207 protein-coding genes, 4 tRNA genes and 1 pseudogene (1 of these 212 running past the window's edge) are annotated in these 224,885 nt (G+C 73.1%); 50 read left to right on the plus strand and 162 right to left on the minus strand.

All coding sequences use genetic code 11. The features are described from left to right. Positions 1 to 91: 91 nt before the first annotated feature. A complete protein-coding gene (locus tag ACZ3J7_RS22865; RefSeq protein ID WP_465624116.1) occupies positions 92 to 1,048 on the minus strand; it encodes a LysR family transcriptional regulator in 957 nt (318 codons plus the stop codon). A 64-nt stretch (positions 1,049 to 1,112) separates the two neighbouring features. On the opposite strand from ACZ3J7_RS22865, the gene ACZ3J7_RS22870 reads away from it, so the two are divergent. After that, on the plus strand, positions 1,113 to 2,402 hold the full coding sequence (locus ACZ3J7_RS22870; RefSeq protein ID WP_465624118.1) for an MFS transporter: 1,290 nt from the start codon (positions 1,113 to 1,115) through the stop codon (positions 2,400 to 2,402). 451 nt (positions 2,403 to 2,853) lie between these two features. Here the strand turns inward: ACZ3J7_RS22870 and ACZ3J7_RS22875 are convergent, their stop codons facing one another. The 8 genes from ACZ3J7_RS22875 to ACZ3J7_RS22910 form a co-directional block, all read right to left on the minus strand. Further along, on the minus strand, positions 2,854 to 4,131 hold the full coding sequence (locus tag ACZ3J7_RS22875) for a thymidine phosphorylase (protein ID WP_465624120.1): 1,278 nt from the start codon (positions 4,129 to 4,131) through the stop codon (positions 2,854 to 2,856). A gap of 85 nt (positions 4,132 to 4,216) precedes the next feature. After that, on the minus strand, positions 4,217 to 4,615 hold the full coding sequence (locus tag ACZ3J7_RS22880; protein WP_465624122.1) for a cytidine deaminase: 399 nt from the start codon (positions 4,613 to 4,615) through the stop codon (positions 4,217 to 4,219). Continuing rightward, a complete protein-coding gene (locus ACZ3J7_RS22885) occupies positions 4,612 to 5,877 on the minus strand; it encodes an ABC transporter permease (protein WP_465624124.1) in 1,266 nt (421 codons plus the stop codon). Before ACZ3J7_RS22885 ends, ACZ3J7_RS22880 begins: the two co-directional genes overlap by 4 nt. Continuing rightward, on the minus strand, positions 5,874 to 7,040 hold the full coding sequence (locus tag ACZ3J7_RS22890; RefSeq protein ID WP_465624127.1) for an ABC transporter permease: 1,167 nt from the start codon (positions 7,038 to 7,040) through the stop codon (positions 5,874 to 5,876). The genes ACZ3J7_RS22885 and ACZ3J7_RS22890 overlap by 4 nt, the downstream gene beginning before the upstream one ends. A gap of 4 nt (positions 7,041 to 7,044) precedes the next feature. Continuing rightward, a complete protein-coding gene (locus ACZ3J7_RS22895) occupies positions 7,045 to 8,652 on the minus strand; it encodes an ABC transporter ATP-binding protein (protein ID WP_465624129.1) in 1,608 nt (535 codons plus the stop codon). 331 nt (positions 8,653 to 8,983) lie between these two features. After that, positions 8,984 to 10,048 carry a BMP family lipoprotein gene (locus tag ACZ3J7_RS22900; RefSeq protein WP_465624131.1) on the minus strand — a complete coding sequence of 355 codons (1,065 nt, stop codon included), beginning with the start codon at positions 10,046 to 10,048 and terminating at the stop codon, positions 8,984 to 8,986. Between the two features lie 261 nt (positions 10,049 to 10,309). After that, positions 10,310 to 11,416 (minus strand): hypothetical protein, encoded by a 1,107-nt coding sequence (locus ACZ3J7_RS22905; RefSeq protein WP_465624133.1) that lies wholly within the window; start codon positions 11,414 to 11,416, stop codon positions 10,310 to 10,312. Positions 11,417 to 11,528: 112 nt separating this feature from the next. After that, positions 11,529 to 12,779: an amidohydrolase gene (locus tag ACZ3J7_RS22910; RefSeq protein ID WP_465624135.1), complete on the minus strand. Its 1,251-nt coding sequence runs from the start codon at positions 12,777 to 12,779 to the stop codon at positions 11,529 to 11,531. Between the two features lie 401 nt (positions 12,780 to 13,180). On the opposite strand from ACZ3J7_RS22910, the gene ACZ3J7_RS22915 reads away from it, so the two are divergent. Then, positions 13,181 to 15,235, plus strand: coding sequence for a S53 family peptidase (locus tag ACZ3J7_RS22915; RefSeq protein ID WP_465624137.1), 2,055 nt, complete (start codon positions 13,181 to 13,183; stop codon positions 15,233 to 15,235). 87 nt (positions 15,236 to 15,322) lie between these two features. Here ACZ3J7_RS22915 and ACZ3J7_RS22920 read toward each other — a convergent pair whose 3' ends face one another. Further along, positions 15,323 to 16,912 (minus strand): acyl-CoA mutase large subunit family protein, encoded by a 1,590-nt coding sequence (locus ACZ3J7_RS22920; protein WP_465624140.1) that lies wholly within the window; start codon positions 16,910 to 16,912, stop codon positions 15,323 to 15,325. Between the two features lie 173 nt (positions 16,913 to 17,085). Between ACZ3J7_RS22920 and ACZ3J7_RS22925 the strand changes: the two genes are divergently transcribed. Together ACZ3J7_RS22925 and ACZ3J7_RS22930 are read left to right on the plus strand one after the other, a co-directional pair. Next, on the plus strand, positions 17,086 to 17,829 hold the full coding sequence (locus ACZ3J7_RS22925; protein WP_465624142.1) for an SDR family oxidoreductase: 744 nt from the start codon (positions 17,086 to 17,088) through the stop codon (positions 17,827 to 17,829). A gap of 256 nt (positions 17,830 to 18,085) precedes the next feature. Then, complete coding sequence (locus ACZ3J7_RS22930; RefSeq protein WP_465624144.1) at positions 18,086 to 18,583, plus strand: 2-oxo-4-hydroxy-4-carboxy-5-ureidoimidazoline decarboxylase; 498 nt, start codon at positions 18,086 to 18,088, stop codon at positions 18,581 to 18,583. 42 nt (positions 18,584 to 18,625) lie between these two features. Here ACZ3J7_RS22930 and ACZ3J7_RS22935 read toward each other — a convergent pair whose 3' ends face one another. Continuing rightward, positions 18,626 to 19,354, minus strand: a complete 729-nt coding sequence (locus ACZ3J7_RS22935) for a hypothetical protein (protein ID WP_465624147.1) — start codon at positions 19,352 to 19,354, stop codon at positions 18,626 to 18,628. 248 nt (positions 19,355 to 19,602) lie between these two features. Here ACZ3J7_RS22935 and sdhC point away from each other — a divergent pair, with 248 nt between their 5' ends. From sdhC to ACZ3J7_RS22955, 4 genes are all read left to right on the plus strand, one after another. Then, the gene (sdhC, locus tag ACZ3J7_RS22940) at positions 19,603 to 19,983 is read left to right on the plus strand and encodes a succinate dehydrogenase, cytochrome b556 subunit (protein ID WP_033253218.1); all 381 of its coding nucleotides are present in this window, start codon (positions 19,603 to 19,605) and stop codon (positions 19,981 to 19,983) included. 65 nt (positions 19,984 to 20,048) lie between these two features. Next, positions 20,049 to 20,477: a succinate dehydrogenase, hydrophobic membrane anchor protein gene (gene sdhD, locus ACZ3J7_RS22945; protein ID WP_465624563.1), complete on the plus strand. Its 429-nt coding sequence runs from the start codon at positions 20,049 to 20,051 to the stop codon at positions 20,475 to 20,477. A 26-nt stretch (positions 20,478 to 20,503) separates the two neighbouring features. After that, complete coding sequence (sdhA, locus tag ACZ3J7_RS22950; RefSeq protein ID WP_465624152.1) at positions 20,504 to 22,246, plus strand: succinate dehydrogenase flavoprotein subunit; 1,743 nt, start codon at positions 20,504 to 20,506, stop codon at positions 22,244 to 22,246. Continuing rightward, positions 22,246 to 23,019, plus strand: coding sequence for a succinate dehydrogenase iron-sulfur subunit (locus tag ACZ3J7_RS22955; RefSeq protein WP_465624154.1), 774 nt, complete (start codon positions 22,246 to 22,248; stop codon positions 23,017 to 23,019). The genes sdhA and ACZ3J7_RS22955 overlap by 1 nt, the downstream gene beginning before the upstream one ends. 56 nt (positions 23,020 to 23,075) lie before the next feature. Here ACZ3J7_RS22955 and ACZ3J7_RS22960 read toward each other — a convergent pair whose 3' ends face one another. The 3 genes from ACZ3J7_RS22960 to ACZ3J7_RS22970 form a co-directional block, all read right to left on the minus strand. Continuing rightward, positions 23,076 to 24,419 carry a hypothetical protein gene (locus ACZ3J7_RS22960; protein ID WP_465624156.1) on the minus strand — a complete coding sequence of 448 codons (1,344 nt, stop codon included), beginning with the start codon at positions 24,417 to 24,419 and terminating at the stop codon, positions 23,076 to 23,078. Between the two features lie 136 nt (positions 24,420 to 24,555). Then, entirely contained in the window at positions 24,556 to 26,163 is a 1,608-nt protein-coding gene (locus tag ACZ3J7_RS22965) for a hypothetical protein (protein ID WP_465624158.1), read from the minus strand. 119 nt (positions 26,164 to 26,282) lie between these two features. After that, positions 26,283 to 26,546, minus strand: a complete 264-nt coding sequence (locus ACZ3J7_RS22970) for an SCO4848 family membrane protein (protein ID WP_465624160.1) — start codon at positions 26,544 to 26,546, stop codon at positions 26,283 to 26,285. Between the two features lie 138 nt (positions 26,547 to 26,684). Between ACZ3J7_RS22970 and ACZ3J7_RS22975 the strand changes: the two genes are divergently transcribed. Continuing rightward, the gene (locus ACZ3J7_RS22975) at positions 26,685 to 27,878 is read left to right on the plus strand and encodes a D-alanyl-D-alanine carboxypeptidase family protein (RefSeq protein ID WP_465624162.1); all 1,194 of its coding nucleotides are present in this window, start codon (positions 26,685 to 26,687) and stop codon (positions 27,876 to 27,878) included. A gap of 37 nt (positions 27,879 to 27,915) precedes the next feature. Here ACZ3J7_RS22975 and ACZ3J7_RS22980 read toward each other — a convergent pair whose 3' ends face one another. From ACZ3J7_RS22980 to ACZ3J7_RS22990, 3 genes are all read right to left on the minus strand, one after another. Then, the gene (locus ACZ3J7_RS22980; RefSeq protein ID WP_465624165.1) at positions 27,916 to 28,782 is read right to left on the minus strand and encodes a class I SAM-dependent methyltransferase; all 867 of its coding nucleotides are present in this window, start codon (positions 28,780 to 28,782) and stop codon (positions 27,916 to 27,918) included. Between the two features lie 86 nt (positions 28,783 to 28,868). After that, positions 28,869 to 29,813 carry a YihY/virulence factor BrkB family protein gene (locus tag ACZ3J7_RS22985; RefSeq protein WP_465624166.1) on the minus strand — a complete coding sequence of 315 codons (945 nt, stop codon included), beginning with the start codon at positions 29,811 to 29,813 and terminating at the stop codon, positions 28,869 to 28,871. Between the two features lie 78 nt (positions 29,814 to 29,891). Beyond that, a complete protein-coding gene (locus ACZ3J7_RS22990; protein WP_465624169.1) occupies positions 29,892 to 30,890 on the minus strand; it encodes a glycosyltransferase family 2 protein in 999 nt (332 codons plus the stop codon). 145 nt (positions 30,891 to 31,035) lie between these two features. On the opposite strand from ACZ3J7_RS22990, the gene ACZ3J7_RS22995 reads away from it, so the two are divergent. Next, the gene (locus tag ACZ3J7_RS22995; RefSeq protein WP_465624171.1) at positions 31,036 to 34,632 is read left to right on the plus strand and encodes a bifunctional glycosyltransferase/CDP-glycerol:glycerophosphate glycerophosphotransferase; all 3,597 of its coding nucleotides are present in this window, start codon (positions 31,036 to 31,038) and stop codon (positions 34,630 to 34,632) included. 108 nt (positions 34,633 to 34,740) lie between these two features. After that, the gene (locus ACZ3J7_RS23000) at positions 34,741 to 37,158 is read left to right on the plus strand and encodes a CDP-glycerol glycerophosphotransferase family protein (RefSeq protein WP_465624173.1); all 2,418 of its coding nucleotides are present in this window, start codon (positions 34,741 to 34,743) and stop codon (positions 37,156 to 37,158) included. A gap of 12 nt (positions 37,159 to 37,170) precedes the next feature. On the opposite strand, the pseudogene ACZ3J7_RS23005 reads toward ACZ3J7_RS23000, so the two are convergent. The 6 genes and pseudogenes from ACZ3J7_RS23005 to ACZ3J7_RS23030 form a co-directional block, all read right to left on the minus strand. After that, positions 37,171 to 38,889, minus strand: a pseudogene (locus tag ACZ3J7_RS23005) (Stealth CR1 domain-containing protein); the annotation flags it as partial. Between the two features lie 109 nt (positions 38,890 to 38,998). After that, on the minus strand, positions 38,999 to 39,553 hold the full coding sequence (locus ACZ3J7_RS23010) for a 2'-5' RNA ligase family protein (protein ID WP_465624175.1): 555 nt from the start codon (positions 39,551 to 39,553) through the stop codon (positions 38,999 to 39,001). Further along, positions 39,553 to 40,590 (minus strand): tryptophan--tRNA ligase, encoded by a 1,038-nt coding sequence (gene trpS, locus ACZ3J7_RS23015; protein WP_465624177.1) that lies wholly within the window; start codon positions 40,588 to 40,590, stop codon positions 39,553 to 39,555. Before trpS ends, ACZ3J7_RS23010 begins: the two co-directional genes overlap by 1 nt. A gap of 29 nt (positions 40,591 to 40,619) precedes the next feature. Next, the gene (locus ACZ3J7_RS23020; protein ID WP_465624179.1) at positions 40,620 to 41,933 is read right to left on the minus strand and encodes a hemolysin family protein; all 1,314 of its coding nucleotides are present in this window, start codon (positions 41,931 to 41,933) and stop codon (positions 40,620 to 40,622) included. Positions 41,934 to 41,969: 36 nt separating this feature from the next. Further along, on the minus strand, positions 41,970 to 42,374 hold the full coding sequence (locus ACZ3J7_RS23025) for an SMI1/KNR4 family protein (RefSeq protein ID WP_465624181.1): 405 nt from the start codon (positions 42,372 to 42,374) through the stop codon (positions 41,970 to 41,972). 188 nt (positions 42,375 to 42,562) lie between these two features. Continuing rightward, complete coding sequence (locus tag ACZ3J7_RS23030) at positions 42,563 to 48,865, minus strand: RHS repeat domain-containing protein (protein ID WP_465624183.1); 6,303 nt, start codon at positions 48,863 to 48,865, stop codon at positions 42,563 to 42,565. Here ACZ3J7_RS23030 and ACZ3J7_RS23035 point away from each other — a divergent pair. Continuing rightward, positions 48,813 to 49,382, plus strand: a complete 570-nt coding sequence (locus ACZ3J7_RS23035) for a hypothetical protein (RefSeq protein ID WP_465624185.1) — start codon at positions 48,813 to 48,815, stop codon at positions 49,380 to 49,382. The two genes, ACZ3J7_RS23030 and ACZ3J7_RS23035, sit on opposite strands and share 53 nt — an antisense overlap. A gap of 39 nt (positions 49,383 to 49,421) precedes the next feature. Here the strand turns inward: ACZ3J7_RS23035 and ACZ3J7_RS23040 are convergent, their stop codons facing one another. Next, positions 49,422 to 49,550, minus strand: a complete 129-nt coding sequence (locus ACZ3J7_RS23040; protein WP_465624187.1) for a hypothetical protein — start codon at positions 49,548 to 49,550, stop codon at positions 49,422 to 49,424. 445 nt (positions 49,551 to 49,995) lie between these two features. Here ACZ3J7_RS23040 and ACZ3J7_RS23045 point away from each other — a divergent pair, with 445 nt between their 5' ends. Next, on the plus strand, positions 49,996 to 50,307 hold the full coding sequence (locus ACZ3J7_RS23045; RefSeq protein ID WP_465624189.1) for a hypothetical protein: 312 nt from the start codon (positions 49,996 to 49,998) through the stop codon (positions 50,305 to 50,307). Positions 50,308 to 50,364: 57 nt separating this feature from the next. Here ACZ3J7_RS23045 and ACZ3J7_RS23050 read toward each other — a convergent pair whose 3' ends face one another. The 3 genes from ACZ3J7_RS23050 to ACZ3J7_RS23060 form a co-directional block, all read right to left on the minus strand. Further along, a complete protein-coding gene (locus tag ACZ3J7_RS23050) occupies positions 50,365 to 51,357 on the minus strand; it encodes a malate dehydrogenase (RefSeq protein WP_465624191.1) in 993 nt (330 codons plus the stop codon). A gap of 188 nt (positions 51,358 to 51,545) precedes the next feature. After that, positions 51,546 to 51,959, minus strand: a complete 414-nt coding sequence (locus tag ACZ3J7_RS23055) for a DUF3017 domain-containing protein (RefSeq protein WP_465624193.1) — start codon at positions 51,957 to 51,959, stop codon at positions 51,546 to 51,548. Between the two features lie 5 nt (positions 51,960 to 51,964). Then, entirely contained in the window at positions 51,965 to 52,819 is an 855-nt protein-coding gene (locus ACZ3J7_RS23060; protein WP_465624195.1) for a bifunctional methylenetetrahydrofolate dehydrogenase/methenyltetrahydrofolate cyclohydrolase, read from the minus strand. Between the two features lie 241 nt (positions 52,820 to 53,060). On the opposite strand from ACZ3J7_RS23060, the gene ACZ3J7_RS23065 reads away from it, so the two are divergent. Then, positions 53,061 to 53,465 (plus strand): DUF2752 domain-containing protein, encoded by a 405-nt coding sequence (locus ACZ3J7_RS23065; protein ID WP_465624197.1) that lies wholly within the window; start codon positions 53,061 to 53,063, stop codon positions 53,463 to 53,465. Between the two features lie 132 nt (positions 53,466 to 53,597). Further along, positions 53,598 to 54,338, plus strand: coding sequence for an RDD family protein (locus tag ACZ3J7_RS23070; RefSeq protein ID WP_465624199.1), 741 nt, complete (start codon positions 53,598 to 53,600; stop codon positions 54,336 to 54,338). Between the two features lie 81 nt (positions 54,339 to 54,419). Here the strand turns inward: ACZ3J7_RS23070 and purH are convergent, their stop codons facing one another. Then, positions 54,420 to 56,003 (minus strand): bifunctional phosphoribosylaminoimidazolecarboxamide formyltransferase/IMP cyclohydrolase, encoded by a 1,584-nt coding sequence (gene purH / locus ACZ3J7_RS23075; RefSeq protein WP_465624201.1) that lies wholly within the window; start codon positions 56,001 to 56,003, stop codon positions 54,420 to 54,422. Further along, entirely contained in the window at positions 56,000 to 56,659 is a 660-nt protein-coding gene (purN, locus tag ACZ3J7_RS23080; RefSeq protein WP_465624203.1) for a phosphoribosylglycinamide formyltransferase, read from the minus strand. Before purN ends, purH begins: the two co-directional genes overlap by 4 nt. A 353-nt stretch (positions 56,660 to 57,012) precedes the next feature. Here purN and ACZ3J7_RS23085 point away from each other — a divergent pair, with 353 nt between their 5' ends. Continuing rightward, on the plus strand, positions 57,013 to 57,618 hold the full coding sequence (locus ACZ3J7_RS23085; protein WP_465624205.1) for a hypothetical protein: 606 nt from the start codon (positions 57,013 to 57,015) through the stop codon (positions 57,616 to 57,618). 68 nt (positions 57,619 to 57,686) lie between these two features. Here ACZ3J7_RS23085 and ACZ3J7_RS23090 read toward each other — a convergent pair whose 3' ends face one another. Continuing rightward, entirely contained in the window at positions 57,687 to 58,352 is a 666-nt protein-coding gene (locus ACZ3J7_RS23090) for a response regulator transcription factor (protein ID WP_465624207.1), read from the minus strand. Next, a complete protein-coding gene (locus tag ACZ3J7_RS23095; protein ID WP_465624209.1) occupies positions 58,349 to 59,479 on the minus strand; it encodes a sensor histidine kinase in 1,131 nt (376 codons plus the stop codon). The genes ACZ3J7_RS23090 and ACZ3J7_RS23095 overlap by 4 nt, the downstream gene beginning before the upstream one ends. Before the next feature lie 91 nt (positions 59,480 to 59,570). On the opposite strand from ACZ3J7_RS23095, the gene ACZ3J7_RS23100 reads away from it, so the two are divergent. The 5 genes from ACZ3J7_RS23100 (at position 59,571) to ACZ3J7_RS23120 (ending at position 63,328) form a co-directional block, all read left to right on the plus strand. Next, on the plus strand, positions 59,571 to 60,092 hold the full coding sequence (locus tag ACZ3J7_RS23100) for a MarR family winged helix-turn-helix transcriptional regulator (protein WP_465624211.1): 522 nt from the start codon (positions 59,571 to 59,573) through the stop codon (positions 60,090 to 60,092). 93 nt (positions 60,093 to 60,185) lie between these two features. Then, on the plus strand, positions 60,186 to 60,686 hold the full coding sequence (locus ACZ3J7_RS23105; RefSeq protein WP_465624213.1) for a hypothetical protein: 501 nt from the start codon (positions 60,186 to 60,188) through the stop codon (positions 60,684 to 60,686). Continuing rightward, on the plus strand, positions 60,683 to 61,549 hold the full coding sequence (locus ACZ3J7_RS23110; protein ID WP_465624215.1) for an NmrA family NAD(P)-binding protein: 867 nt from the start codon (positions 60,683 to 60,685) through the stop codon (positions 61,547 to 61,549). Before ACZ3J7_RS23105 ends, ACZ3J7_RS23110 begins: the two co-directional genes overlap by 4 nt. Positions 61,550 to 61,682: 133 nt before the next feature. Continuing rightward, the gene (locus tag ACZ3J7_RS23115; RefSeq protein ID WP_465624217.1) at positions 61,683 to 62,591 is read left to right on the plus strand and encodes an ABC transporter ATP-binding protein; all 909 of its coding nucleotides are present in this window, start codon (positions 61,683 to 61,685) and stop codon (positions 62,589 to 62,591) included. Continuing rightward, positions 62,588 to 63,328, plus strand: coding sequence for an ABC transporter permease (locus tag ACZ3J7_RS23120; protein ID WP_465624219.1), 741 nt, complete (start codon positions 62,588 to 62,590; stop codon positions 63,326 to 63,328). The genes ACZ3J7_RS23115 and ACZ3J7_RS23120 overlap by 4 nt, the downstream gene beginning before the upstream one ends. A gap of 49 nt (positions 63,329 to 63,377) precedes the next feature. Here the strand turns inward: ACZ3J7_RS23120 and ACZ3J7_RS23125 are convergent, their stop codons facing one another. Then, entirely contained in the window at positions 63,378 to 64,649 is a 1,272-nt protein-coding gene (locus ACZ3J7_RS23125; RefSeq protein ID WP_465624221.1) for a cell division protein PerM, read from the minus strand. Positions 64,650 to 64,766: 117 nt separating this feature from the next. Between ACZ3J7_RS23125 and ACZ3J7_RS23130 the strand changes: the two genes are divergently transcribed. After that, positions 64,767 to 66,323, plus strand: a complete 1,557-nt coding sequence (locus ACZ3J7_RS23130) for a LuxR C-terminal-related transcriptional regulator (RefSeq protein WP_465624224.1) — start codon at positions 64,767 to 64,769, stop codon at positions 66,321 to 66,323. An 89-nt stretch (positions 66,324 to 66,412) separates the two neighbouring features. Here ACZ3J7_RS23130 and sucD read toward each other — a convergent pair whose 3' ends face one another. The 5 genes from sucD to ACZ3J7_RS23155 form a co-directional block, all read right to left on the minus strand. Next, positions 66,413 to 67,303, minus strand: coding sequence for a succinate--CoA ligase subunit alpha (gene sucD, locus ACZ3J7_RS23135; protein WP_465624225.1), 891 nt, complete (start codon positions 67,301 to 67,303; stop codon positions 66,413 to 66,415). An 18-nt stretch (positions 67,304 to 67,321) separates the two neighbouring features. Next, a complete protein-coding gene (gene sucC, locus ACZ3J7_RS23140; RefSeq protein ID WP_465624227.1) occupies positions 67,322 to 68,494 on the minus strand; it encodes an ADP-forming succinate--CoA ligase subunit beta in 1,173 nt (390 codons plus the stop codon). A 344-nt stretch (positions 68,495 to 68,838) separates the two neighbouring features. Next, positions 68,839 to 69,972 (minus strand): VWA domain-containing protein, encoded by a 1,134-nt coding sequence (locus ACZ3J7_RS23145; protein ID WP_465624229.1) that lies wholly within the window; start codon positions 69,970 to 69,972, stop codon positions 68,839 to 68,841. An 84-nt stretch (positions 69,973 to 70,056) separates the two neighbouring features. Continuing rightward, positions 70,057 to 72,438 carry a DUF5682 family protein gene (locus ACZ3J7_RS23150; protein WP_465624231.1) on the minus strand — a complete coding sequence of 794 codons (2,382 nt, stop codon included), beginning with the start codon at positions 72,436 to 72,438 and terminating at the stop codon, positions 70,057 to 70,059. Next, positions 72,435 to 73,532 (minus strand): ATP-binding protein, encoded by a 1,098-nt coding sequence (locus ACZ3J7_RS23155; protein ID WP_465624234.1) that lies wholly within the window; start codon positions 73,530 to 73,532, stop codon positions 72,435 to 72,437. The genes ACZ3J7_RS23150 and ACZ3J7_RS23155 overlap by 4 nt, the downstream gene beginning before the upstream one ends. Positions 73,533 to 73,726: 194 nt before the next feature. Here ACZ3J7_RS23155 and ACZ3J7_RS23160 point away from each other — a divergent pair, with 194 nt between their 5' ends. From ACZ3J7_RS23160 to ACZ3J7_RS23170, 3 genes are all read left to right on the plus strand, one after another. Further along, positions 73,727 to 75,040, plus strand: coding sequence for an SWIM zinc finger family protein (locus ACZ3J7_RS23160; protein ID WP_465624236.1), 1,314 nt, complete (start codon positions 73,727 to 73,729; stop codon positions 75,038 to 75,040). Between the two features lie 182 nt (positions 75,041 to 75,222). Continuing rightward, the gene (locus tag ACZ3J7_RS23165; RefSeq protein ID WP_255518954.1) at positions 75,223 to 75,357 is read left to right on the plus strand and encodes a hypothetical protein; all 135 of its coding nucleotides are present in this window, start codon (positions 75,223 to 75,225) and stop codon (positions 75,355 to 75,357) included. Continuing rightward, on the plus strand, positions 75,354 to 76,916 hold the full coding sequence (locus ACZ3J7_RS23170) for a DUF5691 domain-containing protein (protein ID WP_465624239.1): 1,563 nt from the start codon (positions 75,354 to 75,356) through the stop codon (positions 76,914 to 76,916). The genes ACZ3J7_RS23165 and ACZ3J7_RS23170 overlap by 4 nt, the downstream gene beginning before the upstream one ends. A 63-nt stretch (positions 76,917 to 76,979) precedes the next feature. Here the strand turns inward: ACZ3J7_RS23170 and ACZ3J7_RS23175 are convergent, their stop codons facing one another. From ACZ3J7_RS23175 to ACZ3J7_RS23200, 6 genes are all read right to left on the minus strand, one after another. Further along, positions 76,980 to 77,387, minus strand: coding sequence for a cobalamin B12-binding domain-containing protein (locus ACZ3J7_RS23175; RefSeq protein ID WP_465624242.1), 408 nt, complete (start codon positions 77,385 to 77,387; stop codon positions 76,980 to 76,982). A gap of 217 nt (positions 77,388 to 77,604) precedes the next feature. After that, on the minus strand, positions 77,605 to 80,214 hold the full coding sequence (pcrA, locus tag ACZ3J7_RS23180; protein ID WP_465624244.1) for a DNA helicase PcrA: 2,610 nt from the start codon (positions 80,212 to 80,214) through the stop codon (positions 77,605 to 77,607). Between the two features lie 63 nt (positions 80,215 to 80,277). Then, complete coding sequence (locus tag ACZ3J7_RS23185) at positions 80,278 to 81,462, minus strand: hypothetical protein (RefSeq protein ID WP_465624247.1); 1,185 nt, start codon at positions 81,460 to 81,462, stop codon at positions 80,278 to 80,280. 2 nt (positions 81,463 to 81,464) lie between these two features. After that, a complete protein-coding gene (locus ACZ3J7_RS23190) occupies positions 81,465 to 82,991 on the minus strand; it encodes a glycosyltransferase family 39 protein (protein WP_465624249.1) in 1,527 nt (508 codons plus the stop codon). A 182-nt stretch (positions 82,992 to 83,173) separates the two neighbouring features. Then, positions 83,174 to 83,854 carry a LuxR C-terminal-related transcriptional regulator gene (locus tag ACZ3J7_RS23195; RefSeq protein ID WP_465624251.1) on the minus strand — a complete coding sequence of 227 codons (681 nt, stop codon included), beginning with the start codon at positions 83,852 to 83,854 and terminating at the stop codon, positions 83,174 to 83,176. Beyond that, complete coding sequence (locus ACZ3J7_RS23200; RefSeq protein WP_465624254.1) at positions 83,847 to 85,226, minus strand: PspC domain-containing protein; 1,380 nt, start codon at positions 85,224 to 85,226, stop codon at positions 83,847 to 83,849. Before ACZ3J7_RS23200 ends, ACZ3J7_RS23195 begins: the two co-directional genes overlap by 8 nt. Positions 85,227 to 85,360: 134 nt before the next feature. On the opposite strand from ACZ3J7_RS23200, the gene ACZ3J7_RS23205 reads away from it, so the two are divergent. Together ACZ3J7_RS23205 and ACZ3J7_RS23210 are read left to right on the plus strand one after the other, a co-directional pair. Then, on the plus strand, positions 85,361 to 86,935 hold the full coding sequence (locus ACZ3J7_RS23205; RefSeq protein ID WP_465624256.1) for a PspC domain-containing protein: 1,575 nt from the start codon (positions 85,361 to 85,363) through the stop codon (positions 86,933 to 86,935). After that, the gene (locus ACZ3J7_RS23210; protein ID WP_465624259.1) at positions 86,935 to 87,165 is read left to right on the plus strand and encodes a hypothetical protein; all 231 of its coding nucleotides are present in this window, start codon (positions 86,935 to 86,937) and stop codon (positions 87,163 to 87,165) included. Before ACZ3J7_RS23205 ends, ACZ3J7_RS23210 begins: the two co-directional genes overlap by 1 nt. A 9-nt stretch (positions 87,166 to 87,174) precedes the next feature. Here ACZ3J7_RS23210 and ACZ3J7_RS23215 read toward each other — a convergent pair whose 3' ends face one another. The 12 genes from ACZ3J7_RS23215 to ACZ3J7_RS23270 all read right to left on the minus strand — a co-directional run bounded on the left by ACZ3J7_RS23215 (position 87,175) and on the right by ACZ3J7_RS23270 (position 105,587). Next, on the minus strand, positions 87,175 to 88,182 hold the full coding sequence (locus tag ACZ3J7_RS23215) for a Rieske 2Fe-2S domain-containing protein (RefSeq protein ID WP_465624262.1): 1,008 nt from the start codon (positions 88,180 to 88,182) through the stop codon (positions 87,175 to 87,177). Positions 88,183 to 88,321: 139 nt separating this feature from the next. Continuing rightward, the gene (gene guaA, locus ACZ3J7_RS23220) at positions 88,322 to 89,908 is read right to left on the minus strand and encodes a glutamine-hydrolyzing GMP synthase (protein ID WP_465624265.1); all 1,587 of its coding nucleotides are present in this window, start codon (positions 89,906 to 89,908) and stop codon (positions 88,322 to 88,324) included. A gap of 801 nt (positions 89,909 to 90,709) precedes the next feature. Further along, positions 90,710 to 92,287, minus strand: coding sequence for a hypothetical protein (locus ACZ3J7_RS23225; RefSeq protein ID WP_465624267.1), 1,578 nt, complete (start codon positions 92,285 to 92,287; stop codon positions 90,710 to 90,712). A gap of 65 nt (positions 92,288 to 92,352) precedes the next feature. After that, a complete protein-coding gene (locus ACZ3J7_RS23230; protein WP_465624269.1) occupies positions 92,353 to 94,113 on the minus strand; it encodes a GMC oxidoreductase in 1,761 nt (586 codons plus the stop codon). A gap of 21 nt (positions 94,114 to 94,134) precedes the next feature. Next, positions 94,135 to 95,742, minus strand: a complete 1,608-nt coding sequence (locus ACZ3J7_RS23235) for a succinic semialdehyde dehydrogenase (RefSeq protein WP_465624271.1) — start codon at positions 95,740 to 95,742, stop codon at positions 94,135 to 94,137. A gap of 75 nt (positions 95,743 to 95,817) precedes the next feature. Continuing rightward, positions 95,818 to 97,440: a serine/threonine-protein kinase gene (locus tag ACZ3J7_RS23240; protein ID WP_465624274.1), complete on the minus strand. Its 1,623-nt coding sequence runs from the start codon at positions 97,438 to 97,440 to the stop codon at positions 95,818 to 95,820. A gap of 200 nt (positions 97,441 to 97,640) precedes the next feature. Then, the gene (locus ACZ3J7_RS23245) at positions 97,641 to 98,663 is read right to left on the minus strand and encodes a protein kinase (RefSeq protein ID WP_465624278.1); all 1,023 of its coding nucleotides are present in this window, start codon (positions 98,661 to 98,663) and stop codon (positions 97,641 to 97,643) included. Between the two features lie 386 nt (positions 98,664 to 99,049). Continuing rightward, complete coding sequence (locus ACZ3J7_RS23250; RefSeq protein ID WP_465624281.1) at positions 99,050 to 100,708, minus strand: serine/threonine-protein kinase; 1,659 nt, start codon at positions 100,706 to 100,708, stop codon at positions 99,050 to 99,052. A 260-nt stretch (positions 100,709 to 100,968) separates the two neighbouring features. Further along, entirely contained in the window at positions 100,969 to 102,087 is a 1,119-nt protein-coding gene (locus ACZ3J7_RS23255; RefSeq protein ID WP_344552002.1) for a GuaB3 family IMP dehydrogenase-related protein, read from the minus strand. A 174-nt stretch (positions 102,088 to 102,261) separates the two neighbouring features. Beyond that, on the minus strand, positions 102,262 to 103,764 hold the full coding sequence (gene guaB / locus ACZ3J7_RS23260; RefSeq protein WP_465624284.1) for an IMP dehydrogenase: 1,503 nt from the start codon (positions 103,762 to 103,764) through the stop codon (positions 102,262 to 102,264). A 284-nt stretch (positions 103,765 to 104,048) separates the two neighbouring features. Beyond that, complete coding sequence (shbA, locus tag ACZ3J7_RS23265; RefSeq protein WP_465624286.1) at positions 104,049 to 104,780, minus strand: RNA polymerase sigma factor ShbA; 732 nt, start codon at positions 104,778 to 104,780, stop codon at positions 104,049 to 104,051. A 195-nt stretch (positions 104,781 to 104,975) separates the two neighbouring features. Next, positions 104,976 to 105,587 carry a response regulator transcription factor gene (locus ACZ3J7_RS23270; RefSeq protein WP_014136228.1) on the minus strand — a complete coding sequence of 204 codons (612 nt, stop codon included), beginning with the start codon at positions 105,585 to 105,587 and terminating at the stop codon, positions 104,976 to 104,978. Between the two features lie 532 nt (positions 105,588 to 106,119). Between ACZ3J7_RS23270 and ACZ3J7_RS23275 the strand changes: the two genes are divergently transcribed. Beyond that, positions 106,120 to 106,446, plus strand: coding sequence for a WhiB family transcriptional regulator (locus ACZ3J7_RS23275; protein ID WP_030457376.1), 327 nt, complete (start codon positions 106,120 to 106,122; stop codon positions 106,444 to 106,446). Positions 106,447 to 106,576: 130 nt separating this feature from the next. Here ACZ3J7_RS23275 and ACZ3J7_RS23280 read toward each other — a convergent pair whose 3' ends face one another. The 3 genes from ACZ3J7_RS23280 to groES all read right to left on the minus strand — a co-directional run bounded on the left by ACZ3J7_RS23280 (position 106,577) and on the right by groES (position 109,812). Then, positions 106,577 to 107,578, minus strand: coding sequence for a LysR family transcriptional regulator (locus ACZ3J7_RS23280; RefSeq protein WP_465624291.1), 1,002 nt, complete (start codon positions 107,576 to 107,578; stop codon positions 106,577 to 106,579). Between the two features lie 179 nt (positions 107,579 to 107,757). Next, a complete protein-coding gene (gene groL / locus ACZ3J7_RS23285; RefSeq protein WP_465624294.1) occupies positions 107,758 to 109,392 on the minus strand; it encodes a chaperonin GroEL in 1,635 nt (544 codons plus the stop codon). Positions 109,393 to 109,506: 114 nt separating this feature from the next. After that, the gene (groES, locus tag ACZ3J7_RS23290) at positions 109,507 to 109,812 is read right to left on the minus strand and encodes a co-chaperone GroES (RefSeq protein ID WP_014136232.1); all 306 of its coding nucleotides are present in this window, start codon (positions 109,810 to 109,812) and stop codon (positions 109,507 to 109,509) included. Positions 109,813 to 110,105: 293 nt separating this feature from the next. On the opposite strand from groES, the gene ACZ3J7_RS23295 reads away from it, so the two are divergent. Together ACZ3J7_RS23295 and ACZ3J7_RS23300 are read left to right on the plus strand one after the other, a co-directional pair. Then, positions 110,106 to 110,420, plus strand: a complete 315-nt coding sequence (locus ACZ3J7_RS23295; RefSeq protein ID WP_465624299.1) for a hypothetical protein — start codon at positions 110,106 to 110,108, stop codon at positions 110,418 to 110,420. 23 nt (positions 110,421 to 110,443) lie between these two features. Then, positions 110,444 to 111,625, plus strand: a complete 1,182-nt coding sequence (locus tag ACZ3J7_RS23300; RefSeq protein WP_465624301.1) for a class I SAM-dependent methyltransferase — start codon at positions 110,444 to 110,446, stop codon at positions 111,623 to 111,625. Here the strand turns inward: ACZ3J7_RS23300 and ACZ3J7_RS23305 are convergent. From ACZ3J7_RS23305 to tsaB, 5 genes are all read right to left on the minus strand, one after another. After that, positions 111,601 to 112,482, minus strand: coding sequence for a polysaccharide deacetylase family protein (locus ACZ3J7_RS23305; RefSeq protein WP_465624303.1), 882 nt, complete (start codon positions 112,480 to 112,482; stop codon positions 111,601 to 111,603). The two genes, ACZ3J7_RS23300 and ACZ3J7_RS23305, sit on opposite strands and share 25 nt — an antisense overlap. Positions 112,483 to 112,569: 87 nt before the next feature. Beyond that, a complete protein-coding gene (locus tag ACZ3J7_RS23310) occupies positions 112,570 to 112,830 on the minus strand; it encodes a hypothetical protein (protein WP_465624305.1) in 261 nt (86 codons plus the stop codon). Continuing rightward, positions 112,827 to 113,915: a tRNA (adenosine(37)-N6)-threonylcarbamoyltransferase complex transferase subunit TsaD gene (gene tsaD / locus ACZ3J7_RS23315; protein ID WP_465624307.1), complete on the minus strand. Its 1,089-nt coding sequence runs from the start codon at positions 113,913 to 113,915 to the stop codon at positions 112,827 to 112,829. Before tsaD ends, ACZ3J7_RS23310 begins: the two co-directional genes overlap by 4 nt. Further along, a complete protein-coding gene (gene rimI, locus ACZ3J7_RS23320) occupies positions 113,908 to 114,387 on the minus strand; it encodes a ribosomal protein S18-alanine N-acetyltransferase (protein WP_465624565.1) in 480 nt (159 codons plus the stop codon). Before rimI ends, tsaD begins: the two co-directional genes overlap by 8 nt. A 54-nt stretch (positions 114,388 to 114,441) precedes the next feature. Further along, positions 114,442 to 115,089 (minus strand): tRNA (adenosine(37)-N6)-threonylcarbamoyltransferase complex dimerization subunit type 1 TsaB, encoded by a 648-nt coding sequence (tsaB, locus tag ACZ3J7_RS23325; protein WP_465624309.1) that lies wholly within the window; start codon positions 115,087 to 115,089, stop codon positions 114,442 to 114,444. Between the two features lie 204 nt (positions 115,090 to 115,293). Between tsaB and ACZ3J7_RS23330 the strand changes: the two genes are divergently transcribed. Then, a complete protein-coding gene (locus tag ACZ3J7_RS23330; protein ID WP_465624311.1) occupies positions 115,294 to 115,863 on the plus strand; it encodes a L,D-transpeptidase in 570 nt (189 codons plus the stop codon). Between the two features lie 28 nt (positions 115,864 to 115,891). On the opposite strand, the gene ACZ3J7_RS23335 is transcribed toward ACZ3J7_RS23330, so the two are convergent. The 7 genes from ACZ3J7_RS23335 to glmS all read right to left on the minus strand — a co-directional run bounded on the left by ACZ3J7_RS23335 (position 115,892) and on the right by glmS (position 123,191). Further along, positions 115,892 to 116,059, minus strand: coding sequence for a hypothetical protein (locus ACZ3J7_RS23335; RefSeq protein WP_465624313.1), 168 nt, complete (start codon positions 116,057 to 116,059; stop codon positions 115,892 to 115,894). 102 nt (positions 116,060 to 116,161) lie between these two features. Beyond that, on the minus strand, positions 116,162 to 116,674 hold the full coding sequence (gene tsaE / locus ACZ3J7_RS23340) for a tRNA (adenosine(37)-N6)-threonylcarbamoyltransferase complex ATPase subunit type 1 TsaE (RefSeq protein WP_465624316.1): 513 nt from the start codon (positions 116,672 to 116,674) through the stop codon (positions 116,162 to 116,164). Positions 116,675 to 116,724: 50 nt separating this feature from the next. Next, positions 116,725 to 117,870: an alpha/beta fold hydrolase gene (locus tag ACZ3J7_RS23345; protein WP_465624318.1), complete on the minus strand. Its 1,146-nt coding sequence runs from the start codon at positions 117,868 to 117,870 to the stop codon at positions 116,725 to 116,727. Between the two features lie 3 nt (positions 117,871 to 117,873). Further along, positions 117,874 to 119,058 carry an alanine racemase gene (gene alr / locus ACZ3J7_RS23350; protein ID WP_465624322.1) on the minus strand — a complete coding sequence of 395 codons (1,185 nt, stop codon included), beginning with the start codon at positions 119,056 to 119,058 and terminating at the stop codon, positions 117,874 to 117,876. Between the two features lie 224 nt (positions 119,059 to 119,282). After that, positions 119,283 to 120,737: an NAD(P)H-hydrate dehydratase gene (locus tag ACZ3J7_RS23355; protein ID WP_465624325.1), complete on the minus strand. Its 1,455-nt coding sequence runs from the start codon at positions 120,735 to 120,737 to the stop codon at positions 119,283 to 119,285. Positions 120,738 to 120,901: 164 nt separating this feature from the next. Further along, on the minus strand, positions 120,902 to 121,270 hold the full coding sequence (locus tag ACZ3J7_RS23360) for a holo-ACP synthase (RefSeq protein ID WP_465624329.1): 369 nt from the start codon (positions 121,268 to 121,270) through the stop codon (positions 120,902 to 120,904). Positions 121,271 to 121,334: 64 nt separating this feature from the next. Next, positions 121,335 to 123,191 carry a glutamine--fructose-6-phosphate transaminase (isomerizing) gene (glmS, locus tag ACZ3J7_RS23365; RefSeq protein ID WP_465624332.1) on the minus strand — a complete coding sequence of 619 codons (1,857 nt, stop codon included), beginning with the start codon at positions 123,189 to 123,191 and terminating at the stop codon, positions 121,335 to 121,337. 99 nt (positions 123,192 to 123,290) lie between these two features. Between glmS and coaA the strand changes: the two genes are divergently transcribed. Next, on the plus strand, positions 123,291 to 124,283 hold the full coding sequence (coaA, locus tag ACZ3J7_RS23370; protein ID WP_465624335.1) for a type I pantothenate kinase: 993 nt from the start codon (positions 123,291 to 123,293) through the stop codon (positions 124,281 to 124,283). A 63-nt stretch (positions 124,284 to 124,346) separates the two neighbouring features. Here the strand turns inward: coaA and glmM are convergent, their stop codons facing one another. The 4 genes from glmM to ACZ3J7_RS23390 all read right to left on the minus strand — a co-directional run bounded on the left by glmM (position 124,347) and on the right by ACZ3J7_RS23390 (position 128,733). After that, positions 124,347 to 125,711 (minus strand): phosphoglucosamine mutase, encoded by a 1,365-nt coding sequence (gene glmM, locus ACZ3J7_RS23375; RefSeq protein ID WP_465624338.1) that lies wholly within the window; start codon positions 125,709 to 125,711, stop codon positions 124,347 to 124,349. Between the two features lie 139 nt (positions 125,712 to 125,850). Continuing rightward, positions 125,851 to 126,357 (minus strand): 30S ribosomal protein S9, encoded by a 507-nt coding sequence (gene rpsI, locus ACZ3J7_RS23380; RefSeq protein ID WP_030457400.1) that lies wholly within the window; start codon positions 126,355 to 126,357, stop codon positions 125,851 to 125,853. A 47-nt stretch (positions 126,358 to 126,404) separates the two neighbouring features. Continuing rightward, positions 126,405 to 126,848, minus strand: coding sequence for a 50S ribosomal protein L13 (rplM, locus tag ACZ3J7_RS23385; RefSeq protein WP_014136251.1), 444 nt, complete (start codon positions 126,846 to 126,848; stop codon positions 126,405 to 126,407). A gap of 226 nt (positions 126,849 to 127,074) precedes the next feature. Beyond that, the gene (locus ACZ3J7_RS23390; protein WP_465624341.1) at positions 127,075 to 128,733 is read right to left on the minus strand and encodes an ABC-F family ATP-binding cassette domain-containing protein; all 1,659 of its coding nucleotides are present in this window, start codon (positions 128,731 to 128,733) and stop codon (positions 127,075 to 127,077) included. 107 nt (positions 128,734 to 128,840) lie between these two features. On the opposite strand from ACZ3J7_RS23390, the gene ACZ3J7_RS23395 reads away from it, so the two are divergent. The 3 genes from ACZ3J7_RS23395 (at position 128,841) to ACZ3J7_RS23405 (ending at position 133,232) form a co-directional block, all read left to right on the plus strand. Continuing rightward, positions 128,841 to 130,019 (plus strand): LamG domain-containing protein, encoded by a 1,179-nt coding sequence (locus tag ACZ3J7_RS23395; RefSeq protein ID WP_465624345.1) that lies wholly within the window; start codon positions 128,841 to 128,843, stop codon positions 130,017 to 130,019. A 215-nt stretch (positions 130,020 to 130,234) separates the two neighbouring features. Next, a complete protein-coding gene (locus ACZ3J7_RS23400; protein WP_465624350.1) occupies positions 130,235 to 131,650 on the plus strand; it encodes a cellulose binding domain-containing protein in 1,416 nt (471 codons plus the stop codon). A gap of 100 nt (positions 131,651 to 131,750) precedes the next feature. Beyond that, complete coding sequence (locus ACZ3J7_RS23405; RefSeq protein WP_465624352.1) at positions 131,751 to 133,232, plus strand: polysaccharide deacetylase family protein; 1,482 nt, start codon at positions 131,751 to 131,753, stop codon at positions 133,230 to 133,232. An 80-nt stretch (positions 133,233 to 133,312) separates the two neighbouring features. On the opposite strand, the gene ACZ3J7_RS23410 is transcribed toward ACZ3J7_RS23405, so the two are convergent. From ACZ3J7_RS23410 to rfbB, 39 genes are all read right to left on the minus strand, one after another. Continuing rightward, positions 133,313 to 134,902, minus strand: coding sequence for a glycosyltransferase (locus ACZ3J7_RS23410; protein WP_465624354.1), 1,590 nt, complete (start codon positions 134,900 to 134,902; stop codon positions 133,313 to 133,315). Further along, positions 134,899 to 136,170: a nucleotide sugar dehydrogenase gene (locus ACZ3J7_RS23415; protein ID WP_465624356.1), complete on the minus strand. Its 1,272-nt coding sequence runs from the start codon at positions 136,168 to 136,170 to the stop codon at positions 134,899 to 134,901. Before ACZ3J7_RS23415 ends, ACZ3J7_RS23410 begins: the two co-directional genes overlap by 4 nt. Before the next feature lie 237 nt (positions 136,171 to 136,407). Then, entirely contained in the window at positions 136,408 to 137,283 is an 876-nt protein-coding gene (gene truA / locus ACZ3J7_RS23420) for a tRNA pseudouridine(38-40) synthase TruA (RefSeq protein WP_465624566.1), read from the minus strand. A 138-nt stretch (positions 137,284 to 137,421) separates the two neighbouring features. Beyond that, positions 137,422 to 137,910 (minus strand): 50S ribosomal protein L17, encoded by a 489-nt coding sequence (gene rplQ, locus ACZ3J7_RS23425; protein ID WP_465624358.1) that lies wholly within the window; start codon positions 137,908 to 137,910, stop codon positions 137,422 to 137,424. Positions 137,911 to 138,036: 126 nt separating this feature from the next. Continuing rightward, positions 138,037 to 139,059, minus strand: coding sequence for a DNA-directed RNA polymerase subunit alpha (locus ACZ3J7_RS23430; RefSeq protein ID WP_030457404.1), 1,023 nt, complete (start codon positions 139,057 to 139,059; stop codon positions 138,037 to 138,039). A gap of 133 nt (positions 139,060 to 139,192) precedes the next feature. After that, the gene (gene rpsK, locus ACZ3J7_RS23435; protein WP_014136257.1) at positions 139,193 to 139,600 is read right to left on the minus strand and encodes a 30S ribosomal protein S11; all 408 of its coding nucleotides are present in this window, start codon (positions 139,598 to 139,600) and stop codon (positions 139,193 to 139,195) included. Between the two features lie 74 nt (positions 139,601 to 139,674). Then, positions 139,675 to 140,055 carry a 30S ribosomal protein S13 gene (rpsM, locus tag ACZ3J7_RS23440; protein ID WP_014136258.1) on the minus strand — a complete coding sequence of 127 codons (381 nt, stop codon included), beginning with the start codon at positions 140,053 to 140,055 and terminating at the stop codon, positions 139,675 to 139,677. A 174-nt stretch (positions 140,056 to 140,229) separates the two neighbouring features. Further along, positions 140,230 to 140,343, minus strand: coding sequence for a 50S ribosomal protein L36 (rpmJ, locus tag ACZ3J7_RS23445; RefSeq protein ID WP_003956441.1), 114 nt, complete (start codon positions 140,341 to 140,343; stop codon positions 140,230 to 140,232). A 35-nt stretch (positions 140,344 to 140,378) separates the two neighbouring features. After that, positions 140,379 to 140,600 (minus strand): translation initiation factor IF-1, encoded by a 222-nt coding sequence (infA, locus tag ACZ3J7_RS23450; RefSeq protein WP_003956442.1) that lies wholly within the window; start codon positions 140,598 to 140,600, stop codon positions 140,379 to 140,381. Positions 140,601 to 140,765: 165 nt separating this feature from the next. Continuing rightward, entirely contained in the window at positions 140,766 to 141,200 is a 435-nt protein-coding gene (mscL, locus tag ACZ3J7_RS23455; protein ID WP_465624362.1) for a large conductance mechanosensitive channel protein MscL, read from the minus strand. A 129-nt stretch (positions 141,201 to 141,329) separates the two neighbouring features. Further along, positions 141,330 to 142,166 carry a type I methionyl aminopeptidase gene (gene map, locus ACZ3J7_RS23460; protein WP_465624364.1) on the minus strand — a complete coding sequence of 279 codons (837 nt, stop codon included), beginning with the start codon at positions 142,164 to 142,166 and terminating at the stop codon, positions 141,330 to 141,332. A 114-nt stretch (positions 142,167 to 142,280) separates the two neighbouring features. Next, positions 142,281 to 142,940: an adenylate kinase gene (locus ACZ3J7_RS23465; protein ID WP_452159690.1), complete on the minus strand. Its 660-nt coding sequence runs from the start codon at positions 142,938 to 142,940 to the stop codon at positions 142,281 to 142,283. After that, positions 142,940 to 144,247, minus strand: coding sequence for a preprotein translocase subunit SecY (secY, locus tag ACZ3J7_RS23470; protein ID WP_465624366.1), 1,308 nt, complete (start codon positions 144,245 to 144,247; stop codon positions 142,940 to 142,942). The genes ACZ3J7_RS23465 and secY overlap by 1 nt, the downstream gene beginning before the upstream one ends. 263 nt (positions 144,248 to 144,510) lie before the next feature. Further along, positions 144,511 to 144,966, minus strand: coding sequence for a 50S ribosomal protein L15 (gene rplO, locus ACZ3J7_RS23475; protein WP_176188493.1), 456 nt, complete (start codon positions 144,964 to 144,966; stop codon positions 144,511 to 144,513). Between the two features lies 1 nt (position 144,967). Next, positions 144,968 to 145,150 carry a 50S ribosomal protein L30 gene (gene rpmD / locus ACZ3J7_RS23480; protein WP_014136270.1) on the minus strand — a complete coding sequence of 61 codons (183 nt, stop codon included), beginning with the start codon at positions 145,148 to 145,150 and terminating at the stop codon, positions 144,968 to 144,970. After that, positions 145,150 to 145,770, minus strand: a complete 621-nt coding sequence (gene rpsE / locus ACZ3J7_RS23485) for a 30S ribosomal protein S5 (protein ID WP_030457410.1) — start codon at positions 145,768 to 145,770, stop codon at positions 145,150 to 145,152. Before rpsE ends, rpmD begins: the two co-directional genes overlap by 1 nt. Before the next feature lie 48 nt (positions 145,771 to 145,818). After that, the gene (gene rplR / locus ACZ3J7_RS23490) at positions 145,819 to 146,202 is read right to left on the minus strand and encodes a 50S ribosomal protein L18 (protein ID WP_014136272.1); all 384 of its coding nucleotides are present in this window, start codon (positions 146,200 to 146,202) and stop codon (positions 145,819 to 145,821) included. 3 nt (positions 146,203 to 146,205) lie between these two features. After that, a complete protein-coding gene (gene rplF, locus ACZ3J7_RS23495) occupies positions 146,206 to 146,745 on the minus strand; it encodes a 50S ribosomal protein L6 (RefSeq protein WP_033250911.1) in 540 nt (179 codons plus the stop codon). Between the two features lie 22 nt (positions 146,746 to 146,767). Further along, a complete protein-coding gene (gene rpsH, locus ACZ3J7_RS23500; protein WP_030055831.1) occupies positions 146,768 to 147,175 on the minus strand; it encodes a 30S ribosomal protein S8 in 408 nt (135 codons plus the stop codon). 266 nt (positions 147,176 to 147,441) lie between these two features. Continuing rightward, on the minus strand, positions 147,442 to 147,627 hold the full coding sequence (locus ACZ3J7_RS23505; RefSeq protein ID WP_008747480.1) for a type Z 30S ribosomal protein S14: 186 nt from the start codon (positions 147,625 to 147,627) through the stop codon (positions 147,442 to 147,444). A gap of 3 nt (positions 147,628 to 147,630) precedes the next feature. Beyond that, the gene (gene rplE / locus ACZ3J7_RS23510; RefSeq protein WP_030457412.1) at positions 147,631 to 148,200 is read right to left on the minus strand and encodes a 50S ribosomal protein L5; all 570 of its coding nucleotides are present in this window, start codon (positions 148,198 to 148,200) and stop codon (positions 147,631 to 147,633) included. Beyond that, positions 148,200 to 148,511, minus strand: coding sequence for a 50S ribosomal protein L24 (rplX, locus tag ACZ3J7_RS23515; protein WP_270151185.1), 312 nt, complete (start codon positions 148,509 to 148,511; stop codon positions 148,200 to 148,202). The genes rplE and rplX overlap by 1 nt, the downstream gene beginning before the upstream one ends. 15 nt (positions 148,512 to 148,526) lie before the next feature. After that, entirely contained in the window at positions 148,527 to 148,898 is a 372-nt protein-coding gene (rplN, locus tag ACZ3J7_RS23520; protein WP_030300391.1) for a 50S ribosomal protein L14, read from the minus strand. 102 nt (positions 148,899 to 149,000) lie between these two features. Further along, on the minus strand, positions 149,001 to 149,273 hold the full coding sequence (gene rpsQ, locus ACZ3J7_RS23525) for a 30S ribosomal protein S17 (protein WP_014136278.1): 273 nt from the start codon (positions 149,271 to 149,273) through the stop codon (positions 149,001 to 149,003). After that, on the minus strand, positions 149,273 to 149,497 hold the full coding sequence (rpmC, locus tag ACZ3J7_RS23530) for a 50S ribosomal protein L29 (RefSeq protein ID WP_014136279.1): 225 nt from the start codon (positions 149,495 to 149,497) through the stop codon (positions 149,273 to 149,275). Before rpmC ends, rpsQ begins: the two co-directional genes overlap by 1 nt. Next, positions 149,497 to 149,916, minus strand: a complete 420-nt coding sequence (rplP, locus tag ACZ3J7_RS23535) for a 50S ribosomal protein L16 (protein WP_030457415.1) — start codon at positions 149,914 to 149,916, stop codon at positions 149,497 to 149,499. Before rplP ends, rpmC begins: the two co-directional genes overlap by 1 nt. A gap of 5 nt (positions 149,917 to 149,921) precedes the next feature. Further along, a complete protein-coding gene (rpsC, locus tag ACZ3J7_RS23540; RefSeq protein WP_400714206.1) occupies positions 149,922 to 150,755 on the minus strand; it encodes a 30S ribosomal protein S3 in 834 nt (277 codons plus the stop codon). Continuing rightward, complete coding sequence (gene rplV, locus ACZ3J7_RS23545) at positions 150,755 to 151,102, minus strand: 50S ribosomal protein L22 (protein ID WP_014136282.1); 348 nt, start codon at positions 151,100 to 151,102, stop codon at positions 150,755 to 150,757. Before rplV ends, rpsC begins: the two co-directional genes overlap by 1 nt. A gap of 67 nt (positions 151,103 to 151,169) precedes the next feature. After that, on the minus strand, positions 151,170 to 151,451 hold the full coding sequence (gene rpsS, locus ACZ3J7_RS23550) for a 30S ribosomal protein S19 (RefSeq protein ID WP_014136283.1): 282 nt from the start codon (positions 151,449 to 151,451) through the stop codon (positions 151,170 to 151,172). 11 nt (positions 151,452 to 151,462) lie between these two features. Then, positions 151,463 to 152,299, minus strand: coding sequence for a 50S ribosomal protein L2 (gene rplB, locus ACZ3J7_RS23555; RefSeq protein WP_344552032.1), 837 nt, complete (start codon positions 152,297 to 152,299; stop codon positions 151,463 to 151,465). Between the two features lie 46 nt (positions 152,300 to 152,345). Further along, the gene (rplW, locus tag ACZ3J7_RS23560; RefSeq protein WP_030457419.1) at positions 152,346 to 152,663 is read right to left on the minus strand and encodes a 50S ribosomal protein L23; all 318 of its coding nucleotides are present in this window, start codon (positions 152,661 to 152,663) and stop codon (positions 152,346 to 152,348) included. After that, positions 152,663 to 153,340 carry a 50S ribosomal protein L4 gene (gene rplD, locus ACZ3J7_RS23565; RefSeq protein ID WP_014136286.1) on the minus strand — a complete coding sequence of 226 codons (678 nt, stop codon included), beginning with the start codon at positions 153,338 to 153,340 and terminating at the stop codon, positions 152,663 to 152,665. Before rplD ends, rplW begins: the two co-directional genes overlap by 1 nt. A 5-nt stretch (positions 153,341 to 153,345) precedes the next feature. Next, on the minus strand, positions 153,346 to 153,993 hold the full coding sequence (rplC, locus tag ACZ3J7_RS23570; RefSeq protein ID WP_014136287.1) for a 50S ribosomal protein L3: 648 nt from the start codon (positions 153,991 to 153,993) through the stop codon (positions 153,346 to 153,348). Positions 153,994 to 154,007: 14 nt separating this feature from the next. Further along, positions 154,008 to 154,316 (minus strand): 30S ribosomal protein S10, encoded by a 309-nt coding sequence (gene rpsJ, locus ACZ3J7_RS23575; RefSeq protein ID WP_012785157.1) that lies wholly within the window; start codon positions 154,314 to 154,316, stop codon positions 154,008 to 154,010. A 434-nt stretch (positions 154,317 to 154,750) separates the two neighbouring features. Further along, on the minus strand, positions 154,751 to 156,553 hold the full coding sequence (locus tag ACZ3J7_RS23580) for a hypothetical protein (protein WP_465624379.1): 1,803 nt from the start codon (positions 156,551 to 156,553) through the stop codon (positions 154,751 to 154,753). 76 nt (positions 156,554 to 156,629) lie between these two features. Further along, a complete protein-coding gene (locus tag ACZ3J7_RS23585) occupies positions 156,630 to 157,406 on the minus strand; it encodes a glycosyltransferase family 2 protein (RefSeq protein ID WP_465624381.1) in 777 nt (258 codons plus the stop codon). Then, positions 157,403 to 157,804 (minus strand): DUF2304 family protein, encoded by a 402-nt coding sequence (locus ACZ3J7_RS23590; protein ID WP_465624383.1) that lies wholly within the window; start codon positions 157,802 to 157,804, stop codon positions 157,403 to 157,405. The genes ACZ3J7_RS23585 and ACZ3J7_RS23590 overlap by 4 nt, the downstream gene beginning before the upstream one ends. Before the next feature lie 79 nt (positions 157,805 to 157,883). Then, positions 157,884 to 159,224 carry an MATE family efflux transporter gene (locus tag ACZ3J7_RS23595; RefSeq protein WP_465624385.1) on the minus strand — a complete coding sequence of 447 codons (1,341 nt, stop codon included), beginning with the start codon at positions 159,222 to 159,224 and terminating at the stop codon, positions 157,884 to 157,886. A gap of 22 nt (positions 159,225 to 159,246) precedes the next feature. Continuing rightward, positions 159,247 to 160,224 (minus strand): dTDP-glucose 4,6-dehydratase, encoded by a 978-nt coding sequence (gene rfbB / locus ACZ3J7_RS23600; RefSeq protein ID WP_465624387.1) that lies wholly within the window; start codon positions 160,222 to 160,224, stop codon positions 159,247 to 159,249. An 83-nt stretch (positions 160,225 to 160,307) separates the two neighbouring features. Between rfbB and rfbA the strand changes: the two genes are divergently transcribed. The 4 genes from rfbA to ACZ3J7_RS23620 all read left to right on the plus strand — a co-directional run bounded on the left by rfbA (position 160,308) and on the right by ACZ3J7_RS23620 (position 163,855). Beyond that, complete coding sequence (gene rfbA / locus ACZ3J7_RS23605; protein WP_465624389.1) at positions 160,308 to 161,183, plus strand: glucose-1-phosphate thymidylyltransferase RfbA; 876 nt, start codon at positions 160,308 to 160,310, stop codon at positions 161,181 to 161,183. Continuing rightward, a complete protein-coding gene (rfbC, locus tag ACZ3J7_RS23610) occupies positions 161,180 to 161,779 on the plus strand; it encodes a dTDP-4-dehydrorhamnose 3,5-epimerase (protein ID WP_465624391.1) in 600 nt (199 codons plus the stop codon). Before rfbA ends, rfbC begins: the two co-directional genes overlap by 4 nt. 163 nt (positions 161,780 to 161,942) lie before the next feature. Further along, a complete protein-coding gene (locus tag ACZ3J7_RS23615; RefSeq protein WP_465624393.1) occupies positions 161,943 to 162,848 on the plus strand; it encodes a glycosyltransferase family 2 protein in 906 nt (301 codons plus the stop codon). Positions 162,849 to 162,889: 41 nt separating this feature from the next. Then, positions 162,890 to 163,855, plus strand: a complete 966-nt coding sequence (locus ACZ3J7_RS23620) for an NAD-dependent epimerase/dehydratase family protein (protein ID WP_465624395.1) — start codon at positions 162,890 to 162,892, stop codon at positions 163,853 to 163,855. A gap of 161 nt (positions 163,856 to 164,016) precedes the next feature. Here the strand turns inward: ACZ3J7_RS23620 and tuf are convergent, their stop codons facing one another. From tuf to ACZ3J7_RS23645, 5 genes are all read right to left on the minus strand, one after another. After that, positions 164,017 to 165,210, minus strand: coding sequence for an elongation factor Tu (gene tuf, locus ACZ3J7_RS23625; protein WP_030457430.1), 1,194 nt, complete (start codon positions 165,208 to 165,210; stop codon positions 164,017 to 164,019). 205 nt (positions 165,211 to 165,415) lie between these two features. Further along, entirely contained in the window at positions 165,416 to 167,521 is a 2,106-nt protein-coding gene (gene fusA, locus ACZ3J7_RS23630; protein WP_465624398.1) for an elongation factor G, read from the minus strand. Between the two features lie 39 nt (positions 167,522 to 167,560). Next, positions 167,561 to 168,031: a 30S ribosomal protein S7 gene (rpsG, locus tag ACZ3J7_RS23635; RefSeq protein ID WP_030457432.1), complete on the minus strand. Its 471-nt coding sequence runs from the start codon at positions 168,029 to 168,031 to the stop codon at positions 167,561 to 167,563. Between the two features lie 2 nt (positions 168,032 to 168,033). Then, on the minus strand, positions 168,034 to 168,405 hold the full coding sequence (gene rpsL, locus ACZ3J7_RS23640; protein ID WP_014144289.1) for a 30S ribosomal protein S12: 372 nt from the start codon (positions 168,403 to 168,405) through the stop codon (positions 168,034 to 168,036). A gap of 329 nt (positions 168,406 to 168,734) precedes the next feature. After that, the gene (locus ACZ3J7_RS23645; RefSeq protein ID WP_465624400.1) at positions 168,735 to 169,319 is read right to left on the minus strand and encodes a DUF1707 and DUF4190 domain-containing protein; all 585 of its coding nucleotides are present in this window, start codon (positions 169,317 to 169,319) and stop codon (positions 168,735 to 168,737) included. A 253-nt stretch (positions 169,320 to 169,572) separates the two neighbouring features. On the opposite strand from ACZ3J7_RS23645, the gene ACZ3J7_RS23650 reads away from it, so the two are divergent. The 4 genes from ACZ3J7_RS23650 (at position 169,573) to ACZ3J7_RS23665 (ending at position 174,650) form a co-directional block, all read left to right on the plus strand. Continuing rightward, the gene (locus ACZ3J7_RS23650) at positions 169,573 to 170,355 is read left to right on the plus strand and encodes an ABC transporter ATP-binding protein (RefSeq protein ID WP_465624402.1); all 783 of its coding nucleotides are present in this window, start codon (positions 169,573 to 169,575) and stop codon (positions 170,353 to 170,355) included. Continuing rightward, positions 170,352 to 172,040: a transporter gene (locus ACZ3J7_RS23655; RefSeq protein WP_465624404.1), complete on the plus strand. Its 1,689-nt coding sequence runs from the start codon at positions 170,352 to 170,354 to the stop codon at positions 172,038 to 172,040. The genes ACZ3J7_RS23650 and ACZ3J7_RS23655 overlap by 4 nt, the downstream gene beginning before the upstream one ends. 159 nt (positions 172,041 to 172,199) lie before the next feature. Then, the gene (locus tag ACZ3J7_RS23660; RefSeq protein ID WP_465624406.1) at positions 172,200 to 173,498 is read left to right on the plus strand and encodes a DUF2786 domain-containing protein; all 1,299 of its coding nucleotides are present in this window, start codon (positions 172,200 to 172,202) and stop codon (positions 173,496 to 173,498) included. Positions 173,499 to 173,534: 36 nt separating this feature from the next. Continuing rightward, the gene (locus tag ACZ3J7_RS23665; RefSeq protein ID WP_465624408.1) at positions 173,535 to 174,650 is read left to right on the plus strand and encodes an ADP-ribosylglycohydrolase family protein; all 1,116 of its coding nucleotides are present in this window, start codon (positions 173,535 to 173,537) and stop codon (positions 174,648 to 174,650) included. A gap of 40 nt (positions 174,651 to 174,690) precedes the next feature. Here ACZ3J7_RS23665 and ACZ3J7_RS23670 read toward each other — a convergent pair whose 3' ends face one another. The 15 genes from ACZ3J7_RS23670 to ACZ3J7_RS23740 all read right to left on the minus strand — a co-directional run bounded on the left by ACZ3J7_RS23670 (position 174,691) and on the right by ACZ3J7_RS23740 (position 193,721). Beyond that, complete coding sequence (locus ACZ3J7_RS23670; protein ID WP_465624568.1) at positions 174,691 to 175,665, minus strand: ADP-ribosylglycohydrolase family protein; 975 nt, start codon at positions 175,663 to 175,665, stop codon at positions 174,691 to 174,693. A gap of 43 nt (positions 175,666 to 175,708) precedes the next feature. After that, positions 175,709 to 176,920 carry a cytochrome P450 gene (locus ACZ3J7_RS23675; RefSeq protein ID WP_465624410.1) on the minus strand — a complete coding sequence of 404 codons (1,212 nt, stop codon included), beginning with the start codon at positions 176,918 to 176,920 and terminating at the stop codon, positions 175,709 to 175,711. 104 nt (positions 176,921 to 177,024) lie between these two features. Continuing rightward, on the minus strand, positions 177,025 to 177,774 hold the full coding sequence (locus ACZ3J7_RS23680) for an SIR2 family NAD-dependent protein deacylase (protein ID WP_465624413.1): 750 nt from the start codon (positions 177,772 to 177,774) through the stop codon (positions 177,025 to 177,027). A 64-nt stretch (positions 177,775 to 177,838) separates the two neighbouring features. After that, positions 177,839 to 179,302, minus strand: a complete 1,464-nt coding sequence (locus ACZ3J7_RS23685) for a WGR domain-containing protein (RefSeq protein ID WP_465624416.1) — start codon at positions 179,300 to 179,302, stop codon at positions 177,839 to 177,841. 100 nt (positions 179,303 to 179,402) lie between these two features. Then, on the minus strand, positions 179,403 to 180,074 hold the full coding sequence (locus ACZ3J7_RS23690) for a DUF4097 family beta strand repeat-containing protein (RefSeq protein ID WP_465624418.1): 672 nt from the start codon (positions 180,072 to 180,074) through the stop codon (positions 179,403 to 179,405). Positions 180,075 to 180,240: 166 nt separating this feature from the next. Then, positions 180,241 to 184,134: a DNA-directed RNA polymerase subunit beta' gene (locus ACZ3J7_RS23695; RefSeq protein WP_465624420.1), complete on the minus strand. Its 3,894-nt coding sequence runs from the start codon at positions 184,132 to 184,134 to the stop codon at positions 180,241 to 180,243. Between the two features lie 104 nt (positions 184,135 to 184,238). Beyond that, positions 184,239 to 187,712, minus strand: a complete 3,474-nt coding sequence (rpoB, locus tag ACZ3J7_RS23700) for a DNA-directed RNA polymerase subunit beta (RefSeq protein WP_465624422.1) — start codon at positions 187,710 to 187,712, stop codon at positions 184,239 to 184,241. 608 nt (positions 187,713 to 188,320) lie between these two features. Beyond that, the gene (gene rplL / locus ACZ3J7_RS23705) at positions 188,321 to 188,707 is read right to left on the minus strand and encodes a 50S ribosomal protein L7/L12 (protein WP_344552066.1); all 387 of its coding nucleotides are present in this window, start codon (positions 188,705 to 188,707) and stop codon (positions 188,321 to 188,323) included. Between the two features lie 80 nt (positions 188,708 to 188,787). Continuing rightward, positions 188,788 to 189,342, minus strand: coding sequence for a 50S ribosomal protein L10 (gene rplJ, locus ACZ3J7_RS23710; RefSeq protein WP_014136320.1), 555 nt, complete (start codon positions 189,340 to 189,342; stop codon positions 188,788 to 188,790). 295 nt (positions 189,343 to 189,637) lie between these two features. Next, a complete protein-coding gene (locus ACZ3J7_RS23715; RefSeq protein WP_465624425.1) occupies positions 189,638 to 190,435 on the minus strand; it encodes an SCO4651 family lipoprotein in 798 nt (265 codons plus the stop codon). A 226-nt stretch (positions 190,436 to 190,661) separates the two neighbouring features. Then, complete coding sequence (gene rplA, locus ACZ3J7_RS23720) at positions 190,662 to 191,384, minus strand: 50S ribosomal protein L1 (RefSeq protein WP_465624427.1); 723 nt, start codon at positions 191,382 to 191,384, stop codon at positions 190,662 to 190,664. A 78-nt stretch (positions 191,385 to 191,462) separates the two neighbouring features. Further along, positions 191,463 to 191,897, minus strand: coding sequence for a 50S ribosomal protein L11 (rplK, locus tag ACZ3J7_RS23725; protein ID WP_014136323.1), 435 nt, complete (start codon positions 191,895 to 191,897; stop codon positions 191,463 to 191,465). A gap of 166 nt (positions 191,898 to 192,063) precedes the next feature. Further along, positions 192,064 to 192,960, minus strand: coding sequence for a transcription termination/antitermination protein NusG (nusG, locus tag ACZ3J7_RS23730; RefSeq protein ID WP_465624429.1), 897 nt, complete (start codon positions 192,958 to 192,960; stop codon positions 192,064 to 192,066). Between the two features lie 179 nt (positions 192,961 to 193,139). Further along, a complete protein-coding gene (gene secE / locus ACZ3J7_RS23735; RefSeq protein WP_465624431.1) occupies positions 193,140 to 193,508 on the minus strand; it encodes a preprotein translocase subunit SecE in 369 nt (122 codons plus the stop codon). Between the two features lie 140 nt (positions 193,509 to 193,648). Next, positions 193,649 to 193,721: transfer RNA gene (locus tag ACZ3J7_RS23740), tRNA-Trp, on the minus strand. A gap of 310 nt (positions 193,722 to 194,031) precedes the next feature. Here ACZ3J7_RS23740 and ACZ3J7_RS23745 point away from each other — a divergent pair. After that, a complete protein-coding gene (locus ACZ3J7_RS23745; RefSeq protein ID WP_465624433.1) occupies positions 194,032 to 195,270 on the plus strand; it encodes a pyridoxal phosphate-dependent aminotransferase in 1,239 nt (412 codons plus the stop codon). Positions 195,271 to 195,363: 93 nt separating this feature from the next. Then, positions 195,364 to 196,392 (plus strand): adenosine deaminase, encoded by a 1,029-nt coding sequence (locus ACZ3J7_RS23750; protein ID WP_465624435.1) that lies wholly within the window; start codon positions 195,364 to 195,366, stop codon positions 196,390 to 196,392. 18 nt (positions 196,393 to 196,410) lie between these two features. Here the strand turns inward: ACZ3J7_RS23750 and ACZ3J7_RS23755 are convergent, their stop codons facing one another. The 9 genes from ACZ3J7_RS23755 to ACZ3J7_RS23795 form a co-directional block, all read right to left on the minus strand. Then, positions 196,411 to 197,439: a UDP-N-acetylmuramate dehydrogenase gene (locus ACZ3J7_RS23755; RefSeq protein ID WP_465624570.1), complete on the minus strand. Its 1,029-nt coding sequence runs from the start codon at positions 197,437 to 197,439 to the stop codon at positions 196,411 to 196,413. 56 nt (positions 197,440 to 197,495) lie between these two features. Next, positions 197,496 to 197,903 carry an antibiotic biosynthesis monooxygenase family protein gene (locus ACZ3J7_RS23760; protein ID WP_465624437.1) on the minus strand — a complete coding sequence of 136 codons (408 nt, stop codon included), beginning with the start codon at positions 197,901 to 197,903 and terminating at the stop codon, positions 197,496 to 197,498. A gap of 41 nt (positions 197,904 to 197,944) precedes the next feature. Continuing rightward, positions 197,945 to 199,351, minus strand: coding sequence for a DHA2 family efflux MFS transporter permease subunit (locus tag ACZ3J7_RS23765; protein WP_465624439.1), 1,407 nt, complete (start codon positions 199,349 to 199,351; stop codon positions 197,945 to 197,947). Positions 199,352 to 199,433: 82 nt separating this feature from the next. Beyond that, positions 199,434 to 200,000, minus strand: a complete 567-nt coding sequence (locus tag ACZ3J7_RS23770) for a TetR/AcrR family transcriptional regulator (RefSeq protein ID WP_465624572.1) — start codon at positions 199,998 to 200,000, stop codon at positions 199,434 to 199,436. A gap of 182 nt (positions 200,001 to 200,182) precedes the next feature. Continuing rightward, positions 200,183 to 200,611, minus strand: a complete 429-nt coding sequence (locus ACZ3J7_RS23775) for a MaoC family dehydratase (protein WP_465624441.1) — start codon at positions 200,609 to 200,611, stop codon at positions 200,183 to 200,185. Then, entirely contained in the window at positions 200,608 to 201,069 is a 462-nt protein-coding gene (locus tag ACZ3J7_RS23780) for an FAS1-like dehydratase domain-containing protein (protein WP_465624443.1), read from the minus strand. Before ACZ3J7_RS23780 ends, ACZ3J7_RS23775 begins: the two co-directional genes overlap by 4 nt. A gap of 101 nt (positions 201,070 to 201,170) precedes the next feature. After that, complete coding sequence (gene rpmG, locus ACZ3J7_RS23785; protein WP_006604855.1) at positions 201,171 to 201,335, minus strand: 50S ribosomal protein L33; 165 nt, start codon at positions 201,333 to 201,335, stop codon at positions 201,171 to 201,173. Positions 201,336 to 201,418: 83 nt separating this feature from the next. After that, positions 201,419 to 201,491 (minus strand) — tRNA-Met (locus ACZ3J7_RS23790). A gap of 42 nt (positions 201,492 to 201,533) precedes the next feature. After that, a tRNA-Thr gene (locus ACZ3J7_RS23795) sits at positions 201,534 to 201,606 on the minus strand. A gap of 260 nt (positions 201,607 to 201,866) precedes the next feature. Here ACZ3J7_RS23795 and ACZ3J7_RS23800 point away from each other — a divergent pair. Next, positions 201,867 to 203,135, plus strand: a complete 1,269-nt coding sequence (locus tag ACZ3J7_RS23800; protein WP_465624445.1) for an amidohydrolase family protein — start codon at positions 201,867 to 201,869, stop codon at positions 203,133 to 203,135. A gap of 97 nt (positions 203,136 to 203,232) precedes the next feature. Here ACZ3J7_RS23800 and ACZ3J7_RS23805 read toward each other — a convergent pair. Next, positions 203,233 to 203,313: transfer RNA gene (locus tag ACZ3J7_RS23805), tRNA-Tyr, on the minus strand. 214 nt (positions 203,314 to 203,527) lie between these two features. On the opposite strand from ACZ3J7_RS23805, the gene ACZ3J7_RS23810 reads away from it, so the two are divergent. After that, a complete protein-coding gene (locus ACZ3J7_RS23810) occupies positions 203,528 to 204,016 on the plus strand; it encodes a YajQ family cyclic di-GMP-binding protein (RefSeq protein ID WP_465624447.1) in 489 nt (162 codons plus the stop codon). Between the two features lie 74 nt (positions 204,017 to 204,090). Here ACZ3J7_RS23810 and ACZ3J7_RS23815 read toward each other — a convergent pair whose 3' ends face one another. Together ACZ3J7_RS23815 and ACZ3J7_RS23820 are read right to left on the minus strand one after the other, a co-directional pair. Next, positions 204,091 to 204,537 (minus strand): hypothetical protein, encoded by a 447-nt coding sequence (locus ACZ3J7_RS23815; RefSeq protein ID WP_465624449.1) that lies wholly within the window; start codon positions 204,535 to 204,537, stop codon positions 204,091 to 204,093. A gap of 107 nt (positions 204,538 to 204,644) precedes the next feature. Further along, positions 204,645 to 205,079, minus strand: coding sequence for a hypothetical protein (locus ACZ3J7_RS23820; RefSeq protein WP_465624451.1), 435 nt, complete (start codon positions 205,077 to 205,079; stop codon positions 204,645 to 204,647). Positions 205,080 to 205,268: 189 nt separating this feature from the next. Here ACZ3J7_RS23820 and mug point away from each other — a divergent pair, with 189 nt between their 5' ends. Next, positions 205,269 to 205,856, plus strand: a complete 588-nt coding sequence (mug, locus tag ACZ3J7_RS23825; protein ID WP_465624453.1) for a G/U mismatch-specific DNA glycosylase — start codon at positions 205,269 to 205,271, stop codon at positions 205,854 to 205,856. A gap of 64 nt (positions 205,857 to 205,920) precedes the next feature. On the opposite strand, the gene ACZ3J7_RS23830 is transcribed toward mug, so the two are convergent. From ACZ3J7_RS23830 to ACZ3J7_RS23900, 15 genes are all read right to left on the minus strand, one after another. Beyond that, positions 205,921 to 206,691, minus strand: coding sequence for a phosphotransferase (locus ACZ3J7_RS23830; protein ID WP_465624455.1), 771 nt, complete (start codon positions 206,689 to 206,691; stop codon positions 205,921 to 205,923). Between the two features lie 109 nt (positions 206,692 to 206,800). Then, the gene (locus tag ACZ3J7_RS23835; protein WP_465624457.1) at positions 206,801 to 207,202 is read right to left on the minus strand and encodes a YccF domain-containing protein; all 402 of its coding nucleotides are present in this window, start codon (positions 207,200 to 207,202) and stop codon (positions 206,801 to 206,803) included. Between the two features lie 130 nt (positions 207,203 to 207,332). Further along, the gene (locus ACZ3J7_RS23840; RefSeq protein WP_465624459.1) at positions 207,333 to 207,749 is read right to left on the minus strand and encodes an SHOCT domain-containing protein; all 417 of its coding nucleotides are present in this window, start codon (positions 207,747 to 207,749) and stop codon (positions 207,333 to 207,335) included. A 154-nt stretch (positions 207,750 to 207,903) separates the two neighbouring features. Beyond that, on the minus strand, positions 207,904 to 209,628 hold the full coding sequence (gene ctaD / locus ACZ3J7_RS23845) for an aa3-type cytochrome oxidase subunit I (RefSeq protein ID WP_465624574.1): 1,725 nt from the start codon (positions 209,626 to 209,628) through the stop codon (positions 207,904 to 207,906). 125 nt (positions 209,629 to 209,753) lie between these two features. Beyond that, positions 209,754 to 210,611 carry a zinc metalloprotease HtpX gene (gene htpX / locus ACZ3J7_RS23850; protein ID WP_465624461.1) on the minus strand — a complete coding sequence of 286 codons (858 nt, stop codon included), beginning with the start codon at positions 210,609 to 210,611 and terminating at the stop codon, positions 209,754 to 209,756. 105 nt (positions 210,612 to 210,716) lie between these two features. Then, entirely contained in the window at positions 210,717 to 212,234 is a 1,518-nt protein-coding gene (locus ACZ3J7_RS23855) for an NADH-quinone oxidoreductase subunit N (RefSeq protein WP_465624575.1), read from the minus strand. A 32-nt stretch (positions 212,235 to 212,266) separates the two neighbouring features. Continuing rightward, positions 212,267 to 213,793, minus strand: coding sequence for a complex I subunit 4 family protein (locus tag ACZ3J7_RS23860; protein ID WP_465624463.1), 1,527 nt, complete (start codon positions 213,791 to 213,793; stop codon positions 212,267 to 212,269). A gap of 121 nt (positions 213,794 to 213,914) precedes the next feature. Next, positions 213,915 to 215,891 carry an NADH-quinone oxidoreductase subunit 5 family protein gene (locus tag ACZ3J7_RS23865; RefSeq protein ID WP_465624465.1) on the minus strand — a complete coding sequence of 659 codons (1,977 nt, stop codon included), beginning with the start codon at positions 215,889 to 215,891 and terminating at the stop codon, positions 213,915 to 213,917. After that, complete coding sequence (gene nuoK / locus ACZ3J7_RS23870; protein ID WP_465624467.1) at positions 215,888 to 216,238, minus strand: NADH-quinone oxidoreductase subunit NuoK; 351 nt, start codon at positions 216,236 to 216,238, stop codon at positions 215,888 to 215,890. Before nuoK ends, ACZ3J7_RS23865 begins: the two co-directional genes overlap by 4 nt. A gap of 1 nt (position 216,239) precedes the next feature. Next, positions 216,240 to 216,857, minus strand: coding sequence for an NADH-quinone oxidoreductase subunit J family protein (locus ACZ3J7_RS23875; protein ID WP_465624469.1), 618 nt, complete (start codon positions 216,855 to 216,857; stop codon positions 216,240 to 216,242). Continuing rightward, positions 216,854 to 217,414 carry a NuoI/complex I 23 kDa subunit family protein gene (locus ACZ3J7_RS23880; protein WP_465624471.1) on the minus strand — a complete coding sequence of 187 codons (561 nt, stop codon included), beginning with the start codon at positions 217,412 to 217,414 and terminating at the stop codon, positions 216,854 to 216,856. The genes ACZ3J7_RS23875 and ACZ3J7_RS23880 overlap by 4 nt, the downstream gene beginning before the upstream one ends. Then, positions 217,414 to 218,373: an NADH-quinone oxidoreductase subunit NuoH gene (gene nuoH, locus ACZ3J7_RS23885; protein WP_465624473.1), complete on the minus strand. Its 960-nt coding sequence runs from the start codon at positions 218,371 to 218,373 to the stop codon at positions 217,414 to 217,416. Before nuoH ends, ACZ3J7_RS23880 begins: the two co-directional genes overlap by 1 nt. After that, positions 218,370 to 219,419: an NADH-quinone oxidoreductase subunit C gene (locus ACZ3J7_RS23890; protein WP_465624475.1), complete on the minus strand. Its 1,050-nt coding sequence runs from the start codon at positions 219,417 to 219,419 to the stop codon at positions 218,370 to 218,372. Before ACZ3J7_RS23890 ends, nuoH begins: the two co-directional genes overlap by 4 nt. Further along, a complete protein-coding gene (locus ACZ3J7_RS23895; protein ID WP_465624477.1) occupies positions 219,416 to 220,045 on the minus strand; it encodes an NADH-quinone oxidoreductase subunit B in 630 nt (209 codons plus the stop codon). Before ACZ3J7_RS23895 ends, ACZ3J7_RS23890 begins: the two co-directional genes overlap by 4 nt. Further along, entirely contained in the window at positions 220,036 to 220,443 is a 408-nt protein-coding gene (locus ACZ3J7_RS23900) for an NADH-quinone oxidoreductase subunit A (RefSeq protein WP_465624479.1), read from the minus strand. The genes ACZ3J7_RS23895 and ACZ3J7_RS23900 overlap by 10 nt, the downstream gene beginning before the upstream one ends. A gap of 298 nt (positions 220,444 to 220,741) precedes the next feature. On the opposite strand from ACZ3J7_RS23900, the gene ACZ3J7_RS23905 reads away from it, so the two are divergent. Further along, positions 220,742 to 221,896, plus strand: a complete 1,155-nt coding sequence (locus ACZ3J7_RS23905) for a sensor histidine kinase (RefSeq protein WP_465624481.1) — start codon at positions 220,742 to 220,744, stop codon at positions 221,894 to 221,896. Between the two features lie 96 nt (positions 221,897 to 221,992). Here ACZ3J7_RS23905 and ACZ3J7_RS23910 read toward each other — a convergent pair whose 3' ends face one another. Continuing rightward, a complete protein-coding gene (locus ACZ3J7_RS23910) occupies positions 221,993 to 223,084 on the minus strand; it encodes a S1C family serine protease (protein WP_465624576.1) in 1,092 nt (363 codons plus the stop codon). Between the two features lie 144 nt (positions 223,085 to 223,228). On the opposite strand from ACZ3J7_RS23910, the gene galE reads away from it, so the two are divergent. Continuing rightward, positions 223,229 to 224,203 carry a UDP-glucose 4-epimerase GalE gene (gene galE, locus ACZ3J7_RS23915; RefSeq protein ID WP_465624483.1) on the plus strand — a complete coding sequence of 325 codons (975 nt, stop codon included), beginning with the start codon at positions 223,229 to 223,231 and terminating at the stop codon, positions 224,201 to 224,203. Between the two features lie 81 nt (positions 224,204 to 224,284). Here galE and ACZ3J7_RS23920 read toward each other — a convergent pair whose 3' ends face one another. Beyond that, on the minus strand, positions 224,285 to 224,885 hold the 3' end of the coding sequence (locus tag ACZ3J7_RS23920) for an outer membrane protein assembly factor BamB family protein (protein ID WP_465624486.1). 1,763 nt of this gene lie beyond the right edge of the window; only the last 601 of its 2,364 coding nucleotides appear in the window; its start codon lies beyond the right edge, outside the window — the gene reads right to left on this strand; it ends in the stop codon at positions 224,285 to 224,287.

Here is a 224,885-nt window from a genome sequence, read left to right on the forward strand (position 1 = left end):
CCTGCGCGATCTGGCACAACCGAACCATCGGCCGACCCGTCACCCGCTCACTCATCGCCTACGACCACTGACCGACTTCGGAACTACTCGTCTAGTCGTGCGCCAGGATGCTCCCCCGCCGGGAGAGCACGAAGTCGCGGAAGGCCGCCGCCGGCGGTGTCAGCGGCCGGTGCGCGTGCCAGGCCAGGCCGATCGCGCGGCGGGTGCGGGGGGCGGTGACCTCCAGTTCGACGACACCGGGGCGGGGGACGAGCGCGGGCGGGAGGAGGGAGACGCCGAGGCCGGCGGCGACCAGGCCGCGGAGGGTCTCGACCTCCTCGCCCTCGAAGGCGATCCGCGGCGTGAAGCCGGCCTCGGCGCAGAAGCCCGCCATGATGTGGCGCAGCCCGTACCCCTCCTCGACCGTCACCCAGCTGTCCCGGGCGACCTCGGCGAGGCGGATCCGGCGGCGCGCCGCGAGGCGGTGCTCGGCGGGGACGTTCAGGTACAGCCGCTGCTCGTCGATCGGGCGGGCGACGAGGTCGGGGGCGTCGGGGAGCGGGGAGACCAGGCAGAGGTCGAGTTCGCCGGCCCGCAGGCGCTGCAGCATCGCGGAGCCGTAGTCCTGGACGAGTTGGAAGCGCACCCGGGGGTGGCCGGCGCGGAAGCCGCGCAGCAGGGCGGGCACCGCGTCGGTGCCCATGGTGTGCAGGAAGCCGAAGGCGACCCGGCCGGCCGCCGGGTCGGCCTCGGCGCGGGCGGCCTCGACGCCGCGCTCGACCTCGACGAGGGCGCGCTCGACGGCGTCCAGCAGGATCCGGCCGGCCCGGGTGAGCCGGACGGTGCGGCCCTGGCGGGCGAGCAGGTCGACGCCGAGCTCGGCCTCCAGCCGGGCGACGGCGCGCGAGAGGGTGGGCTGCGGCATGCCGAGCAGCTGGGCGGCCTGGGTGACGTGCTCCAGCCGGGCGACGGCCGCGAACTCCGCCAACTGCGGTGCGAGCACCGTCACATCGGTGTCCGGCCCGAGTTCGGCGAGCCGGGCGGGGGCGGAGCTGCTCTCATGCGTCACGGCATGAATGATCCCGCATTGATGCATTGGACGCATCAGGCCGACCGGTCCTAGCGTCGTGGTCATGCAGCCCGCCAGTACCGAGGCGTCCGCGCCCGCCCCCGCCGCCACCCCCGCCGCCACCCCCGCCGCCACCGACCTGCGCCTGCGCCCGGGCAGCCGGGACTTCCGCCGCGCCAACCTCGCCCTGTTCGCGGCGGGGGTGGCCACCTTCGTCCTGCTGTACTCGACCCAGGGCCTGCTGCCGCTGCTCTCCGCCGACCTCGGCCTGACTCCGGGCCAGGCCAGTTGGACGGCGTCCGCCGCCACCCTCGGGCTGGCGCTCGCGCTGCTCCCGGCCAGCGCCCTGTCCGACCGCTACGGGCGCACCGCGGTGATGACGGCGTCCACGCTCGCCGCCGCGCTGCTCGCGCTGGCCCTGCCGTTCGCCCCGGACCTCACCACGCTGGTGGTGCTGCGCGCCGTGCAGGGCGCGGCGCTGGCGGGGCTGCCCGCGACCGCGATGGCCTACCTCGCCGAGGAGGTCCACCCGGCGGCGCTGGCCTCCGCGATGGGGCTGTACGTGGCCGGGAACTCGATCGGCGGAATGGGCGGCCGACTGGTCTCGGGCTGGGCCGGGGCCGCGTGGGGCTGGCGCTGGGGCCTGGCGGTCTCGGCGGGCCTGGCGCTGCTCGCGGCGCTGGCCTTCCGCGCCCTGGTCCCGCGCGCCCGGCACTTCCGCCGCGCGCCGGTCGCCGCCCGGGCGCTGGCCGCGACCGTCTCGGGCCACCTGCGCGACCCGCTGCTGCTGCGGCTGTACGCGCTGGGCATGCTGTTCATGGCGGTCTTCGGCGCGGTCTACAACACGGTCGGCTACCGGCTCACGGCCGCGCCCTTCCACCTCCCGCAGTCGGTGGCCGCGTCGGTCTTCGTGGTCTACCTGGTCGGCACCGCGTCCTCCGCCTCGGCGGGCCGGCTGACCGCCCGCTGGGGCCGTCGGGGCACCCTCTACCTGGCGGTCTCCACCACCACGGCGGGCCTGCTGCTCTCCCTCGCGGACTCCCTGGCCTGCGCGGTCCTCGGCCTGGTCCTGATCACCGCCGGCTTCTTCGCCGGCCACGCCACCGCCTCCTCCTCGGTCGGCCGCACCGCCACCACCGGCCGCGCCCAGGCGTCCGCCCTCTACCTGATCGCCTACTACCTGGGCAACAGCCTCGGCGGCACCCTCGGCGCCGACGCCTACCACTCCACCGGCTGGTCGGGCACCGCCGCCGTCGCCCTCGCCGCCATGGCCGGCGCGGCCGGCGTCACCCTCCACGCCACCCGCCGCGCCCACGCGGCCCGCCGCGAGCAGGGCGCCACCCTCCGGGCCTGACCGACGAACACCCGGCGCCGCGGGCACTGGCCGACCGGGTGCCCGCGGTGCCGGAGCCGCGGGCCCCGGAGATCGGCGACGGCCTGGTGCACCGCGCACTCGTCCCGGGCCGGCGGCCCGGGACCGTCGTCGAGCCGGTCCGCCGTCAACCGGACGCCCGGTGCGAATCCTTCGAACAGGTGACCCGGGGCCGGCCCCTGGAGCCCCCGTCCCCGTCCCAACCACGCCCGCCGTCCGCCCGGCCGCCCGCCCCCTCCTCGTCGTCGAGGTCGCACCGAGGGAGGGCGCGGCGACCGACCACCCCGCCCGGGCACCGGCACCGTCCGCTCCGAACCGGCCTCCGCCGACCGCCGGAACTTCGCCTCCGGCAGACACGGTCACCGTCGGCGCCCGGAAGCTCGACACCGGCGTCCTGCGCACCTGCGGCGGCCGGCAGGACGCCGGCGCGCGGCTAGCCGATCCGGTCCAGCACGATCGGCGCCGGGGTGAAGGCGGTGCCGGCCGGGGCGACGGCGACGGCGCCGTCCAGGGCCTCCAGGGCGTAGGGGAAGCGCTCGGGGGTGTCGGTGTGCAGGGTGAGCAGCGGCTGGCCGGCGGTGACGCGGTCGCCGGGCTTGGCGTGGAGTTCGACGCCGGCGCCGGCCTGGACCGGGTCCTCCTTGCGGGCCCGGCCGGCGCCGAGGCGCCAGGCGGCGACGCCGACGGCGTAGGCGTCGAGGGCGGTGAGGACGCCGGTGGCGGGGGCCGGGACGACGTGGGTCTCGCGGGCCGTGGGGAGCGGGGCGTCGGGGTCGCCGCCCTGGGCGGTGATCATGCGGCGCCAGTGGTCCATGGCGGTGCCGTCGCGGAGGGCGTCGGCGGGGTCCTTGCCCTGGACGCCGGCGGCGGCCAGCATCTCGCGGGCGAGGGCGAGGGTGAGTTCGACGACGTCGGCGGGGCCGCCGCCGGCCAGCACCTCGACGGATTCGCGGACTTCGAGCGCGTTGCCGGCGGTGAGGCCGAGCGGGGTGGACATGTCGGTGAGCAGGGCGACCGTGGCGACGCCCGCCGTGCGGCCCAACCCGACCATGGTGCGCGCGAGTTCGCGGGCGTCGTCGAGGTTCTTCATGAACGCGCCGGAGCCGACCTTGACGTCCAGGACGAGGGCGCCGGTGCCTTCGGCGATCTTCTTGGACATGATCGAGGAGGCGATCAGCGGGATCGCCTCGACGGTGCCGGTGACGTCCCGGAGCGCGTAGAGCTTCTTGTCGGCGGGGGCGAGCCCGTCGCCGGCCGCGCAGATGACGGCGCCGGCGGTGCGCAGCACGTCGAGCATCTCCTCGTTGGAGAGCAGGGCGCGCCAGCCGGGGATGGACTCCAGCTTGTCGAGGGTGCCGCCGGTGTGGCCGAGGCCGCGGCCGGAGAGCTGCGGGACGGCGGCGCCGCAGGCGGCGACCAGCGGGGCGAGCGGGAGGGTGATCTTGTCGCCGACGCCGCCGGTGGAGTGCTTGTCGGCGGTGGGGACGCCGAGCGCGGCGAAGTCCATCCGTTCGCCGGAGCGGATCATCGCGTCGGTCCAGCGGCTGATCTCCCGGGGGGTCATGCCGTTGAGCAGGATCGCCATCGCGAGGGCGGACATCTGCTCGTCGGCGACCTCGCCGCGGGTGTAGGCGTCGATGACCCAGTCGATCTGGGGGTCGGTCAGTTCGCCCCGGTCGCGCTTGGCCCGGATGACGGAGATGGCGTCCATTACACGTGCTCCATGGGGGGTGAAATGCGTAGAGTGCCGCGGGATGTCCTCCCGCGACACTCTACGCGCGTAACCAGCTGATCAGCTACAACTTCTCCGGCCCGAACGCGTCCGGCAGGACCTCGCTCATCGGCCGCACCCCGGAGGGCAGTTCGACCAGCAGGTCGGGTCCGCCGTGTTCGTACAGCAGCTGGCGGCAGCGCCCGCACGGCATCAGCAGCTCGCCGCCGCCGTCCACGCAGGTGAAGGCGACCAGCCGGCCGCCGCCGGAGGCGTGCAGCGCGGAGACCAGCCCGCACTCGGCGCACAGGCCGAGGCCGTACGAGGCGTTCTCCACGTTGCAGCCGACCACCGTGCGGCCGTCCTCGACCAGCGCGGCGGCCCCGACCGGGTACTTGCTGTAGGGGGCGTACGCGTGCCGCATCGCGGCCCGGGCGGCCTCCCGCAGCGCCTCCCAGTCGACGTCCGTCGCGGCCGCCGTCACTTGGCCTGCCCCTTGCGGTAGATCTGGCCGTCCGCCTTGGGCATCCGCAGCCGCTGCGAGGCCAGCGCGAGCACCACCAGGGTGATCACGTACGGGGTGGCGACGATCAGCGGGCGCTGCACCTCGTCGGTGCAGGCGTACCAGGTGGCGACGCCGCCCGCGACGACGGTGCTGATCAGGCCGGCGGTGAGCTTGCGGCGGTAGAACTGCCAGACGGCGAGCAGCGCCATCGCGATGGCGACCACCAGCAGCAGCACGTGCACCGAGTCGGCGTCGCGCAGCTGGAGGCTGTCGGTGAAGCCGAACAGGCCCGCGCCGGCGGCCAGGCCGCCCGGCATCCAGTTGCCGAAGATCATCGCGGCCAGGCCGATGAAGCCGCGGCCCTGGGTCTGGCCGTCCCGGTAGAAGTGCGCGGCGACCAGCGAGAGGTACGCGCCGCCGAGGCCCGCGAAGGCGCCGGAGGAGATCACCGCGAGGTACTTGTACTTGTAGACGTTGACGCCCAGCGACTCGGCGGCGGTCGGGTTCTCGCCGCAGGAGCGCAGCCGCAGGCCGAACACGGTGCGCCAGAGCAGGAAGTAGCTGGCGACCAGGAACGCGGCGGCGATCAGGGTGACCACCGACAGGTCGGTGACCAGGCCGCGGACGATGCCGGCCACGTCGGAGACCAGGAACCAGTGGTGCTTCTCGACGTCGCCCAGCCAGCCGGACAGGCCGGGGACGGTGAGGGTCGGCAGCGAGTCGGCGGGCGGCGACTGGTTGGCGCCGGCGCCGTCGTTCACGTAGTCCTTGTAGTAGATCCGGTTGACGTACGCGCAGATGCCGGGGATCAGCAGGTTGATGCCGACGCCGGAGACGATGTGGTCGACGCCGAAGGTGACGGTGACCAGCGCGTGCAGCAGGCCGCCGAGCGCGCCGCCGACCATGCCGGCCAGCAGGCCGACCCACGGGTTGACCAGGAAGCCGCCCCAGGCGCCGCAGAAGGTGCCGGCCACCATCATGCCTTCGAGGCCGATGTTGACCACGCCCGCGCGCTCCGACCAGAGGCCGCCGAGGCCGGCCATCGCGATCGGGACGGCGGAGGCCAGCGCGGCGCCGATCTGGCCGGAGGAGGTCAGGCCGTGGTTGCCGGTGGCCGCGCCGACCGCGGCGAACAGCACCAGGGCGAGCGCGATCAGCAGCAGCACCACCGGCCAGGTGAGCTTGGCCCGCTTCGCGGGCGCGGCCGGCGTCTTGGGCTTGTCGGCGACTGCGGTGCTCATGCCGCGACCTCCTTCTGGGCGGCCGCGGCAGCCTGCGCGGCGAGCTCGGCGCCGACCTTCTGCTGCTGGCGCTTGAGGCCGTAGCGGCGCACCAGTTCGTAGGCCACGACGACACAGATGACGATGGTGCCCTGGATCACCGGGATGATCTCGGACGGGTAGTCGCCCCGGGTGGGCAGCTGGGCGCCGGAGGCGTCCAGGAAGGCGAACAGCAGCGCGGAGAACGCGATGCCGATCGGGGTGTTGCGGCCGAGCAGCGCCACCGAGATGCCGATGAAGCCGAGGCCGGTCTGCACGTTCTGCCCGAAGTACGGGGTGTTCTGCATGAGTTCGGGCAGGCCGACCAGGCCGGCCAGCGCGCCGGAGACCACGATCGAGGTGATCACCATGCGCTTGACGTTGACGCCGGAGGCACCGGCGGCGCTCTCCGAGCGGCCGGTGGCGCGCAGGTCGAAGCCGAACCGGGTGCGGTTCAGGGTGAACTGGAAGACCACGCCGACCAGCACCGCGATCACGATGAAGCCCCACAGGGTGCCGCCCTGGGTCTCGATCGAGAAGAAGTGGCTGGACTCGGAGATCTTGCCGGTCTGGATCGAGTTGGTGGTGCCGCTGGTCTTCGGCGCGAAGACGCCGGGCACCAGCAGCACGCCGATCACGGCGGTGGCGATGGCGTTCAGCATGATGGTCGAGATGACCTCGCTGACGCCCCGGTAGACCTTCAGCAGGCCGGCGATCGAGGCCCACAGGCCGCCGACGCACATCGCGACCAGCAGCAGCAGCGGGATCTGCAGGAAGGCCGGCAGGTCGACCTGGGTGCCGACGAACGCGGCGAACATCATGGCCAGCTTGTACTGGCCCTCGATGCCGATGTTGAACAGGTTCATCCGGAACCCGAACGCGGCGGCGGCCGCGGCCAGGTAGTACACGGTGGCCTTGTTCAGCACGGCGACCTGTCCGTCGGACGCGGTGCCGTAGTTCCACATGATGGTGAACGCGTCGAACGGGTCGCGGCCGGAGGCCGCCAGCAGGCCACCGGCGATGATCAGCGACAGCAGCACCGCCAGCACGGGGGCGGCCAGGGCGAGCCCGATCCGCTCCAGGTCGACGCGCTCGCGCAGCGACCGCTTGGCCGCGGGCGCGGCCGGGGGGTTGGGACTGGTCATGTGGTTACTCCCCCGCCTGCTCGTCGTCGGCGGTGTCGGTGGACGGGGTGTCGGCCGGTGCGTCGGCCGGCCGGCCGGCCGCGGACTCGGTGCCCTCGGCGGCGGTGGCCTGCGCCTGGGCGACGGCCTCCGGGTCGGACTCGATGTGGCCGGTGGCGGCGCCGGTCATGGCGCTGCCCAGGTCCTCGGCGGTGACGGTGGCCGGGTCGGCGTCGGCGACCAGGCGGCCGCGGTAGATCACCCGGATGGTGTCGGACAGGCCGATCAGCTCGTCCAGGTCGGCGGAGATCAGCAGCACCGCCAGGCCCTCGCGCTGGGCGGAGCGGATCTGCTCCCAGATCTGGGCCTGCGCGCCGACGTCCACGCCGCGGGTGGGGTGGGCGGCGATCAGCAGCTTCGGGGAGTGGCTCATCTCCCGGCCGATGATCAGCTTCTGCTGGTTGCCGCCGGACAGCGAGGCCGCGGTGACCTCGATGCCGGGGGTGCGGACGTCGTACTCCTCGACGATCCGCTGGGTGTCGGCGCGGGCGCCGGCCGGGTCGAGCAGGACGCCCTTGGAGTTGGGCCGCTCGGTGACGTGGCCGAGGATCCGGTTCTCCCAGAGCGGGGCCTCCAGCAGCAGGCCGTGCCGGTGCCGGTCCTCGGGGATGTAGCCGATGCCGGCCTCGCGGCGGGCCCGGGTCAGGGTGCCGGTCAGGTCGGTGCCGTCCAGCGCGACGGTGCCGGCGTCCAGCGGCAGCATGCCCATGATGGCCTCGACCAGTTCGGCCTGGCCGTTGCCCTCGACGCCGGCGATGCCGAGGATCTCGCCCTTGCGGATCCGCAGCGACACGTCGTCCAGGACGACGCGCTCGACGCCCTCGGCGTCCGGCTTGGCGATCCGCAGGCCCTCGACCCGGAGCATCTCGGTGTCGGTGACGGTGGACTCGCGGCTCTCCGGGGAGGGCAGCTCGGCGCCGACCATCAGTTCGGCCAGCTGCCGGGCGGTGACCCGGCGCGGGTCGGCGTCGCCGACCGTGGTGCCGCGGCGGATCACGCTGATCGCGTCGGCCACCGAGAGCACCTCGTGCAGCTTGTGCGAGATGAAGATGACGGTGACGCCCTCGGCCTTGAGCTCGCGCAGGTTGTCGAACAGCGCGTCGACCTCCTGCGGGACGAGGACGGCGGTCGGCTCGTCGAGGATCAGGATCCGGGCGCCGCGGTACAGCACCTTGAGGATCTCGACCCGCTGCCGGTCGGCCACGCCCAGGTCCTCGACCAGCGCGTCCGGCTTCACGCCGAGGCCGTACTGGTCGGAGAGCTCGCGGATCCGCGCCTTGGCCCTGGCGCCGATGCCGTACAGGCCTTCGCCGCCCAGGACGATGTTCTCCCAGACGGTGAAGTTGTCGGCCAGCATGAAGTGCTGGTGGACCATGCCGATGCCGCGCGCGATGGCGTCCGCAGGGGTGGAGAACTCCACCTGCTCGCCGTCGACGGCGATGGTGCCCTCGTCCGGCTTCTGCATCCCGTAGAGGATCTTCATCAGGGTGGACTTGCCCGCGCCGTTCTCGCCCATCAGCGCGTGCACGGTGCCCCGCCGCACGGTGATGTCGATGTCGTGGTTGGCCACCACACCGGGGAAGCGCTTGGTGATGCCGCGCAGTTCGACGGCAGGTGTCGCCGTCCCCGCGCTGGGGGTGCCGCCGGTGGGGGCGGTGTCGGAGGGGGTGATGGCGATCTCCTGCTGGTCGTCGGGCGCTTCGTCGCGCTGAGGGCTCAGGGGGAAACCCGGGGGCCGGGCCGCGCGGGCCGGGCGCGGTGCGGCGGTCGGACGGCGGGGCGCGGAACCGGCAGGGGCCCGGACGGGCGCGCGTTCGGGCGCGTCCGTCCGGGCCCCTGCCGTGCGAGATCCGCTCCGGCCCCCGCGGGCCGCCCGGCGGGCGGGCGGCGGAGGCGGAACCGTCTTACGGGGCGGTCGGGACGGTGGTCTGGCCGCTGGTGATCTGCTGGGTGGCGGCGTCGATCTTCGCCTTGATGTCGTCGATGTTGCCGCCGGTGGTGGCCAGCGAGACGCCGGCCGCCTTCAGGTCGAAGTTCTGCACGCCGCCCTGGACGCTGCCGTCCTTCGCCGACTTGACGTAGGTGAAGACGGCCTTGTCGACGTTCTTCACCATCGAGGTGAGGATGCGGGCCTTGTACTTCTCCAGGGCCGGCTGCTTGGCCTGGTCGGAGTCGACGCCGATGGCCCACTTGTCGCCGCCGGAGGCGGAGGCCACGGCCTCGATCGCGCCGGTGCCGGAGGAGCCGGCGGCCGAGTAGATGACGTCCGCGCCCTTGTCGAGCTGGCCCTGCGCGGCCTGCTTGCCCTTGCCCGGGTCGGCGAAGCCGGTGAAGTCCGGCGGGGTGGTCAGGTAGGTGACCTCGACCTGGATGTTCGGGTCGACGGACTTGGCGCCCGCGGTGTAGCCGGCCTCGAACTTCTTGATCAGCTCGGACTGGACGCCGCCGATGAAGCCGACGTGCTTGGCCTTCGACTTGTTGGCCGCGGCCACGCCGGCCAGGAAGGAGCCCTGCTCCTCGGAGAAGGTCAGCGAGGTGACGTTCTTCGGCTGGTCGGCCGAGGAGGAGTCGATGATCGCGAACTTGACGTTCGGGTTCTCGGCGGCGACCTTGTTGACCGCGTCCTGGTACACGAAGCCGACCGCGATGATCGGGTTGAAGCCGCTGGTGACCAGGGACTTCAGGCGCTGCTCCTTGTCGCCCTCGGACTCGCCGGACTTGGCCTCGGCCTCGTTGATGGTGGCGCCCAGCTCGCTCTTGGCCTGGTCCAGGCCGCGCGCGGCGGAGTCGTTGAAGGACTGGTCGCCGCGGCCGCCGATGTCGTAGGCCATGCCGACCTTGAACGACGAGCTGCCGGCACCGGCCGAGGTGGAGTTGTTGTCGGTGCTCTTTGCGCCGCAGGCGGCGAGCGAAGCCATGCCCAGGGAACCCGAGAGCACGACCGCGGCGAGCTTGAGTGAACGGCGCAAGGGAGTTTCTCCTTCTCACACACCCGGTTGGCGTGGTCGAGCGCCACCGTAACGCGCGTAGAACACGGTTGTGTTACGGCCTGCGGAGGCATCCGGGTTGTTATCAAAATGTGGTCACACATCCAGGCAAATACGGACATAGCACCACACGCGGACAACCCGATGTTCATTACCGGCTGGTATCGGGCCACCACGGTACGCCTCCGCCGGGGCCCCGAGAAGGTGCCGCGCCGGGCGGGCCGGCGCGGCGCCCCGGGCCGGTCAGCCCAGGCCCACCCAGAACATCTGCGTCGTGGTGTTCCGGTTCTGCGCCGGGTCGAACGAGGCGGGCAGCGCGCCGGCGGTGCCGTTCAGGTGCGCGACCCGGTAGGTGGCCGGGATGAGCCCGGCGTTCAGGAAGGCGCCCGGGTTCGGGAAGGTCGAACCCCGGGCGAAGGACGGCGGGGTGGCCGCGTTGGCCAGCAGCGCCACCCAGTGGAAGCCGGGGCCCAGCGTGACCGGCGCGGACAGCGGCATCCGGCACAGCTGGTTCGCCCCGGACGACCAGGCCGCCGACTGCTCCGCGGTGCTCGCCAGCAGGCGGCCGGTGCGGTCGTACACGCCGGCCAGGTTGCCCGCGGTGAAGCCGGAGCCCACCGCGGCCAGCAGCACCGAGACCGCCGAGACGGTGACCGGCTGGTGCGTCTCCACCCGCACCAGGTAGACGTTGCCCGGGACCGGCCGGGTGCTCAGGTCGCTCGCGACGGCCGGGTCGAAGGACCAGGTGCCGTAGCCCGAGTCGGCGGGCTGCGGGGCGTTGCCGACCGGGGTGAGCGCGGGCGGGGGGACGTTGTAGGACACGCCCGTCGCGGTGGTCCGGTCGTGCAGGGTGGTGCCGGTGTCGACCACCGCGCCCGCGTCGTCCCGCACGCCGGCCACCGTGCCGGTCGGCACGCAGCCGGTGAGCAGCACCCGCAGCGCGCGGTCGGCGTACACCCCGTAGTCGGGGGCGAGCAGGCCGCCGGGCGCGTCGTCGCCGGAGACGTGGGTGGCGCAGCCGGTCAGCGCGACCGGGAGGGCGTTGCCGCCGGCCGGGGCGGTGATCCGGAAGCCCGCGTAGCCGCCGGGGACGGCGTTGTCGTTGCGGCCGTTGCGGCGGTTGCGGTCGGTCTGGCACCCGGTGAAACCGACCGTCCCGCACGTGCAGGTCAGGTGGAAGCCGTTGCCGTCGTTCCAGGTGGCCCGGACGCCGGTGAAACCGGTGGCGCCGATGCCGTCGAAGGCCCAGCCGGCGTCGCCCTTGGCGCCGTGCGCCTTGACGTCGATCCGGTCGACCGGCGGTGCGGCCGGGTCGGCGGCGAACAGGAGCCTGCGGCGGGTGCTGTGCATGGGTACGGGCCCTCCCCCGGGTGATCGTCGCGCGGTGATTCGACCACGCAGCGACCCTCCGCCGGAAGGGCCCGCCCCACTCGTCCCGCTCGGTGCTGCGGGCCGGGCCGGTTCAGGCCCCGGCGTGCTCCAGGGCCAGCGCGGCGAACAGCTCGACGCCGACCGCGATCGCCCGCTCGTCCGCGTCGAAGTCGCCCTGGTGCAGGTCGCGCGCGCCCTTCTCGTGCGGGCCGCGGACGCCCAGCCGGGCCAGCGCGCCGGGGGCGTGCTCCAGGTACCAGGAGAAGTCCTCGCCGCCGAGGCTCTGCTCGGTGGGTTCGACCACCGGGCCGCGCCCCTCGGCGAAGCGGGCGTTCATCGCGCTCTCCAGCCGCTCGATCGAGACGGCCTCGTTGACCACCGGCGGGACGCCCCGGTGGTAGTCGAGCGTCCACTTGGCGCGGTAGGTCTCGGCGAAGTGGGCGATCAGTTCCTCCAGCACCTCGGGCGCCTCCCGCCAGCCGGCCAGCTCCAGGCAGCGGACGGTGCCCTCCAGCTCGGCGTGCTGCGGGATCACGTTCGGCGCGGAGCCGGCCGCGATCCGGCCCCAGACCAGCGAGACGCCCCAGCGCGGGTCCATCCGGCGGGAGAGCGCGGCGGGCAGCTCGGCGGCCAGCTTGGCGACCGCGCCCACCAGGTCGGTGGTCAGGTGCGGGCGGGCGGTGTGGCCGCCGGGGCCGTCGACCGCGATCCGGACCTTGTCGCAGGCCGAGGTGATCGCCCCGGCCTTCAGCGCGATCCGGCCGACCGGCACCTTCGGGTCGCAGTGCACCGCGAAGATCCGGCCGACGCCCTCCATGCCGCCGGCCGCGATCACGTCCAGCGCGCCGCCGGGCATCATCTCCTCGGCGGGCTGGAAGATCAGCCGCACCGGCCGGGTCAGCTCCCCCGCCTCCAACGCCTGGGCCAGCACCAGCCCGGTGCCGAGCACCACCGCGGTGTGCACGTCATGGCCGCAGGCGTGCGCCCGGCCGGGCAGCGTGGAGCGGTACGGGACGTCCTTCTTGGCGTCGTCGATCGGCAGCGCGTCGATGTCGGCGCGGAAGGCCAGCAGCGGGGTGCCGGGCGCGGTGCCCGGCGGCACCAGGTCCACCAGCAGTCCGGTGCCGCCCGGCAGCACCCGCGGCTCCAGGCCGGCCGCGACCAGCCGCTCGCGCAGCAGGCGGGTGGTGCGGAACTCCTGGCGGCCGAGCTCGGGGTGCCGGTGGAGGTCACGCCGCAACTCGATCAACTCGTCCTGGTACGACGCCACTCGGGCGCGCAGGTCGGCGGTCGGGCGGGCGGCGGTGACGGTGGCGGCGGCTGCCGGCTGGGGAGCGTTCACCTTGACAAGGGTATGACGGCGAGCGGTTTTTGGCCCGACTTCCGAAGAACTCGGCACCGGATGGGTGCTTAGCGGCCGCTGAGATGGGTAGGACACTTCGTTTCAGCCCGCCCTTCGTTCCGGGGTCCCCGGCCTGTGCAACGACCTGCACCGGGGATCGGACACGGCGGCTGCTCCGGCCGGGGCCGCAGGCCGCCGGGGCCAAACGTTTCCCCCCGATCCGGTCATGCCGAGGCAAAGCTTTCGGACCTGCTCTTGAGCGGTGCACACCAGTCCGAATAGACAGCTTGCGCACAGTCAACTCCGGTGCCGCGGTGGGGGGTCTTCCGCTCGCGGCGCGCCTCGTCACGCCCTCACGAGGGGCAGCTGACGCTCCATCGAACCGAGAAGGGGGGACCGACGTGCCCATCGCGCGCAACAAGCTCGCCCGGAGCATCGCTCCGGCCACCGTCGCCGCCGCACTGATCCTCACCACCCTGGGCGCGGCCGTGCCGGCCTCCGCCGCCACCCCGGCCGCCGACGGCGCGCTGGCGCTGCCCGGCACCCACCCCGCGTGGGCCACCCCGCAGGCCGACGCCGGCGCCGCCGACGCGTCCGCCCCGGCCTCCGCCCGGATCTACCTGGCCGGCCGCGACGCCAGCGGCCTGGCCGCGCTCGCCAAGTCGGTCTCCGACCCGGACTCGGCCTCCTACGGCCGGTACCTGAGCGCCGACCAGGCGCGGGCGGAGTTCGGCGCCACCCCGGAGCAGGTCAAGGCCGTCACCGACTGGGTGACCGGCGCGGGCCTGTCGGTCTCCGCCAGCACCAACCACTACGTGCAGGTCTCCGGCTCCACCGGCGCGCTGGCCAAGGCCTTCGGCACCGGCTTCCACGACTACCGCACCGCGGACGGCGTCCACCGGGCGCCGACCGCCGACGCCAAGGTCCCGGCGGCCGTGGCCGGCGCGGTGCTGGCCGTCTCCGGCCTGGCCGACGCGATCCACAAGAACGCCTCGGACGCCACCTCGGTCCGCGAGGCCGAGCGGCGCGGCGCCGCCGCCTCCCGGCTCGCCACCCCCGACAAGAAGGCCCCGGCCACCCTGCCCGAGGTGCCGACCTGCTCCGAGGACGGCTACGGCTCCAAGACCGCCAAGGGCGCCCCGGTCGGCTACGAGAAGAACGAGCCCTTCGCCCCCTGCTCGTACGTCCCGGCCCAGCTGCGCAAGGCGTACGGCGTCAGCGACGCCAAGGTCACCGGCAAGGGCGCCCGGGTCGCGGTCATCGACGCGTACGGCCTGTCCACCATGGAGCAGGACGCGAACCACTTCTCGGCGCTGCACGGCGACCAGCCGTTCAAGCCGGGCCAGTACACCGAGTACGTCACCCCGGACAAGTGGACCCACCAGGACGAGTGCGGCGGTCCCGAGGGCTGGGCCGGCGAGGAGGCGCTCGACGTCGAGATGGTGCACGGCCTCGCGCCCGACGCCCAGGTCGTCTACGTCGGCGGCAACTCCTGCTACGACGACGACCTGTACGACGCGATGGCCAAGGTCGTCGACGAGCACCTGGCCGACGTGGTCTCCAACTCCTGGGGCGAGATCATGCACGGCACCAGCGGGGACATCGACCCCGCCGTGGTCGCGGCCGACAACCAGGTCTTCCAGCTCGGCGCGGTGACCGGCATCGGCTTCACCTTCTCCTCCGGCGACTGCGGCGACAGCTCCCCGGGCGCGGCCGCCACCGGCGTCAACTGCCAGGCCGACACCAACCAGGCGCAGGCCGACTGGCCGTCCGCCTCCCCGTGGGTCACCTCGGTCGGCGGCACCGCCCTGCAGCTCGGCGACAAGTCCGGCAAGTACGGCGGCGAGGTCTCGATGGGCGACCTGCGCTCGGTGCTCTCCGCCGACCAGAAGTCCTGGAGCCCGTTCCCCGGCGCCTTCTACTTCGGCGGCGGCGGCGGTGTCTCCAAGGACTTCGCGCAGCCCTGGTACCAGCAGGGCGTCGTGCCGGACCGGATCGCCAGGACCGCGGCCGACGGCACCGCCTCCGCGACCCCGCTGCGCGCCACCCCCGACATCGCGATGAGCGGTGACCTGGTCGCCGCCACCCTGGTCGGCTTCACCAGCGGCGGCACCTACAGCGAGGGCGGCTACGGCGGCACCTCGGTCTCCGCCCCGGAGACCGCCGCGATGTTCGCCAACGCCGTCCAGGCCCGCGGCGGCCGCGCCCTCGGCTTCGCGAACCCGGCGCTCTACGACCGGGCCGGCAGCAAGGCCTTCAACGACGTCAACGACGACGCCAACCACTCCAAGCGCGGCAACGTCGTCGACCTCGGCCTGGTGAACGGCTCGCTCCGGGTCCGCCTCTACAAGATCGGCGCCGACTTCGGCCTCTCCGCCTCGCGCGGCTACGACACGGCCACCGGCCTGGGCTCCCCGGGCAAGGGCTTCTTCAAGTCCTTCGAGCTGAAGAAGTAGCAGCGGTCGGCACGACGCCCGAAGGGCTGCCGGGGAACCTCCCCCGGCAGCCCTTCGCGCTTCCCGCTCCCCGCGCCCGCGGAGGCGTCAGAAGCGGTCCACCGGCACGTACGTCCCCCACACCCCGCGGAGCGCGTCGCTGACCTCGCCGACGGTGGCCCGGGCGGCGAGCGCCTCCTTCATCGGGTAGAGCACGTTGTCGGTGCCCTCCGCGGCCTTGCGCAGCGCGCCGAGCGCCCGGTCGACCGCCGAGGAGTCCCGGTCGGCGCGCAGCCGCTTGAGGCGTTCGGCCTGCTGGGCCTCGATCGCCGGGTCGACCCGGAGCGGCTCGTAGGGCTCCTCCGCGTCGAGCTGGAAGCGGTTGACGCCGACCACGGTCCGCTCGCCGGAGTCCTGCTCCTGCTGGATGCGGTACGCGGTGCGCTCGATCTCGCCCTTCTGGTAGCCCTGTTCGATCGCGGCGACGGCGCCGCCCATGTCCTCGACCTTGGCCATCAGCTCCAGTACGGCGGCCTCCATCTCGTCCGTCATCGCCTCGACCACGTACGAGCCGGCGAACGGGTCGACGGTGGTGGTGACGTCGGTCTCGTAGGCCAGCACCTGCTGGGTGCGCAGCGCGAGCCGGGCGGACTTCTCGGTCGGCAGGGCGATCGCCTCGTCGAAGGAGTTGGTGTGCAGCGACTGGGTGCCGCCGAGGACGGCGGCGAGCGCCTGCACGGAGACCCGGACCAGGTTGACCTCGGGCTGCTGGGCGGTGAGCTGGACGCCGGCGGTCTGGGTGTGGAAGCGCAGCATCTGCGACTTGGGGTTCCCGGCGCCGAACTGCTCCTTCATCACCCGGGCCCAGATCCGGCGCGCGGCGCGGAACTTGGCGACCTCCTCCAGCAGGGTGGTGCGGGAGACGAAGAAGAAGGAGAGCCGGGGCGCGAAGTCGTCGACGTCCATGCCGGCGGCGACCGCGGTGCGGACGTACTCGATGCCGTTGGCGAGCGTGAAGGCGATCTCCTGCGCGGGGTTCGCCCCGGCCTCGGCCATGTGGTAGCCGGAGATGGAGATGGTGTTCCAGCGCGGGATCTCGGCTCGGCAGTACTGGAACACGTCGGCGATCAGCCGCAGGCTGGGCTTGGGCGGGAAGATGTACGTGCCGCGGGCGATGTACTCCTTGAGCACGTCGTTCTGGATGGTGCCGGTGAGCCGGTTCGACGGCACGCCCTGGGCCTCGCCGACCAGCTGGTAGAGCAGCAGCAGCAGCGAGCCGGGCGCGTTGATGGTCATCGAGGTGGAGACCTCGCCGAGCGGGATGCCGCCGAACAGCACGCTCATGTCCTCGACGCTGTCGATCGCGACGCCGACCTTGCCGACCTCGCCGTGCGAGATCGCCGCGTCCGAGTCGTACCCCATCTGGGTCGGCAGGTCGAAGGCGACTGACAGGCCCGTGGTGCCGTTGGCGATCAGCTGCTTGTAGCGGGCGTTGGACTCGGCGGCGGTGCCGAAGCCCGCGTACTGGCGCATCGTCCAGGGCTTGCCGGTGTACATCGTGGGATAGACGCCGCGGGTGAACGGGTACTGCCCCGGCGTGCCGAGACGGGTCGCGGCGTCGAAGCCGGCCAGGGTCTCGGGGCCGTACACCGGCTCGATCGGCAGGCCCGACTCGGTGCGGCGGGGCTCGGCTGCCATGGGGGTCCTCCGCGGGGTGTGTGAACGTTCACTAATGACTGGCTCGGATACGCAATGTAGTCGCGCCCGCGGAAGCGCAGACAGATGCCACGGCTGGGAGCTTGCTCACAACACCCGCCGGCCGCTCCTTGGGATGATCGGTCCACCGACCGGACACACGAGGAGTGCACGACATGACCGAGCAGAAGGTGGCCGTGGTCACCGGGGCCAGCAGCGGCATCGGGGCGGCGACCGCCCGCCGACTGGCCGCGGACGGCTTCGAGGTGGTGCTGACCGCCCGCCGCGCCGAGCGGATCGAGGCGCTGGCGAAGGAGATCGGCGGCCGGGCCCACGTCCTGGACGTCACCGACCGGGCCGCGGTGGACGCGTTCGCGGCCGGGGTCGGCCGGGTCGACGTGCTGGTGAACAACGCGGGCGGCGCGCTCGGCGCGGAGAGCGTCGAGCACGGCGACCCGGCGGACTGGCGCGCCATGTACGAGGTGAACGTGCTGGGCGTGCTGCACCTGACCCAGGCGCTGCTGCCGGCCCTGCGCGCCGACGGCGGGGGCACCGTGCTGATCATGTCCTCCACCGCGGCGCTGGCCGCGTACGAGGGCGGCGGCGGCTACGTCGCGGCCAAGCACGCCGTCCACTCGCTGGCCCAGACCCTGCGCCTCGAACTGGTGGCCGAGCCGATCCGGGTGATCGAGATCGCCCCCGGCATGGTGAAGTCGGAGGGCTTCGCGCTGACCCGCTTCCGCGGCGACCGGGCGAAGGCGGACGCGGTCTACGCGGGCGTCGCCGAGCCGCTGACCTCGGAGGACATCGCCGACACCGTCTCCTGGGCGGTGACCCGGCCCGCGCACGTCAACATCGACCTGCTGGTGGTCCGGCCGCGCGCCCAGGCCGCCAACCACAAGGTGCACCGGGTCAGTTGATCCGTTCCGGGTGAACGGAAAGGGCGGCGGGTCACAACTTGATAGCTCGTACGAGTGAAATCGGCCCGCCGCCTCCCCAACTGATGAGCCCTCAACTACCGTGGAGGCGCTGCCCCGCCGAGCTGCGTCAGCCCCGTGCGGCGGCATCGCCGCACCCTCTCCTCCCTCGGTCCGCCACCCGTCTCTGGAGCACTCCGCCTTCCGCCCTCACAAGGAGGATCCGCTGGCCAGCGACATCCCGCCGCAGCGTCTCGACGTGCGGACGGAGCCGTCCCTGCTCGGGCTCCACCGTTTCAACGAAGCCGACTCCGGCGCGGTGGAGGAGGCGCTGCTCGCCTGCTGCGGCAGCCACCGATGGGCCCTCCGCCTCACCGCCCACCGCCCGTACCCCGACATAGAGTCCCTGCTCGCCGCCGCCAGCGAGGCCAGCTACGACCTGCGCCCGGCGGACCTCGCCGAGGCGCTCGCCGACGAGAGCTGGATGCCCCAGCCGCTGCTCGGCATGCGCGCCCCGGGCAGCCAGGCCGCGCACACCGCGCTGCGCGCCGCCCACGCCGCGTACGAGGCCCGCTTCGGGCACGTCTTCGTGGTCTGCCTCGACGGCGTCGACCCCGAGGAGATGCTGGACGCCGTCCTCACCTCGCTGCGCACCCGGCTGGCCAACGACCCGGACGAGGAACGCCTCGTCTCCGCCGAGGAGTTGCGCCGCATCGCGCTCAGCCGCCTGGAGCACCTGGTGGCCGTCAAGGGCTGAGCCGGCCGGTTCGGAGGGCCCCCGCCCGCGGGGGCCCTCCCGTCATTTCCGCCCGATCTTCGCCAGCTGCGCCGCCACCACCGCCGGGTCGGGCTCCGGGGCCGCGCGGCCGGTCGCGTCGAGGGTGGTGAAGACCGCGAGGACGTCCCCGGCGCGGGCGACCAGGGCGCGCTGGACGATCGTGACGCCGTCGGTTTCATTCGTGAGGGTGAAGGCGGTGGCGGCGTCCGCTCCTCCGGGGGTGGGCGTGTCGAGCCGGTCGAGCAGGTGGTGCCCGGCGGTGGAGGTGAAGGCCCGGCAGTGGTCGAGGACCTGGTCGAGGCCGCGCTGGACGGCGGCGGCCCGGCCGGGCCGGAAGGCCAGCACCGCGGTGTAGAGGGAGGCGCCGCCGTCGCCGTCCCGGGCGATGTCGAGGTCGGCCTCGGCGAGCGGCCCGGCCGAGCCCTTGGACGGGGTGAGCGCGTCCAGCACCGGCTGGCAGGCCGGGATGTCGGCGGTGTGCGGCGGGCTGGAGATGTCGTTCTGGCCGGGCTGCATCAGGGTGACCCGCCAGCCGGGCGCGAGGTCGGCCTCGGTGACGGCGAGCGCGCGCACCGCGGCGGCGTCGTACTCGGGCGCGGCGGGCGCGCCGGACGCGGGCGCGGCACCGGGCGCGGGGACCGCGCCGTCGGCGGACGGCCCGGCCGGGGCGGCGCAGCCGGCCGCCAGGGCCAGGGCGGCCAGGGCGAGCGCGGCGGGGGCGGGGCGGGCGGGGGCGGGCGGCGGACGCACGGCGGGCCTCTCTGCTGGGCGGCGGGGAGGCGTACCGTAGCGCGGTCGGGTGATGACTTTGCGTCACGCAGCCCGTCCGGTTCCCGTCCCGATTAGGCCGTGCGTGCCTGATTGATCACACCAGGGGCCCCCGCGGGCGGTTGCCGACGGCGCGTCGATAGGATGCTCGCGGCCGGTGGACCGTATCCGGCCGGGCTGACCGACACCGAAGCCGGCCGAGCCCCCGAACCGCTTCCGGAGGGTTTTCCGTGCCGGCTGGAACGCTGTACCGCGGCCGGGAAGGCATGTGGAGCTGGGTGGCTCACCGAGTCACCGGCGTCCTGATCTTCTTCTTCCTGTTCGCACATGTCCTTGACACCGCCCTGGTGCGGGTGTCGCCCGAGGCGTACGACTCGGTGATCGCCACGTACAAGATCCCGCTGGTGAACCTGATGGAGTACGGCCTGGTGGCCGCCATCCTGTTCCACGCGCTGAACGGCCTGCGGGTCGTGGCGGTGGACTTCTGGGCCAAGGGCCCGAAGTACCAGAAGCAGATGCTCTGGACCGTCGTGGGCGTCTGGGTCGTCCTGATGGCCGGCTCCTTCTACCCCGTCCTCGAGCACACCCTTCGCACCTGGTTCGGGGGCTGATCCGCGTGACCACTGACACCAACGACCTGGTGGTTCCCTCCGTCCACGCCCACACCGGCAAGGGCCTGGGCACCGGCAACCCCGCCGACGCCTTCGTGGTGGAGCCCGCCCGGGCCCGCACCAGGAAGACCCCGCGCCGCACCCGCACCAACTTCGAGATGCTCGCCTGGCTGTTCATGCGCCTGTCGGGTGTCGTCCTCGTGGTGCTGGTCCTCGGCCACCTGCTGATCAACCTGATGCTGGACGGCGGCGTCTCCAAGGTGAGCTTCGCCTTCGTGGCGGGCCGCTGGGCGTCCCCGTTCTGGCAGTTCTGGGACCTGCTGATGCTGTGGCTGGCGATGCTGCACGGCTCCAACGGCATGCGCACCGTCATCAACGACTACGCGGAGAAGGACGCCACTCGTCTGTGGCTCAAGGGTCTCCTGGGCGTCGCGACCGTCTTCACGGTCGTCCTCGGCACCCTGGTGATCTTCACCTTCGACCCGAACATCTGACGAGCCACCAGAGGCGACTGACCCCCATGCAGATTCACCAGTACGACACCGTCATCGTCGGCGCCGGCGGCGCCGGCATGCGCGCGGCCATCGAGTCGACGCAGCGCAGCCGCACCGCGGTGCTGACCAAGCTCTACCCGACCCGGTCCCACACCGGCGCGGCGCAGGGCGGCATGTGCGCCGCGCTCGCCAACGTCGAGGAGGACAACTGGGAGTGGCACACCTTCGACACGGTCAAGGGCGGTGACTACCTGGTCGACCAGGACGCCGCCGAGATCATGTGCAAGGAGGCCATCGACGCGGTCCTCGACCTGGAGAAGATGGGTCTCCCCTTCTCCCGCACCGACCAGGGCCGGATCGACCAGCGCCGCTTCGGCGGCCACTCCCGCAACCACGGCGAGGCCCCGGTCCGCCGGTCCTGCTACGCCGCGGACCGCACCGGCCACATGATCCTGCAGACGCTGTTCCAGAACTGCGTCAAGCACGGCGTCGAGTTCTTCAACGAGTTCTACGTCCTCGACCTGCTGATCAACGAGGGCAAGACCGCCGGCGTGGTGGCGTACGAGCTGGCCACCGGCGAGATCCACGTCTTCCAGGCCAAGGCCGTGGTGTTCGCCTCGGGCGGCACCGGCAAGATGTTCAAGGTCACCTCGAACGCGCACACCCTGACCGGTGACGGCCAGGCCGTGGCGCTGCGCCGGGGCCTGCCGCTGGAGGACATGGAGTTCTTCCAGTTCCACCCGACGGGCATCTGGCGGATGGGCATCCTGCTCACCGAGGGCGCCCGCGGCGAGGGCGGCATCCTGCGCAACAAGGACGGCGAGCGCTTCATGGAGCGCTACGCCCCCGTCATGAAGGACCTCGCGTCCCGTGACGTGTGCTCCCGCGCGATCTACTCGGAGATCCGGGCCGGCCGCGGCTGCGGCCCCGACGGCGACCACGTCTACCTGGACCTGACCCACCTGCCGCCGGAGCAGCTGGACGCCAAGCTGCCGGACATCACCGAGTTCGCGCGCACCTACCTCGGCATCGAGCCCTACACGGACCCGATCCCGATCCAGCCCACCGCGCACTACGCGATGGGCGGCATCCCGACCAACGTCGAGGGCGAGGTCCTGCGCAACAACACCGACGTCGTCCCGGGCCTGTACGCCGCGGGCGAGGTCGCGTGCGTGTCGGTGCACGGCGCCAACCGCCTGGGCACCAACTCGCTGCTGGACATCAACGTGTTCGGCCGCCGGGCGGGCATCGCCGCCGCCGAGTACGCCGACAAGCACGACTTCGTGCCGCTGCCGGAGAACCCGGGCGCGCTGGTCGAGGCGCTGGTGGAGGGCCTGCGGGAGTCCACCGGCACCGAGTCGGTCGCCAAGATCCGCCAGGAGCTGCAGGAGTCGATGGACACCAACGTGTCCGTCTACCGCACCGGCAAGACCCTGCAGCAGGCGGTCGAGGACGTGGCGGCGCTCAAGGAGCGCTTCAAGAACGTCTCGATCGCGGACAAGGGCTCGCGCTACAACACCGACCTGCTGGAGGCCGTCGAGCTGGGCAACCTGCTCGACCTGGCCGAGGTGCTGGTCGTCTCGGCGCTGGCCCGCGAGGAGTCCCGCGGCGGTCACTACCGCGAGGACTTCCCGACCCGCGACGACGTGAAGTTCATGCAGCACACCATGGCGTACCGCGAGGTGGCCGAGGACGGCTCCACCTCCATCCGCCTCGACTACAAGCCGGTCGTGCAGACCCGCTACCAGCCGATGGAGCGTAAGTACTGATGTCCACTCCGACCGTCGAGACGCACTCGGCCGCGCTGGACGCGGTCGAGGCGGGCAGCACCCAGCTGATCAGCGTCACCTTCCGGATCCGCCGGTTCAACCCGGAGGAGCACCCGGACCCGGTGTGGGTGGACTACCAGCTCCTGATGGACCCGAAGGAGCGCGTCCTGGACGCGCTCAACAAGATCAAGTGGGAGCAGGACGGCACGCTCACGTACCGCCGCTCCTGCGCGCACGGCATCTGCGGTTCGGACGCCATGCGGATCAACGGGCGCAACCGGCTGGCGTGCAAGACCCTGATCAAGGACGTCAACCCGGAGAAGCCGATCACGGTCGAGGCCATCAAGGGCCTCGCGGTCCTCAAGGACCTGATCGTGGACATGGACCCGTTCTTCCAGGCGTACAAGGACGTCATGCCGTTCCTGATCACCAACGGGAACGAGCCGACCCGCGAGCGCCTGCAGTCGCAGGCCGACCGCGAGCGCTTCGACGACACCACCAAGTGCATCCTGTGCGCCGCGTGCACCTCCTCGTGCCCGGTGTTCTGGAACGACGGCCAGTACTTCGGCCCGGCGGCGATCGTCAACGCGCACCGCTTCATCTTCGACTCGCGCGACGAGGGCGGCGAGCAGCGCCTGGAGATCCTCAACGACCGTGAGGGCGTGTGGCGCTGCCGCACCACCTTCAACTGCTCGGAGGCCTGCCCGCGCGGCATCGAGGTCACCAAGGCCATCCAGGAGGTGAAGCGCGCGCTCGTCACGCGTCGCTTCTAGTCCCGGCCCGTCCGAGGGGCCCGTCCGGAGTTCGCTCCGGACGGGCCCCTCGGCGTTCAGGGGGTGCGGCGGGTGCGGACGGTGGCGAGGGTGAGCAGCAGCGGGCCGGTGAGCAGGGCGGCGGCCATGCCGCGGTAGTCCTGGTCGGCGGCGGAGGCGGTGAGGGCCAGCTGGGTGCCGAGGACGGCCGCGCCGGCCACCGGGACGAGGGCGGCCAGCCGGTGCCGCCAGGCGTACAGGACGGTGGCGGCCAGGCCCAGGTAGGCCCAGAGCGCGCCGCGCCACAGCAGCCAGTCGAGCTGCGGGGCGCGCAGCAGGGTGCGGCTCCAGGTCGCGGCGGCGTGCAGCGGGTGCCACAGGCCGCGGGAGCCGGCCGCCGGTGCGGGCACCTCGGTGGCGGCGTGCGGGCCGCCGTCGCCGGCCCGCACGCCCCAGGCGATGCGGGCCCGGCAGAGCCGGGCGTCCAGCACGACGTCCGGGTGGTCGCGGAGCAACTGCCGCCAGGCGGTGGCGAGTTCGTCCTCGGCGCGGGCGGCGGCGGGGGCGTTCCAGCGGTCGGTGAGGGCGGCGGCGGCCGAGCAGTCGGCGCCCGCCCGCGCCCAGGCCGACGGCGCGGCGACGGCGTTCAGCGCGGGGCTCGCCGGGGTGGCCCCCTGCTGGCGGGCCAGGGCCAGGTCGGCGGCCCGCAGCGGGTGCAGCTCGCCGGCCGGGGCGGCCGGGTGGCCGAGCAGGCCGAGCGCGGTCGGCACGGCCAGCGCGAGGACGGTCAGCAGGGCGAGGCGCAGCCGGGCCCGGGGCAGGAACAGCAGCAGCACGGCGACGGCCGCCAGCGCGGTGCCGGCGCCCCGGGTGCCGGTCAGCGCGAGGGCGCAGACGGCCGAGAACAGGACGGCGAGATCCAGCCGTTGGGCCGGTCCGCCCGGCCGCGGGGTGTCCCCGGCGTGCCGGGCCAGCAGCCGCAGGCCGGCCCCGGTGAGCAGCGGCGCGGCGAGGGCGGCGACCGCGTCGGGGGTGGCCGAGACCACCAGGGTCGCGGTCGGCGGCAGCGCGGCCAGCGCGAGCGCGACCGGTCCGGCGTGCCGTCCGCGCACCCCGTAGCGGGCCAGCGCGGCGACCAGGTAGCCCAGCGCGAGGGCCGCGGCGGCGGTCTGCAGCAGCGTGGCGGGGCCCGGGTGGACGGCCCGCACGGCGGCGGCGTACAGCGGCGCGCCCCCGTCCGGGACGTCCCCGGTGAACGCCGGGTACACCGCCGCCCACCAGAGCAGCAGCGCCGCCCAGCAGGCCGCCGCCACCGCGAGCGGCAGCCGCAGCCGCGACTTCGCCCGCCGGTGCCGCCGCTCGCGTTCCTGCCGCCGCGCCCACTCGGGGCGGGCCTCCTCAAGGGTGGTACTGGTGCTCACGGCGAAGCCCTCCCCCACAGTCGGTGCGGGGCAGGCTAGCAGCGGGATTCGGCCACTTGAAGGGGGCGGGCACGACCGGGCCCGGAACGGCGCGGCCCCCGCGGGACCGGGGTCCCGCGGGGGCCGCGCCGGCGGCTCAGGCCAGCGGGCCGCGGTCCTTCGGGGCGGTGGTGCCGTGGTAGGCGAGCAGGTGCCGGTCGGCGGTGACGGCGTACAGGTCGGGCTGTCCGTCGCCGTCGAGGTCGCCGGAGCTGCCCAGGGTCGGGTAGTCGGCGGTCGGGAAGGTGCCCAGGACGGTGCCGGCGGCCGGGTCGGCGAGGCCGGAGTAGTCGTAGCCGCCGTCGGCGAGCTTCGGGACGGCGTGGGCGCGCAGCACGCCGGTGGACTGCTCGCGGGACCACAGGGCGAGGTTCCCGGCGGCGTCGCGGCCGGGGGCGACCAGGTCGTAGCCGTCCCAGGCGCCGCTGGTGGTGAGGCGGGTGGTGTCGCCGAACCAGGAGGGGTCGTTCTGCAGCCAGAGGTCGCCGTGCTCGACGTCCATCAGCGTGACGCCGTCCGGCTGGGTCGGGTCGGTCGGGCCGAAGGCGACCAGCTGCCGCACGTCGGCGAAGTCGCGGAGCAGGTCGGGCGGGCAGTCCACCGGGTTGTAGGCGGTGTCGACGCAGCTGCTCGCGTGGCTGATCAGCCTCGGCGACTGGACGCCCAGGGGCAGCCGGCCCTGGTTGAGGTACTGGTAGAGGTAGCCGCCGCCGAGGTCGTGGACGTAGACGGTGTCGGCGGGGTCGCCGGCGGGGCTCCAGCCCTTGTGGAGGACCTGGAGGCCCGTCCAGCTGCCGCCGATCGGGGCCCGGGAGGCCGGGACGACGGTGGTGGGGGCGGTGGTGGCGGAGCGGCCGCCGATCACCAGCAGGTTGCCCTGGGAGTCGGGCAGCAGGATGTCGGGGACGCCGTCGTTGTCGACGTCGCCGAGGGCCTTGGGCGGGTCGGGGTTCCACCGCGCGTAGAAGGAGTAGTGGACGGTCTGGGTGACCCGGCCCGCGTGGTCGACGGCCTCGACCCGCAGGTCGTGGCTGCCCCAGGAGCCGGGCCGGAGGGCGACGCTGGCGGTGCCGTCTGGGCCGGCCGTGACGACGCCCTCGCGGGGCGCGCAGTCGGCGCCGACGCCGGACGTCCCGTCGAGGACGTAGTGGAAGCAGGCCACGCCGGAGCCGGTGTCGGTGGCGGCGAAGGTGAACACGCCCGTGTCGGTCGCGTACTTGGTGCCGTCCTGGGTCGGGAAGTCGTCGGAGCGGACGGCGAGTCCGGCGGGTGCGGCGGTGTCGACGCCGAAGCGGCAGGTCCCGGTAGGCGCTCCGGAGCCGGGCAGGCCCTGCGGCCAGACCTGCCAGGTGTAGCCGGCGCCCTCGGGCAGGCCGGTCAGCGCGGCGCGCACGACGCCGGTCGGGTCGGTGGCGGCGGTGGTGTCGAGGATCTTCGCGCCGCCGGCGTCCCAGGCCTTGAAGCGGGCGGCGGGCGCGGTGGTGCGGGCGCTGAGCACGGGGTCGGCGGTGGTGGCCCAGCCGGGGGTGCCGGTGGCGTCGCAGCCGTCGGTGGCGGCGCCGTCCAGGCGGGTGCCGGGCAGCACGGCCGGGGCGGTGACGGCGGGGCCGGGGTCCGCGTGGGCGGCGGGGGCGGTGAACAGGCCGGCGGCGAGGGCCGCCGTGGCACCCGCGACGAGCAGGCGGGGCGAGCGGGGTCGGGACAACGGGATCCTTCACGGGGGTGTCGTACGGGCGGGCGGAACCGCTCGCCCGGCCGCGCATCCTGCTCCCGGAGGACCTTGGTGCGCAAGCGAATTGACGCTGCGCGCGGGACCGGCGGCGCTCACTCGGCGGCGGGGGCGGCCTCCTGCCGCCGGGCGCGCAGGCCGCGGACGCCGATCCAGCCGATGGCGAGGCCGAGCAGCAGGGAGGTGACGGTGAGCAGCAGGTGGATCCAGAAGAAGGCGGTGGGCCGGGAGTGGTCGCCGTCCACGAAGGCCTGGCCGCCGGAGTCCTTCCAGAGGTTCTTGGCGAAGGTCGTCCAGACGAACAGGGACCAGACGCCGAAGGCGGTGAGGAACCAGGAGACCGGGCGGCTGAGCTTCATGGCGGGGGTCCTTCGCGGCAGACGGGGTGCCCGACCAGTATGCGGGGGCCGCCGATCGGAGCAGCAGGCGGTACTCGTTCGTGGTCCGGACGGCACCGCCGCCGGGGGCGGGGGCGCCGGTCGGGTTAGTTTCCCGGAATGCTGATAATCCGCCGGATCCTCCACGGTTCGTCCGCTGCCGCGCTGCTCCTGCTGTCCGCGTCGCCCGCCGCACGGGCGGACGCGGTGGTGGGCGGGGAGCGGCTGGGCGCGGCGGGCGTGCAGGTGGCGGCGGGGGCGCCGGCGCTGCCGAAGGAGCTGACCGGGCAGGCCTGGGTGGTCGCGGACGCGGGCAGCGGGCAGGTGCTGGCGGCGTTCAACGCGCACGCCAAGCTGCCGCCCGCGTCGACGCTGAAGATGCTGTTCGCGGAGACCGTGCTGCCCCGCTTCGCGGCTTCCGACGTGCACCGGGTGACCTGGTCGGAGCTGCAGGGGATGGGCGCGGGCAGCAGCCTGGTCGGCATCAAGGAGGACCTCGACTACAAGGTCGAGGACCTGTGGCGCGGGGTGTTCCTGTCCTCCGGCAACGACGCGGTGCACGTGCTGGCGAACATGAACGGCGGGGTGGCGAAGACCGTCGCCGACATGCAGGCCCGGGCGGAGCAGTTGCAGGCCCGGGACACCCACGTGGTCAGCCCGGACGGCTACGACATGGACGGGCAGGTCACCTCGGCGTACGACCTGACGCTGTTCGCCCGGGCGGGGCTGCGCAACCCGGAGTTCCGGGGGTACTGCGCGACCCGCTGGGCGCAGTTCCCGGGGGCGGTGGACAAGAAGACCGGGCAGCGCGGCAGTTTCGGGATCGCCAACACCGACCGGCTGCTGGGCAGGTACCCGGGGCTGATCGGGGTGAAGAACGGCTACACCACCAACGCGGGCGCCACCTACACGGGCGCGGCCGAGCGCGACGGGCGGACGCTGCTGGTGACGGTGATGCACCCGGCGGACGGGGCGAAGGTGTACGACGAGGCGGCGGCGCTGCTGGACTGGGGCTTCGCGGCGGCCGGGAAGGCCGCCCCGGTCGGGGAGCTGGCCGCGGACACCGGCGCGGGGCCGGGCGGCGGCCCGGCGGCGGCGGCCGAGCCGGTGGCGGCCCGGCCGGACGCGCCGGGTGCGTCGGCGGAACCGGCGGGACCGGCACCGGCCGTCGGGCGGGCGGCGCACGCGGCGGCGTCCGGGCCCGGCCCGGCGACCTGGTCGGCGGTGGGGCTGTGCGCGGCGGTCGCGGGGGCGGGGCTGCTGCGGCTGCGGGCGCTGCGCCGCCGGGCGGCCCGGGTCCGGGCCCGGGGTTGACCGGGCGGGGCCGACCGGGCCGGGCCGGCGGCGGGGGTCAGGCCCGGCGGGTGGCGTGCAGGGCCCGGCGCACCGCGCGGGTGGCGAACGGCGGGAGCACGTCGAGGGCGATCCGGCGCGGGAGCGAGCGCGGCGGGGCGGGGCGGCGGGCCCGGGCGGGTTCGTCCCAGGCGAGGCGGTGGCAGAGCTGTCCGGCGAGGTGCTCCTCGTCCAGCCGGAAGCCGTCGGCGCGCCAGTCCCGGGCGAGCAGGCCGGCGCGGACGGCCCCGGGGTCGCCCCAGGTGCCGTAGAACTTCTCGGGGGTGAGCAGCACCGGCCGCAGGCCGAGGGTGAAGACGGCCTCCCAGACGGCGGCGGCCACGCCGGGGGTGTGCGGGGCCCGGTAGTCGTCGAGGGCGACCACGCCGTCGCCGGCCAGGGCGGCGCGGGCGACCAGGATGTCGTCGGCCACGTGCGCGTACAGGTGGGAGGCGTCGATGTGGACGAAGCGGCAGCTGCCGTCCGGGATCCGGCCGTCGGCGAGCACCGAGGTGGGGGCCTGGACGATGACCGGCAGGGCGGGGTGGAAGGCCCGGTAGTTGGCCTCGAAGGCGCGCTGGGTGAGGGTCGACCGGTAGGACATGGTCATCTCGGCGGAGTTGTCGTCGTCCGGCGCGTCGAGGTCGAACAGGTCGCAGACGGTGAAGGTCTCGCCGGGTTGCAGGTGGCTGCCGAGCAGGATCGCCGAGCGGCCCAGGTAGGCGCCCAGTTCCAGCAGGTCGCCGGTGGTGCCGGCGGCGGTCTGCCCGCGCAGCAGGTGGGCGAAGGCCTCCTGGTCGGCGCGGAAGAACCAGCCGGGCACGTCGTCGGGGGTGGCGGGGACCGGTGGGGCGGGGGGAGCGGCGATGGTGTCCGGTGCTGACACACGGTCTCCTGGGGAGCTGGCCGGGGCGGGGGGAGCGCGGCGGCGTGTGGTCGGCGGATGCCGAGCGGATGTGACCGGGATCATAGTCACCGGTCCGGATGCCGGACAGTGCGCGGCGCGGGTGTCCTCCCGGCCTCTTCGAGCAGCGCCTCGGCCTGCCGGACGGCGCGCAGCCGGGCCTGTTCCGGGTCGGCGAGCGCGGTCCAGGCGGCGCAGTACGTCAGCAGCCGGGCGACGAAGTCGATCCACAGCAGCAGCGCCACCGGGACGCCGAACGCCCCGTAGAGGCTGCGGCCCGCCACCGAGCCGAGGTACGAGGAGAGCAGCAGCTTCAGCAGTTCGAAGCCGACCGCGCCGATCAGCGCGCCCTCCAGCAGGGCGCGGCGGGGCTGGCCGGTGATCCGCGGGAACGGGCCGAGCAGGTAGGCGAACAGCAGCAGGTCGGCGCAGACCGCGATCAGGAAGCCGAGCGCGGAGAGCAGCCAGCGGGCGGCGCCGCCGTGCAGGCCGAGGCCGTCGGCGAGCCGGTGGGCGAGGGTGGTGGCGAGCGCGGAGGCGGCCAGCGAGGCCAGGCAGACCAGGCCGAGGCCGAGCAGCACCAGGCAGTCGCGGAGCTTGACCAGCACGGGGTTGCCGCCGTCGTCCGGCAGCCGCCACACGGTGCGCACCGCGCCGCGCATGGTGTCCACCCAGCCGAGGCCGGAGACCAGCAGCAGCACGCCGGAGACCAGGCCGACGGTGCCGGCGTTGGCGACCATGGCGTTCAGGTCGAGCGAGTCGGCGAGGCCGGGCAGCTGCTCGGCGACCTTGTCCTGGAGCTGGCGCACCCGGGAGTCGGAGAGGGTGGCGAGCGCGATCGCCAGGGCGACGGTGAGCAGCGGGAACAGCGCCAGGAAGCCGAAGAAGGTGACCGCCCCGGCCAGCCGGTTGCCCTGGACGCCGTCGAAGAGCAGGTACACCCGGTAGGGGCGGCTGCGCAGCAGGCGGGCGGCGAGCGGGCCGATCACGGGCAGCTTGGTGAGGAAGTCCACCCTTGGCTGTATACCGCCGTCCGGCCCGGGTCGCGGGGAGCGACGCGGGCCGGCGGCGCGGCGCCGGGGGCGGGCGGGTCAGCGGCGGACGGCGCGGCGGGCCCGGGCGAGGGCGCGCAGGCCCTGGAAGCCGAGGTAGCTGCCGCGGCCGAGCAGTTCGCCGCGCAGGCCCTCGCGGCCGGGCGCGGGCCGGTAGTCGGCCGGGCGGTGCCGGGCGCAGTGCTCGGCGGCGCGGCGGAAGAACTCGCGGCGGTCGCCGGCCGGGACCCGGCCGGGCTTGGAGACCACGGTGGCGAGGTGGCCGAGCATCATCCGGTAGATCACCGGCCGCCAGCGGTCCAGGTCGGGCCGGGCGTCGAGGAAGGCGAAGACCCGGTCGTACTGGGCGAAGACGTCGAAGTGCTTGCGGGAGGCGGTGGCGAGGATGTTGCCGCCCTCGCGGCGCTGCCGGTAGTGGACGCCGACGGTGTCGAGCAGGGTGATCCGCTCGGCGGCGAGCAGCGCCGGGTAGGTGTACGGGGTGTCCTCGTAGTAGCCGGGCGGGAAGGACAGGCCGGCGCCCTCGACGAACGCCCGGCGGTAGGCCTTGTTCCAGGCGACCTGCAGCAGGTCGAGCAGGTCGCGGCGCTCGTCCAGGGTGAACGCCTCGGCGCCGGGCCGGGCGAAGACGGGGGCGGAGGCGGAGCGGGTGACCCGGCCGTCCCAGTAGCTGCGGGCGTAGTCGAAGACCAGCAGGTCGGGGTCGTCGGTGGCGCGCAGCCGGGCGTCGACGGCGGCGAGCAGGCCGGGGGTGAGGGTGTCGTCGCTGTCCAGGAAGAGCAGGTAGTCGCCGGTGGCGAGTTCGGCGCCGGCGTTGCGGGCCGGGCCGAGGCCGACGTTCTCCGGCAGGTGCCGGACGGTCACCCGGGGGTCGCGGGCGGCGGCGGCGTCCAGGAGGGCGCCGCAGCCGTCGGGCGAGCGGTCGTCCACGGCGATCAGCTCGAAGTCCCCGAAGGACTGCGACAGGACCGATTCCAGGCACTCCGGCAGGTACTCCTCGACGGCGTGCACGGGCACGACCACACTGAACCGCGGCATCTCTTCACTCTCCCGACCTGGTCTGGCCTGGCGCAGACTAGCAAGCGGGGAGAGGTAGGATCGCCGCCGGTGGAGGTCCGCTCTCGTACGCACGTATCCACGGGCCCGCCGGTCGCACTCCCCGAGGAAAGGCTCTGCGCTACCGATGGCCCCCCGTCTGTCCGTCGTCGTCCCGATCTACAACGTCGAGCGCTACCTCGAAGAGTGCCTGGACTCCATCGCCGCCCAGACCTTCGACGACTTCGAGTGCGTCATGGTCGACGACGGCTCGAAGGACTCCAGCGCCGAGATCGCCAAGGCCTACGCCGCCAAGGACTCCCGGTTCCGGCTGGTCCAGCAGGTGAACAAGGGCCTGGGCGCCGCCCGCAACACGGGCTACCGGCACATCTCCGAGGGCACCGAGTTCCTGGCCTTCGTGGACAGTGACGACACCATGCCGCCGTCCGCCTACGAGCTGATGATCGGCACGCTGGACGAGACCGGCTCGGACTTCTGCACCGGCAACGTGCTGCGCTTCCGCGCGGTCGGCCACTACCAGTCCGGTGGCCACCGCAAGCCGTTCGCGGCGACCCGGCTGCGCACCCACATCACCGAGATCCCGGCGCTGATCACCGACCGGACCGCCTGGAACAAGGTCTACCGCCGCTCGTTCTTCGACGAGGCCGGCGTGCTGTACCCCGAGGGCATCCTCTACGAGGACGCGCCGGTCAGCGTGCCGCACCACTTCCTGGCCCGCCGGGTCGACGTGCTCGCCGAGCCGATCTACCACTGGCGCGAGCGGGAGGTCGGCGAGATGTCGATCACCCAGATGAAGACCAACCCGAAGGGCGTCATCGACCGGGTCAAGTCGATGGAGCTGGTCCGGGAGTGGCTGTCGGCGCAGAGCGACCCGAAGTACCGCAAGTACCTGCGCACCTACGACGAGAACAACCTCGTCGAGGAGATCCCGATGTTCTTCGGGTCGGTGCTGGCGGGCGACCCGGAGTACAACGCGGCCTACCTGGAGTCGGCCGGCCGGCTGCTGCGCGCCATCGGGCCCGAGCCGGTCCGCAAGCTGCGCGCGCCGCTGCGGCTCAAGTACCACCTGACCCTGCAGGGCCGGCTGGAGGAGCTGATCGAGCAGCTCCGCTTCGAGCAGGACAGCAACGGCGCGGCCCCGGCCCGCGGCCTGCTCCGCCCGTACGCGGACTACCCGTTCCTGCGCGGCGGCCGCAAGAGCGTCCCGGCGGACGTGCTGCGGCTGAAGAACGCGCTGGTGATGCGCTCGCGGCTGTACGACGCGCTCTGGGAGGACGGCAGGCTGCAGCTGACCGGCCACGCGTTCCCCGAGCACCTGGGTGCCGAGAACAAGCACGACATGGTCAAGGCGCTGGTGCTGCGCGAGGCCAAGGGCCGCCGGGTGGTGGCCGTGCAGACCAAGGCGCAGTACAGCCCGGAGGCCACCTCCAGCTCCCCGCACGACCTGTACAGCTGCGACTGGGCCGGCTTCGCCGCGTCCATCGACCCGCAGCGGCTCAAGCACCGCGGCGCCTGGAAGGAGGGCTCCTGGCGGGTGCTGGTGGCCGGGGTCGGCAAGGGCGGCGTCTACAAGGGCCGGGTGTCGGTCGGCTGGCACGACCGCAACCAGTACCCGCCGTCGCACTGGGTCGAGGACGACGTCCGGATCGTGCCCTGGTCGCGCGACGGCCACCTGCTGCTGCGGGTGGAGCGGGTGCGGGCCCGCGCGGTCTCGGCGACCGCGCTCGGGGACGGCGGCGTGGAGCTGCGCGGCCTGGTCCGCTCCGGCGCGGACCTGGCCGGTGCCGAGCTGCGGCTGCAGCACGTCGAGTCGGACCGCGACCTGTTCGCCGAGCTGGAGCTGGGCACCCCGGTCGGCCGCGACCTGCCGTTCACGGCGCGCTTCCGGATCGCCGACCTGACCGCCGTCCGGGAGTCCTGGGCGGTCCTGGACCCGACCGCCGAGGAGCGCACCCGGGACCGCTGGGACCTCGCGCTGAAGCTGGCCGGCGGCGACGTGCTGCCGCTGGTGCTGGACGACCGGGCCGCCCCGGTGGAGCTGCACCTGCCGCTGGAGGGCGGGGCCCGCTCGCTGTACGCCAAGCCGTCCCCGTCCGGCTACCTGCAGCTGTGCGACCAGGTGCTGCAGCCGGTGATCGAGGAGGTCGGCACGGCCGCCGACGGCGAGGGCTTCGTGCTCAGCGGCTCCTTCCCGCTGCCCGGCACCCACCGCTACGAGCTGGTGGCCCGGCACCACAAGCGCCAGGAGGAGCACGCCTACCCGATGGAGATCGTGGACGGCCGCTTCCGGGTCGCGCTGCCCGCCGTGCCGACCGCGTCCTTCGCCGGCCGGGTGCCGCTGCACAAGGGCAGCTGGACGGTGCTGTTCCGCCCGGCGGGCGCCGAGGTCGACAGCACCTGGCCGGGCGCCGAGCTGTCCGCCGCGACCTTCGACGCGCTGCCGCTGGAGCTCCGGGCCCGCGGCAAGCGGGTCGTCCTGGAGCGCCGGGGCTTCGACCTGCTGTCGATGGAGTCGCACGACCCGCTGGAGCCGGAGGAGCGCAGCGGCTACCGGCAGCGCCAGCTGCGCCTGGCCTACACCCGGGAGCGGACCGCGCCGCTGACCGACACGGTGCTCTACCACACCGTCCGGGAGGACTGGTGGGCCGCCGACGGCGGCGTGTACAGCGACTCGCCCCGGGCGGTGCACGAGGAGCTGGTCCGCCGCGGCCTGCCGCTGCGCCACCTGTGGACCTCCGTCGACCTGCAGGCCGAGCTGCCGCAGACCGCCGAGTGCGTCCGCCACCGCTCCCCGGAGTGGTTCGAGGCGCTGGCCACCGCGAAGTACGTCGTCACCTCCACCCACCTGCCCACGTACTTCCGCCGCCGGCCGGGCCAGGTCGTCGTGCAGACCTGGCAGGGCGTGCCGCTGAAGCGGATCGGGACCGACTTCGAGAAGGTCTGGTTCACCGACTCCGGGTACCTGGAGCACCTCAAGGAGGAGGTGCCGCAGTGGAGCCTGCTGGTGGCCGGCAACCGCTGGTCGGCGCCGGTGCTGCGGCGCGCCTTCGGCTTCGAGGGCGAGGTACTGGAGAGCGGCTCCCCGCGCAACGACCTGCTGTTCGCCGCCGACCGGCAGAAGACCGCCGAGCGGGTGCGCGAGCAGCTGGGCCTGCCGGAGGGCAAGAAGGTGGTGCTGTACGCGCCGACCTTCCGGGAGGACCGCCGGCTGCCCGACGGCGGCTACCAGCTGAACCTGCAGCTCGACCTGGAGGCGGCCCGGGCCGCGCTGGGCGACGACCAGGTGCTGCTGGTGCGCGCCCACGAGGTGGTGCGCGGGCAGATCGCCGAGGCCGGCAACGGCTACGTGTGGGACGTCACCACCTACCCCGACATGGCGGAGCTGCTGCTGGTCGCGGACGTGCTGGTGACCGACTACTCGGCCGCGCTGTTCGACTTCATGAACACCGGCCGGCCGGTGCTGTTCTTCACCTACGACCTGGAGCACTACCGGGACAACCTGCGCGGCTTCAGCTTCGACTTCGAGGCGCAGGCCCCCGGCCCGCTGCTGCGCACCTCCGCCGAGGTGGTCCGGGCGCTGGGCGACCTGCCCGCGGTCACCGCCGAGTACGCCGACAAGTACGCGGCGTTCCGCGAGGCCTACGGCGACCTGGACGACGGCCAGGCCTCGGCGCGGGTCGCGGACGCGATGCTGGCCGAGGGCGGGAAGGGCTCCGCCGGGTAGGCCGGGCAAACCGCCCAAATAATTCCGATTAAAGTATGTCAATTCCCTCCGCTTTTCCGAAGCGGAGGGAATTGACATTTCCCGAGCCTTTGCGCTGGGATGTCGAAAATGCCCTCCCTGCTGCGGCACCGCCCCCCCTCCGGAGATGCCCGGCGGCCCGACGCCCCCACCGCCGCCGCCACGCTGCGCCACGCCGTCTGGGACGGCGGCGTCCTGCTGCTGCACGGCGAGGGCCACCTCACCGGCCACCCCGGGGAGCACCCCGGCCAGACCCGGACCGTCCTGGAGCTGCGCCCCCTGGACGGCTCCCGGCGCACCGTCCGGCTGCGCACCGTCCCCCGCTACCTGCCCGAGGCCACCGACGACAGCGCGCAGACCCGGCACCGCCTCGACTGGACCGGCTTCACCGCCAGGCTCGACCCCGCCGCGCTGCGCCCGCGCCCCGGCCGGGCGGGCACCACCTGGCGGGTCGAGGCCGCCGTCACCTGCGGGCGGCTCGTGGCCCGCACCCCGCTCGCGCCGCACTGGTGCGGCGGGGGCGAGTACCCCCCGGCCGGCTGGAGCGGCGACGACCTCCACCTGGCGGCCTCCGCCGACGGCGGCGTCCTGCACCTGACCGCGAGCCGCCCGGCCGTCCGGGTCTCCTCCTGCCTGGCCCGCCCCGACGGGTTCGAACTGCGCGGCAGCGCGGCCGGTCCGGGCGGCGGGCCGCTGGTCCTGCGGCACCGCGACACCGGGGAGCTGATCCAGACCGGGGCCCGCTGGCGGGGCGGGCGGTTCACCGCGCTGGTCGGCACCGTCCCGCGCCCCGCCCCCGGACACTGGGACGCCGTCCTGGAACTGCCCGACGGGCCCGCCCCGTTGACGCTGCGCCACCCGCCGGAGGGGCCCTGCCAACTCCCGCTGCCCGGCGGTGAACTGGTTCTCCAGGCCAGGCAACTCGCCGACGACCGGCTGCAGTTCCACGTCCGGCCGTCCGAACCGCGGGTCGACCGGATCCTCCCCGCCGACGGCGCCTTCGAGCTGTCCGGCGAGTTCCTCGGGCCCGCGGACCGCCCGCTGGAACTGGTCCTGCGGCACACCGGCGACGGCCGCGAGCGCCGCTCCCCCGTCCCCCCGGCCGCGGGCGGCCGGTTCACCGCCCGGCTCCCGCTCACCCCGCCCGGGCCGGACGGCGCGCCCCGCCCGCTGGCCAAGGGCGTCTGGGAGGCCCTGCTGCGGCTGCCCGGCCCCGACGGGGACGAACGGCCGCTGCGGCTGCACCCCTCGGTGCTGCCGCTGCTGCCCGCCCGGACCGCGGCCGGCGGCAAGTCCTTCCTGCTCCAGCGCCGCTGGCACGACACCCTGGTCGTGGACAGCCTCCCGGTCCTGTCCGCCGTCGAGCGCAGCGCCCACCGCCAGCACCGGCTGCGCACCGACGCCTATCCGGCCGCCCGCCGGCGCCCGCCGCGCGAGGCGGTGCTGTACGACGTGTTCGGCGGCCGCGGGTACGCCTGCAATCCGCGCGCCGTGCACGCCGAACTCGTCCGCCGGGGCACCGCCCTGGAACACCTGTGGGTGGTCGAGGACGGGCAGGAGCGGCTCCCCCCGGGCGTCCGGGCGGTGCGCCAGTGGGGACCCGAGTGGTACGAGGCGCTGGCCACCTGCCGCTACCTGGTCGGCAACACGCACTTCCCGGAGTTCCTGCACCGCCGCGAGGACCAGGTGGTGGTCCAGCTGTGGCACGGCACGCCGCTGAAGCGGATCGCGCACCGGCTGCCGCCCGGCTGGGCCGCCGACGACGGCTACCTGCGGCGGCTGGAGCACGAGGTGCGGCAGTGGAGCTTACTGGTGTCGCCCGGCCCCTTCGCCACCGCGGAGCTGCGCGACTCCTTCCGCTACCGGGGCGAGGTGCTGGAGGCCGGCCACCCGCGCGACGACCGGCTGGCCCGCCCGGACCCGGCCGAGGTCGCCGCGATCCGCCGCCGGCTCCGGCTGCCCCCCGGCCGCCGGGTGGTGCTGTACGCCCCGACCTGGCGCGACGACCGGCCGGGCCCCGGCGGCCGGCACGCCTTCGACCTGCGGCTCGACCTGGCCGCCGCCCGGGCCGCGCTGGGCCGCGACCACGTGCTGCTGCTGCGCCCGCACGTGCACGTCGGCGGGGCGCTGCCCGACGACGGCTTCGTCCGCGACGTCGCCGACTACCCGGACGTGCAGGACCTGCTGCTGGTCGCGGACGTGCTGGTCACCGACTACTCCTCGGTGATGTTCGACTTCGCGCTGACCGGCCGTCCGATGCTGTTCTTCACCTACGACCTGGCGCACTACCGGGACGACCTGCGCGGCTTCGCCTTCGACTTCGAGCGCTGGGCGCCCGGCCCGCTGCTGTCCCGCTCCGAGCAGCTGGTGGCGGCGCTACGGGACCTCGACCCGGCGCTGCACCGGGATGCCCGCCGACGGTTCCGGGAGCGGTTCTGCCCCCTGGACGACGGCGGGGCCGCCGCCCGCGTGGTCGACCGGATGCTCGCCCTCGGTGCCGGCGGCTGAGGTCGGCCGGGGCAGTTCGAACGGACCCGGCACCGGGAAGTAGGCGTCGAGGAACGCCGCCACCGCCCGGTCCTGCTCCTCGACGGGGCTGCCGTCGCCCGCCCCGTCGGCCAGGCAGAACACGTCGAGGTCGCGGTCGGCGAGCAGCCGCTCCAGCCCGTCGCGGTCCTCGGCCCGGTCGACCGCCAGGTAGCGGTGCCGCAGCGTGCCGTCGACGGCGCCGCCGGACAGCTGGGCGTGGTAGAGCGCCAGGGTGACGGGGGCGACGTCGACGGCGGCCCGGAAGGCCGAGCGGCCGGTGTCGGCCAGCTCCGCGCCCCAGCGCCGCTCGGACGCCAGCAGCAGGCCGCGCCGCAGCGGGTGCGGCGCGTGGGCGAGCACGCGGGCGAAGGAGCGGCCGTGGGCGGCCTCCAGCAGCCGCCGGGTGTGCTGCTGCGAGGCGGTGTACACGTCGGGCCGGCCGAGCGTCTCGGACGGGGGGAGGACCCTGCTGTCCCGGCACACCTTCGGCTGGCCGTTGCCGAGGAAGAAGTCCTCGCGACGGACCGGGCGGCCCAGGAACACGTCGTCGTTGAAGTAGAGGAAGTGCTCGGCCAGGCCGGGGATGCGGTGCAGCCCGGTCTCTATGGCGTGCGAGTTGAACACCGGGCCCCCGGGCAGCACGTCCCGGTGCGGGACGACGGTCAGCCCGGGCACCCCGGTGTCCAGCCAGTGCGGCACCTGGTCGTCGGTGACCAGGAAGATCCGCCGGATCCACGGGGCGTACATGGCGATCGAGCGCAGGGCGTAGCGCAGTTCGTCGCGGTTGCGGTAGCGGTGGTCGTCGTCGTCGCGTTCGACGGCGGGCCCGTCGTCGCCGAGCAGCCGGGCCCGGGCCTCGGCGCGGCGGCGCCGCCAGGCCGGGTCGCCGTCGTCGACCCAGGTGAACACGGCGTCCACCGGGAAGCGGACGTCCTCCGGGAGGTCGTGCAGGAAGGCCTCGGCGACGGGGTAGTCGCGCTCGCCGACCCGGACGGTGCCGGCCGCCTCCATCGAGGGCAGCCACCACCCGTACGGGGTCTCGCCGATCGAGGCGACGCCTCCGGCGGAGGTCCCGGCGGCGTCCCAGAACTCCAGGTCGCAGCCGTGCTCCTCGCCGTAGTACAGGGTGCGGCCGCTCGTCACCACCGGGCGGTACAGGCGCACGCCCTTGACCGGCTCCGGGGGCTCCGGCGGCGGGGGCGGCTCCTCGCCTTCGGGGACCTCGGGCGGCGGCGGGAGCTCCTCGTGCCCGGCGACGGCGGCCGGGAGGGACTCGGCGAGGACGGTGCCGTGCACCCGGCCGTGGCCGAGCATCGCGGCGTACCGGGGGGTGCCGCGGAACGCCTCGGCGACGGCGGTCAGCGCGGCCTCGCGCAGGCCCGGCGGCACGCCCAGGCGGTAGCGGGTGCCGCGGTCGGGGATCAGCAGGTAGCGGACGCCCGCGGCGTCCAGCGCCTCGGCGACGGCGGCCAGGTTGGCCTGCCGGGCCTGGGCGTCGAGCAGGTCGTCGCGGACCTCGGCCAGCCGGTCGCGGTGGCGCACCAGCGCGGGGTGGGCGGCGGCCAGCTCGTCCTCGCGCAGGCGCTGCGGGTCGACCGGGGCGGGCGGCGGCGGGGGCGGGGGCGGCGGGGGCGGGAGGAGGCCGCACCGGCGCATGACGCGGCCGACGACCCTCCGGACGGACCGGGGAACTGCCTGCCTCGTTGCCATGTCACTCCTGAGCCCGCCGGAACCACGGCGACGCTAACAACAGCGGAACAGAAGGCAAAGACGAGGAAAACAATTCCCAGGAAACTGGCAGGACCCGCAGGTGAAACGGTCAGGCGCCGAAACGGAACACCGTCCGGGGCCGCCAGACCTCGTCCGCGTCGAACCGTGAGAGTACGAACTCGGTGACGTCGAATACCGCCCGGAAATCCCGGGCCGCCTCGTGGGCCGCGTCCAGGGCGGCTTCGGGCACGTCGTGCGCGACGGTGACGTGCGGGTGGTAGGGGAAGGCCAGTTCGCGGGCGAGCGGGCCGGAGCGGACCTCGGCCTCCAGCACCCGGCACTCCTGGGCACCCTCCTCGACCCGGATGAACACCACCGGGGAGACCGGTCGGAAGGTGCCGCTGCCCTGCAGCAGCATCCGGAACGGGCGCTGGGCGGCGGCCACCGCCCGCAGGTGGCGCTCCACCCCGGGCAGCTCGCCGGTGCGGACCGCGGTCGGCGGGAGCAGCGTGACGTGGGTCGGTATCGACCTGGCCCGCGGGTCGCCGTGTCCGGCCCGGGCGTCCTGCACCAGGCTGCCGTACGGTTCCGGGACGTGTATGGACACGCCGATGGTGACGGCCTCGTCGAGGCCGTCACCACCGGTGGCGGGAGCCGTCGGCATCAGCGCTTGGGCGCCAGGAAGCCGACCCGGTCGTAGACCTCGGCGAGGGTCTCGGCGGCCACCGCGCGGGCCTTCTCGGCGCCCAGCGCGAGGACCCGGTCGAGTTCGGCCGGGTCGTCCAGGTACTGCTGGGTGCGGGCCTGGAACGGGGTGACCCACTCGGTGAACAGGTCGGCCAGCTCGGTCTTCAGGGCGCCGTACATCTTGCCCTCGAAGTGCGCGACCAGCTCGTCGACCGACAGGCCGCTGAGCGCGGAGTGGATCCGCAGCAGGTTGGAGACGCCGGGCTTGTTCGCCTCGTCGTAGGTCACCACGGTGTCGGTGTCGGTGACCGCGCTCTTGAACTTCTTGGCGCTGGTCTTCGCCGGGTCGAGCAGGTTGACCAGGCCCTTGTCGGTGGCCGCGGACTTGCTCATCTTCGCGGCCGGGTCCTGGAGGTCCTGGATCTTGGCGGTGGCCTTGAGGATGTACGGCTCGGGGACGGTGAAGGTCTTGCCGTAGCGGGTGTTGAAGCGGTCCGCGAGGTCGCGGGTGAGCTCCAGGTGCTGGCGCTGGTCCTCGCCGACCGGCACCGCGTCGGCCTGGTAGAGCAGCACGTCGGCGACCATCAGGACCGGGTAGGTGAACAGGCCGACCGTGGTGCGGTCGCTGCCCTGCTTGGCGGACTTGTCCTTGAACTGGGTCATCCGGGAGGCCTCGCCGAAGCCGGTGAGGCAGTTCATCACCCAGGCGAGCTGGGCGTGCTCGGGCACCTGGGACTGGACGAACAGGGTGCAGCGCTCCGGGTCGAGGCCGGCGCCGAGCAGCTGGGCGGCCGAGACCCGGGTGTTCTGCCGCAGCACCGCCGGGTCCTGCTCGACGGTGATCGCGTGCAGGTCGACGACCATGTAGAAGGCGTCGTTGGCCTCCTGCAGGTCGACCCACTGGCGCACCGCGCCGAGGTAGTTGCCCAGGTGGAAGGAGCCCGAGGTGGGCTGGATCCCGGAGAGCACCCGGGGGCGGTCCTTCACGGGACCGGTGACCGCTGCGTTGACCATGGGGCCATTGTTCCAGTTCCCCCGGCCGGTCAGGAAACCTCTCGGCCGACCGGGTCCGCCGGTGTGACGGTGCTCACCCGCAGCCGCTCGATCCGCCGGCCGTCGAGGCGGGCCACGGTCAGCCGGGTGCCGTCGGCGGTGACCACCTGGTCGCCCTTGCCGGGCAGCCGGCCCAGTTCGCGGACCACGAACCCGGCGACCGTCTCGTACGGGCCCTCGGGCAGGGTCAGGCCGGTCTCCTCGGTGAAGTCGGCGAGGTTGAGCAGGCCGTCGAGCTCGACGCCGCCGCCGGCCAGCCGGCGGGTGGCGGTGGTGTCCTGGGCGTCGTACTCGTCGCGGATCTCGCCGATCACCTCCTCGACCAGGTCCTCCAGGGTGACGATGCCAGCGGTGCCGCCGTACTCGTCGACCACGATCGCCAGGTGGTGGCCCTCCCGGCGCATCTCGCCCATCGCCTCCAGGACCCGCTTGGTGGCGGGCAGCAGCTTCACCGGGCGGGCCAGCTCCCGCACCCGGACGGCCCGTTCGCCGCTCGCCCCGTAGAGGTCGCGGACGTGCACGAAGCCGGTCACCGCGTCGTACGAGCCCTCCACCACCGGGTAGCGGGAGTGCGGCGCGGAGTCGGTCTCGTGCCGGACCTCGGCGACCGGGCGGTCGCCGTCGAGGAAGGTCACCTCGGTCCGCGGGACCATCACCTCGCGCAGCTGGCGCTCGCCGGCCGCGAACACCTCGTTGATCAACGCGCGTTCGTCCGAGCCGAGTTCGGTGTTGGAGGCGACCAGGCCGCGCAGTTCCTCGGGGCTCATCACGCCGCGTCCTGCGGTCGGGTCGCCGCCCAGCAGCCGGACCATCAGGTTGGTCGAGTGGCCGAGCAGCCAGATCGCCGGCCGCAGCACCACCGACATCACGTCGACCACCGGCGCGGCCAGCAGCGCGATCGACTCGGCCCGCTGCAGGCCGATCCGCTTGGGCGTCAACTCGCCCAGCACCAGCGAGGCGTACGAGATCACCAGGGTCAGGCCGACCAGCGCGACCGCGTCCGCGACGCCCTCGGACAGGCCCGCCCGGACGAACACCGGCGCCAGCTTGCCCGCCAGCGTGTCGGCGCCGAACGCCGCCGAGAGGAAGCCCATGCAGGTCACGCCGACCTGCACCGCGGCCAGGAACCGGTTCGGGTCCGCCGCCAGGTGCGCGGCCCGCGCGGCCCGCCGCGACCCCACCGCCTCCAGGGTGCGGATCTGCCCCTCGCGCAGGGAGATCAGCGCGATCTCCGCGACGTTGAACAGCCCGCCCAGCATGATGAACACCAGGACGAGCGCGGCGTCCTGCAGGGTTTCGCTCACGGGCCGCATCCTAGGGGTCCCGGGCCCGTTGGGGTGTCAGCCGGGCCCGACGGTCAGCTGCCGGTGCCGGTACCAGACCACGAACCGCGGTCCGGGTGTCAAGACGCCTTCCTGTTCGAGCCGGTCCTGCCACACCTGGCCGGCCCGGGCGCCGGTGACCACCAGGCGATGCCAACACCTCACCGGTTCGACTCCGTCGTACCCGACCACGATCGTCCCCGTCACGAATTCCTCGGTCACAGCCGCGGGGCCGGGTAGCCGGAACTCCCTGACGTGCGGAAACGGGGTCGCCAGGAACCCGGGAAAGGGCTCGTGCTCGTCCGGCGGGTACCAGGGCCAGAGCAGCGGGCACACACCTGCCCCACCGTCTCCGACGGTGAGGAGGAAGCGCCGGTAGTCGTCCGGGAGCTCGATCCCGAAACGGTTCTCGAAGGCGCGCACTTCAGGCTCCGTCAGTACGGGGTAGGAGTCGCCGCGCCGCTGCGGTCCACTCCTGGCGGCTGCGCCGAACAACGAAGCCAGCCAACCCCGGCTCATCGGATCACCTCGCTCTGTGGGAGTGCGGAACAGCCCTGCCGAAGGGTATCCGGCAGGGCTGCAGTCCGAGGACGGTGGCTATCCGAGGGGTGTCACCATCCTCCGCCCTTCAACTTGGTCTCGGGCACGGACGCTCCGGTGAGCACCTGGAGGTCGTACTTCTTCACCAGTGAGAAGCAGCTGCGGCAAGGGCCCAGGGGAGCCTCGGCCATCTTGGCAGGTGGCAGGATGGTGAACGCCGCGACCTTGCCCCCGGTCGGGTCCCTCCCGTCCTGGACGGCCTGGTTGATGCACTGGACCAGGCCGCACTGGCCGTGGCCGTTGCCTCGCGAGAAGTCCGGCAGGTCGTTCAGGACTTTGTTGACCTCCTCGACGTTGTTCGCCTTGGCTCCCTTGAGGCTGTAGTTCAGGTACATCGTGCCGTCGGGCAGGAGCAGTCCTTCCGACATGCCTGGTCGCAGCCTATTGCTCGCGAACGTGTCGTACGAGTCGTACATCTGCTGGCGGACGGCGTTCACCAGCGCGGCCTGGGCCGGGTCCTCGGCGAGCGCTTTGGTGAACCCGGTCGCACCGATCGGGTCGTCGAGGGACATCGGCAGGAATCCGCCCGCCGCGTAGTTGGCGCTCTCGGGTTCCACTCCGTGAGCGAGGATCCACTGCTCGTAGTTCTCCCGCAGTCGGTCACCGGCGGAGGGCCCCGGAGCCAGACCGGTGAAGAAGTCGCCGGCCAGTGACAGCGGCTCGATCACGAGCGTGCGGGCCAGGCCCGCGAAGAAGTCCCGGTCCCGGTTGGGAACCTTCACGCCCCAGCCCCAGCTAGTGGGCTGCAGCTTCTTCTTCGGAGCATCGGTCGTCCAGGAGTCGGAACCGCCGTACTTCCCGAAGTCGATGACGGTGATGCTGATCTTGTTGCCGCACACGTTACCGACGTTCTCGTACACCCAGTGGTCGGGACCGCCACCCCATAGATCGGTCGTCCCGTCGTTGCAGGTGCCCGAGCACTTACCATCGGGCCGCAGGCCGGTGGGGTCGCTCTTGGCGACGGGGTTGCTGCCGGCGTAGTTGTATCCGCCGAGTTGCTGCGCGTCCGTCGGATCGAAGACCGGGTCGGGGCTGATGAAACTGCCGGTGGCGGGGTCGTACTGGCGCACTCCCAGGGTGGTGAGGCCGGTGGTGGTGTCGGTGGGCTTGTTGAGGAAGCCGCGGTTGTCGAACCAGGTCACCGTGGTGCCGCGGGTGCCGCCATAGGGGGTGAACTGGCGCCAGGTCGGCGACTGCGCGGTGTTGTCGAGCGCGAGGCCGGACGTGCCGTGCGGATCGGCGATCTCGAACTTGTAGGTGCTGCCGAGGCCGGTGCGCACGACGGTGCCGCCGCCCGGGAGCGGGATGTAGCGGGCGCCGGTGACCGTGCTTCCGGTCAGGGTGAGTTGCTGTCCGGGCAGGTAGAGCGTGGTCGAGGTCGGGTTCTTCTGGAGCAGGACCTGGCCGTCGGCGTCGTAGACGTACTTCGTGTCCCCCGTGGGACCGCTGACCTTGCTGAGCCGGTGGGCGTCGTCCCAGGTGAGGGTCTGCGCGCCGGTGGCGGGGGTGGTGCGCTGGATCGTGTTGCCCGCGCTGTCGTAGCTGAGGCTGGTGCCGCCGGTGGCGGAGGTCAGGGTGTGGGCCTGGCCCGCACCGTTGCCGTTGTAGGTGTAGGTGGTGGTGGTGTCGGTGCCGGGGATGTTGGTGGCGTGCTGGGTCTGGCTGGTGCGGTTGCCCAGCGCGTCGAACTGCCAGTCGGTCCAGTAGGCGCCCCCGCCGACGGCGTCGCCGACCTGGGAGTGGCTGAGCGTCGTGGGCTTGGCGGCGCAGGAGTCGGTGGCGGTCCAGGCCTGGGTGAGGCGGTCGAGCTGGTCGTAGGTGAAGCACTGGGTCTCGCTGGTGGTGCCGAGACGGGTGGAGACCTGGCGGGTGGTGTTGCCGGCGAGGTCGTAGTCGTAGTGCTGCTTGTCGACGTCGCTCGCGCCACTGGTGGTGGAGCGGGAGACCAGTTGGTCGGTCAGCTTGCCGGTGTGGGGGTCGTAGGTGTTGGTGATGTACCCCAGGCCGCCGGTGTCGCCGAGGGTCGCCTGTTCGACCCGGCTGTAGGCGTCGTAGCTGGTGTCCTGCGCGTAGCCGAGGCCGCCGCTGACGCCCGCGCCGTTGGGCAGGTCGAAGGCGGTGGCGTAGGTGCGGTTGACCTTCTCCAGCGGCAGGCCGCCGCCGGCGGGCGAGGTGTCGCTGATCGGCAGGCCCTTGATGGTCGAGTAGGTGTGCGAGAAGGCGTACGACTTGCCGAGCAGGGTGCCCTCAGTGGCGGACGGGATGGTGATCGTCTCGCCCTTGGAGTGGCCCATCACGTCGAACCCGGCCGCCTGGGTCACGTACGGCTGGCCGCCGTCGTAGGAGGTGATCGTCGTGGCCTGGCCGTTGGCGTTGGTGACGCCGGCAACATTGTTGTCGTTGTCGTAGACCCACGACGCGGTCTGGTTGACCGCGCTCTTGGCCGCCACTGGGGCCGCGTAGGTGGCGGTCCTGCGGTTCAGCGCGTCGTAGGTGGTGCTGGTGGACTTGCCGCGCGAGTCGGTGGACTGGATCAGGTTGCCCGCCGCGTCGTACAGCATGGTGCTGGTACCGGCGTCGGGGTCGTTCTTCGCCACCGCCTGGCCGAGCAGGTTGTAGGTGGTGGTCCAGGTGGAGCCGGCGGCGGTGACGGTGTTCTGCTTGCCGTGCCCGTCGAAGCCGTAGGTGATGGCCTGGCTGGTGCCGCCGCTGACGGTGAAGTCGCCGGTGAAGGTGTTCGCCGGGACGGTCACGGTCGGGCGGACGGTGTAGTCGTCCAGCTCGACGATGCGGCCCAGCGGGTCGGTCACGGTGCTCTTGACCGTGCCGCCGACCGGCGGGATCACGGTGGTGCGGTTACCGGCGTAGACCGTGGTGGTGACCTCCTTCGGCTGCGAGTACTGGTAGGAGGTGTCCACCACGACCCGGCCCAGGCCGTCGTAGGTCGACACGTTCTGACTGGGGATCTTGGAGTCCTGCACCGAGGCCACCGACAGCGACGGCGCGTTGTCCGGGTCCCAGTACGTGCTGTTCGTCTTCCACACCCAGCCGCGCGAGTCGTAGAACGACTCCGTGATCAGCCGTCCGCCCTTCGGGGTCGGGGCCTGGGCCTGGCGTGCACGACCCAGGGAGTCGTAGACGGTGTACGAGGTCACGTAGCCGAGCGAATCGTTCAGCGACTGCGAGGTCGTCCCCGACACCCCGGACTGCGAAATGGCGTAGGCGTAGAGTTGGTTGGCGGGCGAGCTTGTCGGGCGAGAGTCCGACCACACCGAAGTCACTCGGCCGAGGGCGTCGTACGCGGTGGTCGTTGTGACGCCGTTGATGTCGGTCGCCGTCGTGGTCAGGTTGCGTGCCGGGGAGAAGCCAGTGGTGACCTTCTGGTTCTTGGCGTTGGTTACGGTCTGACTGGTAGTCAGTCCCGCCGTGTCCACCGTGTAGGCGGCTGTGGAGGCGTTGCCGTTTGCGTCGTAGCTGACCAACGGTCGCCCGTAGGCGTCGAAGGTCTGGCGTTTCACTGTCTGCCAGCTGAACGCCCCGCCCGTGAAGTCGGCGGCCTGCTGCACCATCGTGGGGTTACCGACTGCGGGCGCCGCGGCCTGCGGGAAAGCGGTCGAGTAGGTGTTGTCGTCGTAGAAGGTCCGACTGGCGGAGATCACCTGCGCGGGACGGTTCACCGAGGACGGCGCGCCCAGCGTGTTGACCGAACCGGGCACCGACGGCTTCGAGCCCGCCGTGTAGCCGGAGCAGGCGACGGAGTCGGTCTCCTCCGCAGCCACCAGGCCCACGAGGTTCTTCGCCGTGTTGGCCGGCGCGTACGCCGTGGTGGCACAGGAGTCGTACGCCGGATCCGCCGGGACGGTGTGCGTGTACGTGACCTTCGGGAGCCCGAACTCGACATCGTTCACGATCGCGTTGTAGCTCGTGTCGATCTCGGTGAGACGCCAGGTGGTGCTGCCACCGGAGGTGACGGCCTGCCGGGTGAGGCTCTCGATCGGACGCACCACGATGGAGGCGAGATCGGGAAGTCCGGTACGGCTACGGGTCGCCAGGGCCGGTGAGATCCAGTACGAGGTGATGGTCGAATTCTCGACCGGTCCCCCATCACCCTTGTACGCCGTGCTTTCCAGGGTGTAGCCACCGAGTTGGCCGCTGTCGGCGTGGACGCCGCCCTGCGAGTCGGTGACGCTGACGCTGCGGGTGGTGGTGGCGGTCAGGTAGTCGCCGTCCATGCCCCGGTAGTAGGCGGTGGTGTTCTTGGTCTTCGGGTTGTTGGTGCCATCACCGACCCGCACGGTGGTGGTCGCGTAGCCGCGGAACTGGCCCCAGGTGCGGTCCTTGGCCTTGACGATCTCGTTGTCGTCGTAGTGCCAGGCGGCGCCGCCGCCGTACTCGTAGCTCGTGTTCTTCTGCAGGGCGCCGCCGGTGGCGTCGGCCTCCAACACCTGGGTGACGGCGTACTTGTGGAACCAGTCGGTGATCGGCGCTGTGTAGAACTTCGGCGTCCAGCGCACCGGGTAGCAGGAGTTGGTGTTGGCCGAGGCGTTCGCGGAGGCGACGTAGGAGGCGGTGCAGGGGTTGGGCAGGCCGTAGCTGATACCGGTGACCGCGCCCATCTCGGTGGTGATCGAGGTCAGGCGGTAGCGGAACATGCCGGGGTAGTTGGCGGTGTCGACGCGGTTCTGCATCGTGGTGCCCGCGAACTTCACCGGCGGCAGCGCGATCGAACCGGAACCGCCGGCCGAGGTGTCGTTGCCGGTGCGGGTGACCGAAGCCAGCCACAGGGTCGGCGAGGTGCCGTCACCGGTCGGCGGTTCGGTCTGCGCCAGGTCGTAGGTGTCGACCGGCTTGTACTGCGAACTCGGCGTCTCCCACTGCCTGGTGGTGATCTGCTTGAGCCGCACGGTGGAGAACATCGACGGCGACTTCTGCGAACAGGTGGCGCCCTGGTTGCAGATCAGGTCGAACGGCACGTCCGGGTACTGGGCCGCGTTGTTGGCCGCCGAGATGGGGTCGCAGGTGGTGGCCACGCAGCGCGAACCGGTGGTGAACACCACCTGGTCCGGGACGGTGCCGTAGGCGCCGCCGTCCTTGAAGCCGTAGTCGATCCGGGCCAGGTACGAGTCGCGCACGTACTTCGTGTTCGACGCCCCGTTGTTCTGCCCGTAGTAGTTCGTGTCCTGCGTGTAGTAGTAGGACATCGCGGAGCCCTGGACGCTGGTCACGTAGTCCAGGTGCCACCGGTAGGCCATGGTGCACACCGAGGCGTCGAAGCCCGAGGCGTTGTAGCACGGGTCGCCCGCGTGGGAGGAGTACACCGGCATCGAGTCCACCGAGTTGGTGGCCGCCTTGCCCGCACTCCACCCCGGCAGCTGGTTGCGCCCGAAGGAGTACACCGTCCCCGACCGGTCGGTGACCGTCCAGTAGTCGGTGTTGTAGGTCCCCGTCCCGTTGTTCGAACCGGTGACGTGCGCGATCTTCGCGCCGTCCTCGTTCGACGACGTGAAGGTCCCCTTGGCCTTGTCCCACACGATGGCCGTTGAGGAGCCGTTCAGTGACAGGGTCAGGATCTGGCCCGCGTAGCACTGGTCGTCGGTCGACTTCGGTGAGGCCGAACCCTCCGGGTCGTCCGAACAGGAGGCGAAGGTCTGCTCGATGAAGGATTCCGGCATCGTCCAGCCGTCACCGATCCACGACGCCTGCGCCTGGGTGCTCGCCGTCTTCCCGTCCACTACGGAGGAGTCGTAGGAAAGTTCAACCTTCGGGGTGAGCTCCGTCGACGCACCGGGAGTGGCGACCGGGTAGGAGTAGGTGAACGCTCCCGTGGAACCTCCCCCCACCCACGATCCGCTCGGACCGAGGGAACTGGACCCGTAGGAGCCCGCGGAGGAACCGTCAGCGCCGCTGGAGGCGGCTGCGGCCAGCACCATTGGGGCAGAGGTCTCCGCTGCTTCCGCGACCGAGGCGTCGCCCGACCACACCGCCGAGACGATCTTCGAGCCCGACGCATCCTCGGCATTCGCCTTCACCGCACCGGCGGAACCGAGGTCGACCTCGGCCGAGACGGACCTGCCCGTCGCGTCACGGTCCGTGGCCAGCGGCGTCTGCACCCGGCAGGACGCCAGCTCCGGCGTGGTCAGCGCACACGCCGGCAACGACACCAACCGCAGCCGGGAGGCGTAGTTGCCGCCCAGCGCCTCCGCGAACGACGAGTAGTCGACGCCGATCCGCGCCTTGCCGCGCGCGTCACCGCCGTCCACCGTGAACACCACACCGGAGAGGCCCAGTTGGGCGCTCTTCGTCTGGTCCAGCACCTTCACGTCCACCGCCGGCGCGGCGGACGACCCACCCTGCACCCACACCGGCGTCCCCGCCGCCTGGGACTTCGCGCCCGCCGCGACCGAAGCCGACCGACCCCAGGCCGCCTTCGGCCACGCCGTCGCCTTCGGCACGAAGGAACGCTGCGCGTCCCCCGACACCTCGATCCTCTTCACCCCGAGGGACTTCACCTCCTTCACCGCCGCCGCACCCGCCACCGCGGGCTTACTGGAAGCGGTAGGGGCGGCAAATGCCGGGGACGCCGCCAACGAAACGACGAGAGTCCCGACGCATATCATCCCAAGACTCTTTGAACCGGATGATCTGGACAAAATATCTGACCGCTTCCCGATGGAGCGGATCAGATTCGAACTGAACATGTACGCGAAAACTCCTTGGCAGACCATGCATACGGCACGTTTTCCTGGCATATTCACCAGGTCGACGGAGACTATGGCAGCCCATGCGCCGTCAAGTCATCAGCAGGCGAAGCGATGGAGAATTAATTTTTAAATATCTTTAACAAGTAACGAACCGTCAGATGAAGGCCCTTCACGGTTCCTTCGTCCAATTGGTACTCATGTTCGAGTCCCGGGTCGCGTCGCACTCCTCGGCGGCGACCGGGAAGCAGGAGATCAGGCCCTCGGACGCGCCGCATGAGCCGTCGGAGATGATGTCCATCGAGGTCCGGGCCCGGCGGATCGACGTACGGCGATAAAATCGGCGGAAACCGCTCGATCGCACTGGTTCGGGCGCCTACCGGTCGAAAGCGGAGGACCGCGCTCATGGCTCGGGCCGCCCCGTCCCCGCTCGCGTCCTCCAGCGGGCGGGGCCTCACCGGTGCCGCGCCTGCCGACGGTGCTGGCTATGACCGGCGCCGCAGCCTGCACCGCGTCGGCCGACCGATGTTCGGCCTGAGCGGACCTGCTGCTCGCCTTCGCGCGAATCGTCGCCCGGTAGGGTCAGCAGGCCCACTCGTACGCCTTCGTGGTGCTGGCGGGCGGCGTCCTGCCGCCGGTCCTGCTGCTGTGGGTGGTCTACCGGTACGGCCCCACTCGTACTTCACCCCGAAGTACCTGTCCTTCGTGCTGCCGCCGCCTGCGTTCTGGTCCGGCTGCGCGGCTCGGTGGCTGCGCCGGCCGTCCTCGGCCTGCTCGTGCTCTCCGACCAGATCGCGGTACGCACCCTGCTCGCGCACGCCCGTTACGAGCTCCCGAAGCCGCTGACCTGGTTCGCCCCGCTCGACCACCGTCCCGCGGCCCCGATCGTCGGCGACGGCGCCGTGTACGGCCAGCAGCGCGACGACCTGTGGCCCCGCCTGTGCGCCGAGCCGGAGTCCGGCCTGCACGGTGAGCAGCGGATCCTGGAACGGCACTTCCCGTCCAGCAGGCAGGGCGGAGTCTCCGGCCTGAGCGTGGCGCTGCTGGCGCGCAGGTGACCGGGCCCGCCTGCGCGGCGGACCCGGTCACGGTGCTCGGTCCCGGAAGGGCGGCGCTCAGATGAGGCCGAGCTCCTGCACCGCGTCGCGCTCCTCGGCGAGCTCGCCGACCGAGGCGTCGATCCGCTTGCGGTCGAACTCGGAGAGGTCCAGGCCCTGGACGATCTCGAACTTGCCGTCCTTGGTGGTGACCGGGAAGGAGGAGATCAGGCCCTCGGGCACGCCGTACGAGCCGTCGGAGACGATGCCCATCGAGGTCCAGTCGCCCGCCGGGGTGCCGTTGACCCAGGTGTGCACGTGGTCGATGGCGGCGTTCGCGGCCGAGGCGGCCGAGGACGCGCCGCGGACCTCGATGATCTCGGCGCCGCGCTTGGCGACCTTCGGGATGAAGAAGTTCTCGACCCACTCCTGGTCGGCGCCGACGGCGTCGAAGGCGGCCTTGCCGGAGATCTCGGCGTGGAACAGGTCCGGGTACTGGGTGGCCGAGTGGTTGCCCCAGATGGTGACCTTCTTGACGTCCTCGACGGTGACGCCGGCCTTCTTCGCGAGCTGGGCGACGGCGCGGTTGTGGTCCAGGCGGGTCATCGCGGTGAAGCGCTCGGCCGGCACGTCCGGGGCGTTGCGCTGGGCGATCAGGGCGTTGGTGTTGGCCGGGTTGCCGACCACCAGGACCTTGATGTCGTCGGCGGCGTTGTCGTTGATCGCCTTGCCCTGCGGGCCGAAGATGCCGCCGTTGGCGGAGAGCAGGTCGCCGCGCTCCATGCCCGCGGTGCGCGGACGGGCGCCGACCAGCAGCGCGACGTTGGCGCCGTCGAACGCGACGTTCGCCTGGTCGGTGATGGTGATGTCGCGCAGCAGCGGGAACGCGCAGTCGTCCAGCTCCATGGCGACGCCCTCGGCCGCCTTCACGCCCTGCGGGATCTCCAGCAGGCGCAGGTTCACCGGGACGTCGGCACCCAGCAGGTGACCGGAGGCGATGCGGAAGAGCAGCGCGTAGCCGATCTGGCCGGCGGCTCCGGTGACGGTGACATTGACGGGGGTGCGAGTCATTTCAGCCTTCTCCTGCGATCGCCAGGTGCCCCAGGCACACCGGCGCGCTGGAGCCGAGGATGATCTCTCGATATCGAGAGACCTGGGCAAGGCTATCGCAAGGCGCTCGGCCCCACCGACCGGGGCTCGCGGCGGCCGGGGCGGGACGGGCGGGCCGGGGTGCCGGCCCGCCCGTCCCCCGGCCCGCGTCAGCGCATCGGGTGCCCGATCAGCCGTCCGACGTTCTCCAGCGCCGGGACCCGCAGCCACGGGTCGGGCTGGGCGACCAGCGTGAGCAGCACGATCGCGCCGCCGAGCAGGAACATCAGGGTGACGTCGGTGAACCGGCTGCGGACCGCCAGCAGGCCGACGTCGGGCAGGCCGAGCCGGAGCAGCGCGCCGAGCAGCAGCGCCGCGCCGACCGTGATCAGGCCGAGGCGGAAGTGACCGGCCCAGGTGGCGAGCAGGCCGGCCCCGGCGACGGCCAGGACCAGCGTGATCGGCCACTGGCGCAGCGCGAGGGCGTGCCGGCGGTCGAGCGCGGCGGCGGAACCCTCGGGCGGCAGGGTGCCCTGGGTGGTGACGGGGGGACGGCGGCGGCCGCGCCGCATGACGGCGGGCACCGGTGTCAGAGGCCGGCGCGGCGCTCGGCCGCTTCGACGATGTTGTTGAGGAGCATCGCGCGGGTCATCGGGCCGACGCCGCCGGGGTTGGGGGAGATCCAGCCGGCCACCTCGGCGGCGCCGGGGTGCACGTCGCCGACGATCTTGCCCTCGCTGCGGGAGACGCCGACGTCGAGGATCGCGGCGCCGGGCTTGACGTCCTCGGGCTTGACCAGGTGCGGGACGCCGGCGGCGGCGACGATGACGTCGGCGTTCCTCAGGTGCGCGGCGAGGTCGCGGGTGCCGGTGTGGCAGAGGGTGACGGTGGCGTTCTCGCTGCGGCGGGTGAGCAGCAGGCCGATGGAGCGGCCGACGGTGATGCCGCGGCCGACCACGACGACCTCGGCGCCGTCGAGCGGGACGTCGTGGCGGCGGAGCAGTTCGACGATGCCGAGCGGGGTGCAGGGCAGCGGGCCGTCGATGCCGAGGACGAGGCGGCCGAGCGAGGTCGGGTGCAGGCCGTCGGCGTCCTTGTCGGGGTCCATGAGTTCGAGCACGCGGTTCTGGTCCAGGCCCTTAGGGAGCGGCAGTTGGACGATGTAGCCGGTGCAGGTCGGGTCGGCGTTGAGCTCGCGGACGACGTTCTCGACGTCCTCCTGGGTGGCGGTCGCGGGCAGTTCGCGCTGGATCGAGGCGATGCCGATCTCCGCGCAGTCCCGGTGCTTGCCGTTGACGTACCACCGGCTGCCCGGGTCGTCGCCGACCAGGACGGTGCCGAGGCCGGGGACGATGCCCCGTTCCTTGAGGGCCGCCACGCGGACGGCGAGTTCGGACTTGATCGCGGCCGCGGTGGCCTTGCCATCGAGAATCTGGGCAGTCATGGGTCCATTCTCCCGGATCCCGGCGGGGGCCGTGCCGCCGGACCGCCTGCCGGACGGCGCGCCGTCGCGGCGGGGGCGGGAGCGGCGGGAAGCGGCGGGGCGGCGGGGCGGCGCCCGGGCGGCTGGACAGCGCGGGGCCGGTCGGACCACGATGGCGGGGCGGTCGCCGCCGCGCCGGTGACGGGCCGTCGCCGACGGGCGGGGCGGACCGGCCGGGGACGAGCGGGGGAAGGGCACGACAGTGGGCGATCCGCACCGTCCGCGCACGGCCCTGCCGGCGGCCCGCCGCTGGCCGGGGGTGCTGGTGCGGGCCGGCCTGGCCGCCGGGGTGGCGGTCGCGGTGGCGGCGGCGCACGACCTGCGCGATCCGGGGGTGCTGTGCCCGCTGCGGCTGCTGACGGGGGTGCCGTGTCCGCTGTGCGGCAGCACGACGGTGTTCGTCGAGGCGGGCCACGGCCGGGTGCTGTCGGCGCTGGCGGCGAACCCGGTGACCGCGTCGGCCGTCCTGCTGCTGGTGGCCCGGCCGTCGGGGCTCGGCCGCCGGTGGCGGGGGCTGCCGGCCGCAGGCCGCGACCTGCTGCCGGTCGCCGTGCTGGCGGTGGCCTGGGTCTGGGAGTTGGTCCGGCTCGGCCCGCTGCGGTTCTGAACCGGCGGTGCCCCGGTGGCTGTTGACCGGTGGCCGCTCGGGATGGTCCGCTACTCTGCCCCGCGATCGGCGTCCCCGCTCGCCCGTCCCCCCGTTCGTCCCGTTCCACGCTCCTTCCTGCCGGAGGCACCGATGAGCTACCCGCCCGACCCGAACAACCCGTACGGCCAGCAGGCCCCGCCGCCCGGCTACGGCTACCCGCAGCAGGCCCCGCCGCCCGGGTACGGCTACCCCCAGCAGGCCCCGCCGCCGGCCGACTACGGCTACGGCTACCCGCAGCAGCAGGTGCCGCCGCAGGTCGGGTACGGCTACCCGCAGATGCCGGGCGTGCCGCAGGTCGCCAACGGCTACCTGAACCTGGCGAAGCTCGGCCCGGTGCGGGTCGCGAACATGGGGCAGCGCTTCCTGGCCCGGCTGCTGGACAGCGTGGTCGTCTCGGTGTTCCTGAGCCTCGCGATGTTCGCGGGCCTGGCCGGCGCGATGGGCCTGCTGGACGAGCCCGAGAGCTGCAGGTCGAACAGCTTCGCCGACTACTCGGCGTGCACGGACGACACGAACACCAACGTGCTGATCGCGGTCGGCGTCATGACGCTGGTGGCCCTCGTGTTCATGCTGGTCTACGAGTGGCTGATGGTCTCGCTGGCGGGCGGCACCGTCGGCAAGCTGGCGCTGGGCCTGCGGGTGGTCCGGGAGCGCGACGGCGAGTACCCGGGCCTGGGCAGCGCCTTCCTCCGCTTCATCCTCCCGATCGCGGGCGTCCTGGTCTGCTACATCGGCGCGGCACTGGTCTACCTGTCCCCGCTGTTCGACAACTCCGGCAAGCAGCAGGGCTGGCACGACCGGGCGGCCGGCACCGTGGTGATCAAGCGCTAGCCGGCGGGACGCGCCCGAGGGCCCCGCACTCCGGGTTCGGAGTGCGGGGCCCTCGGCGTCGCGGCGCGGGAGCGGCGGCGGTCAGTGGAAGAAGTGCCGGGTCCCGGTGAGGTACATGGTCACGCCGGCCTTCTCGGCGGCCGCGACGACCTCCTCGTCGCGGATCGAACCGCCGGGCTGCACCACGGCCTTGACGCCCGCGGCGAGCAGGATCTCCAGGCCGTCGGCGAACGGGAAGAACGCGTCGGAGGCGGCGTACGCGCCCTCGGCGCGGTCGCCGGCCCGCTCGACGGCGAGCTTGCAGGAGTCGACCCGGTTGACCTGGCCCATGCCGACGCCGACCGAGGCGCCGTCCTTGGCGAGCAGGATCGCGTTGGACTTGACGGCCCGGCAGGCCCGCCAGGCGAAGGCCAGCTCGGCCAGCTCGTCGGCGGACAGCGCCGCGCCGGTGGCCAGCGTCCAGGTGGACGGGTCGTCGCCGGCCGCGTCGACCCGGTCGACCTGCTGGAGCAGCAGGCCGCCGGAGATCCGGCGGGACTCCAGCGCGTCGGCGGGGGCCTCGGGGGCGAGCAGCACGCGCAGGTTCTTCTTCTTGGCCAGCACCTCCAGGGCGCCGTCCTCGTAGCCGGGGGCGACCAGCACCTCGGTGAAGATCGGGGCGATCTGCTCGGCCAGCGCGGCGGTCACCGGGCGGTTGACGGCGATCACGCCGCCGTACGCGGAGACCGGGTCGCAGGCGTGGGCCTTGCGGTGCGCCTCGGCGACGTCCGCGCCGGTGCCGATGCCGCACGGGTTGGCGTGCTTGATGATGGCGACGGCCGGGGCCTCGTGGTCGTACGCGGCGCGGCGGGCCGCGTCGGTGTCCACGTAGTTGTTGTACGACATCTCCTTGCCCTGCAGCTGCCGGGCGCCCGCCAGGCCACCGGTGCCGTCGGTGTAGAGGGCGGCCTGCTGGTGCGGGTTCTCGCCGTAGCGCAGGACGTCGCCGAGCTCCCAGGTGCTGCCGAGGAAGGACGGGAACGCGGCCTCGGACCCGGTGTAGCCGGACTCCTCGAACCAGCTCGCCACCGCGACGTCGTACGCGGCGGTGTGCGCGAACGCGGCGGCCGCGAGGCGCTTGCGGGTCAGCAGGTCGAAGCCGCCGTCCCGGACGGCGGTCAGCACGTCCGCGTAGCGGGCCGGGTCGACCACGACGGCCACCGAGGGGTGGTTCTTCGCGGCGGCGCGGACCATGGACGGGCCGCCGATGTCGATCTGCTCGACGCACTCGTCCGGGGTGGCGCCGGAGGCCACCGTGGCGGTGAACGGGTACAGGTTCACCACGACCAGGTCGAACGGCTCGACGCCCAGCTCGGCGAGCTGCGCGCGGTGCGACTCCAGGCGCAGGTCGGCCAGCACGCCGGCGTGCACGCGCGGGTGCAGGGTCTTGACCCGGCCGTCCAGGCACTCGGGGAAGCCGGTCAGCTCGGAGACCTCGGTGACCGGGACGCCCGCGGCGGCGATCCTCCCGGCGGTGGAGCCGGTGGAGACGATGGCGACCCCGGCGGCGTGCAGCCCCCGGGCCAGCTCCTCCAGCCCGGTCTTGTCGTAGACGCTGATCAGCGCGCGCCGGATCGGGCGCACGTTCTCGGAGACGGGCTTGGGGGCGGAGGAGGCGGCGCTCATGCCGGAATCCATACCTTTCGGTCCTCGATGCGGTGTCCTTCGCGGGCCAGCCGGCCCACGACCTCGACGAGCAGCTTGCGCTCGACAGTCTTGATGCGCTCGTGCAGCGCGTCGCCGCCGTCGGCGTGGTCGGCGTCCTCGACCTCCACCACGCCCTGGGCGATGATCGGCCCGGTGTCGACCCCGGCGTCCACCAGGTGCACGGTGCAGCCGGTGACCTTCACCCCGTACGCCAGCGCGTCGGGGACGCCGTGCGCCCCCGGGAAGGCGGGCAGCAGCGCGGGGTGGGTGTTGACGGTGCGGCCGGCGAAGGCGCCGACGAACGCGGGGCCGAGGATCTTCATGAAGCCGGCGGTGACCACCAGGTCGGGCTCGTACGAGGCGACGGCGGCGGTCAGCGCGGTGTCCCAGGCGGCCCGGTCGGGGTGGTCGGCGATCCGCTCGACGAACACCGGGACGCCCGCCCGGCCGGCCCGCTCGATGCCCGCGATGCCCGCGCGGTCGGCGCCCACCGCGACGATCTCCGCGCCGTAGGCGGGGTCGGCGGCGGCGTCGATCAGCGCCTGCAGGTTGGTGCCGGAGCCGGAGACCAGGACCACCAGCCGGGCCGGTCCGGGGGTACGGGGCGGGAACACTTGGGCGTCAGCGGCAGCCACGGCGCGATTCTCCGTACGTCGGGTGTCGCCCGCTGGTACGTCCACCCCACGGTGGGGCCACTACGGGCGGTGGCGGGTCGGGAGCCGGCGGCGGTGACGCCGGGGGCCGCGGCGCTGCGGGTGCCCGGGGAACCGTGGGAAGCTGCCGACCGTCACCACGATAACGGCTGGTGGGAGGCCACCCGTAACCGGACGGCAACGCTACGCGCGTAGTTGAGACGGGGATCTCCCGCCCGTCCCGACCCGACCTTGGCAGGGTGCCGCACGCCCGGGAACCGCCTGGGGGATCATTGACCGACCGCCCACTCCCCCACCGCCGGGCGGCCACCCGACGAGCAGAAACGGCCGACACCATGAGCAGCGGCGAGGACAGCGGCGAGCGCAACCCCTTCGCGCCCCCTCCGCCCGGCGCCCCCGACCAGCCCTGGCGTCCCCGCACCCCGCGCCCGGACGATCGGCGACCGGACGGGCAGCCCGACGAGGACCGCCCCCAGCCACCGGCCTGGGGCCGGCGCCCCGACCCCGGCCGCCCCCAGCAGCCCGGCTCGCCCAAGCTCGACCCCGCCGACCCGGCCCACCGCGCGGCCCGCAACGCCCTGCTCTCCGGCTTCGCCGCCCTGCTCACGGTGCTCTTCAGCCTCTACTGGCTGGCCTTCCCGCTCGCCCTGCTCGCCATCTGGTACGCCGTCACCGTCCTGCGCACCCCCGCCGAGCCCGTCGCCGACCCCTTCGCCCCGCGCCCGGTCCGCCCCCAGGTCCCCGCCGCCCTCAGCGCCCTGCTCACTGGCGGCCTCGCCCTGATCGTCTCCCTCAGCGCCTTCACCGTCCAGATCGCCTACCGCGACTACCTCGGCTGCCGCGACAACGCGGTCACCCAGGAAGCCGCCCACAGCTGCGCCCAGGAGTACGACGTCCCGGCCTGGCTGAGCAACCTGGTGTCCGCCGAGGGCGACGAGTAGGCCCCCCGGCACACCGGCACCCCGTCGCGCCCGGCACCCCCGCCGCCTCCGCCGCGACCGGCCCGCGGTCAGTCCGGTTCGGCCGGGGTGACGAAGCCCGACTCGTAGGCGGCGATCACCGCCTGGGTGCGGTCCCGGGCGCCGAGTTTGCCGAGGACGGCGCTGACGTGGGTCTTCACGGTCTGGACGCCCAGGTGCAGCCGGTCGCCGATCTCGGCGTTGGACAGGCCGCGGGCCATCAGCCGCAGCACCTCGCCCTCCCGGCCGGTCAGGCCGGCCCGGGCGACCGCGCCGCCGTCCGCGGCGTCCCGGGCCCGGGCGGCGGCGAGGCGGCGGATCGCGGCCGGGAACAGCAGCGTCCCGCCCCCCGCGACCAGCCGGACGGCCTGGACGACCTCGGCGGGACGGGAGCGCTTGAGCAGGAAGCCGTCCGCGCCCGCGCGCAGCGCCTCGTACACGTAGTCGTCGGCCTCGAAGGTGGTCACCACCAGGATCTTCGGCGGCCGGTCGGTGCCGCGCAGGATCGCCCGGGTCGCGGCCAGCCCGTCCAGGCCGGGCATCCGGACGTCCATCAGCACCACGTCCGGGCGCAGCGAGCGGACCAGGGCGAGCGCCTCGGCGCCGTCGGCGGCCTCGCCGACCACGTCGACGTCGGGTCGGGCGTCCAGGACGGCGCGCAGGCCGAAGCGGATCAGTTCCTCGTCGTCGACCAGCAGCACCTTGATCACCGTCACCGGCCCAACCGTAGCGGCAGCCGCACCCGCAGCAGCCAGTCCGGCCCGTCCGGCCCGGCCTCGCACTCGCCGCCGAGCAGCACCGCCCGCTCCCGCACCCCGCGCAGGCCCTTGCCGCCGCCCTTGCGTGAACTCCCGCCGCCGGTGAGGGCGTTGCGGCAGTCGAGCTCCAACACCCCGGCGCTCAGGCCGACTCGGACCCGGATCGGCGCGCCGGGCGCGTGGCGCAGCGCGTTGGTGACGCCCTCCTGGAGGATCCGGTAGGCCTCCCGGGACAGCACGCCGGGCAACTCGGCGCCCCGGACGCCGAGTCGGGCGTCGACGGCGCTGCCCGCGGCGGTCGCGGCGGCGAAGACCTCGGCGGCGCGGTCCAGTCCGGGCCGTTCGGTGGCGACGGCGTCCGGGGTCTCGCGCAGCAGCACCAGCATCCGTTCCAGGTCGTCCAGCGCCCGTCGTCCGGTGGTCTCGATCGCCTCCAACGCCCGTTCCCGGAAGGCCGGGTCGGCGACCTCGCGGGCGGCGCCCGCCTGCACGACGGTGACCGTCAGCGCGTGCCCGATCGAGTCGTGCAGTTCGCGGGCCAGCCGGTTGCGCTCCAGCAGCCGCTCGGCCCGGGCCTCGGCGACGGCCAGCCGCTCCGCCCCGGACGGTCCCAACAGCCTTACGGCCAGTGCGAGTTGGAGTCGCCCGGCGTACACCACCAGCCAGAGCAGGGCGAAGGCGGCCGGCGGTGCGAGCAGCGGCAGGTCCGCCGCCGTCCGGACGGCGAGCACCGTCGCCGCGCCGAGCAGCACGCCCAGTCCGACCCGGGCGACCAGCCAGCACGCCGTCCGTCCCCGGTCCGCCCAGCCCGCCGACGGCGCGACGCCGATCTCCTCCTCCCGCGCGGGCCCGAGCAGCAGCCGCGCCTGCACCCCCTCCCCGCGCCGCACCCCGGGCACCAGCGCGGCCAGGCACAGCAGCGGCACGTCCAGCGCCACCGCCCCCAGCACCGCCCGCCCGGTCGACACGCCCTCCGTCCCCGGGTAGACCAGCAGCACCACTCCGGCGAACACCAGCCCGACCGTCAGGTGCAGCCAGCGGGTGTACGTCACGGGGCGCAGCAGCGGGGCGAGGAGGGCGGGCATCCGGCCATCCTGCCCCACCCGGCCCGGCGGGCCCCCGGGGCGGCCGGCGCCGGGCTTGACGGTGGCGGTGATTAGCCGCCATATTACTTCCGTGCACGAGGAACCCGACCGCGAATCCGCCCAGCCGACCCTGGACCAGGCCGCCCGCCAGATCCGGCACTACGGGCTGACGGCCGACCCGCAGGCCGTCCTGGTCGCGGTCCGGCTGATGGCCACCGGGGCCCGGTTCGGCCAGGCGGCCGAGGCGCACTTCGGCCGGTTCGGCCTCTCCACCGGCCGCTACCGGCTGCTCGCCGACCTGGAGGACTGCGGCGGCGAGAAGTCGCCCTCGCGGCTGGCCGCCGGCCTCGGCGTCTCGCGGGCCACGGTGACCGGCCTGGTGGACGGGCTGGAGCGGGAGGGCCTGGTGGCCCGCCGCCCCTCCCGGGAGGACGGCCGGGCCACCGTCGTGGTGCTGACGGCGCGCGGCGCGCAGCGCCTGCGGGAGATGGCGCCCGAGCACTTCCGGCGCCTGGAGGCGGTGGTCGGCGGGCTCACCGAGGCCGAGCGCGGGACGTTCCTGGAGCTGCTGGAGCGGATCGCCCGGGGCATCGGAGCACTGACCGAGGAGTAGGGAGCCGGGGAGTCCCGCACGGTCCCGCCGGACGGCGGGACTTTTTCCCGCCCACATAGTTAGGTAGCTAATTACCATCTCCTGGAGGACCGCATGAGCAGAGACCACCGACCCCCGGACGAACCGGCCGAACCGACCGAACCGGCCGAACGGGCCGGCGGCCCGCCGCCGTTCGCGCTCTGGCGGGAGGTCGCGATGGCCTACGCCGCCCCGGCGCTGACGGCGGGCGCGGGCGCGCTCGTCGGCGGGAACGCCCAGCTGCTGCGGGCCGCCGGCACGTCGATCGCCGGCGCCTCGGCCGTGGTCGCGCTGCTGGCCGGCGGCTGGCTGCAGCTCTTCGGCCGACGCCGCCCGACCGGTCCGGCGCGCCGGGCCGCGCTGTCCCTGACGGGCGCCGCGCTCGCGGCCGCCCTCGCCTTCGCCCTCGCCCGCACCGCCCAGCACTGGCTGCCCGGATGGACCGGGCACCCCGGCGGACCGTGGCTCGACCGCCTCTCGCTCGACCTGCCGCTGTCGGCGGCGCTCGCCGCCGCGATCGTCGGCTGGCGCTGGCGCCGCCGGTTCACCACCCGACCCCTGGAGGGGAACCGATGATCATCGTGATGGGAGCCACCGGCGCGACCGGCGGCGCGCTGGTGCACGGCCTGGTCGGCGGCGCGGTGCCCTGCCGGGCCCTCAGCCGCGAACCGGACCGGCTGCGCGCCCGCCTCGGCGCGGCGGCCGGCCCCCTGGTCGAGGTCCGCGGCGCCGACGCGGCCGACCCCGGGTCGCTCCGCGCCGCGTTCCGCGGCGGACGCCAGCTCTTCCTCACCATGGAGAACGGCCCGCGGCAGGTCGAGTTCGAGCTGCGGGCGGTCGCGGCCGCCCTGGACAGCGGCATCGACCACGTCGTCAAGGTCTCCTCCCCGGCGGCCGAGCCGGACTCCCCGGTCGCGGTGGCCCGGGGCCACCACGCCGTCGAGGCCCGGCTGCGCGCGACCGGCGTCACCGCCACGGTGCTGCGCCCCTACGCGTTCATGCAGAACCTCCTGCGGCTCGGACCGGCGGTGGCCCGCGGCGGGCCGGTGACGGGGGTGACGGGCCGGACGCCGTACAACTACGTCGACTGCCGGGACGTCGGCGAGGTGGCCGCCGCCGTCCTCACCCGGCCCGAACTGGCCGGCGGGACGTACACCCTGACCGGCGCCGAGACCTGCTCCTTCGACCGGCTCGCCGAACTGCTGGGCCGGCTGCGCGGGGTACCGGTCCGCCACCTGGAGCTGACGCCGGAACAGCTGCGGGCCCGGCTGACCGCGGAGGGCGGACTGCCGGACTGGCTGGCGGACCACGTGGTGGAGATCCAGCAGCTCGCGGTCGCCCGCCCCGAGCGGCCGACCGACACCGTCGCCCGGCTGCTCGGGCGCGCCCCGCGCGGACTGGAGTCCTTCCTGACCGAGCACGCCGACGCGTTCCGCTGAGACCGGCGGGTCCGGCGGGACCGGGGTGGTCCGTCTCCCTCCCGGGAGGGAGACGGACCACCCGCGCGCGGGATCCGGCCGGCCCGGGCCGGACGGTTGACTCGGAACCGGCAACCGAAAGAGGGGAGTTCCCGTGATCGAGGTCCGCGACCTGACCAAGGCGTACGACGGGCGGACGGCCGTGGACGGCCTGACGTTCCGGATCGAGCCGGGGCGGGTGACCGGCTTCCTGGGGCCGAACGGGTCGGGCAAGTCGACGACGCTGCGGATGGTGCTGGGACTGGACCGGCCGACCTCCGGCACGGCCCTGGTGGACGGGCGGCCGTACGCCGCGCTGGACCGTCCGCTGTGCCGGGTCGGCGCGCTGCTGGACGCGCAGGCGCCGCACCCGGGCCGGACCGCCGCCGGGCACCTGCGGTGGATCGCAGCCTCGCACGCGCTGCCGGCCCGCCGGGTCGGCGAGGTGCTGGCCCGGGTCGGCCTCGCCGAGGTCGCCGACCGCCGGATCCGGACCTTCTCGCTGGGCATGCGCCAGCGCCTGGGCATCGCGGCGGCCCTGCTCGGCGACCCGGCCGCGCTGCTGCTGGACGAGCCGGTGAACGGCCTGGACGCGGAGGGCGTCCAGTGGATCCGGGAGCTGCTGCGCCGGCTCGCGGGCGAGGGCCGGGCGGTGCTGGTCTCCTCGCACCTGATGGCGGAGATGGCCGTCACCGCCGACCGCCTGGTGGTGATCGGCCGGGGCCGGCTGCTCGCCGACTCCTCCACCGGCGAGTTCCTGGCCCGGCACGGCCGCCGCCGGGTCCGGGTCCGCGCCGTCGACCCGGCCGCGCTGGCCGCCCTGCTCGCCACCGCCCACCCCGACGCGGTGCCCGTCGGCGACGGCGCGTTCGACGTCCCGGACGCCGACGCCGGACGGCTGGGCGCGCTGGCCGCCGAGCACCGTGTGGTGCTGGTCGAACTGTCCGTGACCCACGACACCCTCGCGGAGGCGTTCATCCGGATGACCACCGACACCGTCGACTACCGGGCGGTGGCGGCATGAGCGCCACGACGCACCCGCTGCGCGCCGAGTGGGCGAAGTTCGCGACCCTGCGCCCGCTGTGGGCGGCCCCGCTGCTCGCGGTGCTGCTCAGCACCGGGATCACCGCCGGCGTCCAGGGCGCGTACGGCCGCACCGACACCTCGCTGGGCGAGGACCCGATGGCGGGCCTCTCCTACGGGCTGAACTTCGGACAGGTCGCGGTCGCCTGCCTGGGCGTCCTGCTGATCGGCCAGGAGTACGCCACCGGGACGCTCGCCACCTCGCTCGCCGCCGTCCCGGACCGGCTGCGCTTCTACCGCGCCAAGCTGCTCCTCGGCACGGGCCTGGGGCTGGCGGTCGGCCTGGTCACCGTCGGCGGGCAGCTCGCCGCGACCGCCGCGACGGTGGGCTTCGACCTGTCCGCACCGGGCAGCGCGCGGGCCCTGGCCTCGGGGGTGCTCTACCACCCGCTGCTGCTCGTCCTGTGCCTGGCGCTCACCACCGTCCTGCGCAACCAGACGGCCGCCCTCGGCCTGCTCCCTCCCGCTGTCTTCCTCGGCACCACCGCCCTCGCCGCCGTCCCCGGCCTGCGCGAAGCCGCCCAGTTCCTCCCGGACCGGGCCGGCCAGTACGCCCTGCGCCTCGCCGACGCCCCGGGCACCCACTACGGCCACACCACCGGCCTCCTCCTGATGGCCGGCTGGACGGCCCTGGCGGTCCTGGCGGGGCTGCGCACCCTGCGCCGCGAGGACGCGTGAACGCGTGAACGCGGGTCCCGCCGGTGCTCTCCGGCCGCCGCGCCGCCGCCTACGCGGCCAGTCGGCAGACCAGCCGGTACGCCCCGACCCGGGCGCGGACCACCGGGCCCGCGCCGTCGCCGCCCCGGCGCAGCCACCAGCGGTGGAGCAGCGCGCCGGGGAGGGCGAGGGCCAGCAGCCAGCCGGTCTGCGCGAGGGCGAACTGCCAGCCGACCGGTCCGAGTTCGGACATCCGGCCGGGGCCGAGCGCGCCGCCGGCGAGGTGGGCGGCGAGCAGGGCGGGCGGGGCGGCGGCGAGGGCGGTCGCGGTGGCGGCGGCGGCGGTCTGGACGGGTGTCCAGCGGGTCGCGGCGCGGCCGAGCAGCAGGGCGGCGGCGACCGCCGCCGCCGCGGGGGCGGCGCAGGCGAGCAGGTGCCAGTCGGGGCCGCGGTCGGCGGGCAGCAGGGCGAGCAGCGGGAAGTCGGGGAGCGCGCCGAGCCGGGTGCCGAGTGGTCCGGCGTGGCTGTCGGCGCCGACCGCGAAGCCGACTCCGAGTGCGTAACTCGCCGACCAGACAAGTGCGTTGGGGGTGGCTGCCAGGCAGACGAGCAGCATCCCGAGCCAGTCGGCGGCGCCGCCTCCGGTCCGCTGCGCGTCCTGACCGGCGGAGCCGAGCAGGACGGCGACGGCGAGCACCGTGCCGCCGCCGGCCGTCAGGGCGAGCAGCCAGCCGGCCAGGGCCCGTCCGGCGGCCGGACCGGCGCCGTCCGGCCAGAGCGCGGGGGGCAGCGGGAGCCGGGGCAGGGCGAGCGGGCGGCCGAGTCCGGACCACAGGCCATGGCCGAGCGCGGCACCGGCCAGCAGGGCGACGGCGGCCAGATCGGGGACCGCGCGGGAGCGCAGCAGGGCCTGCGGGTCGGTGCTCCGGGCGACGGCGACGGCCGCGACCAGCAGGTACCCGGCGTACACGGTGAGCGGGGAGCGCCAGCGCACCCATCCGCGCCCCCGGGCGCGCCGGGCCTGGCGGCGGCCGGCCCGGGAGAGCAGTACGGCGGTGACGGCGGTGAGCAGCAGCGGCGCGAGGGTCACCGGCGCGGCCCCTGGGCCCCGGACGAGGGGCCCGCCGTGGCCGAGCAGCCAGATCCCGAACACGGCCCGGGCCGCGTCCCCGGCCGTGTCGTCGCCGTACGGGGCCAGCACCCACAGGCCGAACACCGGGGCGGCGACCACGGACAGGGTGAGCAGCGCGGTGCGGACGCCGGTGAGCAGGTCGGTGAGGGTGGAGCGGCTTTCCAAGTCGCTCGGCAGGCCCAGGATCGGACGGCCCATCAGCTGCGTCATGGCCCTCATGCTGCCAAGACCACCCGTTGAGGGGTGTCAACGCGCGAACCTTCGCCGTGTCCCGGATTATCAGTACATGTGCCTTTTTCCGGGACGGACCCGCCACGGAGGAGATCGGTGACCACCCCTTCGACCGCCGAGCCCGAGCCGACCACCGGAACCTCCCCCCGGGCACGCGAGGACGCCGAACTCCTGCTGCGCCGCCTCGCCCCGCGCGAGGCCGAGGCGCTGGCCCGGCTGGCCGCCGGCGACGACCTGCGCGCCGTGGCCCGGCACCTGGGCGTCGCCCCCGGCACCGCCCGCAACCACCTCAACCGGGCGATCCGCAAGCTCGGCGTCCGCAACCGCGAGGAGGCCGTCGCCCTGGTCACCGCCCTCGCCCCGGCGGCCGGGGCGACCGGCCCCGCGCCCGGGACCGCACCGGAAACCGCACCCGCACCCGCACCCGGGGCCGCACCGACGCCCGAGGCCGAGGCCGGGAGCGCGCCCGCCGAGTTCGTCGGCCCGCCGCTCCCCCCGGCGGCGACGCTCCCTCCGGCGGCGGCACTCCCCCCGGCGGCGACGCTCCCCCCGACGGCGGCGCTCCCCCCGACGGCGGCGCTCCCCCGGGAGGAGCCCGTCCCCGTGCCGGCCTCCTTCGAGGAGTTCGCCGCCCTCGTCCACGCCCGCCTGGTCCAGCAGGTGTTCCTGCTGACCGGTCACCGCCACCGCGCCGCGCACTGCGTGCACCTGGCGCTGGGCGCGGCCGGCCGCCGGTGGGCGGAGGTGGCGGCGGAGCCGGACCCGGAGGGGTGGGTGCGCCGGGAGGCGTTCGACCTGGCGCTGTCGCCGTGGCACCGGGGCGGTCCGCGGCGGGCGCACCTGCTGCGCCGGCCCCGGCGGCGGATCGCGGTCGACGCGGCGGGGGCGCCCGAGCCGCCGGAGCCGCCGCAGAAGCTGACGTCCCGTGACCGGGCGCTGGTGAAGGCGCTGCTGCGGCTGTCTCGGCCCAGGCGGCGGGCGCTGGTGCTGCACGACACGCTGGGTCTGCCGGTGGAGCTGGTCGCGGTGGAGGTGGAGTCGAGCACGGCGGCGGCGGAGCGCCGGGTGCGGGCGGCGCGGGCCGCGCTGGCCCGGGAGGTGCCGGCGCTGGTCGGCGCGGACCCGGAGGACCCGGAGTTCGCGGAGCGGCTGGCGGGTCTGCTGCACCGGGCGGCGGTGCACGGCTGCCCGGGTCCGCGGTTGCCGTCCGCCGCGCGGCTGGTCGCGGACAGCCGGCTGCACACCGGGCTGGTGACGGGCGGGGCGGCGGCGCTGACCGTGGCGGTGGGCGCGGCGGTGGTGGCCACCCTGCTGGGGGTGGGCCCGGCGGAGCTGGTGCGTCCGGAGCCGGTGCGGGCGGCGGCGTGCACCTCGGCGGGTTCGGGCAGCGCGGGCCCGGCGGCCCCGGGCGGCGCCCCGGGGCTGCGGACGCCGTGGTGCGGCCCGACGCCCGGCGTCCCGGCCCGGCTGGCCGGCCCGCCCGGACAGCTGCCGCCCCCGCCGGCCGGGGCCTCGGCGGGTCTGCCGCACCCCGACCCGTTCGCGGCCCGCCGCTCGCCGCTCGCCCCGCCCGCCGAGCGGCGTCCGCTGCCGCCGCCGCTGGCCGCCCCGTGCGGCCCGGTGGAGCCCTGCGCCCCGCCGCGCGCGCTCTGAGGCCGTCGGCGAAGCGCCGAGGCGCCGCGCCCCGTCCCGGTGGGGGACGGTGCGCGGCGCCTCGGTGTCGTACCGTTCGCTTCCGCTGACTACTGCGCGGCGGCGATCAGCTCGCGGGCCAGGCGGGCGGTCTCGGACGGCGTCTTGCCGACCTTGACGCCGGCGGCCTCCAGGGCCTCCTTCTTCGCCTGGGCGGTGCCGGAGGAGCCGGAGACGATGGCGCCGGCGTGGCCCATGGTCTTGCCCTCGGGCGCGGTGAAGCCCGCGACGTAGCCGACGACCGGCTTGGTGACGTGCTCGGCGATGTAGGCCGCGGCCCGCTCCTCGGCGTCGCCGCCGATCTCGCCGATCATGACGATCAGCTCGGTCTCCGGGTCCTCCTGGAACGCCTTGAGGGCGTCGATGTGGGTGGTGCCGATGACGGGGTCGCCACCGATGCCCACCGCGGAGGAGAAGCCGAGGTCACGGAGCTCGTACATGAGCTGGTAGGTCAGGGTGCCGGACTTCGACACCAGACCGATCTTGCCCGGGCCGGTGATGTTGGCCGGGATGATGCCCGCGTTGGACTGTCCGGGGCTGATCAGGCCGGGGCAGTTCGGGCCGATGATGCGGGTCTTGTTGCCCTTGGCGCCGGCGTGGGCCCAGAACGCGGCGGTGTCGTGCACCGGCACGCCCTCGGTGATGACCACGGCGAGCGGGATCTCGGCGTCGATCGCCTCGACCACGGCCGACTTGGTGAACGCCGGCGGGACGAAGATGACGGTGACGTCGGCGCCGGTCTTCTCGATCGCCTCGGCGACGGTGCCGAACACCGGAACCTCGGTGCCGTCCACGTCCACGGTGGTGCCGGCCTTGCGCGGGTTCACGCCGCCGACGATCTGGGTGCCGGAGGCGAGCATGCGGCGGGTGTGCTTCATGCCCTCGGAGCCGGTCATGCCCTGGACGATGACCTTGCTGTCCTTGGTAAGGAAGATAGCCATGGTGTTAAGTCCCCTTCCTTACTTGTTGGCCAGCTCGGCGGCGCGGTCAGCGGCGCCGTCCATGGTGTCCACCTGCTCGACCAGCGGGTGGTTGGCGTCGGTCAGGATCTGGCGACCGAGCTCCGCGTTGTTGCCGTCCAGGCGGACGACCAGCGGCTTGGTGACGGCCTCGCCCTTGCTCTCCAGGAGCGCGAGGGCCTGCACGATGCCGTTGGCGACCGCGTCACAGGCGGTGATGCCGCCGAAGACGTTGACGAAGACCGACTTGACGTCGGTGTCGCCCAGGATGATCTCCAGGCCGTTCGCCATCACCTCGGCGGACGCGCCGCCGCCGATGTCGAGGAAGTTGGCCGGCTTCACGCCGCCGTGGTTCTCGCCGGCGTACGCGACGACGTCCAGGGTGCTCATGACGAGGCCCGCGCCGTTGCCGATGATGCCGACCTGGCCGTCGAGCTTGACGTAGTTCAGGCCCTTCGCCTTGGCCGCGGCCTCCAGCGGGTTGGCGGCGGCCTTGTCCTCGAGCGCCTCATGCTCGGGCTGGCGGAACTCGGCGTTCTCGTCCAGGGAGACCTTGCCGTCGAGCGCGATGATCTTGCCGTCGCCGGACTTGATCAGCGGGTTGACCTCGACCAGGAGGGCGTCCTCCTTGACGAAGACGACCCAGAGCTTCTGCAGGACGTCGGCGACCTGGTCGGCGATCTCGGCCGGGAACTTCGCGGCGGCCACGATCTCGGCGGCCTTCTCCGCGGTCACGCCCTCGTTGGCGTCGACCGGGATCTTGGCGAGCGCGTCCGGGTTCTGCTCGGCCACGACCTCGATCTCCACGCCGCCCTCGACGCTGGCCATCGCCAGGAAGGTGCGGTTGGTGCGGTCGAGCAGGAAGGAGACGTAGTACTCCTCCTGGATGTCCGCGGTCTGGGCCAGCATGACCTTGTGGACGGTGTGGCCCTTGATGTCCATGCCGAGGATCGCCTCGGCCTTGGCCACGGCGTCCTGCGGGTCGGACGCGAGCTTCACGCCACCGGCCTTGCCCCGGCCACCCACCTTCACCTGAGCCTTGACGACGGCTCGGCCGCCGAAGCGCTCCGCGATGGCGGCAGCGTCTGCGGCGGTCTCGATGACATCGCCGTCAAGCACGGGTACGCCGTGCTTGGCGAAGAGGTCCCTCGCCTGGTACTCGAACAGGTCCACGTGTTTGTCCTTGTTCGTGGTCGCGGAATGTGTCTCTACGAGCGTGCCACGGCAGGATCTTCGCTGCGGGTCGTCGACACTGAGCGGGTACGCAGATGTACGGCCTTGCGGCCCACGCAGTTGCCGGGCGCATCGTCAATCAACACGCGCGTCACGTCCGCATGGCAGGTTATCCCCGGACGACCGGCGTGTTTCGCCCGGGGCCCGGTCCGCCTTGGTGAGAACCGTCACAACTGTCCCGGTCCGGGCCCCTCACCAGTGGGGGCGTGGGGCGGTGAGACCCACCACCGCTTCACCCGGACGGGTGGCCGCCGTCCCCCTCGACGGCCACCGGGCCCGGCCGCTCACCCCCGGTCCGGCACCGGCAGCGGACGCTTCTCGATCGCCGCCGCCATGATCTCCGGGAACGCGTCCGGCGTGCAGGCGAACGCCGGGGCCCCCAGCGCGGCCAGCGCCCGCGCGTGCTCGTGGTCGTACGCCGGGGCGCCCTCGTCGGACAGCGCCAGCAGGGCGATGAACTGCACCCCCGAGGCCTTCATCGCGGCGACCCGCTTCAGCATCTCGTCGCGGATCCCGCCCTCGTACAGGTCGCTGATCAGCACCACGATCGTCTCGGACGGCCGGCTGATCCTCGACTGGCAGTACGCCAGCGCCCGGTTGATGTCGGTGCCGCCGCCCAGCTGGGTCGCGAACAGCACGTCCACCGGGTCGGTCAGCTGCTCGGTCAGGTCGACCACCGAGGTGTCGAACACCACCAGCCGGGTGTCCAGGCTCGGCATCGACGCCAGCACCGCGCCGAACACCGCCGAGTGCACCACCGACGGCGCCATCGACCCGGACTGGTCGATGCACAGGATCACGTCCTTCTTCACCGCCCGCTGCGCCCGCGCGTAGCCGACCAGCCGCTCGGGGACGACCGTGCGGTACTCCGGCAGGTACCTCGACAGGTTGGCCCGGATGGTGCGGTCCCAGTCGATGTCCCGGTGCCGGGGGCGGTTCACCCGGGCGCTGCGGTCCAGCGCGCCGCCGACCGTCGAACGGGTCCGGTCGGCGAGCCGGCGCTCCAGTTCGGCGACCACCTTGCCGACCACCGTCCGGGCGGTCTCCCGGGTGGTCTCCGGCAGCGCGTGCTTCAGCGACAGCAGCGTCCCGACCAGGTGGACGTCCGGTTCGACGGCGGCCAGCATCTCCGGCTCCAGCAGCAGCCGGTCCAGGCCGAGGCGGGAGATCGCGTCCTGCTGCATCAGCCGCACCACGCTGGTCGGGAAGTACTCCCGGATGTCCCCCAGCCAGCGGGCCACCTTCGGCGCCGAACCGCCGAGACCCGCCGAGCGCTTCCCGTCCTCCCGGTACAGCGCGCCGAGCGCGCCGTCCATCGCCGCGTCCCGCCCGCTCAGCCGCACCCCGGTGCCGTCCCCGTCGGCCCCGAGCACCAGCCGCCAGCGCCGCATCCGCTCGTCGTCCTGTCGAACCGTCATCTGTGACTCCTCAACCCCCGCCCCCGTCAGGGGCGCGGGGAACTGCGCGAAGGGGAAGGGGAAGGGGAAGGGGAAGGGGGCGGCTCAGGCCGTGGCCCTGCGGTCCGTCTGGCGGGGGATCCGCGGCTGCGGGATCCGCACCCCCAGCAGCAGGGCCAGCACCTCGGTGGTCGCGTCGGCGCGCTCCTCGTCCAGCGGGGCGGCGGGGGCGGCGCTCGCCGCGGGGGCGCCGAGCGGGCCGGTGGCGACCCGGGAGCCGATGGTGTGGCGGACGCCCGTCTCCAGCGAGGAGAAGGTGCGGCGCAGCACCGGCAGCAGGTCGGTGAAGGCCTCCGGGGGGACCCCGCACAGCCAGTCGTCGAGCAGGCCGAGCAGTGTCGGGTCGTGCAGCAGCAGCGCGCCGCCGCCGGAGACGAAGCCCTCGACCCAGCCGCCCGCGTCGGCCGGTTCGGAGGCGGTGGAGAGCACCAGCCCGAGCCGGCGCCCGGCCTCCTCGGCGTCGAGCCGGCCGTCGTCCAGCAGCAGCCGCACCGCGCGGCCGCGCAGCAGCCCGGGGACGCCGGTGGCGGGGCCGCCGTGCGGTTCGCGGGCGGCCAGCGCGGCCAGCGTGCCGGCCCAGCGTTCGGCGGTGTCGCCGTCGAGCAGGGCGATCGACTGGTGGACGGCGTCGAGTTCGGCCCGGCGGGCGTGCGCGCCGTCCGCGTCGAGGCCGGTGCAGGCGGCGGGCAGGGCCACGCAGAGGCGTTCGGCGAGGCCGTGCGCGACGGCGGTGAGCGCGCTGGTGTCGGTGGCCCGGACGTCGCCGTAGCGCAGGGTGCGGACCAGCGCGGGGAGCGCGGCGGCCAGGTGCCCGGCGTCGGTGTCGAGCGCGGCGCGGTCGGCGAGCAGCCGCATCACCTCGGGCAGCGCGTCGGGCAGGTCGGCCAGCAGGCAGTGCTCGGCGAGCCCGGTCAGGGCGGTGAGCTCGGCCTCCCGGGCGTCGGCGACCGCCTTGCCGGTGGCGGCGGAACGGACGGTGGTGCCCCACTGGCCGGCCTCGACCAGGCGGACGGCGAACTCGGGCTCCCAGTGCAGCTGCCAGGTCTCCCGGAAGGTGCCGGTGGAGTTGACGCCGTCCCGGGACGGGCGGCCCCAGTGCAGGCCGAGCAGCCGCAGCCGGTGCAGCAGCCGGGAGCGCTCGACGTCGAGTTCCCTGCGCAGGTCGAGGACGAGGTCGCGGGGCGCGGCCTCCGGCTTGAGCCGCAGGGTGCGCTGCAGCCGGGCCAGGTCGCGCTGGAGCGGGACGGCGGGCACCGTGTCGGGGACCTCGCCGAGCGCGTCGCCGACCACCAGCCGTTCGCGGACCAGGGCGAGCGCGACGTCCGAGCCGTCGCACATGACGGCGCGCACCGCGTCCAGGGTCTCGGTGAGGCCGGGCAGCGGGCGGCCGCGCACCGCGGCGAGGGTCTCGGCGAGCCGGACCGCCTCGATGACGTGCGCGGAGGAGACCGGGTGGTCCTCGGCGCGGAGCAGTGCGGCGACCCTGGTCATCCAGTGGGCGACGGGCTGCTCGGGGGCGGTGAACAGGTGGTGGTACCAGCCGGGCGAGTCGATGCCCGCGCCGTAGCCGGTGTGCTGGGAGAGCCGGCGGTGCGTCCACGGCACCCAGGTCAGCTCGGTCCTGACCTTCCTGGGCAGTTCGGCGAGCAGCGCCCGGTCGTGCGCGACGGTCGGCGTGGCGGCCAGCGCGGGGACGTGCCAGGCGCCGCAGACCACGGCGATCCGCCGGTGGCCGGCCCGGCGGGCGGCCCGCAGCTGCTGGCGCATCGCGGCCTCGCGGACCAGGTCGCGCCGCTCGGCCGGGTGGTGCTCGCGCAGCGCGGTCATCGCCTCGGCGAGGGCGGCGAACGGGGCCAGCGGGTCGCCGCCGGGGGCGCGGTGCTCGACCGCGTCCTCCCACCAGGCCTCCGGGTCGGCGTGCCCGGCGGCGGCGGCGAGTTCGGCGATCGGGTCGACGGGTGCGGGCCCGGAAGCGCCCCCCGGCACTCCCGGCCCCTCCCCCTCCGCTGTCGCGCCGTCGGCGCCGGGCGCGTCGCCGTCCGCCGGGACGTCGCCGCCGGCCGGGGCGTCGCCGCCGCGCGGGCCGAGCGCGAGGCTCTGCGCGGCAGGCAGGTCGATGAACCGGACGGGCACCCCGGCGTCCAGCGCGTGGCGCAGCGCGACCCACTCGGGCGAGAACTCGGCGAACGGCCAGAACGCGGCCCGGGCCGGGTCGTCGGTGACGTGGGCGAGCAGCGCGACCGGCGGCACCATGTCCGTCCCGGCGGCGGCCGCGGCCAGCTCGTCGGCCTCCGGCGGGCCCTCGATCAGCACCGCGTCGGGGCGCAGCGCGGCCAGCGCGGCGGCGACCGCGCGGGCCGAGCCGGGGCCGTGGTGGCGCACCCCGAGCAGCGTCACGCCGGCGGCGCCCGGTGCGGCGGCGCTCACGCGGAGACCTCCCGGGCGGCCCGGTAGAAGTCCTTCCAGCCCTCGCGGTCGCGGACCACGCCCTCCACGTACTCGCGCCACACCTGCCGGTCGGCGACCGGGTCGCGGACCACGGCGCCGACGATGCCGTCCGCGACGTCGCCCGCGCGCAGCACGCCGTCGCCGAAGTGGGCGGCGAGGGCGAGGCCGTTGGTGACCACGGAGATCGCCTCGGCGGTGGAGAGCGTGCCGCTGGGGGTCTTCACCTTCGTCCGCCCGTCGGCCGTCAGGCCGCCGCGCAGCTCGCGGAAGACCGTCACCACGCGGCGGATCTCCTCGGCGCCGCCGGGCAGTTCGGGCAGGTCGAGGGAGCGGCCGAGCTGGCCGACCCGGCGGGTGACGATCTCGACCTCCTCCTCCAGGGTGGCGGGCAGCGGCAGCACGACGGTGTTGAAGCGGCGGCGCAGCGCGGAGGACAGCTCGTTGACGCCGCGGTCGCGGTCGTTGGCGGTGGCGATCACGTTGAAGCCGCGCACCGCCTGCGTCTCGGAGCCCAGCTCCGGTACGGGCAGGGTCTTCTCGGACAGGATGGTGATCAGGCTGTCCTGCACGTCCGCCGGGATGCGGGTGAGCTCCTCGACCCGGGCGATCCGGCCGTCGCGCATCGCGCGCATCAGCGGGGAGGGCACCAGCGCGTCCTCGCTGGGGCCGTGGGCGAGCAGCTGGGCGTAGTTCCAGCCGTAGCGGACGGCTTCCTCCGGGGTGCCGGCGGTGCCCTGGACGAGGAGCGTGGAGTCGCCGGAGATCGCCGCCGCGAGGTGCTCGGAGACCCAGGTCTTGGCGGTGCCGGGCACGCCGAGCAGCAGCAGCGCCCGGTCGGTGGCCAGTGTCGTGACGGCGACCTCGACCACCCGGCGCGGCCCGACGTACTTCGGCGTGATCACCGTGCCGTCGGCGAGCTCGCCGCCCAGCAGGTAGGTGGCGACCGCCCACGGCGACAGCCGCCAGCGCTCCGGCCTGGTCCGGTCGTCGTGCCGGGCGAGGGCGGCCAGCTCCTCGGCGAACGCGTCCTCGGCGTGCTGCCGCAGGACCTCGCTGGTCGTCTCGGTGGTCATCGACTGCTCCGATCTCACGGGACGTCAGGACGCCGCGCACCAGGGCGCGAAGAGGCATGCGTACGGGCACTGACCTGGGAGGACGCCCTCCCGTCCGCCCCGTACGACCTCCACTCTGCCGTCCGCCACTGACAACCGGGGGGCGTCCGGGCGGCCCTGAGGAGTTGTCAGTGCCGGCGCCTAGCGTCGTGGCCATGGAGGAACGCTGGAGCACCGAACACGTCCTTTCGCTGGCGCCCGACCCGGCCTCCCTGAAGGCCGCGGGCAAGCTCGCCGGACCGGCCCCCTGGTCGGCGACCGGCACCGGGCGGGGCGCGCTGTGGGGCCTGTGCAAGGGCAGCGGCTCCACGCCGTACCGGACGGCGGTGGAGCTCGGGACGCCCGCGTACAAGTGCAGCTGCCCGAGCCGGAAGTTCCCGTGCAAGCACGCCCTCGGGCTGCTCCTGCTGTGGGCCTCCGGCCCGGAGGCGGTCGCCGCCGGCGCCACCCCGCCGGACTGGGTGGAGGAGTGGCTGGACGGGCGGGGCCGGGCGGCCGCCGACAAGGCGGCCAAGCAGCGGGCGAAGGCCGCCGAGGCGGATCCGGAGGCGGCCCGGAAGCGGGCCGGGAGGCGTTCCGCCCGGGTCGCGGACGGCGCCCGCGAGCTGCGGCTGCGGCTGGCCGACGGCGTGCGCCGGGGCCTGGCCGACCCGGCGCCGGCCGGCGCCTGGGAGGAGGTCGCCGCCCGCATGGTCGACGCCCAGGCCCCCGGCCTGGCCGCCCGGGTCCGGGCGCTGGCCGAGGCGCCGCAGGACGAACTGCTGGAGGAGTACGCGATGCTGCACCTGCTGGCCGGTGCCTACGGCCGGATCGACACCCTGCCCGAGGACCTGGCGGCGACCGTCCGCACCCGGGTCGGCTTCACCACCGACACCGCCGAGCTGCTGGCCGGCCCGACCGTCCGGGACCGCTGGCACGTCCTGGGCAGCCGGGACACCGCGGACGACCGGCTGACCACCCGCCGGGTCTGGCTGCGCGGCGCGAAGACCGGGCGGCACGCCCTGCTGCTCGCCTTCGGCCGCCCCGGCCAGGCCCCCGACCTCGCCCTGCCCACCGGCCGCCTGCTGGAGGCCGACCTGGCCTACCACCCGGGCGTCCGCCCGCTGCGGGCCGTCCTGGGCACCCGCTACGGCGACCCGGAGCCCGCCCCGCCCGGCGCGCCGGCCGGCCTGACGCCCGCCGGGGCGCTGGCCGAGTACGGCGCCGCCGTCGCCGAGGACCCGTGGCTGGACGGCTGGCCGGCCGTGCTGGCCGACGTCGTCCCGGTCCGCACGCCGGACGGCTGGCAGCTCACCGACGGCACCCACACCCTGCCGGTACGCCGGGGTTCCTTGCCGGAGCCCGCCCTGTGGCGGCTGGCCGCGGTCTCCGCCGGCCACCCCGTCACCCTGTTCGGCGAGTGCGGCCACCGCGGCTTCGCTCCCGTCACCGCCTGGGACGCCGACCACCGGGCCGTCGCCCTGGGCTGACCCGGCCCGCCCGGCCCGCCGGTCCGGCGCCCGACCCGGCCCGCGTCCGGCCGCGCACCGCCCGGCGGCCCGTCCTCGTCGACGCCCCGGCCGCCGCCGCTCCCTGCCCGCACGCCCGCACCACCCGACGGTCCAGGACGCTCCCCGGCGCCCCTGACCCGCCGTCAACCGGAGGAAACACCATGACCCGCATCCGGCCGCGCGCCGCCGTCCGCCGCATCACCCTGCACCACGCCGCCCGCCGGGCCGCCCTGGCCAGCGGCTGGGGCCGCCGCCACCGCACCGCCGCCCACCGGCCGAACGGAGACCGGGCATGACCGCGCCCGCGCTCGCCCCCGCCGACGGCTGGGCCGAGCTGCAGGGCGCCGCCCTGCTCGGCACCGACCGCCGCCCGCTGCCCGCCCCGGACGGCCCGCTGGCGGCCGGCCTGGACCGCTCCGACCCGGCGGCCGCGCTGCTCGACCTGGCCGCCGTCGCCGCCGTCCGCCGCCGGGCGGGCGGGCTGCCCGCCCCGGCCGTCGCGGTGCCCGCGCCCGCCCCGGCCGACCCGCGGCCCGCGCTGCCGGAGAACGCCGCCCGCCGGCTGGCCGTCCTGCTCGGCACCCGCGGCGGCCACGGCAGCACCGCGAACCTCGCCGAGCTGCTCCCGCAGTGGCTGGCCACCGCCCGCGGCCGCGGCTACCGGCTGCCGCCGGCCCTCGTCCCGGCCCTGCTGGACACCGCCCGGGCCCGCTCCGAACTGCGCGCCGACGCGGTCGCGCTGGCCGGCCCGCTGGGCCGCTGGCTGGCCCCGCACAACCCGGACTGGAAGTACGTCACCCGGACCGCCGACGACCGCGAGCTCCTCGACCAGCCCGGTGAACTCCTCTGGCAGGAGGGCCTGTTCGCGGAACGCGTGACCCACCTCGGCCGGCTCCGCCGCACCGACCCGGCGGCCGGCCTGGCCCTGCTCGCCTCCACCTGGAGCACCGAACGGGCCGAGGACCGGGTGCTGTTCCTCGACTCCCTGCAGGACGGGCTCTCCACCGCGGACGAGGACTTCCTGGAGGCGGCGCTCTCCGACCGCTCCAAGAACGTCCGGGCCACCGCGGCGGAACTCCTCTCCACCCTGCCCGGCTCCGCCCTGGCCGCCCGGATGGCCGCCCGCGCCCGGGCCGCCGTCCGCCACGACGGCGACCGGCTGCACGTCACCCCGCCCACCGCCTGCGACGCCGGCATGCAGCGCGACGGCATACCGCCCAAGTCGCCCACCGGGCGCGGCGAACGGGCCTGGTGGTTCGGCGAGGTGGTCGCCGCGGCCCCGCTCGCCCTGTGGACCGCCGACACCGGCCTGACCCCCGAGCGGCTGCTCGCCCTGCCCACCGTCGACTCGCCCGACGGCGACGGCGCCGAGTGGGCCGAGGACCTCCGCGAGGCCTGGGCCCGGGCCGCCGTCCGCCAACAGGACGCCGCCTGGGCCCGGGCGCTGCTCGGCGCCCCGCCGCGGCCCGGCCGCGACACCCGCGCCCCGGGCGCCCCGGCCAAGCTGCTCGCCGTCCTCCCGCCCGCCGAACGGGCCGCCTGGACGGCCGCGTTCGTCCAGACCCACGGCCTCGGCGACGCCTTCCAGCTCCTGGGCGCCTGCGCCACCCCGTGGACGCCCCCGCTCTCCACCGCCGTCGTCGCCGCCCTCAAGCGCGCCGCGGAGCTCGGCTCCTACCCGTGGAGCCACAGCGGCGTCCTCGGCATGACCGAGCGCGCCCTCGCCCCGGAGACCGCACCCGCCGTCGAGGCGCTGGCCTCCGACACCTCCCCGGACACCGCCTGGTCCGACACCTTCACCCGCCTCGCCGGGACCCTCCGCTTCCGGCAGGCGATGCTCGCCGAACTGGCCTGAGCGGACGCGGAAGGGCCCGGAGGGACGCGGCCGCGCCGTCCCTCCGGGCCCTCGGCGGAGGCCTCAGCTCGCGGAGCGCAGGTTGCTCTCCACCCAGTCGACCACGTCCTGGGTGGAGGTCCCGGGCGTGAAGATGTCGGCGACGCCGAGGGCCTTCAGCTCGGTGATGTCCGCGTCGGGGATGATCCCGCCGCAGAAGACCTTGATGTCGGCGGCGTCGCGCTCCTTGAGGAGTTCGATGACCTTCGCGCAGAGGGTCATGTGCGCGCCCGAGAGGATGGACAGGCCGATGCCGTCCGCGTCCTCCTGGATCGCCGTGTCGACGATCTGCTCGGGGGTCTGGTGGAGGCCGGTGTAGATGACCTCCATGCCGGCGTCGCGCAGCGCCCGCGCGATGACCTTGGCACCCCGGTCGTGCCCGTCGAGTCCGGGCTTGGCGACCACGACTCGGATCGGCCCCGACACCACCATGACTGCCTCCTGCGAGCACGTTGTCCACCACCCGGCCGACCTGGTCGCGGGCCCGGTGTTAACCACTTTTAACAGATCTGAGGGGAGGGTAGCCGCCCGGCGGGGCCGCCACCCTCCCCGACTGCCGAGAGAGGGCAAAATCACAGCGCGCGGGCCCGTCCGCGCGCGGCCGTCGGAGTTCCGCGGCCGTCGGAGCGCCGGGGTCAGGGCGCCGGGGTCAGAGCTTCTCGACGGGGGCGTAGCGCAGCAGCAGCTCCTTGCGCCCGGCGGAGCCGAAGTCGACGGTCGCCCGGGCCTTGTCGCCGACGCCCTGGGTGGCGACGACGGTGCCGAGGCCGAAGCTGTCGTGGCTGACCCGGTCGCCGACGGCGAGCGCGACGACCTCCCGGTCGGTGACCGTCCGCGCGGACTTGCCCCAGCCGGCCTTCGGCGAGGCCGCCGCGTGGCCGGAGCCCCGCGAGGAACCGGACGAGCCGTAGCCGGAGCCCGACGGGGACGAGTAGCCGCGCGAGACCGGCACCGCCGCGGCGCCGGTCCGCTTCCACGCGATCAGCTTCTCGGGGATCTCCTCCAGGAAGCGCGAGGCCGGGTTGTAGGAGGGCTGCCCCCAGGCGCTGCGCAGCACCGAGCGGGTCAGGTAGAGCCGCTGCCGGGCCCGGGTGAGGCCGACGTAGGCGAGGCGGCGCTCCTCCTCCAGTTCCTTGGCCTTGTCGAGGGCCCGCATGTGCGGGAAGATCCCGTCCTCCATGCCGGTGAGGAAGACGACGGGGAACTCCAGGCCCTTGGCGGTGTGCAGGGTCATCATGGTGATGACGCCGGCGCCGTCCTCCTCGTCGGGGATCTGGTCCGAGTCGGCGACCAGCGCGACCCGCTCCAGGAAGTCGGCGAGCGAGCCGACCGGCGGGCCCTCGTCGCCCTCGGGGCGCTCGCCGGGGTCCTTCTCGTACTCGAGGGCGACCGAGGCGAGCTCCTGGAGGTTCTCCACCCGGGTCTCGTCCTGCGGGTCGGTGGAGGACTGGAGCTCGGCGAGGTAGCCGGTCTCCTCCAGGACGGCCTCCAGCACGGCGGCCGGTCCGGCGCCGGACTCGACGACCTGGCGCAGCCCGGCCAGCAGTTCGTTGAACTTCTTCACGGCGTTGGCGGAGCGGGCGGCCATCCCGTACGCCTCGTCGACCCGGCGCAGCGCGGCGGCGAAGGAGATCCGCTCGCGGGAGGCGAGGGCGTCGATCATCGCCTCGGCGCGTTCGCCGATGCCGCGCTTGGGGACGTTCAGGATCCGGCGCAGCGGGACGGTGTCCTCCGGGTTGGAGAGCACCCGCAGGTAGGCCAGGACGTCCTTGACCTCCTTGCGCTCGTAGAAGCGGACGCCGCCGACGACCTTGTAGGGCAGGCCGACCCGGATGAACACCTCCTCGAAGACCCGGGACTGGGCGTTGGTGCGGTAGAAGATCGCGACGTCGCCGGGCCGGGCGTGGCCGGCGTCGGTGAGCCGGTCGATCTCCTCGGCGATGAACTGGGCCTCGCCGTGCTCGTCGTCGGCGACGTAGCCGACGACCTGTTCGCCCTGGTCGCCGGCGGTCCAGAGGTTCTTCTTGCGGCGGTTGGTGTTGCGTTCGATGACCGAGTTCGCGGCGGTGAGGATGGTCTGGGTGGAGCGGTAGTTCTGCTCCAGCAGGATCGTCGTCGCGTTCGGGTAGTCCTCCTCGAACTGGAGGATGTTGCGGATGGTCGCGCCGCGGAAGGCGTAGATCGACTGGTCGGCGTCGCCGACCACGCACAGCTCGGCGGGCGGCACCTGGGCGAGCCGGGCCTCGACGGGGTCCAGGTAGTCGCCGTCGACGGTCATCCGGGGGGCCTGCCCGGCGGAGCCGCCGGAGAGCTCGCGGACCAGCGTGTACTGGGCGTGGTTGGTGTCCTGGTACTCGTCGACCAGGATGTGCCGGAACCGGCGCCGGTAGTGCTCCGCGACGGCCGGGAACGCCTGCAGCAGGTTGACGGTCGCCATGATGATGTCGTCGAAGTCGAGCGCGTTGGCCTCGCGCAGCCGCCGCTGGTAGAGGAAGTACGCCTCCGCGAGCTTCTTCTCGGTCTCGTTGCTCGCCTGGTCGGCGTAGGTCTCCTCGTCGATCAGCTCGTTCTTCAGGTTGCTGATCTTCGAGGTGAAGGACTTCGGCGGGAACTGCTTGGGGTCGAGGTCGAGGTCCCGGCAGACCAGGGCCATCAGGCGCTGCGAGTCGGCCGAGTCGTAGATCGAGAAGCTGGAGTTCATGCCCAGCTGCTTGGCCTCGCGGCGCAGGATCCGCACGCACGCGCTGTGGAAGGTGGAGACCCACATCGCCTTGGCGCGCGGGCCGACCAGGGCCTCGACGCGTTCGCGCATCTCGCCGGCGGCCTTGTTGGTGAAGGTGATCGCCAGGATCTCGCCGGGCTGCACGCCGCGCGCGGCCAGCAGGTGGGCGATCCGGTGGGTGAGCACCCGGGTCTTGCCGGAGCCCGCGCCGGCCACGATCAGCAGCGGCGAGCCGGCGTGCAGCACGGCCTCGCGCTGCGGGTCGTTCATGCCCTCCAGCAGCTGCGCCGGGTCGACGACGGTGCGGGCGGCGCCGTTGCGGTGCCAGGCGTCGCGCTCGGCCTCGGCGGCGTGGTCGGTGGCGAACAGCCCGTCGGGGATGTCCTCCTCGTCGTGGCCGGGGTCGTACGGGGCTTCGTCGTACGGTTCGTCCGGCGGCGGCGCCTCCTCGGCGGACCACTCTGCGGGGCGGGGGCTCGACCCGACGGCGGGGCGCTCGAAGCCGGGGAGCGGGAGGTCATCGAAGAGGCTACTCATGGCCCTTCGAGTCTATGGCCCGCCGCCGACATCCCGGGCCGGTCCGCTCGGCGCGGACAGGCTTCAGGGGGCATCGGGGTGGACGAGGGCGACGTGGCCGCCGTACGCCGCCGAGACCAGCGCGGCCGCGCCGAGCAGCACGGCGGGCACCGCGTTGCCGCGGGCCCGGGCCAGGCCGGTGGCGACCGGCAGCAGCAGGCCGAAGGCGGGCAGCAGGAAGCGGGCCCGGGAGTTGAAGTAGGCGGCGTCGCCGAGGGCCAGGGCCAGCATCGCGGCGCTGTAGAGCAGCAGCACCGGCGGCTGCCGCTGGACCGCCGACAGCACCAGCAGCACGACGGCGGCCAGCAGGGTCGCGGCGGCGACCACGTCGACCAGCCAGACGGGTTCGGCGGCGGTCAGCAGCCGGCGGAAGGAGCGCAGCGTGGAGCGGCCGAAGTCGACGTGCGACTGCCAGGCGTCCTGCACCCGGAAGTAGCCGTCCCAGCGGCCCTTGCGCCGGCCGACCCAGGCGATGAAGCCGACCGAGCCGAGCGGGGCGAGCAGCGCCCCGGCGAGCGCCCGGGGGTTCCGGTGCCCCGGCAGGTCGAGCAGGGCGGCGACGCAGACCGCCAGCGCGAGGGTGAGCCCGGTGGGGCGGGTCAGGCCGGCGCAGCAGGTGAGCAGGCCGGCCGCGACCCAGCGGCGGCGCAGCGCGGCGTGCACGGCCCAGGCGGCGAAGGCGGTGAACAGCGCCTCCGAGTAGGCGGCGCTCTCCACCACGGCGTACGGCAGGACGCCCCACAGCACGGCCGCGAGCACCCCGACCCGGTCGCCGTGCAGCCGGGCGGCGACCGCGAAGACCCCCCACGCCGCGGCCAGCGACGCCGCCCAGGCCGCCGCGAGGGCCGCGGCGCCGACCGGCAGCAGCAGCGCGAGCAGGCGCACCGTCAGCGGGTAGCCGGGGAAGAACGCGTACGGCTCGTAGACGCCGTGCGGGCCGGGGACGGGCGCGGTGCCCGCGTAGCCGTGCAGGGCGATCTGCCGGTACCAGTAGGCGTCCCACATGCCGGCGAGCCGCCGCAGCCCGCCGGTGTCGCGGTGGGCGCCCCAGACGACCACGGCCAGCACGCCGAGCGCCCGGACGCCGAGGTAGCCGAGCAGCGCGGCGCGGACGGCGCGGCGCGGCGGGCGGAGGGCGCGGCGGCGGCCGGGGCCGGCGGTGCCGGCGGGCCCGGGCCCGGGCTCGGGTCCGGTCAGGACGCGGGTCACGGTCAGCGCTCCAGCAGGGTGACGGTGACGCCCTTGAGCGGGGTGCTGGTGGCCTTCGGGAAGGCCGCCCGGAGCGCGGCGGCCTCGGCGGGGTCGAAGCCCGCGTACGGCTCGCCGGTGCCGGGGGTGACCACCCAGACCCGCGGGACGCCGTCGAGGGCGGCGGCCGGGTCGTCGGTCAGCAGCGGGTACAGGTCGCCGCGTTCGACGGCGGTCTCGGTGACGAAGACGTCGTCGAGCCGGACCCGCGCGGGCAGGTAGACGTCGAGCGCGGTGGGGACGTCCGCGAAGACCGCGCGCCCGTACCGCAGCGGCGCGACGCCGTCGCCCGGCCGGTAGCCGTCGGCGATCAGCGCGGCGGCGGCGGCGCCGTCCCACCGGGTGTGCGAGTAGCGCTGGCGGATGTCGCGCTGGTCCTGCAGGCCGAACAGCAGCACGGCGGCCAGGCCGGCCACCGCGAGCGCCCGGGGCCGCAGCGCGGCCAGCCCGGCCCCGGCCAGCACCGTCCAGGCGGGCAGCGTGAAGAGCAGGTAGCGGTCGAGGAAGTACGAGGTGCCGCCCTGCGAGGCGAACCACAGCAGCGGGACCGGCAGGACGGCGATCAGCCCGGCCTCGGCGGCGGGCCGGCGCCCGGCCGGCCAGGCGAGCGGCAGCGCGGCGAGGGCGAGCACCAGCAGGCTGACCCAGGCCGAGCCGTACAGGCTGCGCCACATCGTCTCGGCGACGTACGGCAGGTCGGGCCGGGCCAGCCAGCCGAGCTGCCGGGTCACCTGCCGCCGCCCGAGCACGATCAGCGGCACCAGCGGCAGCAGCGCGCCGAGCGCGGCCGCCGGGTAGCCGACCAGCACGCCGCGCGCCCGACCGGTCCACCAGCGCCACCCGGCCACCGCCGCGTGCGGGACGATCAGCGCCAGCGCGAGCACGTGGAACAGCCCGGTGGCGAACAGCGCGGCCCCGTACGCCGTCCAGCGCCACCCGGTGGGCCGGTCCAGCGCGCGCAGCAGCAGCAGGGTCGCGAGCGCGGAGCACAGCACCGCGAACGCGTAGCCGCGGGCCTCCTGCCCGTACCGGGAGACCGCGGGGACGAGCGCGAACAGCAGCCCGGCCGCCAGGCCGGCGGCGGGGGTGAACAGCCGGCGGCCGATCAGCGCGACCAGGGCGGCGGCGCCGGTCATGGCCAGCGCGGAGGGCGTCCGCAGGGCGGCCGGCGAGTGCCCGAAGACCTCCGACCAGGCGTGGACCAGCAGGTAGTAGGCGCCGGTGACGGCGTCCAGGTGGGCCAGCAGGTGGAGGATCTGCCGCGGCGTGCGGTCGGCCGCGTTCCAGGTCGCCAGCTCGTCGTCCCACAGCAGCGGCCGCCCGATCCCGCGCAGGCAGTACACCAGCGTCAGCAGCGCGGGCCACAGCCACACCAGCCGGTACGCCGACGCCCCCACCGCCCGCAGCCGTTCCCGTCCCCGCCGCGGGCCGACCGGTCGCGCCCCGACGCCCTCGCGGGACGCGGGACCGCTGGCCGCGCCGACGGTCATCCGGCGGGACCGGGGCACCGGGCCGGGAAGCGGCGCGTTCGGGTGGACAGCACGCCCCCATCGAAACCACCCACCACCCGCCCGGACCACACGCCACGCCGCCGGTTCCCCCGAACGGAGCAGTGCCCCCGCCCCCGGAAGCCCCGTCGGGGCCGGGGCCGGGAGCAGTGGCCCCGCGGCCCTCAGACCAGCCGGCGCGCCGTCGCCCAGCGGGTCAGCTCGTGCCGGTTGGAGAGCTGGAGCTTGCGCAGCACCGCCGAGACGTGGCTCTCCACCGTCTTGACCGAGATGAACAGCTGCTTGGCGATCTCCTTGTAGGCGTAGCCGCGGGCGATCAGCCGCAGCACCTCGCGCTCGCGCTGGGTGAGCCGGTCGAGGTCCTCGTCGACCGGCGGGGTGTCGGTGGCGGCGAAGGCGTCGAGGACGAAGCCGGCCAGCCGGGGCGAGAAGACCGCGTCGCCGTCGGCGATCCGGAAGATCGCGTTGACCAGGTCGGTGCCGGTGATGGTCTTGGTGACGTAGCCGCGGGCGCCGCCGCGGATGACGCCGATGACGTCCTCGGCGGCGTCCGAGACGGACAGCGCGAGGAAGCGCACGCCCTCCGCGCCGGCCGAGCGGCGCAGCACCTCGACGCCGCCGCCGCCGGGCAGGTGGACGTCGAGCAGCACCACGTCGGGCCGGGTCTCGGCGACCACCCGGACCGCGGACTCGACGTCGTCGGCCTCGCCGACCACGTCGATGCCGGTCTCGTCGGTGCGCCCGATCTCGGCGCGCACGCCGGTGCGGAACATCCGGTGGTCGTCGACCAGCACCACCCGGGCCCGCCTGCCGGGTGCCGCCGTCCCTGACGCTGCGTCAGTCATCTGCCGCCCTCTCCATCTCCAGTTCGACCTCGGTCCCGCCGTCCGGCGCGGGCCGCACCCGCGCGGTGCCCCCGTTGCGCCGCATCCGGCCGATGATCGATTCGCGTACGCCCATGCGGTCCTCGGGGAGGTCCTCGGGGTCGAAGCCGGGGCCGTGGTCGCGGACGAACACCGACACCGTCCTCCCCTCCACCTCCGCGTAGACCTGGACCGGTCCACCGCCACCGTACTTGGCGGCGTTCACCATGGCTTCCCTGGCCGCCCGCATCTGCGAGGCGATCTTCTCGTCCATCGGGCAGTCGCCGACGCAGACCAGTTCGAGGTGGACGCCGTGCCGGTCCTCGACCTCGGCGACGATCGCCCGCAGGTGCTCGGCGAGGGTGTCGGGGGCGTCCTCGGCGGCGGCCTCGGGGCGGTACAGCCACAGGCGCAGTTCGCGTTCCTGGGCGCGGGCGAGGCGGAGCACCTCCTTGGGGTCCTCGGCCCGGCGCTGGATCAGGGTGAGGGTGTGCAGCACCGAGTCGTGGACGTGCGCGGCGATCTCGGCGCGCTCCTGGGCGCGGATGCGGGCGGTGCGCTCGGCGCCGAGGTCCTGCCACATCCGCAGCATGGACGGGCCGCCGAGGACCAGCACGCCGGCCACCACGGCCAGCGAGGACTCGACGACCAGGGCGAGCGGCGAGGCGACGCCCTGGGTGACGAAGTAGCCGATGATGCCGGCCACCACCAGCAGCACGCCGGCCAGCACCCGCAGGTAGGCGCCCTTGCGGCTGCCCGGCTCCAGGCCGAACCAGCTCTGCCAGCGCGAGTCGTCGGCCTGCCGCCAGACCAGGGCGACGCCGATGCCGACCGCGAGCAGCGGCCACACGTACGGCTTGGCGGTCTGGATACCGAGCGCGGACAGCAGCGCCATCACGCCGATGACCAGGGCGACCAGGGCGAACAGCTGGCCCATGCTGCCGGTCCGGCCGCGGCCCTCGACCGGGGCGGGGCGGTCGCCGTCCGCGCCGGGGGCGCCCTCGTCGCCGTGGAAGGTGCGTTCCAGCAGCTCGCGCAGCCGGCCGGAGCGGCCGGGGCCGGCGGCGGGGCGGCGGGCCGGGCGGTCGGCACCGGCGGCGGCCTGGTTGATGCCCAGCGGCACCACGACCCAGAACGCGGCGTACAGCAGGGCGCCGATGCCCTCGGAGAAGAACAGCACGATGAACGCCAGCCGCACCCAGGTGACGGGCACGCCGAGGTGGGTGGACAGGCCCTGGCAGACGCCGCCGAGGATCCGGCCGTGCGGGCTGCGGTAGAGCCGCCGGTAGGGCGGCGCGCCGGTGGGCGCCTCGGTCGGGGCGGGGTCGGTGGTTCTGGTCTCGGGTGCGGCCACGGCACCGATGGTGGCAGGTGCCGGTGCGGCCGCGCATCAGGGTCCGCCCCCGGAAGGGCCTCAGGGACAGTTCAGGGTCGCTCCCGGGCCCCGGACGGTTGGGCGGGGCCCGACGGGCCGGAAGGATGGGGGGCATGACGGACGACCAGATCCCGGTGGAACCGCCGGCCGCCCCCGCCGAGGGCCGCCCGGCGCTCACTCGCTCCTCCCGGCACCGGGTGGTGGCGGGCGTGTGCGGCGGCCTGGGCCGCTACCTGGACATCGACCCGGTGGTGTTCCGGGTGGTGATCGCGGTGCTCGGCCTGACCGGCGGGCTCGGGCTGTTCCTGTACGGCCTGGCCTGGCTGGTGGTGCCGCGGGAGGCGGCGGACGGCGAGGGCGGCCGCACCGAGCTGCAGCGGGTGCTGACCGGCCGGGTGGACGGCCAGTCGATCGGCGCGGTGCTGCTGACCGTGATCGGCACCGGGGTGTTCTTCTCCTCGATGGGCGACGGCGGGCAGCTGTTCCCGCTGCTGCTGCTGGCCGCGCTGGTGTTCCTGGCGCTGCGCTACGACCCGGAGCGGCGGCGCCGCTTCGAGGGCGACGACGACCCGCTGCCGCCCCCGCCGTCCGGCCCGCGGGACCGGCTGGAGGCGGACGGGCCGTTCGCGGACTGGAAGACCTGGGGCGAGACGGTCGGCCGCGACCTGCGCGGGAGCTGGAAGAACCGCGGCGCGGAGCTGCACGAGCGGTTGGCGGCCTGGCACGGCGAGCAGGCGGCCGGCGGCGGCGCCGCCCGTCCCGGCGGTGCCGCCACCGACGCCGAGCGGCCCGCGGACACCCCGCCGGTCGGCCCGTCCGGCTACCTGTGGGACCCGCGGCACCCGGAGCGCGACCCGTACGGCGGCGGGGGCGGCCCGGTGCCGCCGGGGGCGCCCGCACTGCCGTGGTGGCAGCGCACCGACCTGCCGGAGGGCGACCCGCTGCGCAAGGAGCCGCGCGAGGAGACCCACCAGGAGCGGATGGAACGCCGGATGGCGGAGCACCGGGTCCGGCAGCACGAGGCGATGGAGCGGCACCGGGCGAGCATGGAGCGGCACCGCGAGTGGAAGGCCCGCCGGAAGGCGGAGCGCGGCAACTCGGCGCTGGGGGCGTCGGCGGTGCTGGTGGCGGTGGGCGCGTCCTGGGCGGTGGCGGCGGCCGACCACGGGCAGCAGCGCTGGTCGACGGTGCTGGCGGTGGCGCTGCTGCCGCTGGGCCTGGCGATGGCGGTCAGCGCCCGCTGGGGGCGCACCCGCGGGCTGACCGTCCTGTCGCTGCTGGTGACGGCGGCCCTGGCGGTGTCGGCGGGCACCTCGGCGACGGTCGGCGACACCGTGGGCGACCGCGCCTGGTCGGCGACCGCGGCGGCGGACCTGCGCCCGGAGTACACGCTGCTGGCCGGTGACGCGGAGCTCGACCTGTCCGGGCTGGACCCGCACGGCACCACCCTGGCCACCGCGCTGCGGGTCGGCGCGGGCGACGTCCGGGTGGCCGTCCCGGACGGCGTGGAGCTGCGGCTGCGGATCCGCGACGGCGCGGGCGAGGTGTCCCTGCCGGACGGTCAGCGCTTCGACCACCCGTTCACCGACGAGGACGTGGTGATCGAGGTGCCGGACGGCGAGCCGTCGAAGGGCGTACTGGAGATCGCGGTGACCGTGGGCGCCGGCGACATCGAAGTGGAGCGGTGATGAGGAAGCATCGGTTCGACGTGTACGCGCTGATCGCGGGCGGGCTGTTCACCGCGCTGGCGGTGCTGTACCTGGTGGCCTCGCTGAACGACCGCGAGGTGAACAGCCGCTTCGTGCTGCCGCTGACGTGCATCGTGCTCGGCGCGGGCGGCCTGGCCGGCGCCCTGGTGGCGGCGTCCCGGCGCGGCCGGGGCGGCGCCCGGGACGACGACCGCAGCCTGGAGGACTGACCGGCGGGGTCAGGCCTTCTGCTGCGGGCCGAGCTCCAGCTGGTCGCCGTTCCTGGTGACGCCGTACTTCGGCAGCGGCTTCACCGCCGGGCCGGTGATCACGGCGCCGGTCGCGGCGTCGAACTCCGAGCCGTGGCACGGGCAGTAGAGCCTGCCGTCCTTGGGCGGGTTGACCGCGCAGCCGGAGTGGGTGCAGACCGAGGAGAGGCCGGCGTACTGCCCGGCGGCGGGCTGGACGATGTAGACGGCGTCGCCGTTGGCCGGGTCCTTGACGGTGGCGGAGCCGCCGACCGGGACCTGCGCGGCGGGCACCGAGGGACCGGGCTGCGGGACGGGGCTGGTGGCGCCGGTGCCGGTGGCGACGGGTGCGGCGTCGTCCCGGCCGAAGCCGGCGGTGAGCGAGCCGGAGAGCAGTCCGGCGCCGCCGAGCGCGACGGCCGCGATGCCGCCGTCGAGCAGCGCGCGGCGGCGCACCGCGTCCTCGGCGAGGCCGCGGGCCCGGTCGCGGGCGGCCCGGGCGGCGAGGTAGCCGTCGACCGACAGGTTGGGGGTGCCGGCCAGCAGCAGCGGCGTCCAGGCCATCAGGTAGGCGAGGTCGTTGCCGAGGTAGTACGGGGTGGTGTGGAAGCTCACGGTCAGCCAGAGCGTGGCGGAGAGCAGCACGCCGCCGAGCGCGGCGATCCGGCCCCACAGGCCGAACAGGGTGCCCAGGCCCACGGCGAGCTCGCCGAAGGCGACCAGCAGGCCGAAGAGGGTCGGCGCGTCGAGCGCGGGGCCGAGCGCCCAGCCGAGCGGGCTGCCGCCCTCGGCGGCCCGGGTCTGGGAGTAGAACGAGGCGGCGTCGCCGGCGCCGGCCAGGTAGTGCGCGTCGGAGAGCTTGTCGAAGGCGGCGTAGACGAAGGTCACCCCCAGGAACAGCCGCAGCGGCAGCAGCGCGAAGCGCGCGCCCAGGGCCTTCCACTCGCCGATCCTGCCGCCGGTCGTGCTGCCGGTCGTGCTGCCGGTCCCCGTCGCCATCGCCGTCGCCCTCTCCCTCGCCGCCTGCCGTCCGCCGACAGGATCGGGTCCGATTGTGCCCGGTGCCGCCCGCACACGGCCGCGCCGCCACTCCCCTGGCGCGGGGAGCGGCGGCGCGGTCACACGGTTGCCGGTGGGATCACTCCCACTCGATGGTGCCCGGCGGCTTGGAGGTGACGTCCAGGACGACCCGGTTCACGTCCTTGACCTCGTTGGTGATCCGGGTGGAGATCTTCGCCAGCACCTCGTAGGGCAGGCGCGACCAGTCGGCGGTCATCGCGTCCTCGGAGGAGACCGGGCGCAGCACGATCGGGTGGCCGTAGGTGCGGCCGTCGCCCTGCACGCCGACCGAGCGGACGTCGGCCAGCAGGACGACCGGGCACTGCCAGATCTCGGCGTCCAGGCCGGCCAGGGTGAGCTCCTCGCGGGCGATCGCGTCGGCCTCGCGGAGCAGTTCCAGGCGCTCCTTGGTGACCTCGCCGACGATCCGGATGCCCAGGCCGGGGCCGGGGAACGGCTGGCGCTGGACGATCTCGGCGGGCAGGCCGAGCTCCTGGCCGACCATCCGGACCTCGTCCTTGAACAGCTTGCGCAGCGGCTCGACGAGCTGGAACTCCAGGTCCTCGGGGAGGCCGCCGACGTTGTGGTGGGACTTGATGTTGGCGGTGCCGGTGCCGCCGCCGGACTCCACCACGTCCGGGTACAGGGTGCCCTGGACGAGGAACTCCACGGCCGGGCCCTCGTCGGCGATGATGTCGGCCTGGGCCTGCTCGAAGACCCGGATGAACTCGCGGCCGATGATCTTGCGCTTCTGCTCGGGGTCGGAGACGCCCGCCAGCGCGGTCAGGAAGCGCTCCTCGGCGTCGACCACGACCAGCTTGACGCCGGTGGCCGCGACGAAGTCCTTCTCGACCTGCTCGGTCTCGCCCTTGCGCATCAGGCCGTGGTCGACGTACACGCAGGTCAGCCGGTCGCCGATGGCGCGCTGCACCAGGGCGGCGGCGACCGCGGAGTCCACGCCGCCGGACAGGCCGCAGATGGCGCGCTTGTCGCCGACCTGCTCGCGGATCAGCGCGACCTGCTCCTCGACCACGTTGGTGGTGGTCCAGTCCGGGGAGATGCCGGCGCCGCGGTACAGGAAGTGCTCCAGCACCTGCTGGCCGTGCTCGGAGTGCATCACCTCGGGGTGGTACTGCACGCCGTACAGCTTGCGCTCGTCGTTCTCGAAGGCGGCGACCGGCACCACGTCGGTGGAGGCGGTGACGGTGAAGCCCTCGGGCGCGGCCGAGCAGGCGTCGCCGTGCGACATCCACACCGACTGCCGGTCCGGGGTGCCCTCGAACAGCGTGGAGCCGGAGCGGGTCACGGTCAGCGGGGTCCGGCCGTACTCGCGGGCGCCGCTGTTGTCGACGGTGCCGCCGAGGGTCTTGGCCATCAGCTGGAAGCCGTAGCACATGCCGAAGACCGGCACGCCCGCCTCGAAGAGCGCGCGGTCGAGCTGCGGGGCGCCCTCCTCGTAGACCGACGACGGGCCGCCGGAGAGGATGATCGCCCTGGGGTTCTTGGCGAGCATCTCGGCGACCGGCATGGAGCTGGGCACGATCTCGCTGTAGACCCGCGCCTCACGCACCCGGCGGGCGATGAGCTGGGCGTACTGGGCGCCGAAGTCGACGACCAGGACGGTGTCGTTCTCGGCTACGGACTGGGCGGGTGTATCAGCGGACACAGACGGCCTTCCGGCGGCGGTACGAGGGGGGTGTCACCCCCGAGTCTACCGGGAGCGTTTCACCCGACTGCCCGCGCCGCCGCCCGTGACCGCGCGGCCCGGCGAATCGTTGCACCGGGAGACCGCACGGCACGTCCGGCGCCCTCCAGGCGCTGGCGGCACCGCGCGGCGGAACCACGCGTGGATCATCTCCGGTCCACCGGTGCGCGTGGCGGGCACGGGCCCGCCGTGGGACCGCGCCCCGGTGCGGCGGTCGGGTCAGCAGGGGACAGCGAACCCGTCCGCGACCGGGCGGACCCGGGGTGTGGCGGCCGGTACCGGTGCCGGCCGCCACACCTCAGTCAGCCGCCACTCCGGCGTACGCCCCAGTACGCCCCCCGGGAGCACCCCGGGAGCACTCCGCGTGCACCCGGCACGCCCCGCAAGCCACTATCACGGACAGTGACCATCCCGGCCGGTCCGGTCCGGCGCTCCCGCGCGCCGTGTCCGGTTCCGGCCTTCCCCCCATTTACGTCGAATCGGTTGCACGGCAAGGCCCTCGTCCAGGACGATGCTTGGAAGGCGGGGGCTCACCGCACACCTCCGACCGAGGGTCGCCGTTGACGCGAACGGCTCCCGTCTCACGCTCCGTGAGGCCCATCCGGCCCCGGCGCGTGCCGTTGGACCACTTCTCCGCGACGGCGCTCCTCCCCCGGCGCCGTCACACCAGCACCGGCGCGGCCCTGACGCCGGGTGCTGTGACAAAGGGCCCCGTTCCCCCGCGGGGCCCTTTGCCCTGTCCGGGCCGGGACCGGGTCAGGTTCAGCCCTCGGTGGGGCGGCGGTACGCGGCGTGCGGGTCGCCGTCCCGGTCGAGCGCGACGGCGGCGGCCGGCGGCTCTTCGACCACCAGCTCGACCGAGCCGTGCGCGAGGGTGTCGGTCACGGTCCGTCCCGGCAGCACCGGCGACCCGGTGGGCAGCGGCGGCGCGGCGGGCACCGGCGGGACGGCCGGGGCGGTGGGCGGGAGCGGCGGGAGCGGCGGGGCGGGGAGCGGCGCGGGGGTGCCGCGCACGGCGTCCAGCACGGCGGGCACCACCAGCGCGCCGAGCAGCGCCCAGACGGCGGCGGCGACCAGCACCGACGTCACCGACCAGCCGAGGCTGTCCCGGCTCTGCACCGAGAAGCCGCCGACCGCGGCGGCGTTGCGGCGGTCCTGGGTGGCCCACATCGAGGTGCCGAGCAGCAGCACGGCGGTGAGCGCCGCGTACAGGCCGGCCAGCACGGCCCGGTCGCGCGGGGCGAGCCGGCCCCGGTGGGCGGACCAGCCGAGCGCCAGCGCGGCGGCCAGCGGCAGCAGCGCCGCGAACCACCAGCCGTCGCCGTGGCCGCCCAGGTCGAACAGCGACATCGACTCGTGGCCGAGCCCGAAGGCGCCGGCCGAGAGCAGGGTCGCGCCGCTGCCGACGCCGTGGATCAGCAGGCCGTTGTTGGTGACCAGGCCCAGCACGTCGCTGTGCGGGAAGGTCTTCTCCTCGGCCAGCTGCACCACCAGCGCGACGACGGTGAGCAGCACCAGCAGGCCGCCGAGCACCCGGGCGGCGTGCTGCCAGGCGAGCAGCAGGCTGCCCAGCCAGCCGCGCCGGGCGGCCTCGGCGCGCAGCGCGGCCGCGCCGTCCACGGCCAGCACCAGGACGGCCGCGGCCAGGCCCGAGGTCAGCACCAGCGGCAGCAGCGCCGGGCCGATCTCGATCTTCAGCGCGTCGCCCTTGGCGCCGAGGGACGAGTCGTGGCCGGCCAGCCAGCCCAGCAGCAGCGCGACCGCGGCGGACAGCGCGCCGGTGCGCAGCGCCTGCAGGCCGGCGGCGGCCGCGGCGGGCTCGGCGAGGGCGGCGCGGCGGCGGCCGCGGGCGGCGAGGTGCAGGCCGCACCAGAGCGCCAGCAGCCAGCCCAGCGAGACCGCGTACATGATCAGGTGGCTGTCGCCGGAGATGGTGTCGGCCTTGCTGCCGGGCGCGCTCATCACCATCCGCAGCGGGGCGCCGAGGCCGGTGAGGACCAGCGTCAGCCAGGTCTGGAAGCCCTCGGCCGACCAGTCGGTGGTGAACAGGCCCGAGCTGTCGCTGCCGTCGTCGGTGCCGGCGCCGATCACGGCGGCCAGCACCAGCAGGGCGGTCGGCGCGATCAGCACCCGGCCCGCGGTGAGCCAGCCGCGGGAGAGCAGCGGCGCCTCCCGGGTGTGGTGGATCCGGCCGGCGCCCCACGGGGAGGGTCCGGCCGCGGCCGGACCGGCGTCCTCGATCACGTCGCCGATGGCGGGCGCGGCGACCGGCCGACCGCAGTTGGCGCAGGTCACCGCGGGGTCGGGCGAGGCCGCTCCGCAGGACGGGCAGATGGGCATGGTCGGGTCCCCCCAGGGTGGTTCGTGTTCGAGGGCCCGTTTATCCCACCGGGGGTAAAGGAATGTCAATCGCCTTCCGGGGCCCTGCGGGGCACCTCGGGGACGGGCAGCAGCGGCAGCCGCAGTTCGCCGAACGCCCCTGCGGGGACGGCGGGTTGGCGCGGTGCGACGGGCGGCACCGGCCGGTAGGCGGCGCCCGGTTCGGGGCGCGGGTCGGCCTCGCCCCGGTTGGGCCACATCGACATGGCGCGCTCGGCCTGCGCGGTGATCGTCAGCGAGGGGTTGACGCCCAGGTTGGCGGAGACCGCGGAGCCGTCGACGACGCTGATCCCCGGGTGCCCGTACAGCCGGTGGTAGGGGTCGACGACGCCGGTCTCGGCGCTGTCGCCGATCGGGCAGCCGCCGAGGAAGTGCGCGGTGAGCGGGATGTCGAAGATCTCGCCGGCGGTGGAGCCGGGGAAGCCGTTGATGGAGGCGGCGAGCGCCCGGGCGCCCTCCTCGGCGGCCGGGATCCAGCTGGGGTTGGGCGCGCCGTGGCCCTGCCGGGAGGTGAGCTTCCCGTTCTTCAGCGAGACGGTCAGCGAGTTGTCGAGGGACTGCATGACCAGGCCGATGATGGTCTTCTCCGACCAGCGGTGCTGGTTCATCGACTGGACGAAGGTCCACGGGTGCCGGGCGGCGGTGCCGAGGTAGCGCAGCCAGCGCGGTCCGCGTCCGGCGCCGCTCACCTGCTGGATGGAGAGCGCGCCCATCGCGTTGGAGCCCCGCCCGTAGCGGACCGGCTCGATGTGGGTGTTCTCGTCGGGGTGGACCGAGGAGGTGATGGCCACGCCCCGGGTGAAGTCGGGGCGCTCCCCGTAGCGCCGGGTGGAGGTCTGCGCGCCGACCAGCGCTTCGGAGTTGGTGCGGGTGAGGTGGCCGAGCCGGGCGGAGATCCGGGGCAGCAGCCCGCCCTCGCGCATCCGGTGCAGCAGCGTCTGGGTCCCGTAGGTGCCGGCCGCGACGACCACCCGCTCGGCGGTGATCGTGCGCGCCCCGGCCCGCCGGGCTCGCTGGGTGCGGGCGTCGGTGGGCAGCACGTCGACCGCGTAGCCGTCGCCGTGCGGGCGCAGCCGCCGCACGGTGGTCATCGGCCGGATCTCGGCGCCGGCCCGCTCGGCCAGGTACAGGTAGTTCTCGGTGAGGGTGTTCTTGGCGCCGTGCCGGCAGCCGGTCATGCACTCGCCGCACTCGGTGCAGGCCCGGCGGCGGGGTCCGGCGCCGCCGAAGTACGGGTCGTCGACCTCGTCGCCGGGCGCGGCCTCGGCCTCGCCGGTGCCGTCCCGGCCGTCGCCGAAGAACACCCCGACCGGCGCCAGGTGGAAGGTGTCGCCGCAGCCCATCGCCTCGGCGGCGGCCTTCAGGTGCACGTCGGAGGGGGTCATGGTCGGGTTGAGGCGCACGCCGAGCATCCGCCGGGCCTGGTCGTAGAACGGGTCGAGCTCGGCCTGCCAGTCGGTGATGTGCCGCCACTGCCGGTCCTCGAAGAACGCCTTCGGCGGGACGTACAGGGTGTTGGCGTAGTTCAGCGAGCCGCCGCCGACGCCCGCCCCGGCCAGGATCAGCACGTTGCGCAGCAGGTGGATGCGCTGGATGCCGTAGCGGCCGAGGGCGGGTGCCCACAGGTAGTCGCGCAGGTTCCAGGAGGTGCTGGGCAGTTCCTCGCGGCGGAACCGGCGCCCGGCCTCCAGGACGGCGACCCGGTAGCCCTTCTCGGTGAGCCGCAGGGCCGCGACCGAGCCGCCGAAGCCCGAACCGACCACCACGACGTCGTAGTCGTACGACACTGCTGCCCCCTCTGGGAATGGCTACTTCAGCCGGAACGCCTTCATCAGCTTCAGGCCGGTGGTGAAGAGCTCGGCGAACTTGCGGTCGTCCATGCCCATCGACGGGCCGATCGGCAGCAGCCGCTGCACGGCGATGGTCTGCGCCTCGGTGTAGCGCAGGATGCCCTCGGCGCCGTGCCGCCGGCCGAGGCCGGAGTCGCCCATGCCGCCCATCGGCGAGGCCACCGAGCCGTAGGCGGCGGCGTAGGCCTCGTTGACGTTGACGGTGCCGGTGCGCAGCCGGGCGGCGACCCTGCGGCCGCGGGCGGTGTCCTTCGTCCAGACCGAGGAGTTCAGCCCGTACGGGGTGGAGTTGGCGGCGGTGACGGCCTCGTCCTCGGTGTCGAAGCGGTAGACGGAGACGACCGGGCCGAAGGTCTCCTCGGCGCAGACCGCCATGTCGGGGGTGACGCCGTCCAGGATGGTGGGCTCGTGGAACAGCGGGCCCAGGTCGGGCCGGGCCCGCCCGCCGGCCAGCACGGTGGCGCCGGCCTTGACGGCCTCCTCGACGTGCCGGGTGACGGTCTCCAGCTGGCGGGCGGAGACCAGCGAGCCCATGTCGGCGCCGTAGGCGAGGCCGCCGCCCAGGCGCAGCGCGGCGGTCTTCTCGGCGAACTTCGCGAGGAAGGCGTCGGCGACCGAGCGGTGCACGTAGAGCCGCTCGATGGAGATGCAGAGCTGGCCGGCCGAGGAGAAGCAGGCCCGGACGGCGCCGGCGGCGGCCCGGTCGAGGTCGGCGTCGGCGAGGACCAGCATGGCGTTCTTGCCGCCGAGTTCGAGCGAGGCGCCGATCAGCCGTTCGGCGGCCCGGCGGGCGACGTCCCGGCCGGTGCGGGTGGAGCCGGTGAAGGCGACGTAGTCGGCGCGCTCGACGACCTGCGGGCCGACCACCGGGCCGTCGCCGAGGACGATCTGCCAGGCCTGCGGGGGCAGACCGGCCTCGACGAACAGCTCCCGGGCCCACAGCGCGGTGAGCGCGGTCTGGGTGTCCGGCTTGTTGACGACGGCGTTGCCGGCCACCAGGGCGGGCAGGGCGTCGCCGACGGAGAGTTCCAGCGGGTAGTTCCAGGGCGAGATCTGGCCGACCACGCCCTTGGGCCGGCGGGCCTCGACGGCGCTGGTCAGGCCGGGCACGGCGCCGCCCCGGCGGCGGTCGCGCAGGTAGGAGGCGGCGGCGCGGCCGTAGTGCCGGGCCGCCGAGGCGACCGCCATCACCTCCTCGAAGGCGTGCAGCCGGGCCTTGCCGGTCTCCGCCTGGATCAGGTCGAGCACCTCGTCCTGCCGCGCGAGCAGCAGGTCGTGGAAGCGCAGCAGGACGCCGGCCCGGTGCCGCACCGACAGCGCGGCCCAGGCCGGCTGGGCGCGGCGGGCCCGGTCGAAGGCCTGCTGGACGTCCTGTTCCGAGGACAGCGGCAGGGTGGCCAGCGGCTCGCCGGTCAGCGGCGCGATCGTCTCGGTGCTCTCCCCGCCGGACGCGGTGACGCCCTTGGCCAGCCGCGCGACCAGCGCGGCCGGCACCGCCGAGGCGACGTCGCGTGCCGCACCCTTCGCCGCGGGGTTGCGCCGGGTCTGGCTCGTGCTCTCCGTCATGCGGGCAGCCTAGGCCCTGAACCCCGACTTGTGTACCCGTCGGTAACACAAAAGGCGGTGCGCGGCCCGCCGGGGTCAGATGGTGGGCTGGAAGTTGTTCAGCACGGTGGTGAACTGCCGCAGGCTCTCCAGCCAGTCCTTCTCCGGGCCGGACACGTACACCATGAACGCGGTGCCGTCCGGGCGCCGGAACTCGACCTCCTTGGCGTGCCGGCGGGCGTCCTTCGCGCCGAAGCTGAACTCCCACACCGCGCCCTCCTGCCCGCGGATCTTGGCGGCGGACAGGCTGGTGGTCTGGAAGTCCTTGAGGCTCTTGCCCAGCGCGGCCTCCATCTGCAGCAGGTGCTCCTGCGGGGAGAGCGGCTGGCCGACGATGACCGCGAACTGCAGGAAGTGGTCCTGGCCGTCGGGCGAGTAGTAGACCTGGCCGGCCTTCTCGCTGCGCACCCAGGTGCCGTTGGTCGGCAGCAGGAAGCGGAACCCGGCCGGGTCGTCCTGCCAGGCGTACCCGGCGGGCGCGGGCGCGCCGCTGGGCAGCGGGCTGTCCGAGGGCAGCGGGTTGTCGGCGCCGCCGGTCGGCCCCGGCTCGCGGGTGACCGTCACGTTCACGTGCCGGTGGGTCAGGTAGTACGCGCCGCCACCGCCCGCCGCGGCGAGCAGCAGCACGCCGACCACCGCCCACAGCAGCGCCCGGCGCGGCCGCCGGGCGGGCTCCGCCGGGGCCTGCGGCCGGACGGGGACCGGGGTGGGCGCGGGCTCAGCGGCCGGTTCGGGGGCCGGCGGCTCCGCGGTCCGGTCGACCACCGGGACGACCTGGGTGGGCAGCCGGGGCGCGCCCGCCTGCTCGGGGACGCGGATGCTGAGGGTGTGCCCGTCGGCGACCTCGCGCAGCATCCGGCCCGCCTCGTCGGCGCCGGGCCGCTCCGCCGGGTCCTTGGCCATCAGCGCGGCCAGCACCGGGCCGAGCGCGGCGGCCCGGGCCGGGGTGGGCAGCGGTTCGTCGACGACGGCGGTGAGCGTGCTGAGCGGGTTGTCGCGGCGGAACGGCGACTCGCCCTCGACCGCGTGGTAGAGCGTCGCGCCCAGCGCCCACAGGTCGGAGGCCGGCCCGGGCCGCTGGCCCTGGGCCCGTTCCGGGGCCAGGTAGTCGGGCGAGCCGACCAGGTCGCCGGGGCGGGTGATGTCCATCGCGCCCTCGAACTTGGCGATGCCGAAGTCGAGCAGCACGACCCGTCCGGTGCCGTGCTCCAGCAGCACGTTGGCGGGCTTGACGTCGCGGTGCAGCACCCCCAGCTGGTGGCCGCGGTGCAGGGCGGCGAGCACCTGGAGGCCGACGTCGGCCGCCTCCCGGGGCGTCAGGGTGCCGTCCTGGCTGATGACGTCGGACAGGGCGCGGCCGTCCACCAGCTCCATCACGATCCACGGCCGGCCGTCCTGCTCCAGCACGTCGTGGATGGTGATGACGCCCGGGTGCTTGATCCGGGCCGCGGCCCGGGCCTCGCGCTTCATCCGGGACTGCAGGATCTCCAGGTCCTCCTCCGAGAGGTGGCTGACCGTCAGTTCCTTGACGGCGACCTCCCGGTCCAGCATCTCGTCCCTGGCCCGCCAGACGGTCCCCATCCCGCCGCGTCCCAGGCGCTCGCCGAGCGCGTACCGCCCGGCCAGCAGACGGCCGGTCGACTGGTCCTGTGCGCCCATGACCGTCCCCCCTTCACTTCCCCCACCGCCGGTCGGACGGGGTCCTGGCAGACCGTGTGCCTGCTCGCACCGACGGTTCAGGAGGCAAGCCTAGGCTGCCCGGCGCCCCCCGGGAATCACGCCCCGGCGAACGGATCGCCCGGTGACCGTCCGCGCCCGGACCGCGACGCTCAGCCCCGGGCGCGCCCGGTCCGGCGCGCTCAGCCCGCGAACGCGACGATCCCGGCGAGCGCGCCGACCAACAGCACCAGCACGCCCCCGATCAGCAGCGGCCCGAGCAGCCTCGCCGGTATCCGCGGCGTCCGCGCCGGGGCCTGACGCTCCGCCACCCGCCCGTCCGGCCGCCGGTCCGCCCGGGCCGACCGGCGGCCGCGCGGCCGCGGCACCAGCGGGCCCGCCGCGGGCCGGGGCACCGGCAGCGGCGGCTCGGCCGGGCCGCCCAGGCCCGGTTCGGGGGCGAACGCCAGCAGCTCGCGCAACTCCCGCTGCACGGCGACCGCGTCGGGCCGCAGCGCCGCATCCGGCCGCAGCAGCCGCTCGACCAGCGGCCGCAGCGGCCCGCAGCCGTCGGCCGGGTGGTGGTGCCCGTCCCGGACGGCCGCCAGCAGCGTCGGCAGGTCGGCCTCCGGGTACGGGCCGCGGCCGGTCAGCAGCCGGTACAGCAGCACCCCCAGCGCCCAGGTGTCGGCGGGGGCGCCCGCGTCGATCGCCCAGCGCTCGGCGAGCGCACCGAGCATCAGCGCCCGGGTCTCGTACACCCGGCGCGGCACCTCGCCGCCCAGCGCCGCGCACAGCTCCTCCTCGGCGGCGCCCAGCAGCAGCCCGCCGAGCATCGCCGCGCCGTCCTCGCAGACCAGCACCGTGCGCAGGGTCAGGTTCCCGTGCGTCAGCCCGGCCTCGTGCACCGAGCGCAGCGCGCCCGCCAGGTCCGCGCCGATCTCCGCGACCCGGTACGGCGGGAGCGGGCCCTCGGCAGCCAGCCGCTCCAGCGGCACCCCCGGCACCGCCTCCTCGGCGACCCACAGCACCTCGCCCTCGGGCCCGGCCGCGAGCCCGCGCAGCAGCCTCGGGTGCGTCCCGGCGGCCGCCGCGACCTGCGCGACCCGCGCGGTCAACCGCGGCCCGTACGACGGTGCGGGCGCGCCCAACGGGTGCCCGGGCACCAGCAGTTCGGGCAGTTCCAGCCCGAACAGCCGCACCCGCGCCCCACTGTGGACGTCCACCGCGGGGAGACCGACCTCACCCTCCGAACGGTCCGTCACCCGGTACCGTCCGGCCACCACTTGCCCCGGGGCCGCTCGCATGCCTGTTCCTCACGCCGTAGTCCCGTCAGCGTACGGCCCCCGCCTGCCCCCGCCACCGCCCGGTACGCGCATTCCCCGCCGATCCGGAGCCGCCCCCACCGCTCCCGCGCCCCACCGCCCCGCCCCGGCGCCGCCCTCCCCCGCCGGGCGTGCCGGCTCCCGCCCCGCCGGCGGGCACCTCGCTCCGCCGCCCCAACTCCCGTCCGGCGAAAGGCCCTTCCCGCCCCCGCCCCGACCGCGCTCCCCACCCCGCCCCGGTCTCCCGCCCCGCCGGCCGGCGCCCGCCTCCCCCCTCCTGCGCCGGGCTACGGCGCGGGCTGGAAACTCTCGAACGAGATCCGCCGGGCCAGCGAGCCGTCCGCCGCCGACCAGACCTCCTCGGGCATGGTCCAGTAGATCGCGTACCCGTACTTGCCGTTGCCGGTGACGAAGCCCCGGTTGAGCGAGTGCAGCAGGGTGCCGGTCTTGCCGGTGTAGGTCCACTCCCAGTCGGCGGCGTTGGTCCAGTCCCGGTAGGCGACGGACTCGACCCTGACCTTGCGGTAGTTGGTCATCTTCGCGTTGCGGTCGGCCGCCTGCCAGTCCTTCAGCGCGCTGTCCCCGGCGGGCGACTGCCAGTCGACGACCAGGCGCAGGCCGCGGCCCTCGAAGCGGCGGCTGGTGGCGCGGTAGTCCTGCCCCTGGTCGGCCAGCCAGTCGGGCAGCGTGATGCTGAACCCGGACGGGTCCTTGTGGACGGTGTACCCGGGCGGGGTCTGCCCGGGCGGGAGCAGCGGCGACGGCGTGGCCGAGGCCTGCCCGGAGGCGTCGGCGGAGGCGGGGGCCGAGGCCGAGGCCGGAGCCGAGGCGGGGGCGGAGACCGGGGCGGACGCCACCGGCGACTGCCCCGCCGCGTCCGCCGAGCCGCCGCCGCCCTTCCCCTTCGGCCAGAACACCACCAGCGCCGCGACCAGCGCCAGCACGGCGAGCACCGCCCCGCCGGTCAGCAGCGCGCGCCGCCGGCCCGCTGCGGCGGGCCGGTCCGCGGTCGGCGCCTCGACGGTCCGGGCGGCCTGCGGCGGCGCGGCGGCCGGTATCGCGGCGGGCGCCGGGGCCGGGGCGGGCACGGTGACCGTCTCGGCCTCGGGCAGCGGCTTCCCGGCGGCGACCATTTCGAGCAGCGGGCGGGCCGTCTCGGCGTCCATCCGCCGGTCCGGGTCCTTCTCCAGCAGTCCCTCGATGACGGTCCGCAGCGGTCCGGCGTTGCGCGGCTCCGGCAGCGGTTCGGTCATCACGGCGGTGAGGGTGGCCAGCGCGTCGCCCCGGTCGTACGGCGGGACGCCCTCGACCATCGCGTACAGCGTGCCGCCCAGCGACCACAGGTCGGACGGCGGTCCGGGGAGCTTGCCGCGGGCGCGTTCGGGGGCGATGTAGGAGGGGGCGCCGACCAGCATGCCGGTGGAGGTGATGGAGGTGTCGCCCTCGACGCTGGCGATGCCGAAGTCGGTGAGCACGGTCCGCCCGTCCTCGCCGATCAGCACGTTGGACGGTTTGACGTCCCGGTGCAGCACGCCCTGGCGGTGCGCGGCGCCGAGCACGCCGAGCAGGTCGAGCGCGACGGCGGCGGCCCGCCGGGGGGTGAGCGGACCGTCCTCGGCGACCACGTCGGCCAGCGAGCGGCCGGCCACCAGCTCCATCACGATCCACGGCCGGTCGTCCTCCTCGACCACGTCGTAGACGGTGACGGCCGCGGTGTGCCGGATCCGGGCGGCGGCCTTGGCCTCGCGCCGGGTGCGGGCGACCAGCCGGTGCCGTTCGATCTCGTCGACGGTGCCGGTCATCCGGAGCTCCTTGACCGCGACGATCCGGCCGAGCAGTTCGTCCTCGGCCCGCCAGACGGTGCCCATGCCGCCGCGCCCGAGCACCTCGCCGAGCCGGTAGCGGTCCGCCAGCAGGCGTCCGGACGGTTCCTGCGGCTGCGTCATCGGTGCGCTCTCCCCATGGTGTTGCGGCCCTCGGCGGGCACCCCCGGCCGTGACCTGACGGCATGTCGGACCGCCGGGGGCGGCGGTCGCACGCCGGAGCCCCCATCATCTCATCCCCGTCCGGGCCAGGTCCGGCCGCCCGTCCCCCGGGACCGTCCGGGCGGTGAAGCCCGGGTGTCCCCCGGGCGTACGGACGGCGCAGGGCCCCCGCCGGTTGCGGCGGGGGCCCTGCGGACCGCTGACGGGGGCTCAGCGGTGCGTCACCGGCCGGGGTTGACCGTGACCTCGACCCGCTGGAACTCCTTGAGCTCGGTGTAGCCGGTGGTGGCCATCGCCCGGCGCAGCGCGCCGAACAGGTTCATGGTGCCGTCGGGGGTGTGCGACGGGCCGGCCAGGATCTGCTCGGTGGTGCCGACGGTGCCCAGGTGCACCCGCTTGCCGCGCGGCAGCTCCTCGTGGACGGCCTCCATGCCCCAGTGGTAGCCCCGGCCGGGCGCGTCGGTGGCGCGGGCCAGCGCGGCGCCGATCATCACCGCGTCCGCGCCGCAGGCGACGGCCTTCGGGATGTCGCCGCTGTAGCCGACGCCGCCGTCCGCGATGACGTGCACGTACCGGCCGCCGGACTCGTCCATGTAGTCGCGGCGGGCGGCCGCGACGTCCGCCACGGCGGTCGCCATCGGGACCTGGATGCCCAGCACGCCCCGGGTGGTGTGCGCGGCGCCGCCGCCGAAGCCGACCAGCACACCGGCCGCGCCGGTGCGCATCAGGTGCAGCGCGGCGGTGTAGGTGGCGCAGCCGCCGACGATCACCGGGACGTCGAGCTCGTAGATGAACTGCTTGAGGTTGAGCGGCTCGGCCGCGCCGGAGACGTGCTCCGCCGAGACGGTGGTGCCGCGGATGACGAACACGTCGACGCCGGCGTCCACCACGGCCTTGGAGAACTCGGCGGTGCGCTGCGGCGAGAGCGCGGCGGCGGTCACGACGCCGGAGTCACGGACCTCCTTGATCCGCTCCTTGATCAGCTCGGCCTTGATCGGCTCCGCGTAGACCTCCTGCAGGCGCCGGGTGGCGGCCGCCTCGTCGGTGATCGCGGCGATCTCCTCCAGCAGCGGGCGCGGGTCCTCGTACCGCGTCCACAGCCCCTCCAGGTTCAGCACGCCCAGGCCGCCCAGCTGCCCGATCGCGATCGCCTGCTGCGGCGACACCACGCTGTCCATCGGCGCCGCCAGGAACGGCAGTTCGAACCGGTAGGCGTCGATCTGCCAAGCGATCGAGACCTCCTTCGGGTCACGCGTACGGCGGCTGGGGACGACGGCGATGTCGTCGAAGGAGTACGCCCGGCGGCCGCGCTTGCCTCGCCCGATCTCGATCTCAGTCACTTCGAGCCCTTCTGCTGCTTTCCATCTCCCGACCGGGTCCCCCCGGCCACGCCCCCAAGTATCCCGTACGCGCCCCACCAGCCCCGACAGGGGCGCGGGCAACCGGGCCCGGACAGCGGAAATCCGCCCGGCCGCGCGTGCTCGCGGTCCGGACGGATCCCGGTGGGACGGGGGTCAGCGCGCGTTGTAGTTCGGCGCCTCGACGGTCATCTGGATGTCGTGCGGGTGGCTCTCCTTGAGGCCCGCCGAGGTGATCCGGACGAACCGGCCCTTGGTCTGCATCTCCTCGATGCTGGCCGCGCCCACGTAGCCCATGGTCTGGCGCAGGCCGCCGACCAGCTGGAACAGCACCGCGGAGAGCGGGCCGCGGTAGGGCACCTGGCCCTCGATGCCCTCGGCGATCAGCTTCTCGTCCGAGGAGACCTCGGCCTGGAAGTAGCGGTCCTTGGAGAAGGACTTCGCCTGGCCGCGGGTCTGCATCGCGCCCAGCGAGCCCATGCCGCGGTACGACTTGAACTGCTTGCCGTTGATGAACAGCAGTTCGCCGGGCGACTCCTCGCAGCCGGCCAGCAGCGAGCCGAGCATCACGGTGTCGGCGCCGGCGCACAGCGCCTTGCCGATGTCGCCGGAGTACTGCAGGCCGCCGTCGCCGATGATCGGGACGCCCGCGTCCTGGCAGGCCTGGGCGGCCTCGTAGATCGCGGTGACCTGCGGGACGCCGACGCCGGCGACCACGCGGGTGGTGCAGATCGAGCCGGGGCCGACGCCGACCTTCACGCCGTCCACGCCCGCGTCGAGCAGCGCCCGCGCGCCGTCCCGGGTGGCGACGTTGCCGCCGACCACGTCCACCGGCACGGCGGCCTTGATCTTGGAGATCCAGGACAGCGCGTTGTGCGAGTGCCCGTGCGAGGTGTCGACGACCAGGAAGTCCACGCCCGCGCCGACCAGCGCCTGGGCGCGGTCGAAGGCCTCGGCGGAGGCGCCGACGGCGGCGCCCACCAGCAGCCGGCCCTCGGCGTCCTTGGCGGCGTTCGGGTACTTCTCCGCCTTGACGAAGTCCTTGACGGTGATCAGGCCCTTGATCCGGCCCTCGTCGTCGACCAGCGGCAGCTTCTCGATCTTGTGGCGGCGGAGCAGCGCGACCGCGTCCTCGCCGGAGATGCCGACCTTGCCGGTGATCAGCGGCATCGGGGTCATGATGTCGCCGACCTTGCGGCTGCGGTCGGTCTCGAAGGCCATGTCGCGGTTGGTGACGATGCCCAGCAGCTTGCCCTCGGGGGTCGCCACCGGCACGCCGGAGATCCGGAACCGGGCGCACAGCGCGTCGGCCTCGGCCAGCGTCGCCTCCGGGCCGACCGTGATCGGGTCGGTGACCATGCCGGACTCGGAGCGCTTCACCAGGTCGACCTGGTTGACCTGGTCCTCGATCGAGAGGTTGCGGTGCAGGACGCCGACGCCGCCCTGACGGGCCATCGCGATCGCCATCCGCGACTCGGTGACCTTGTCCATCGCGGCCGACAGCAGCGGGATGTTGACCCGCACGTTCCGGGAGATCCGCGAGGAGGTGTCGACCTGGTTGGGCAGCACCTCGGAGGCCCCGGGCAGCAGCAGGACGTCGTCGTACGTGAGTCCGAGCATGGCGAACTTCTCGGGTACGCCGGCGGCGTTGTAAGACATGGGCAACCTTCCTGAGGGCCCCTCCTGCCCGGCGGCGGGCGAGGAGGGAGGGCCGTCGTTCTGCGCACGGGCGCCCGGCTGTCACGGCCGCCAAGGCGCCCGGTGCTCTTGGAGGAACCTCCGAAGGAAGCCCGCGCGCACCGGAGAAACTTTGGCGACCCGACCAGGCGCCGATGCTCCATGGTACTGGTGGCGCGGGGTGGGTCGTCGCGCCCTCTTGACAACACCGGGCACCGCGCGCTTCTTCCGCGCCGGTCCACGCGCGTCCAGCAGCGCGGACCGGATCAGCCGGTCTCCTCCGCGAGCGCCCGCAGCCGCGACAGCGCCCGGTGCTGGGCGACCCGGACCGCGCCCGGCGACATCCCGAGCACCTCGCCGGTCTCCTCCGCCGACAGCCCGTCCGCGACCCGCAGCAGCACCAGCTCGCGCTGCCGGGCCGGCAGGTAGGACAGCAGTTCCTTGATCCACTCGGCGTCGCTGGACAGCAGCGCCCGCTCCTCGGGGCCGAGCGAGTCGTCCGGCGTCTCCGGCAGGTCGTCCGGCGGGATCACCGTCGAACCGGGCCCGCGCATCGCGGCCCGCTGCAGGTCGGCGATCTTGTGGGCGGCGATCCCGTACACGAAGGCCTCGAACGGGCGGCCGGTGTCCCGGTAGCGGGGCAGCGCGCAGAGCACCGCGACGCAGACCTCCTGCGCCACGTCGTCCACGTGGTGCCGGGCCCCGCCGGGCAGCCGCACCAGCCGGCCGCGGCAGTAGCGCAGCGCCAGCGGGAGCACGTAGCCGAGCAGCGCCTCGATCGCCGGGCCGTCGCCGCGGACCGCCGCCGCGACCAGCTCGGCCACCTCAGGCGACGTGCCGGTGCCGAGCACGGGCGGGCGCACCGGCGCTCCCGGTGCCCCCGGCGGGCCGTCGGAGCCGGTCACCCGGTCGTCCGGTGCCGACGACGGATCGGCAGCCGCACCCTCGGGGGCGGGCTGCACCGGGTCGGGCCCGGCGGCCTCCTCGTCGTCACGCATCGGTCCATGGTGCCTGGTCGGGCCGGAAAACGCGGCACCGCGTCCGGACTTGTGCATCGGAACGTTATCCGTCGCCGCGTGCACCGTGCCGCCTCCCCTGCCTGTCCGCTGGTCCCCGAGGTGCTCCACTACTCCATGGTGCAGCCTCGGGACCACAACGTCACACGTCCGAGCGAGCGCAGTTCCCGCGCCCGCTCAGCGGACCAGGCCCCAGCGGAAGCCCAGCGCCACCGCGTGCGCGCGGTCCGAGGCGCCCAACTTCTTGAACAGGCGCCTGGCGTGCGTCTTCACGGTGTCCTCGGACAGGAACAGCTCGCGGCCGATCTCGGCGTTGGAACGGCCGTGGCTCATCCCCTCCAGCACCTGGATCTCACGGGCCGTCAGGGTCGGCGCGGCGCCCATGTCCGGGCTGCGCAGCCGGCGCGGCGCCAGGCGCCAGGTCGGGTCGGCCAGCGCCTGGGTGACGGTGGCCCGCAGCTCGGCGCGCGAGGCGTCCTTGTGCAGGTAGCCGCGGGCCCCGGCGGCGACCGCGAGGGCCACGCCGTCCAGGTCCTCGGCGACGGTGAGCATGATGATCCGGGCGCCCGGGTCGGCCGAGAGCAGCCGGCGAACCGTCTCCACCCCGCCGAGGCCGGGCATCCGGACGTCCATCAGAACGAGATCGGAACGGTCGGCCACCCAGCGGCGGAGGACCTCCTCACCGTTCGTCGCAGTGGTCACCCGGTCCACGCCGGGCACGGTCGCCACCGCGCGCCGAAGCGCCTCCCGGGCGAGCGGGGAATCGTCGCAGACGAGTACGGATGTCATGCCCGTCGTCCTCCGCAGCTGATCCGCGTCACGTTGAGCCTCCTGGCTGGTACGAACCTCTCCGACACGGCCCCGGTGCGGACCCGTTCCGATCGCCTCGCTGCGCGACCGTTCCCGACGTCCTGCCTCTGACCGCCTCCGTACATCCAACGACCGTCACTCGAATGAGTTACGGCTTCACGTCCATCTCCACCACTGTACGTGGCCAACCCATCACCGGAGAGCCACCTCGCGGTGCACACGCCGCACTTTTGTGCAGCTCGCGCGCGGTGTCCGCGCCGCGCGCGCCCTCCGGGACGGTCCGCGCCCGGGCGGACACCCGATCGACGGAGCTTTCCGGTTCAAACCTCTTGCCCCTTTTGTCCGTTTTTATAGCTTCTGTCAGGTCATTGACTGATTCGTCGGTGTGTGGGTGACTTGTCCGTGTAGTCGGCGTAAGTCATATTTCCAGGTGTCCGTACCGGCCCCGGGCCGCCTCGCCGCAGCGACCGCGACGAGCCCGCCGGGCCACGAGCCATGAAGGGAATGAGCCATGGCAGATTTCTCCCGCCTCCCCGGCCCCAACGCAGACCTCTGGGACTGGCAGCTCTCCGCCGCCTGCCGCGGTGTCGACAGCTCGCTGTTCTTCCACCCCGAGGGCGAGCGCGGCGCGGCCCGGACCTCCCGCGAGACGAGCGCCAAAGAGGTCTGCATGCGCTGCCCGGTCCGCACCCAGTGCGCGGCCCACGCCCTGGCCGTCCGCGAGCCCTACGGGGTCTGGGGCGGCATGACGGAGGACGAACGCGAAGAGCTGCTCGGCCGCTCCCGCAACCGACTGGCCGAGGTCCCGCTGGCGATGCCGCAGACCATCCGACGCTGATCCACCCCGCCCCGCCCCCGCCGCGGCCGTCCCGCCGCAGCGGTCCGCACCGGCCCGCGACCCCGACCGCGCCGCCCGACCGCACCTCCCGACCGCGCCGCCCGCCCGTCCCCGGCCGGCGCCGCGCTCCTCAGCGGGTGGCGGCCGCCGCCGCGAGCTGGTCCAGCATCAGCGCCACCGCCGGAACCTCCGCGAGGTCCGGCAGGGTCAGCGCCACCACCTCGCGCCGGGCCGGCTCCCCCGACGCCACCCGCACCGGCACGGCCGCCACCCCCGGGTGCCGCACCGACTCCAGCGCCAGCCCCGGCAGCACCGCCACCCCCAGGCCCGCGCCGACCAGGCCCACCACCGCCGGGTAGTCGTCCGTCGCGAACTCGATCGCCGGCGCGAAGCCCGCGTCCGCGCACAGCTCCACCAGGTGGCCCCGGCACTGCGGGCAGCCGGCGATCCACTGCTCCCCCGCCAGCTCCGCGAGGTCCACCGGGGCGTCCTCGCCCCGGTCGGCGAGCGGGTGCCCGGCCGGCACCAGGCCCACCAGCGGGTCGTCCAGCAGCGGGCGCACCACCAGCTCCGACCAGTCGTTCGCGGCCGCCGTCGCCGCCGCCTCCAGCACCGCCTCGGCCCGCGCCTCGCGCAATGTCGCGTGCGGGGACGGCAGGCTCGGCCCGCCCTGCGAGTCCGGGTAGCGGAACGCCAGCGCGACCTCGCACTCGCCGCCGCGCAGCATCGCCAGCGCCTGGGTCGGCTCCGCCTCCACCAGCGAGACCCGCACCCCCGGGTGCGCCGCCCGCACCTGCGCCACCGAGCGCGGCACCAGCGTCGAACTCGCCGTCGGGAACGAGACCAGCCGCACCCGCCCGGCCCGCAGCCCGGTGATCGCCGCGACCTCCTCCTCGGCGGCCGACAGCCCCGCGAGGATCCCGTCCGCGTGCCGCAGCAGCACCCGGCCGGCCTCGCTCAGCCGCATCTCCCGCCCCGACCGCACCACCAGGGGCGTGTCCACCGCCTTCTCCAGCGCCTTCATCTGCTGGCTCACCGCGGGCTGCGTGCACCCCAGCTCCCGCGCCGCGGCGGAGAACGACCCGGTCCGGGCGACGGCGTGCAGGACGCGGAGGTGGCGGGCTTCGATCACGCGGTCAACTGTACGGAACCCGCCGCGCACCCCGCCGGGCGGTCGCGGACGCCCGCGACGGCGGGGGGGCGCGGCGGACGCGGAAGGGCGCGAGGCCCCGGCGGTCCGAGCCTCGCACCGGGGTGCTCGGTCGGCCGCGCGGTTCCTCGCGCCCTTCAGTGCCTGACGGCCGGGTCGCCTCAGTGGCTGTGGCCGTGGCCGCCGTGCGAGTGGCCGTGGCCCGCGGCCTCCTCCTCTTCCTTCTTCTCCACCACGAGGGTCTCGGTGGTGAGCAGCAGGGAGGCGATCGAGGCGGCGTTCTCCAGCGCGGAGCGGGTGACCTTGACCGGGTCGATGACGCCGGCCTTGACCAGGTCGCCGTACTCGCCGGTGGCGGCGTTGTAGCCCTGGCCGGCCTCCAGCTCGGCGACCTTGGAGGTGATGACGTAGCCCTCCAGGCCGGCGTTCTGGGCGATCCAGCGCAGCGGCTCGGCGAGCGCCTTGCGGACGACGGCGACACCGGTGGCCTCGTCGCCGGAGAGGCCGAGGCCGTCCTCCAGGACCTTCGCGGCGTGGACGAGCGAGGCGCCGCCGCCGGCGACGATGCCCTCCTCGACCGCGGCGCGGGTCGCCGAGATGGCGTCCTCCAGGCGGTGCTTGCGCTCCTTGAGCTCGACCTCGGTGGCCGCGCCGACCTTGATCACGCAGACGCCGCCGGCCAGCTTGGCGAGGCGCTCCTGGAGCTTCTCGCGGTCCCAGTCGGAGTCGGTGTTGGCGATCTCGGCCTTGATCTGGGCCACCCGGCCCGCGACCTCGGCGGAGTCGCCGGCGCCGTCGACGACGATGGTCTCGTCCTTGGTGACGGTGATGCGGCGGGCGGTGCCGAGCACCTCCAGGCCGACCTGGTCGAGCTTGAGGCCGACCTCCTCGGAGACGACCTGGCCGCCGGTGAGGGTGGCGATGTCGCCGAGGATCGCCTTGCGGCGGTCGCCGAAGCCGGGGGCCTTGACCGCGACCGCGTTGAAGGTGCCGCGGATCTTGTTGACCACCAGGGTGGAGAGGGCCTCGCCGTCGACGTCCTCGGCGATGATCAGCAGCGGGCGGGAGCCGCCGGCCTGCAGGACCTTCTCCAGCAGCGGGAGGAGCTCCTGGATCGAGGAGATCTTGCCCTGGTTGATCAGGACGTACGGGTCCTCCAGGACGGCTTCCTGGCGCTCCGCGTCGGTGACGAAGTACGGCGACAGGTAGCCCTTGTCGAACTGCATGCCCTCGGTGAACTCGAGCTCGACGCCGAAGGTGTTGGACTCCTCGACGGTGATGACACCGTCCTTGCCGACCTTGTCGATCGCCTCGGCGATCAGCTCGCCGACCTGGGCGTCCTGGGCGGAGAGGGAGGCGACGGCGGCGACGTCGTCCTTGCCCTCGATCTCGCGGGCCACCGAGAGCAGGTGCTCGGAGACGGCGGCGACGGCCTTGTCGATGCCCTTCTTCAGGGCGGCCGGGCCGGCGCCGGCGGCGACGTTGCGCAGACCCTCGTTGACCAGGGCCTGGGCCAGCACGGTGGCGGTGGTGGTGCCGTCGCCCGCGACGTCGTTGGTCTTGGTGGCGACCTCCTTGACCAGCTGCGCGCCGAGGTTCTCGTACGGGTCGTCGAGCTCGACCTCGCGGGCGATGGTCACACCGTCGTTGGTGATGGTCGGGGCGCCGAACTTCTTGTCGATGACGACGTTGCGGCCCTTGGGGCCGATGGTCACCTTGACGGTGTCGGCCAGCTTGTTGACACCGCGCTCCAGCGAGCGGCGGGCGTCCTCGTCGAACTGCAGGGTCTTCGCCATGGTCCCGTTTCCTCAGGGGTAGGTCTGCGTACGTGGAGCAACAACCGCGCCCCGGGCCCCTGTCGGTGCGACACGGATCCGGGGCGGGCTGGGACGTCTTACTGCGCGGACGTCTTACTTCTCGATGATCGCGAGGACGTCGCGGGCCGAGAGGACGAGGTACTCCTCGCCCTGGTACTTGACCTCGGTGCCGCCGTACTTCGAGTACAGGACGATGTCACCGACGGCGACGTCGAGCGGCAGACGCTGGCCGTCCTCGAAGCGGCCCGGGCCGACGGCCAGGACGACGCCCTCCTGGGGCTTCTCCTTGGCGGTGTCCGGGATCACCAGGCCGGAGGCGGTGGTGGTCTCGGCGTCGAGCGGCTGGACCACGATGCGGTCCTCGAGCGGCTTGATGGCAACCTTGCTGCTGGTGGTCACGTCCGAGCTCCCCTTCGGAGATTACGGGGTTGTCTAACAGGTAGGTGGACGATTGCGCGCGGCCGCCGTCGCGGGGGTCGGACACGCTTCATCGCGTTAGCACTCTCCCTGGGGGGAGTGCCAGGTACGACCTTAGGACGCGGTTAGCACTCAGTCAACCAGAGTGCCAATGCCGTCGTGTCGGGTTCGCGCCCGCCGCGCGCCGCGCGCCCCCTCGGACCGGGCCCGCGGGCCGCCCGCGGCCGGGTCCCCGTACTCAGGCGGCGCGCCGTCCGCCCTGCCAGGCTGGTGGCATGACGAGGATCCGACCGTCCGGGCGACGGGACGCACTGCTCTCGGTGGGCCTGCTGGCGCTGGAGGTGCCGCTGCTGTGCGCGGTGCCGTACGCGTGCGTCGTGCTGGTGTTCGCGCTGGCCGCCGCGTCGGAGCGCGGGGGCGGCGCGGGCGGGGCGGTGGCGCTGTGCGTCGCGGTGGTGGTGCTGGGGCTGGCGGTGCCGGCGGCGGCGACGGTGGCCACCGCGCGGCGGGGCTACCGGATCGCGCCGCTCTCGCTCGGGCTGGCCGGGCCGGTGCTGGCCGCGCTGGTGCTCGGGGTGGCCTGGCACTGACCGGGAGCGGGGACAATGGCCGGGTGGAGATCGAGTCGTTCCGGGCGCTGCTGACCGAGCAGGGGCAGGCGCTGCTGGCCGAGTTGCGGGGGTTCACGGCGGCCGGGGAGCTGGCGCTGGCGACCAGGCTGCGGCGGGAGCACCCGGCGGAGCTGGTCCGGGCGGCGTTCGAGCAGGCCCGGCTGCGGCAGCGGGCGGAGGCGAAGTTCGGGGCGGACGCCGCGTCGATGTACTTCACCCAGCACGGGGTGGAGCAGGCGACCCGGCGTTCGGTGGCCGAGTGGCGGGCGGGCCGGTTCGCGGCGCTGGGGGTGCGGCGGCTGGCCGACCTGTGCTGCGGGATCGGCGGCGACGCGGTCGCGCTGGCCCGGGCCGGGATCGCGGTGCTGGCGGTCGACCGGGACGAGCTGACCTGCGAGGTGGCCCGGGCGAACGCGGCGGCGCTGGGCGTGGCGGAGCTGGTGGAGGTCCGCCGGGCGGACGTCGCGGACGTCGGCACCGCCGGTTTCGACGCGGTGTTCACCGACCCGGCGCGGCGCACCTCGCGGGGCCGGGTGTTCGACCCGGAGGCGTACTCGCCGCCGCTGTCCTGGGCGGTGGAGGCGGCCCGCAGCGCCCCGTTCGGCGCGTTGAAGGTGGCGCCGGGCATCCCGCACGAGCTGGTGCCCCCGGGCGCGGAGGCGGAGTGGGTGTCGGACCGGGGCGAGGTGAAGGAGGCGGTGCTGTGGTTCGGCACGGCCGCCGCCGAGCCGTACCGGGCGACGCTGCTGCCGGGCCCGCACTCGCTGTCCGGCGGCGCGCTGCCCGACCCGCCGGTGGGGCCGGTGGGGCGCTACCTGTACGAGCCGGACGGCGCGGTGATCCGGGGCCGGATGGTGGCCGAGGTGGTGGCGGCGGTGGACGGGCGGCTGATCGACCCGATGATCGCGTACGTCACCTCGGACGAGCTGCGGCCGACCCCGTACGCGCAGGCGTACGAGCTGACCGACGTGCTGCCGTTCCAGGTGAAGCGGCTGAAGGCGCTGGTGAAGGAGCGCCGGATCGGCACCGTGGTGGTCAAGAAGCGCGGGATGGCCTCGGTCGTCCCGGAGGAGCTGCGGCGCCGGCTGAGGCCGGCCGGGCCGAACGCGGTGACGGTGCTGGTGGCCCGCACCGCGGCCGGCCCGGTGATGATGCTGGGTCAGCCGGTCGGCCGGGCGATGTAGTCGTCGAGGCGGGCGACCGCGAAACCCTGCTCCCGGATCCGGTTGAGCAGTTCGCCGAACATCTCGGTCATCTTCTCGCCCTTGAGCTCGGACGGGCCGCGGAAGTGGGCCAGGATGATGTCGCCGTTGCGGAGCTTCTTGTCGGCGGCCTGGTACTGCATGTCGTGGATCTGCATGGACTCCCGCCACAGCACCACGGCGCGCGGCCCGCACTCCTGGACGGCGGTGTTCAGCGCCGGGGTGTGGGCGCCGTCGCCGAACGGCGGGCGGAACAGGTACGGGGCGGTGCCGTACTGCTCGGTGAGGGCGCTCTGGGCGTCGCAGACCTGCGCCTTCTGCTGGGCGGCGGGGATCCTGCTCATCTGCGGGTGGCTGACGGTGTGGTTCTGGACGCTGTTGCCGAGCGCCTGTAGCGGCTTGAAGTAGGCGTAGTCGTTCTTGACGACGTCCTTGGTCAGGAACATCGTGATCGGCACCTTCAGCTCGGTGAGCATCCGGACGAACTCGGGGTCCTTCTCGGCGCCGTCGTCGATGGTGATGAAGACGACCCGGTCGCCGGTCGGGACCTCGCTGAACACCGGCACCGGCCCGCTCGCGGTGAGCTTGATCGGCCGGTCGGCGGGCGGCGCGGGCGGCGCGGGCAGCGGTTCGAGGCCCCACTTCGCCCAGGCGGCGCCGGGCGCCGCGTCCCGCGCGGACGCCGAGGGCGTGCCGGGGGCGGGGGCGCCCGGCGAGGACGCGGCGAGCGGCCCGGCGGGCGCGGGCGCGGGGCCGTCCGCCCCGGAGCCGCAGCCGCTCGCCGCCAGCAGCACGGCGAGCGCGCCCGCCCCGTACCCGATCCGTATCCGCCCGCCCACCGGTGCCCCCGTCTTGCTCTACACGCGTGTCGATGTTCCAGGACGCACGCTACCGCCCGCCGGTTGCCCGGGCCCGGCGGAGGGGGCCTATCCGACGTCCGTGCGGGTGAAGGTCCAGCGGTGCGCCGGGCGGGCCAGCAGGTCGGCGGGCGGTTCCGGCACCGGCACCGGCTCACCCGTCCACAGCGCGATCAGCAGCACCCGCTCGCCGGGGGCGGTGAACAGCTCGACCCGCTCCAGGCCGGCCGCGCCGCGCACCGCGGGCAGTGCGGACTCCCGTGCCCAGGCGTGCAGTTCGGCCCCCCGGCCGTCCGCCGCCCGGGCCTCCCACATCGCCGCCAGGGTCACTTCAGCGCCTCGTGCGCGTGCGCGTGGACGTGCCCGTGCCCGTCGCCCGGCACGTGGGTCTCGGTGACCGGCAGCGAGGAGTCCGCCGACAGGTCGAAGGAGGACGGGGTGCGGCCCCGCCACACCATCTCGGCGCCGAGCGCCGCCACCATCGCGCCGTTGTCGGTGCACAGCCCCGGCCGCGGCACCCGCAGCACGATGCCGGCCTTGTCGCAGCGCTGCTGCGCCATCTCGCGCAGCCGCGAGTTGGCCGCCACGCCGCCGCCGATCATCAGGTGGTCGACGTCGTTGTCCTTGCACGCCCGGACCGCCTTGCGGGTCAGCACGTCGGTGACCGCCTCCTGGAAGGACGCCGCGACGTCCGCCACCGGCACCGGCTCGCCGGCCCGCCGCCTGGCCTCCACCCAGCGGGCCACGGCGGTCTTCAGGCCGGAGAACGAGAAGTCGTACGCCGGGTCCCCCGCGTTGTTCAGACCGCGCGGGAAGGCGATCGCCGAGCCGTCGCCCTCCCGGGCCATCCGGTCCACCACCGGGCCGCCCGGGAAGCCGAGCCCGAGCACCCGCGCCACCTTGTCGAACGCCTCGCCCGCCGCGTCGTCGATGGTCGCGCCCAGCGGCCGGACGTCGGCGGTGATGTCGCCGCTGAGCAGCAGCGAGGAGTGCCCGCCGGAGACCAGCAGCGCCATCGTCGGCTCCGGCAGCCGGCCGTGCTCCAGCTGGTCCACGCAGATGTGCGAGGCCAGGTGGTTCACCCCGTACAGCGGCTTGTCCAGCGCCCAGGCGTACGCCTTGGCGGCGCTCACGCCGACCAGCAGCGCGCCCGCCAGGCCCGGGCCCGCGGTGACCGCGATGCCGTCCAGGTCGGCCGCCTTCACCCCGGCGGTGTCCAGCGCCCGCTGGATGGTCGGGACCATCGCCTCCAGGTGCGCCCGGCTGGCGATCTCCGGGACGACGCCGCCGTACCGGGCGTGGTCGTTGACGCTGGACGCGACCGCGTCGGCCAGCAGCGTGGTGCCGCGGACGATGCCGACGCCGGTCTCGTCGCAGGAGGTCTCGATGCCGAGGACGAGGGGTTCGTCAGCCATTGTGATGATCCTTCAGATCGCTTGCGTCACTTGCCAGGTGGTCCAGACGCATCACCAGTGCGTCCACGTTGGCGGGCTGGTAGTAGCCCCGCCGGATCCCGACCGGCTCGAACCCGAACCGCTCGTACAGCCGCTGCGCGCGCAGGTTGTCCACCCGCACCTCCAGCAGCAGTTCGGCGCAGCCCCGCCGCACCGACTCCGCCGTCAGCTCGGCCAGCAGCACCCCGCCGAGCCCCGCCCCCTGGTGGTCGGCGTCGACCGCGATCGTCTGCACGTCGCTGTCCGTCCCGACCGCCATCAGCCCCGCGTAGCCGACGACCGCCCCGTCCGCGTCCACCGCCACCACGTAGTGCCGGCTCCCGCCCGGGTGCGCCTCGGCCAGCTCCGACCAGTACATCCCGCGCGACCAGGCGTCCTCGGGGAACAGCCGGTGCTCCAGCACCATGACCGGTTCGACGTCCCACCAGCGCATGGGGCGCAGCGCGTACCTAGCCACGCCGGCCGACCGTTCCGGCAGCCGCGGCGGTCATGCCGGGAGCACCGCCTTGTAGCCCGCCGGCACCTGCGCGTCCGGCCGCCGCAGGTACAGCGGGGCGTTCGGCAGCAGCTCCCGGCCGGCGGCCAGCTCGCGGACCGCGAAGTCGGCCAGCGCGCCCGCCGAGACGTGCTCGGGGCCGCTCGCCGCCGGCAGGCCGTACAGCAGCGCGCCCGCGCCGACCGTCCGCGCGCCGGGCTCGATCTCGGCCGGGCGGTCCACCGCGGGGCCGCCCACCCGGGCGCCGGCGGCGTCGTACGAGGCCCAGTAGACCTCCTTGCGGCGCGCGTCGGTGGCCACCGCGAAGGGCCCGGTCAGGCCCTCGGCGCGGGCCTGGTGGGCGATCGCGTCGAGGGTGCAGACGCCGTGCACGGGCAGGCCGAGGGCGTCGCCGAGGGCGGCGGCGGTGACCAGGCCGACCCGCAGGCCGGTGTACGGGCCGGGGCCGACGCCGACCGCGAGGTCGGTCAGGTCGCGCTTGTCCACGCCGGCGGTGCGCAGCACGGCCGCGACGGTGGGCAGCAGCAGTTCGCCGTGCCGCCGGGCGTCGACCTCGTAGGACTCGGCGAGCACCGAGGTGCCGTCGTGGACGGCGGCGGTGACGGCGGGGGTGGCGGTGTCGAAGGCGAGGAGGAGCACGGGTCCAAGGTTAGAGGGTCCGCCCGCCCGGCCCCGCACCCCGCCCGGGCCGGCCCCGTCCCCGGCTCCGCCCCGGCCCCGTCCCCGGCCGGGCCGCCCGCCGGGAACACACGATCGCCAGGAGGCCGGAACGGCGGGCCGCACCTGGCACGATGGGCTTCGCTGAGGTTGAGACGGTGGCGGCGCGAGCGGTGAGGAGCGGACGTGGCGAAGCTTGGTCCTGGTGTGGTGGTCGGCGGGCTGACCCTGGGCGCCATGGCGGTGATCGGGCTGCTGGCCTTCCAGGCGAACGGCGCGTCCTCGCGCGCGGTCGCGGCGGTGCCGTCCGCGTCGAGCGCGGCCCCGTCGGCGTCCGCCGCCGAGAGCGGCAGGCCGACCGCGCCGCCGCTGCCCGCCGAGTCCGGCGCGGGCCTGCGGGTGGTGTACTCGCTCCAGCAGCAGCAGGTGTGGCTGGTCGACCCGAAGAAGCCGAACCCGGTGGTGGCCTCGTTCAAGGTGGTGCCGGGCAACACCCTGCCGCCGGTGGGCACCTACAGCGTGGCCAGCCGGACGGCGGCGGGCAGCGGCACGGACGGCCGGCAGATCGAGCACGTGGTGCGGTTCGCCCAGCAGGCCGGCACGGTCTTCGGGTTCAGCGCGCTGGTCGACGAGAAGGCGCCGGCCCCGTCGCTGGACCCGAAGACGAAGACCGGCGGCATCCGGGCCTCCCGGGCGGACGGCCAGGCGCTGTGGGACTTCGCGCCGAACGGCACCCGGGTGGTCGTGGTCGACTGACCCGCCCGGCCCGCCCGGACGCGCGGCGCTACGCGGCGTCGCGCTCCGGCGGGGTGGAGACGGCCTCGGCGGCCCGGCAGGACGCCAGCAGGACGCGCATCGGCACGGGCGCGCAGCCGGTCCCGGTGGTCTCGGCCACCGGGGTCCGCACCGGCTCCGGTCGGTCCGCGGTGTTCACGGGGGGTGTGCTCGGCATCGGGCGCCTCCCTAGTTAGGCATACCTAACCTGCTGGCGCCATCCCATCACGCCCGCGCGGTGCGCCGCAACCGTTTGCCGACACGGTGTCGGAAACCCGGCTCAGTTCTCACCCAAACCGGTGAGGTCCGCGCCGTCCCAGCGACCGCCGAGCCCGGTGAGGACGACCCGCCGCCCGTCCGCCTCGGCGTCCAGCGCGTCGACCGCCTCGCCGCCGAGGGTCCGCTCGATCCGGATCTCCAGCCGGTCCTCGGAGAGCTGCTCGACCTTGCCCTCGCCCCACTCGACGACGACCACCGACTCGGGCAGCGACACGTCGAGGTCGAGGTCCTCCATCTCGTCCAGGCCGCCGCCCAGCCGGTACGCGTCGACGTGCACCAGCGCGGGGCCGCCGGTCAGCGAGGGGTGCACCCGGGCGATCACGAAGGTCGGCGAGGTGACCGCGCCGCGCACGCCCAGGCCCTCGCCGAGGCCCCGGGTCAGCGTGGTCTTGCCCGCGCCCAGCTCTCCCGACAGCAGCACCAGGTCGCCGGGGCGCAGCAGCGCGGCGAGCCGCCGGCCCAGGCCGGTCATCCGCTCCGCGGTCTCGACGGTCAGCGTGGTCTGGGTCCCCATGGCGTCCTTCTCCGATCGTTGCGGCCACCCCTAAGGTGCCACAACCCGGATCAGCCCTCCGCCAGCGCCCGCACGGCCGGGGGGAGCGGGCCCGTCCCGGCGTGCTCGGCGGCGCGGCCGAGCAGCGCGGCGAGCTCGCGGTCGACGGTGCCGGGGCGTTCCAGCATGACCAGGTGGCCGGCGCCCTCGACCAGCACCAGCCGGGCGGCGGGGAGCGCGGCGGCGATCGCCTCGGAGTACTCGGGCGGGGTCAGCAGGTCCTTGGTACCGGCCAGCACGAGGACGGGCAGGCCGTCCAGGGCGGCCAGCGCGGCCAGCTTGTCGTGCGCGGAGAAGGTCGGGTAGAACTCGGCGACCACGTCGATGGGGGTGGCGTCCAGCAGCTGCTCGGCGAACCGGGCCACCACCGGGTCGACGTCCCGGCCGCCGAACGAGAACCGCCGGTAGAACACGGCGGCCAGGTCGGAGCCCCAGCGCCGGGTGGCCTCGACCAGGTCGACCTGGCGGCCCAGCGCCCTCACCACCCCGGGCGCGACCCGCTTGACCACCTTGGCGCCGACGGCGGGCAGGCCCAGCGGCACGGCGTCCCAGCCGCCCGCCAGGGTGCCGACCAGCGCGACGCCGGCCACCCGGCCGTCGGGGCCGAACAGGTCGGGGCGCCGGTCGGCGAGCGCCATCACGGTCATCCCGCCCATCGAGTGCCCGACCAGCACGACCGGCCCGTCCGGGACGACCGCGTCCAGCACCGCTTCGAGGTCGGCGCCGAGCTGGTCGATCGAGGCGAGCTCGCCGCCCAGGTACGAGCGGGATCGCTCGGAGCGGCCGTGGCTGCGCTGGTCCCAGAAGACGGTGCGCAGCGCGCCGCGCAGCGCGGCCCGCTGGAAGTGCCAGCCGTCCTGGTTGAGGCAGTAGCCGTGGCAGAACACCACGGTGGGGCCGGGCGCGCCCCCGTCCGGCTCGTCGACCTCGACGTACAGCTCGGTGCCGTCGGCGGCGGTCACCGTCCGCGCGGTGCCGCGCAGCGTGCCGAAGCCGGCCGCGGCGTCCAGTTCGGCGCGGGCCCGCCGGCGCATCGCCCGGCCGACGGTCAGCCGCTCGACCGCGACGCCGGCGGCGGCCCCGGCGGCCAGCACGCCCAGCGAGATGCCGATCAGCCCGGCCCGGGACACCCCGCCGGAGGAGGACTCCTCAGCCACCGTTCACCCCCGCAGCCCGCCGACGTAGCGCCGCGGGACCCGCCCCCCGATCCGGGTGATGATCTCGTACGCGATGGTGCCGCAGGCCCGCGCCCAGTCCTCGGCGGTGGGCTCGCCGCGCTCGCCGGAGCCGAACAGCAGCACCTCCTCGCCGATGTCCGGGCTGTCGCCGCCGAGGTCGACGACGAACTGGTCCATCGCGACCCGCCCGGCCACCCGGTACCAGCTCGACCCGATCTGCACCGGGCCGGTGTTGCTGGCGTGCCGCGGCACGCCGTCCGCGTAGCCGAGCGGCACCAGGCCGAGCGTGGTCGGCCCCGTGGTCGTGTAGTGGTGCCCGTACGAGACGCCGTGGCCGCCCGGGACCCGCTTGACCAGCGCCAGCCGGGCCGCCAGCGACATCACCGGCCGCAGCCCGAAGTCGGCGGGCGCGCCGACGTCCGGGACGGGCGACAGGCCGTACATCGCCAGGCCGGGCCGGACCAGGTCGTAGTGCGACTGCGGGAGCAGCAGCGTCGCCGGGGAGTTCGCCAGGTGCCGCACCTCGGGGTCGACGCCGGTCCGCTCGGCGAACGCCAGGGCCTGCGCGAACGAGTCGAGCTGGGCCTGGATCGAGGGGTGGCCGGGCTCGTCGGCGGCCGCGAAGTGCGACCAGACGCCGACCACCCGCAGCAGGCCGGCGGCCTGCGCCTTGACGGCGTTCTCCACCAGGTCGGGCCAGTCGTGCGGCTGGCAGCCGTTGCGGCCCAGGCCGGTGTCGGCCTTCAGGTGCACCCGGGCCGGGACGCCGGTCTCGCGGACGGCGGCGAGCAGCTCGTCCAGCGCCCACTGGCCGCTGACCGAGATGTCCACCGACTCGCGCAGCGCCCGCGCCCACGGGCCGCCCGGCGTCCACAGCCAGCACAGGATCCGGGCCTGCTCCGGGCCGATTCCCCCGGCCCGCAGCGCCAGCGCCTCCTCCGGCGTCGCGGTGCCCAGCCAGCCGACGCCGGCCGCGACCGCCTCGCGGGCGCACCGCAGCGCGCCGTGCCCGTAGGCGTCCGCCTTGACCACGGCCATCAGCTCGGGCCCGTCGACGCGGGCCCGCAGGGCGGCCAGGTTGTCACGCAGCGCGGCCAGGTCGACGGTGGCCTCGGCGCGGGCCCCCTGGGCCAGGGCGGGCGTCCCGGTGGTGTTCGCAGTCGTCATCGCGTATCAGTCTCCCAGACAGCGGCCGGTCCCCCCAGCAGGGGCACGGCCGAGCGCGGACGACGTCACCCGGCCGACCGCCTCCGGCACCTTCCACGCGGCGGACGCCGTTCCGGTTCCCGGCCGCCCGGAACGGCGGACGGGTGCCGCGCCGGTCCCCGCGCAGGGGCCGGGGAACGGCGGCTGCTGCTGCGCTCCGGCCCCGAACCCCCAGCGGGTCCCGACTACCCCGCCGCCCCCGCTGCCCGGAGTCCCGTCCACGCGCCGTGCAGCCCCGCGGCCACGTCCAGGGCCGTGATCGGCCCGCCGCGCCCGGCGGCTCCGCGGCCGGCCAGCCCGTGCAGGTACGCCGCGGCGGAGGCGGCGTCCAGCGGGGCGAGGCCGGTGGCGAGCAGGGAGCCGGCCAGGCCGGAGAGGACGTCGCCGCTGCCGGCGGTGCCGAGCCAGCCGGTGCCGGTGGAGTTGACCCGGGTCCGGCCGTCCGGGTCGGCGACGACCGTCGTGGAGCCCTTGAGCAGCACGGTCGCGCCGTAGCCCGCGGCGAGCCGCCGGGCCGCCCACAGCCGCCGGGCGGCGACCTCCCGGGCGTCGGCGGGCTCGCCGAGGCCCGCCAGCAGCCGGGCGGCCTCCCCGGCGTGCGGGGTGAGCAGGACGGGCGCCGGCCGGCCGGCCGTCGCGGCCGGGCCGAGACGGGCGAGTTCGGTGAGGGCGTCGGCGTCGGCCAGGACCGGCACGTCGGTGTCCAGCGCCTCGCGCAGGACGCGTGCGGCGTCCTCGCCGCCGCCGGGCCCGACCACCCAGGCCTGGACGCGGCCGGCGCCGGCCGGTCCGCCGTCGGTGACCAGCGTCTCGGGGTGCCGCCGGACCACCTCCTCAGCGGCCCGCCCGGCGTAGCGCACCGCCCCGGCGCCGCCGTGCAGCGCCCCGGCGACGGCCAGCACGGCCGCACCCGGGTAGCGGGCGGACCCGGCGGCGACGCCGACCACCCCGCGCCGGTACTTGTCGCTCTCCGCGTCGGGGACGGGCAGCAGCGCGGCCACGTCGGCGTGCTGCAGGGCCTCGACGGGGGCGGGCGGCAGGTCCAGCCCGAGGTCGACCAGGTGGACGACGCCTGCGTGGCGCGCGCCGGGGTCGACCAGCAGGCCCGGCTTGTGGGTGCCGAAGCAGACCGTGACGTCGGCGCGCAGCGCGGGCCCGGAGACCTCCCCGGTGTCGGGGTCCACGCCGGACGGGACGTCCACCGCGACCACCCGGCCGCGGCGCGGCAGGTCGGCGAACGGGGCGGCGGCGGGACGCAGCGGGCCGCGGCCGCCGATGCCGACGACGCCGTCCAGGACGAGGTCGGCCCGGGTGAAGGCGTCCGGGTCGGTGGTGGTGCGACCGCCGGCCGCGAGCAGCGCGGCCAGGCCCGCGGCGTGGGCCTTCGCCGGGTCGAGCAGCAGCGCCTCGGCGCGGGCGCCGCGGCGGGCGAGGCGGGCCGCCGCGAAGAGCGCGTCGCCCCCGTTGTCGCCGGACCCGGCCAGCACCAGCACCCGGCTCCCGTAGACCCGGGGCAGCAGCCCCGCGCAGACCGCGGCCAGCCCGGCCGCGGCCCGCTGCATCAGCGTCCCCTCCGGCAGCCGGGCCATCAGCGCGGCCTCGGCGGACCGGACCTGCTCGACGGTGTGGGCGTGGCGCATGGTGGGTTCTCCTCTTCGGCGGACGGCTCGGAGGCGGTCAGGGGCCCGGGGAACGGCGGGCGGGCCGGTGGTTGCTGTCAGAACCCCCAGCAGCACGAACTTACCGATGGGCTCCGGCGTCCAGCAGCACGAGCCCGCCGTTCCCCGGGCCCCTGGCGGGGCTTTCACCCCTCCGCGATGACCACCGCCGAGGCGACGCCCGCGTCGTGGCTGAGGGAGACGTGCCAGGAGGTGACGCCGAGGGCGGCGGCGCGGGCCTCGACGGTGCCGGTGACGTGGAGGACGGGGCGGCCGGAGTCCTCGACGCGGACTTCGGCGTCCTCCCAGTGCAGGCCGGGCGGGGCGCCGAGGGCCTTGGCGACGGCCTCCTTCGCGGCGAAGCGGGCGGCGAGCGAGGCGGTGCCGCGGCGCCGGCCGGAGGGGAGGGTGAGTTCGGCGGGGGTGAAGAGGCGTTCGGCGAGTCCGGGGGTGCGTTCCAGGGACTGTCCGAACCGTCCGATGTCCGCCACGTCGATGCCGACCCCGATGATCACCCTGCTGCTCCTTCGTCCGCGCCGGTAGGGGGCCTTCCCCGTACCGGCACGGACGATACGCGGGCTACTCGACCGTGACGGACTTGGCCAGGTTGCGCGGCTGGTCGACCTCGTGGCCCTTGGCGGTGGCCAGCTCGCAGGCGAAGACCTGGAGCGGGACGGTGGCGACCAGGGGCTGGAGCAGGGTCGGGGTGACCGGGATGCGGATCAGGTGGTCGGCGTAGGGGACGACGGCCTCGTCGCCCTCCTCGGCGATCACGATGGTCCTGGCGCCGCGGGCCCGGATCTCCTGGATGTTGGAGACGATCTTGTCGTGCAGGATCGAGCGGCCGCGCGGCGAGGGCACCACGACGACGACCGGCAGGCCCTCCTCGATCAGGGCGATCGGGCCGTGCTTGAGCTCGCCGGCGGCGAAGCCCTCGGCGTGCATGTAGGCGAGCTCCTTGAGCTTGAGCGCGCCTTCCAGGGCGACGGGGTAGCCGACGTGCCGGCCGAGGAAGAGCACCGAGCGGGCGTCGGCCAGCGAGCGGGCGAGCTCGCGGACCGGCTCCATGGTGCCGAGCACCTGCTCGACCTGGCGGGGGGCGTCGCCGAGTTCGCGGATGACGGAGGAGATCTCGTCGCCCCACTTGGTGCCGCGGACCTGGCCGAGGTAGAGGGCGACCAGGTAGCAGGCGACCAGCTGGGTGAGGAACGCCTTGGTGGAGGCGACCGCGACCTCGGGGCCGGCGTGGGTGTAGAGGACGGCGTCGGACTCGCGCGGGATGGTCGAGCCGTTGGTGTTGCAGATCGCCAGCACCTTGGCGCCCTGCTCGCGGGCGTGCCGCAGCGCCATCAGGGTGTCCATGGTCTCGCCGGACTGCGAGATGGCGACGACCAGGGTGCGGTCGTCCATGATCGGGTCGCGGTAGCGGAACTCGCTGGCGACCTCGACCTCGCAGGGGACCCGGGTCCAGTGCTCGATCGCGTACTTGGCGATCATGCCGGCGTGGAACGCGGTGCCGCAGGCGACGATCACCACCTTGTCGACCTCGCGCAGCACCTGGTCGGGGATGCGCAGCTCGTCGAGGGTGAGCCGGCCGTCGGTGCCGATCCGGCCGAGGAGGGTGTCGGCGACGGCCTTCGGCTGCTCGGCGATCTCCTTGAGCATGAAGTAGTCGTAGCCGCCCTTCTCGGCGGCGGAGGCGTCCCAGTCGACGTGGTACTCGCGGACCTCGGCGGGGGTGCCGTCGAAGTTGGTCACCGTGACGCCCTCGGGGCGCAGCTCGACGACCTGGTCCTGGCCGAGCTCGATGGCCTCGCGGGTGTGCGCGATGAACGCGGCGACGTCCGAGGCGAGGAAGTTCTCGCCGTCGCCGACGCCGACCACCAGCGGCGAGTTGCGGCGGGCGCCGACCACCGTGCCGGGGGCGTCGGCGTGCACCGCCACGAGGGTGAAGGCACCGTCGAGCTGGCGGCAGACGGCGCGCATGGCCTCGGCCAGGTCGCCGTCGTAGGCCTCGGCGAGCAGGTGGGCGACGACCTCGGTGTCGGTCTCGGAGCGGAGGGTGTGGCCCCGGTCGGCGAGGTCGGCGCGCAGCCGCGCGAAGTTCTCGATGATGCCGTTGTGGACGACCGCGACCTTGCGGTGGTCGTCCAGGTGGGGGTGGGCGTTGGCGTCGGTGGGGCCGCCGTGGGTGGCCCACCGGGTGTGTCCGATGCCCGTGGTGCCGGCCGGGAGAGGGGTTTCGGCCAGCGACTTCTCGAGGTTGGCGAGCTTCCCGGCCCGCTTGTCGGTGGAGAGGAGCCACTGCCCGGCGGCCCCCTCGGTCTGCACCGCGACGCCGGCCGAGTCGTAGCCCCGGTACTCCAGCCTCCGCAGACCTGCGATCACTACGTCGAGGGCCTCCTGAGGCCCGGTATATCCAACAATTCCGCACATGTGCGCCAGCATATGTGCGCTTGTTCGGCGCCCGGTACGTCGGGTGAGCACACCGGGTGACCGACACCACAACGCCCGGCGGCCCGGGGACGGCCCACAATGGACACCGTGCTGACCGAACTCTGTACGAAGGGTGCGCCGCCCGCGCCCACTCCCTCCCCGTACGTGGATCTGGACCGCGCCGAGTGGAGCGCGCTGCGCGAGCGCACCCCGCTGCCGCTGTCCGCCGAGGAGGTCGAGCGCCTGCGCGGCCTCGGTACGGCGCTGGACCTCGACGAGGTCCGGGACGTCTACCTGCCGCTCTCCCGGCTGCTGAACCTGTACGTCCACGCCACCCACGAACTGCGCGGCGCGGTGGGCTCGTTCCTGGACACGCCCGACACCGAGCGGGTGCGCACCCCGTTCATCATCGGCGTGGCCGGCTCGGTCGCGGTCGGCAAGTCGACCACCGCCCGCCTGCTGCAGGCGCTGCTGGCCCGCTGGCCGGAGCACCCCCGGGTGGAGCTGGTCACCACCGACGGCTTCCTGCTGCCCAACGCGGAGCTGCGCCGGCGCGGCCTGATGGCCCGCAAGGGCTTCCCGGAGTCGTACGACCGGCGGGCGCTGATGCGCTTCGTCGCGGACGTGAAGGCGGGCAAGGAGCGGGTCACCGCGCCGGTGTACTCGCACCTGGTGTACGACATCGTGCCGGGCGAGCGGCTGGTGGTGGAGCGCCCGGACATCCTGATCGTCGAGGGCCTGAACGTGCTGCAGCCGGCCCTGCCGGGGACGGACGGGCGGACCAGGATGGCGGTCGCCGACTACTTCGACTTCTCGATCTACGTGGACGCCCGCACGGACGACATCGAGGCCTGGTACCTGGACCGGTTCCGCAAGCTGCGGCAGACCGCGTTCCAGGACCCGAACTCGTACTTCCGGCGCTTCACCGAGGTGCCGGAGGAGGAGGCGATGGACTACGGCCGCCAGGTCTGGCGGACCATCAACAAGCCGAACCTGCTGGAGAACGTGCTGCCCACCCGGGGCCGGGCCACCCTGGTCCTGCAGAAGGGGTCGGACCACAAGGTCCGCCGGGCGCTGCTGCGCAAGCTCTGAACCGTCCGGACGTCCGGAACGCGCGGGCCGGGGGCGGAGCGCCGCCCCCGGCCCGGCGCGCGCTCAGCCCAGGTGCAGCCGGACGGCGTCGGCGAGCCGCTGGCAGACGTCCTGCGCCTGCTCGTGGCCGACCGCCTCGACCATCACCCGCACCAGCGGTTCGGTGCCGGACTTGCGCAGCAGGACCCGGCCGGTGGTGCCGAGCTCGGCCTCCGCCTCGGTGACGGCGAGCTGCAGCTCGACGCAGGTCTCGACCCGGTTCTTGTCCACGCCCTTGACGTTGATCATGACCTGCGGGAGCCGGGTCATCACGGCGGCCAGGTCGGCCAGCGGCTGCTTGGTGGCGGCCAGCCGGGCGCCCAGCATCAGGCCGGTCAGGGTGCCGTCGCCGGTGGTGGCGTGGTCGAGCAGGATCACGTGGCCGGACTGCTCGCCGCCCAGCGCGTAGCCGTGGTGCTTCATCTCCTCCAGCACGTACCGGTCGCCGACCGCGGTCTGCACCAGCTCGACGCCCTCGCGCTCCATCGCCAGCTTGAAGCCCAGGTTGGACATCACGGTGGCGACCGCGGTGTTGCGGCGCAGCGTGCCGGCCTCCTTCATGGCGACCGCGAGGATCGCGATGATCTGGTCGCCGTCGACCTCGTTGCCGTCGGCGTCGGCGGCCAGGCAGCGGTCGGCGTCGCCGTCCAGGGCGATGCCGAGGTCGGCCCGGTGCTCCTTCATCGCGGCGCACAGCCGGTCCAGGTGGGTGGAGCCGACGCCGTCGTTGATGTTCAGGCCGGTCGGCTCGGTGCCCAGGGTGTAGACCACCTCGGCGCCGGCCCGGGCGAAGGCCTCGGGGGCGACCCGGGCGGCCGCGCCGTGGGCGCCGTCGATGACGACCTTGACGCCGTCGAGCCGGTTCGGCAGCACCGCGACCAGGTGGGCCACGTACCGGTCGAAGCCCTCGTTGTACTGGCGGACCCGGCCGACCGCCGCGCCGGTGGGGCGGTTCCAGCTCTCGTCGCCGGCGCCGTAGCGGCGGTAGTGCGCCTCGATGGCGTCCTCCAGCGCGTCGTCCAGCTTGTGGCCGCCGCGGGCGAGGAACTTGATGCCGTTGTCGGGCATCGCGTTGTGGCTGGCGGAGAGCATCACGCCGAAGTCGGCGCCGAGCGCGCCGGTCAGGTAGGCGACGGCGGGGGTGGGCAGCACGCCGACCCGGAGCACGTCCACGCCGGCCGAGGCCAGGCCGGCGATCACGGCGGCCTCCAGGAACTCTCCGGACGCCCGCGGGTCCCGGCCGACCACGGCCACCGGGCGGTGGCCCTCGAAGGCGTTGGCGTCGCCCAGCACGTGGGCGGCGGCCACCGACAGGCCCAGGGCCAGCTCTGCGGTCAGGCTCTCGTTGGCCACCCCGCGTACGCCGTCCGTACCGAAGAGTCGTGTCATGTTCGCGTTCGTCCCGTCCTGTCGCGCCGGTGGTGCGGGTTGGTGTGGTGGCGCCGCCCGGGCTCCGCACCGGCCCGGGGAGGCACAACGCCCCGGAGCACAGGAGTGCTCCGGGGCGAGGATCGCATGAAGGGTGCGATTAGCGCTTGCTGTACTGCGGCGCCTTGCGGGCCTTCTTGAGACCGGCCTTCTTGCGCTCGACGGCGCGCGAGTCGCGGGTCAGGAAGCCGGCCTTCTTGAGCGCGGCGCGGTTGTTGTCCACGTCCGCCTCGTTCAGCGCACGGGCCACGCCGAGGCGCAGCGCGTAGGCCTGGCCGGAGACGCCGCCGCCGGCGATGCGGGCGATGACGTCGTAACGGCCGTCCAGCTCCAGGAGCTTGAAGGGCTCGTTCACGGTCTGCTGGTGCACCTTGTTGGGGAAGTAGTTCTCCAGGGTGCGACCGTTGATCTTCCACTGGCCGGTGCCGGGGACGATGCGCACGCGGGCGATCGCCTCCTTGCGGCGGCCGAGGCCGGCGCCGGGGACGGCCTCGCCGAAGCGGCCGGCCAGCGACTCGGTGGTGTACTCGGTCTCGGTGGTGTACTCGTCGACGTTCTCGTCGTCGAAGTCGACCTCGAGGGTGCTCTCGATGGCAGTCTCGGCCACGGTGTTCCTCAGCTCTTCTACGTCAGTTGGGGTGCGGGTGGCCGGAATTACTGCGCGACCTGGGTGATCTCGAACGGCACCGGCTGCTGCGCAGCGTGCGGGTGCTGGTCGCCCGAGTAGACCTTCAGCTTCGAGAGCATCTGACGGCCCAGGCTGTTCTTCGGAACCATGCCCTTGATGGCCTTCTCGACGGCCTTCTCCGGGTTGTTCGCGAGCAGGTCGTCGTAGCGGACCGAGCGGAGACCACCCGGGAAGCCGCTGTGGCGGTAGGCCAGCTTCTGGGTCTTCTTGTTGCCCGAGAGGTGCACCTTGTCGGCGTTGATGATGATGACGAAGTCACCAGTGTCAACGTGCGGCGCGTAGATCGCCTTGTGCTTGCCCCGCAGGAGGTTGGCGGCCTGGGAGGCCAGGCGGCCGAGCACGACGTCGGTCGCGTCGATGACGTGCCACTGACGCTGGACGTCGCCGGGCTTGGGGCTGTACGTACGCACGGTCGTAGCCTTCGCTTTTCAGTGAGTGGGTCCTGACAGGAGCACCAAGGCCCGGGGCCTCCAGCCGATCCGCCCGGACGCAATTCGGGCAGCCGCTGGAGTTCGGCCTGTCGTCTCCGGCGTACCGACCTCTCACGTGAGATAGAGCGAGCCAATACGCACAACAGCGGCCAACGATACCGGGCCGGTGGGGTGGATTCCAAACCGGCCCGGCGCGGGCCCCGGTTCAGCGGTCGCGGACGACCCGGGTCTCGTCCCAGACCGGCTCCGGGGCCTCGTAGACCCGGCCGTCCGAGCCGAACACCAGGAAGCGGTCGAAGCTGCGGGCGAACCAGCGGTCGTGGGTGACGCACAGCACGGTGCCGTCGAAGGCCTCCAGGCCCTGCTGGAGCGCCTCGGCGCTCTCCAGGTCCAGGTTGTCGGTGGGCTCGTCGAGCAGCAGCGCGGTGGAGCCGGACAGCTCCAGCTTGAGGATCATCAGCCGGGCCTGCTGCCCGCCGGACAGCGACTCGAACTTCTGCTCCTCCTGCCGGTCCAGCTCGTAGCGGCGCAGCGCGGACATCGCCGCGCCGCGGGAGAGCGCGTGCTCCTCCTCGACGATCGAGCGGACCGTGCGGCCGAGCAGCTCCGGGTGGGCGTGGGTCTGCCGGAAGTGGCCGGGGACGACCCGGGCGCCGAGCTTCCAGTCGCCGCCGTGCCTCACCGTCCCGTCGCCGGCCAGCAGCCGCAGGAAGTGCGACTTGCCGGAGCCGTTGGAGCCCAGCACCGCGACCCGCTCGCCGTAGAAGACCTCCAGGTCGAAGGGCTTCATCAGGCCGGACAGCTCCAGGCCCTGCATGGTGAAGGCCCGGACGCCGGTGCGGCCGCCCTTGAGCCGCATGGTGATCGACTGCTCGCGCGGCGGCGCCTCGGGCGGGCCGGCGTCCTCGAACTTCTTCAGCCTGGTCTGCGCGGCGGCGTACCGGGAGGCCATCTCGTGGCTGACCGCGGCGGCCTGGCGGAGCGTCACGACCAGCTTCTTCAGCTTGGCGTGCTCCTCGTCCCAGCGGCGGCGCAGCTCCTCGAAGCGCTCGAAGCGGGCCTTGCGGGCCGCGTGGAAGGTGTCGAAGCCGCCGCCGTGCACCCAGACGCTGGAACCGGTCGCGCCGGACTCCACCGCGATGATCTTCTCGGCGGTGCGGGAGAGCAGCTCGCGGTCGTGCGAGATGTACAGCACGGTCTTGCTGGTGGCCCGGATCGCCTCCTCCAGCCAGCGCTTGCCCGGCACGTCCAGGTAGTTGTCCGGCTCGTCGAGCAGCAGCACCTCGTCGGGGCCGCGCAGCAGCGCCTCCAGCACCAGCCGCTTCTGCTCGCCGCCGGAGAGGGTGTTCAGGCCGCGCCACTGGGCCCGCTCGAACGGCACGCCGAGGGCGGCCACCGTGCAGACGTCCCAGTCGGCCTCGTACTCGTAGCCGCCGGCGTCCGACCAGTCGGAGAGCGCCTGGGCGTACGCCATCTGCGACTTCTCGTCGTCCTGGGCGATCATCGCGAGCTCCGCGGCGTCCACCGCGCGGGCCGCGTCGGCGATCCGCCGGGGGGCGACCGAGACCAGCAGGTCGCGCACCGAGGCGTCGGCGGGCAGCGCGCCCGGGGCCCCCTCGGCGCTCTCCCGGCCGGTCGTGCCGACGAACTGGCGCATCACCCCCAGGCCGCCGGAGACGGTGACCGAGCCGCCGTGCGGCTGGGTGTCGCCCGCGATCATCCGCAGCAGGGTGGTCTTGCCGGCGCCGTTCGCGCCGACCAGGGCCACCGCGGCGCCCTCGCCGACCCGGAAGGACGCGTCGTCGAACAGCACCCGCCCGTCCGGCAGGTAGTACTCAAGGTGCGAGATCTCGACATGTCCCATGCCTACGGATTGTGCCAAGCGTTCTGCCCCGGTCCCAACCGGTTTACGTACCGATTCGGTGCTGGTCCTTCACCTGCCGACCCTTCCGTCCCCTAATATTCGCGCTTATGAGCGATGGGATGGGGACGCCCCCGGAGCAGGGCGGTCAGCCGGGTGGTGGGCAGCAGCCGGGCGGTCAGCAGCAGGGCGGTCAGCCGCCGCAGGTTCCGGGCCAGCAGCCGCCCGGCGATCCGGCGCAGGGCTTCCCCCCGCCGCAGGGGTTCGGGCCGCCCCAGGGCTTCCCGCCCGCCGACCCGAACCAGCCGCAGGGCTTCCCCCCGCAGGCCTTCCCGCCGGTGGACCCGAACCAGCCGCAGGGCTACCCGCCCGGCGGCGGCCCGGCGTACGGCTACCCGCCGCCGGCCGCCCCCGGCGGCTACGGCTACCCGCCGGTGGCCGTCCCGGCCGAGCCGGACTGGTACGCGATGGCCGAGGAGAACGAGCAGGCCGGGCGCCGCCGCCGCTGGGTCCGGATCGGCATCGGCGCGGGCTGCGCGCTGGCCCTGGCCGGCGTGGTGACCGCCGCGCTGCTGCTGTACAAGCCCGGCGACAAGAAGCCGTCCTCGGACGACGCCACCGCCTCGCACACCGTGGCCGGCTGCGTCAGCCCGACCACCGGCCCGCAGAAGTCCAGCAGCGACCTGCGGCTCGGCTCGGCCGCCCAGGCCGGCACCGTGGCGGGCCACAGCGGCCTGGCGCTGACCCTGCGCGGCAACGGCGACGGCTACGCCGAGGTCGGCTCGGTGGTGGTCGACACCTGCAAGTCGTTCACGGTCTCCGCGGTGGTCCGCAACACCTCGCCGGGCGAGCCCCGGGCGGCGCTCTCGCAGGGCAGCGACGGCTTCTTCTCGTTCTACCTGGGGCGCGGCGCCAAGAACCAGTGGGTGTTCAAGATCCAGGGCGCGGCGGAGAGCGGCAGCGCCGTCGAGGCGCTCTCCTCGGCCGGCGACGCCGGGTCCGAGTGGACCACCCTGACCGGGGTGTACAACGTCGCCGACAAGACCATCTCGCTGTACGTGAACGGCGAGCTGGCGAAGACCACGCCGGCCCCGAACGGCATCCTGTCGACCAACGGCCCGATCGAGATGGGCCGGGCGCGCTTCAAGTCCCGCTGGGTGGACGCCTGGATGGGCTCGATCGCCGACGTGCAGGTCTGGGAGCAGCCACTCACCGCGGCGCAGATCGGGCAGATCGCGGTGGACCGCTCCACCGACGTCGAGGCGAAGGCCACCTGGTTCCGGTTCTGACCGGCCCCCGGAACGCCCCGCCGCACCCCGCCCCGGGGTGCGGCGGACGTGCTCGGGGCGGGCACCGCGAAGGCCCCCGGGCGGGGGCCGCGGACGGCGGGCGGGCACCTGCGGGGCCGCGAACACCCGGCCGTTAGTATGACGGTCACTTCTGCCCTGTTCACCGTCCCCGCCCAGCCGACCGGCCCGCGGGTTTTCCCCGCTAGGAGCCGTCCGTGGGATCTGCCAAGCCGCGCAAGGGTCTGTGGGGTGCCCTCAAGATCCTGCTGCTGGTGCTCGTCCTGGCCGCCGCGGGCAACGCCCTCTTCCCCAACTGGCGCACCTCCGGCGAGGGCAAGAAGGACGTCACGGTCCGCTACCGGACCGACCCGCAGCCGAACGTGCAGATCGCCAAGCCGTGGCTGGAGGTCATCAACTCCTCGAAGAAGCCGCTGCCGCTGCACGACGTCACGCTGAAGTACTACTTCACCTCCGACGGGGACCACCCCTACGCGTACAACTGCGTCGAGGCGGCGGGCATCGACTGCTCGAACGTCTTCGGCACCATCGCGCCGCTGGCCAGCCCCACCCCGGACGCCGACCACGTGCTGCTGCTGACCTTCGCCGAGGCGGCCCCCACCCTCGCCCCGAACGAGAACAGCCGCGGCATCCAGCTCCAGCTGTACCGGGTCGACGGGCAGAACCTGGACCAGTCGAACGACCGCTCCTTCAACGCCGCGTTCACCACCTTCAAGCCGTCCAAGCAGGTCACCGCCTACAAGGCCGGGGCGCTGGCCTGGGGCGACGCGCCGCACGGCGGCGGGGAGGCCCGGCCGGGCACGGCCGCGGCCGCGCCGCTGGTGCCCAAGAACGTGCTGTTCGACAACTTCCACTACACCGGTGCGACCGACCCGGCGCTGAACAAGCACGGCTGGCGGGTGCGCACCAGCAAGGGCGGCCCCGGCATCACCGACACCTGGACGGCCTCCGGGGTGACCTTCCCGGCCGCCGACCAGGCGCTGGGCGGGCAGGCCCTGAACCTGCGGGCCAGCACCGACGGCACCAAGGAGAAGACCGCCCAGGCGCAGCTGGAGAACGCCGACAACGACTTCCTCACCGGCACCTACGCGGCCCGGATCCACTTCTCCGACACCCCGACCGGCGGCCAGCCCGGTGACCACATCAACCAGGCGTTCTACACCATCTCGCCGAACGACGCGCTGTACAGCGAACTCGACAACGAGTACATGCCGAACGGCGGTTGGGGCTCGCCCGGGCCGGTGCTCGACACCACCACCTGGTACAACGTCAAGGCCAACGACCGCTCCACCAAGCGCAACAAGACCAGCCTGCAGGGCTGGCACACCATCGTGATCACCGCCGCCGAGGGCAAGGTCACCTACGCGCTGGACGGCCAGGAGCTGTTCAGCACCTCCGGCAAGTACTTTCCCCGGCAGACCATGGGCGTCAACTTCAACATCTGGTTCGTCGACCTCCCGTTCAAGGGCGACCGCAGCTGGGACATGCGGGTCAACTGGTTCTACTACAACGCCGACAAGGCGATGAACCAGGCCGAGGTCGACAAGGCGGTCACCGACCTGTACGCGGGCGGCGCCACCTACGTGAACACCCTCACCGCCGCCAAGCGCTGAGCCCCCCTCCACCGCCCCGCCGCCCGGCGGGCGCGCGCCGCCGCCGGCCGCCCGTCACGCCGCCCGCCGCCGGCCACCCGTCACGCCGCAAGGGAGCACCATGAGTTTCGCGCCGGTCCGCCGGACCTTGAGCCGCCGATCCGCCCTCCGGCTGGCGGGCTCCGGCGGACTGGCCGCGGCCGGCGCGGGCCTGCTGGCCGCCTGCAGCAGCAGCGCGGTCCCCAGCAGCAGCCTGACCCCGCCGGCCGGCGGCCCGGCCTCCGCGAGCGCGGGCAACCCGGACTTCCCGGTGCCGAAGGAGCCCGCCGTCACCCCGGGCGGTCTGACCCCGAGCAGCCGCCGCGCGACCTGGTCGCAGCAGTTCCAGGCCGACCACGGCTTCAAGGCCGCCGGCGCCGGCACCAAGTCCTCCGAGCCCAACGACTCCAAGGTCTTCCTGAGCGGCTCGCAGTCCGCCCGGGTCAGCACCGACGGCTCCGGCCGGCAGTCCTCGCTGCGCCGGGGCGGCATGCCGAAGATCGACCTGACCGGGAAGATGCTCCGGCTGACGCTGCGCGTGGAGAACACCGACCACCTGCGCAAGATGGCCCTGTACGTGGGCAGTTCGGACCTCGCCAACTACTACCTGTGGCACTTCCACACCCACTCGGCGACCTCGGCGAACTTCGTGCAGTCCGGCGAGTGGGTGGTGGTCACCCTGCAGTGGTCGGACGTCACCGAGGCGGCCGGCTCGTACAAGCTCTCCAAGTACGGGGTGCCGACCACCACCTCCGGCTTCACCGACCTGTCGCTGGCGGTGTACGACGACGCCAAGGGCCCGGTCACCTACTGGCTGCAGTCGGTCGAGGCCGTCCCGGACACCCGCACCACCTTCCCGCGCGGGGCGATATCGATCACCTTCGACGACTCGCGCTCCTCGGTCTACGACCTGGCGCTGCCCGCGATGAGGGCCCACGGCCTCACCGGCACCATGTTCAACATCGCCGAGGCCGCCGGGACGAACAGCTACCTGACCCTCGACCAGATGAAGTCGCTGCAGCAGGCCGGCTGGGAGATGGGCGGCCACGCCTTCTCCAACGACGCGCACACCGTCGGGTACAACCAGCTGACCGCCAAGCAGGTCGACGCCGACCTCGGCAAGCTGCGCGACTGGATGGACTCCCACGGCTTCGACAGCCGCAACTTCGCCTACCCGCACGGCTCGTTCCAGCAGACCACCGACGGGGTGCCGGTCGACCTGATAGCCGGCCGGCACTTCAGCACCGCCCGCTCGATCGTCTACGAGACCATCGAGTCCTTCACCCCGGCGATGCCGTACCGGCTGCGGGCGATGACCGGGATCAACGACGGCAACGGCATAGGCGGCTCGGTGCTCGCCGAACTGACCGGCCAGGGCGGCAAGTTGGACCGCTGCGTGCGCAACGGCGACTGGCTGATCCTGTGCTTCCACGAACTCGTCGAGTCCAACCCGACGGCCAGCACCCAGATCACCCGGGAGGGCTTCGCCGCCGCGATGAGCGCCATCGCGGCCAGCGGCGCCCCGGTGGTCACCATCTCCGAGGCGATGAAGCACTACTCCTGACGGACCCCGCGACGCCCGTGGGGGCCCCGAGGAGTCCTCGGGGCCCCCACCGGAGCCGGAACCGGGCCGGAACGCGAGCCTCAGGCCCCCGCGAAGCCCGGCTCCTCCTCGTTCCACATCGCCGAGTAGTCGCCGCCCTTGTCGTTGTGCGCGGAGACCTCGACACCGGCCTCCCGGGTGCCCCACTTGCCCTTGTTCAGGGTCAGCAGCGCGTACACCCGCAGCGGGGTCAGCAGGGTCAGCTGGATCACGCCGTACACCGGCGCCAGCATGAACATCCCGAAGCGCTTGACGAAGCCCATGTTGCGGCGCGGGAAGTCCAGGTAGCGCACGTTGCGCAGGTAGCCCATCAGCACCATGAACACCAGGTAGTCGCCGATGTGCCGGACGAACCCGGCCGGGTTCAGGACCGGCGAGATCAGCAGCGAGTAGACCATCGCGCTGCCGAAGACCAGCCACAGGCCCATCTCCATCACGGTCAGCCAGAACGCCGGCCGGTGCATCACCTGGTTGCGCAGCGCCCACAGCGACTCGCGGAAGAACGACTTGTTCCAGCGGACCTGCTGGCGCAGGAAGTGCGGCAGCCGCTCCGGGACGGCGGTGTAGCCGACGGCCGTCTCCTGGAAGACCACCCGGCCCTCGATCAGGCAGTAGTTGGTCATCCGGCGGTCGTCGCCGAACACCGCGGGCTTGCCCAGGAACTGCTGGTTGAGGAAGTCCTCCAGGTACTTGCGCACCAGGTCGCCGCGGTACGCGGAGAGCGCGCCGCAGCAGCACAGCACCGAGTTCAGCTGCGAGTACGCGGCCCGCTCGAACAGGAAGGAGTTGCCGTACCGCAGGTCCTGCAGGCGGGTGAAGATGTTCGCGTCGTGGTTCAGCGCCAGCACCATGCCGGTGGAGGCCATCACCCGCTCGTCGACCAGCGGGGTGATCAGCTCGCGGACGGTGTCCCGGGTGAGCACGGTGTCGGAGTCCACGCACAGGAAGATGTCGGAGTACGGCGCGTGCTGGAAGCCGCGGGCCAGCGCCTCGCGCTTGCCCCGGTTCTCCGGCTGCGCGCTGACCTTGAAGACCACGCCGGCCTCCTCGAACTCCCAGGCGATCCGCCGGGCGACCTCCAGGCCGGCCGGCGAGGCGCTGGCGTCGTCGATGATGTGGACCTCGTTGGGCAGCCGGCTCTGCGCGAGCAGGCTGCGCAGGCCCTGCTCGAACATCGCCGGGTCCTCGTTGTAGATCGGCAGGACCGCGGTCACCCACATGTCGTCGAGCTTCTTGAGCTCCGCGGTGTTCGCCCGGCGCGGCCGGTAGAACAGCGCCAGCAGCATCTTGATGCTCAGCAGGCCGATCGCCGCCAGCGAGTACGCGTGGATCGAGGACCGGTCCATCTTCATCGCGACCAGCGCGGCCAGTGCGGCGAACACCAGGTAGGAGACCTTCAGGTGCCGCTTGCGGCGGTGCCCGCGCTGCTGGCCGCGGCCGTCCGCGCCGGCCACCGCCATCGGGGCGGCCGCCACCGGCCGCTCCCGGCGCCGCTGCTCCTCCTCCGCGCGCTGCCGGTCCTGCTCGGCCCGCAGCTCGGCCTGCCGCTCGGCCTCGCGGGCCTGCTCGGCCTCGCGGCGCACGTCGGCCCCGCGCCGCCGGGTCGGGCGCTCCTCACGGGTCGCACTCACAGCTGCACCGCCCGCGGGTGGTCCACCGTCGCGCCCCGGGTGTCGAACAGCAGCCGGGCCCGGTCGGCCAGGTCCGTCAGGTCGATGTCCCGGTGCGGCTGCAGCAGCACCGCCAGGTCGGCCCCGGCGGCGGCCCCGGCGCAGTCCGTCACCCGCGGCACCGGGCGGCCGCCCACCGTCCAGTCCGGGACGTTGGCGTCGTAGTAGCTCAACTCGGCGCCGCGCCGCAGCAGTTCGGTCGCCACCGCGAGGGCGGGCGACTCCCGCTGGTCGGCGATGTCCGGCTTGTAGGTGACGCCGATCAGCAGCACCTTCGAGCCCCGGACCGCCAGCCCGCGGTCGTTCAGCAGGTCCGCGGCCCGCTGCACCACGTGCAGCGGCATCCGCTGGTTGATCTCCTGCGCCAGCTCGACGAACCGGAACGGTATGCCCAGCGAACGGACCTTGTACGAGAGGTAGTTGGGGTCGATGGGTATGCAGTGCCCGCCGACGCCCGGCCCCGGGTAGAACGGCGCGAAGCCGAACGGCTTGGTGGAGGCGCAGCGGATCGCGTCCCACAGGTCGACGCCGATCTCCCGGCAGAACATCGCCATCTCGTTGACCAGCGCGATGTTGACGTGCCGGTAGGTGTTCTCCAGCAGCTTCGCCATCTCGGCGGTGCGCGCGTCCTTGGCCTCGACCACCTCGCCGACGAAGCGCTCGTACAGCTCGCGGGCGGCCTTGGCGCAGGCCGCGGTGCAGCCGCCGACCACCTTCGGGGTGTTCTCCAGGCCGTAGCGCGGGTTGCCCGGGTCGATCCGCTCCGGCGAGAACGCCAGGTGGAAGTCGACGCCGGCCTTCAGGCCGCCGGCCTCCAGCACCGGGCGGACCACGTCGTCGGTGGTGCCCGGGTAGGTGGTGGACTCCAGCACCACCAGGGTGCCGGGGCGCAGCCGCTCGGCGATCGACGCGACCGCGCCGTTGACGGCCCCCAGGTCGGGCGCCCCGTGCTCGGTCAGCGGGGTCGGCACGCAGATCACCACGGCCTTGGCGTCCGCGATCACGGCCGCGTCGGTGGTGGCGGTGAACCCGGCCGCCCGCATGTCCGCGACGTCCGCGTCAGAGATGTCGTCCACGTGCGAGCGGCCCTCGTTCAGGCCGCCGACGACCCGCTCGCTGCGGTCCAGGCCGACCACCCGCAGCCCGGCCCGGGTGGCGCCCCGGGCCAGGGGCAGGCCGACGTAGCCCAGCCCGATCACGACGAGGTCGATGTCCTTGCGGATGTCCATGACGGGTACTACTCCAAGAGTGCTGGAACCGTTTTCCGACCGGTGCGGTCCCCCGTTCGGACCTCCACGCTCCGTTCGTGGCCCCGCGGGAACTCCGTGGGCGACCGATCGGCTGTGCGGCGCAGACCTAGATGTTCGCACAGCGCCAAGCGGCTCCATAGTCAGGGGGTCCGACAAGCACATGACCCTCGTCACACTCCGGCGTGTTCCCGCTCCGGACGGGCGCCGGGTGTGCTGTCAGGCCCCTCCGGCGGCGGGCAGCGTCCGCAGCCGGCGGGAGATCCGGTTGCGCTCGGCGAGCTGGTCGTCCGCCGGGTAGCCGACCTCCTCCAGGGTCAGCCCGTGCGGCCGGATCACGTTGACCGCCGAGTTGCGCACCCCGCCCGCCAGCACCTCCCCGGGGAACTCCACCGGCCGGTGCCCGTCGCCGACCAGCAGCATCGCCCCGACCAGCGAGCGCACCATGTTGTGGCAGAACGCGTCCGCCCGCACGGTGGCCACCGCCAGCGAACCCTCCTGGGCCGCGTACGGGTCGATCGGCACCCGCTCCCAGTACAGCTCCAGCAGGGTGCGGATGGTGGTCGCGCCCTCCCGCTTCTTGCAGTACGCGGCGAAGTCGTGCTCGCCGACCAGCAGCCGGGCCGCCTCGTTCATCCTCTCCAGGTCCAGCGGCCGGTCGTGCCAGAGCACGTGGCCGCGCAGCAGCGGGTCCACCCCGCCCGGGTGGTCGGCCACCCGGTACGCGTAGCGCCGCCAGACCGCCGCGAACCGGGCGTCGAACCCGTGCGGCGCCTCGGCGACCCGGTACACCCGGACGTCGGCGGGCAGCCGTCCGGCCAGCCGCCGCAGCAGCTTGGCGCCGTGCTGGGCCCAGAGCGCGTCCGGCAGGTCGACGTGCGCGACCTGGCCCCGGGCGTGCACCCCGGCGTCGGTGCGGCCCGCCACGGTCAGCGGGAAGTTCTCCTCGCTGCGCAGCACGATCCGCAGCGCGTCCTCCAACTCGCCCTGCACGGTGCGCCGTTCACGCTGCCGGGCCCACCCGGAGAACTCCGCGCCGTGGTAGGCGAGGTCCAGCCTGATCCGGGTGTGCCCGTCCGCCGGGCCGTCCTTCACCGGCGGCAGTTCCGCGCAGTCGTTCCCCACTCCAACTCCCCTGTCCCGTGACTGAGACGTCCCGTGGCCGGGACGCGAACGGGCCCGCTCCCCCGGTGGACGGGAGAACGGGCCCGGACGGAGAACCTACCCGAGTGCTCAGGCCTCGGTGGTCTCGGCGGCCTCGTCGGCCTTGGTCTCGTCGGCCTTGGTCTCGGCGGCCTGGTCGGCCTCCTTGACGGCGCGCTTGGCAGCGGCCTCGGCCTCGGCGACGGTCGCCTTGGTGGCGATCTCGCCCTCGACCAGCTCGATCACGGCCATGGGCGCGTTGTCGCCGCGACGGCCGCCGATCTTGGTGATGCGGGTGTAACCGCCGGGGCGGTTCTCGAACCGCGGGGCGATCTCGATGAAGAGGGTGTGCAGCACCGACACGTCGGTGATGGTCTTGCGCACCAGGCGACGGTTGTGGATGTCGCCCTTCTTCGCCTTGGTGATCAGCTTCTCCGCCAGCGGGCGCAGGCGACGGGCCTTGGCCTCGGTGGTGGTGATGCGGCCGTACTGGAACAGCTCGCGGGCCAGGCCGGCCAGCAGCAGCGGCTCGTGGGACGGGCCGCCGCCGAGACGGGCACCCTTGGTGGGACGGGGCATGTTCAGCTCCTTGTATCTCCGACTACGGCCGTACCAGGTACCGCAGCGGGCGTGCGGACACCGCGTCCGCACGACTTCTCACGCCACCGGGGGCGGTCCGGCGAGGACCGCCCCCGGTGTCGAAACTCAGTACTGCTCGGTCTCCGCGTAACCCTGGTCGTCCAGGTCGTCGGCGCCGAAGGCGTCGGCGGCGGCGGTCGGGTCGAACCCGGGCGGGCTGTCCTTGAGGGCCAGGCCCATGCCGGCCAGCTTCGCCTTGACCTCGTCGATCGACTTCGCACCGAAGTTGCGGATGTCGAGCAGGTCGGCCTCCGAGCGGGCGACGAGCTCACCCACGGTGTGGATGCCCTCGCGCTTGAGGCAGTTGTAGGAGCGGACGGTGAGTTCCAGCTCCTCGATCGGCAGCGCCAGGTCCGCGGCCAGGGCGGCGTCCGTCGGGGACGGGCCCATGTCGATGCCCTCGGCGTCGACGTTCAGCTCGCGGGCCAGGCCGAACAGCTCGACCAGGGTCTTGCCCGCCGACGCCATCGCGTCGCGCGGACGCATGGCCGGCTTGGTCTCGACGTCGACGATCAGCTTGTCGAAGTCGGTGCGCTGCTCGACACGGGTCGCCTCGACCTTGTAGGTGACCTTGAGCACCGGGCTGTAGATGGAGTCGACCGGGATCCGGCCGATCTCCTGGCCCGAGGCCTTGTTCTGCACGGCGGAGACGTAGCCGCGACCGCGCTCGACGGTCAGCTCCATCTCCAGCTTGCCCTTGCCGTTCAGCGTGGCCAGGACCAGCTCGGGGTTGTGCACCTCGACACCGGCCGGGGGCGCGATGTCGGCGGCGGTGACCACACCCGGACCCTGCTTGCGCAGGTACATCACGACCGGCTCGTCGTGCTCCGAGGAGACGACCAGCTGCTTGATGTTCAGGATGAGGTCGGTGACGTCCTCCTTGACGCCCGGCACGGTGGTGAACTCGTGCAGGACGCCGTCGATCCGGATGCTGGTGACGGCGGCACCCGGGATCGAGGAGAGGAGCGTGCGGCGGAGCGAGTTGCCGAGGGTGTAGCCGAAGCCCGGCTCGAGCGGCTCGATCACGAACCGCGAGCGGAACTCGTCGACGACCTCTTCGGTCAGCGAAGGACGCTGAGCGATCAGCATGTTCTGGATCCTCCAGTTGTCTTCGGCACCCACTATTTGATGCCGATAGAACTCAAGCGTACGGGCTCCCGCGAGAAACGGGAGCCCGTACGGGGTTTGAAACACCGATCGCCTGGTGACCCCAGGCGTCGCGTCAGACGCGGCGGCGCTTCGGCGGACGGCAGCCGTTGTGCGGGGTGGGGGTGACGTCCTGGATCGAGCCGACCTCCAGGCCGGTGGCCTGGAGCGAACGGATCGCGGTCTCGCGGCCGGAGCCCGGACCCTTGACGAAGACGTCGACCTTGCGCATGCCGTGCTCCTGCGCGCGGCGGGCAGCGGCCTCGGCGGCCATCTGCGCGGCGAACGGGGTGGACTTGCGCGAGCCCTTGAAACCGACGTGGCCGGCCGAGGCCCAGGAGATCACGTTGCCCGAGGGGTCGGTGATCGAAACGATGGTGTTGTTGAACGTGCTCTTGATGTGGGCGTGCCCGTGAGCGACGTTCTTCTTCTCCTTGCGGCGGATCTTCTTCGCGCCGGCAGCCTGACGACCCTTGGGGGGCATAAGTCTGTATCTCCTACTGAGGTGGTCGGTCCGCTGACCCGCGGGCCGGAGGGATGTCCGGTTGACGGGACGGACTACTTCTTGCCCGGCTTCTTCTTGCCGGCGATCGCGCGACGCGGGCCCTTGCGGGTACGCGCGTTGGTGTGGGTGCGCTGGCCGCGGACGGGCAGGCCGCGGCGGTGGCGCAGGCCCTCGTAGCAGCCGATCTCGACCTTGCGGCGGATGTCGGCGGCGACCTGGCGGCGGAGGTCACCCTCGACCTCGAAGTTCGCGTCGACGAACTTCTGCAGCTTGACGAGGTCGTCCTCGCTGATGTCACGGACGCGGATGTCACCGCTCACGCCGGTCTCGGCGAGCGCCAGCTGGGCGCGGGTCTTGCCGATGCCGTAGACGTAGGTGAGGGCGATCTCGATCCGCTTCTCGCGGGGGAGATCAACGCCGGAAAGGCGTGCCATTCAAGGCTCCTGTGGTTCTTCTCAGAGGTCTGACGTGCCGCCTACTCGCTGTCTCTCGACAGGGAGCCCCGGCCTCTGACCGGGGGTGGCAGTCCGTCCCGGAGGACGGATCGGGCGGCCCGCTTATGACGTGGTGCGCGTCGCGCGAAGGTCCTACGAGAAATGCGGGGTGAGTCAGCCCTGGCGCTGCTTGTGGCGCAGGTTGTCGCAGATCACCATGACCCGGCCGTGGCGGCGGATCACCTTGCACTTGTCGCAGATCTTCTTGACGCTCGGCTTGACCTTCATGACTCAGGTTCTCCGGGGTCTAGATCTGGCGGTTGTTACTTGTAGCGGTAGACGATCCGGCCGCGGGTCAGGTCGTAGGGGCTGAGCTCCACCACGACCCGGTCATCCGGGAGGATGCGGATGTAGTGCATGCGCATCTTGCCGCTGATGTGCGCGAGGACCTTGTGACCGTTCTGCAGCTCGACCTTGAACATCGCGTTCGGAAGAGACTCGATCACGGTGCCCTCGATCTCAATGGCGCCTTGCTTCTTAGCCATGAACTGCGAGATCCACCCTTCGGGTCCGGCTACCGTATGCGGAACGCTCGTGCGAACCAGGCTTCACCTCGGCCCGGACGGAGTCCGCGGGGCTGAGGGCGTGCCGAAACACGCTACGAGAGAGCCGACGCACCATCGTAAACCAAGCACCGTGCCGGAGCGAAATCAGCGCTTCGCGGCGACCTGGATCGGCACCACCGGCTGCACCACGGCGGTGCACGCCGAGCAGCGGCGGGCCGCCTCCGGGATGTCGGTCAGGCACTCGGGGCAGGGGCGCTTCGGGGTGGCCGGCTTCTTCGGCAGGTAGCGCGCGGTGGCCTTGGAGACCGGCAACACCACGCAGAAGTACAGCACCGCGGCGGTCAGCACGAAGGCGATCAGCACGTTCAGGAACTGGCCGTACGGGAAGATCACGCCCGCGACGTGGAACTTGTAGGCGCTGAAGTCGCCGGCCGCGCCGACCACCACGCCGAGCACCGGCGTCAGGAAGGCGCTGACGAAGCCGGTGACCACGCCGGTGAACGCGGCACCGATCACCACACCGACCGCCATGTCGATGACGTTGCCGCGCATCATGAAGTCGCGGAAGCCCTTGAGCACTGTCTCTCCCCTGGGGTTGCTGCGGGTGTCAGCTGATGAAAATAGGACAAGGGGCCCGGAGGTCCAAACCCCCGGGCCCCGATCCGTCCCCGGTGAGAGAAGTCCCTCAGCTCACCCGCGCGGGCCGGTTCAGCCCAGCGGGTCCGGCGCGGCGGTGACGCCCAGCTTGGCCAGCTCGGCCCGGCCGCCGTCGAAGGCGGTCAGCACCAGCGGGCCCTGCTCGGTGACGGCCACCGAGTGCTCCCAGTGCGAGGCCCAGGTGCCGTCGGTGGTGACGACCGTCCAGTCGTCCGCCAGCACCTCGGTGTGCGGGGTGCCGAGCGAGACCATCGGCTCGATCGCCAGCACCGTGCCGGGGACCAGCTTCATGCCCTTGCCGCGGCCCGCCACGTAGTTCAGCACGTGCGGCTCCATGTGCATCGCGGTGCCGATGCCGTGGCCGCCGTAGCCCTCGGTGATGCCCCACTTGCCCTTCGGCGGCAGCGGCTGGCGGCGGATGAAGCCCTCGATCGCCCGGGAGACGTCGACCAGCCGGTTGCCCTTCCGCATCTGGGCGATGCCGGCCCACATCGAGCCCTCGGTGACCCGCGACAGCATCACGTTCTCGGCGGCGGTCTCGCCGACCGCCACGGTGATCGCGGCGTCGCCGTGCCAGCCGTCCAGGATCGCGCCGCAGTCGATCGAGATCAGGTCGCCGGCCTTCAGCACCCGCTCGCCGGGGATGCCGTGCACGACCTCCTCGTTCACCGAGGCGCAGATCACGCCCGGGAACCACAGGCCGCCGTGGTCGGCGCGGAAGTTCGACGTGGCGCCGTGCTTGGCGATGACCGCGTCCGCGACGTCGTTCAGCTCCCCGGTGGTCACCCCCGGGGCGACCGCCTCGCGGCAGGCCTTCAGCGCCTCGGCGACGACCAGCCCGGCCGCCCGCATCTTGGCGATCTGCTCGGGGGTCTTGATCTCCACCATCTGGTCAACGCCTTCCACGTTCTGTGTCTCGGACTGCCCTCCACCGTACGACGCACGAGACGGCCGGGTCGCCCCGCTGCGGGGCGACCCGGCCGTCTCGTGACGCTCGTGGCGTCAGGCGTTCTTCTTCTGCTCCAGGGCGGCGACCGCGCGCTCGGTCACCTCGTCCACCTTGCCGAGGGCGGGGATGGTGACCAGCAGGCCCTGCTCCTGGTAGTAGCCGATGATCGGCTCGGTCTTGGAGTGGTACTCCTCCAGCCGGACCCGCACGGCCTCCTCGGTGTCGTCCGAGCGCTGGTACAGCTCGCCGCCGCACTCGTCGCAGACGCCCTCGGTCTTCGGCGGGTTGTACACCACGTGGAACACGTGGGCGCCGTCGTTGCGGCACAGCCGGCGGCCGGCGATCCGCTTGACGACCTCGTCCTCGGAGACCTCCAGGTCCAGCACGCCGTCCAGCGCGATGCCCTGCTCGGCCAGGAAGGCGTCCAGCGCCTCGGCCTGACCCAGGTTGCGCGGGAAACCGTCCAGCAGGAAGCCGCCCGCGGCGTCCGGCTGGAGCATGCGGTCCTTGGCCATCCCGATGGTGACCTCGTCGGGCACCAGGCGCCCGGCGTCCATGTAGGACTTCGCCTCGACACCCAGCGGGGTGCCCTGGCTGATGTTGGCACGGAACAGGTCACCGGTGGAGATGTGGGGAATGGACAGGGTCTTGGCCAGAACGTGCGCCTGAGTACCCTTCCCGGCCCCGGGGGGTCCGACGAGGACGATTCGCATCAGCGGAGGAACCCTTCGTAATTGCGCTGCTGGAGTTGGCTCTCGATCTGCTTCACAGTTTCGAGTCCGACGCCGACGACGATGAGCACGGAGGTGCCGCCGAACGGGAAGTTGGTCTGCTGTCCGAAGGCGACCAGGGCGACCATCGGGATCAACGCGATGAGGCCCAGGTAGAGGGATCCCGGCCACGTGATGCGGGTGAGCACGTAGTTCAGGTACTCGGCCGTCGGCCGGCCGGCCCGGATGCCCGGGATGAACCCACCATACTTCTTCATGTTGTCGGCGACTTCTTCGGGGTTGAAGGAGATCGCGACGTAGAAGAAGGCGAAGAAGACGATCAGCACGAAGTACGTCGCCATGTAGACCGGGTGGTCGCCCTTGACGAAGTGGTTCTTGATCCAGATCGCCCAGTCCGCCTGCGAGTTGGTCAGCTGGACCACCAGCGCGGGGATGTACAGCAGCGACGAGGCGAAGATGACCGGGATCACGCCCGCCTGGTTGACCTTCAGCGGGATGTAGGTCGAGGTGCCGCCGAAGGAGCGCCGGCCGACCATCCGCTTCGCGTACTGCACCGGGATCCGGCGCTGGGCCTGCTCGACGAAGATGACCAGGCAGACCACGATGATGCCGACCGCGATGACGGAGGCGAACTCGCCCCAGCCGTCGAGCAGCTTGCCCGACTCCTTGATCGCCCACATCGAGCCGGGGAAGCCGGCCGCGATCGAGGTGAAGATCAGGATGGACATGCCGTTGCCGATGCCGCGGTCGGTGATGAGCTCACCCAGCCACATGATCACGGTGGTGCCCGCGGTCATGATGATGACCATGGTGGCGATCCGGAAGATCGACTGGTCGGGCACGATGTTGCCGCCCTCGGGGCAGCCCGAGAACAGGGCGCCGCTGGACGCGGTCGCCAGGATGCCGGTTCCCTGCAGAACGGCGAGGGCGATGGTCAGGTAGCGGGTGTACTGCGTGATCTTCGCGGTGCCGGCCTGCCCCTCCTTCTTCAGGGCCTCCAACCGCGGGATGACCACGGTGAGGAGCTGCAGGATGATGCTGGCCGTGATGTACGGCATGATGCCGAGCGCGAAGATGGTCAGTTGCAGCAGCGCGTTGCCGCTGAACAGGTTGACCAGCCCGAAGAGTCCTTCCTTCTGTCCGTTCACGCACGCGTGGACGGCCTGGAAGTTGATCCCGGGCATCGGAACGTGGGCGCCCAGCCGGAACAGCACCATGATGCCCAGCGTGAACAGCAGCTTCTTGCGCAGGTCGGGCGTCTGGAACGCCCGCGCGAACGCACTGAGCACGGTGCCTCCTGCGCCTCCCGCGCGTCGTCGGCGGAAGGGTCGGTCCTGATGTGGGGAAAGGGAACTTCACGGACTCTAACAGTGCCCGGGTCCCGGACAGAAGCGCGTCCGGCCGCTCCCCCACTCACGGGGTACGGCTTGCCCGGGTTTGACACAACAAATCGCGCGCACGACGAGGGTCCGGACAACGGCACCGGGCCCCGGCCCCCTCCGTGGAGAGGGGCCGGGGCCCGGTGTGCGTTCCGTGCGTCGGACCGACCGCGTCAGAGCAGTTCGGTGACCGAACCGCCGGCCGCGGTGATCTTCTCGGCGGCGGAGCCGGAGACGGCGTCGACCGTCACCTGCAGCGCCACCGCGATGTCGCCCTGGCCGAGGACCTTGACGAGCTCGTTCTTGCGAACGGCGCCCTTCTCGACCAGGTCGGCCACGGTGACCTCGCCACCGTTCGGGTAGAGCTCGGCCAGGCGGTCCAGGTTCACGACCTGGAACTGCTTGTGGGCCGGGTTCTTGAAGCCCTTCAGCTTCGGCAGGCGCATGTGGAGCGGCATCTGGCCACCCTCGAAGCGCTGCGGAACCTGGTAGCGGGCCTTGGTGCCCTTGGTACCACGACCTGCGGTCTTGCCCTTGGAGCCCTCACCACGACCGACGCGGATCTTGTCGGTCTTGGCGCCGGGCGCCGGACGCAGGTTGTGGATCTTGATGGGGGAGTTGTCCGCCATTTCAGTCCACCTCCTCGACCGTGACGAGGTGGCGAACGGTGTGGACCATGCCGCGGATCTCCGGGCGGTCCTCCTTCACCACGGTGTCGTTCAGCCGCTTCAGGCCGAGCGAACGCAGGGTGTCACGGTGGTTCTGCTTGCTACCGATGTACGACTTGGTCTGGGTGACCTTCAGGCGAGCCATCAGGCGCTCACCCCAGCCGCACGGGCCCGGAGCAGCGCGGCCGGGGCCACGTCCTCCAGGGGCAGGCCACGACGGGCGGCGATCTCCTCGGGGCGCACGAGGCCCTTCAGAGCGGCCACGGTGGCGTGCACGATGTTGATCGCGTTGTCCGAGCCGAGCGACTTCGACAGGATGTCGTGGACGCCGGCGCACTCCAGGACGGCACGCACCGGGCCACCGGCGATGACGCCGGTACCGGGGGACGCCGGCTTCAGCAGCACGACGCCGGCGGCCTTCTCGCCCTGGATGGGGTGCGGGATGGTGCCCTGGATACGGGGGACCTTGAAGAAGTTCTTCTTGGCCTCCTCAACACCCTTGGCGATGGCGGCCGGAACCTCCTTCGCCTTGCCGTAACCGACACCCACGGTGCCGTCACCGTCGCCCACCACGACCAGCGCGGTGAAGCTGAAGCGACGACCACCCTTGACTACCTTGGCGACACGGTTGATCGCGACGACGCGCTCGACGTAGGCGGTCTTCTCGGCGACCGGGGCGCCGCCCCGCTCGTCCCGCTTACGGTCGCGCCGCTCGCCACCGGTGCCGCCGCCGGCGCCGCTACCGCGGCGCTGGGGTCCAGCCATTGGAATTACCTCTCTCGTTTACGTCCGCCGACAGAGTCGACGAGCGGCTTAGAAGTCGAGCCCGGACTCGCGGGCCGCGTCCGCCAGGGCGGCGATGCGGCCGGCGTACCGGTTGCCCGCGCGGTCGAAGACGACCGACTCGACGCCGGCGGCCTTGGCGCGCTCGGCGACCAGGCTTCCGACCTTCTTGGCCAGCTCGGTCTTGTCGCCCTCGGTGCCCTTGATGGACACGTCGAGGGTGGACGCCGACGCCAGGGTGTGACCCTTGGCGTCGTCGATGACCTGGGCGACCATGTGGCGGTTCGAACGCGTCACGACGAGGCGCGGACGCACCTCGGTGCCGACGACGCGCTTGCGAACGCGAATGGCGCGGCGCTTGCGGGCGGCGTTCTTGTAGGCGTTGCCCTTGCCGATCTTGACAGAGACGCTCATCGCTTACTTACCACTCTTTCCGACCTTGCGGCGGATGACCTCGCCCGCGTACTTGACGCCCTTGGCCTTGTACGGGTCGGGCTTGCGCAGCTTGCGGATCTTGGCGGCGATCTCGCCGACCTTCTGCTTGTCGGTGCCGTCCACGTGGAACTTGGTGGGCGTCTCGACGACGAAGGAGATCCCCTCCGGCGCGGTGACCAGGATCGGGTGGCTGTAGCCCAGCGCGAACTCCATGTCGGAGCCCTTCGCCGTGACTCGGTAGCCGACGCCGCTGATCTCCAGCGACTTGCGGTAGCCCGCGGTCACGCCGGTGATCATGTTCGCCACCAGCGTGCGCGACAGGCCGTGCAGGGCCTTCGACTGACGCTCGTCGTTGGGGCGGGTGACGAGCAGCGTGCCGTCCTCGCCCTTGCCGATCTCGATCGGCGCGGCGACGACGTGGGTGAGCGAACCCTTGGGGCCCTTCACCGTCACCGTCTGGCCGTCGATGGTGACGTCCACACCAGCGGGAACCTGGATGGGCAGCCGTCCAATGCGCGACATTGCTGTACCTCCGTTTCCCGAATTACCAGACGTAGGCGAGAACTTCTCCGCCTACGCCCTTCTTGGCGGCCTGCTTGTCGGTCAGGAGGCCGGAGGACGTGGAGATGATCGCCACGCCCAGGCCGCCGAGCACCTTCGGCAGGTTGGTGGACTTTGCGTACACACGCAGACCCGGCTTGCTGATGCGCTTGATGCCGGCGATGGAACGCTCGCGGTTGGGGCCGAACTTGAGCTCGATGGTCAGCTTCTTGCCGACCTCGCCCTCGACGGGCTCCTCAACCTTGTAGGAGGAGATGTACCCCTCCTGCTGCAGGATCTCGGCGACGTGCGCCTTGATCTTGCTGGCCGGCATCGCCACGGAGTCGTGGTACGCCGAGTTCGCGTTACGCAGACGCGTGAGCATGTCTGCGATGGGGTCGGTCATGGTCATGGTGGCCTCAGGCCTCTCCCGCCGTGGTTTCTCCGCGCCAGGTCCCCCTCCGCGCACTCGGAGGAGTGCGAAAGGGGCACAAGCGCAGGGGACCTGCGACGTAGTAAGACTGGGTGTTGCGGGCCCTCACAGGAAGGCCGCGGGTCGCCCGAAGGGGACGCCGCAGCAGGGGCCCGACCCCAACACCTTACGGGATCCCTTCCGGGAACCCAAAAGCGTCGAGGTCGGGCACGCTACTCGCGGATGTCAGAACCGCTGGTGGGTGATTACCAGGAGCTCTTGGTCACGCCCGGCAGCTCGCCGCGGTGCGCCATCTCACGGAGGCACACACGGCACAGGCCGAACTTGCGGTACACCGAGTGCGGACGGCCGCAGCGCTGGCACCGGGTGTACGCCCGGACGCCGAACTTCGGCTTGCGCTCGGACTTAGCGATCAGGGCCTTCTTCGCCATGGCTCACGCCTCCTTGAACGGGAAGCCCAGAGCGCGCAGCAGCGCCCGGCCCTCATCGTCGGTCTGAGCGGTGGTCACGACGGTGATGTCCATACCGCGCTGACGGTCGACCTTGTCCTGGTCGATCTCGTGGAACATGACCTGCTCGGTCAGACCGAAGGTGTAGTTGCCACGGCCGTCGAACTGCTTGGGCGAGAGGCCGCGGAAGTCACGGATACGCGGCAGCGCCAGCGACACCAGACGGTCCACGAACTCCCACATGCGGTCACCGCGGAGGGTGACGTGGGCACCGATCGGCTGGCCCTCGCGCAGCTTGAACTGCGCGATGGACTTGCGGGCCTTGGTGACGGCCGGCTTCTGACCGGTGATCGCGGTCAGGTCCTTGATGGCACCCTCGATCAGCTTGCTGTCACGGGCGGCCTCGCCGACACCCATGTTGACCACGACCTTGACCAGGCCGGGGATCAGCATGACGTTCTCGTACGAGAACTGCTCGTGCAGCTGACCCTTGACCTCGGAGAGGTACTTCTCCTTGAGGCGGGGGGTCACCTTCTCAACAGTCGTCTCAGACATCAGATGTCCTCACCGGTCCGCTTGGCAACGCGGATCTTGTTGCCCTGGTCGTCAAAGCGGTAGCCGACGCGGGTGACGACCTTCTTGCCGTCCTTCTCCACGACCAGCTGGACGTTGGAGACGTGCACCGGGGCCTCGACGGTCACGATGCCACCCTGGGTGCCGGGGCCCGGCTTGGTGTGCTTCTTGACCCGGTTGACACCCTCGACCAGGACCTTGTTCTCGGCGGGGAGGGCCTGGATGACCTTGCCCTGCTTGCCCTTGTCCTTGCCGGTGATGACCTGGACCAGGTCACCCTTCTTGATCTTCATGCTGTTCGCCATGGGTTAGAGCACCTCCGGCGCCAGCGAGATGATCTTCATGAACTTCTTGTCACGCAGCTCGCGGCCCACCGGGCCGAAGATGCGGGTACCGCGGGGGTCGCCATCGGTGTTCTTGAGAACGACCGCGGCGTTCTCGTCGAAGCGGATGTACGAACCGTCCGGACGGCGGCGCTCCTTGACGGTGCGAACGACGACGCACTTGACGACGTCGCCCTTCTTCACCGAACCGCCGGGGATCGCGTCCTTGACGGTGGCGACGATGACGTCCCCGATACCGGCGTAGCGGCGACCGGAGCCACCGAGAACGCGGATGCAGAGAATCTCCTTGGCACCCGTGTTGTCGGCGACGCGCAGTCGCGACTCCTGCTGGATCACAGCTTTCTCCTGATCGTCAACAAGTGTTGACGGGCCGGCCGCTGCTCACACCCGCGCCCCTGGGGACCTGGTGCACATACGGCCGTACCGCGAACAACCTTGTTACTTGGCCTTCTCGAGGATCTCGACGACGCGCCAGCGCTTCGTCGCGGACAGCGGCCGGGTCTCCATCAGGAGGACACGGTCGCCGACACCGCACGCGTTCTGCTCGTCGTGCGCCTTCAGCTTGTTGGTACGGCGGATGACCTTGCCGTACAGCGCGTGCTTGACGCGGTCCTCGACGGCGACGACGACGGTCTTGTCCATCTTGTCGCTGACGACGAGACCCTCACGGGTCTTGCGGAAACCGCGCGTCTCGTTGGTGTTCTCAGTCATCAGGCGTTCTCCACCGTCTCGATGCCCAGCTCGCGCTCGCGCATCAGGGTGTAGATCCGCGCGATGTCCTTACGGACCAGCCGGAGCCGTCCGTGGTTGTCGAGCTGCCCGGTCGCCGCCTGGAAGCGGAGGTTGAACAGCTCCTCCTTGGCCTCACGGAGCTTGGCAACGAGACCCTCGTTGTCCAGTTCGCGAAGCTCAGCAGCCTTGGTAGCGGCCGACATCAGCTCTCACCGTCCTCGCGCCGAACGATCCGGCACTTCATCGGAAGCTTGTGCGCGGCACGGGTGAGCGCCTCGCGAGCAATCTTCTCGTTCGGGTACGACAGTTCGAACATGACCCGACCCGGGTGCACGTTCGCGATCCACCACTCCGGCGAACCCTTACCGGAACCCATGCGGGTCTCGGCCGGCTTCTTGGTGAGCGGGCGGTCCGGGTAGATGTTGATCCAGACCTTGCCGCCACGACGGATGTGACGGGTGATCGCGATACGAGCGGACTCGATCTGGCGGTTCGTCACGTAGGCCGGGGTCACGGCCTGGATGCCGAACTGGCCGAACGCCAGCTCGGTGCCACCCTTGGCCGCGCCGCGGCGCTTCGGGTGGTGCTGCTTGCGGTGCTTGACCCGACGGGGGATCAGCATTGCGGTCAGGCCTCCGTTCCGGTGTTCTCGGCAGCAGCCGGAGCCTCGACGGCAGCCGGGGCCTGGGCCTCGGCAGCGGCGGGACGACGGCCGCGGCCACCGCGCTCGCCACCACGGCCACCGCGCTCGCCACCGCGGGCGGGACGACCGCCCTCGGGACGGGCCGGGCGGTTGCCGGAGCGGGCGGCGGCGTTCTCAGCGCGGACCTCGGCGATGTTCTTGACGTCGCCCTTGTAGATCCAGACCTTCACGCCGATGCGGCCGAAGGTGGTCTTGGCCTCGAAGAAGCCGTAGTCGACGTTCGCGCGCAGGGTGTGCAGCGGCACACGGCCCTCGCGGTAGAACTCCGAACGGCTCATCTCGGCGCCGCCGAGACGACCGGAGCACTGGACCTTGATGCCCTTGGCGCCGGCCTTCATGGTCGACTGCATGCTCTTGCGCATGGCGCGACGGAAGGAGACGCGGGAGGACAGCTGCTCCGCGACGCCCTGAGCCACGAGCTGGGCGTCCAGCTCGGGGTTCTTGACCTCGAGGATGTTCAGCTGGACCTGCTTGCCGGTCAGCTTCTCCAGGTTGCCCCGGATCTTGTCGGCCTCCGCGCCGCGGCGGCCGATCACGATGCCCGGACGGGCGGTGTGGATGTCCACGCGGACGCGGTCACGGGTGCGCTCGATCTCGACCTTGGAGATGCCGGCGCGCTCCATGCCCTTCGTCATGAGACGCCGGATGGCGACGTCTTCCTTGACGTAGTCCTTGTACAGCTTGTCGGCGTACCAGCGGGACTTGAAGTCCGTGCTGATGCCGAGGCGGAACCCGTGCGGGTTAACCTTCTGGCCCATTACCGGGTCCCTTCCTTGCTGCTGACGACCACGGTGATGTGGCTGGTCCGCTTGCGGATCCGGTAGGCACGGCCCTGGGCGCGCGGACGGAACCGCTTCAGGGTCGGACCCTCGTCAACGTACGCCTCGGAGATGTAGAGGTCGTCCACGTTGGAGTGGTTGTAGTTGTGCGCGGCGTTGGCGATGGCGCTGTTGAGCACCTTGCCGACCGGCACGGTGGCGGCCTGCGGAGCGAAACGCAGGACCGCCTGGGCCTCCGTGGCCGGCAGGCCACGGATGAGGTCCACCACGCGGCGGGCCTTCATGGGCGTGACGCGGATGTACCGCGCCTGGGCCCTGGCTTCCATGGTTGTCCCCTTAATGGAGTAAGTCACTTTGTCGTTCTGGCGCTACAGCTCGCGGAGCAAATCGCGATTAGCGACGCTTCGACTTGCGGTCTTCCTTCACGTGCCCCTTGAAGGTGCGCGTGGGAGCGAACTCGCCGAGCTTGTGGCCGACCATCGACTCGGTGACGAACACCGGGACGTGCTTGCGGCCATCGTGAACCGCGATCGTGTGGCCCAGCATGGCCGGGGAGATCACGGAACGACGGGACCAGGTCTTGATGACGTTCTGCGTGCCCGCCTCGTTCTGCACGTCCACCTTCTTCTGAAGGTGGTCGTCGATGAAGGGGCCCTTCTTGAGACTGCGCGGCATCTGACCTGCTCCTAGCGCTTCTTGTTGGTCTTGCGGCGGCGCACGATGAGGGAGTCCGACGCCTTGTTCGGGCGACGGGTCCGGCCCTCGGGCTTGCCCCACGGCGAGACCGGGTGGCGACCACCGGAGGTCTTACCCTCACCACCACCGTGCGGGTGGTCGATCGGGTTCATGGCCACACCACGCACGGTCGGGCGGACGCCCTTCCAGCGCATACGGCCGGCCTTGCCCCAGTTGATGTTCGACTGCTCGGCGTTGCCGACCTCGCCGACGGTGGCGCGGCAGCGCGCGTCGACCAGGCGGATCTCACCGGAGGGCATGCGCAGGTGCGCCATGCGACCCTCACGGGCGAGCAGCTGAATGCCGGAACCCGCGGAACGGGCCAGCTTGGCGCCACCGCCGGGACGGAGCTCCACCGCGTGGATGGTGGTACCGACCGGGATGTTGCGGAGCGGCAGGTTGTTGCCGGGCTTGATGTCGGCGCCAGCGCCGTTCTCGACCCGGTCACCCTGCGCGATGCCGCGGGGGGCGATGATGTAGCGCTTCTCGCCGTCCGCGTAGTGCAGGAGCGCGATGCGCGCGGTGCGGTTCGGGTCGTACTCGATGTGAGCGACCTTGGCCGGCACGCCGTCCTTGTCGTGACGACGGAAGTCGATCACGCGGTAGGCACGCTTGTGGCCACCACCCTGGTGGCGAGCGGTGATACGACCGGCGTTGTTACGGCCGCCCTTGCTGTGCAGGGGGCGAACCAGCGACTTCTCCGGCGTGGACCGCGTGATTTCGACGAAGTCGGCCACGCTGGAGCCGCGGCGGCCCGGCGTAGTCGGCTTGTACTTGCGGATACCCATTTCTGTCCTCGTCCTTTACGACGATCGCAGTCCCTGACCCCGAGGGTCAGGCGACCGGACCACCGAAGATGTCGATGCGGTTGCCCTCGGCCAGCGTCACGATCGCGCGCTTGGTGTCCTTGCGCTTGCCGAAACCGGTGCGGGAGCGCTTGCGCTTGCCCTGGCGGTTCAGCGTGTTCACGGCCTCGACCTTGACCGAGAAGACCGACTCGACGGCCTGCTTGATCTGGGTCTTGTTGGCACCGGGAGCCACGACGAACGTGTACTTGTTCTCGTCGAGGAGCGAGTAGCTCTTCTCGGAGATAACCGGCTTGATCAGGACGTCACGGGGGTCCGTGAACGTCTTGGAGGTGATCTCGCTCATCAGGCGGCAGTCCCTTCGAGCTCGCCCTCAGCGGCAACGGCCTTGGCGGACGCGGCCGGACCGGCCACGAAACGCTCGAAGGCGGCCTGGGTGAAGACCACATCGTCGGAGACGAGCACGTCGTAGGTGTTCAGCTGGCCGGCGTCCAGGATGTGCACGTTCGGCAGGTTGCGAGCGGACAGGATGCCCAGCTCGTCCTCGCGCTCGACCACCAGGAGGAGGTTCTTGCGCTCGGAGATCTTGCCGAACAGGACCTTGGCGGCCTTGGTCGACGGAGCCTCGGTCGCGGTCACGCCGGTCACGACGTGGATGCGCTCGTGGCGGGCCCGGTCGGTGAGCGCGCTGCGCAGGGCGGCGGCGATCATCTTCTTCGGGGTCCGCTGCGAGTAGTCACGCGGCACGGGACCGTGCACGACGCCACCACCGGCGAACTGCGGCGCGCGGGTCGAGCCCTGGCGGGCGCGACCGGTGCCCTTCTGGCGGTACGGCTTCTTGCCGCCACCGCGGACCTCACCACGACGCTTGACCTTGTGGGTGCCCTGGCGAGCCGCGGCGAGCTGCGCCACGACGACCTGGTGCATCAGCGGAACGCTGACCTTGGCGTCGAAGATCTCGGCGGGCAGCTCGAGGCTGCCGGCCTTGTCGCCGGCCGGCGACAGGATGTCAATGGTGCTCATATCCTTCACAGCCCCTTCGCCGCGGTGCGGACGAGGACGAGGCCGCCGTTCGGACCCGGGATCGCGCCCTTGATGAGCAGCAGACCCTTCTCCGCGTCGACCGCGTGCACGGTCAGGTTCTGGGTGGTCACGCGCTCGTGACCCATCCGACCCGCCATGCGCATGCCCTTGAACACACGACCCGGGGTGGCGCAGCCACCGATGGAGCCGGGCGAACGGTGCTTGCGCTGGGTGCCGTGACCGGCGCCGAGGCCCTTGAAGTTGTGACGCTTCATGACACCGGCGAAGCCCTTGCCCTTGGAGGTGCCGGTCACGTCGACCTTGACACCCGCCTCGAACAGCTCGGCGGTGATCTCCTGGCCCAGGGTGTACTCGGACGCGTCCGCGGTACGGAGCTCGACCAGGTGGCGGCGGGGGGTGACACCGGCCTTGGCGAAGTGGCCCTGGAGGGGCTTGTTCACCTTGCGGGGGTCGATCTCGCCGAAGCCGATCTGGACGGCGTCGTAGCCGGCCGGGCTGTCGGCGGTGTGGACCTGGGTCACGACATTCGGCCCGGCCTTGACGACGGTCACCGGGACGACCCGGTTGTTCTCGTCCCAGACCTGGGTCATGCCGAGCTTCTCGCCCAGGATGCCCTTAATCTGCTTAGCCATCTTCGGTGCGCCTCTCAGAGCTTGATCTCGATGTCGACGCCGGCCGGCAGGTCGAGACGCATCAGCGAGTCAACCGTCTTCGGCGTGGGGTCGAGGATGTCGATCAGACGCTTGTGAGTGCGCATCTCGAAGTGCTCGCGCGAGTCCTTGTACTTGTGCGGCGAGCGGATGACGCAGTAAACGTTCTTCTCAGTGGGCAGCGGCACCGGGCCCGCGACCTGCGCACCAGTCCTGATCACCGTCTCGACGATCTTCTTCGCCGAGGAGTCGATGACCTCGTGGTCGTAGGCCTTGAGCCGGATGCGGATCTTCTGTCCCGCCATGGCTACTTCGTAGTCCTTTGTGTCGTCCGTTGCTGCACGACCCCTCCTCCGACCCCCGCGCTCGGGCGTGTCGCACTCGCGCTTGCAAAAAACCGGCGAACCATCTCGTCGGTTTCGAACTGCTGGGGAGCTGAGGTGGGCCGGGTCGGTACCCCGCACACGCTTCCCGGAAGATTCCCGTACTTTCGCCCCGCAGCTGCCGCGGTGTCGCTTACACACCACTGCACCCACACACAGCACGTGGGCACATGAACGGCCATTCACGGGAACGACGAGTACATGGGACTCGCTTCCGGTCCTCCCGGCGGGAGGCGCGCAGCATCGGTACTCAACCGAGCAACCCGGACATCCTGCCACAGGACGGAGCCGATACGCCAATCGGCCCCCCGACCGCTCGCGCGGTCGGGGGGCCGGGGGCCGGTCGGGCGGTCGGATCAGTCCCGGCGCCAGAGCACGAAGCCGCTCTCCGGCTTGGAGACCGCCACGTGCCAGCCCTTCGGAGCGGCGGGCCAACTCTCCTCGGGCTTCTTGTCCTTGTCCCACTGCGCCGTCACCACGGCGGTCGCCTCGGCGGGCACCTGGTCCTTGCCGGTGACCAGGTCGCGGGTCCAGGTCCGGCCGTCGAGGAGCATGAACGGCATGGTCATCCGGACCTCCCAGCGGAAGCTCCAGTCCATCGCCAGCTTCTCCTTGGGCGTGACCTGCGCCTCGTTCATCCAGCCGGTCGCGTCGCCCGAGCGCCAGGCGGTGTTCGGGTGGACCACCGAGTCGGTGATCCGCGTGGTGGCGTAGCCGGCGAAGCCCGCCAGCAGCACGCCGACCAGTCCGGTGACCAGTGCCACCCGCGGGCCGGCCTTGGCCAGCAGCCGGACGCCGACCACCAGCAGCAGCACCAGCACCGCCGTGCCGGCCGTCCGCCAGGCGTGGAAGCCGCTCCACTCGCCGCCGGTCAGGGTGTTGAGGAAGGTCGCGTCCGGGAGCGTCCAGAGGATGAACTTGGAGCGCCGGAACTCGCCGTTCGCCAGCAGCAGCAGCACCTCGGTGTGCAGCAGGACCAGCGCGGCGCTGGCCGCGCCCAGGTAGAGCAGCTTCTTCCAGGGCAGGTGGTAGAGCAGCGCCGCGGCCACCACGAAGTACACCGGCACCAGCAGCGACAGGTAGCGGGCGTAGACGATGGTGTCGATGCGGTGGTCGTTGGGCAGGCCGGCGGCGGCGGCGAGGGCCACGCCGAACAGCAGGGCGACCATCAGGAAGGCGACCACCCGGTTCGCCACCGGCTGGCTGCGGCGGAAGACCACCACCGCGCAGGCCACCGCGACCAGCATGCCCAGGCCCCAGGTGCAGGTGACGAAGTACCAGAGGTGGCCGACGGTGCGCAGCAGCGTGCGGTGCATCAGGTCGGGCTTGGTCAGCGAGTCGAACACCGCGTTGCCGACCGCGCTGGGGTGGGTGTTCGGTATGTGCGCCACGACGTAGCTGGTCATCAGCGTCTTCGCGACGAACATCACCACGATGCCGCCCAGCGCGGTGGCGGTGGCGATCCGCGGCGCCCAGCGGAAGACCAGGGCGGCCACCAGGACCACGCCGGTCACCGCCACGACCACGCCACCGCGGTCGTGGACCAGCATCATGTAGCCGCCGGACAGGCCGCCCATCAGGCCGAACAGGAGGCGGCGGCGGACGGCGCCCTCGCTCATCAGCCCGTGGATGCCGATCAGCCAGGCCAGCACCAGCGCGGGCAGCGGGGTGTCGGCCATCGCGTACTGCGAGTAGAAGACGGCCGGCGGGAGCAGCACGGCGCCGGTGGCGAAGACGTAGGAGAGCACCCGGGGCAGGCCCAGCCGGCGCAGCGCCCAGAACGCGAGCGGCAGCACCAGGCAGCTGAGCAGGGCGTTGATGACCATCATCAACTGGTAGGCGCGCACCGGGTCGTGGGTGATCCACAGCGCGGGCGAGATCAGCAGCGGGTAGCCGCCGGGGATGACCTCGTCGCCGGGGATCTCGGTGGGCTGCAGCCCGGCCAGCGTCCGGGCGATGACCAGGTACATCGGCTCGTCGGGCAGGACGACGGGGTAGTCCTGCCCGCGGTCCAGCCAGAGCCGGAAGAACACGTGCCCCACGTAGCTGAGGGCCAGCACGGCGGCGACGGCCCAGCGGGACCGCCACCACAGCGGTGCCCCGTCCGGCTGCGGCGGGTCTTCTCGGTCGACTCCCGTGCCGGGGGCCACTTCAGTCATGACTCGTCATTTCTCTATGGGGCAGCGCGCGGCGGACGGGCCTCCCGTCCGCCGGGCCCTCGGTTCCGCCCTGGGCTCAGTGCTGGCCGGCGAGCCGGTTGCGCGTCTTGCGGGTCTTGCGGCCCGGGGCGATCGCCTTGAGGTGCTTGGGCATCCGGCGGATCATCGCGAGCAGCAGCACCAGGCCGGCCCGGGCCAGGTAGACGGTGGCCTTGACCGGGGAGGCGCTGGGGGTGCCGGTGGTCCGCTCGCGCATGGAGACCGGGACCTGGCGGATCACGAAGCCGCAGCGGGCCGCGCCGACCATGCTCTCGATGGTGTCGCCGAGGTACTCGACCGGGTACCAGTGCGCGAAGAACTCGATCAGCTGCTTGTTCGAGGCGCGGAAGCCGGAGGTGGTGTCGGTGAGCTTGGTGCGGGTGATCCGGGACAGCACCACGGACAGCAGGCCCATCGCCCACTTGCGCGGGCCGCGCACGGTGTAGTTGCCCTGGCCGGCGAAGCGGGCGCCGATCACCAGGTCGGCTTCCTTGAGCTTCTCCAGCATCACCGGGACGTACGACGGGTCGTGCTGGCCGTCGGAGTCGATCTGGATGGCGACGTCGTAGCCGTGCAGGTGCGCGTAGCGGTAGCCCAGGCGCATCGCGCCGCCGACCCCGAGGTTGTACGGGAGCTGGGCGACCGGCGAGCCGTACTCGGTGGCGACGGCGGCGGTGCGGTCGGTGGAGCCGTCGTCCACCACCAGGGTGTCGGCACCGGGCAGGACCGTGCGGATCTCCTTCAGCACCCCGGGGAGGCCGTCCTGCTCGTTCCAGGCGGGCAGGATGATGAGGACGCGCTTGCCGTCGATCATGAGTACACCTCGGAGCCGTCGGTGGTCGCCGTCGCCGTGTTCTGCTTGCCGGCCGGGTAGCCGTGGTGCTGGACCAGGTGGGAGCGCAGCAGCGCCACCTCCTCGGCCAGGCTGCGGGTCTCGGCCTCCAGGCGGCTGGCCTCCCAGCTGAGGTGCAGGCAGACCATCAGGACCAGGACGAAGCCCAGGAAGAGGACCAGGCTGACACCGGAGGCGATGCCGAGGCGGCTGGCGGTGGAGTCCAGCAGGGCCGGGAAGAAGCCGAGCGGGGCCACCGCGACGCCGATGGCCAACCAGATCACCGCGTACTTCTCCCGCAGCTGCTGACGCCTCAGCATTTCGAGGATGTACAACAGCATCAGCACGCCGGTGATCGAGGTGATGATCGTTAGTCGCACGACAAGATTCGCCTTTCAGTGACGGCGGGGACGGCGATCACCGACACGTGCTCCGCCATGTCGAGAAAACGCCTCGCACCTACCGCGTGTAGCGGTCCGAGGTACCGGGTACTGCCGGTGCAGGGTGCCGTTCGTCGGCGGCGTGCACGGCGGCTCGGCGCTGCCCGTGGGAGAGCGAACGAATCAGCGACCAAAGCATGCCAGCCGCGCTGACCGCAGCACCAGCCAGGTAGCCGAATTCTGCCCGCAGCTCCGCCTGACCGGGCAACAGCGTCACCACCGCCAGGACAACAGTGCCGGCCAGCCAGGAGAAGAGCTGCTGAAGGTGCCGGTCGACCGACAGCAGGGCTTGGCCGAAGACGGTGGCGAGCATGAAGAAGAGCGTCCCCGTGACCAGCAGGAGGAAGTCGGTGCGGTCCAGCACCGGGGCCGCGTTGAAGGCCAGTCCGATCAGCTCCGGTCCGAACAGCACCGCCGGGACGCCGGCCACTCCGCACATCCCGGCCACGATCGCGCCCGTACGGGTGAGCGTGCGGCGGAATTCCGCGTGGTCGCCGACCGCGGCGGCCCCGGAGAGCGCCGAGACCAGCGAGGCCTGGATCGCGGCGTACGCGAACAACGGTACCCGGGCCAGCACCACGGCGTTCAGCAGCGCGGAGACCAGGTCGTTGTCGTCCGGCGTGAGGAGCTTCACGCTGACCACGGCGGCGTTGACCATCAGCTGGGACAGCAGGGTCGAACCGGTGAGCATGCCGACCCCGCGCACCACGCCGGCCCAGCTCGGCGGCGGGCCGCTGCGGCGGTCGGCGAACACGCCGCGCAGGCCGATCAGCGAGGCGGCGAACGGCGCGACCACCAGGATCAGGCTGAACGCCAGGGCCGAGTGCAGGCCGAACAGCGGGAGCAGCGCGGCCAGCAGGATCCGCAGGCCGCCGTCGACGGCGAGCTGGCGGCCGTACGGCTTGAAGCGGCCGAGGCCGGCCAGCACGCCGCGGACCGCGGAGCTGACGGCGAGGCCGATCATCGCGCCGCCCAGGCCGACGACCAGGCCGATGTTGCCGGAGAACAGCGCGTCGGCGATCGGGCGGGCGGCGGCGGCGATCACCGCGAGCACCACGGCCAGCACGGCGCCGGTGAACAGCAGCACCCGGCGGAAGGTCGGCAGCGGGCCCAGGCCGACCGCGTCGCGGGTGGACACCAGCCGGTTGAGCTCCAGCTCGACCGGGGTGAAGAGGCCGTAGCCGACGGACATGACCACGGTCCACAGCACCGAGATCCCCGCCATCTGGCTCTTGTCCAGGCTGTAGCCGGCCAGGGCGAGGTAGATGTACGAGGAGGCACCGAGGACCACGGTGCCCCCGGCGACCAGGCGGACGCCGGGGGGCAGGGCGCTGAACACCTTGCCGATCGGATTGCTCACGGGTTCGAGGCCTTCCCCGGACTCAGCTCGGGAGACCGGTGCGGGCCTTGAGCGGCTCCCACCAGGCGCGGTTGTCGCGGTACCAGGCGATGGTGGCGGCGAGGCCCTCCTCGAAGGCGACCTGCGGGGCGTAGCCGAGCTCCTCGCTGATCTTGCCGATGTCCAGCGAGTAGCGCAGGTCGTGGCCCTTGCGGTCGGCGACCGGCTCGACCGAGGACCAGTCCGCGCCGGCCGCCTGCAGCAGCAGTTCGGTGAGCTCCTTGTTGGTCAGCTCGGTGCCGCCGCCGATGTTGTAGACCTCGCCGGCCCGGCCCTTGCGCATGGCCAGCTCGATGCCGCGGCAGTGGTCGGAGACGTGCAGCCAGTCGCGGATGTTGCCGCCGCTGCCGTACAGCGGGACCTTCTTGCCGTCCAGCAGGTTCGTGGTGAACAGCGGGATGACCTTCTCCGGGAACTGGTAGTGCCCGTAGTTGTTGGAGCAGCGGGTGACCACCACGTCCATGCCGTGGGTGCGGTGGTAGGCCAGCGCGAGCAGGTCCGAGCCCGCCTTGGAGGCGGAGTACGGGGAGTTCGGCGCGAGCGGCCACTCCTCGGTCCAGGAGCCCTCGTCGATGGAGCCGTAGACCTCGTCGGTGGAGACGTGGACGAAGCGGGCCACGCCGTGCTTGCGGGCCGCGTCGAGCAGCACCTGGGTGCCGACCACGTTGGTCAGCACGAACGGGCCGGCGCCGGCGATCGAGCGGTCGACGTGCGACTCGGCGGCGAAGTGGACCACCACGTCGTGACCGGGCATGACCTGGTCGACGGCCTCGGGGTCGCAGATGTCGCCGCGGACGAAGGCGTACCCGGGGTGGGCGGCCACCGGAGCGAGGTTGGCCTCGACGCCCGAGTAGGTCAGCTTGTCGAAGACCGTGATGCGAGCCGTTTCGTCAGCACCGAGCAGCTGACGGACGAACTCCGAACCGATGAACCCGGCGCCGCCGGTGACGAGGATGCGCATAGTGCCAGGATCCTACAGGCCGTGGGGGGCGCCTCCCTCCGGGGCCGGTGTCCCCCGTTCCGGGCGCGCACTAAGCTGCGGGCATGCGTGGAATCCTCCTGGCCGGCGGCACCGGCTCGCGACTGTGGCCCTTGACACAGGCCGTCTCCAAACAGCTCCTCCCGGTCTTCGACAAGCCGATGATCTACTACCCGCTCTCCACCCTGGTGATGGCGGGCATCAGCGAGATCATGATCATCACCACTCCCCAGGACCAGGAGCAGTTCCAGCGCCTGCTGGGCGACGGGTCCCACCTCGGCCTGCGCCTGGAGTACAAGGTGCAGGAGCGCCCCGAGGGGATCGCCCAGGCCTTCGTGCTGGCGGCGGACTTCATCGGCGACCAGTCGGTGGCCCTGATCCTGGGCGACAACATCTTCCACGGCAGCGGCCTGGGCACCCGGCTCGCGCAGCACACCGAGCCGGTCGGCGGCCGGGTCTTCGCCTACCCGGTGGCCGACCCGACCGCGTACGGCGTGGTCGAGTTCGACGCGGACGGCAAGGTCACCTCGATCGAGGAGAAGCCCGAGACCCCGAAGTCGCGCTACGCGGTGCCGGGCCTCTACTTCTACGACAACCAGGTCGTGAAGATCGCCGAGAACCTGCGGCCGAGCGCCCGCGGCGAGTTGGAGATCACCGCGGTCAACGACGCGTACCTGCGGCGCGGCGAGCTCCAGGTCACCATCCTCGACCGGGGCACCGCCTGGCTGGACACCGGCACCTTCGTCTCGATGGTGCAGGCCTCCGAGTTCGTCCGGGTCATCGAGGAGCGGCAGGGCTTCAAGATCGGCTGCGTCGAGGAGACCGCCTGGCGGGCCGGCCTGATCGACGACGCCCGGCTGCGGGCGCTGGCCGAGCCGCTGCGCAAGAGCGGCTACGGTGACTACCTGCTTGGGCTTCTGGAAGAGGAGAACGGTCGATGAAGATCCGCGAACTGGGCATCTCGGGCGCCTTCGAGGTGACCTCCCCGCAGCACGGCGACTCCCGCGGGCTGTTCATGGAGTGGTACCGCTTCGACCGCCTCGCGGAGGCCGTCGGCCACCCGCTGCGACTGGCCCAGGGCAACCTCTCGGTGTCCGCCCGGGGCGTGGTGCGCGGCATCCACTTCGCCGACGTGCCGCCGAGCCAGGCCAAGTACGTGACCTGCGTGCGCGGCGCCGTGCTCGACGTGATCGTCGACCTCCGGGTGGGCTCCCCCACCTTCGGCCGGTGGGAGGGCGTCCGGCTGGACGACGTCGACCGCCGCGCGGTCTACATCTCCGAGGGCCTGGGCCACGGCTTCTGCGCGCTGAGCGACGACGCGACGCTGTCGTACATCTGCTCCGAGACCTTCAACCCGACCGCCGAGCACGCGATCAACCCGCTCGACCCGGACCTCGCCATCGAGTGGCCGGCCGAGGCGCCGGTCTTCTCCGACCGCGACAAGGCCGCCCCCTCGCTCGCCGAGGCCCAGGCGTCCGGCCTGCTGCCCGACTACGCGGCCTGCCAGGAGTTCTACGCGAGCCTCCGCAGCGCCTGATCCGCACCCTCCGCGCATCCGTGCACCAGGGCCCGTCCCGGCCGCCACCGGGGCGGGCCCCCGCGTTTCGAACGGGCGATCGGCCCTCCGGGGCCTCGGTATGATGACGCGGCCGGATCCGTCTTTCCCAGGGCGGCCCTACGAGCACCGGATGCGCCTCCTCATGACCACGCTGGATATCTTGCTGCCGTACTACGGCGACGTCTCCCTGCTGCAGACCACGGTGCGCAGCATCCTCGCGCAGGAGGACCCCGCCTGGCGGCTGACCGTCGTCGACGACGGCAAGGAGCCCGGCGTGCCGGAGTGGTTCGCGGGGCTGGGCGACGACCGGGTCACCTACCTGCGCAACGAGGTCAACCTCGGCATCACCGCCAACTACCGCAAGTGCCTGGGCCTGATCGAGCACGAGTACGCGGTCATGATGGGCCCGGACGACATCATGCTGCCGAACTACGTCGGGACCGTCCGGGCCGCACTGGCCGCCCACCCGGGCGCCACCCTGGTGCAGCCCGGCGTCGAGGTGATCGACAGCGACGGCCAGGTCTCCACCACCATGGTCGACGAGGCCAAGCGCCGGCTGTACGCGCCGAAGTTCTCCGGCCGCAAGCTGATGGACGGCGAGGAGCTGGCCGCCAGCCTGCTGCGCGGCAACTGGCTGTACTTCCCCTCGCTGGTCTGGCGCACCGACAAGGTCCGCTCGTTCGGCTTCCGCGACGACGCGGAGATCATCCAGGACCTCGCCCTGGTCATCGACCTGCTGATGGACGGCGGCACGATGGTGCTCGACGACACCCTCTGCTTCCAGTACCGGCGCCACTCCTCCAGCGCCTCCTCGCGCACCGCGCTGGACGGCACCCGCTTCGTCGAGGCCCGCCGCTACTTCGTGAAGGTCGCCGACGAGCTGGACGCGCTCGGCTGGCCGCGGGCCGCGAAGGCCTCCCGCCGGCACACCTCCTCCCGCCTGCACGCGCTGACCCTGGTGCCGGAGGCGCTGAAGGCCGGCGAGCGCGGCGGCGCCAAGACCCTCATCAAGTACGCGGCCACCCGCGGCACGAGCCAGGACCGCTGAACGCCGCACCCCGCACCCACCCCTCGATCGGAGCGATCCGCATGACCGAAGCCCGCAAGACCGTCGCCGTCCTCGGTGGCACCGGCACCCTCGGGCGGGTGCTGTGCTCCGCGTTCGTCGCGCAGGGCTACGACGTGCTCAGCGTGGCCCGCAGCGAGCCCGCCGTGCCGACGGCCGGCCGTTTCGTCCGGCTCGACCCGAGCTCCGCCCCGGTGGCGGAGATCACCGGGTTCCTCGACCGCGAGGGCGTCTCGCTGGTGGTCAACGCGGCGGGCAGCCCGTGGGGCCTGTCCGAGGAGCAGATGCAGGTCACCTACGTGGGGCTGGTCGAGCAGCTGCTGCAGGCGATCCCCGCGATGGCCGTCCCGGCCCGGCTGATCCACCTCGGCAGCGTGCACGAGGCCGGCCTGGCCCCGGTCGGCGTCAGCCAGCGGGAGGACGGCCCGGTCAACCCGGTCAACCCGTACGGCCGGCTCAAGCTGGTCGCCACCGAGCTGGTGGTGAAGGCCGTCGAGGCCGGCACCGTGGACGGCGTGGTGCTGCGCCTGGCGCACTCGCTCGGCGCGGGCCAGGCCAACAACAGCCTGCTGGGCGTCATCACCAACCAGCTGGACGCGGCCCGGCAGGCCGGCGAGACCGCGCGGCTGTCGCTGCAGCCGCTGGCCGCCAAGCGGGACTTCATCAACATCGAGGACACCGCGGACGCGATCGTCGCCGCCGCCCGGCCGACCAGCAGCCCGCTGATCCACATCGGCACCGGCGAGGCGACCACCGCCCGCGCCGCCGTCGAGGCGCTGATCGAGGTCAGCGGCGTGCCGGTGGAGATCACCGAGGTGCCGGCGCCCGGCGACGGCGGCCCGGAGACCGAGTGGCAGCAGATGGACATCTCGATCGCCCGCGCGGAACTCGGCTGGGAGCCCAAGCGCACCATCCGCGCCGCCGTCGAGGCGATGTGGCTGGCCAAGGTGAACGCGCCGGAGGAGCAGTACAGCACCCCCGTGCAGTGACCTGACGGCGGGTGCGCGGAAGGGGTCGGCCCCGGGAACCAGGAGGTTCCCGGGGCCGACCCCTTTCCCCGGTGCCGCGCGGCCCGGGAAAGGGAGGAGCCCCCGGCGGACGACGCGCGTCCACCGGGGGCTCCCCGCTGACCAGGGGTCAGATCGTCACATTACTTGACGATCTTGGTGACCTGGCCGGCGCCGACGGTGCGGCCACCCTCACGGATGGCGAACTTGAGGCCCTCCTCCATGGCGACGGGCTGGATCAGCGCGACGGTCATGGCGGTGTTGTCGCCCGGCATGACCATCTCGGTGCCCTCGGGGAGGGTCACGACGCCGGTCACGTCGGTGGTGCGGAAGTAGAACTGCGGACGGTAGTTGTTGAAGAAGGGGGTGTGACGGCCACCCTCGTCCTTCGACAGGATGTAGGCCTGGGCCTCGAAGTCGGTGTGCGGGGTGACCGAACCCGGCTTGATGATGACCTGGCCGCGCTCGACGTCCTCGCGCTTGATGCCGCGGAGCAGCAGACCGACGTTCTCACCGGCCTGGCCCTCGTCGAGCAGCTTGCGGAACATCTCGATACCGGTGACCGTGGTGGTGGTCTTGGTGGTCTTGATGCCGATGATGTCGACGGTCTCGTTGACCTTGAGGATGCCGCGCTCGATGCGGCCGGTGACGACGGTGCCACGACCGGTGATCGTGAAGACGTCCTCGATCGGCATCAGGAACGGCTGGTCGGTGAGGCGGGCCGGGGTCGGGATGGCCTCGTCGACGGCGTGCATCAGGCCGAGGAGCTTCTCGCCCCACTCCTTGTCGCCCTCGAGCGCCTTCAGCGCCGAGACACGGACGACCGGCAGGTCGTCGCCCGGGAACTCGTACTCGGAGAGGAGCTCGCGGACCTCGAGCTCGACGAGCTCCAGGATCTCCTCGTCGTCCACCATGTCGGCCTTGTTCAGGGCGACGACGATGTAGGGGACGCCGACCTGGCGGGCCAGGAGGACGTGCTCCTTGGTCTGCGGCATCGGGCCGTCGGTGGCGGCGACGACGAGGATCGCACCGTCCATCTGGGCCGCACCGGTGATCATGTTCTTGATGTAGTCCGCGTGACCCGGGCAGTCGACGTGGGCGTAGTGACGCGCCTCGGTCTGGTACTCGACGTGCGCGATGGAGATGGTGATACCGCGCTGACGCTCCTCCGGCGCCTTGTCGATCTGGTCGAACGGCGTGAAGGGGTTGATGTCCGGGTACGCGTCGTGCAGCACCTTGGTGATGGCCGCGGTCAGCGTGGTCTTACCGTGGTCGATGTGACCGATGGTGCCGATGTTGACGTGGGGCTTCGTCCGCTCGAACTTCGCCTTCGCCACTGCAGTCCTCCTGAGGACAGTTCTGTACGCCGTACGACGTCAGTTGGTCTGGATCGGGTTTTTGGTAACGGGGCGCTGGTGTCGCGCCCCGTAGCCGTCCCGCGGGTGGGGGTGCCGGAGGGCTCCCGGGCGGAACCCGGACGGGTTGCGTCCGGGTGCCCTCCTTCTAGCCTAAAGGGTCTGATTCATCCCGATTACCGGGACGTCACTCGCCCTTGGCCTTGGCGATGATGTCGTCCGCCACGTTCCGCGGAACCTCGGCGTACGAGTCGAACTGCATCGAGTAGCTCGCGCGACCAGAGGTCTTGCTGCGCAGGTCACCGACGTAGCCGAACATCTCGGAGAGCGGCACCAGCGCCTTGACGACGCGGGCACCGTGACGCTCCTCCATGGCCCGGATCTGGCCACGGCGGGAGTTGATGTCGCCGATCACGTCGCCCATGTAGTCCTCGGGGGTGGTGACCTCGACGGCCATCATCGGCTCGAGCAGAGCCGGCGACGCCTTCTTGGCACCTTCCTTGAACGCCATGGAACCGGCGATCTTGAACGCCAGCTCGGACGAGTCGACGTCGTGCGACGCGCCGTCGAGCAGGCTGACGCGGACGCCCTGGAGCGGGTAGCCGGCGAGCACGCCGAACTCCATGGCCTCCTGGCAACCGGCGTCGACCGAGGGGATGTACTCCTTCGGAACGCGGCCACCGGTGACCTTGTTCACGAACTCGTAGCCCTCGCCGGACTCCAGCGGCTCGATCGCGATCTGGATCTTCGCGAACTGGCCGGAACCACCGGTCTGCTTCTTGTGCGTGTAGTCGATGCGCTCGACGGCCTTGCGGATCGTCTCGCGGTACGCCACCTGCGGCTTGCCGACGTTGGCCTCGACCTTGAACTCGCGGCGCATGCGGTCGACCAGCACCTCGAGGTGCAGCTCGCCCATGCCGGCGATGATCGTCTGGCCGGTCTCCTCGTCGGTGTTGACCTGGAAGGACGGGTCCTCCTCGGCCAGGCGCTGGATGGCGACACCCAGCTTCTCCTGGTCGCCCTTGGACTTGGGCTCGATCGCGACGCGGATGACCGGGGCCGGGAAGTCCATGGACTCCAGGATGACCGGCTGCTTCTCGTCGGACAGCGTCTCACCGGTGGTGGTCTGCTTGAGGCCCATGACGGCGATGATGTCGCCGGCGCCCACCGAGTCGATCTCCTCACGCTTGTTCGCGTGCATGCGGTAGATCTTGCCGATGCGCTCCTTCTTGCCCTTGACGGAGTTCAGCACCGAGGTGCCGGACTCCAGGCGGCCGGAGTACACGCGGACGAAGGTGAGCTTGCCCAGGTGCGGGTCCGACATGATCTTGAACGCGAGCGCGGCGAGCGGCTCGTCGTCCGAGGCCTGGCGGACGATCTTCTCGTCGGGGTTGTTCGGCTTGGTGCCCTCGATGCCCTCGATGTCGAGGGGCGACGGCAGGTACTTCACAACCGCGTCGAGCAGGGGCTGGACGCCCTTGTTCTTGAAGGCCGAGCCGCAGAAGATCGGGGTGAAGTCCGAGTTCAGCGTGCCCTTGCGGATCGCGGCGACCAGCAGCTCCTCGGGGATGTCCTCGCCCTCCAGGGCGAGCTCCATCACCTCGTCGCTGACGTTCGACACGGTGTCGATCAGGGCCTCGCGGTACTCCGCGGCCTGCTCGGCGAGGTCGGCCGGGATGTCGACGGTGTCGTACATCTCGCCCTTGGGCGCGTCGGCCGAGTAGACCAGGGCCTTCATCTTCACCAGGTCGACGACGCCGGTGAAGTCGGCCTCGGCACCGATCGGCAGCTGCATGACCAGCGGGGTGGCGCCGAGGCGGTCCACGATGGTCTGCACGCAGAAGAAGAAGTTGGCGCCCGTGCGGTCCAGCTTGTTGATGAAGCAGATGCGCGGGACGCCGTAGCGGTCAGCCTGCCGCCACACGGTCTCGGACTGGGGCTCGACACCGGCGACGCCGTCGAACACCGTCACGCCACCGTCGAGCACGCGCAGCGAGCGCTCCACCTCGACGGTGAAGTCGACGTGGCCCGGGGTGTCGATGATGTTGATGGTGTTGTCGACGCCGTCGAGGGTCCAGTGACAGGTCGTCGCGGCCGACGTGATGGTGATGCCGCGCTCCTGCTCCTGCTCCATCCAGTCCATCGTGGCAGCGCCGTCGTGGACCTCACCGATCTTGTACGAGACACCGGTGTAGAACAGGATCCGCTCGGTGGTGGTGGTCTTGCCCGCGTCGATGTGCGCCATGATCCCGATGTTGCGGACCTTGGCGAGGTCAAGGGAGGTTGCAGCCATGGTGGCTCGTTCTCTCTCTGTCTAGTGACGGGGTTCGGACTACCAGCGGTAGTGCGCGAAGGCCTTGTTGGACTCGGCCATCTTGTGGGTGTCCTCGCGACGCTTCACGGAAGCGCCCAGGCCGTTGCTGGCGTCGAGGATCTCGTTGAGCAGACGCTCGGTCATGGTCTTCTCGCGACGGGCGCGGGAGTAACCGACCAGCCAGCGCAGCGCCAGGGTGTTGGCGCGGCCCGGACGGACCTCGACCGGCACCTGGTAGGTGGCGCCACCGACGCGGCGGGACTTGACCTCGAGGGTCGGCTTGACGTTCTCCAGGGCGCGCTTGAGCGCGACCACCGGGTCGGCGCCGGTCTTCTCGCGGACGCCCTCGAGGGCGCCGTAGACGATCCGCTCGGCGGTGGAGCGCTTGCCGTGCAGCAGGATCTTGTTGACCAGCGAGGTCACCAGCGGGGAGCCGTAGACCGGGTCGATGATGACCGGGCGCTTCGGGGCGGGGCCCTTACGAGGCATTCTTACTTCTCCTTCTTGGCGCCGTAGCGGCTGCGAGCCTGCTTGCGGTTCTTGACACCCTGGGTGTCGAGCGAACCGCGGATGATCTTGTAGCGGACACCAGGAAGGTCCTTCACACGGCCACCGCGGACCAGCACGATGGAGTGCTCCTGCAGGTTGTGGCCCTCGCCCGGAATGTAAGCGGTGACCTCGATCCCGCTGGTGAGGCGCACACGGGCGACCTTGCGGAGAGCCGAGTTCGGCTTCTTCGGGGTGGTCGTGTACACACGCGTGCAGACGCCGCGACGCTGGGGCGAACCCTTCAGTGCGGGCGTCTTGTTCTTCTCGACCTTGTCCTGCCGGCCCTTTCGGACCAGCTGCTGGATCGTAGGCACCGTTTCTCCGTTTTCTGTGTGCCAAGGCTTGGTGGAACTAACCTGCGGTGTGGCCCACACCCTCCGACCCACGCGGTCGGGCGTGTTGGGCCTTCTTCGGGGGAAGAATCGCGGAATCCCATGAGCTGCGCTGCGGCTACGGCACACACCGAGCGGGTGGAGTCTCCGCCGCGGCGGCCGATCTGCTGGCACGCACAAGGACCCGGGCACACCCCAGGCACAAGGTCAGAGCGTACCTAGCGCACAGGCGGCGGTCAAAACAAATGGAGCGCGCCCGGCCGGGCACGCCGCCGGGCCGGGCACGGGATCGGGCCGCCGCGGGGCGCGGCTCAGCTCCCCGAGATCCCCGCGAGCACCATGAGCAGGGCGAGCAGCGTCCAGCCGGCCACCGAGAACCAGCCCAGCGCCAGGCCCACCACCGCCAGGCTGTCGCCGGACTCGCCGGTGGCCCGGATCCGGTTCCGGGCCATGTGGCCGGTGATCACGGCGGGCAGCCCGGTGAGGCCGGCGGTGACCATGGTCAGGCAGCCGAGGGTCAGCGACGCCACCGCCAGGCCGTTCTGCCGGGCGGCCGGCGGCGGGGGCGGGTAGGGCGGGAGGAAGGTGTGCGGCACCACCGGCACCACCGGCACCGCGACGGCCGGGGCGGCCGGGGCGAGCGGCTGCACCATCGGCCCGGCCGGCAGGTCGGCCACCAGCGCGGCCAACTGCCCGTAGGTGGCGGCCTGGTGCGCGGCCGACATCCGCTGCTCGTACTCGGGGGCGGTCAGCCGGCCCTCGGCGTAGGCGGCCTTGAGCACGTCGATGGTGCGCTCGCGGTCGGTGTTGGCGGCCCGCATCGCGGACTGCGGCGTCGGCGCCGGCTGCCAGGGCTGCTGCCCGTACGGCGCCGGCGGCCCCCATTGACCTGCCACCGCGGCCACCTCCCCTTCCCCGTGCTGCGCGTGCCTCCAGCATGCAGGACGAACGGCGGGGGCGGGTAGTTGCCGGACCCGGCGGGCAATGCGTGGCGCACCGCCGAACGGGGGATGTCCGGGTGGGGGGAAACGATCATATGGTCGCGGTCGGAGCACTCGGCACCGCCCCAACGCCCCGCCGTCCGCCCCCGAACCGTCCCCGAACGGTCCGGACCGTCCCGAACCGCACCCGACCTGGAGGCCACCCGCCATGGAGGCGACCAGCCCGCCGCCGCCCGCCGTCTCGATCCGCGACCTGTGGAAGCGCTTCGGCGCGCAGACCGCCGTCGCCGGACTGAGCCTGGACCTGCCCGCCGGGTCGTTCATCGGCCTGGTCGGGCCGAACGGCGCCGGCAAGACCACCACGCTGTCGATGGTCACCGGACTGCTCCGGCCGGACCGCGGGACGGTGCTGGTGCACGGCGCGGACGTCTGGCGGGACCCGGTCGCGGTGAAGGCCCGGATCGGCATCCTGCCGGAGGGCCTGCGGATGTTCGAGCGGCTCAGCGGACGCGAACTGCTGCGCTTCAACGGCCGGTTGCGCGGCCTGGCCGGCGCGGAGACCGACCGGCGGGCCGAGGAGCTGCTGGCCGTGCTGGACCTGACCGGCGCCGCCGACAAGCTGGTCGCCGACTACTCCACCGGCATGCGCAAGAAGATCGGCCTGGCCGCCGCGCTGCTGCACAACCCCGACGTGCTGTTCCTGGACGAGCCGTTCGAGGGCGTCGACCCGGTCTCCGCGCAGACCATCCGCTCGGTGCTGACCCGCTACGCCGCCTCCGGCTCGACCGTGGTGTTCTCCAGCCACGTGATGGAGCTGGTCGAGTCGCTGTGCGACTGGGTCGCCGTGGTGAACGCCGGCCGGGTGGTCGCCGCCGGACCGATCGACGAGGTGCGCGGCACCCGTTCGCTGCACCAGGCGTTCCTCGGGCTGGTCGGCGTCCGGACGGACGACGGCCCGGCCCTCGACTGGCTGGGCGGGGGCCACCGGTGAGCGCCGTCGTTCCCCGCTCCCCCGACCCCGGTCCCGGCCCCGCCGGCCCCGCCGGCCCCGCCGCCGCTGCCGCCGCGACCGCCGCCGCCGATCGGGCGGCCGTCCGGGCGCTGGTCGCGCTGAAGCTGCGGCTGCTCCGGAACGGGCTGCGGCGCAGCCGGGGACTGGCCGTCGGGTACGTGGCCGGGGTGGCCGCCGGGCTGCTGGTCGGCCTGTCCGGCGCGCTCGGCCTGGCCGCGCTGCACGGCCGGGCCGGGGCGGCCGACGCGGCCGCGGTGCTGGTGGCGGGGCTGACGGTGTGCTGGGCGGCGATGCCGCTGTTCTTCTTCTCCAGCGACGAGAGCGCCGACCCGACCCGGCTGACCATGCTGCCGCTGCGGCCGTCCGCGCTGCTGCGCGGCAGCCTGCTGGGCGGGCTGGTCGGGCCGGGCCCGCTGGTCAACGTGCTGCTGCTGACCGGCGGCGCGGTGGCGGCCGGCCGGGGCGCGGCCTCGGCGGCGGTGGCGGTGCTCGCGGTGCCGCTGGTGCTGCTGGTGCTGGTCGCGCTGATCCGGGCGGTCGGGGCGGCCAACGCCCGGATGCTGTCCAGTCGGCGCGGCAAGGACCTGGCGATCTTCGGCGGCCTGCTGTTCGCGCTGCTGGCGCAGGCGGGCAACCTCGGCCTGCAGAGTTCGCTGAACGGCTCGCAGCCGGGCGTCGACCTGTCGGTGCTGCACCCGTACGCCTCGGTGGTGCGGTGGATCCCGCCGGTCGCCGCGCTGGACGCGGTGCGCTCGGCCGGGGAGGGCGCGTACGCGCTCGCCGCCGGGCAGCTGCTGCTCACCGCGGGGGTGCTGGCCGGGCTGCTGGCCTGGTGGTTGCGCAGCCTGCGGGAGCTGATGGTCAGCGGCGACTCCTCGACCCTGCTGGAGGGTTCGCCGGCGGCCTCGGCCCGGGCCGAGCGCCGGTGGCGGCTGCTGCCCGGGGGCCGGGTGGGCACGGTCGCCCAGCGGCAGCTGCGGTACGCCTGGCGCGAGCCGCGGGCGAAGGCGGCGGTGTTCACCGGCATCGGCATGACGGCGGTGATCGCGGTGCTGTCGGTGGTGCAGGGCTGGGGCTCGGTGTACGTGGTGGCGGTCGGCGGGCTGATGCTGGGCCTGCAGGCCGGCAACCTGTTCGGCGCCGACGGCTCCGGGTTCTGGATGGTCGGCGCCACCCTCGCCACCCGCCGGGACGCCCGGGACGAGCTGCGCGGCCGGGTGCTGGCGATCGCGCTGTACGCCGTGCCGGTGCTGCTGCTGTTCGGCCCGCCGACCGCCGCCCTGACCGGCGACTGGGACGACCTGGCCGCCGCCCTCGGCCTGGCGCTGGCCGCCCTCGGCACCGGGCTCGGCCTCGGCTGCCTGTTCAGCGTGCTCGCGCCGTTCGCGCTGCCCGCCGACGGCAACCCGATGCGCAACGCGGCCCCCGGGCAGAACGGCGCGGTGATGCTCAACGCCTTCGGCTCGCTGCTCGGCACGGCGGTGCTCTGCCTCCCGGTCGGCGCGCTGCTCGCCTTCGCCCTCCTCGGCCACCACCCGTCCTGGCCCCTGCTGCCGGTCGGCGCCCTGTACGGGACGGCCCTGGCCCTGCTCGGCGCCCGGGTCGCGGCGGGCCGGCTGGTCGGGCGGGTGCCGGAGGTCCTCGCCAGGGTGGTCGAGCGCTAGGCGTGACCGCGCGCCGGGCGTGACCGCGCGCCGGGCCTGACCGCGCGCCGGGCCTGACCGCGCGGCCCCGGCCCCCGGCGGGCGCCGCCGGTCCGCGGTGCGCTCCGGCATCATGGAGGGCGTCCCCTCCCCCGTCCCCCGCAGGAAGCAGGAAGCGCCGTGGCCAGCACCGATCAGCCCGTGGACGAGCTGGTGGCGGAGGCGGTGGCCCGGGTGGCGGGTGCGCCGGCCGGGGGGTCGGAGTTCGTGGTGGACGGGGCAGCCTCGCTGCTGGCGGCGTCGGCGGAGCGGTGGCCGGCGGTGAGCCGGGCGCTGCTCGGGGCGGCCGAGCGCGCGGTGGGCCGGTGCTGGGCGGCGGGGTGGCAGCCGGCCGACCTGGTGCGGGTGGCCCGGCGGGAGCTGGGTCCGGTGCAGGTCGCGCTGGCGGTGGACCTGATCGCGGCGGAGGGCCGGCGGTACCCGTCGGCGTCGTTGGAGCGGCGCTGGCTGGAGCAGTTGCGGGAGTTGGACGCGCGGCCGTGGTGGCCGTCCGACGAGGCGTACCTGTCGGAGTTCGCGGCCCGGCACCGGCTGGACCGGTTCGCGCTGGCCACGGCGGCGCTGGAGCTGCTGCGGGCCTGGTCGCTGCTGCCGCCGGTGCAGCCGGTGGGCCCGGCGCCGGGCGGGTCGGCGCCCCGGGCGAGCGCCCCGCGCGCGGACGAGCCGCGGATGCTGGGGCGGATCCGGGCGCTGCTGGCGAAGGCCGAGTCGACGGAGTTCCCGGACGAGGCGGAGGCGCTGAGCGCGAAGGCCCAGGAGCTGATGGCCCGGCACTCGATCGACGAGGCGCTGCTCGCGGCGGGCGGCGGCCGCTCGGCGGACGATCCGGCGGCCGTCCGGATCGGCGTGGACAACCCGTACGAGGGCCCCAAGACGATGCTGCTGGACGCGGTGGCGGCGGCGAACCGGTGCCGGGTGGTGTGGGCGAAGGAGTTCGGGTTCTGCACGCTGGTCGGCTTCGACGCCGACCTGGACGCGGTGGAGCTGCTGTACACCTCGCTGCTGGTGCAGGCGACGGCGGCGATGCACCGGGCGGGCAGCCGGAAGCACAAGGACGGCGCGGCCCGCACCAAGGCGTTCCGGCAGTCCTTCCTGGTGGCGTACGCGGCCCGGATCCGGGAGCGGCTGGCGGAGGCCACCGAGCGGGCCACCGAGGACGCCGCGGCGGGCCGCGCGCACGACGCCGACGCCGGGGCCGGGGCCGGGACCGCTCCGGGCGCCGCGCCGCTCCTCCCCGCCGGGGGCCTGCTGCCGGTACTGGCGGCCCGGGCGGAGGCCGTCGACGACGCGGTGGGCAAGATGTTCCCCAAACTGGTGTCGCAGCGGGTGCGGGTGAGCGACGGCGAGGGCTGGGCCGAGGGCCGGGCCGCCGCCGACCGCGCCTCCCTGCACCGGGGCTCGGGGCGCATCGCGCGCTGACCCGGCCCGGCGGCACCCCGAGCGGGGGGACGCCCGATGGATCTCGCGCGACACACGGACCGGGTACGGGGAGCCCTGCTCGGCGGGGCGCTGGGCGACGCGCTGGGCTGGCCGGTCGAGTTCCAGCGCCTGGACCGGATCCGGGCCGCGTACGGGCCGGACGGCCTGACCGACCTGGCGGACGCCGGGCGCGGCGGCCAGGTCACCGACGACACGCAGATGACCCTGTTCACCGCGGAGGGCCTGCTGCGCGGCGGCACCCCGCAGGACCTGCACGCCGCCTACCTGCGCTGGTTCCACACCCAGCGCCTGCCCGGGCCGGTCCGGGACCCGGACGGCTGGCTGTCCGGGCACCCGTTCCTGTACGCCTCGCGGGCGCCGGGCAACGCGTGCGTCACCGGCGTGCTGCGGAGCTACCGGCCGGCCGCGCCGTTCGGCCAGGACGGCCCGGTCAACCCGCACTCCAAGGGCTGCGGGACGGTGATGCGCTCGGCCCCGTTCGGCCTGGTCGGCCTCGCCCCCGGAGACGCCTTCCGGCGGGCCGCGGTCGCCGCCCAGCTCACCCACGGCCACCCCACCGGCTACCTGGCGGCCGGCGCCCTCGCCGAACTGGTCGCCCGGATCACCGCCGGCGCCCCGCTGCGCGCCGCCCTCGACGCGACGCTCGCCCGGCTCGACGCCGAGCCCGCCGGCCTGGAGACCGCGCGGGCGCTGCGCCGGGCGGTCCGGACCGCCGGGGCGGAGCCCGCCTCGGCGGAGGCGGTCGAGCGGGTCGGCCTCGGCTGGATCGCCGAGGAGTGCCTGGCCGTCGCCGTCTACGCGGCCCTGGCCGGGGCGGACGCCCGCGCGGCCCTGGTGCTCTCGGTCAACCACTCCGGCGACAGCGACTCCACCGGCGCGGTCTGCGGCAACCTGGTCGGCGCGCTGTACGGCCTGTCCGGCCTGCCCGCCGACTGGTGCGCCCTGGTGGAGGGCCGCGAGACCGTCCTCCGGGTCGCCGACGACCTGGTCACCTTCGTCCACGGCGACCGCACCACCCTGGCCGCCCGCTACCCGCAGCCCACCGCCACCGCCGGTGCCGCACCCGCCCCCGTCCTCGCCCCCGCACCGGACGACCCGGACCGGCGCACCCGCTTCCGCCGGCGCGACTGACCCGGGCGCGGGCGTCCAGGAGCCCGGGGGCGGCTCCCGTTCAGTCCCAGAGCGCCCCGAACGCCAGCAGTTCCTCGCGGTACTCGATCCGCGCCGCCCACTCCCGGGGCCAGGCGTCAGCGCCGTGGTGGGCGCCGGCGAAGGCGCCGGCCAGGCAGGCGAGGGAGTCGGAGTCGCCGGAGGAGACCGCCGCGCGGCGGACCGCGGCGACCGGGTCGTCGGGCAGCAGCAGGAAGCAGAGCAGCGCGCTCGCGAAGGCCTCCTCCGCGACCCAGCCCGCGCCGGTGCGCTCGCACGGGTCGGCGTCGACGTCGGCCGCGGCGAGCGCCGCGTCGAGCCGGTCGAGGGCGCGCAGGCATTCGTCCCAGCCGCGGGCGATGAACTCCTCCGGGGAGCCGAAGTGGTCCCGGGAGGCGAGGTCGCCGAGCCAGAACCCGTCGTAGCGGGTGCGCTGCTCGTGCGCGTGGGCGCGCAGCCGGGCGGGGAGTTCGGCGGGGTCGACGCCCCGGGCGAGCCAGCGGACGGTGAAGGCGGTGAGTTCGCTGGCGGCGAGCGCGGTGGGGTGGCCGTGGGTGAGGCCGGACTGCAGCTGGGCGGCGCCGGCCACCTGGCGGTCGGTCAGGTCGCGGACCAGGCCGAGCGGGGCGACCCGCATGTTCGCGCCGCAGCCCTTGGAGCCGAGGTCGCCGGCGTCCTGCCAGGGGCGGCCGGTGGAGAGCCGGAAGCAGGAGCGCAGGCAGGTCATGCCGGGGGCGCGGTCGTTGTCCGGGGAGCGCCACCAGTCCACGAACTCCGCGCGCAGCGGGAGTTCGAGGCGCAGCGGGACGAGCGGGCCCTCGGCGAGGGCGTCGCGCAGGGCGCGGGCGAGGGCCAGGGTCATCTGGGTGTCGTCGGTGACCCGGGCCTTCTTCGGGAGCGGGAGCTGCCACCAGTCGGGGCTGAGCAGCCCGATCTCGGCCAGGGTGAGGAACTCGGTGCGCTTGCCGATCGCGTCCCCGATCGCCAGCCCCAGCATCGCCCCCGTCGCCCGTCGCACCGCGCGTTCCCCCTTCTCCGGGTCAGACCTCGACCAGTAGCCGTTCGAGTCCGCGGATCACGTAGCCGGGGCGCCACTCGGGTTCGCGCAGCAGCGTCAGCCCGGGGGCCTTGCGGAGCAGCGCGCCGTAGGACTCGGTGAGTTCCATTCTGGCGAGCGGGGCGCCCAGGCAGAAGTGGATTCCGGCGCCGAAGGTGAGGTGCGGGTTGTCGGTGCGGCCGAGGTCGAGCCGGTCGGGGTCGGTGAAGCGGGCGGGGTCGCGGTTGGCGGAGCCGAACAGCAGGGCGACCTCGGCGCCGCGCGGGATGCGCGTGCCGGCCACCTCGACGTCGTCCAGCACCCAGCGTTCGAACATCTGCAGCGGGGTGTCGTACCGCATGAGTTCCTCGACGGCGGTGGGCAGCAGTTCGTCCACGGCGCCGCGCAGGCGGGCGAGTTCGCCGGGGTTGCGGAACAGGGCGAGCCAGCCGTTGCCGGTGGTGTTGACGGTGGCCTCGTGGCCGGCGTTGAGCAGCAGGACGCAGGTGGAGACGGTCTCCTGCTCGCTGAGCACCTGCCCGTCCTCGGCGGCCAGGACGAGCGCGCTGATCAGGTCGGGTCCGGGCGCGGCGCGCCGGCGGCGGATCAACTCGCGCAGGTAGGACGAGAATTCGAGGCTGGCGGTGACGGCGCGGCGGGCGGTCTCCGGGCCGGGGTGGAGTTCGAACATGCCGGTGATGTCGGCGGACCAGGGGCGCAGCAGGTGCCGGTCGCCCTCGGGGATGCCGAGCATCTCGGCGATCACGGCGACCGGCAGCGGTTCGGCGACCTCGGCGATCAGGTCGCCGCCGCCGGCGGCGAGCAGGCCGTCGACCAGTTCGCCGGCCAGGCGGCGGACGGTGGGGCGCAGCGACTCGACGGTCCGCGGCGTGAAGGCCTTGGCCACCAGGCGGCGGATCCGGGTGTGGTCGGGGCCCTCCAGGTCGAGCAGGCCGTGGTCGTTGAGGGTGTGGAAGGGTTCGTGCGCGGGGTCGGGCGCGGGACGGCCGAACTCCTCGTGGGTGAAGCGGTGGGTGTACGTGCGGCCGAGCCGGCGGTCCCGCAGCAGCGCGTTGACGTCGGCGTGGCGGGAGACGAGCCACTGCCCGGTCGGCTCGTGGTGGTGGACCGGCGCCCGCTCGCGCAGCGCGGCGTACGCCGGGTCGGGGTGGGCCACGAACGCGGCCGACCGCGGGTCGAAGGCGTCGCTCGCCATCGGGTCCTCCCTGCTCGTCGGGCGGCCATGCTACGGGGCACGGGGGACGGGAGACGGGGGGCGGGCCGGCGGTGGGCCGCGGCGGTCGGGCGGGCCGGCGGTGGTCAGACCGCGGACAGGTCGCCGTCCACCAGGCGGGCCACCAGCGCGGGCAGCGCCCGCGAGATCGGGGTCCGGATCACCTCGTGCGCGTCCGCGTCCAGGGGCGTGGGCTCGCCGTTGACGACGATCAGCCGCGCGCCGTGCTCCAGCGCGATCTTCGGCAGCAGCGCGGCGGGGTGCACCTGGAGCGAGCTGCCGACGGCCAGGAAGACCTGGCAGTTCCTGGCGATCGCGTCGGCCTGCTCCAGCACCCGCTCGTCCAGCGCCTCGCCGAACATCACGGTGCGCGGCCGCAGCACGCCGCCGCAGTGCGCGCAGTCCGGGTCGGGTTCGCCGGCCGCGACCCGGTCCAGGACGGCCGCCATCGGGCCGGGCGCCCGGCAGTCCGCGCACTGCACCTCGGTGGCGGTGCCGTGCAGTTCGACGACCTTCCGCGCCGGGAGGCCGGCGGCCTGGTGCAGCCCGTCGACGTTCTGGGTGAGCACCCGCACCGGGACGCCGGCCCGTTCGAGCGCGACCAGCGCCCGGTGGCCCGCGTTGGGCTCGGCGCCGACCGCGCCGGCGTCGCGCCGCATCAGCCAGGCCCGGCGGCGGACCCCGGGGTCGGCCAGGTAGGGGCCGATCGTCACCAGTTCCTGCGCGCTCGGGTCGCGCTGCCAGAGCCCCTGCGGGCCCCGGTAGTCGGGGATCCCCGAGTCCGTGGAGATGCCCGCGCCCGTCAACACCGCCACCAGCGGTCGCTTACCGGTCATGCCCCGGAGGGTACGGATTCCGCACCCCCCGGGGCCACCGGTTATCGCCGCCGGGGCGGGCGGGTCACAGCAGCCGCTTGATCTCGCCGCGGGCCCGGTAGAAGCCGCCGGACTCGGAGCGGCGCACCTCGGCGACCAGGTAGCGCGCCCCGGCGACCCGGACGTCCTTCGGGAACTGCACCCGCAGCGCGGCGTCGTAGCCGGGCGTGACCACCCGCACCCGCAGCCGGCCGCCCTCGGCCACGCACTCCACCTCGACGCCGGCGCCGCCCGCCCCGGTGGCCACCGCGCCGGCGCTGACGGTCTCCAGCGCGGCGCCCGCCACGACCCGCTCGACGCCCGCGCCGCTCACCTCGGCGGTGGCCGGCAGGGTGCCCTGCTCGGCGTCCCGCACGGCGCCCTGGGAGGCGTCCAGGCAGGCCAGCGAGCCGTCGGTGGTGACCAGGTAGAGCCGCCCGTCGCGGTACTGCATGCTGTACGCCGAGCCGCAGCCGGTGCCGAGCTTCCACAGCCGGGTGCCGTCGGCGGCGAAGCAGTAGACGGACGAGTGGTTGTCGCCGGCGAACACGAACTCGCCGTCGGGGGAGGCCGCGCAGGAGAACACCGCGGCGTCGCACTTGTACGCGGCGGCCTCCGAGCCGTCGGCCTTGCGCAGCCGGTGCACCCAGCCCTGCGAGGTGCCGGCGAACACCTCGTCCCTCTCCTGCCAGCCGAACAGCACCGAGCCCTTGGTGCGGGTGTGCCAGAGCTGGTCGCCGCCGCGCTTGGCGTACCGGGCGACGCCCGCCGACCAGCCGTGGTAGACCGACTCGGCGTCGCAGCGCACCATCCAGCCGGCGGAGCCCTGGGCGTTGCGCCGCCACTGGAACTCGTCCTCGTGGTCGACGGTGGTCAGGCCGCCGCGCTCGTCGGCGACGCCGAGCACGCCGTCGTGGATGTCCAGCCAGTAGATGTCGACGTCCTGGGCGATCTCGTACGCCACCCGCGGCACCTTGCCGCCGAGGTCGTACACCTTGCCGTCGTCGCAGCCCGCGTAGATCCACCAGTCGTCGGCGACGATGCACTTGACGCCGTCGGGCAGCCCGAACCGGCCGGTGACCTGCCCGTCGGTGGTCAGCGTGTAGACGTCGCCCTGCTCGTTGCCGACCCAGGCGTGCTCCTCGCCGACGTACACGCCGAACGCGGGCGAGCCGGAGCGGAAGCGCCACAGCAGCGGCGCCTGGCGGGCGGTGGAGCGGGTGGAGGTGATCTGCCGGCGGGTCACCGAGCGGCGCTGGCGCACGCCCCGGACGGCCGGGGCGTAGCCCTTGCGGACCTTCTCGCCGATCTTCTTGGCGGCCTGGGCGGCGGCCTTCTCGGAGCTCGCGCAGACCGTGGTCTTGGTGGTGCCCGGTTCGCCGATCCGGCCGTAGCGGATCGTCAACTCGGCTTCCTTGACCGTGACTTCGTAGAACTTGTGGGCACTCCCCTCGTCCTCGGAGAGTTCCAGGTAGGTCACCTGCGGGTCCGCGGAAACGGTGGCAGACATGGCCGACGCCCCTTTCGGGCACAGAGTTCGGGGGTGCCGGCGGGGTTCCGACCGCCTGCCGACACCACTCAACCTATGCCCTGGCACCGACAGTTGGCGATCAGCCGGTGCTGACCCGGACGTCTCCGGTGCCGGTCCGGGCGACCAGTGTCCGGGCGGCGCCGGCCTGCGTCGGGACGGACACCCGGGAGTCCCCGGTGTCGGTGTGCGCGTCGACCGCGTAGGCCTGCCCGGCGGGCACCGTCAGCCCCACGTCGCCGGTGTCGGAGCGCAGCTCGGCGCCGGCGGGCGCGGTCGCGAAGCCCGCCGCCACGTCGCCGGTGCCGGACTGCAGCCGGACCTTCCCCGCCCCCAGCCCGTCCGCGTCGATCCCGCCGGTGTCGACCTTCACCTCGACGTCCCCGGTGACGTCCCGCACCCGGACGTCCCCCGTCCCGGTGACCAGCTTCAGCTTCGTCCCGGCCGGCACCCGCACCTGGTAGTCCACGCCGCAGTTGGAGCAGCTGTACGACAGCTTCAGCACCCCGTCAGCGAGCGTGTGCACCGCCTTCGGCTCCCCGTTCCGCCAGTTGCGCCGCTCCACCACCTGGGCCGGCCCGTCCCCCGCCGTCACCCGGATCGCGCCGGTCTCCCCGCGCACCTGCAGCTCGGCGACCTGCCCGTTCACCTCGTACGACACCGTCTTGCGCTGCTGCTCGTCCCACGGCCCGCAGCCGACCGCCCCGACCACCAGCAGCCCCACAACGGCCGCCGTCCCCACCAACCGCTTCACCGCGGCCTCCCTTCGACTCCCCCAGTCTCCCGGCCCGCCCCCCGCCCCCGCCTCCCTCCCGGGTCTGGTTCCGCGACCCGCGACCCCCCAGGGGATCCCCTAATGGAGAACGCCGCAGGGCGGCCACCCCTGGTGGGGTGGCCGCCCTGCGGTCCGTACCGGAGGATCAGCCGGTGTACGGGCCGTAGTCGTAGTCGTCCAGCGGGACGGCCTGGCCCGAGCCCGCGCCGAACGGCGACAGGTCGTAGTCGTCGTAGCCGACGGCCGAGTACATCGCGGCCTTGGCCTCCTCGGTCGGCTCGACCCGGATGTTGCGGTAGCGGGGCAGACCCGTACCGGCCGGGATGAGCTTGCCGAGGATGACGTTCTCCTTGAGGCCCAGCAGCGGGTCCGACTTGGCGTGGATCGCCGCGTCGGTGAGCACCCGGGTCGTCTCCTGGAAGGAGGCGGCCGACAGCCAGGACTCGGTGGCCAGCGAGGCCTTGGTGATGCCCATCAGCTGCGGACGGCCGGAGGCGGGGTGGCCGCCCTCGGAGACCACGCGACGGTTCTCCTGCTCGAAGCGGCCGCGCTCGACGAGCTCGCCCGGGAGCAGCTCGGCGTCGCCCGACTCGATGATCGTCACGCGGCGGAGCATCTGCCGGATGATGATCTCGATGTGCTTGTCGTGGATCGACACGCCCTGCGAGTTGTAGACCTTCTGGACCTCGGCGACCAGGTGGATCTGGACGGCACGCTGGCCCATGATGCGCAGCACGTCGTGCGGGTTGGTGGCGCCGACGGTCAGCTTCTGGCCGACCTCGACCGCCTCGCCCTCGCTGACCAGCAGCTTGACGCGCTTGGAGACCGGGTAGGCGATCTCGTCCGTGCCGTCGTCGGGGGTGACGACGACCTTGCGGGTCTTCTCGGTGTCCTCGATCCGGACCCGGCCCTGCGCCTCCGAGATCGGGGCCACGCCCTTGGGGGTGCGGGCCTCGAAGAGCTCGACGACACGCGGCAGACCCTGGGTGATGTCGTCACCGGCCACACCACCGGTGTGGAAGGTGCGCATGGTCAGCTGGGTGCCGGGCTCACCGATGGACTGGGCGGCGATGATGCCGACCGCCTCGCCGATGTCGACCAGCTTGCCGGTGGCCAGCGAGCGGCCGTAGCAGAAGGCACAGGTGCCGACCGCGGACTCGCAGGTCAGGATCGAGCGGACCTTGACCTCGCTCACGCCGTGCCGGATCAGCTCGTCCATCAGGACGTCGCCGAGGTCGGTGTTGGCGGTGGCGATCAGCTTGCCGTCGACGGTGATGTCCTCGGCGAGCATGCGGGCGTAGACGCTGGTCTCGACGTCGTCGGCCTTGCGCAGCACGCCGTCCGCGCCGACCGAGCCGATCGTCAGCTTGAGGCCGCGCTCGGTGCCGCAGTCCTCCTCGCGGATGATCACGTCCTGCGAGACGTCCACCAGACGACGGGTCAGGTAACCCGAGTCGGCGGTGCGCAGCGCGGTGTCGGCCAGACCCTTACGGGCACCGTGGGTGGAGATGAAGTACTCCAGCACGGACAGGCCCTCACGGAACGAGGCCTTGATCGGACGGGCGATGGTCTCGTTCTTCGCGTTCGACACCAGACCGCGCATACCGGCGATCTGACGCATCTGCATCATGTTTCCGCGCGCGCCCGAGTCGACCATCATGAAGATGGGGTTCGTCTTCGGGAAGTTCGCGGCCATCGCGTCGGCGACCTCGTTGGTCGCGCGGGTCCAGATGCCGATGAGCTCGGACTTGCGCTCGTTGTCGGTGATCAGACCGCGCTCGTACTGGCGCTGGACCTTCTCCGCCTGCGCCTCGTAGCCCTCCAGGATGGCGGGCTTGCTCGGCGGGACGATGACGTCCGAGATCGAGACGGTGACGCCGGAGCGGGTCGACCAGTGGAAGCCGGCCGCCTTCAGGTTGTCGAGCGCCGCGGCGACGACGACCTTCGGGTAGCGCTCGGCGAGGTCGTTGACGATCGCCGAGAGCTGCTTCTTGCCGACCTCGTAGTCGACGAACGGGTAGTCCTCGGGCAGCAGCTCGTTGAAGAGCGCGCGGCCCAGGGTGGTGGTGATCCGGAACGGCTCGCCCTCGTGCCAGGTCGGCTGCCCGTCCTCGTCCACCGGCGGGGTCCAGCCGCGGGGCGGGACGGTGCCGGCGCCCAGGCGCAGGTCGATGGTGGCCTGGACGTCCAGCTCGCGGGCGTCGAAGGCCATGATCGCCTCGGCGGTCGAGGAGAAGGAACGGCCCTTGCCCTTGACCTCCTCGCGGTCCGAGGTGAGGAAGAACAGGCCCAGCACCATGTCCTGGGTCGGCATGGTGACGGGGCGGCCGTCGGCCGGCTTCAGGATGTTGTTCGAGGACAGCATCAGGATGCGGGCCTCGGCCTGCGCCTCCGCGGACAGCGGCAGGTGCACGGCCATCTGGTCGCCGTCGAAGTCCGCGTTGAACGCGGTGCAGACGAGCGGGTGGATCTGGATGGCCTTGCCCTCGACCAGCTGCGGCTCGAAGGCCTGGATGCCGAGGCGGTGCAGCGTGGGCGCGCGGTTCAGCAGCACCGGGTGCTCGGCGATGACCTCTTCGAGGACGTCCCACACCACGGGGCGGGCGCGCTCGACCATGCGCTTGGCCGACTTGATGTTCTGCGCGTGGTTCAGGTCGACCAGGCGCTTCATCACGAACGGCTTGAAGAGCTCCAGCGCCATGGCCTTGGGCAGGCCGCACTGGTGCAGCTTGAGCTGCGGGCCGACGACGATGACCGAACGGGCCGAGTAGTCGACGCGCTTGCCGAGCAGGTTCTGGCGGAAACGACCCTGCTTGCCCTTGAGCATGTCGGACAGCGACTTCAGCGGACGGTTGCCGGGGCCCGTGACCGGGCGGCCGCGGCGGCCGTTGTCGAAGAGCGCGTCGACGGCCTCCTGGAGCATGCGCTTCTCGTTGTTCACGATGATCTCGGGCGCGCCGAGGTCGAGAAGCCGCTTCAGGCGGTTGTTGCGGTTGATGACGCGGCGGTACAGGTCGTTCAGGTCGGAGGTGGCGAAGCGGCCACCGTCGAGCTGGACCATCGGGCGCAGGTCCGGCGGGATCACCGGGACGCAGTCGAGCACCATGCCCTTGGGCTTGTTGCTGGTCTGCAGGAAGGCGGAGACGACCTTGAGGCGCTTGAGCGCGCGGGTCTTCTTCTGGCCCTTGCCGGTGCGGATGATCTCGCGGAGGCGCTCGGCCTCCTCGCCCAGGTCGAAGGACTCCAGGCGGTCCTTGAGGGCCGCGGCGCCCATCGAGCCGGAGAAGTAGGTGCCGAAGCGGTCGCGCAGCTCGCGGTAGAGCAGCTCGTCGCCCTCCAGGTCCTGGACCTTGAGGTTCTTGAACCGGCTCCAGACCTCGTCGAGGCGGTCGATCTCGCGCTGCGTGCGGTCGCGCAGCTGCTTCATCTCGCGCTCGGCGCCCTCGCGCACCTTGCGGCGCACGTCGGCCTTGGCGCCCTCGGCCTCCAGCTCGGCCAGGTCGGACTCGGCCTTCTTGGCCCGGGCCTCCAGGTCGGCGTCGCGCCGGTTCTCGATCTGCTGGCGCTCGACCGAGACGTGCGCCTCCAGGGACGGCAGGTCGCGCTGGCGGCGCTCGTCGTCGACCCAGGTGATCATGTAGGCGGCGAAGTAGATGACCTTCTCGAGGTCCTTCGGCGCCAGGTCCAGCAGGTAGCCCAGGCGGGACGGGACACCCTTGAAGTACCAGATGTGGGTGACCGGGGCGGCCAGCTCGATGTGGCCCATCCGCTCGCGGCGCACCTTGGCGCGGGTCACCTCGACGCCGCAGCGCTCACAGATGATGCCCTTGAAGCGGACGCGCTTGTACTTGCCGCAGTAGCACTCCCAGTCCCGGGTGGGACCGAAGATCTTCTCGCAGAAGAGGCCGTCCTTTTCCGGCTTCAGCGTGCGGTAGTTGATGGTCTCCGGCTTCTTCACCTCGCCGTGCGACCACTGGCGGATGTCGTCGGCGGTGGCCAGTCCGATGCGGAGCTCGTCGAAGAAGTTGACGTCAAGCACTGGTCGTCAAGCCCTCTTTCGTGATTCGAGAGTCTGTCTGTTGGTCTGAGGGGGGCCTGGGGGTCGGGCCGGCCGGGTTCTGCACCCGGCCGGCCCGGCCTCCGTCAGACCTCTTCGACGCTGCTCGGCTCGCGCCGGGACAGGTCAATGCCGAGCTCCTCGGCGGCGCGGAACACGTCCTCGTCGCTGTCGCGCATCTCGATGGACTGGCCGTCCGAGGACAGCACCTCCACGTTGAGGCAGAGCGACTGCATTTCCTTGATGAGGACCTTGAAGGACTCGGGAATGCCGGGCTCGGGGATGTTCTCGCCCTTGACGATCGCCTCGTAGACCTTCACGCGGCCCAGGACGTCGTCGGACTTGATGGTGAGCAGCTCCTGCAGCGCGTAGGCCGCGCCGTACGCCTCAAGGGCCCACACCTCCATCTCACCGAAGCGCTGACCACCGAACTGCGCCTTACCACCGAGCGGCTGCTGGGTGATCATCGAGTACGGGCCGGTCGAACGGGCGTGCAGCTTGTCGTCGACCAGGTGGTGCAGCTTGAGGATGTACATGTAGCCGACCGAGATCGGCATCGGGAACGGCTCGCCGGAGCGGCCGTCGAACAGCCGGGCCTTGCCGGTGGAGTTCACCAGGCGCTCACCGTCACGGGTGAGGGTGGTGTTGTCCAGCAGGCCGGTGATCTCGTCCTCGCGGGCGCCGTCGAAGACCGGGGTGGCGAGGTTGGTGCCGCCCTCGACCGTGTCGGCGCCGATCGCCTGGAGCCGCTTGGCCCACTCGTCGGCGAGGCCGGAGACGTCCCAGCCCTGCTTGGCGAGCCAGCCGAGGTGGATCTCCAGGACCTGTCCCGGGTTCATCCGGGACGGGACGCCCAGCGGGTTCAGGATGATGTCGACCGGGGTGCCGTCCTCCAGGAACGGCATGTCCTCGACCGGCAGGATCTTGGAGATGACGCCCTTGTTGCCGTGGCGGCCGGCCAGCTTGTCACCGTTGGTGATCTTGCGCTTCTGGGCGACGTAGACGCGGACCAGCTGGTTCACGCCCGGGGGGAGCTCGTCCCCCTCCTCGCGGTCGAAGACGCGCACGCCGATGACCTTGCCGGACTCGCCGTGCGGGACCTTCAGCGAGGTGTCGCGGACCTCGCGGGCCTTCTCGCCGAAGATCGCGCGGAGCAGGCGCTCCTCCGGGGTCAGCTCGGTCTCGCCCTTCGGGGTGACCTTGCCGACCAGGATGTCGCCGGTGACGACGTCGGCGCCGATCCGGATGATGCCGCGCTCGTCGAGGTCGGCGAGGACCTCCTCGGAGACGTTCGGGATGTCCCGGGTGATCTCCTCGGGGCCCAGCTTGGTGTCACGGGCGTCGACCTCGTGCTCCTCGATGTGGATCGAGGAGAGGACGTCGTCCTGGACGAGGCGCTGCGACAGGATGATCGCGTCCTCGTAGTTGTGGCCCTCCCACGACATGAACGCCACGAGGAGGTTCTTGCCGAGGGCCATCTCGCCCTCGTCGGTGCACGGGCCGTCGGCCAGCACCTGGTTGACCTCGACCCGCTGGCCCTCGTCCACGAGCACCTTCTGGTTGAAGGCGGTGCCCTGGTTGGAGCGGGTGAACTTGGCGGCCCGGTAGGTGTTGTACGTGCCGTCGTCGTTGGCGACGGTGACGTAGTCGGCCGAGACCTCCTGCACCACGCCGGCCTTGTCGGCGGTGATGACGTCCGCGGCGTCGACGGCGCAGCGGTACTCCATGCCGGTGCCGACCAGCGGCGCCTCGCTGCGCAGCAGCGGGACGGCCTGGCGCATCATGTTCGAGCCCATCAGCGCGCGGTTGGCGTCGTCGTGCTCGAGGAAGGGGATCATGGCGGTCGCGACCGACACCATCTGGCGCGGCGAGACGTCCATGTAGTCGATCTCGGTGCCGGGGATGTAGTCGATCTCGCCGCCGCGGCGGCGGACCAGGACGCGGGGCTCGGCGAAGGTCAGCTCCGCGGTGAGCGGGGCGTTGGCCTGCGCGATGACGTACCGGTCCTCCTCGTCCGCGGTCAGGTAGTCCACGGCCTCGGTGACGACGCCGTCGACGACCTTGCGGTACGGGGTCTCGATGAAGCCGAACGCGTTGACCCGGCCGTACGAGGCCAGCGAGCCGATCAGACCGATGTTCGGGCCTTCGGGGGTCTCGATCGGACACATGCGGCCGTAGTGCGAGGGGTGCACGTCACGGACCTCGAAGCCGGCCCGCTCGCGGGACAGACCACCGGGGCCGAGCGCGGACAGACGGCGCTTGTGGGTCAGGCCCGACAGCGGGTTCGTCTGGTCCATGAACTGCGACAGCTGGCTGGTGCCGAAGAACTCCTTGATGGAGGCGACGACCGGCCGGATGTTGATCAGGGTCTGCGGCGTGATCGCCTCGACGTCCTGGGTGGTCATCCGCTCGCGGACGACGCGCTCCATCCGGGCCAGGCCGGTGCGGACCTGGTTCTGGATGAGCTCGCCGACGTTGCGCAGGCGGCGGTTGCCGAAGTGGTCGATGTCGTCGACCTCGATGACGATGTCGCGGCCCTCGTCATCGCGCCACTCGGTCTCGCCGGCGTGCAGCTTCACCAGGTACTTGATGGTGTTGATGATGTCCGGCTCGGTGAGCACGCCGGAGTCGAGCGACTCGGCGTTGCCCAGCTTCCGGTTCACCTTGTACCGGCCGACCTTGGCGAGGTCGTAGCGCTTCGGGTTGAAGTAGAGGTTCTCCAACAGCGTCTGCGCGGCCTCGCGGGTCGGCGGCTCGCCCGGGCGCAGCTTGCGGTAGATGTCGAGCAGCGCGTCGTCCTGGCCCTGGGTGTGGTCCTTCTCCAGGGTGGCGCGCATCGACTCGTACTCGCCGAACTCCTCCAGGATCATCTCGGTGGTCCAACCGAGGGCCTTGAGGAGCACGGTGACCGACTGCTTGCGCTTGCGGTCGATGCGGACACCGACCATGTCGCGCTTGTCGATCTCCATCTCCAGCCAGGCACCGCGGGAGGGGATGATCTTGGCGGAGAAGATGTCCTTGTCGGAGACCTTGTCCAGGGTGGAGTCGAAGTAGACGCCGGGGGAACGCACCAGCTGGGACACGACGACACGCTCGGTGCCGTTGATGATGAACGTGCCCTTGTTGGTCATGAGCGGGAAGTCGCCCATGAACACGGTCTGGGACTTGATCTCACCGGTCTCGTTGTTGGTGAACTCCGCGGTGACGAAGAGCGGGGCCGCGAAGGTGAAGTCGCGGTCCTTGCACTCGTCGATGGAGTTCTTCGGCGGCTCGAAACGGTGGTCCCGGAAGGTCAGGGACATCGACCCGCTGAAGTCCTCGATCGGGGAGATCTCTTCGAAGATCTCCTCCAGACCGGACTTGGTGGGGACGTCCTGACCACTCTCCAGGGCAGCCTCGACCCGGGACTTCCAGGCCGCGTTCCCGAGCAGCCAGTCAAAGCTCTCGGTCTGCAGGGCCAGGAGGTTCGGGACCTCGAGGGGCTCCTTGATCTTCGCGAACGAGACGCGGAGCGGGGCGGTGGATGCGGAATTGTTCGAGGCGTTGCGCGGCGCGGCCAAGAGGGGGGTCCTTCCGAGGGCTCGGAGCTCACTACGCGCATACCGGCCGGGCCTTGGCCGAGGCGGAAAACCCCAGGTCAGGACAGGGACCACTCCGGGCGACGAGTCACGGAGCAGCTAACAGGCAGCGCAAAGGGACAGTGTAGCCAAAGGCGACACTGCTAGCAAGCCCTGATTCGGAGACCGAATCGGACGCTCCTCCCGTACAACCGACAACCCGGGCAGTGATCCCTCACCGGCCGGGCCGTCGCACCCACTTCTGCGTCACCGGGAACCTTCCCAGTGCCGCCCCCGAATATGCATCGGAGGCGGTTCCGCTTGGGCACGCGCCTTGAGAATCGCGCGCCGCGTGCTGTTCGTCAAGGCCCGCACCAGGGTGTGGACCTCGTACTGCCCATCGTCCGGACCGCGCCCCGCGTTACACGCTGCCTGCACCCGGGGGCCGACGGACAGCGATCACCCTACCCCCGGGCCCCGACAGGGGCCGAGTCCGGCTTGGGCCATCGGGAGCAACGCCCGGCGTGTCCCCGGACGCGAACAGGCCGGGCCGGCCACCCCGAAGGGTGGCCGGCCCGGCCGGAAGAGCACCTCTCAGAGAGAGGAACGGGTCACTTGACGGTGACCTTGGCGCCAGCGCCCTCGAGCTGGGCCTTCGCCTTCTCGGCGACGTCCTTGGCGACCTTCTCCAGAACCTTCGCACCGGCGGTGTCGACGAGGTCCTTGGCCTCCTTCAGGCCGAGGGAGGTGAGGGCGCGCACCTCCTTGATGACCTGGATCTTCTTGTCGCCGGCACCGTCGAGGATGACGTCGAACTCGTCCTGCTCCTCGACGGCCTCGGCGGCGGCCGGGCCGGCGCCGGCGGCGGCGACGGCGACCGGGGCGGCGGCGGTGACGTCGAACTTCTCCTCGAAGGCCTTGACGAACTCGGAGAGCTCGATCAGGGTCATGCCCTCGAACTGCTCGAGCAGGTCCTCGGTGCTGAGCTTCGCCATGATTGGCGTCCTTCCACTAAATCGGCAGGTGCCGGATGTACGGGTTGGCGGGCGTGCTTACGGGCCCGCTGGGACGGGAGTGGTTACTCCGCGTCCTCGGCGGGAGCCGGAGTACCGGCACCGCCCTGCTCGACCTTCTCGCGCAGCGCCTCAACGGTGCGCACGAGCTTGGACGGGAGCGCCTGGAAGACGGCGGCAGCCTGCGAGGGCTTGGCCTTCAGGGCGCCCGCCAGCTTGGCGAGCAGCACCTCGCGGGACTCGAGGTCCGCGAGCTTCTTGATCTCATCGGCGGACAGCGCCTTACCGTCAAGGACACCGCCCTTGATGATGAGAGCAGGGTTCTCCTTGGCGAAGTCACGCAGAGCCTTCGCCGACTCCACCGGGTCACCGGTGACGAAGGCGACAGCCGTCGGACCGGCGAACAGGTCGTCCAGCTCGGAGATCCCGGCCTCGTTGGCCGCGATCTTGGTCAGCGTGTTCTTCACCACGGCGTAATCGGCGTTGCCGCCGAGCGAGCGACGAAGCGTCTTCAGCTGCTTCACCGTGAGACCGCGGTACTCGGTCAGAACGGCGGCGCTGGAGGCACGGAACTTGTCCGTGATCTCGGCGACGTCGGCAGCCTTGTCGGGCCTGGCCATAGGCTTACGCCTCCTTCCGTGATGTCGAAGTCGGGCCGACCTTCGAGAAGTCGACCATCCAACGCCGCGGACCTCAGGAAGCGAAGAAGCCCCGGCGCGCAGGCACCGGGGCTCGCAATGACCTCGACGGACCGTGAACGGGCCGGAGATCTCCACTCTGCTCCACAACCTGCGCGGGCGACCCGCACGGATGCGGATCCTTCGGCCCCGTCCTCCCTCTCGGGCGAACGGCGACAACCAGCGGTCTTTGGCTCGGCCAGCCTAACCGGACCCGCCCGGTTTGACCAAATCCGGCTCAGGGGAGCGGCGGCGGGCTGGCGCCGGGGGCGGTGTCGGCCTCGGCCGGGGCCTGGACGGAGATCGCGGAGCCGCCGAAGTCGGTGTAGTCGACGGTGTCCACCTCGGCCGCGGCCCGGCGTAGCCGGACCAGCTGGTCGTGCTCGTCGAGCCAGAGGTCGAGCACCACGTCGCCGGCGCCCAGCGCCTTCTCCAGCGCCTGCCGCCGGGTCTGGTCGAGCTGGGTCTGCGCGGCCGCGTACCGGGCGGCGGTCACGGTGGCCCGGTAGTGCTCGACGGTGGTGTCGAGCAGCTTCTCCTCGCCGATCAGCCGGGGCTCCTCCGCGGCGGCCGCGGCGACGACCGCGACCACCGGGCTGAGCCGGTCGATCAGGTCGCCGTACGGGATCCGGCCGTCGGAGAACTTCTGCCAGCGCGGCCCGCCCAGCCGCACCCCGCTCTCCCGGTCGCCGCCCAGGTAGGCGGAGGTGTCCAGGACGATCAGCGTCGGCCCGTCCGGGGCGGCCTGGTACTTCAGCACCGTCTTGGGCGCCCAGAACAGCGCGCCCTTGGCGGTCTCCCCGCCCAGCACCGCCGTGTACTCGGCCCGCCGGGCGTCGTGCAGCGCCAGCTGGGCGGAGAGCACCACCCCGTGCGGGGAGCGGTCGGTCGGGCTGGGCTGGGCGGTGGACGGGGACGGGCTGGCCGACGTGGCGGCCCGCCCGGGGGTCCCCGCCGAGCCGGTGCAGCCGGCGGCCGCGCCGCCCAGCAGGACGACGGCCAGCAGGGCCGCGGCCCGTCGCGCCGGTGCCGCCATCGCTCCGCCTCCCGCCCTCGCCGCCGTCCGGTCCCCCTCACGATGCCATGCGCCCCCGCCCGCTCGGCGGTCGGCCCATCTCATCGGATTCTCAGCCCGGTCCGGGCCGGACTCTACCGAACCGCTCCGCACCCGGCGCAAACCCTTTCCGAACGCCACCGGGCCCGCACCCCCGGAGGGGTGCGGGCCCGGTGAGACGCGATGACCGCGCGGGGCTGACTCGGGGTCAGACCGCCGCCGGGTCCTCCTCGACGAGGAGGTTGCGGGTGCGGTTCGGGTCCACCTGGATGCCGGGGCCGATCGTGGTGGAGAACGCGATCTTCTTCAGGTAACGGCCCTTGGCGGCCGACGGCTTGGCCCGGAGGACCTCGTCGAGCGCGGCGGCGTAGTTCTCGACCAGCTGCTCGTCGGTGAACGAGGTCTTGCCGATGATCAGGTGCAGGTTCGAGTGCTTGTCGACGCGGAACTCGATCTTGCCGCCCTTGATGTCGTTGACGGCCTTGGCGACGTCCGGGGTCACGGTGCCGGTCTTCGGGTTCGGCATCAGGCCACGGGGACCGAGCACGCGGCCCAGGCGGCCGACCTTGCCCATCAGGTCCGGGGTGGCGACGACGGCGTCGAAGTCCAGACGACCCTTGGCGACCTCGTCGATCAGCTCGTCCGAGCCGACGATGTCGGCACCCGCGGCACGCGCGGCCTCGGCACGCTCACCGTTCGCGAAGACCAGGACCCGGGCGGTCTTACCGGTGCCGTGCGGGAGGATGACGGTGCTGCGGACCATCTGGTCGGCCTTGCGCGGGTCGACGCCCAGACGCATGGCGACCTCGACGGTGCCGTCGAACTTGGTGGTGGAGGTCGCCTTGGCGAGGCGGACGGCCTCGAGCGGGGCGTAGATCCGGGCGCGGTCGACCTGGGCGTCCGCGGCCTTGAGGGCCTTGCTGCGCTTCACTGCTGCTCCTGGTGATTAATGGAGTTCGTGGGAACGGGCCGCGCTGGCCCTACCACGGGAGGACGTACGGGGGCTTGGTCAGCCCTCGACGGTGATGCCCATCGACCGGGCGGTGCCGGCGATGATCTTCTCCGCCGCGTCCAGGTCGTTGGCGTTCAGGTCGGGCATCTTGGTGGTGGCGATCTCGCGCACCTGGGCCGAGGTCAGCTTGGCGACCTTGGTCTTGTGCGGCTCCTTGGAGCCCTTGTCGATGCCCGCGGCCTTCAGGATGAGGCGAGCGGCCGGCGGGGTCTTCGTGACGAAGGTGAAGGAGCGGTCGTCGTAGACCGTGATCTCCACCGGCACGATCATGCCGCGCTGCGACTCGGTGGCCGCGTTGTACGCCTTGCAGAACTCCATGATGTTGACACCGTGCTGACCGAGCGCGGGGCCGACCGGGGGGGCCGGGTTGGCCGCACCGGCGTTGATCTGGAGCTTGATAAGCCCCGTGATCTTCTTCTTCTTGGGAGGCATGTCTCTCCGGGTCCTTCCGAGAGGTGATTGCTGATGTGCCCGGCCCCGGGGCGAAACCCGACCGCCAGGACACACATCGGACCAGGCTAACCGGTCAGGTGTCGCTGGACCAAAACGGTGCCGGGGCGGAGGCTCTCGCCCCGCCCCGGCACCGGAGACCTTCGGGTCAGTTCTTCTGGATCTGGTCGAAGGAGAGCTCGACCGGGGTCTCCCGGCCGAAGATCTCCACCAGGCCCTTGACCTTCTTCGAGTCGGGGTTGATCTCGTTGATGGTCGCCTGCAGGGTCGCGAACGGACCGTCGGTGACGGTGACCGAGTCGCCGACCTCGAAGTCCAGCACCTGCACCTCGACCGGGCGCACCGGCGAGGCCTTGCCGGCCTCCTTGGCGGCGGCGCGCTCCACGTCGGGGGCGAGCATCTTGACGACCTCGTCCAGGGTCAGCGGGTACGGGTCGTAGGCGTTGCCGACGAAGCCGGTGACGCCGGGGGTGTTGCGCACGACGCCCCAGGACTCCGGGGTGAGGTCCATCCGGACCAGCACGTAGCCGGGGAGCTTGTTCTGCCGGATGGTCTTGCGGTCGCCGTTCTTGATCTGGACGACCTCCTCCTGCGGAACCTGGGACTCGAAGATGTAGTCCTCGACGTTCAGCGAGACGGAGCGCTGCTCCAGGTTCTGCTTCACCCGGTTCTCGTAGCCGGCGTAGGTGTGGATGACGTACCACTCGCCCGGGGCGCGGCGCAGCTGCTCGCGGAACTCGGCGACCGGGTCGCTCTCGACCTCCTCGGCGGGCTCCGCCTCCTCGGCGGCCTCCTCGTCGAGGGCCTCCGCGGCCTCGGCCTCGGTCTCGTCCACCTCGTGCACGGCGGCGGCCTCGGCGGGCTCGCCCGCCTCCAGCTCGTCGGCGGCCTCGACCTCGTCCTCCTCGGCGTCCGCCTCGTCCACGATCTCCTCGGAGGACTCGACGTCGGCAGCTTCGTCGGCAGCCTCGGCCGCGTCCAGCTCGGCGGCGACATCCGCCTCGCGGACGGTCTCGTCGGCGTCGTACAGGGGGGACTCAGACACGGTCGCTGCTTCTTTCCTGGTTGTGGAACGGATACCTCAACAGTACCGACTCAACGGTAGCCGCCCGTTGCCCTTCGCGCCGACAGCTCGACCCGGGCCGAAGGGTTCGGCCCGGGTCGGGGTGGAGTATGCGGTGCGGGACCTGCGGGGATCCCTGCGGGGTTCGGCCGGATCGGGCGTCAGCCGAAGATCCAGAAGGCACCCTTCGCGAAGACCCAGTCGAGGCCGGCGACGACCAGCATCAGCACGATCACGAAGGTCACGACGACCGTGGTGTACTGGATCAGCTGGTTGCGGGAGGGCCAGACGACCTTGCGGAGCTCGGCGATGATCTGGCGGTAGAAGATCCCGATCCGGGCGAACAGGCCCTTCTTGGCCCGCTTGCCGGACTTCTTGCCGCCCTCGCCGCCGGCCGCCTTGTTCGCGCGCCGGCGCTCGCGCCGGGACAGCTTGCCGTCCTCGGTGCTGGTGGTCTCGTCCGCGGCGCCTTCGGCCCCCTCGGGGTTGCCGCTCTCAGGCGTTGCGGTGGAGCCCGTGGTCTCCGTCACTCGTCCTCACCTGAATCCCGGTCCTGCGGAGGTCCGTGCCTGGTGCACGGGCGATCCGGCGAAAAGCTGTGGGGTGGGGCCCTCTCCGCATCAAGCCCGCTCGCTCTGCGGAGCGAACGGGCTTGGCACGGATCGAGCTGCAGGGCACGAGGGACTCGAACCCCCAACCGCCGGTTTTGGAGACCGGTGCTCTACCAATTGAGCTAGTGCCCTACGGAGCCTCGCGGCTCCGGCGTGGCCCCCAACCTACCGCATCCGTCCGGCCGTGTGGTGTACCCGGCCGAAGGATCCGCACTTCGGGAGCCATCGAGCAGTGAGTGTACGGGTTCTTCGCCGATTGGTCGAACCTCATTCACCGGGATCCACATTCGCCGACTTTCGACGCCGTCCGCCCGAGATCCTCCGGCTCCGATCGCCGTCCGCCCGAGATCGTCCGGAGCCGTGGGGCGGTCGCCGGAGCGCCCCGGCGGGGACCGGGAAACCGCGATGTCCGGCGCCCGTGTGGTCTGGGAACATTCAACCCATGAGCGCACCCACCCCCGAGAACGTCCCCCCCGCCGCCCGCCGGGTCTCCGCCCGGGTCGGCGCCATCGCCGAGTCCGCCACCCTGGCCGTCGACGCCAAGGCCAAGGCCCTCAAGGCCGCCGGGCGCCCGGTCATCGGCTTCGGCGCCGGCGAGCCCGACTTCCCGACCCCCGGCTACATCGTGGACGCCGCGGTCGCCGCCTGCCAGGACCCGGCGAACCACCGCTACACCCCGGCCGGCGGCCTGCCGGAGCTGAAGGCCGCGATCGCCGCCAAGACGCTGCGCGACTCCGGCTACCAGGTGGACGCCTCGCAGGTGCTGGTGACCAACGGCGGCAAGCAGGCGATCTACAACGCCTTCGCCGCGATCCTGGACCCGGGCGACGAGGTGATCATCCCGGCCCCGTACTGGACCACCTACCCGGAGGCCGTGAAGCTGGCCGGCGGCACCCCCGTCGAGGTCGTCTCGGACGAGACCACCGGCTACAAGGTCTCGGTGGAGCAGCTGGAGGCCGCCCGCACCGCCAGCACCAAGGTGGTGCTGTTCGTCTCGCCGTCCAACCCGACCGGCGCGGTGTACACCGAGGCCGAGGCCGAGGCGATCGGCCGCTGGGCGCTGGAGCACGGCCTGTGGGTGCTCACCGACGAGATCTACGAGCACCTGGTCTACGGCGACGCCACCTTCACCTCGCTGCCGGCCCTGCTGCCCGAGCTGGCCGACAAGTGCGTCGTGGTCAACGGCGTGGCCAAGACCTACGCGATGACCGGCTGGCGGGTGGGCTGGCTGATCGGCCCGAAGGACGTCGTCAACGCGGCCGCCAACCTGCAGTCGCACGCCACCTCGAACGTCTCCAACGTGGCGCAGCGCGCGGCGCTCGCCGCCGTCTCCGGCGACCTCGCCGCGGTGGACGAGATGAAGACCGCGTTCGACCGCCGCCGCCGCACGATCGTGGCGATGCTGAACGAGATCGAGGGCGTCTACTGCCCCGAGCCGGAGGGCGCGTTCTACGTGTACCCCTCGGTCAAGGACCTGCTGGGCAAGGAGCTCCGCGGCAAGCGCCCGCGGACCTCGGCCGAGCTGGCCGCGCTGATCCTGGACGAGGCCGAGGTCGCGGTCGTCCCGGGCGAGGCCTTCGGCACCCCCGGCTACCTGCGGCTGTCCTACGCGCTCGGCGACGCCGACCTGGTGGAGGGCGTCAGCCGGATGCAGAAGCTGCTCGGCGAGGCCCGCGCCTGACCTCCCGTCAGCACCGCCCCCCGCACCTCACCCGATCGGGCGGGGTACGGGGGGCGGTTCCTGTTTCCGGGGGTTTTGCGGCAGGATCGGTGAATGGATCGCCTGCGTGATGTCCGGAGCCTGCCGAAGGCCCATCTGCACTTGCACTTCACCGGTTCGATGCGCCCCGCGACGCTGCTCGAACTCGCCGACAAGCACGGCATCCGGCTGCCCGAGGCGCTCAGCTCCGAGCACCCGCCCAAGCTCCGGGCCACCGACGAGCGCGGCTGGTTCCGCTTCCAGCGGCTGTACGACACCGCCCGCTCCTGCCTGCGCGACGAGTCGGACATCCGCCGGCTGGTCCGGGAGACCGCCGAGGACGAGCGCGCCGACGGCTCCCGCTGGCTGGAGATCCAGGTCGACCCGACCTCGTACGCGCCGCTGCTGGGCGGGCTGACCCCGACCCTGGAGCTGGTGCTGGACGCCGTCCGGGAGGCCTCCGAGGCGACCGGCGTCGGCATCCGGGTGCTGGTCGCGGCGAACCGGATGAAGTCCCCGATGGACGCCCGGACGCTGGCCCGGCTCGCCGTCCGGTACGCCGACCGGGGCGTGATCGGCTTCGGTCTCTCCAACGACGAGCGCCGGGGCCTGGCCCGGGACTTCGACCGGGCCTTCGCCATCGCCCGCGGCGGCGGGCTGATCGCCGCCCCGCACGGCGGCGAGCTGGCCGGGCCCGACTCCGTCCGGGACTGCCTGGACGACCTGGGCGCCACCCGGATCGGCCACGGCGTGCGCGCCGCCGAGGACCCGCGGCTGCTGCAGCGGCTCGCCGACCGCCAGGTGACCTGCGAGGTCTGCCCGGCCTCCAACGTCGCCCTCGGCGTCTACGACAGCCCCGAGCAGGTGCCGCTGCGGGCGCTCTTCGAGGCCGGCGTCCCGCTCGCGCTGGGCGCCGACGACCCGCTGCTGTTCGGCTCCCGGCTCGCCGACCAGTACGCGCTGGCCCGCGAGTCGCACGGCTTCACCGACGCCGAGCTCGCCGAGCTGGCCCGCCAGTCGATCCGCTCCTCGCGGGCCCCCGAGCACGTGGTGAAGGAGCTGCTGGGCGAGGTCGACGCCTGGCTGGTGGAGGAGCCGGCCTAGGCCCCGCAGCCGGACGGTTCAGAGGCTGACGCCGACCATCACCGGCTCGTTGACCAGCTCGACGCCGAAGGCCGCGCGCACCCCGTCGCGCACCTCGCGGGCCAGCGCCAGCAGGTCCTCGGTGGTGGCCGAGCCGCGGTTGGTCAGGGCGAGGGTGTGCTTGGTGGAGAGGGTGGCCGGGCCGCTGCCGTGGCCCTTGCGGAAGCCCGCGTTGTCGATCAGCCAGGCGGCGGAGGTCTTGGTGCGCCCCTCCCCCGCCGGGTAGCTGGGCGCCCGCAGGTCGCCCAGCCTGGCGGTGAACGCGGCGAACTGGGCGTCCGTCAGGACCGGGTTGGTGAAGAACGAGCCCGCCGACCAGGTGTCGTGGTCGGCCGGGTCGAGCACCATCCCCTTGCCGGCCCGCAGCCGCAGCACCTCGGCGTGCGCCTCGGCCAGCTTCACCCGCCCGCCCGCCTCGACGCCCAGCGAGCGGGCCACCTCGGCGTACTTCACCGGCGAGGACAGCCCGCCCCCGTCCGCCAGCCGGAACCGCACCCGCAGCACCACGTACCGGTCCGGGTCGGCCTTGAAGCGGCTGTGCCGGTACGAGAAGGCGCAGTCGGCGTTGGAGAGCGTGACGCTCTCGCCGAGCAGGCGGTCGTAGGCGACCACCTCGGCGATGGTCTCGGCAACCTCCTGGCCGTACGCGCCCACGTTCTGCACCGGCGTCGCGCCCGCCGAGCCCGGGATGCCGGCCAGGAACTCGATCCCGGCCAGGCCGGCGTCGACGGTGCGGGCCACCGCGTCCGACCAGACCTCGCCGGCCGCGAGCTCCAGCAGCGTGCCGTCCAGCGTGAAGCCCTCGGTGGCGATCCGCACCACCGTGCCGGGGAAGCCGGCGTCCCCGATCACCAGGTTCGACCCGCCGCCGAGCACCAGCAGCGGCTCGCCCGCCGCGTCCGCCGCCCGCACCGCGGCGACCACCTCGGCGTCCGTCCGTGCCGTCACCAGCCGTCGCGCCGGGCCGCCCAACCGCAGCGTGGTCAACGGCGCCAGCGGCACATGCATCTCCTCGATCACCGCCCCAGCGTAAGCCAGCGGCCCGGTGCGGGCGGCGAGGCCCGTCACCGGGGCCGCGGTCCGGCGTCCGCCAGCCGCCGTGCCGCCTCCGTCCAGTCCGGCGGGTCCGGCGTCCGCGCCGCCCAGTCGGCGAAGGCGGCGTGCTCCATGACGGGCCGCAGTCCGGTCATCGCCCGGTGGTGGGCCTCGGAGCGGACGAACGCGGTGAGCGCCTCCCGGTCGCTCCAGGCGGAGAGCACCCAGAAGGTGCGCCGCAGCGGCGCGGTGCGCAGGGCGACGCCGAGCGAGCCGGGGGCCCGGCGGGCCTGGGCGCGGACCTCCAGGGACCGCCGCAGGAAACCGGGCACGTGCCGCAGCCCGCGCACCCGCAGTTTCGCGACCATCACCACGGGCCGGTCCGGCGGCCGCCGCGCGGCGGGTCCGGGGCGCCAGGGCAGGGTCAGGGTGAACACGGTGGTTCTCCTCTCTCTTCTTCGTCGCGTCGTCCCGGCCGTCAGACCAGCGCGGCTTCCGGGCGGGCCGCCCGGGCCGGCCGGGCGCCGTGCCGGGGCGGGACGAGCGCGGCGGCGACCGCGCCGGCCCCGATCGCGGCGGCGCCGACGAGCAGCGCGGGGACCAGTCCGTCGGTGAAGGCGGCGGTGCTGCCGTAGCCGCCCCGGGCGGAGAAGACCGCGGACAGCACGGCCACCCCGAGCGCGCCGCCGACCTCGCGCACGGCGTTGCTCGCGCCGGAGGCGACGCCCTGTTCGGCGGGGCGGACGCTGGCCATCACCAGGTTGGCGGTGGGGGCGAAGTAGAGGGACATCCCGACGCCGCAGACCATCAGCACCGGCACCTGCGGCCCGTACCCCTCGGAGTGCTCGGCGAGCAGGGCCATCCCGAGCAGGCCGAGGGCCTGCAGGACGAGTCCGGTGACGACGATGGAGCGGCCGCCGATCCGGTCGGCCAGGATCCCGGCGAACGGGGCGACCAGCAGCGGCATCGCGGTCCACGGCAGCATCCGGACGCCGGCCTGTTCGGCGGTGTAGCCGTTGACGCCCTGGAAGTACTGGCTGATCAGGAAGATCGAGCCGAACATGCCGAGGAACATCAGCAGGCCGGCCGCGTTGACGGCGCTGAACGCCCGGCTGCGGAACAGCCGCATCGGCAGCATCGGCCGCTCCGCCCAGCGGACCTCGTACCCGACGAAGGCGGCCAGCAGCAGGACGCCGGCGGTCAGCGCGCCGAGCACCAGCGGGTCGGTCCAGCCGTCGGGGGTGCTGCGGATCAGGCCGAGGACGAGGCCGAACAGGCCGCCGCTGACCAGCAGGGTGCCGGGGAGGTCCAGCCGGGGGTCCTCGCCCCGGCTCTCGCCGAGCACGGTGCGGGCGAGCGGCAGCAGGAGCAGGCCGACCGGGACGTTCACCCAGAAGATCCACTGCCAGGAGAAGTGCTCGGTGAGGCTGCCGCCGATCAGCGGCCCGGTGGCGACGGCGAGGCCGCTGACCCCGGACCAGACGCCGAACGCCGCGCCGCGCCGGGCGGCGGGCACCGCGACGGTCAGCAGGGTCAGCGTGAGCGGCACCATCACCGCCGCGCCGACGCCCTGGACGGCGCGGGCCGCGATCAGCGTCCCCATGTCCGGGGCGAGCGCGGCGGCGGCCGAGCCGAGGGTGAAGACGGCGAGCCCGCCGAGGAAGAGCCGGCGCCGGCCGAAGCGGTCGCCGAGGGCCGCGCCGAACATCAGCAGGACCGCGAAGGTCAGGGTGTACGCGCTGACCGTCCACTCCAGGTCGGAGAGCGCGCCGCCGAGGTCGGCGCGGATCGCGGGCAGGGCGGTGGTGACCACCAGGTTGTCGAGCCCGGCCATGAAGCTCGCCACGCTGACGACCACCAGGGTCCAGACGGCTTGCCTGTTCATCGGTGCTTCCCCCAAAGGTTGTGATTGATCAATAACTTTCGTGGGCCGAAAAAAGGGCGCCCGCCGCCGTCGGCGGAGCGCCTCAGCCTTCCCCGGCCGTCTCCTCGTGCTTCCCGCTCAGCTCCAGGAACGCCGACCAGAGCCCGTGCTCCAGCGGGTACCCGAGCGCCACCAGGGTGTTGATCAACATCCCGTGCGCCATGAACTCGGCGGCCTTCGCCCGGTCGCCGATCCGCTCCTCGATCCGCCCGAACAGCCGCGACCAGCCCGCCCGCGCCGTCTCGCCGATGTCGCCGTCGCCGGCCGACTCCGCCGCGAACACCGAGACGTAGATCTGCATCTGCATCATCACCTGCTCGCGGTCCTCGACCAGGCCCAGGTAGGCCTCGCCCATCGCGTCGCAGGCCGCCTCCCCCGCCAGCCCCTCCGAGGCCCGGTCGAAGACCTGCCAGGTCTCCTCCATGCAGTGCTCGGCCGCCGCCTCGAAGATCGCCTGCTTGTTGGGGAAGAGCCGGAACAGGTACGGCTGCGAGACGCCCACCCGGCGGGCGATCGCCTCGGTGGACGTCCCCCGGTAACCGCCGCGGGCGAACTCCACCATGGCCGCCCGGACGACGCTCTCGCGCCGCTCCTCGGCGGACATCCGCATGCTGTTCCTGGCCACACCCGAAGATTAGTGATTGGCCAATAACTTGGCAAGCGCCCAGCTCGGGGGCGTGTGCCGCCCCCCACGGGCGCCCCCCGGACGTCCCGCCGACACCCCGCCGGCGCCCCGGGAACGGCGCGGGGGCCGGAGGCGACGCCCCCGACCCCCGCCCGCGCACCCGCGCCTCAGCCCAGCCGGACGACCGCCCGGGCCATGCCGAGGACCTTCTGCCCCTGGCTGGTCGCGACCAGGTCGACCCGGACCCGGTTCTCCTCCAGCAGCGCGGCGACCTTCGCGGAGACCTCGATGGTCGCGCCCACGCCGTCGTTCGGGACGACCACCGGCTTGGTGAAGCGGACGCCGTACTCGACCACCGCGGACGGGTCGCCGACCCAGTCGGTCACCACCCGGACCGCCTCGGCCATGGTGAACATGCCGTGCGCGATGACGTCCGGGAGGCCGACCTCCAGGGCGAACTTCTCGTTCCAGTGGATCGGGTTGAAGTCCCCGGAGGCACCGGCGTACTGCACCAGCGTCGCCCGGGTGACCGGGAAGCTTTGGGCCGGCAGCTCGGTGCCGACCTGGACCTCGTCGAAACGGACCGCCACGGTCACTCCCCTCCGGCTTCCGCGGCGGCGCGCGCCACCAGCGTCATGATCGACGTCACTACGTGCTCGCCACTCACGTCGTCCAGCTCGCCGCGGATGGTGAGCACCTCGTTGCCCGCCAGCGACTTGATCGCGTCGATGGAGATCGTGACCGAGAGCCGGTCACCGGCCCGGACCGGGCGGGTGTAGACGAACTTCTGGTCGCCGTGCACCACCCGGCTGTAGTCCAGGCCGAGTTCCGGGTCCTCGACGACCTGCGCGGCGGCCCGGAAGCTCAGCATGAACGGGAAGGTCAGCGGAGCGATGACGTCCGGGTGCCCGAGCGCCTTCGCGGCCTCCTGGTCGACGTACGCCGGGTTCGCGTCACCGATCGCGACGGCGAACTCGCGGATCTTCTCCCGGCCGACCTCGTACGGCTCGGTGGGCGGGTACGTCCGCCCGATGAACGAGGGGTCGAGCGGCATGGTGCAACTCCTCTGGTACGTCCGGTGCGACGGGCTCCGTCATGCAGAAATGACTCCAGGCCGCTCCCCGTGATGGGGTGCGGCCTGGAGTCGAGGCAAAGTCAGCGGGTCTCGCGGTGCGCCGTGTGCGAGTTGCAACGCGGGCAGTGCTTCTTCATCTCAAGACGGTCCGGGTCGTTACGCCGGTTCTTCTTGGTGATGTAGTTCCGCTCCTTGCACTCCACGCAGGCCAGCGTGATCTTCGGGCGGACGTCGGTGGCAGCCACGGGAGTGCCTTCCTGGGACAACGAATAAGAACACAGACAAGAGTAGCCGATCGGGAGTGATCCCCCCGATCGACTACGCGGGGTAGCGGTGACCGGACTTGAACCGGTGACACAGCGATTATGAGCCGCTTGCTCTACCAACTGAGCTACACCGCTTTGATGACCGGAACCCCGCCGGAGCGGGGAACCCTTCACCAGAGCCCCCATGCGGAATCGAACCGCAGACCTTCTCCTTACCATGGAGACGCTCTACCGACTGAGCTATAGGGGCGAACGAGGAAGAGATTACACGGTTCCGGGCCAGAGGTGAAATCCGTATCCGCGCCGGATCTTCGCAGGTCGGCAGGCCCGCACTGACGGACCGTCGGACGACACCCGTTCGACCGCCGCCGCAACCGGAACGCGCCGACACGTCCCGACGCCCGCCTCCGACCGTCCCGCCCGAACCCGGCCTAGGCTCGACCGTCAGTGATCTCTCGGACGCCCCCGCACCGGGCGCCGGGCGGTCGACCGGACTGGAGGAGCGGGCCGATGAGCGAAAGCAGCGAGGGCGCCCAGCCGCCGCCGTCCGCCAACCCGCTCGGGCACGGGCCGGTGCTGCTGCTCACCGGGGCGCGACTGCTGGACGGGCGGGTGGCGGACGTCCGGATCAGCGGCGACCGGATCCAGGCGGTCGGCACGGTCGGCAGCCTCGGGCCGATGCCCGCGCTGCCCGGGCAGCCGACGGTCACCACCGGCGCCCGGATCGACCTGTCCGGCTACCTGCTGCTGCCCGCCCCGGCCGAACCGCACGGACACTACGACAGCGCCTTCACCGCGGCGCCGCCCGAACCGGGCGGGGGCGGGGGCGCGCCGGACGGGCCGGACGAGCTGGTCCGCCGGGTCACCGAGTCCGCGCTCACCTCGCTCGGCTACGGCGCCACCGCCCAGCGCACCCACGTCCGGATCGGCGACGCGCACGGGCTGGGCCGGCTGGAGGCCGTCCTCACCGCCCGCCAGGCGCTGCGCGGCCTGGCCGAACTGCAGGCGGTGGCGATGCCCCGCCTGCTCACCGGCCGGGCCGGCGCGGACGGGCGGGCCCAGCTGCGGGACGCGCTCAAGCTCGGCGCGGACGCGGCGGGCGGCTGCCCGGACCTCGACCCGGACCCGGTCGGCTACGTGCGGGTGCTGCTGGACGCCGCCGCCGAGGCGGACTGCCCGGTCGACCTGCACACCGACGCCGCCGACCGGGCCCAGCTCGCCCGCCTGGTCGCCGCCCTCGCCCCGCACCGGCCCCGGGTCGCGCTCGGCCCGTGCAGCGCGCTGCCGCCCGGCGGCGCCGACGTGCTGGCGGGCGCCGGCGTCCGGGTGGTCTGCCTGCCGCAGAACGGCGGCTGCACCGGCCTCGAAGGCCCCCCGACCGGCCTGCCCCCCGCCCTGGTCCGGGAGTTCGCGCACGCCCGGGTCGCCCTCACCGCCGGCGGCGGCGGCCTGCGCGACGCCTCCAACCCGGTCGGCCGCGCCGACCCCCTCGACGCCGCCCGCCTGCTCGCCGCCGGCGGCGCGCTCTCCCCCGAAGCCGCCTACGACGCCGTCTCCGCCCAGGCCCGCACCACCCTCGGCCTGCCCCCCGTCCGGGTGGACGCGGGCTTCCCCGCCGAACTCCTCGCCATCCGCGGCGACAGCCTCACCGGCGCCCTCTCCGGCGGCCACTCCCGCCTGGTGGTCCACTGCGGCCGCGTCGTCTCCCGCACCAGCGCCGTCCGCGAGTTCGCCGACACCGTCACCCTCGCCCTCCCCCGCCAGAACCACCCGGGCTGACCCGCCGGGCCCCGCCGGGCCCCGTCCGGAGCCGGGCGCACGACGAAGAAGCCCCCGGGCTGCGTCTCCGCAGCCCGGGGGCTTCTTCACTATCCAGTGGCTGGTGCAGGGTTCGAACCTGCGTAGCTTGCGCGACAGATTTACAGTCTGCTCCCTTTGGCCGCTCGGGCAACCAGCCAGGGATGGTGTCTGGCGGAGCACTGCCCCGTTCGACGTCGTAAACGATACCTGATGTGGGGGGGTGGTTCGCCACCCGGTTACGTCACGTCGTGATCAAGGTCGGCGCGCGGTTGGTGCGGGCGGGGGCCCGGGGGGCTGGATAGGCTGGGGCGTCGCCCGCCGGTGGCGGGCGGCGCGACCGTGCAGCCTGTAGTGCAAGGAGACCAACACCCATGGCCGACTCCAGTTTCGACATCGTCTCGAAGGTCGAGTGGCAGGAGGTCGACAACGCGATCAACCAGACCTCCCGCGAGATCGCCACCCGCTTCGACTTCAAGAACGTGGGCGCCGAGATCAAGCGGTCCGGCGAGAAGATCGAGATGAAGGCCAACGGCGAGGAGCGGGTCCGGGCGATCCTGGACGTGCTGCAGACCAAGTTCGTCAAGCGCGGGCTGTCGCTGAAGGCGCTGGACGCGGCGGAGCCGCAGCTGTCCGGCAAGGAGTACAAGATCTTCGCCGACATCAAGGAAGGCATCACCACCGAGGATGCCAAGAAGGTCGCGAAGATCATCCGCGACGAGGGCCCGAAGGGCGTCAAGGCGCAGGTCCAGGGCGACGAGCTGCGGGTCAGCTCGAAGTCGCGGGACGACCTGCAGACCGTGCAGGCCCTGCTCAAGGGCAAGGACCTGGACTTCGCGCTCCAGTTCGTCAACTACCGCTGAGCGGCGGGACGCGAGTCCCGGCACCAGGGAGGGCGCACCGGCCACGGTGCGCCCTCCCGGCGTTCGCGGGCCCGTCAGGAGGTGCCGGACGGGGTGGCGGGGAGGGTGCCGAGCAGCCCCCGCAGGGTGTCGGTGAGCTGGTCGACCAGGTGCTGGACGAAGCCCTGGTCCGGGGCGCCGGGGGTGCCGGGAGCACCGCCGAGCAGCCCGGTGACGGCGCCGAGCAGCCCGGCGGTGTCGGGGGCGGACGGGACCGGGAGGACCGACGGCGCGGCGGGCGGGGCGGGCGCGGACGGCAGGGCCGGGAGCGCCGGCGCCGCCGGGGCGTTCGGGACGGCGACCGGCAGGGGCGGCAGCGCGGCGGGGCGGGTGAGGGCGAGGGTGGGGCCCGCGGCGGTGGCGGGGCGGGTGCGGAACGCGTCGGCGGGGTCGGCCGCGGACGCGGGGGCGGCGGTCGCCAGGGTGACCGCGCCGAGGGCGAGGACTGCGGTCAGCGCGGCGGCCGGCCAGTGGGCACGCATGGTAAAGCCGTTCCTTTCGGGGGGAGTTCAGGCGTTTCGCCTGCCATCCACACGTTGGGCCACCCGAAAGGCCGCGGCCACCGCTCGTACGCCGAACGGTGCGCCGGTCAGGCGGGCCCCCGGTGGCCGGCGACGGCGAGGGCGGCCGCGATCTCCGGGACGGCGCCGGCGGTGGCGCCGAGGGCCCGCAGGACGCGGTCGAGCGGGGGGCCGTCGGCGGGGGCGAGCGGACCGAGGACGATCCGGCCGTCGTACCAGAGGGCCGCGCGGCGGCCGCCGGGGTGTTCCGGGTCGGACTCGGCGTAGGCGATCGGGGCGGCCTTCGACCAGCCGGCGATCCGCAGGGCGAATCCGGACGGGAACCGTTTGAAGCCGAAGTCGGGCGCGTTGGAGGGGTGTTGGAGCGCCTCGTGGAGTTCGTCGGTCATCGGCACCAGCGCGAGGCCGTGCGGAAGGGCCACGGCGTGCGCGAGCGGGACCTCGGCCGCCACCACCGCGATCAGTTCCTCGGCGGCGATCAGCGCGTTCAGTTCGTATGACACCGCCCCATTCTCCGCCCCGGAAGTCATCAGGTCAGGAAAACAATCGAACTGACTATCCATCCGATATGCCGGACATCGGCCGCACCCGCTCCGAGCTGCGGAAACGCTCCTTCATCGGCGAGACCCGGAAAACGGTTCGTCAGCGCTCGACGAGGCGCGCGCGCCCTCCGGTACGGCAGAGTGGACGGGGTGACCCGTACTCCGCCGCAGCGCCCGGCCACCGGCGCCAAGCCCACGCCAGAAGAGCTCGCCGCCGCCCAGGACGGCACCATCGAGGACGTGATCGCGCCCGGCCTGCGGGTGCTGTTCTGCGGGATCAATCCGGGCCTGTGGTCGGGCGCCACCGGGCAGCACTTCGCCCGGCCGGGCAACCGGTTCTGGCCCGCCCTGCACCGGTCCGGCTTCACGCCGAGGCAGTTGCGCCCGGCCGAGCAGCGGGAACTGCTCGCCCTCGGGCTGGGGATCACCAACGTGGTGGCCCGGACCACGGCGAAGGCGGCCGAGCTGACCGCCGAGGAGTACCTGGAGGGCGGCCGGGCGCTGGAGGCCCGGGTGCGGCGGCTGCGGCCGCGCGTGCTGGCGGTGCTCGGGATCGGGGCGTACCGGGCGGCGTTCGGCCGGCCGCGGGCGACGGTCGGGCCGCAGCCGGAACCGATCGGCGACACCGAGGTGTGGCTGCTGCCGAACCCGAGCGGGCTGAACGCGCACTACTCGCCGGACGGGCTCGCGGCCGAGTTCCGGGCGCTGCGCGAGCACCTGGAGCGCGCGGACGGGTGAGGCGGGCGCCCGGTCGTCCCCGGAACGACGGACGGCTCCGGGGGCCGGTCCCCCCGGTCCCCCGTCACGCCGCCAGGAGTCGGGCCTCGAAGCGGGCGCGTTCGCGCACCACGTACGCGGCGTCGGAGAGGTACATCAGGTGGTGCCCGTCGGCCAGGTGCGAGGCGAACGCGGCGCTCCCGGCGGCGGCTTCGGCCCGCATGTGCGCGACCAGGGCGTGCAGCCGGGCCTCGATCGCGTCGACCAGGCCCGCCCGGTCGGCCCGGCCGAGGCCGTACGCGTCGCAGAACTCCCGTACCCGCAGGGCCTGTTCGTCCGGGGTGCCGAAGCCGTCGGCGTTGCCGGGGGCGGTGGTGGGGGCCCAGCGGTAGGCGGCGTAGGCGACGTCCCAGAGCCGGGGGCCGGGGTGGGCGGTGTCGAAGTCGATGACGCCGACCACCCGTTCGCCGTCCAGCACGCAGTTGTGCGGGGCGTAGTCGCCGTGGCAGACCACCTCGGCCGGTTCGCGGGCGGGCAGCATCCAGCCCTCGGCGGTGTAGCCGACGGTGGCGTCGTGGTACGCGCGCAGCAGGCGGGCGGCGTCGAGCAGCGCGGTGCGGGAGGCGGCGGCCGGGGTGGGCGGGTAGTCGGAGACCTCGCCGGGCAGGAAGTCGAGCACCTCCCGCCCGTCCTCGGTCAGCCCGTGGAACCGCGGCCCCGCCGCGAACCCGGCCGCCCGGACGTGCGCCAGCAGCCCGTGCACGGCCGGCGACCACGGCCCGGTCGGGCGCAGCACCCGGTCCCCCCGCCGCTCGACCTGGTTGACCCCGCCGGCCATGATCTCGCCGTCCGTCACGTGCCCCTCCTCGCACTCCCGCCGCCACCGACCGGTTGTACCCCCGCACCGGCCCTCCGCACGACCGGTTTTCCCGTCGGCGCCCGGCGGGCGCGGCACCGCCGCCGGATCAGCGGGCCCCGAACCCCTGGTCGGTCGGGACGATGTCGCGGCCGAGCGGGGTGAGCGAGACCGGCACCATCTTCAGGTTCGCCCAGCCGAACGGGATCCCGATGATCGACAGGAACAGCGGGACGCTGGTGACGATGTGCCCGAGGGCCAGCCACCAGCCGGCGAAGACCAGCCAGATCACGTTCCCCGCGCAGGACGGCGCGCCCGCGTCGGCCCGGACCACGGTGGTGCGCCCGAACGGCCAGAGCATGAAGCCCGCGAGGCGGAAGGCCGCGATGCCGAACGGGATCGTGATGATCAGGACGAAGCAGACGATGCCGGCGAGCGCGTACCCGAGGGCCATCCACAGGCCGCAGAAGAGCAGCCAGATCACGTTGAGCAGGAAGTTGACCAGCTTCATGCCCTCCAGACTCGCACGCGCCCGCCCGGCTGCCCAGCGGGCCGGGGAGGACGGGCGACGGCCGCCGGAGCGCGCGAGGGGCCCGCCCACGGGGGGGCGGGCCCTTCGTCGTTCGGCCGGACGGGCGGGGTCAGGTCAGCAGCTTGTCCTTGGCCCGCTGGTACTCCTCCTCGGACAGCGCGCCGCTGCTCTTGAGGTCGGCCAGCTTCGCCAGGTCCTCCACGTGCCCGCCGGGACTCCCGCCGGGGGCTCCGCCGCCGCCGGTGCCCGCCGCCTTGCGGACGTAGTCCTGGAAGGCGGCGTCGGCCCTCCTGGCCTGGTCGACGTCCCGTTGGTGCATCGAGCCGCCGCGGGCGATCAGGTAGACCAGCACGCCCAGGAACGGCAGCAGGATCACGAAGATCGTCCAACCCGCCTTGCCCCAGCCGCCCATGTCCTCGCTGCGGAAGATGTCCGTGATGATCTTGAACAGCAGGAAGAACCAGAGGATCCAGAGGAACAGCTCCAGCATCGTCCAGAAGATGTTGAGCAGCGGATAGTTGTCCATGACGCTCCGATCCCGCGCACAGTCAGACGGAACGTCCCCGCGCCTCGAACGGCGTAGGGACGAAACGATTCTTACCACCGCAAAACGGGCATCGCATCCGCAGGACGACCCCGGCGCGGCCTCAGCACGGCCTCGGCAGGGCGCCAGCGCGGCGTCAGTGCGGCTCGACCGCCGGGCGGTCGTTCTGCAGCCGGTCGTACTCGGCGATCTCCGGGTGGTGCAGGTCGAAGGCGGGCGACTCGGAGCGGACCCGCGGCAGGGTGGTGAAGTTGTGCCGGGGCGGCGGGCAGGAGGTGGCCCACTCCAGCGAGCGGCCGTAGCCCCACGGGTCGTCGACCTCGACCCCGGGCGCGTACCTGGCGGTCTTCCAGACGTTGTAGAGGAACGGCAGGGTGGACAGGCCGAGCAGGAACGAGCCGACGGTCGAGACGGTGTTCAGCGTGGTGAAGCCGTCCGAGGCCAGGTAGTCGGCGTAGCGGCGCGGCATGCCCTCGGCGCCCAGCCAGTGCTGGACCAGGAAGGTGGTGTGGAAGCCGACGAACAGCGTCCAGAAGTGGATCCTCCCGAGCCGCTCGTCCAGCATCCGCCCGGTCATCTTCGGCCACCAGAAGTAGAAGCCCGCGAACATCGCGAACACCACCGTCCCGAACACCACGTAGTGGAAGTGCGCGACCACGAAGTACGAGTCCGAGACGTGGAAGTCGATCGGCGGGGAGGCCAGCAGCACGCCGGTCAGACCGCCGAACAGGAAGGTCACCAGGAAGCCGATCGACCAGAGCATCGGCGTCTCGAAGCTCAGCGAGCCGCGCCACATGGTGCCGACCCAGTTGAAGAACTTCACGCCGGTCGGCACCGCGATCAGGAAGGTCATGAACGAGAAGAACGGCAGCAGCACCTGCCCGGTGACGAACATGTGGTGCGCCCAGACCGTCACCGACAGGCCGGCGATGGCGATGGTGGCGGCGATCAGACCGGAGTAGCCGAAGACCGGCTTGCGGGAGAAGACCGGCAGGACCTCGGTGACGATGCCGAAGAACGGCAGCGCGATGATGTACACCTCGGGGTGGCCGAAGAACCAGAACAGGTGCTGCCACAGGATCGGGCCGCCGTTGGCCGGGTCGAAGACGTGCGCGCCGAACTTGCGGTCCGCCTCCAGGCAGAGCAGCGCGCCGGCCAGCACCGGGAAGGCCATCAGCACCAGGATCGAGGTCAGCACCACGTTCCAGGTGAAGATCGACATCCGGAACATCGTCATGCCGGGCGCCCGCAGGCAGACCACGGTGGTGAGGAAGTTGACCGAGCCGAGGATCGTCCCGAAGCCGGAGAAGGCCAGCCCCATGATCCACAGGTCGGCGCCGACGCCCGGCGAGTGCACGGCGCTGTTCAGCGGCGCGTAGGCGAACCAGCCGAAGTCCGCCGCGCCGTTCGGGGTGAGGAAGCCGCCCACCGCGATCAGCGAGCCGAACAGGTACAGCCAGTACGCGAAGGCGTTCAGCCGGGGGAAGGCGACGTCGGGGGCGCCGATCTGGAGCGGCATGAACCAGTTGGCGAAGCCGGCGAACAGCGGGGTGGCGAACATCAGCAGCATGATCGTGCCGTGCATGGTGAACGCCTGGTTGAACTGCTCGTTCGACAGGATCTGGGTGCCCGGGCGGGCCAGCTCGGCCCGCATGACCAGCGCCAGCACCCCGCCGACCAGGAAGAAGGCGAACGAGGTCGCCAGGTACAGCGTGCCGATCTGCTTGTGGTCGGTGGTGGTCAGCCACACCACCAGCGCCCGGCCCCGGCGCGGGCGGGAGGCCCGGCCGAAGCGGCGGCGCGGGGGCGGTTGTGGGACGGGCGGGCCGGTCGGGCCCAGTTCGGCATCGCTCGGCAGCATGGTCACCGCACCGCACCTCCGGCATCGGGAGTGGTCAGTGCGTTCAGCCCTACCAGCGGGGCCGCGGTGCCGGGCGGACGCTCGCCGGGCGGTCGCCCGAAGGAGTCAGGCCGCGGGTCGGTCGGTCACTGCCCGGCCATCCGCTCCAGGCGGGCGATCCGCTCGCGCATCGGCGGGTGGGTGGAGAACAGCCTGGCGCCGCGCTCGCCGGGCCGGAACGGGTTGGCGATCATCATGTGGCTGGCGGTCTGCAGCTGCGGCTCGGGCGGCAGCGGCAGCCGCTGGGTGCCGGCGTCGAGCTTGCGCAGGGCGCCGGCCAGGGCGAGCGGGTCGCCGGTGATCCGGGCGCCGTCGGCGTCGGCCTGGTACTCGCGGGAGCGGCTGACGGCCAGTTGGATCAGGCCGGCCGCGACCGGCCCCAGGATCATGATCGCCAGCATGCCGACCAGGCCGGGGCCGTCGTCGTCGTCCGAGCGCCCGACCGGGATCAGCCAGGCGAAGTTGACCAGGAACATCACCACCGAGGCGAGCGCCCCGGCCACCGAGGAGATCAGGATGTCCCGGTTGTAGACGTGGCTCAGCTCGTGGCCGAGGACGCCGCGCAGCTCCCGCTCGTCCAGCAGCTGCAGGATGCCGTCGGTGCAGCAGACCGCCGCGTTGCGCGGGTTGCGGCCGGTGGCGAAGGCGTTCGGCGCGGGCGTGGGCGAGATGTACAGCCGGGGCATCGGCTGGCGGGCGGCGGTGGAGAGCTCGCGGACGATCCGGTACAGCTGCGGGGCCTCGATCTCGCTGACCGGGCGGGCCCGCATCGCGCGCAGCGCCAGCTTGTCGCTGTTCCAGTACGCGTAGGCGTTGGTGCCGACCGCGACCAGCAGGGCCACCAGCAGGCCGGTGCGGCCGAAGAAGCCGCCGATCACCAGGATCAGCGCGGAGAGGCCGCCCAGCAGGACGGCCGTCCGCAATCCGTTGTGGTGGCTGTGCACTGCGGGCCCTCCTGTGGTGCCGGTGGAAGCCGTGGAGCCGCCTCCCTCTGCCGGGATCAACGCCCCGAACTGGCCGGTTCGTTCCCTCCGGCATTCGACCACAGGTCAGAACAGGCTGCCCGACACCACCTGGAGCACCAGTTGCGGGGCCACCGAGAGCACCACCGCGCCGACCCCGGCGAGGCCCAGCGCGGCGCCCAGCGGGGCCGGGACGCGGCGCCCGGCGGCGGCGTCCCCGGCGGCCGGGGCGAACAGCAGCGCGGTCCACTTCAGGTAGTAGGCGAGCGCGATCACCACGTTCACCGCCATCACCACGGCCAGCCAGCCGAGACCGGCGTCCACCGCCGAGCGGAACACCACGACCTTGCCGAACAGGCCGACCACGCCCGGCGGCAGGCCCGCCAGGCAGAGCAGGAAGAACGCCAGCGCGAACGCCGCCCAGCGGTTGCGCCCGGCCAGCCCGCGGAACCCGTCCAGCGTGCCCGGGCCGCCGACCAGCGCGACCGCGCCGAACGCGCCCAGGTTCACCAGGCCGTAGACCAGCGCGTACGCCACGGTCGCGCCCAGCGGCTCGGCCGATCCGGCGTACCCGGCGGCGGCCAGCGGCACCAGCAGGTAGCCGGCCTGGCCGACCGAGGACCAGGCCAGCAGCCGGACCGCCCCGTGCGGGGTGTCGGTGCGCTGGCGCAGCGCGGCCGCGTTGCCGAACGTCATGGTGAGCGCGGCGAGCACCGCCAGCACCAGGCCCCAGGTGTGGCCGTACGGGCGGAACGCGACGGTGGTGACCAGCGCCAGGCCGGACAGGCCGGCCGCCTTGCCGACCACCGAGAGGTAGCCGGCCACCGGCAGCGGCGCGCCGACGTACGTGTCGGGGACCCAGAAGTGGAACGGGACGGCGGCGGTCTTGAACGCGAAGCCGACCAGGGTGAGCACCGCGCCCGCCTCGGCGAGCGGCTTCAACCGGGCGGGGGCGTGGGCCAGTCCGTCGGCGATGCCCTGGAGCTGGATCGTCCCGGCGGCGGCGTAGACGAAGCTGACGCCGAGCAGCATCACGGCGGTGGCGGTGACCGAGGAGAGGAAGAACTTCAGCGCGCTCTCCGCGCCCCGGCCGTCCCGGCGCAGGCCGACCAGGGCGAACGCGGGCAGGGTGGCGACCTCCAGCGCGATCACCAGGGTGGCGAGGTCGCGGGAGGCGGGCAGCAGGGCGGCGCCGCAGGCGGAGGAGAGCAGCAGGAACCAGTACTCGCCGCCCGGCAGCTTCTCGTCCTCGACGGTGTGCAGGGAGAGCAGCACGGTCAGCAGCGCGCCGCCGAGGGCGAGCAGCTGGAAGGCGAGCGCGAAGTGGTCGGCGGTGTAGGAGCAGCCGCCGCCCGGGCCGCTGAAGCAGAAGGTGGAGCGGGTGTCGCCGAGGGCGAGCGGCAGCAGGGCGGCCAGCGCGGCGAGCAGGCCGGCGGCGGCGAGCGGGCCGAGCAGGCGCTTGCGGGTCTCGGGCAGGAAGAGGTCCGCGACCAGCACGGCGAGGGCGGCGAGCGCGGCGATCAGCGGCGGGGCGACGGCCACCCAGTCGACGGACTGGATCAGGCCGCCCGGGTCGGCGACGGCGAGCGGCGTCAGCGGAGTCATGAGGGGCTGCCCCAGGTCGTGAGCGGTGGCCATCAGCCGCCTCCGAGGAGGTGCTTGACGGCCGGGTCGGAGAGGCCGAGGAGCAGGGCCGGCCACAGGCCCGCGAGCAGGGTCAGCGCGACCAGCGGCGTCCAGCTGGCGGCCTCGTGGCCCTGGAGGTCGGGCAGGTCGGTGACCGGGGCGGGCTGCTCCGGGTCGCCCATGCAGACCCGCTTGACCACGATCAGCAGGTAGGCGGCGGTCAGCAGGGTGCCGAGGCCGGCCAGCGCCATGTAGGTGACGAACGCGGGCCGGGAGAGTCCGGCCGCCGGGTCGAACGCGCCGTACATGGCGAGCAGTTCGCCCCAGAAGCCGGCCAGTCCGGGCAGGCCGAGGCTGGCGACGGCGGCGAACGCGAGCAGCGCGCCGATCCGCGGGGCGCGGCCGTAGAGGGCGGCGCCGGTGGCTCCGGAGAGGGTGTCGAGGTCGGCGGTGCCGTAGCGGTCCTTGACCGCGCCGACCACGAAGAACAGCAGGCCGGTGATCAGGCCGTGCGCGATGTTGGCGAACAGCGCGCCGTTCAGGCCGGCCGGGGTGAGCGAGGCGATGCCGAGCAGGACGAAGCCCATGTGGCCGACCGAGGAGTACGCGATCAGCCGCTTCAGGTCGCCCCCGGCGCCCTTGCGCGCCAGCGCGAGGCAGGCGAGCGAGCCGTAGACGATGCCGACGGCGGCGAACGCGCCCAGGTAGGGGGCGAAGGTCGCGGTGCCGTCCGGGACGACCGGGAGCAGCACCCGGACCAGGCCGTAGGTGCCCATCTTGAGCATCACGCCGGCCAGCAGCACCGAGCCGACGGTGGGGGCGGCGGTGTGCGCGTCGGGCAGCCAGGAGTGCAGCGGCCAGGCGGGGGCCTTCACGGCGAGGCCGACCAGGACGGCCAGCGCGGCGACCAGCTGGGTGGTGTGGGACAGGCCCGCGCCGTGGGCGGCGGCGAGCTCGACCATGTCGAAGGTGCCGGCCTTGACGCCGATCAGCAGGAAGCCGAGCAGCATCACGGCGGAGCCGAGCAGGGTGTACAGGACGAACCGGTTGGCGGCGGCGGTCTTCCGGCCGCTGCCCCAGCGGGCGATCAGGAAGTACATCGGGATCAGCACGGTCTCGAAGGCCAGGAAGAACAGCACCAGGTCGAGCACCGCGAAGGTGGCGAGCATGCCGGTCTCCAGCAGGAGCAGCAGCCCGGTGAAGGCGCGGCCGCCGGGCCCGGCGGGGAGCTTCTTGACCGAGTAGAGCGCGCAGAGGAAGGTCAGCAGCGCGGTGAGCACCAGCAGCGGGAGCGAGATGCCGTCGGTGCCGAGGTGGAGCCGGACGTCCAGCGCGGGGATCCACGGGACGTCGGTGACGGCCTGCATCCGGCTGGGGTCGTCGTGGTCGAAGCCCGCGGCGAGGACGACCGCCAGCAGCAGGGTGCCGCCGGTGACGGCGGTGCCGAGGCGCAGCGCCCGCCCGTCGCCGATCGGGGCGAGCGTCAGGGCGGCGCCGAGCAGCGGCAGGGCCAGGAGGGCGATGAGGACCGCGTTCATCGGGGGCTCCAAGGGCGTGCCGGGACGAGGGAACGGTGACGTGTCATCTGGTGTCGCGACACGGAATGACGTGGCACCGGATGACGTGGCAGCAGATGACGTGGCAGGGACCGGTGACGTGTCATGAGCCGACCGCCACCAGGACGGCGAGCAGCACGGCCCCGGCCAGCAGCGCGCTCAGGTAGCCCTGGGCGTTGCCGGTCTGGGCGAAGCGGACGGCGCGGCCGAGCCAGCCGGGCGCGGCGCCGGCGCCGCGGACGTACGTCTCCACCACGGCGCGGTCCAGGAACCGGACCAGCCGGGCGGCGGCCTCGGTGGGCCGGACGACCAGCGCGCCGTAGCAGCGGTCGACGCCGAAGCCGTGCTGGGCGGGCCCGTACAGCGGGCCGAGCAGCAGCCGGCCGGGGTCGGTGGCGGTGGGCTCGGCGGTCGGGCCGGCCGCAGCCGCGGCGCGGGCGTTCACGGTCCGCCAGGCGGCGTACGCGACCAGGACGCCGACCAGCGCGGCGCCGGTGCCCAGGACCGCGGTCGCGAAGCCGGGCCGCAGCGATGCGCCGTCGAGCAGCTCGGGCAGCCAGTCGGAGCGCAGTCCGAGCAGGCCGAAGCCCATGGTGGGCACGGCCAGCACCCACAGCGGCCAGCGCATCGCGGCGGGTTCGGCGTGCGCCGGGTCGGCCTCGTCGATCTCCGGGGAGTAGGGCGCGTCGGCGGGGGCGGCCACCGGCGCCACCGGCTTGGCGTGGAAGGCGACCAGCCAGAGCCGGGTGGCGTACGCGGCGGTGAGCAGCGCGGTGAGCAGTCCGGCCGCCAGCACCGTCCAGCCGGCGGAGGCGGGGACGGCGGAGGCGGGGCCGAGGGCGCCGGTGAGGGCTTCGCCGTGGGCGGCGTGCTCGGCGGCGGTGAGCACGGACTCCTTGGAGAAGAAGCCCGCGAACGGCGGCAGGCCGACCAGCGCGACCAGGGCGATGCCCATCGTCCAGTAGGCGTCGGGGACGCGGCGGCGCAGGCCGTCGATCCGGGACATCGCGCTGATCGAGTTGGTGTGCGCGGCGTGGATGACGACGCCGGCGGTGAGGAACAGCAGCGCCTTGAACGCGCCGTGCGCGACCAGGTGGAACACGGCGGCCTGCCGGTCGCCGGAGGCCAGCGCGCCGGCCATGTAGCCGAGCTGGCCGACCGTGGAGTAGGCGAGGACGCGCTTGAGGTCGTCCTGGGCGAGCGCGCACAGCGCGGAGCCGACCATGGTGACGGCGGCCATCACGGCCAGCACCAGCAGCGCGGCGGAGGAGAGCAGGAAGACCGGCAGCAGCCGGGCGACCAGGTAGACGCCGGCCGCGACCATGGTGGCGGCGTGGATCAGCGCGGAGACCGGCGTCGGACCGGCCATCGCGTCGGGCAGCCAGGTGTGCAGCGGGAACTGCGCGCTCTTGCCGGCCACGCCGGCCAGCAGCAGCAGGGCGGTCAGCGTGGGGTGGTCGAGCCCGCCGTCGGCGGCGGTGCGCAGCACCTCGGTGATCCGGAAGCTGCCCGCGTCCGCGCCGAGCAGGAACAGGCCGAACAGGAACGGCACGTCGCCGAGCTTGGTGACCAGGAAGGCCTTCAGCGAGGCGGTCCGGGCGTCGGCGGTCTCCCAGTGGTGGCCGATCAGGAAGTACGAGCAGATGCCCATCACCTCCCAGCCGACCAGTAGCACGATCAGGTCGCCGGAGTAGACGACCAGGAACATCGCGGCGGTGAACAGCGAGACCAGGGCCGCGTACGAGGGGTAGCGCGGGTCGTCCTTGAGGTACGCGGTCGAGTAGACCTGCACGCAGGTGGCGACCAGGCCGACCAGGACCGAGATCAGCGAGGAGAAGCCGTCCAGGTGCAGGGCGAGCGAGATCTCGGGGCCGCCGGTGGGGGCGAGCCGGGTGGCGGCGTCCAGGGTGCCGCCGGTGCCCAGCTGCAGGGCGGTGACCAGGGCGAGCACGGCGGAGACCGCGACCGGCAGCACGGCGAGCGGGCGGGCCAGGCCGGGGTGGCGGCGGCCGGTGGCGAGGCCGGCGGCGGCGCCGAGCGCGGGCAGCGCGGGGACGAGGATCGGCAGCGCGAGGTTCATGCGGCGGCCTGCTCCTTCGCGTGGTCGTCGGCCGCCTCGTGGCGGTCGCCGAGCGCGGTGACCTCGTCGACGGCGGCGGTGCGGCGGGTGCGGTAGACCAGCAGCACGACGGCCAGGCCGAGGCCGATCTCGGCGGCGGCGATGGTGATGGTGAACAGGGTGAGCGCCTGGCCGGCGTGCAGGGTGTCGCGCAGCCAGACGTCGAAGGCGACCAGGTTGAGGTTGACGGCGTTGAGCATCAGCTCGACCGACATCAGCACCAGGATGACGTTGCGGCGGGCGAGCACGCCGTACACGCCGACGCTGAACAGCAGCACGGCGAGGACGGCGGGGTAGGCGAGGTGCACCTCAGCGCTCCTTCTGCTTCGTCAGGCCGGTGCGCAGCTTCCCGGCCCGCGGCTTCGTCCGGCCGTCCCCGGTGCGGGAGAGCACGATCGCGCCGACCAGGGCGGCCAGCAGCAGCACCGACAGCGCCTCGAACGGCAGCACCCAGTGCGAGAACAGGTACTCGCCGGTCAGCCGGGTGGTGCCGGCCGCGCCGGACAGGTCGATCCAGGACGAGCGGAACGCGTCGACGACCAGGGTGACCAGGGTCGCGGCGGAGGCGGCGCCGACCGCGAGCGCGGCGGGGCGGTTGCCGGAGTCGGCGTCCGGGGAGCGGCCGATCGGGGCGCGGGTCAGCATCAGGCCGAACAGCACCAGCACGATCACCGAGCCCAGGTACACCAGCACCTGCACCCAGGCCACGAACTCGGCGGTCAGCAGCAGGAACTCGACCGCGAGTCCGCCGAGCGCGACCACCAGCCACAGCGCGGCGTGCACCAGCTGGCGGGTGGTCACCGAGACGACGGCGGCGCCGAGCACGAGCACACCGACCAGCAGGAAGACGACCTCCTGCCCGGTCGGCGAGAGGTACGAGCGCGCGGCGGGCTCCAGCGAGCCCGCCGCGGCCAGCAGGGTGCTCAACTCTCCCCACCCTCCTCGGCGGCGGCGGCAGCCGCGGCGGCGGCGGCCAGCTTGTCGGCGGCCTTGCGGGCCATGGCGATCTCCTTGGGCTCCTCCGCCGCGGCGTCGTGCGCGGGCGGCGGCGGGACGGTCCACATCCACTCGCGCAGCCGCTCGCGCTCGTGGGTGAGTTCGCGGATGTCGGTCTCCGCGTACTCGAACTCCGGGGACCAGAACAGCGCGTCGAACGGGCAGACCTCGACGCAGATCCCGCAGTACATGCAGAGCGAGAAGTCGATCGCGAAGCGGTCCAGCACGTTGCGGGTGCGGGCGCGGGCGTTCGGGTCGGCGGCGGGCAGCGTCTCCTTGTGGGAGTCGATGTAGATGCACCAGTCCGGGCACTCGCGGGCGCACAGCATGCAGACCGTGCAGTTCTCCTCCAGCAGCGCGATCACGCCCCGGCTGCGCGGCGGCAGGTCGGGCTGCACGTCGGGGTACTGCGCGGTGACGGTCTTCCGCATCATGGTGCGCAGGGTGACGGCCAGGCCCTTGGCCAGGCCGGAGCCGGGAATTCCCATTACGAGATCGCCACCTTGATGATGCCGGTCAGGACGAGCTGGGCCAGGGCCAGCGGGATCAGCACGGTCCAGGCGAAGCGCATCAGCTGGTCCTCGCGCAGCCGCGGGTAGGTGACCCGGAGCCAGAGCACCACGAAGGCCAGCGCGAAGGTCTTGGCCAGTGTCCACAGCCAGCCGAGCTGGTCGGCGAACGGGCCCTGCCAGCCGCCCAGGAACAGCACCGAGGTCAGCGCGCAGAGCACCACGATGCCCGCGTACTCGGCGAGCAGGAACAGGGCGAAGCGCAGGCCGGTGTACTCGGTGTACGCGCCGAAGATGATCTCCGAGTCGGCCACCGGCATGTCGAACGGCGGGCGCTGCAGCTCGGCCAGGCCGGCCGTGAAGAACACGAACGCGCCGATCAGCTGCCAGGGCACCCACCACCAGTGGAAGGCGTCCACGATGCCCGGCAGCGAGACGGTACCCGCCGCCATCGCCACCGAGGCGGCGGCCAGCAGCATCGGCAGCTCGTACGACATCAGCTGCGCGGCCGTGCGCAGCGCGCCCAGCAGCGAGAACTTGTTGGCCGACGCCCAGCCGGCCATCAGCGAGCCGAGCACGCCGACGCCCATCACGGCCAGCACGAAGAAGATGCCCGCGTCGACCACCTGGCCGACCATCCCGTCCGGCCCGACCGGGATCACCAGCAGCACCAGCAGGTAGGGCAGCAGCGCGACGGCCGGGGCCAGTTGGAAGATCCGCCGGTCGGCGCCGGACGGGACGACGTTCTCCTTCTGGACGAACTTCACGCCGTCGGCGACCAGTTGCGCCCAGCCGTGGAACCCGCCCGCGTACATCGGGCCGAGCCGGCCCTGCATGTGCGCCATCACCTTGTGCTCGGTCTGGCCGACCACCAGCGGCAGCACCAGGAACGCCACCAGCGTGCCGACGCAGCGCAGCAGCGTGTCGAGGAGGTTCACGCGCCGTCTCCGTCCTGCTTCTCGGTGGTCTCTTCGGGCTGTTCGGCCGGCTGTTCAGGTTCCGCGCCCTCGTCGTGCGCCGGTACGGGCGTGTGCCACGGGGCGTCCGACGACTGGGTGCGGGCGGTGCGGCGCGGTGCCTCCGGCCGCTCGGGCGGGGTCTCCCCGGCGGCCTGGCTGACCGAGCCCTCGCCGACGCTGCGGGTGCGGCGCGGCCGGTCGGCCCGCACCGGCGGCGGGGCGGCGGCCCCGGCCTCGGCGGCGGGCCCGGGTTCGGCGGCGGCCTGGCTGACCGAGCCGCCCTCGACGCTGCGGGCGCGGCGCGGCCGGTCGACCCCGGCGGCGGCACCGGCCCGGGCGGCGCCGGCCCGGGCCGCGCCGCGCGCGGGGCGCTCGGCGGCCGGCGGCAGGGTGCCCTTGAGCGGTCCCCACTCGTTCGGGTCGGGGACGCCGGCCGGCTGCATCTTGCGCCGGGCCGGGCCGCCGTGGTCGGCGGCCTCGCCGGGCTCCTTGGCGCCGGGCCAGTCCTTGGCGACCCGGGCGGCCAGCACGAAGTCCTTGCGCAGCGGGTGGCCCTCGAAGCCGTCCGGCAGCAGCAGGGTGACGGGGTGCGGGTGGCCCGGGAACTCGATGCCGAACATCTCCCGGGTCTCCCGCTCGTGCCAGGCGGCACCGGCGTACACCCCGACGGCGGTCGGCAGCGCGGCCTTCTCGCGCGGCACCCGGGTGCGCAGCAGCAGTCGGCGCAGGCCGCCGGGCCCGCCGACGGCGGCCAGGTGCGCGCAGACGGCGAAGCCCCGGTCGAGGTCGTCGACGGCGCTCAGCCAGTCCAGGAAGGCCAGGCCGAGGACGTCGCGGGCGGCGGTGAGCGCCTCGATCCAGTGCTCGGCGGGCACGTCGACGGTCAGCAGGTCGTACGCCTCGGTCGCGCTCGCCCACGGTCCGACGGCCGAGGCGGTGCGCTCGGCGGGCGTCGGCTCGGCGGCGGGCACCGGTTCGGCGGCGGGCGTCTCGGAGGTGTCCGGGGTGTCCGGGGTGTCGGTCACCGCCGCCCCTCCCCGGGCGCGGGCCGCAGCGGCCGGCCGAGCGCGGCGGCGGGCGCGGCGTAGCGCTGCGGGACGTCCTCGGCGGCGATCTTCTCCTGCAGCTTGAGGATGCCCTGGAGCAGCGCCTCGGGCCGCGGCGGGCAGCCGGGCACGTAGACGTCGACCGGGATGATCTGGTCGACGCCCTTGGTGACGGAGTACGAGTCCCAGTACGGGCCGCCGGAGTTGGCGCAGGCGCCGAAGGAGATGACGTACTTCGGTTCGGGCATCTGCTCGTACAGGCGCTTGACCGCGGGGGCCATCTTGTCGGTGACGGTGCCCGAGACGATCATCAGGTCGGCCTGCCGGGGGCCGGGCGCGAACGGGATGACACCCATCCGGATGAAGTCGTGCTTGGCCATCGACGCGGCGATGAACTCGATCGCGCAGCAGGCGAGTCCGAAGTTGAAGCACCAGAGGCTGTAGCGGCGGCCCCAGTTGAGCACCACCTTGACCGGGTCCGGCGCGAGCCGGGCCAGCGGGCCGAGGCGGCGCTGCTCGACGGCGGCGCCGGGGCGGGCCGGGTCGGGGATGCCGAGCGGGACGGGGCCGTTGCCCGGCGTCCCGTGCGAGTGCGTCACGTCCATTCCAGAACGCCCTTCTTCCAGGCGTAGAGCAGTCCGACCGCGAGGAAGCCGACGAAGACGAACATCTCCACCAGCGTGGTGGCCCCGAAGCCGGCGGCGGAGAACACCGTGGCCCACGGGAACAGGTAGATCGCGTCGACCGCGAAGATCACGTACAGGAAGGCGTAGACGTAGTACCGGATCTGGGTGTGCGCCCAGCCCTCGCCGACCGGGTCGACCCCGCACTCGTAGGCGAGCAGCTTCTCCGGGGTGTCGACCACCGGTCGCAGCAGGCGGTTCGCGGTGAAGGACACCACGACGAAAAGGACGCCGATGACCGCCAGCAGGCCGACCGCCGCGTAGGCGTCGAAGTAGCCGCTGCCGGCGGCGGGGTCGGCAGCGAGCGGCTGCCACTCCATGGGTCACGCCCTTCTTCTTTGCCCGTCCATAACCATCGCTATCGCGGGAGTCTATGTGCACCGTCCGTTTACTCCGTCACCCGCCCGTCCTGCAAGACGGCCGGTGGACACCCGGCGGACGCCCGGTGGCCGGCGGCGGAATTCCGCCCGCGGACGGTCCGGGTGCGGAGCGCACCGCCGGGGGTGGGGATAACCCCCGGACGAAGACGGTGTGCAGCACCATGGCGGGGGACGGTCGCCGGGCGGGATGCTGGTGATCGACAAGCACCGGCGAGATCACCAGGAGAGGGCGCCGACCATGGAGGACGAGGCGAAGCGCCCGTCGTTGTACGGGGCACAGCTGTGGCGGGAGGTGAGCAACGCGCTGCTGAACCTGCCGGTCGGGTTGGTCGGGTTCGTGGTGGCGGTGGTGCTGCTCTCCACCGGCCTGGGCCTGGCGGTGACGGTGGTGGGGCTGCCGCTGCTGGCCGCCGGGCTGGCCTGCTGCCGCTGGTTCGGCCGGCTGGGCCGGGCCCGGGCGCGCTCCGAGCTGCGCAGCGCGGTGGCCGAGCCGGAGCCGCTGCGCCCGTCCCGGGCCGGGGTGGCCGGTTGGGTGATGGCGGCGCTGGGTGACGGGCTGAACTGGCGCTCCGCGCTGTACTGCGTGGTGCTGCTGGTCTGGGGCCTCGTCACCTTCGCGCTGACGCTGGTGCTGCTGGTGGTGGGCTGGCCGGTGCTGCCCTGGGCGATGCGGGCGCTCTCCGCGGTCTCCCGCTGGCTGGTGGAGGCGCTGCTGTCGCCGGGCGCGCTGGCCGAGCGGGTCCGCGAGCTGGAGGACGACCGGGGCGCGGTGGTCGACACCGCCGCCGCCGACCTGCGCCGGATCGAGCGCGACCTGCACGACGGCGCGCAGGCCCGGCTGGTGGCCCTGGCGATGGACCTCGGCCTGGCCAAGGAGAAGCTGGAGGAGGATCCGGCGTCCGCCCGGCAGATGGTCGACGCGGCGCACGGCGAGGTGAAGCTCGCCCTGCAGGAGCTGCGCGACCTGGCCCGCGGCATCCACCCCGCCGTGCTCACCGACCGCGGGCTGGACGCGGCGCTCTCCTCGGTCGCGGCCCGCACCGCGCTGCCCGGCGGCGTCCGGGTGCACGTCGAGCTGGGCGGCGAGCGGCCGGACTCCGCGGTCGAGGGCATCGCCTACTTCACCGTCACCGAGCTGCTGACCAACGCCGCCAAGCACTCCGGCGCCCGCACCGCCGCGGTGGACGTCTGGCGCCAGGACGGCCGGCTGATGCTGACGGTGCGCGACGACGGCCGGGGCGGCGCCCGGGTGCACCCGGGCGGCGGGCTGGCCGGGCTGGCCGAGCGCGCCGAGTCGGTGGACGGCGTGTTCGTGGTGGAGAGCCCGGCGGAGGGCCCGACCCTGGTGACGGTCGAGCTCCCCTGGCACACCCGCTCCGGCCCCAAGCGGTGACGTCCGGCCGGGGGGCGCCCCCGGCCGGACGTGGACGGGCCCGGAGTGCCGCCTCCCTTGCGCGGTGCGGCACTCCGGGCCCGGGCCTGTCGGGCGCTACAGCGTCCCGAGGGTGACCTCCGCGGTCTTGGCCTGCCCGTCCCGCTGGTAGCCGACGGTGACCTTGTCGCCGGGGCTGAGCGAGGCCAGCGCGGTGGTCAGCGCGGAGGGGCTGCTGATCGCGGTGTCGTTCACCTTGGTGATCACGTCGCCCGCCTGCAGCCCGGCGGAGGCGGCCGGGCCGCCGCCGACCACCGAGACCACCGCGGCGCCGGCCGGCTGGAAGTTCGCGTCGAAGTACGGGCGGACGGTCACCCCGAGCCCGGCCCGGCCGGAGTTGCTGACCTTGCCGTCCTTGATCAGCTGGTTGGCGATGCTGGTGACGGTGGCCGCCGGGATGGCGAAGCCGATGCCGGGCGCGGCCGAGCCGTTCAGCTCCGGGTCGACGGCGGTCAGCGTGTTGATCCCGATCACCTGGCTGGAGAGGTTGACCAGCGCGCCGCCGCTGTTGCCGGGGTTGATCGCGGCGGAGGTCTGCACCATGTTGCCGATGGTGGCGCCGGGCGATCCGGCCGACTGCGGCTCGCTGACCGTCCGGCCGACCGCCGAGACGATGCCCTGGGTGACGCTGCTGGAGAGTCCGAGCGGGCTGCCCATCGCCAGCGTGATCTGCCCGACCGACACCTTCGAGCTGTCCGCGAAGGCAGCCGGCTTGAGCCCGCCGGGCGTGCTGGACAGCTTGATCACCGCGAGGTCGGACTCCGGGTAGCTGCCGACCAGGGTGGCGTCCAGCGGCTTGGTGCTGTTGGCCAGCGTCACGGTGAAGGTGGTGGCGGAGCCGACCACGTGCGCGTTGGTGACGATGTCGCCCTTGTCGTCGAAGACGATCCCGGAGCCAAGGCTGTCGCCCGCGGTGATCTGCACCACCGAGGGCAGGACCTGGGAGATCACCTGCTGGTAGTCCTGCTCCAGCTGGTTGCTGCTGGACGGGGCGGGCGCGGTCGAGGACGAGGACGGGGAGCCGTCGGCCGCCGCGCCGGTGCCGCCCTTCGCGCTGGAGCAACCGGTCACCAGCAGCGCCGCCGCGGCGATCACGGCCGCGGGTCCGAGCCACAGCTTGGGCCCGGTGGGCCGGGGGCCGGCCGGGATCGGGCGGGTCGGTTCCTTCTTCGGGCGCACGGCGGCCACCTCCGGTCGCTGGACAGAGCTTTGTCACTATTTCACCGAAATGTCCGAATGCCCGTGCGGACACACCACGTCACCGGCAAATGGCCGCCGACATAGGATCGGCCCATGGCCTGGTTGATCACCGGCGGTGCCGGTTACATCGGCGGACACGTAGTCAAGGAGCTGGTCGAGGCCGGCGAGCCGGTGGTCGTCCTGGACGACCTGAGCAGCGGGTCCGCCGACCGCCTGCCGGCCGGCGTCCCGCTGGTGGTGGGCTCCACCCTGGACCGCCCGCTGCTGGACGAGGTGATCGCCGGGCACGGCGTGACCGGCGTCCTGCACATCGCCGCCAAGAAGCAGGTCGGCGAGTCGGTCAGCGAGCCGCTGCTCTACTACCGGGAGAACGTCGAGGGCCTGCGCCTGGTGCTGGAGGCCGCGGTGGCCGGCGGCGTGCGCCGGATCCTGCTGTCCTCCTCCGCCGCCGTCTACGGCATGCCGGACGTCGACCTGGTGACCGAGGCGACCCCGTGCGCGCCGATCAACCCGTACGGCGAGACCAAGCTGGTCGGCGAGTGGCTGCTGTCCTCGGCGGCCGCCGCCTACGGGCTGTCCACCGTGGCGCTGCGCTACTTCAACGTGGCGGGCGCGGCCTCGCCGGAGCTGTCCGACGGGGGCGCCACCAACCTGGTCCCGATGGTGTTCGAGCGGCTGACCGCCGGGCGGCCGCCGCGGGTCTTCGGCGCCGACTACCCGACCCCGGACGGCACCTGCGTCCGCGACTACATCCACGTCTCGGACGTCGCCTCCGCCCACCTGGCGGCGGTCCGCCGGCTGAACGCGGCCGGGCCGGAGGAGCGGGTCGACCTGGTCCTGAACATCGGCCGGGGCGAGGGCGTCTCGGTGCGGGAGATGCTGGTCGAGATCGGCGCGGTGACCGGCCTGGACACCACCCCCGAGATCGCCCCGCGCCGGGCCGGCGACCCGGCCCGGGTGGTCGCCTCCGCCGACCTGATCCGGCGGGAGCTCGGCTGGAGCGCCCGCCACGACGTCCGCGAGACGGTCGCCTCGGCCTGGGCCGGCTGGCGGCACCACCACCCGTAGGCCCCGCACGGCCCTGCACGACGCCACGGCCCCGGACCTCGCGCGAGGTCCGGGGCCGTGGCCGTGGCGTCTGCGCGCCGCCTACTGCGGGACGGCGGTGCCGTAGAAGGAGTCCAGCGCGTACACGCAGCGGTCCTTGGAGCCGACGAACACCCGGCCGCCGACCGCCACCGGGGAGCCGGTGAGCTCGCCCTTGGTGCCCAGCTCCCAGCGCAGCCGGCCGGTGGCCAGTTCCAGGGTGTGCAGCGAGTGGTCGCGGCTGCCCAGGTGGACCAGGCCCTCGGCGACCGCCGGGGAGCCCACCAGCTCGCCCCGGGTGGTGTAGCGCCAGCGCTCCCGGCCGCCGGCCGCCTCGAAGGCGAACAGCGTGTCGCCGGAGCCCAGCAGCACCGTCCCGTCGGCGACCACGGCCGGCTCGGCACCCTGCCGGGCGGCGGTGGCGGCCCGCCACCGGCCGTGGCCGGTGGCGGCGTCCAGCGCGTACAGGGTGCCGAGGTAGTCGGCGACGTACACCGCGCGGCCGTCCACCGCGGGCGGGGTGAACAGCACCACGGGCGCGTCGAACCGCCAGCGCTCGGCGCCGGTGGCCGCGTCCAGCGCGTGCACCCGCTGACCGGACGTCACGTACAGCACCCCGCCGCGCTCGACCGGGCGGGACGGCACCTCGCCGCCCAGCGGCACC

This window comes from Kitasatospora sp. NPDC015121 (assembly GCF_055562955.1).

What these genes read in the sequence shown, in the direction of transcription:
- ACZ3J7_RS23860 (WP_465624463.1), bottom strand. Translation starts at nt 213,793, where the DNA reads ATGAACGCGGTCCTCATCGCCCTCCTGGCCCTGCCGCTGCTCGGCGCC.
- ACZ3J7_RS23125 (WP_465624221.1), bottom strand. Translation starts at nt 64,649, where the DNA reads ATGACGCAGCTGATGGGCCGTCCGATCCTGGGCCTGCCGAGCGACTTG.
- ACZ3J7_RS22890 (WP_465624127.1), bottom strand. Translation starts at nt 7,040, where the DNA reads ATGACCAGTCCCAACCCCCCGGCCGCGCCCGCGGCCAAGCGGTCGCTG.
- ACZ3J7_RS23225 (WP_465624267.1), bottom strand. Translation starts at nt 92,287, where the DNA reads ATGCCCATCTGCCCGTCCTGCGGAGCGGCCTCGCCCGACCCCGCGGTG.
- ACZ3J7_RS23210 (WP_465624259.1), top strand. Translation starts at nt 86,935, where the DNA reads ATGAGGAAGCATCGGTTCGACGTGTACGCGCTGATCGCGGGCGGGCTG.
- rfbA (WP_465624389.1), top strand. Translation starts at nt 160,308, where the DNA reads ATGCGTGGAATCCTCCTGGCCGGCGGCACCGGCTCGCGACTGTGGCCC.
- ACZ3J7_RS23060 (WP_465624195.1), bottom strand. Translation starts at nt 52,819, where the DNA reads ATGACTGCCCAGATTCTCGATGGCAAGGCCACCGCGGCCGCGATCAAG.
- rpsG (WP_030457432.1), bottom strand. Translation starts at nt 168,031, where the DNA reads ATGCCTCGTAAGGGCCCCGCCCCGAAGCGCCCGGTCATCATCGACCCG.
- rpmC (WP_014136279.1), bottom strand. Translation starts at nt 149,497, where the DNA reads ATGTCGGCCGCTACCAAGGCTGCTGAGCTTCGCGAACTGGACAACGAG.
- ACZ3J7_RS23840 (WP_465624459.1), bottom strand. Translation starts at nt 207,749, where the DNA reads ATGGACAACTATCCGCTGCTCAACATCTTCTGGACGATGCTGGAGCTG.
- rpsM (WP_014136258.1), bottom strand. Translation starts at nt 140,055, where the DNA reads ATGGCACGCCTTTCCGGCGTTGATCTCCCCCGCGAGAAGCGGATCGAG.
- ACZ3J7_RS23240 (WP_465624274.1), bottom strand. Translation starts at nt 97,440, where the DNA reads ATGGGCGCACAGGACCAGTCGACCGGCCGTCTGCTGGCCGGGCGGTAC.
- ACZ3J7_RS22955 (WP_465624154.1), top strand. Translation starts at nt 22,246, where the DNA reads ATGTCCACTCCGACCGTCGAGACGCACTCGGCCGCGCTGGACGCGGTC.
- ACZ3J7_RS23615 (WP_465624393.1), top strand. Translation starts at nt 161,943, where the DNA reads ATGACCACGCTGGATATCTTGCTGCCGTACTACGGCGACGTCTCCCTG.
- ACZ3J7_RS22905 (WP_465624133.1), bottom strand. Translation starts at nt 11,416, where the DNA reads ATGCACAGCACCCGCCGCAGGCTCCTGTTCGCCGCCGACCCGGCCGCA.
- rpsJ (WP_012785157.1), bottom strand. Translation starts at nt 154,316, where the DNA reads ATGGCGGGACAGAAGATCCGCATCCGGCTCAAGGCCTACGACCACGAG.
- ACZ3J7_RS23855 (WP_465624575.1), bottom strand. Translation starts at nt 212,234, where the DNA reads ATGACTCCGCTGACGCCGCTCGCCGTCGCCGACCCGGGCGGCCTGATC.
- rplC (WP_014136287.1), bottom strand. Translation starts at nt 153,993, where the DNA reads ATGGCTAAGCAGATTAAGGGCATCCTGGGCGAGAAGCTCGGCATGACC.
- ACZ3J7_RS23505 (WP_008747480.1), bottom strand. Translation starts at nt 147,627, where the DNA reads ATGGCGAAGAAGGCCCTGATCGCTAAGTCCGAGCGCAAGCCGAAGTTC.
- rpsC (WP_400714206.1), bottom strand. Translation starts at nt 150,755, where the DNA reads ATGGGCCAGAAGGTTAACCCGCACGGGTTCCGCCTCGGCATCAGCACG.
- ACZ3J7_RS22970 (WP_465624160.1), bottom strand. Translation starts at nt 26,546, where the DNA reads ATGAAGCTCAGCCGCCCGGTCTCCTGGTTCCTCACCGCCTTCGGCGTC.
- ACZ3J7_RS23085 (WP_465624205.1), top strand. Translation starts at nt 57,013, where the DNA reads ATGAGCAGCGGCGAGGACAGCGGCGAGCGCAACCCCTTCGCGCCCCCT.
- fusA (WP_465624398.1), bottom strand. Translation starts at nt 167,521, where the DNA reads ATGGCTGCAACCTCCCTTGACCTCGCCAAGGTCCGCAACATCGGGATC.
- ACZ3J7_RS23145 (WP_465624229.1), bottom strand. Translation starts at nt 69,972, where the DNA reads ATGACGGTTCGACAGGACGACGAGCGGATGCGGCGCTGGCGGCTGGTG.
- rplB (WP_344552032.1), bottom strand. Translation starts at nt 152,299, where the DNA reads ATGGGTATCCGCAAGTACAAGCCGACTACGCCGGGCCGCCGCGGCTCC.
- ACZ3J7_RS23120 (WP_465624219.1), top strand. Translation starts at nt 62,588, where the DNA reads ATGAGCGCCACGACGCACCCGCTGCGCGCCGAGTGGGCGAAGTTCGCG.
- ACZ3J7_RS23670 (WP_465624568.1), bottom strand. Translation starts at nt 175,665, where the DNA reads ATGCTGGGGCTGGCGATCGGGGACGCGATCGGCAAGCGCACCGAGTTC.
- rplP (WP_030457415.1), bottom strand. Translation starts at nt 149,916, where the DNA reads ATGCTGATCCCCCGTCGGGTCAAGCACCGCAAGCAGCACCACCCGAAG.
- ACZ3J7_RS23585 (WP_465624381.1), bottom strand. Translation starts at nt 157,406, where the DNA reads ATGATCGACGGCAAGCGCGTCCTCATCATCCTGCCCGCCTGGAACGAG.
- ACZ3J7_RS23815 (WP_465624449.1), bottom strand. Translation starts at nt 204,537, where the DNA reads ATGCGTGCCCACTGGCCGGCCGCCGCGCTGACCGCAGTCCTCGCCCTC.
- rplF (WP_033250911.1), bottom strand. Translation starts at nt 146,745, where the DNA reads ATGTCGCGCATTGGACGGCTGCCCATCCAGGTTCCCGCTGGTGTGGAC.
- tsaE (WP_465624316.1), bottom strand. Translation starts at nt 116,674, where the DNA reads ATGGGGACCCAGACCACGCTGACCGTCGAGACCGCGGAGCGGATGACC.
- rplV (WP_014136282.1), bottom strand. Translation starts at nt 151,102, where the DNA reads ATGGAAGCCAGGGCCCAGGCGCGGTACATCCGCGTCACGCCCATGAAG.
- sdhA (WP_465624152.1), top strand. Translation starts at nt 20,504, where the DNA reads ATGCAGATTCACCAGTACGACACCGTCATCGTCGGCGCCGGCGGCGCC.
- coaA (WP_465624335.1), top strand. Translation starts at nt 123,291, where the DNA reads ATGGACACCGTGCTGACCGAACTCTGTACGAAGGGTGCGCCGCCCGCG.
- ACZ3J7_RS23095 (WP_465624209.1), bottom strand. Translation starts at nt 59,479, where the DNA reads ATGCCCGCCCTCCTCGCCCCGCTGCTGCGCCCCGTGACGTACACCCGC.
- ACZ3J7_RS23000 (WP_465624173.1), top strand. Translation starts at nt 34,741, where the DNA reads ATGCCCTCCCTGCTGCGGCACCGCCCCCCCTCCGGAGATGCCCGGCGG.
- tsaD (WP_465624307.1), bottom strand. Translation starts at nt 113,915, where the DNA reads ATGGCTGACGAACCCCTCGTCCTCGGCATCGAGACCTCCTGCGACGAG.
- groL (WP_465624294.1), bottom strand. Translation starts at nt 109,392, where the DNA reads ATGGCGAAGACCCTGCAGTTCGACGAGGACGCCCGCCGCTCGCTGGAG.
- ACZ3J7_RS22995 (WP_465624171.1), top strand. Translation starts at nt 31,036, where the DNA reads ATGGCCCCCCGTCTGTCCGTCGTCGTCCCGATCTACAACGTCGAGCGC.
- ACZ3J7_RS23270 (WP_014136228.1), bottom strand. Translation starts at nt 105,587, where the DNA reads ATGACATCCGTACTCGTCTGCGACGATTCCCCGCTCGCCCGGGAGGCG.
- trpS (WP_465624177.1), bottom strand. Translation starts at nt 40,590, where the DNA reads ATGGTCAACGCAGCGGTCACCGGTCCCGTGAAGGACCGCCCCCGGGTG.
- ACZ3J7_RS23175 (WP_465624242.1), bottom strand. Translation starts at nt 77,387, where the DNA reads ATGGTGGTGTCGGGGCCGATCCGAGTCGTGGTCGCCAAGCCCGGACTC.
- ACZ3J7_RS23765 (WP_465624439.1), bottom strand. Translation starts at nt 199,351, where the DNA reads ATGAACAGGCAAGCCGTCTGGACCCTGGTGGTCGTCAGCGTGGCGAGC.
- rpsK (WP_014136257.1), bottom strand. Translation starts at nt 139,600, where the DNA reads ATGCCCCCCAAGGGTCGTCAGGCTGCCGGCGCGAAGAAGATCCGCCGC.
- alr (WP_465624322.1), bottom strand. Translation starts at nt 119,058, where the DNA reads ATGACGACTGCGAACACCACCGGGACGCCCGCCCTGGCCCAGGGGGCC.
- ACZ3J7_RS23040 (WP_465624187.1), bottom strand. Translation starts at nt 49,550, where the DNA reads ATGGACATCATCTCCGACGGCTCATGCGGCGCGTCCGAGGGCCTGATC.
- ACZ3J7_RS23155 (WP_465624234.1), bottom strand. Translation starts at nt 73,532, where the DNA reads ATGACCACCGAGACGACCAGCGAGGTCCTGCGGCAGCACGCCGAGGAC.
- ACZ3J7_RS22975 (WP_465624162.1), top strand. Translation starts at nt 26,685, where the DNA reads ATGCTGATAATCCGCCGGATCCTCCACGGTTCGTCCGCTGCCGCGCTG.
- rfbC (WP_465624391.1), top strand. Translation starts at nt 161,180, where the DNA reads ATGAAGATCCGCGAACTGGGCATCTCGGGCGCCTTCGAGGTGACCTCC.
- ACZ3J7_RS23295 (WP_465624299.1), top strand. Translation starts at nt 110,106, where the DNA reads ATGACGAGGATCCGACCGTCCGGGCGACGGGACGCACTGCTCTCGGTG.
- rplD (WP_014136286.1), bottom strand. Translation starts at nt 153,340, where the DNA reads ATGAGCACCATTGACATCCTGTCGCCGGCCGGCGACAAGGCCGGCAGC.
- map (WP_465624364.1), bottom strand. Translation starts at nt 142,166, where the DNA reads ATGGTGGAGATCAAGACCCCCGAGCAGATCGCCAAGATGCGGGCGGCC.
- ACZ3J7_RS23070 (WP_465624199.1), top strand. Translation starts at nt 53,598, where the DNA reads ATGAGCTACCCGCCCGACCCGAACAACCCGTACGGCCAGCAGGCCCCG.
- ACZ3J7_RS23810 (WP_465624447.1), top strand. Translation starts at nt 203,528, where the DNA reads ATGGCCGACTCCAGTTTCGACATCGTCTCGAAGGTCGAGTGGCAGGAG.
- ACZ3J7_RS23895 (WP_465624477.1), bottom strand. Translation starts at nt 220,045, where the DNA reads ATGGACGTGACGCACTCGCACGGGACGCCGGGCAACGGCCCCGTCCCG.
- ACZ3J7_RS23355 (WP_465624325.1), bottom strand. Translation starts at nt 120,737, where the DNA reads ATGCGCCACGCCCACACCGTCGAGCAGGTCCGGTCCGCCGAGGCCGCG.
- ACZ3J7_RS23770 (WP_465624572.1), bottom strand. Translation starts at nt 200,000, where the DNA reads ATGCGGATGTCCGCCGAGGAGCGGCGCGAGAGCGTCGTCCGGGCGGCC.
- ACZ3J7_RS23215 (WP_465624262.1), bottom strand. Translation starts at nt 88,182, where the DNA reads ATGGCGACGGGGACCGGCAGCACGACCGGCAGCACGACCGGCGGCAGG.
- guaB (WP_465624284.1), bottom strand. Translation starts at nt 103,764, where the DNA reads ATGTCTTACAACGCCGCCGGCGTACCCGAGAAGTTCGCCATGCTCGGA.
- ACZ3J7_RS23335 (WP_465624313.1), bottom strand. Translation starts at nt 116,059, where the DNA reads ATGCCGAGCACACCCCCCGTGAACACCGCGGACCGACCGGAGCCGGTG.
- ACZ3J7_RS23650 (WP_465624402.1), top strand. Translation starts at nt 169,573, where the DNA reads ATGGAGGCGACCAGCCCGCCGCCGCCCGCCGTCTCGATCCGCGACCTG.
- ACZ3J7_RS23195 (WP_465624251.1), bottom strand. Translation starts at nt 83,854, where the DNA reads ATGACTGACGCAGCGTCAGGGACGGCGGCACCCGGCAGGCGGGCCCGG.
- rplK (WP_014136323.1), bottom strand. Translation starts at nt 191,897, where the DNA reads ATGCCTCCCAAGAAGAAGAAGATCACGGGGCTTATCAAGCTCCAGATC.
- ACZ3J7_RS23415 (WP_465624356.1), bottom strand. Translation starts at nt 136,170, where the DNA reads ATGGACATCCGCAAGGACATCGACCTCGTCGTGATCGGGCTGGGCTAC.
- rpsQ (WP_014136278.1), bottom strand. Translation starts at nt 149,273, where the DNA reads ATGACTGAGAACACCAACGAGACGCGCGGTTTCCGCAAGACCCGTGAG.
- ACZ3J7_RS22875 (WP_465624120.1), bottom strand. Translation starts at nt 4,131, where the DNA reads ATGGACGCCATCTCCGTCATCCGGGCCAAGCGCGACCGGGGCGAACTG.
- ACZ3J7_RS23680 (WP_465624413.1), bottom strand. Translation starts at nt 177,774, where the DNA reads ATGACCGGTAAGCGACCGCTGGTGGCGGTGTTGACGGGCGCGGGCATC.
- rplX (WP_270151185.1), bottom strand. Translation starts at nt 148,511, where the DNA reads ATGAAGATCAAGAAGGGTGACCTGGTCCAGGTCATCACCGGCAAGGAC.
- ACZ3J7_RS23835 (WP_465624457.1), bottom strand. Translation starts at nt 207,202, where the DNA reads ATGAAGCTGGTCAACTTCCTGCTCAACGTGATCTGGCTGCTCTTCTGC.
- pcrA (WP_465624244.1), bottom strand. Translation starts at nt 80,214, where the DNA reads ATGAGTAGCCTCTTCGATGACCTCCCGCTCCCCGGCTTCGAGCGCCCC.
- ACZ3J7_RS23010 (WP_465624175.1), bottom strand. Translation starts at nt 39,553, where the DNA reads ATGCCGACGGCTCCCGCCACCGGTGGTGACGGCCTCGACGAGGCCGTC.
- rplQ (WP_465624358.1), bottom strand. Translation starts at nt 137,910, where the DNA reads ATGCCCCGTCCCACCAAGGGTGCCCGTCTCGGCGGCGGCCCGTCCCAC.
- ACZ3J7_RS23665 (WP_465624408.1), top strand. Translation starts at nt 173,535, where the DNA reads ATGGATCTCGCGCGACACACGGACCGGGTACGGGGAGCCCTGCTCGGC.
- ACZ3J7_RS22870 (WP_465624118.1), top strand. Translation starts at nt 1,113, where the DNA reads ATGCAGCCCGCCAGTACCGAGGCGTCCGCGCCCGCCCCCGCCGCCACC.
- rplJ (WP_014136320.1), bottom strand. Translation starts at nt 189,342, where the DNA reads ATGGCCAGGCCCGACAAGGCTGCCGACGTCGCCGAGATCACGGACAAG.
- rplR (WP_014136272.1), bottom strand. Translation starts at nt 146,202, where the DNA reads ATGAGCGTCTCTGTCAAGATCGGCAAGGGCAACGCCTACAAGAACGCC.
- infA (WP_003956442.1), bottom strand. Translation starts at nt 140,600, where the DNA reads ATGGCTAAGAAGCAAGGCGCCATTGAGATCGAGGGCACCGTGATCGAG.
- rplO (WP_176188493.1), bottom strand. Translation starts at nt 144,966, where the DNA reads ATGGCGGACAACTCCCCCATCAAGATCCACAACCTGCGTCCGGCGCCC.
- ACZ3J7_RS23190 (WP_465624249.1), bottom strand. Translation starts at nt 82,991, where the DNA reads ATGACCGTCGGCGCGGCCAGCGGTCCCGCGTCCCGCGAGGGCGTCGGG.
- ACZ3J7_RS23580 (WP_465624379.1), bottom strand. Translation starts at nt 156,553, where the DNA reads ATGACTGAAGTGGCCCCCGGCACGGGAGTCGACCGAGAAGACCCGCCG.
- ACZ3J7_RS23465 (WP_452159690.1), bottom strand. Translation starts at nt 142,940, where the DNA reads ATGCGAATCGTCCTCGTCGGACCCCCCGGGGCCGGGAAGGGTACTCAG.
- rimI (WP_465624565.1), bottom strand. Translation starts at nt 114,387, where the DNA reads ATGCGCTGGTGGGACGTCGAACCGGTCATGGTGCTGGAGCACCGGCTG.
- ACZ3J7_RS23715 (WP_465624425.1), bottom strand. Translation starts at nt 190,435, where the DNA reads ATGGCGGCACCGGCGCGACGGGCCGCGGCCCTGCTGGCCGTCGTCCTG.
- ACZ3J7_RS23235 (WP_465624271.1), bottom strand. Translation starts at nt 95,742, where the DNA reads ATGACGGAGAGCACGAGCCAGACCCGGCGCAACCCCGCGGCGAAGGGT.
- ACZ3J7_RS23050 (WP_465624191.1), bottom strand. Translation starts at nt 51,357, where the DNA reads ATGACTCGCACCCCCGTCAATGTCACCGTCACCGGAGCCGCCGGCCAG.
- purH (WP_465624201.1), bottom strand. Translation starts at nt 56,003, where the DNA reads ATGAGCGCCGCCTCCTCCGCCCCCAAGCCCGTCTCCGAGAACGTGCGC.
- ACZ3J7_RS23430 (WP_030457404.1), bottom strand. Translation starts at nt 139,059, where the DNA reads ATGCTGATCGCTCAGCGTCCTTCGCTGACCGAAGAGGTCGTCGACGAG.
- rpsH (WP_030055831.1), bottom strand. Translation starts at nt 147,175, where the DNA reads ATGACCATGACCGACCCCATCGCAGACATGCTCACGCGTCTGCGTAAC.
- ACZ3J7_RS23755 (WP_465624570.1), bottom strand. Translation starts at nt 197,439, where the DNA reads ATGCATGTGCCGCTGGCGCCGTTGACCACGCTGCGGTTGGGCGGCCCG.
- ACZ3J7_RS23900 (WP_465624479.1), bottom strand. Translation starts at nt 220,443, where the DNA reads ATGGAGTGGCAGCCGCTCGCTGCCGACCCCGCCGCCGGCAGCGGCTAC.
- ACZ3J7_RS23780 (WP_465624443.1), bottom strand. Translation starts at nt 201,069, where the DNA reads ATGCCGCTCGACCCCTCGTTCATCGGGCGGACGTACCCGCCCACCGAG.
- galE (WP_465624483.1), top strand. Translation starts at nt 223,229, where the DNA reads ATGGCCTGGTTGATCACCGGCGGTGCCGGTTACATCGGCGGACACGTA.
- rfbB (WP_465624387.1), bottom strand. Translation starts at nt 160,224, where the DNA reads ATGCGCATCCTCGTCACCGGCGGCGCCGGGTTCATCGGTTCGGAGTTC.
- ACZ3J7_RS23250 (WP_465624281.1), bottom strand. Translation starts at nt 100,708, where the DNA reads ATGACGCAGCCGCAGGAACCGTCCGGACGCCTGCTGGCGGACCGCTAC.
- ACZ3J7_RS23205 (WP_465624256.1), top strand. Translation starts at nt 85,361, where the DNA reads ATGACGGACGACCAGATCCCGGTGGAACCGCCGGCCGCCCCCGCCGAG.
- ctaD (WP_465624574.1), bottom strand. Translation starts at nt 209,628, where the DNA reads ATGCTGCCGAGCGATGCCGAACTGGGCCCGACCGGCCCGCCCGTCCCA.
- ACZ3J7_RS23880 (WP_465624471.1), bottom strand. Translation starts at nt 217,414, where the DNA reads ATGGGAATTCCCGGCTCCGGCCTGGCCAAGGGCCTGGCCGTCACCCTG.
- ACZ3J7_RS23160 (WP_465624236.1), top strand. Translation starts at nt 73,727, where the DNA reads ATGGAGGAACGCTGGAGCACCGAACACGTCCTTTCGCTGGCGCCCGAC.
- ACZ3J7_RS22885 (WP_465624124.1), bottom strand. Translation starts at nt 5,877, where the DNA reads ATGAGCACCGCAGTCGCCGACAAGCCCAAGACGCCGGCCGCGCCCGCG.
- ACZ3J7_RS23865 (WP_465624465.1), bottom strand. Translation starts at nt 215,891, where the DNA reads ATGAACCTCGCGCTGCCGATCCTCGTCCCCGCGCTGCCCGCGCTCGGC.
- ACZ3J7_RS23800 (WP_465624445.1), top strand. Translation starts at nt 201,867, where the DNA reads ATGAGCGAAAGCAGCGAGGGCGCCCAGCCGCCGCCGTCCGCCAACCCG.
- ACZ3J7_RS22925 (WP_465624142.1), top strand. Translation starts at nt 17,086, where the DNA reads ATGACCGAGCAGAAGGTGGCCGTGGTCACCGGGGCCAGCAGCGGCATC.
- ACZ3J7_RS23395 (WP_465624345.1), top strand. Translation starts at nt 128,841, where the DNA reads ATGAGCGATGGGATGGGGACGCCCCCGGAGCAGGGCGGTCAGCCGGGT.
- rpmD (WP_014136270.1), bottom strand. Translation starts at nt 145,150, where the DNA reads ATGGCTCGCCTGAAGGTCACCCAGACCAAGTCGTACATCGGTAGCAAG.
- glmM (WP_465624338.1), bottom strand. Translation starts at nt 125,711, where the DNA reads ATGACACGACTCTTCGGTACGGACGGCGTACGCGGGGTGGCCAACGAG.
- ACZ3J7_RS23620 (WP_465624395.1), top strand. Translation starts at nt 162,890, where the DNA reads ATGACCGAAGCCCGCAAGACCGTCGCCGTCCTCGGTGGCACCGGCACC.
- ACZ3J7_RS23275 (WP_030457376.1), top strand. Translation starts at nt 106,120, where the DNA reads ATGGCAGATTTCTCCCGCCTCCCCGGCCCCAACGCAGACCTCTGGGAC.
- shbA (WP_465624286.1), bottom strand. Translation starts at nt 104,780, where the DNA reads ATGCGTGACGACGAGGAGGCCGCCGGGCCCGACCCGGTGCAGCCCGCC.
- ACZ3J7_RS23390 (WP_465624341.1), bottom strand. Translation starts at nt 128,733, where the DNA reads ATGGGACATGTCGAGATCTCGCACCTTGAGTACTACCTGCCGGACGGG.
- ACZ3J7_RS22990 (WP_465624169.1), bottom strand. Translation starts at nt 30,890, where the DNA reads ATGCCGCGGTTCAGTGTGGTCGTGCCCGTGCACGCCGTCGAGGAGTAC.
- ACZ3J7_RS23105 (WP_465624213.1), top strand. Translation starts at nt 60,186, where the DNA reads ATGAGCAGAGACCACCGACCCCCGGACGAACCGGCCGAACCGACCGAA.
- ACZ3J7_RS23685 (WP_465624416.1), bottom strand. Translation starts at nt 179,302, where the DNA reads ATGTCTGCCACCGTTTCCGCGGACCCGCAGGTGACCTACCTGGAACTC.
- sucD (WP_465624225.1), bottom strand. Translation starts at nt 67,303, where the DNA reads ATGGCTATCTTCCTTACCAAGGACAGCAAGGTCATCGTCCAGGGCATG.
- glmS (WP_465624332.1), bottom strand. Translation starts at nt 123,191, where the DNA reads ATGTGCGGAATTGTTGGATATACCGGGCCTCAGGAGGCCCTCGACGTA.
- rplW (WP_030457419.1), bottom strand. Translation starts at nt 152,663, where the DNA reads ATGAGCGAGATCACCTCCAAGACGTTCACGGACCCCCGTGACGTCCTG.
- ACZ3J7_RS23750 (WP_465624435.1), top strand. Translation starts at nt 195,364, where the DNA reads ATGGATCGCCTGCGTGATGTCCGGAGCCTGCCGAAGGCCCATCTGCAC.
- rplE (WP_030457412.1), bottom strand. Translation starts at nt 148,200, where the DNA reads ATGTCTGAGACGACTGTTGAGAAGGTGACCCCCCGCCTCAAGGAGAAG.
- rpsS (WP_014136283.1), bottom strand. Translation starts at nt 151,451, where the DNA reads ATGCCGCGCAGTCTCAAGAAGGGCCCCTTCATCGACGACCACCTTCAG.
- ACZ3J7_RS23675 (WP_465624410.1), bottom strand. Translation starts at nt 176,920, where the DNA reads ATGGCGAGCGACGCCTTCGACCCGCGGTCGGCCGCGTTCGTGGCCCAC.
- ACZ3J7_RS23745 (WP_465624433.1), top strand. Translation starts at nt 194,032, where the DNA reads ATGAGCGCACCCACCCCCGAGAACGTCCCCCCCGCCGCCCGCCGGGTC.
- rpsE (WP_030457410.1), bottom strand. Translation starts at nt 145,770, where the DNA reads ATGGCTGGACCCCAGCGCCGCGGTAGCGGCGCCGGCGGCGGCACCGGT.
- ACZ3J7_RS22920 (WP_465624140.1), bottom strand. Translation starts at nt 16,912, where the DNA reads ATGGCAGCCGAGCCCCGCCGCACCGAGTCGGGCCTGCCGATCGAGCCG.
- ACZ3J7_RS23405 (WP_465624352.1), top strand. Translation starts at nt 131,751, where the DNA reads ATGAGTTTCGCGCCGGTCCGCCGGACCTTGAGCCGCCGATCCGCCCTC.
- ACZ3J7_RS23110 (WP_465624215.1), top strand. Translation starts at nt 60,683, where the DNA reads ATGATCATCGTGATGGGAGCCACCGGCGCGACCGGCGGCGCGCTGGTG.
- ACZ3J7_RS23170 (WP_465624239.1), top strand. Translation starts at nt 75,354, where the DNA reads ATGACCGCGCCCGCGCTCGCCCCCGCCGACGGCTGGGCCGAGCTGCAG.
- ACZ3J7_RS23165 (WP_255518954.1), top strand. Translation starts at nt 75,223, where the DNA reads ATGACCCGCATCCGGCCGCGCGCCGCCGTCCGCCGCATCACCCTGCAC.
- rpmJ (WP_003956441.1), bottom strand. Translation starts at nt 140,343, where the DNA reads ATGAAGGTCAAGCCGAGCGTCAAGAAGATCTGCGACAAGTGCAAGGTG.
- ACZ3J7_RS23905 (WP_465624481.1), top strand. Translation starts at nt 220,742, where the DNA reads ATGGAGGACGAGGCGAAGCGCCCGTCGTTGTACGGGGCACAGCTGTGG.